The organism is Limnothrix sp. CMB-01 (assembly GCF_055193175.1).
The window spans coordinates 461,371-692,056 of sequence record NZ_CM143720.1 but is presented as its reverse complement, the minus strand read 5'-3'; the positions used below and the strand labels follow the sequence as shown (position 1 = coordinate 692,056).

Below are 230,686 nucleotides of genomic sequence, written 5' to 3'. Positions count from 1 at the left end.
TGCAAATCGGTCTTAATCTCGTCAATGCTGAGTTGACCGTAATGTAACAAGGAAGCGAGCAGGGCGGCTTCGGCCTTGCCTTCGGTCAGGGCTGCGCGGATATGTTGGCAGTTGCCCGCGCCCCCGGAGGCAATTACCGGCACAGCCACGCGATCGGCGATCGTCCGGGTCAGCTCCAGGTCATAGCCCGCCTGGGTTCCGTCTGCGTCCATGCTGGTTACTAGCAATTCCCCTGCGCCGCGCCGCACCACCTCTTCGGCCCAGGCGATCGCATCCAAGCCCGTATTTTCCCGGCCGCCGCGCACATACACATCCCAGGCGCTGGGCACACCATTTTCGCCGGTTCCGGGGCGGCGGCGGGCATCGATCGCCACCACAATGCATTGATTGCCAAACCGGGCACTGGCGCGATCGATCAAGTCCGGATCCCGCACCGCCGAAGAGTTGATGCTAATTTTGTCGGCTCCGGCTCGTAACAGTTTTTTAATCGTTTCTAAGTCACTGATGCCGCCGCCCACGGTCAGGGGAATGAACACCTGCTCGGCGGTTTCATAGACCACATCAAAAATAATCCCGCGATCTTCGTGGGTGGCCGTGATGTCCAAAAACACCAGCTCATCGGCCCCGGCGCGATCGTAGGCCCTGGCCAGCTCCACCGGATCGCCCGCGTCTTGCAGATTCACGAAGTTCACGCCCTTAACGACGCGACCGGCTTTGACATCGAGGCAGGGAACGATCCGTTTAGCGAGCATAGGGCGGAGGAGGGAAGGTGGACAGCCGTGAATAGCCACAGATCAAACTACGCGATCGCGATGAACCTTGGCCCCGGTGGTCTGAGCAGATGCGTCAATATAAATAATACAAATAAATCAGAGGTTGATTTATAAGATTCCCATAATCAAAATAAGAACAGCCCGCAGCAAGCTGGAGAAATCGTCATGAACCTGTCCTCAGCCCCCTCCCGTCGATTGCCCCCCGTCCAGTTGTTGACCGCCAGCGATCGGCCCACGGAAACCGGCGGGTTTCGATCGCGCTTGGTCTGGATGTTGGAACGGGTGCAAGACGCGATCGCCGTGTCCCTTTGCCTGGGGCTATTTGGCGTGATGGTGGTGCAACTGCGCGTCATTTTCATCTCCCTGCTGGAACCCCCAAACTTTCACCTGATTACGGCGGATATCCTATCGGTGCTGATTTTGGTGGAAATGTTCCGGCTGCTGATCATTTACCTGCAAGAACAGCGCGTGTCGATCGGGGTGGCCGTGGAAGTGGCGATCGTTTCCGTGCTCCGGGAGTCGATCGTGCGGGGGGTGTTGGAAGTGCCCTGGCAGCAACTCTTGGCCACGGGCGTATTTCTGTTGGTTTTGACCCTGATTCTGTTGGCCCGGGTTTGGTTGCCGCCCACCTTTGAGGGCATTGACCCCGAAAAGCGGATCATGGAGCGCTATCGCCATGTCGCCAATGGGGATCTGGTGGATTAGGCCAAAAGCCCCTAACTCGCGATCTCGCCACCCCATCGATCGCGGCGATCGGGTCAAAATGCAGTAGTCTTATTAGCTGTGGATTCAGTTTACTAGAGACGGTTCCAGTGGTGATTGAGCTAGGTCAGCGCGTCAAAGTGCGCCGGATTCGCGATCGCATGTCCACCGCGATGGTTGAAAAAATTAAACAAAATCCGGTCGGTACGGTTAAGGAATACAAAATGGTTGACGGCAGCGGCATCGGCGTTGTCGTTGAGTTTACGGGTGGTTTGGCAACTTGGTTTTTTGAAGACGAACTCGAAGCGGTCTAAGCAACGAGTGAATAAATTACGCCAGTGGGAGTTGTTCCGCTGGCGTTTTTATTTGAGACAAATTATTGGCCAGCGCTAGTAGTGGCGTGACAGGCTTCATTCATTTAGATCTCTTGCACAAATGAAACCCCTCTGAATCACGATGGGCTGATCAACGATCATCTCGTAGGTTGGGTTGAGGCACGAAACCCAACAGCAGTAAGGCTTGCCGTGATTGAGTTGGGTTTCGCAAAGCTCAACCCAACCTACTAGCTGGAGAGCGATCGCCCCCGCACCGCCCCACAAGAACTTGCTAGGCTGTGGGTAGCGACCTCACCCCGATCGCCCCATGACCACCGAAACTCGCCTCAACACCCTCGAAGCCCAGCTCCAGCAACTGACGATCAACGTCACTACCCTGGCCAGCGTCACCACGCAACAGTCCTTTGATTGGAATCAGCGGTTTAGCCACCTCGCCGAACTGACGGCCGCGAATACGCAGGCGATCGCCAACAACACACAGGCGATCGGGGAATTACGCTTGGCGATCAACGGTCTGCAACAGGCCATGGAAGGGTTAAATAACCGGATCACCCAATTGGAGCAGATCGTAGACGATCGCACCGATACGTTCCTGGGCTTATTTGACCAAACCTTTGCCCGCATCGATCAACTCCAAGCCGCTAGCTTTGCCCGCATGGATCAGATGCAAGGCGACATCACCGCTCTGAAAACAGATGTCACCGGCCTAAAAACAGAAATTCAACGGGTGATCGAAATTTTGGGCGAGATGCGCCAGTAAATACACGCCGGTCGGCAATCGTTGGCACAATGGGGGGCGACAACGCTAGAGGAGTGCGATCGTGGCTTTCACGCTGACGCTGTTGGGAAAAGGGGGATCGGGGCGATCGACCCTGGCGATCGCGGCGGCGATGGCCCTGGCCAACCAAGGCAAGCGGGTGCTGCTGTTTGGGCAAGATGCCGGGCCCACCCTGGGCATGATGTTAGGAACGGGGGCGATCGGCTCGGATCCCCAGGCGATCGGCTCCAACCTTTGGGCCGTGCAACCGGCCGCCACCACCCTGCTGGAGCGGGGCTGGGATGAAATTAAGCGCCTAGAGTCGGAATATTTGCGCCAACCCTTTTTCCGCAATGTCTATGGTGAAGAACTGGCCGTGTTGCCGGGGATGGATCGGGCGCTGACCCTGAATGCCCTGCGGCAATATGAAGCGTCGGGCAATTACGACGCGATCGTCTATGACGGCAACAGCGATCGAGCCACCCTGCTAACCATCGGCGCACCGGAGGTTTTGTCCTGGTATGTGCGCCGCTTCCAAAAGGTGGTGGCCGAGTCGGACTTTGCCAAGGCGATTTCGCCCTTTGTGCAGCCGATTTCCATGGCGGTGTTGAGCAGTGGCGGTATGTCTAGCACGCCGTGGGAAGGCCCCTTGGGTGAGTTTCAAGACTTGCTCGATCGGGGACGAAACTTGCTGGCCGATCCGCGTCGAGTGGCGGGCTGGTTGGTGGCCAATGGCGATCCGGTTTCGCAGGCCTTGGCTCAATACTTGTGGGGCAGTGCGCAACAGGCGGGCTTAACCGTGGGCGGGTTGTTTTTGAATCGATCGAGTGATCCAGGAGCGATCGGCTCGGCTTTCAATCCTCTGAGTGTGACGGCGATTCCCGAGCAAACCACCACCCCGAGTTGGGATGCGCTGATCCCATTGATGCCGGATTTTGCCACCTTGGCCCAGCAGGCTCCCCGCCCGATCGAAATCGACTTAGCCACCCAACAGGTGAAGCTGTTCCTGCCGGGCTTCACCAAGGAACAAATCCACCTGACTCAATCGGGGCCGGAAGTGACGATCGAAGCGGGCGAACAGCGCCGCAATATCTTCTTGCCGCCAGCCCTGGCCGGGCGATCGGTGAAGGGGGCAAAGTTCAGCGATCGCTACTTGATCATTTCCTTTTAAGCTCAGCCCCCACCCCTCGATCGTGCAAGACAATGGGATCGGCTGACCCTCTGGAGGCAATGTGGCCATGACGCTGCCAACCATCACCCCTGCGTTGACCCTGGCGGACTTTTTGCGGCGAACGGAGATTGACGAATCGCCCGCTTGGGAATTTCACGATCGCCTAGCCCACCAAAAACCTATGCCCGGAGTTCAACATAGTCGGCTGCAAATTCGGTTGGCGGTGGCGATTAATGCGATCGCCTCCGGTTGGGAAGCGTTGCCGGAGTTGCGTTGTACCTTTGGCGATCGGTCGATCGTGCCGAATTTGTCGGTGCTGAAAACCGCTGAGTTGCCGATCGACTCCCAAGGAATGGTGATTGCTGAAGGGATTGAGTTTGCCCCGGCTTGGGCGATCGAGATTTTGTCGCCAGCCCAGGGCGAAACCCGTGTGATTCGGGATCTCACCCATTGTCTAGCCCATGGCAGCCAGTTGGGATGGTTGGTGTTGCCGCGCGATCGGGTGGTGGTGGCGTTTTTGCCCGATCGCGCTCCGGTGGAGTTGGCCGGGGGCGATCGGTTGCCGGTGCTGCCGGATTTGGATCTCAATTTGACGGGCGATCGGCTCTTTGGCTGGCTGGCCGGTGCTGCGTCAACGGAGCGGGTCTAACCCACTAGAGACGGGCATTGAGTGGGTTGCTTATACTAGCGGCATCCCCTTTCCCTTACGAAACGCCCGTAGGGTGCATGGGAGAACGCTTGGCAGGCCATAACAATCCCCATTCATCTCCCATGCACCGCCACCCATGTCGCATTTCTAACGATCCCCGATCGGTTGGGTGACGATCGATTTTCGGTGCATGGGAGAACAAATGCAGCGTTTCGTGACCATTGGGCCTTGCTCCCATGCACCCTACGATTTTTCTGCGATAAAGAAGCCGCCGACAAATCGATTGGCTTTTTTAAAGCCATATCCCAAATTCTTCCCAGCCTATCGAGTGCGATCAACGGCTTGCTGGGTCAAATTACGGCTCTGTTGGGCTGAAATGCCCCCGATCGCTCAGCCAACAAACAGCAGCGAAACGGACAAACCCGATCGATTCCCGTAGGGGCGCATCGCCATGCGCCCTCCGATAAGCGAAATCTACGAGAGACCCTGGCGGAGGGCGTACAGCGGTACGCCCCTACTTGTTTGTTGTTTTTGTAAGAAAACAGCATGGTGATCTCGAAGGGTGATCAGCGCATGAAAAAGATGACCCGCAAACAACGTGATAGGAACATCCAAAAGCTCTTTCCGCCAATTGCCGACATTAAGCCGATGATGCTGCCGGACACGAGCATAATTGTGAGCAAACTGCTGCCGGTTGTTGCACCGCCAACAACGCCCAAGGTAATGGCTAAAAGCGGCCCAAAGAGTGCCCCTGCTAAAAAGCGCACCAAAAACATGACCCATGGAGCGGTTGGTTTCTGCTCTGGTGGGGGAGCCGCAATACCAGCGGGAGAGGCTGTCGCTTTCGGGGGCGATCGCGTCGGTGACAGGTGCTTAGGCTGGGTCTGTGCTGCCATGCTGTCAGCAAGGGATGGCAGTTCACGGTGAGTTGACAAGGGATTAGAGGAGTCATTGGGTGATGACTCTGAAGAAGATGGTGGGGGAGGTTCGGCCATAGGGCGATCGATCTCATCCAATCCAAATTGCGTGAAGAATTACGTCCGATTACAACACCAAATCAGACGCTCCTCCGTTCTAGCGCAACTAGTATTAATAGGAATTGGGCGCAGTTTGTGTGGCAACAATCGGCAGTCTTGCTCTTTAATTCCACGCTGACGGCGGGTTGAGTGGGAGAGCAGACGCGATACCATGGCTCCCAACGACAAGCAAGATCCAACCCATCGATCGAACCATGACCACCGAACCCAACACCGAGGCGATCGAAACGCCCACCCCCGCCGAAGACAGCGGCTCCAAGACCCGGCAAATGCTGGGGATGAAGGGAGCCGCCAGCGGGGAAACCAATATTTGGAAAATTCGCCTGCAATTGATGAAGCCGATCACCTGGATTCCCCTGATTTGGGGCGTGGTCTGCGGGGCGGCTTCCTCGGGGCATTATGAATGGACGCTGGAGAATTTCCTGAAATCGGCGCTTTGTATGTTGATGTCGGGGCCGTTGCTGACGGGCTACACCCAAACGATCAACGACTACTACGATCGGGAAATTGACGCGATCAACGAACCCTATCGCCCGATTCCCTCCGGCGCAATTTCGATTCCGCAGGTGGTGACGCAAATTTTGGTGTTGCTGTTCGGGGGCATCGGCGTGGCCTACATCCTCGATCGCTGGTCGGGTCACGAATTCCCAATCATCACGGCCTTAGCGATCGGCGGTTCGATCGTCTCCTATATCTATTCCGCACCGCCCCTAAAGCTGAAGCAAAACGGCTGGCTCGGTAACTACGCCCTCGGCGCAAGCTATATCGCCTTGCCTTGGTGGGCGGGCCAAGCGCTGTTTGGCACGCTCACGCCGACGGTGGCGGTGGTGACGCTGATCTATAGTTTGGCGGGCTTGGGCATCGCGATCGTTAATGACTTCAAGAGCGTGGAGGGCGATCGCACCTTGGGTCTGAAATCCCTGCCTGTGATGTTCGGCATTGGCACGGCTGCTTGGATTTGTGTGGCCATGATCGACACGTTCCAAATCGGCATTGCGGGCTATTTGGTCAGCCTGCATGAGAATTTGTACGCCTCGATTTTGGGTCTGTTGATCATTCCGCAAATCGTGTTCCAGGATATGTATTTCCTGCGCGATCCGCTGAAGAATGATGTGAAATATCAAGCCAGTGCTCAGCCCTTTTTGGTATTAGGAATGTTGGTGGCTGGCCTAGCCATGGGTCACGCTGGAATTTAGATCAGATCACCAATCCAATCCAGCACCAGGCAAGGGGCTTAAGCCCCTTGCCCCAAGAGTTTTGGGATGATTGGTAGGGGCGCACCGCCGTGCGCCCTTTGCATTTTGGGACGGTAAAAACGGTTTTTTCGAGCAGGAGAAGCGATCGATGGCTGATGCAATGCTGTATCAAGAAAATGAATATTTTGTCGTGCTGGAAACCAATCAGCCCGAGGTGATTTTGTCCGTGGAGGAGTTGCGCGAAAAACTGACTGGCGTGGTGGAATCCTTGGGCGATCGCCTGCCGCGTGACTTGCAACGGTTGACCACCACGGAAGCGCAGGTGCGATCGCTCATTGAAGAAGCCTGCGAGCTGGACTTGGGCCCCGATCGATTCTTGCAGTGGTATGCCGTCCGCCTGGCAAAGTAAATTGGAGACTCAGGGATGGCCCGGGAGCATTGTGCTCATCACTGAGAACCATGGCCCGCAGGTGGATAAGCACTCATGATTCAGGCAGCAATCTTGGCAGGTGGTCAAAGTCGCCGAATGGGGCGCGACAAGGTGTTGCTGCCTTGGAACGGACAGCCCATGCTCCATCGGGTTTGTGAGGTGGCCATTTCGGTGACGGAACGCCGACCAATTATTTTTTCGCCCTGGCCGGAACGCTACCAAACCCATCCCGCCACGGCTGCCTTGCCGGTGGATTGGTGGCGGGAGTCGGCGGCCGATCGGGGGCCGCTGTTGGCTTTTTCAGAGTTGCTCGATCGCGCGGCCCGAGACCTAACCGACATTAACTGGGTGTGGCTGCTGGCTTGCGATTTGCCCTGTTTGGATGGGCCCGTTTGTCGTTCCTGGCTCGATCGCCGCCACGCCCTCAGTTCCAAGCAAGTGGCGCTGGTTCCACGCACCGATCGCGGTTGGGAACCCCTGTGTGGGCTATATCGACCCGCGATCGCGCCCCAACTGCGGACTTTTATTGATCAAGGCGGGCGATCGTTTCAGGCCTGGTTAGACCAACTGGCGACGGAACAGCGAGCCATTTATCTACCGCTGACGACGCTGGAGGCGGCTACCTTGCGCAACTGCAACAGCCCTCAGGATCTGCAAGATTTTTTGCGTCACCGGGCCCCGGTCTCAGAAGACTAGGCTCAGATTGCTCTGGGTTAATCAACAGTTAGCGGAATTGGTGAATGGCGCTGGCCACAATCCCCAAAATCTTAAACACCATCCCTTCGGTGATTTGCAAAGGGGCATAGATCGGATTTTCGGAATGCAGAAAAATGCGACCATCCAGCACTTGCAGCCGCTTGACCGTTACCTTGTCATCCACCAACGCCAGTACGATTTGTCCCGTCTGGGCGTTATCCGCCTCAGAGGCATCAATCACCAGCATGTCATCGGGATAGATGCCAATGCCGATCATGGAATCTCCCGTGACCCGCACCAAAAAAGACTCGCTGGGATGCCGACTGAGATAGGTGTTCAGGTCGATCGCGTCGGGTTCCGTGTCCTCTTGGGGTGCAAAGGCGTGTAACCCAGCGGCCGCCGGCATTTCATAGAGGCGCAGGGGTGGCGTGGGGTGGTCTTCAATGCGTTGGAGCCGGCCATCGGCGATGGCCTCCGTTTCCAATTGATCGAGCTGCCATTGAGCCAGGAGTTCCGGCAGGCGATCGACAAAACTGATCGGCAGTCGAACCGCTTTGGTGGGTTCGCCATATTTACCTGTGCCTTTGGGACGACCCGCGCCCGGACGGCGACCGCCTCGACCGGTCATAGTGACTCCTTGGATTGAATATGCTGAATTTTGAAGATGATCGGTAAGCTAAGAAAGCAGCGGTGGGGCATGGGTTTGTTGGCGGTTTTGCTGCCCCCATCGGGTTCAGCGCCAGGGCCAAAACTTGCCCGAACATTTACCAGATAGCCAGTTGGTTTGGCGTTTGCTGGTTTGGCGTTTGCTGACTTGACGCTGCTGATTTTAGGTTGCTGAAATCTTGGCTTGGGTTTTCTGGCTTGAATTTCCTGGCTTGGATTTCTTGACCTGGATTTCTTTGCTGGGGTTGCTGAATTGCTATCAACGCATTGATTGCAGTACACGAATTTAGACTAGCACGATCGCCCGAAAGAGTTACTCCACAGAATTGAGAAGAATTATGAGAATTTGGGAAAGCATTATGCATCACCAAAAGAGTCAAAATATCCAAACAGACAAAGGAAGCGTTCGATCGCCCCAATTGCTCGACTGGTGGATGGGTTGGCCTGCGTTAGGCAAGGCCTTGGGGTTGCTGTTGGCGGTTGTGCTTTGGGGTTGGGGGCTGATGCCGGAACCCGCGATGGCAAGCCTGCATCCCTATCCCCTTCCGGGCGATCGGGTCTTGTGTCGATCGTTGCAATCCCTGCGAGATCAGCGCGATCGTAGTTGGCAATTGGTGTTGTTTGGCGAAGCGGCCAACGGACAACCACCCACAACAGGATTTCGGTTGCGGGTGGTTGGGTTTCCCAGTTTGCGGGTCAATCGCGATCGATCTTTAATCGTCACCAATTCCACAGGGGCCGTTGCCCAGCTTGCGGATCAGTTCCCGATCGATTCATTAGCCCTCAACACCGGAGAATATGAATTTGATTCCGTCGCAGGTCGGTTAAATCAATTAGGCATTTTGCGATTAACCATCCCCGTCGGTGATGCTGATCAGGCAGAAATTCCCGTACCGCCTTTTGTTTTACAAGAGTGGAAAATGCTTCAAAAGTCAGGATGTCCCAAGGCTTGAGGCAGTCAAAATTGTGGTGGCATAGGATATTCAACAGACCCTAGTCACAAGTCTGAATTGTCCAAGGATCGTTCAACACATTGCTGCTGAATCAATTACTCCTTCATGAGTAATCTTCAGTTTGCTAATTCAGCCTCAGCGGGTGTTTAAAAAGCTAGATTTGGTAGGCAGCTTGCTCGATCTACAACAACAAGGGGCTTAAGCCCCTTGTCCCTAATGGCTACGGTATTTAGCGAGCGCTTCCAGATGCTTTTCAAGCAACCTCTAAGCGGCAGAAGAGTTCTCGGCAAAGCGTTGGGCCTTGCGGGGTTGAATCACGCCGTAACCGCCATGGTTCCGTTCATAAATCACGTTGATTTCACCCGTTTCTGAGTTGCAGAACATGAAGAAATCGTGATCAACCAGCTCCAGTTGCTCCAAGGCCTCCGCGATCGTCATCGGGGCCATTTCAAAGTATTTCGTCCGCACCACATCCGCCGGCAACTCGGGTTCTCGGGGCGGAATAATGGTTCCGACCGGCATTTCGCCCAGCACTTCTGCGGTCTTCACCGGCTCGCGGCGACGTTCTTGATGTTTTTCCTTATACTTGCGAAGTTGACGGGCAATTTTGTCAGCAACCATGTCAATGCTGGCATACAGGTTCTCGCTGCTTTCTTCAGCTCGAACAACTGTGCGGTTCGCGTAAATGGTCACCTCAGCCGTTTGGTTAGAATCAATCCGGGGGTTGCGAGCTACCGACAGGTGCACATCCACTTCAAGAGTTAAGTGTTGAAAATGGCTGACGGCCTTTTCAATTTTTTGCTGAACATAGTCACGCAGTGCATCGGTAATCTCGATGTTTTTACCCTGGATGACAAGCTTCATAGAGCTTCCTCCCCTTCGAGATGGGTGATACTTTCAACGTAGCACTTTGGGATCGGGGGAAGAATTTCCTTTAAAATCTTTTGCATCTGTTGATGATTCTTGACCTTTTCTTCAGTGATTCCCCACAAACCATCACCAAACTCCCCTTGGCAATTCTCAATCTTTATGGTTAGGGCATTCGGCTAGAGTTTATGGTTTGTGATGCTGCTACTGAAACCAATGGGGAAGCTGCCGGGCCGATCGCCCCCTGTTGGCAACTGAATTTGCAAACCACAGCTTACGAAGTGGCTTGGGGTTGGCAGCGCCAGTGGCAGGCCGATCGAATCGCGGATCCGACACTGCCCGATGGGTTAATGCTGTTGGAACATCCGCCGGTTTATACCCTGGGGCGTGGGGCCGATCGCGCCTTTGTGCGGTTTGACCCCGCAATCCATCCCGTGCCGTTAGTGCCCATTGAGCGCGGGGGTGAGGTGACCCACCATTGCCCTGGGCAGTTGGTCGGCTATCCGATTTTGAATTTGCGCCGCCACCAACCGGATCTCCATTGGTATCTGCGCCAGTTGGAAGAGGTGTTGATTCGGGCGATCGGGACTTGGGGCTTGGGTGCGGAACGGCTGCCGGGTCTGACGGGGGTGTGGCTAGAGGGGTGCAAGGTGGCGGCGATCGGGATTCAGGTCAGCCGTTGGGTGACCCTGCACGGCTTTGCTCTGAATGTGGATTGTGAGCTGGCGGGCTTTCGGGAAATTGTGCCCTGTGGAATTGCTGATCGCCCCGTGGGCCGATTGGCGGATTTTGTACCTGGCCTGACGGTGGCCCAGGTGCGATCGGTGGTGGCAGAACAGTTTGCGGCGGTGTTTGGCCTGCGCTTGGAACCCTGCCCCCCAAACCACCGACCGGCGGGCGCGTTGATGTTGCCCTAGGGAACCAAATCGGCGGTGGCCAGAGGACAGGCTCGATCGCGCTGAGCCAAAAGCCAGTCGTACCAGTCGGCCAACCCTTCGCCGGTCAGAGACGAGAGGGGCAAAATTCGCGCCTTGGGGTTCACCTGCTTCACGGCGGCGATCGCCCGGTCTAGGTCAAAGGGCAAGTAGGGCAGCAAATCGATTTTGCTCAGCAGCACCAAATCGCAGGCCCGAAACAAGTGTGGGTACTTCAGGGGTTTATCTTCACCCTCAGTGACCGAAAAAATCCCGACCCGGGACGCTTCTCCCAAGTCAAACAGCGCAGGACAAACCAGGTTGCCCACATTCTCGATCGCCAAAATGCTGCCCGGTGGCGGTTGCAGTTGCTGGCAACCTCCTTGCACCATGGCCGCGTCTAGATGGCAACCCGTGCCCGTGTTGACCTGAACCACGGGGCAACCGGTGGCCCGCACCCGCTCCGCATCATTCAAGGTGGCCTGATCCCCCTCAATGACGGCGAAGGAGACTCGATCGGCCAAATCCGTCAGGGTTTTCACCAGCAGCGTTGTTTTGCCGGCCCCGGGCCCGCTCATCAGGTTCAGGGCCCAAATGCCCTGGGTTTGGAACCATTGGCGGTTGGCGGCGGCCAGTTGGTTGTTTTTGTCTAGCAGCCGCGCTTCGAGGTCCAGGGTTTGGGTGACCGGATCCGTTGCCGTCAGAGAGGGGCGATCGGCTAGGTGATGATCCAAACCGGCCTGGGGATGGTCGTGATGGTGAGGATGGGAATGGTGGTGATGGTCATGGCTGGGGCTGGCTGCTTCGGGCCCGTGGCGATGCACCACCACTGAACCATCGGGATGTTGGTGACTGTGCCAATCGGAGCCGATCGGGGAGTGGCCCAAGGCGGGATCGATCGCCTCGGATTGGGTCAGCTTATTTTGGGACAGGTTACTTTGGGGTCGCTCACTGTGGGATAGGTTGGTGATCGTGACCGATGCTCCCTCATCACAACCGCAGGTTACGCACATGGGATGATCTCCAAGGTTTTTAAAATCAAGTCTTGGCCCGCCTCGATCGCCCAATCCAAGCTGTTGCAATGGGGGCAAATTCCCACCACATCATCCAGGGGGAAATCTCGGCCGCAATGGTGGCAGCGGGCCCGGCCAGGCACGATTGTGATGTCTAACTCCGCCCCCTCCAGGGCCGTGCCCATGGCGCAGGGGCCAAAACAAAAGGCGATCGCCTCCGTGGAAATGCCCGACAGGGCCCCCACGGCCAAACCCAGTCGGCGGATGGGGGCCCCTTGGGCCTGGGCCAGCGCCAACCGCACCAGTTCCTGAGTAATGCCTAGTTCGTGCATTGCCTTTCTCCTGTGTTCGATCGGCCCGAACCAATTAGCTCAAACTAATTAGCTCAAACCAATTAGCTCAAACCAATTAGCCCCGATTAGCCCAAACCAATTAGCCCGAATCCATCGGCCCTCGCAAAATCGCCCCTCGCAAAATCGGCCCTAGCAAATCCGAGGCAAGGGATCGCCCATCGGCCACTCAATAATTCGTTCAGAACCAAAGCGCGTTTGCAAAATCACCACTGGTGGATCCGCCTTGGTCACATGGCCCACCAAACAGGCCTCCCGCCCTTCCGGCAGCATTTGCATGGCCATCAGGGCCCGAGCTGCAAATTCCCCCGGAACCACCGCCACCAACAGACCTTCGTTAGCCATGTGCAAAGGATCGAGACCCAACACTTCGCAGGCGGCGGCCACGGGCGGCCGCACGGGCAACGCCGCCTCTTCGAGCACCATGCTGACGCGGCTGGTTTGGGCAAATTCATTTAGCACGGCCGCCACGCCGCCCCGAGTGGCATCGCGCATGGCCCGCACGGTGGGACAAGCTTCACAGAGGGCCGCCGCCAGATCATGCAGGGGCTGGCAATCGCTGGTGATGTCCGCTTCGAGGGCCAAGTCTCCTCGGGCTAACAAAATAGCCGTGCCATGGTCGCCCATGGGGCCACTGAGCAGAATGGCATCACCCGGTTGTAGGTAGCGCGGCCCGGGCACTTGGTTCGATCGCGCCACGCCCACCCCGGCGGTATTGATATAAATTTGGTCACCTTTGCCCCGAGGTACAACCTTTGTGTCGCCGGCCACCACCTTGACGCGGGCCGTGTCGGCGGCCAGTTTCATGCTCTGGGCAATGCGGCGTAACAGGGCGATCGGGGTGCCCTCTTCAATGATGAACCCACAGGAGAGATAGAGCGGCTGGGCCCCGGTCACGGCCAAATCATTCACCGTGCCATTGATGGCCAGGCTGCCGATGTCGCCGCCGGGAAAAAACAGCGGATCCACCACGAAGGAATCGGTGGTGAAGGCCAACCGATCGCCCCGGGCCATGAACAGGGCTAAGTCCAGCCGCGCACTGTCATCCAGCGCATTGAGGGCATCGCTGTGAAAGGTTTCTAGGAAAATGTCAGTAATCAGGTTATGGGTGGCCCGGCCGCCGCTGCCGTGGGCCAGGGTGATGTAGCCTTCGTCGCTCGATCGGGTGCGGTGCTGGGGCTGTTGAAACTCGAGCACGTTAGATGGGGGGGTGGCGAGGGAATCGGACGGATGATTAGAAGAAGCCATGGCATCAGGAGGTGAGGGCGGAAATCACGGCGATCGGGCCAATGCAGCTATCGGGCCAATTCTGATTGCAGCGGGGGGCGGGCGGACGCTTCGGCAAATCTGCGGGGTGCAGCCATGGGCGATCGGGGGCCCCCGTGACCGTATTTGTAATAGGCAGCGCAGGCCCCTTCGGAGGAAACCATGCAAGCGCCTAGGGGATGGTCAGGGGTGCAACCGCGCCCAAAGGCACTACATTCCCAGGGTTTGAGCTTGCCCTGCAAAATGAGGCCGCATTGGCAAACGGGTGAATCCTCACTGGCTTGGCTGGGTAGGCAATAGCGCTGTTCTGCATCAAAGGCCGCAAAGGCCGGAGCGATCGCCAAACCCGATCGGGGCAAGGATCCCAAACCGCGCCACTCAAATTGCTCCCGCACCGTGAACACCTGGGCCAGGGCGGCCAGGGCTGGGCTGTTGCCCTCGGGCTTCACCAGCCGGTGATATTGGTTTTCCACGGCACAGCGCCCTTCAACCAACTGCAACAGCAACATCCAAATCGATTGGAGCAGGTCGATCGGTTCAAAGCCTCCCACCACCACCGGTTTCTGATAGCGATCAACCACCGCTTGATAGGGATCAGTGCCAATCACGGCGCTCACATGGCCGGGGCCAATGAACCCATCCAAACGCAAGCCGCTGGCCTGGAGCAGAAATTCCAGAGCCGGGACAACGAGCACATGGTTGCAAAAGACGCTGAAGTTGGCTTGCTGGGCGCGGGCCGCCGCCAGGATGGTCATGGCCACGGCGGGAGCGGTGGTTTCAAAGCCCAAGCCAAAAAAGACCACGGGCCGATCGGGATGGGTTTGGGCTAAGGTCAGCGCATCCAGGGGTGAATAGACCACGCGCACATCGGCCCCCCGGGCCTTGGCCTGCATCAGGCTGCCCCGCGCGCCGGGCACTCGCAGGGCATCGCCAAAGGTGGCAAAGATCATGCCCGGTTGTTCTGCTAGGGCGATCGCGTCGTCAATTCGGCCCCGAGGCATGATGCACACGGGACAGCCGGGCCCATGGATCAGCTCCACGGTTTCCGGCAGCAGGGCTTCGAGGCCATGTTTAAAGATGGTGTGGGTCTGGCCGCCGCAGACTTCCATCAGGGCCACGGGGCGATCGAGCCGTTGCGCTAAGTGGGCAATTTCCCGCACCCACCCCGCCACCGACGCGGGATCACGAAATTCCGTCACAAACTTCATCGCAAACTCCTGAAACGGCTCTTCAAACGGCTTTTGGGTAATGACTGCTTCAGCAAATAACTTCTTGAAATGACTTCTCGAAATGACTTCTTAAGGCACAGTTTCTGGAACAGGGTTTGAGACAGGCAGACTGGATCGCGCGGGAACTGAATCACGCGGGAACTAAATCACGCGGGCGTTATCAGACGATCGATCCAAGTCAGGGTTTCCGTGGCTGCGGCCACATCTAACTCCTCCAAGGCAAAACCCGCGTGAACCACCACCCAGCGCCCCACCCACTGCTCGATCGGGCGATCGGGCGTGACCAAACAGGCCAAGCTGACCGATCGCCGAACACCGCTCAAATCAACCGTGGCTAGCTGTTGATCTCCACTGACAATGGCCACCACTTGGCCCGGAACCGCTAAACACATCCTGAAACCTCTCAATAACTCCTAAGGGCTGGCGTTGAATGGCTTGTGATTTAAATGGCTCGTGATTCCCGGTGATTCCCATTGGTAACCAGCACGGGATCACCGAGACCCTAAACATGGCCCAACTGGAGCCAAGCGGCGGCGATCGCCGTTTGCCCCAACGCCAAGCCCCCGTCGTTTACGGGAACCTGTTGCGGCAACAGCAACGGATCATGCAGATTGCTGGCCATCAGGGCGGCTTCCAAACATTGCAACAACAGCCGATTTTGGAAGACTCCACCACCACAGGCGATCGCCCCAAAGTGCAATCCCTGCTGCTTCAAGGTTTGGGCCGCTTGCACCAAAGCCTGGGCCAAGCCGCGATGGAACCGCAGGGCCATCACCGCCTCGGGCAGCCCCAGGGCCCGATCCAAAATCAGGGCTTCCCAAAGGGGTTGGGGATGCAGCCACAGCAGCGATTCCGATCGCAGCTCGATCGGGTAGGCTTGCTGATCTTGATCCCAAGCTTGGCGGGCTAGGTTTTCGAGGGCGATCGCCGCTTGCCCTTCATAGCTCAAGCAGTCGGGCGCACAGCCTAAAAAGGCCGCCACCGCATCAAACAGCCGTCCGCAGGATGAAGACCAAGGGCTGTTGAAACCCGTTTGGGCCATGCCCGTCAGCAGATTCAGCGGCTTTTGAGCAAACCACTCTTCGGAGTCCACCCGATCGAGCAGGCCCGTGGCGTGGAACTGGGCGTATAGATTGCGCCAAGGCTCCTGAGCAGCGCGGTTGCCCCCCAGTAACCGTGCCGGCCACAGGGCCCCGACTCGGTGATATTGCTCGTAGGTTGTCCACAGCAGCTCGCCGCCCCAAACCGTGCCATCGCTGCCCCAACCGAATCCATCCAGGGCAATGCCCAACACGGGCGGGCGATCGAATCCCCATTGGTTGTCGGCCAAGCAGGCGGCAATGTGGGCATGGTGGTGCTGAATGCGCAACAACGGCACTTCCAAGGCCTTGGCCAAGGATTCACCCACCTTCACGGCTTGGCCATCTGGGTGCAAGTCCACGGCGATCGCGCTGGGGCGGTGGTCAAACAAGTTGCGCAAGTCCGCGATCGCGGTGCTGTAGGCCTGGAGGCAGGCGGGTGAGTCCAAATCTCCAAGGTGAGGCGAGAGGATCGCTTGTCCGTCCCGCGAGAGGCAAATGGTGTTTTTCAGATCGCTGCCCAGGGCCAAGATCGGCGGGCTGTTGGTGAGGCCCGGCGGCAGGTTAATGGAACTGGGAGCGTAGCCGCGCGATCGGCGAATCACCTGCACTGAAGTGGGCAACACCCGCACCACCGAATCATCCACCCGATTCAGGATCGATCGGTTGTGGAGCAAAAAAGCATCGGCGATCGACTGCAACTGCAGATGGGCTTCATGGTTGTCAATGCATTGGGGATTGCCGGCCCGGTTGCCGCTGGTCAGCACAATGGGCCGATCCACCGCGCTCATCAGGAGATGGTGCAGGGGGGAGTAGGGCAACATCACCCCCGCCTCCGTCATGTCAGGAGCCACCGACGGGGCCAAATAATGGGGATCGCGGATCGTGAGCAGCACGATCGGGGCAGCCCCCCCCAAGAGGAGCGATCGCTCGTGATCACTGACTACGCAAAACTGCCGCACGGACTCCAAATTGCGGGCCATCACTGCCAAAGGCTTGTGGGGGCGATGTTTGCGGGCCCGCAGCCGTTGCACCACGGCTTCCTGGGTGGCATCGCAGGCTAAGTGGATGCCGCCCAAGCCTTTGATGGCCACGATCGCTCCCTGGCGAATGGCTTCTGCCGCCTGGGCGATCGCCTGCTCATCCTTCACAATCGGCCGTTGCTGGCTGGGTCGCTCAAACCAAATGCGCGGCCCGCATTCCGGGCAGGCCGTGGGCTGGGCATGGAAGCGACGATCGCCCGGATTATCGTAATCGCGTTGGCAGTCGGGACAAAGCTGAAACCCGACCATGCTGGTGCGCACCCGATCGTAGGGCAGGGAGCGAATGACCGTCAGCCGCGGCCCGCAATGGGTGCAGTTCACGAAGGGGTAGTGATAGTACCGACTGTCGGGATCGTGCAAATCCCGCAGACAGGCGGCACAGGTAGCCGTGTCTGGCGCAATTTGGGTGCGCACCGGGCCCGACTGGCTCTCCAAAATCCGAAAAGACAAGGGTGATCGCCCCAGGAGTTCCGCCGAGGACAAATCCAGGGCTTGGCTGCGATGGGAAACCGGCAAGGGAGCCGATCGAGACACGATCGGGGTTGGGGGTTGCAGCGGCGTATATAACGCTGGCCCCGGATCCGCATCATCCACCACCACCGGCACGATCGGCCCGAGGGGAGTCGTGGGCGGTTCCGTCGGTTCCAAGGGCCGCAACCGATCGATGGCCGGCTCCAAGAGTTCCGCCAGCTCCTCTGCCAAGGAGTTGGAAAGTTCTGGATCCAGGGGCTGATGTAAGTCTTGAGCTAAATCTTGGCCTAGACCGTGATCCAACCGATTGGCATCTAACTTGGGATCCGACGGGCCATGGTTCAAATCTTGATCGCTGGGCCCCACCCGATCGCTCGATCGCCGATCTGAGATGCCAGGACGGACATCAGGACGGATGCCAGAACGCGGCCCCCAATCGCCCGATGGTTCGCTGGGAGCAGCCGTGGGTGAGCTATCAAACAACTGATCCAAGCGCGATCGAGACAGGGAATCGCTGGCGGGGGCTGCGGCTCCGTTGCCATCAACAGCCGAGCGGGGATCATCCCAATTGCCCCGATCGCCTAAATCCGTCTGATCCGCGCCGGAATGCCCATTCAACTCAGTCCGTACCGGATCGACCTGATCCAACCGCCCAGCGCTCTCGGATTCTGCGCCATGCTCAGGGTCGATCGGGGACGGCCGCTCACCTTCGGGGCCCCTGTCTAACCAGCGCGATCGGCCATGGTTGCCCGCTTCCCCTTGCCCCACGCTTGATCCTTCCCGAGGATCCATCGCCATCACTTCTCCGTAGGTTTTCCCAGCCTGTCGCTCGATCGTGCCGTCATCGGCAACCGCCACGGCACTCCATGGGGCCGGCTGCGCGGTTTCCGCCGTCACCACTGACCCCTCCGCCAGTGACTCCGCCACTGGATCATCGGTATAGCTGGAGCGATGTTCTGGTCGCAAATGCAAAGGGCAGCGGGGGCCCTGGAGTTGGTTCTCGGTTGATTGCCCTTGGTGACTGTGGGCCCGGGTGGCCTGGCGATTGCGCTGAATCTGCATCGCCGTTTGTTGCCCCAAGGCGATCGAATGTTCATCCCAAGTGAGATCGTCGGCTCCAGACTCAAAGGTCGCTGTGAACCTGGATGGCCCGGTGGGCAAGTTTGTTAGCCGCTCTGTCGCGGATTCGGTTGCTGATTCTGCGGGTAATTGCTCAGGTAATTGCTCAGGGGCCGCCAGCTTGCCCAATGCACCAGATTCCGACGGAGAAACAGCAGGCAGGTTGCCACTCGGCAACGGCAGTCCTGGCTCCATCAATTCCGATAGGGCGATCGGGGTTCGGATCAGCGTATCAATGCGGGAAAGGGGCGGTTTTTCCTGATAAAGCCGTTGTAAAAAAACATCAATTTGATCCGGATATCCCGCAATCCGAATCACCACGCCCACGCCATCATTCGCCACCGATCCCATCAGTCCACATTCGATCGCTAGTCGATAAACCGTGGGACGAAAGCCGACTCCTTGGACAACGCCAACGACCCGAATTTCTTCGGCTCTCATCGTCAACGATTGCTCGTCTTGAGTGCTGGCCATGGCATATTCTCCCAAAGGAGCGGCATCAAACATACAGGTTTACTTAGGTTGGTTTCCTTAGCAGGGACTAGGAACCAGGTTCAAAGGCTCAAAATTCCCTATGTCAGATGTAGCGCGTTTGCCATGAAAATAGAGGAATCTTTTTGTTTTTTTAGCTTTTACTATCAGCAATCTTTAGAAACCTCTGTGTTTTTTAAAGATCATCAACAATGGTTCTTGAATCCGGATTCGATTAAAGGTTCAAATCCATACTCGAATTTCTTGGATCTTTAAGAAAGATTTAATGTTTGAATTATTTTTTAGAAGGGTCTTAAGTCTGATCTGGGTAGATTTTGAGTGTATTTTCAGTATATTTCAGATCCCCTGTCTATGTGTTGTAAAGATTACGTAGTATTTTTGCAAAAATGGTCGCAAAAATAACAAAGAAGTGTTTTGTAAATGGTTCAAAAGAAACTTAAAGATGCTTTGGAGATAATTTGAAAAGTATTTAGAAACGATCTAAAAAATTCACTTTTTGAGTCAACTCGAAGCGTAATGTATTGAAGAATAAAGTGAAAAAATCAGAAAACAGTCTGACCTGCTACCTGCTAGGTTTTACGAGGAACTCAAAAAAATTTATACCCCAATCTGAACTTCGACTTAGAAACGAAATTCAAACAAGTTTTTACTGTTATCTAGATTTGGATGGCGGCAATTACTTTCAGCTCTCAGGAGATGTCTGAAAGGCCTAAACGGCTACCTTGCGGGTCTCACCAACTGACGAAGACAAGGGGCTTGAGCATCTTGTTCCCCACGATCCGCTAACGGTAGATCTAGGGCTTCGGGCTAAACGACGACAGGCCCTAAGCCCCTTTCCCCGACGATGATGATTGCTTGAGCTGTGCCGAAAATCACTCTTCAGATATCTGAAGAGATACAGCCTTTACCTAAAATAATTGGCACGCCATATCACAGATACCATGAGGCAACGGCTCGGTGGGCAGTGCCCACCCTACGGGCTTCAGATATTCCTTCAAACATCCTTTCAAATACTCTTTCAAATATTTCCTGCAACCCTTCGTGATGCTGATATCCAGTTGCCTAATCCCAAAGGCGACGACCCCAACGGCCGCTGAGTCGATCGTGGGTGTCTTGCAACAGGTCGGGAATGTTTAATTGTTCGGGGCAACGGGGCAAGCAATCACCACATTCTGTGCAGCGATCGCCCCGTTGTCCTGGAAACCAATGTCCAGCATTTTCAAACATGCCGTAGCGGTAGCGCCCAAAGTCCACCATTTTGAAAGCCACCGCCAGATTACGCAGCCGCAACACCTCTGGAATTTGAATTTCCTCGGGGCAGGGCAAGCAGGCATAGCATTGGGCACAACGATCGGTTTCGAGGGCCGCAATTTGGTGTCGATCGAGCCGATTAAAAATTGCCTGCTCTTCCGCGCTGAGGGGTTCGGTGCGCTCAATCCAGGGTTCGATCGCCCCCAACTCTTCCACCTTGGCGGGGCCCACGCTCAGGGTGGTGATCCCCGGTTGGGCCAGCAGCCAACGGTAACCGGCTCCCAACGGCGACAGGGGCGCACAGAGTTGGCTCAAGGTGGGCGGCGGGGTGTAGAGCTGTCCCCCTTTGTCGGCGGGGGAAATGATGAAAATGCCCAAATCCCGATCGAGGGCCGCTTGAACAGCGGGGGCATTGCGTTGAAAAAAGTAGTTGAAATGTAAATTGACAAACTCAAATTGATCGGTGGCAATGGTCTGCAAAATCAAAGCCAAGGGCCCATGGGTGGAAAATCCCAAGTGGCGAATTCGACCATCGGCTAGGGCCCGATGCAACGCGGCCATTCCCGATTGTTGGTCTTGAATCCAATCCAAATGTTCTGGCAGATTCACCCCATGAATGGCTAGGCAATCTAAATAGGGCGTTTGCAGGCGTTCCAGGGATTCGGTCAGTTGCCGATCGATCTCTTCTGGGCTGCCGGTGGGTAATAGTTTGCTGGTGAGAATGACTCGATCGCGCGGCACAATTCCTTGGGCGATCGCCTGACCGACAAAAACTTCGCTGGCTCCATAACCCCGAGCGGTTTCAAAATGGTTAATTCCCAGCTCGATCGCCCGAGCAAACACTTCGGCCGCCTGCTCGGCAGAAGCCAAACACCGCATTGTCCCCAAGGAAAAGACGGATAGTTGAAGATTGGTTTTGCCAAATCGTCGATATTGCATGAGCCAGCTTGCGTGAGCCATAAAAATGGGCGGAATTGAATCCGCCCACCCCGTGTAATTTTTGGATGGGTCAGAGTTCCTAACCCGATCGCCCGTTTAGCTGTTCAAGATCTTGGGCACTTTGAAGAAATCTTCATCGCGATCGGGCGCACATCCTAACAGACCTTCCCGATCGGTGTAGCGATCGAGTTGATCAGGACGCATCACGTTATTCACATCGATCGCCCGGGTGGTGGGTTCCACATCGGTCACGTCCAACTCGCTCAACTGTTCCACATAGGTCAGGATGTTGTTGAGTTGGGCGGCGAATTTTTCCTCCTCTTCAGCAGTCAGTTGAATTCGCGCCAAATGGGCAACCTTGCGAACTTCGTCCAAACTGAGGCTCATAGCAGCTCTAATTGCGATGGTTTGCTTGTTGAAAGGTCAATTTCCAGAATCTCAACAGATCAAGAAATTGCATCCTAAGTGGCAATACTAGGCGATCGCCCTAGGGCCTGTCGTCATTACCTGAGATCAAGCTGGAACGGCTGATTTTCCTATGCTCGATTGTCGCTCAATCGTCGTAACAAGGGGCTTAAGCCCCTTGTCTCACACGATCGGTTAGCGAGGGAATCAGGGCTTTGGGCGATTTGACGACAAGGCCTAAGCCCCTGGTTTCCCACGATCTGTGAATGATGGACTTCAGCATTCATCCCTCGAGTATCCATCCAAGGATTAATCCAGAATTAGTCCAGAGTTAGTCTAAGGATTGACTCAGGAATCAATCTAGATCTCAACTCGAAAATGAGCATCCAATCGATTGAAAAACGATGGGAAAATCAACCTAGAAGAAGACATCCATGTTCGATCGACCGGTGGTTTTTAACCAGTTTTGGGCCTCGATGTAGTTGTTGGGTGCTAAGCGAATGGCCCGCTTCCAATATTCCGCCGCCTTGTCGAACCAACGCTCGGCTGCTTCATCTTCGCCGCTGGCTTGGGCTTGCTCGCCGTTGTAGTGATAAATCACGGCAATGTTATTCAAGGCCTGGGGCATTCGCGGATTCTGATCAAGGGCTTGGTGATAGTAATCAACGGCTTTGTCCCGTTCGCCATTGCTGGCAAAAATCAAGGCCATGTTATACAGGATGAAGCTGCGATCGTAGGGATCTTCTTCTAGGTTCAGGGCTTCTTCGTAGTTTTGCAAGGCTTCTGCATATTCACCTTCGCCTTGGGCAGACATGCCATCTCGGTAATAAACAAAAGCTTCTTTCGCTTTTTTGTTGGTGGGCAGCACTTTCAGAATCAAGTCCGCCATCACCGTAAAGGTTTTGTCAATAAAATTGTCGTTTTTTTGAGTTCGAGGCATGGGTCAAGCTGCTTTTGAAGCCAAAATAGGGAACGATTGCTGATGGAGTCTGCTCCATAGCTTAACGCCATGGGTTGCCGCATTGCGCGGTAGGGGGATGATTCGTTGCCATGGAGTTGTCGGAGTTTCAATTGGCGCTCGATCGGGGACGGCGCGACTTTCCTTGGGTGAGTCTGGAAGGGCAATGTTTGCGAAAGCTGTCGTTGGTGGGGCTGTCCCTGCGCCAAGCCAAGCTCGATCGGGCTGATTTGAGCGAAACGGATTGCAGCGGGGCCACGTTGCTGAAGGTGTCGGCCACGGAAAGCCAATGGCGTGCGGCCCGGCTCGATCGAGTCAATGCCCAGAAAGCGAATTTTAGCGGAGCCAGCTTTGTCAATGCCCAACTGTCGGCAGCCCAACTGCAAGGGGCGGATTTGTCGGCGGCTGACTTTCGGCAGGCGAATTTGCGGGGGGCGAACCTAACCGGCGCAACTTTGACCGGGGCTTGTTTTGCGGCCGCGGACTTGACCGACGCGATCTTCGACTGGGACTCGGAACCGATCGCCCAAGGGGATTTCACCGCCGCCACCATGCCCGATGGACAACCCTTCAGCGCCGATTGGCAACCGGGCCCCGTCGATCCCTTGCCCCCAGCGCCACCAACCACCGATCGGGCGATCGATGTAGGGCGATCGAATCCTGTTGATCGCGCCGTGACCGAGGCGATCGAACCCACCGATGCAACAACAAACGCACCCCCACCCGATCGGCCCCATCGCTATTTGTTGAGTAATCCCAACTTTGCCGTTCCCAACGCCGGACCGCCGCCGCCGCCGCCCAAACCCGCGAACCTTTGGGAAGCCGGCCAGCGCCTACCGTTGCCATTGTTAACCCTCTGGCTTTTGGGTTATGCGCTCTGGGGCAGCAGCCTTGCCGTTTTGGATCCACCGCCCCACAGTTGGTTGCTGCTGGCCTGTAGTTCCTTGGCGGGGATGGCGGGGTTGCAATGGGGTTTTTTGGCCCTAACCGGCGGGGCCATGGCGATCGTTCTGGCGGTTCCGCTGCCTCAGCAGGTATTGAGCATTCTGCTGGGTGGGGCCACCGGGTTAACCGTTGGCCTGCTCACCAAATTTCTGATGCATGTTTCCTGGAGCGGGGCCCTGCGCAACGCGCTGTTGGCCTTGGCTTCCGCTGTCACGGTCATTAATTTGGCATTGGGGGTTGTCTGGCTGGGCATGGTGGGAGCCTTGGCCTTCACCTTTTCCGCCATGCCCCTTTGGACAATCATGGTTGAGCAAAATTTGTCCCAAACCCAACGCCTGTTGGTGATGGCGGGAGTGGCCACCTTGGGCGTGGCGATCGGGCGCTGGGTTGCCTAGGGGCGACTCTCTAGCCGCGATTGCGCAGTTTGATCGCTTGATCGCCTAGTTTGATCGTTTGATCGCCTAGTTACGATCGCCTAGTGCAGTTGTTCCCAGGTGCGAGCCACCACATCACTCAGCCAGCGCCGGGACTCGCCATCCAGCAAGTTATCATCCGCCAGCACTTCCGCCGTCAGATCTTCCAAGGATTGGCCCTTGGCCCGGGCCGCCGCGATCGCCACGGTGATAGCATCCGCGATCGAATCGATCAACCCTTCACCGGAGGGGATTAACTCCGCCCGTCGGGGGCGCGGCTGGCCATAAGTTGGATTAAACGCATTCACAACCGAAACTCCGAATCGAAAAGGTGTGTTGAGCGGGGAGCGATCGGGAAGTTTATTTCCCAAGGACAGCAAGCGAAACTGCAACGGGCAACGAGCACTGGGGCCCACAGATTTGTCCGGTTTTGGGTTGGCAAGGGCAGGCGCGATCGGGAAGAGATAACCCAATTTCGGGTAGCCATCTCATGTAGCAATCTCGCTGAAACCCCCATCCAACCCCAGTCAAAACCCAATTCAATTGGGCATCCTGGGGACAGGCGAGGTCGGCCATTCGGTGGCGCAGTGGGGCAACCCATCAACCATCCGGCTTGATCAAGCTCGCCTGTCCCCAGACCGCTTGCAGATCTAGGGAACCCGCAAGGTGTTCACAGACAGGTCAATACAGAACAGGTCAATACGGGCGGGGCAATTCCGAATCTTTAGGGAGCGATCCCGATGCGATCGGCCCTGCCAAGTCAGCCCTGTTAAGTCAGCTTAGGCAATTACTCTCGATATTTGTAAACTTCTGTAAAGTTTATTAATTATTTTGAGTAAACGGAAGGATAGCGCATTTCTTTCATCTGTCAAGGATATTTCCAGGATTGCTTAAGATCACAGGTGAAACCATCTCGCCTCCGGGGTTCGTGGCCGCTAAGCAGGGATCCGCCGCTTGGCTAGGGCCTCGGAAACACGCGATGATGGAAACAATAGCCAAAGCCTGAGATGCTTTTCAGGCGAGCTTTGCAGCGTCCACAGCACCCCAAGGGCTGAAAAACTTCACCCTAAAAAAGGAAACACTCCCGCTTTGGTTGCAAGTTTGTTGCAAAACGCTTCTTTTTACGCCCGTTTACGATTTGAGTAATCAGAACCCAATCCATGAAAGAACTGCTTTATCTGGAAGTGCCGACTCCGGAAGCCGCAACGGTGCTGAACTGGTTGCAGCAAGAGTTTATGGTTCCCAGCGGGGTGAAGGTAGCGGCTCCCACGGGGTTTCGCTGGCAACCGGCGGGCGATCGGGATGGGGAAACTGTGGCGGGTTGCGTTTGGTCTTTGCAGCGCACCACCTATCTGAAGCTGTTTCGGTGGAGCGATCGCCCGATCGCGGGGGAAGGGGCCTTGGTGCGGGTCCTGCGGCAACAGGTGGCCGAAAAATTCCCCACCACCTACCCGGAACTTCCTGAGATTGACTTAACAAAGAGCAATATTTTCGAGGCCCTTGCGCCCAAATATCCGCAAACCGCTAAGTATTTCCAACGGATGCCCAATGGTGAACGGGATTTGCTGCGGGCCTATTGGTGGGAAAAGCGCTGGCGGGAAGCGGTGCGGAATCCTCAGCAACATAAGCAGGTGATTTTTCAGGGCCAGACTGCTCAGGGCGCGACTTCTCAGGGCCAAGCTTTTCAGGGCGCGACTTCTCAGGGGCAAAACCCCGACCCATTGCCGGCCATTACCTATGACTTGATCTACGTGGGCGGGGCCTTGGGGGTAATTCATGCGGCGATGATGGCGCGGTTGGGCTATCGGGTGTTGTTGCTGGAGCGGTTGCCCTTTGGCCGCATGAATCGGGAGTGGAATATTTCCCGGGAAGAGTTGCAAGTGCCGATCGACCTGGGCCTCTTCACGCCCGCTGAGGTGGAAGGATTGATCGCCACGGAATATCGCGATGGGTTTCACAAGTTTTTTGATGCCAACAATCCACCGCAAGCGCGGGCCAATGTGCTGCACACGCCGACGGTGCTGAATGTGGCGATCGCGGCCGATCGCATCATTCAGCTCTGTGGCCAAAAGCTGCGGGAAGCGGGCGGCGACATTTGGGACGAAACGGAATTTGAACGGGCGGACGTGATGGGCGATCGGATCACCATGACCGCCAAACACTTGCCCACGGGGGAAACTCGTCAAGTGGCCGGTCGGTTGCTGATTGATGCCATGGGCACGGCTTCCCCGATCGCCTGGCAACTGAACGGAACCCGCGCTTTCGATAGCGTTTGTCCCACGGTGGGGGCCGTGATTGCCAATGGAATTGATTGGCCGGTCTGGGATTTGGACTATGGCGACGTGCTGTTCAGCCATGGGGACATTTCCCGTGGCCGGCAACTGATTTGGGAGCTGTTCCCCATTGGCGGCAAGGCCGTGACCGTTTATCTGTTCCACTACCACCAAGTTCACCCCGAAAATCCCGGTTCCCTGCTGGAAATGTATGAGGACTTTTTCAGCATCCTGCCGGAATATCGCCGCTGCGATTTGGACAAGCTGACCTGGGGCAAGGCCACCTTTGGTTATATTCCCGGTCACTTCAGCCAAAGCGAGGGCGAGCGGCGCGTCTCGTTCGATCGCCTCTTGGCTCTGGGGGATGCCGCTTCATTGCAATCTCCCCTGGTGTTCACCGGTTTTGGTTCCATGATTCGCAACTTGGGCCGGCTCACAGACTTGCTGGATACGGCCTTGAAACATGACTTGCTGACGGAACAGGACTTGGGTTCAATCCGGGCCTACCAAAGCAACGTGGCGGTCACCTGGATGTTCTCGAAGGGGATGATGGTTCCCACGGGTCGCACGCTGCCACCCCAGCGGGTGAATTCCATGCTGAACACCTTCTTTGGCCTGCTGGCCGATGCCGAGGAGGATGTGGCCGATCGCTTCATTAAGGATCGGTTTGACTGGTGGTTGTTCAATCGCCTGGCCCTGAAGGCGGCGGTGCAAAATCCAATGCTGCTGTGGTGGATTTGGGATTCGGCGGGCCCTTGGGATCTGTGGCGCTGGATGGGCAGCTATCTCACCTTTACCCTGTCGAGCTTGGTGGCTTGGCTGCTGGGGTGGCTACCGGCGATCGCCCGCCGAATTCAGCCCTGGTTGGAGCAGCGCGCGCCGGGTCTGTGGTTGCGGGTGTTGGCCCGGTGCTATGCGATCGACCTCACTTGGGGGCAGCGGGCCCGCGTGGCTCGCACGGTTCCCCGATCGCCCACGGAAGCGGTTTCCAGCGGCACGGTCTAGGCCAGGAGTCGCCGGGTGATCGAAATAGGGTGATCATCCCATCGCGATCGACCCATCTCGATCGCCCAATCCCATTGCAGTTATTAACACAGGCTTGCCCCACCGTTGGGATCGCGTACGATCGCCCATGAGCAGCGTTTGCATAAGAGATGCAATCCTATGGGTGAGATAAAACGAATCGGAGTGCTGACCAGCGGCGGAGATTGCGCAGGGCTAAATGCTGCCATTCGGGGTGTGGTGATGCGGGCTGCCAGCTACGGCTGGGAAGTGATGGGCATTCGCCACGGTACGGAAGGGCTAACCCGGCAGCCCACCGAAGCCCTGCTGCTGACACCGGACAAGGTTGAGCGGTGGTTAACCTTGGGGGGAACCCTGCTCGGAACCATTAACCGGGGCCAACCCTTTCAGGTGACTTTGCCCGATGGCACGATGCACGATCGCACCTTGGACTTTGCCAAGGGCTGTCGGGAGTTGGAGCTATCGGCCATTGTTGGCATTGGCGGCGATGGGAGCCTGAAAATTCTTCATGATCTGATGACGAAAGTGGGCGTGCCCTTTGTGGGGATTCCCAAAACGATCGATAACGATGTGGCCGCCACAGAACAATCGATCGGGTTTGACACAGCCGTGAACATTGCCACGGAAGCTCTCGATCGGCTCCACTTCACCGCCGCCAGCCACGATCGGGTGATGATCCTGGAAGTGATGGGGCGCGACGCGGGCCACATCGCCCTCCACGCCGGCATTGCGGGCGGGGCCCAGGTGATTTTGATTCCCGAAATTCCTTACAAGCTGGAAGTGGTGTCCCAGGCCATTCGCAATCGCCAGGCCGCTGGCAAGGCCTTTTCCGTGGTGATCGTGTCCGAAGCGGTCTGCACCAGCGGCGGTGACGTGGTGACGCAAACCCAGGCCTTTGGGGAATGTCGCCTGGGGGGCATTGGGCAATATTTGGCCCAGGAGCTGGCCCAAAGCACTGGCGCTGAAACCCGCGTCACCGTGCTGGGCCATGTGCAGCGCGGTGGCGTGCCCTCGCCGCTCGATCGCCTGATTGCCTCGGCCTTTGGCGTGGAGGCAGTGGATCTGATTGCTCGGGGCGAGTTCGATCGGGTGGTGACTTGGCAACAGCGCCAGGTGGTGAGTGTGCCCGTACTGGAGGCCATTTCCCACTGCCGCATCGTTGACCCCAATGATACGCTGCTGAAAACCGCACGGGGCCTGGGAATTTGCCTCGGGGATTAGTAGGCAAGCCAGGACAAGAGGCGACATAGCAAAGGATTAACCAAAAGACCAACCAAAAGACAGAGGACACCCTAAAAAGACAAGGGGCTTCAGCCCCTTGCCCCCATCATCAATGGCACTGAGTCGGGATTGGAAAACTGAATCAAGAGGCTTTCAGAACCAGCCTCAAAACCAGTCTAAAAACCAGTCTTGAATTGACCTCAAAACCACAGACAATCTGACCAGGAAGGGGTGAACTGCACTGTTCCGGTCGTGACTCCATTGCTAGGCTGATCCAAGCGCGTAATGCGCTGCAAAATTTCTAAGTTGGTGGGATCTCGAAAAGTTGCAATTCCAATAAAAATTAGCCCCATCACCCAAAGCTGGCTGTTGTCCTTCGGTGGTGGCGCGGCATCCTTTAAGGTGCAGACTTTGACCTTCCCTTTTTTGGCCTTGGCGATCGCGGCGGCCTCGTCTTTGTCGGTAAAGTGGACTGCTTTGCAAGCGTCGGGCACTGAACCGTTGGGGACATAATAGGAGCCATCGGGCAATTCGACAACGTAACACATGCTCAATTCCCTGATCGATGATCTTGAAAGGATGGAAATTTTAGACAGCACAAGTCCGCACAGCTTTTGATGAAGAAAGCTGCTTTGGGTTGACCCCCAAGGTCAAGTCAATTCAGTGCAAAATAGAGGGCGAGAAATGACGAAGACGGCGCATAATTATCCGTCTCGTTTTCCGTCTTGTTTTGCATTCAAAAATTTGTACTAGTCATCTATCGAGAAAGCTTCAAAAAATTATGCAAACCTGACCCGATCGGGATCATCTATTGGGTTTTGGGCCTCGCCAAGATCAACTAGCCGAGGGCATAGAGCCAGCCATCGCGCCCACTCAGATAGACCGTTCCATCCCAGACGATCGGGGTGGCCTCAAAGGAAGATCCCGGGGCAAAGTGCGCCAACAGATTGACCTCCAGGCGAAACCACTGGCCCCGACCATTGGGCAAAGCGGCCGGATCTTGGGACTGGGTGGGCAAAAAGCGCAACTGAAACAGCCGCACCCCGTCGTAGCTGGCGGCCACAAGTCGATCGCCCTCGGTGAAAATCGGGGTGGAAATGGTGGGGCCAATTCGGGTTTGAAAGGCCACGTAGGGCGAGTTGTGTGGCCCATCCCGCTGTGGCCCCCAGTGGGCCAGGCCGGTGGTGCGCAATTGGGAGCCAATGTAGAGGATTCCATCGATCGCCCCCGTGGCAAACAGGGGCGGCTGTCCCCGATCGCGATAGTCATCATTCAGGGCCGCTGAGCCGATAATTCCACCCTGCCAATCTTGGTAGCGCAAGGAGCCGGTGGGCAAAAACCATTCCACGGCCTCGGCGGGCGGCCTGGCCGGATTCAGTTTAAAAAGACCGCCGGGCCCGGATGTATATTGCCGCTCGATCGCGCAAAAGAGCTTGCCATCGCGGGAAACCACCGCCGTTCCGTCAATATCCGTACCGGTGAAGAAATCCCAGTCAATTTGCTGACTGTTCAGGTCAACGCCATAAATGTGACCGGAGCCAGCCGCCACAAACAACCGATCGCCCAGTCGTGACGGAGAAGATTCCGCCACCAGGTTGCCGCCATGGCGGGCCCCATCGCCCGGGGCATAGAACACCAATTCCCCCGCGATCGCCGGTTGGGTGATGCCGTCCCGTTGGGTGACCGTGTTCAGCGCGGCCCCCAAAAAGGAACCAATCCCGTTTTCGCCCACATTAAACAGCAGCCCATTACGCAAATCGAGGGGGCTGCTGTCGTTGTCGCGGCTGTAGCTGGCGGTTTGGCGCACGTTCCACCGCCACAACTCTTGGCCCGTGCGAAAGGAAATGGCCCGCAAACTGGGAACCACCCGCGCCGTGAAGGGCACATTCACCCCCTGGCGACTGCCCTGAAGCACAATCACTTGATCGAGCGGTGGTGCGGTGCGATCGATGTAGATCGTGGCTGTTCCCTTCAGCACGTCGTCAAATCGATAGCGCCAAACCTCTTGCCAAGTTTGCAGGTCAATTTTGCGCAGGTGGTGGTCAAACGCGCCAATCAGCAGATAGTCTCGTCCCCGATCGCGCACGAGGGTGCATTGCCCCGTCCAGCCCGCACCGCTCCAAACCTCCAATCGCCGCCCAATCCTTGTTGGGCCGGATCCCAAAAAGAACTTGCGCCGTACCCCCAATCCCTGGGGAATGCCTCGGCCATAGAACCGGCGGGCTTGGTTACCCAAAAAGCTGGGAATCAGCAGTTCCACTTCGGCGCGGGGATCTTGGGCGGCGGCCAACTGTTCTTGGGCCAAGCGATCGGCCATCCGCAGGTGATCGGCCCAGGCGGCGGGCTGTCCAGGAATTAACGGCGCGGCCTCGGCCTGTTGCCGCAGCTTGCTGGCCCGCTGGCCCATGGCGGCTCCCATGGATCCCAACAATCCCCCTTGGGCAATCCAGCGGGTGACGGTACGACGCGAGGGCACGATCGACTCCTGAAGCAAGGCCTAAAAATCAGCCCCATCATCGCAAGATTTCCAGGGTTTTTCAGCCTGCTGTGGGGAAAGGGCCGATCGGGGAGGGCAATCGAACCGGGCTACACCGCCGCCGTGGATCGGGCCCCCGGGTGAATTGTGTTTTGGGGCTTGCTGGATCCGCAAATCGGCAGCTCAATGTAAAACTCCGTGCCCCAATCGGGACTGGACTGGCAAGTCAGCGCCCCTCCGTGCTGTTCCACAATCACTTGATAGCTAATGGACAGGCCCAAGCCCGTGCCTTTGCCCGTGGGTTTGGTGGTGAAAAACGGCTCAAAAATTTGATCGCGTACCTCCGGTGGCATTCCTGGGCCATTGTCTCGAAACCGAACAATCACCAATTGCTGATTCAACGTGGCCGTGGTGATTTCAATGCGGCTGGGATTTTGGCGCATGTCCGCAAGGGTTCGGCCCGCATCCCGCAGGTCGATCGCATCGATCGCATTCACCAACAAATTCATAAACACCTGATTCAGATGTCCCCCGTAGCATTCCACCAACGGCAATGGGCCATATTGCTTAATTACCTCAATGGCTAAGCGATCGGAGCGGCCCTTCAGCCGGTTTTGCAAAATAATTAATGTGCTATCAATGCCCTCATGTAAGTCAAACGTTTGCAACTCTGCTCGATCGATCCGAGAAAAAGTCCGCAACGATTGCACAATGTCCTGCACGCGCCGCGCACCCAACTGCATCGATTGAAAAGTTTTTGGCAAATCCTCAACCAAGAAATCCAGCTCCAACTCCTCTAAAGCTTCACGCAAAGTTGGCTCTGGGTCTGGATAGAACGTGTCAAACAAACTCATCGCCTTCAGCAGGCTTTGAACATATTCTTCCGCGTGGGTTAAGTTGCCCGCAATGAAGTTAATAGGATTGTTGATTTCGTGGGCTACCCCTGCCACCAACCCTCCCAGGCTTGACATTTTTTCCGTTTGAACGAGCTGGGTTTGGGTCTGTTTTAGTTGACTGAGGGTTGCTTCCAAGTCCTCCGTGCGCTCTGCCACCCGCTGCTCCAATTGCTCATTTGCCTGGTGAATTTCTAGAAATCTTTCCCGCAAACTTTCGGCCATTAACTGCCCATTGGTTGACAGTTGATCAAACTCCTGAACTGGGCTTTGTGGCCAATCCACATCTTGTTGATCATTCACGCGATCGGGCAGGTCTGTGGTGATTTTTGCCAAAATTTGCAAGGGTTTAACCAAGGCCTTGCTCACCCAATAGGCCGCCAGCATACTGCCATAGACCACCAACATCACAATCCCAAATCGCTGGTTATAGGCCACCTGCAAATCATCCATGTGGGGTTGCGCGGGGAATGAAATCCACAAATGCCAACCCAAATCGCCCGGCAGGATACTGGCAAACCAATAGGTGGACTGGCGAGCACGAACCATCGGCGGCCGAGCGGGATCGTTGGTCAAAACCTGATAAAACTCGGCGCTGCCGGTTCCCAGTCGTCGCACCCAAACCTTCGGTTGCTTGAGATTAAAAACATCCTGCGGATCATAGGCAGGGTTCACACTGCCCATCACTTGCTGGTTTTCATTCACCAACACCGCGCCCACCGCCTGATCGTAAATTTTCACCGGACTCGTGAGCGCATCAATGAATCGATCGAACCGCAGATGGGCAATTAAAAATCCTGTGGACTCCAACCCCTGGGTTAGGGGTCGCACCAACCAAAGCTGATGCTCATCGCCAGTTTTGTCCTTCGGAATTGCCACAATTCGCCAGGATTGGAGCTGATTGGGTTGACTGTCACGTAGCTCCAACTGCGATAGGGACTGAAGGCTGAGAGACACATCAGGATTATTGGTTGCCTGGGTCAGAAAACGTAGTTTGGAATCCAGCACCCAAAGACCATCAATCAGCACATTCTGTTCCAGGGCCGTGATTAATTGAGCTTCGGTCAAGGACTCTGCTTTGAGTTGGGAAAAATCCGTGGCTGTTTCCCAAATTTGTCGCTGCCAATTGCGAATTTGCTCAATGATTGGCGCACTTGCCAGTTGTAAATCTGTCCTGACCGATCGCTCCAAATCCACCAACATTCGGTTGGCATCCAGGGTGAAGAGCAACATAATCGGCAGCAACACAAAAGCCACCAAAATATCGTTCAAAACATCCCGTAATGGCCAGCGAACCGATTGAAATCTTTGTGGAAATCGCTGTCCTAAAAAAGAAAAAATTCCAAGGATGCCGCTGGCAATTAGAGCATTACAGACCCCATTCAGGGCTTGTTTCAGCAAAATGAGCTGCACCTGTAAAACGCCCACCTGCAACAGGGCCCCATAAAACAGGGCCACCAACAACGATCCCACCACCAGCCAATACAGACCATCTAGCAACAGCAAACTTTGGCGATGGCGCTGGCGAACCCACCCCACCAGGGCCGCTTCCACCGTGAAAATAATCATGGCGTAGGGGTGGCTCCAAAGCACCCAGGTATAGCTCCCGATCGCTGCCCCGGCAATGCCACCCCAAAGGGGCCCATAGAATCGTGCCGCCAGTAGAGCGGCCACACTCCCAAAGATAAAATCAACGCCTAAAAATAACTTTGCTCGGTAGTAGTTACCGAGTAAGCCCAAAATAATTAGCCCAATAAAGCAAACAATTTTGAGTCCTTGGGGATGAACCCCCTTTTTCGAAACTGTCATTTTGCCCATTGCTTGAGGAAAAATCTTATTGATCTACAGATATAGACTCAACCGGCACAGATTCCACAGATACAGACCCAATATGAATTTAATTTCATGGAACTGAGTTTGGGTCTCTTGGCGCGACGGACGAGACCGATCGCCCGCTGGGTTGCCGATCGGGTCGGGGAAGCCCGCTATGATGGAGAGGCTTAGAATTATGAAGTTTTTTTGCTAGAAACTTATCAATGGCCATTGCACCGAACCAAAACATCAGTTCCGGCTCCGACGCGATCGCACCCCAGGATCCGCCAACGGGGCGATCGTCTGGTCTGCGCTCGGTGATCGTAGAAAAGCTTTTCTTTGGCAACGAGCCAACCCCGGAACTGATTGCCATTTTGCTGGTGTATCTGGTGCAGGGCATTTTGGGGCTGGCTCGTTTGGCCGTCAGTTTTTTCCTGAAGGATGAGTTGCACCTGAGTCCGGCGGAAGTGGCGGCCCTGATGGGGGTTGTGGCCATTCCCTGGATGGTGAAACCGCTGTTTGGGTTTATGTCTGACGGGTTGCCTATTTTGGGCTACCGGCGGCGACCCTACCTCATTCTGTCGGGCATTGGTGGGGCCTTGGCTTGGGTGGCGATGGCCACGGTGGTGCATACGGGCTGGGCGGCCATGCTGGCGATCGCCCTTTCTTCCCTGGCCGTGGCCGTCAGTGACGTGATTGCCGATTCCTTGGTGGTGGAACGGGCCCGCAACGAGTCCACGGGCACGGCCGGATCCCTGCAATCCCTTTGTTGGGGGGTTTCGGCGCTGGGGGGCCTGTTGACGGCCTATCTCAGCGGCGTGTTGTTGGAGCAGTTCAGCGCCCAAACGGTGTTTTGGATGACCTCCATGTTTCCGCTGTTGGTTTGTTTTGGGGCCTTTGCGATCCACGAAACCCCCTTAACCGCCCGTCCAGACCTGAGCGTGGTTCAACAGCAGGCGCGAGATTTGTGGCAGGCGGTTTCCCAAAAGGCGATTTGGCTGCCCACGCTGTTTCTGTTCCTTTGGCAGGCCACGCCCTCATCGGATACGGCGTTTTTCTACTTCACCACCAATGAGTTGCAGTTTCCGCCGGAGTTTTTGGGGCGGGTGCGGCTGGTGACCAGTGTGGCGGCCTTGATTGGGGTTTGGGCATTTCAGCGGTTCTTCAAAACCGTGCCTTTCCGCAAAATTTTCCTTTGGAGCACGCTGGTTTCCACGGCGCTGGGGATGACAACGCTGCTGTTGGTGACCCATGCCAACCGGGCTTTGGGCATTGATGACCGCTGGTTTAGCTTGGGCGATAGTCTGATTTTGACCGTGGCGGGACAAATTACCTTCATGCCGGTGTTGGTGCTGTCGGCGCGGCTTTGTCCGCCGGGGGTGGAGGCAACGCTGTTTGCGCTGTTGATGTCGGTTTATAACCTGGCGGGGGCGGTGTCCAGTGAGTTTGGGGCCCTGCTGACCCATTGGTTGGGGGTGGATGAAACCCACTTCGATCGCCTGTGGTTGTTGGTGACGATCGCCAACTTGTCAACCCTGTTGCCGCTGCCGTTGGTGGGTTGGTTGCCGCAGGATGATGCAACCGATGGCAATGCCCAGCTATCGGAGTTGCCGCCGGAGGTGACAGCCGTGAAACATCGGGAGCCAAACCTGGTGCCAACCTTTATGCCGGAGATGTCTCCGCAGCCCGATCGGCGCGATCGCTCCAAAACTTAGGGTTCAGGCGGGCGATCGGGGAGCCGATCGCCCGCCTGAGATTGAATTAGCAAAGCCGTTCAAAGCCGTTGAGCAATTGGGACTATCGGGGTGATCGCAAAATCCACCGCACCGCTTCCAGCAAATTAGCCGCCACAAAGTCCGGCTGCGTCGCGTGTTGATAGTTGCCCGCCAACACCTGCTCCCCAAACCCCGTCGTCACCAAAATGCCCGTACAACCGGCATTCTTGGCCAGGTCAATATCCGTCGCCTTGTCACCCACCATCACACTGCGCGATAGGTCTAAATCCCAATCCCAGGCGGCCGCCACCAGCATTCCGGTGTTGGGTTTGCGCCAAGTGCTGTAGCGGGTGAATTCAGGATCCTTGCCGCCTTCGGGGCCGCTCAGGTACGGGCAGTAGTAGAGCGCATCCAGCTTGGCCCCCGCTTCTTGATTAAGCAGGCGACAGAGCCGATCGTGCAGCGCGTCCACGTGGGATTGGGGATAGTAGCCCCGGGCTGGGCCGGCTTGGTTGGAAGCCAAACAGCAAAACCAGCCCGCCTCGTTCAGTTGCCGCACCGCTTGGGCTGTGCCGGGGATTAGGTGCAGGTCTTCGAGGCGGTGAATGTAGCCCGCCTCTTGGTTCAATACGCCGTCGCGATCGAGAAATACCGCCGGTCTAGACACCCAACTTCTCCAGAATGGCGCTGGGGGGAATGTCACTCATCCGATCGGTCGGGGACTTGATGGCCACGAAGCGATCGTCACCGAGCGGCAGTAGCTTGGCGGGATCGGTGGGGCCAAACAGGGCGATCGTGTAAGTGCCCAGGGCCACGGAAATATGCATCGGGCCGCTGTCGCCACAGAGCATCACATTCGCCCCCGCCGTCATTGCCGCGAGTTGACCAATGTTGTTGGGAGCCACCAGCTTCAGGCTCGGACAAGCCGCCTGCAACGTGGCCACAAAATCCGTGTCATCGGGCCCCTTCACCAGCACGATCGGCAGTTCCGGCTTGGCCTGTTGCACCTTGGTCAACACCGCCTTCCAGGATTCCACCGGATAGACCTTATCAAAGCCCTTCAGTTTGGCCATGGCACTGGAGCCACCATGCACCAGCAAATAGCCCTGGCCCTTGATCCCCAAGCGGGCTTGCTCTGCTTCAGCCCAGGCCAGTTCCTTTTGGGGCACTTGCAGCGACAGGGCCGGCCGGGGGGCCGTGATTCCAAAGCCGCGCACCAGGTCGTGATAGAGATCGCCCGCGTATTGCTCCAAATTCAGGGGCACGGGATCGGTCAAAAACATCTTGCCGCCGGCCGCGTAGCCCACGCGCTTGGGAATCCCCGTCAGCCACAGCAGCAGCCCCACGGCCCACCGCCGCCCCAGCGACAGCACCGCGTCATATTCCCGATCGCGGATCGTGCCCAGCAGGTTGCCCCAGTCGGCGGGACTGTTGCGATCCTTGAAGTCAAAGGCGATTGTGTCGCGCACCGAAGCACAAACTTGGTAGGCCGCAACCGATCGCGGCTCCACCACCACGTCAATCTGCGCCTTCGGGTAGGTCTGTTTCAGTTGGGTCAGGGCGGGGAAAAATAAGATCTGGTCGCCAATGCCACCAGGTACGAGGGCGAGGATCTGCATCATAAAACTCGCGGGGTTGCCAAGTAGCGGCGGTAAAACAATATCGAAATCTGTGAAATGAAGCCTGAAAAACCGATAGCCAGCAATGGTGTTTCGACCCGCGAGGACTTCGCAGGCGAATCCAAATCGCTACGGTCAGGAATCGCTCTCAATTTTAGAAGGATCTGCCCTAGGGTCAACTCGATCGCCCAAATCAACTCCAGGGTTTAGGGCAGCCCGTCCACAGCCTTGCGAATTCCCAAGAAAGTCGATTGAATCTTGATCGGGCAATTTGCCCAATCACAATATTTTTAGGAAACCGATTTTGTATTTACTCATTCCGGCGGCCGGCTCCGGCAAGCGCATGGGCGCGGATCGCAACAAACTCCTGATCGACCTAGCGGGCGAAACGATCTTCGCTTGGACGCTGAAGGCCGCCCAGGCCAGCCCGTCGATCGCTTGGATTGGGATCATGTGTCAGCCGATCGACCGGCCGGATTTCGAGGCGATCGCCCAAAACCTACACCTGACCAAGCCCGTTGTGTTTATCCAGGGCGGCGACACCCGCCAAGCCTCGGTCTACAACGGCCTGCAAGCCCTGCCCCCCGAAGCCGATCGGGTTTTGATCCACGACGGGGCCCGCTGCTTGGCCACCCCAGACCTGTTCGATCGCTGCACCGCCGAGCTGGCCACCTGTCCGGGATTGATCGCTGCGATTCCCGTCAAGGACACGATTAAGCAAGTGGATGCGAATCAAATTGTTAGCAACACGCCCGATCGCGCCACCCTCTGGGCCGCCCAAACGCCCCAAGGCTTTGAAGTGGCCACCCTCAAGGCCTGCCACGATCGGGGCTTGGCTGAAAACTGGGAAGTCACCGACGATGCCGCCCTGTTTGAGCGGTGCGGCTTGCCCGTGAAAATCGTGATGGGCGAAGAAACCAACCTGAAAGTCACCACCCCCCAAGACTTGGCGATCGCCGAGTTCATCCTCCGCCAGCGCCAACCCTAGCCGTTCCCCAACAACCCAACAACCCAACACCGCAATCGCCAAAGCGAGCGCTACCATAGCGATCGCAGCCCCCTATGATCGTCTCCAAGACCATTGTGGGAGTGGCTTTCAGTTGATTCGGAGTGGTGAATATCTTGTCTAGCAATAACCCACCGGCTAAATCCGAACGCTCCGGCGTGCCGGCCAGCGACCAAGTGGTCAGTGATATTTTGCGACTGGGCGATCGGGGTAACCTCGTGCAGGTCGTCCAGCATGAACTAAACATGCGTGGTTTTGATGCGGGACAACCGGACGGTATGTTTGGCCCCCAAACCGAAATCGCCGTCAAACAGGCCCAATCCGCCTATGGTCTCACGCCCGATGGCATCGTTGGGGCAGACACCTGGGAGCGTTTGGGCTTCACGTTCCGCTAGATTGCCGCGAGCACGTTCCACCCCAAAACCCATCAACCAAAAACCGACGCGGGGCCCAGCAGCCCCCCATCGGTCAACTCAAAACGGCACTACAGTCCGCTGTTGGCAATTCAGACGCAAAATCTGATCATTACCCGCAATTGATCATCCAAAATTCATCACCTGTAATTGATCACCAGGGAGGAGCTAGAGTGCCCCTCTCTGGTGCGGTGACGTTGCCCTAGACCGCCTCTAGGTTCTTCTCACCGGTCCGAATCCGGATGATTTGTTCCACGGGCGAGATGAAGATCTTACCGTCGCCAATTTCGCCGGTGCGGGCCGCGGTGATGATGCACTCAACGACCATATCCACGTCCTTGTCGTCCACCACCACTTCGATCTTCAGTTTTTGCAGGAACTCAACGGTGTACTCCGATCCCCGGTAGCGCTCCGTTTGTCCCTTTTGGCGGCCAAAACCGCGCACTTCGGAAACGGTCATCCCGACAATGCCGGCGTTGACGAGGGCAATTTTTACATCGTCCAATTTAAAAGGACGCACGATCGCTTCAATCTTTTTCAAGGCTAGTCTCTCCCTTTGAGCATTCGTTATAGGTCTTGGTGATCACTGGGCCATTGTGGCTTTCCCCTTGGCACACCTCAAAATCCTCAGGTTGGGATCGGGTTTGCATCGGAGTTGTTGCACACAGAATCTCAGCGATCGCCCGGTTCTAGCCTGGGTGTTGCAGCCCCATCACCACCCCAGGGATCTGGCTCCTTGGGAGTTGGCAACCCAGTTTGGTAACCAAGCTTGGCAAACCAGTTTGGCAACCAAGTTGGGGTCAACCAACACCCAAGCATAGAAGGGTTGGCCGTGGCCTGCACAACAAACCGATATCTCTGACGAAATCGGCATTTTATTCACCCGGTTATCAACCTGGTTATCAACCCGGCTAACGGGGCAACCGCCAGGCGGCTGAGCTAGATCAGAGATGAACAACGCCGTGGGGCGTTATCCACAGGCTGACCCTTGCAGGCTGGAAAGTGCTGAGCTTGACCCCTGAGTTCGGCCACCGGACGAGGTTGCACGTTGGCGCAAGTGCCTGTACAGGCCACGCTAAAGCCTGGAACTGCCCACCTGCAAGAGCCAGAGAACAGTGGTTGGCATTTTTAAGGCTAGCCTATCAAAAGCCGGGGGCGCTCAGGCTAGTGGGCTGTATATCCCTGGTTGCGTTGGGTTAACAGTTAGCACTGGATCTCATCAGGGTTTTGTAATGTTCGTTACCGGTTGTTGAGCAAGACCTATCCCGAGGGGGGAGGGTTGGGTGCGGATCAGACAAGCAATGGCCCTTTGTCGTCGGTAGCCCTGCTGGCTTGCACTTGCTATGGGATTGGTATCTATTCGTAGGGGCGGCTTTGCTCCGTCATCGGTCGCGCCCGATCGCACCCAAACCTTCCGTGCCCTGGTCTTGATGACTTTGGTAACGGCGCTGATCGGATCCTTGGCGTTTCGCCTCAGTCGCTTGCAACTGGTGGAGGGGGCTGTGCAGCGCCAGGCCGCAGAGCGGAATCGATTGCGGGGGTTGCCCTTGGTTCCCGATCGGGGGGCCCTGTTCGATCGCAAAGGCCAGGTGCTCGCTCGGAGTCGCTTAATCCGCAGCGTGTATCTGTCACCCCAGCGCCACAGCCCAGCCGAGTGGCAGCGGATCCTGAAGCCGATGGAAAGCATTTTCGATCGCCCCGTTGCGGCCATTGCCCAACAGATTGCCACTCAGCGTCAGCAGGGCCGGGGTGATATGCCCATTCGGGTGGCCCGGGATCTGACCCCTGAAGGATTTGTTCGGCTGGCAGAACTGGATCCGGGAGCAGGCATCCTCGCCGTGCGCGTGGAAGCCGAGCGGGACTATCCCCACGGTTCCACTGCCGCCCACGTGATTGGCTATTTGGGGGAAGCCAACCCCGAAGATATTAAAAACAACCCCGATTTGCCCATGGGAGCCACCGTGGGCAAGGCAGGCATCGAACGATTGGCAGAATCGACCTTGCGGGGCACTTGGGGCTACGACTGGATTGAGGCCGATGCCAAGGGCCGTCTCCTGCGGCCGGCGGGCCAACGGCCCCCGAAGCCGGGCCAGCCCCTTCAGTTAACGCTGGATTTGGCCGTGCAACAGGCGGCGGAACGGGGACTTCAGGGACGACGCGGCGCAGTGGTGGCCATGAATCCCCGCACGGGGGCCATTTTGGCCATGGCCAGCAGCCCCACATTCGATTCCAATTGGTTTACCCAGCGCATTACCAAAAACCAGTGGGCCCAACTCCAAGACCCCAGCCGCCCCCTGTTGAATCGGGCCCTTCAGGGCTATCCCCCGGCCAGCACGTTCAAGATTGTGACTTCGGTGGCGGCGATCGAGTCGGGAGCCTATAGCCCGAATGCCACGGTGGGCACTGCCGGGGCCCTGTCCCTGGGGGGGACGGTGTTTCGGGAACATGGGGGCGGTGGCTACGGCACGATCGGCTTTGCCAGGGCCCTCGAAGTCAGCAGCAATACCTTCTATTACCAGGTGGGAATGAAGACCGGCCCCGAGGCGATCGCCCAATGGGGCCAGGCCCTGGGCATTGGTCAGCCGCTGAAGTTGGGGCTGTTGGGCAGTCGGGGCATGTTGCCCACGCCGGCCACCAAACAAACTCTGTACCGTCAACCCTGGTACTTGGGCGATACGGTCAGTATGTCGATCGGGCAAGGATTGGTCTTAACCACGCCTTTGGAACTGGCCACGGTCGTTTCCGCGATCGCCAATGGAGGAAAGCGTGTGGTTCCCCACCTGTTGGCTAACCAAACCAGCCAATCGGACTTTCAACCCCAGTTGATCGGCCTGAAACCCGAAACCCTGAACGTGGTGCGCCAAGGACTCAATGCGGTGGTGCGCCAGGGAACCGCCAAAGTGCTTAACGATCCCAGTCTGCCCCCCAGCGCTGGCAAAACGGGAACCGCCGAAGTGCCCAGCGGCCCCAATAACGCAATGTATGTGGGCTATGCCCCGGTGGATCAACCGCAAATTGCCCTGGCGGTGGCTGTGGAAAATGCTGGCTATGGGGGAGCTGTGGCGGCCCCGATCGCGAAGGAAGTGTTCAAGGCTTACTTTGGCCCAAAACCGCCCGCCTCTAATCCACCCGCGAATCCGTAGCAGATTCACCAAGGAGCAGATTCGTAAAAATCCACGAAACTCCTGCCAAAAGACTGCCCAAGACCCATCAAGACCACTCCAGCGAGCGGATCCTTCAAGGCCAACCTTCTGTAGTCCCTGGATCTCAGAACAGTTAAGGGCAGGTCAGTCTCAGCAACTCAGCAACGATTTAGGGGCGATCGCACTAGCCGATCGCCCCTAAATTCATTGATTCACATCCATTAGACCTCTTGCACGAATCAGCTCGTTGCCCTCATCCCCCAACCCCTTCTCCCAAGGTGGGCGAAGGGGAGCCAGAACTGCTGGGTTACGGCGATCTCGTGGCGGGTGATCAAGTCCCTCTCCCGACTTGGGAGAGGGATTTAGGGTGAGGGTCTTGATTAATGCAAGAGGTCTATTCATGAAGCTCATGAGGCTCAATTCAGTCAGTTGCTCAAGATTTTGAGCCTGATGTCATCAAATCATCAGAATCCCAGGTTCAAAATTTCGAGCCTAATGTCATCAAATCATCAGAATCCCTAATCAGCCCTGCGCCCCAAGCCACAAAACAGCGTGCCATCAGGTCTTTGCGGAACCCGATCGCGCCAAATGCCCAAAACTGGTTTGGTCACCCTCAGAATTTCCGGTAAAGTATTGGGCGACGGCCGATTGGGCATGGGTGACAAACAGAAACCCTCATCAATGGGTCACTTAAGCGCCCGCCGCCCATCAGCAAACCCCCGATCGAATCTCCAAAAGCCTAATTTTTGGGATTCCAAGGGTTGCCTTGTTCCTGGTTTTGTTTTTCCCGTCCCGTTGCTTCTTCCCTGTGCGATCGCCCCGAGCCATTGACCCCGAGCCATTGACCCCGAGCCTATGCGTTGATGCTCAGAGCTAGACCAGTTGGCCCATGACCTGCACCTGTTGGTTCGATCGCTAACTGCTCTTGCGCTTGCTGATTGTTGTCCGCTTGGGATTTTTCCCCTTGCTCCCTCTTTCCATCGGCCGATCATCCTATGACGCTGTTACAACCGCTGTACGATCGCCTCAACACCGATGGCCGCACCATCGGGCAATCAAATCAAGGTTGGATTTTGATGGGTGTGGTTTCCCTGTTGATCTTTGGGGGACTGGCTCAGCGCCTAGTGCATCTCCAGCTCATGGAAGGTGAGGCCCTGCGGGCCCGGGCCGAGCGCAACCGCATTCAAACCATCCCCAAAATTCCTAGCCGGGGCAACCTGCTCGATCGCAACGGCAACCTGCTCGCGGGTAACCAGCTCACCCACTCCGTTTCCGTTTGGCGCACAGCGGTTAACCGGCCCAACTGGCCCCGACTGCGAAATATCCTCGCCACCACCCTCAATATTTCAGAAGACGATCTCCAGGCCCGGGCCGATCATCTAGATTTTGAGTCTCGCTTTCTGATTCCCGTTCAGCACAACGTGAAACCCGAAGAGGTCGTGCGGTTGCGGGAATATGGCGTGGATCTGCAAGGGGTGCAAATTGAACGGGAAACCAGCCGCTCCTATCCCTACGGTGAAACGGCCGCCCACGTCTTGGGCTACATCGGCGAAATCAGCAAGGAAGAACTGGAAGGCAACCGATTTCGGGCCCAAAAATCCGCCAAAGGCTATCGCTATGGCGACATTGTGGGCAAAATGGGCCTTGAAAAATCCCTGGAATTTACCCTGCGGGGCCAGCCCGGTAGCGGTCGGGTAGAAATTGACGGCAAGGGCAACCTGATCAACATTCTGGACGATCGCCCCGCTCGACCCGGTGAAGATATCCACCTCAGCTTAGATGTGGACTTGCAGCGGGCTTCGGAATCGGCCTTGGGGGGACGCAACGGGGCCGTGGTGGTCATGAACCCCAAAACTGGCGAAGTGTTGGCCCTGGCCAGCGAACCCCGATTTGACCCCAATATCTTCACCCGCAAGATTGACCAACGCACTTGGCAAGCCCTGCAAAAGCGTCGCCATCCCTTCGTGAACCGAGCTTTGCAGGCCTATCCCCCCGCCAGTACCTTCAAGGTGGTGACCACCGTGGCGGCGGTGGAGTCGGGCAAGCTCCCGCCCGATGCTGTTCTGCCCACCTATGCCTATTTGCCCGTGGATGGTACTCGGGTTTGGGATTGGAACAAATCCGGCTTTGGCCCCATGAGCTTCATCAGTGCCATGGCCATGAGCAGCAACACCTTCTTTGGGCAAGCGGGCCTGCGGGCGGGCGAAAAAAACCTGGTCACTTGGGCCCGGAAGTTGGGCTTTAGCTCACCAACGGGCATTGAACTGCGATTTGAGGAAGCCAGGGGACTGATTCCCAGTGATGAATGGAAGCGGAAAAATGACTTGGGACGTTGGCATCGGGTAGATACAGTCAATGCCTCGATCGGGCAAGGCTACGTGCAAGCGTCCCCCCTGCAAGTGGCGGTCATGTTTTCAGCCGTGGCCAATGGGGGCTATCGGGTGCAGCCCCGGTTGGTGCAGTCCACGCCGATTCAGCGGGAGTCTTTGGGTTTGAAACCCAGCACCTTGGAACTGTTGCGGAAATCCCTGCGCAGTGTGGTAACGGCGGGTACGGGCAAAGCCCTGAATGGCACGGTGTCGGTGGCAGGCAAGAGCGGCACGGCGGAAGATCCGCCCCGGGAAACCCATGCTTGGTTTGGGGCCTATGCGCCCTATGAAAAACCGGAGATCGTGGTGGTGGCGTTTTTGGAAAATGGTGGCGGTGGCAGCAAGGTGGCCGGCCCCGTTGCCCGATCGGTGATTGATGCCTATTTTGCTAAGGCTCGCCAACCCCAAAAGGGCAAATCCAACACCGCCCAAGCCTCAACGGCCAACCAGCCCACCGGCAACAATCGCCAATCTCAGGATTAGCCATTGGGAATCCAAGGCCGATCGGCTAAGAAACCGGTTGAGGCAGTCCCGCCCACGGGGTTGTGCCGTTCCCTTGGGCGCGGAAGCGATGTGAATTTGTGAATTAGCCCTAACTGATTAGCTCTAATTGATTAGCCCTAATTGATTAGTGTTAATTAATCAATAATGAATCAGTGCCCCAAAACTGGGTGAAACCCAACCGGACTACTCGTGAACCCAAACTCCAACCCGATCGCCCAAAAACCTGAATGGCTCCGCGTCAAGGCTCCTCAGTGGGAGCGCGTGGGCAATGTCAAAGATATTTTGCGGGACTTGGCCCTGAACACGGTCTGTGAAGAAGCCTCCTGCCCCAACATTGGCGAGTGCTTCAATGCCGGAACGGCCACGTTTCTAATCATGGGGCCCGCCTGCACCCGCGCTTGTCCCTACTGCGACATTGACTTTGAGAAGAAGCCCAAGGCCCTGGATCCCACGGAACCAACGCGGCTGGCGGAAGCGGTGCGCCGGATGCGGCTGAACCATGTGGTGATTACATCGGTGAATCGGGATGATTTGCCCGACGGCGGGGCGGATCAGTTTCGCCAATGCATTGCAGCCGTGCGATCGGCCTCGCCGGGAACCACGATCGAGGTGTTGATTCCGGATCTCTGCGGTAACTGGGCGGCGCTGGATATTATCCTGTCGGCGGGGCCGGAGGTGCTGAACCATAACACGGAAACGATCGCCCGTCTTTATCGCCGGGTGCGCCCCCAAGGGGACTATCAACGCACATTGGAACTATTGCAACGTGCCAAAACCCTTGCCCCTTGGCTGTATACCAAATCTGGAATCATGGTTGGGTTGGGGGAAACGGCGGCGGAAGTGGAACAAGCCATGGCCGACCTGCGATCGGTGGATTGCGATATTTTGACCCTCGGCCAATATCTCCAGCCTTCGCCTAAGCATTTGCCGGTGCAGTCTTTTGTGACTCCGGAGCAGTTTGAAGCTTGGCGGGTAGCCGGGGAAGCCATGGGCTTTTTGCAGGTGGTTTCTTCGCCGCTGACCCGCAGTTCCTACCATGCAGAACAGGTGCGATCGCTGATGGAACGTTATCCCCGATCGCGCCCGCAGTCTGCTGAGGCGCTTTCCGTCGGCTAGGCAACGGTTAACGGATTCCTCAAATTGAATCCTCAAATTGAATCCTTAACTTGAATCCTTTCGCTCCAGAACCATGGCGCAGCTCATTGCCCATCGGGGCAGTTCCGCGATCGCTCCCGAAAATACCTGGGTGGCGATCGAACAGGCGATCGCTGACCGGGTTGATGCGATCGAGCTGGATGTGCAGGAGCTGGCGGACGGCATGTTGGCGGTGCTCCATGACACAAACTTGCGGCGGTTAGCCGGGGTCGATCGCCCCAGCCATCAACTGACCGCTGCGGACTTAGCCCAATTGGAGGTGGGATCCTGGCTTAGTCCCCGGTTTGCGGGAACCCGGATTCCGACCCTGGCGGCGGTGTTGGCCCAAGTGGGCGATCGGGTGGCCCTGAATTTGGAGCTGAAGTGCCATGGCCAGGAACGCCAACTACCGGAAGCCGTGGTGGCTTTGTTGAGGGCGTTTCCCCAAGTACAGGTCACGCTCACGTCTTTTAATTGGGCAATGCTGCAACGGGTGCGGGCGATCGCGCCTGAGTTGCCCTTGGGCCCGATTGCGGCTGACCCGCTGGATTGGGCCGCGCTCGATCGAGAATTGGGGGCGGTGGCGGTGGTGTCGTTGCACCATGGCCAGCTCACCCCCGAAGCGGTGGCTCTGGCGCGATCGCGGCAGGCGGCCCTGTGGGTTTGGACAGTGGACGATCCCATCGAAATGGCGCGGGCCCTGAGCTTGGGGGTGGATGGCGTGATCACCAATGCTCCCGATCGGGCCCGGTTCGATCGGCTGGCTGCGGCGGCTCCTAGCCCGATCGGCTCGGACGGTCAATAGCTCACCAGCGCCCAACGGGAACCCCAGAATTTCAGGGCCCAACTGGCCCAATTACAGGCCAAATTCGCGCTTAATCTGGGCCACCCAAGTGGCAATTCGCTCATCGGTCAAGTCCGGTTGGTTATCTTCATCCAGCGCCAACCCCACGAACCGATCGCCCCGTTGGGCCTTGGATTCGCTGAAGTCATAGCCCGCGATCGGCCACATGCCCACGGTTTGGCCGCCCAGGCTGGCGATTTTTTCCTCAAGCAGTCCCATCGCGTCTTGGAAATTGTCCGCGTAGCCCACCTGGTCGCCGGGACCAAAATAGGCCACCTTTTTGCCCGCGAAGCTGATGTCGTCTAGCTCTCCGTAGAGGCCATCCCAGTCGCTTTGGAGTTCGCCGATGTTCCAGGTAGGGCAGCCCACAATCAGGTAGTTGTAGGGCGCAAAGTCTTCGACGCTGGCATCCGCCACATCGTGCAAATCCACCACGGAATCGCCGCCCAGGGCCGCTTGAATTTTTTCAGCCAAGGATTCCGTGTTGCCCGTTTGCGTGCCGTAGAACAGTCCGATCGTTGCCATAGGTTCGATTCGTTGAAAGGTTGAGGTTGTTGAGGTCGGCCGGCCGAGTACCGATCTCGCTTCAGGGGCGATCGCCATGCACTGCTGGTTACTGGCGATTGACCCTCAAAAGCTTATCTAATGAAATTAACTCTCAATAAATAAGCAATAGCAGCATAGCAAGCTTTTCTTAATTGAGAAAGAGTTTTAATAAACTGAAAATGCCCACCCAACCAGAAAAAAGGGGATCGATCGCCACCCCCAGCGACGGAGTGGCCCCGAATCCCCCCAGTCCTCGTAATCAGCCCTCCATGACCGATTTCGATTTCTGTAAATGACTGACTTTTGGATCAAAAACTCAAAAAACGGTTTGAACGATGCTGGCCAATCAGGCTGGTCGCGGATCGCCTAGAGCGCCAACAGGCCCGCCCCCTGGGTCAACAGCAGGAAGGCAAAGATTGCGCCGCCCATGCCGCCTACCAAGAACATGGCGCTGAACTGGCTCCAGCCGTCCGCCGTCCGCAGGTTTTCGGGCAGCACAGCCGCATTTGCGCTCACGGCCTTGGCCATGCCTCGGAACTGATCCAGGGAGCGATCGCCCCGATTCGGGAAGGTCACGGCTCCATAGAGCGACAGGCACAGAGACAAGATCAACAGCAGCCCCATGGTGGCAATCAGCCCCACCAGTTCCGCCGATTGGCTCGATCGCATCGGCCCCAGCTTGATGAACGGCCCCACCAGGAAGTAGCCGTGGGCCATGCCAATTTCCAGACCCCGCGACAGGGGCGACAGGTTCGGACGATAGATCGGCAGGTATTGCACCAGGGCCAGGGTCACATCGGAAGCGCTGACGGGTGTGTCCAAAGTGCCTGCTTCCGGGGAGCCGCCACCGGGCCGGACAAAGCTATCGCTGCCGAACTTGAAGCCCACGGCCTCCGCCCGCACCCGCAGGGCGTGCCACAAATGCCCCGCCAAAAACAGGATCGCAAACACAAAGTGGAAAGTTGCGAGCCAGCCCCGAGCGGTTACCGTGCCGTCCTGGGTGACGATGCCCAGAGGCCCATAGAACACTTCGGGATAGGCAAAATCATTCACCGACACAAAGTAGGCGGCGAAGAAGCCCATATAGGCCAAGGCTCCCAAGCTGTAGGACAGGTAGGCTTCTCCCGTCCAATAGAACACCCGCTCCACCCAGAGCCAAGGACGGCTGAGGATGTGCCAGAGGCCGCCCGCGATGCAGAGACCGCCGACCCACACATGGCCGCCCACCAGGTCTTCGAGGTTATCGATCGCCGCCATCCCTTGGCTGCCGTGGGCTCCGACTAGATAACCCCAAATCGTGCCGAACTCCAGGGTGGGATGCTCAACCAAGCGCACGGAACCGATCGCCGGGTCATAGAGACCGCCCCAGGCCATGGCCTTGGTCACCAACAGGAAGGCCCCCGATCCCAACAGCAACAGGTGAATGCCAATAATCGTGGTCATTTTGTCCTTGTCGCGCCAGTCGTAGCCAAAGAAGCCACTGAAGTTGGCGCGATCGGTCGGCAGCACCTCGGGGCCCAGCACGGCGTGATAGATGCCGCCAGCTCCCAACACTGCTGCACTGACCAGGTGCAACATGCCCACCACCAAATAGGGATAGGTGTCAGCGATCGCCCCATCGGGCCCCAAGCCAAACCCCAAGGTGGCCAAGTGGGGCAACAGAATCAGCCCCTGAGTCCCCATCGGTTGGCTCGCGTCGTAGCGAGACAGCTCAAACAGGGTCATGGCCCCCGCCCAGAGCACAATCAGCCCCGCATGGGCCACATGGGCCCCCAGCAGCTTGCCCGACAGGTTCACAAACCGACCGTTTCCGGCCCACCAGCCCAACTGTGGCATCGTGGGGGCCGCCGTCCGAGAGATCACAGCGCTCATGCAGCAGCCTCCTGGGTCGATTGGGTAGAGGAATCAGCGGTGTTAGGAGTGGCCGGAGTGGTTTGCCCAAAGCCAAACCGCACGCCGGCCGCTTGCAGGGCGTGGAAAATGTGCCCTTGCAGGAAAAAGAATCCGAGCCAGAAATGGGCATTGGCCAACCAAACGCGGGAGGTCAAAGCGCCATCGGGGCTGAAGAAATAGGGCACGCGATCGAACCCGATTTGCAACCTGGGGCCAAAGAATGCCTCAGGGAAGGCGACGGCATTCACGGACACAAACAGGGTGGCCACAAAGGCCATCAGGGCCAGCGCCCCCAGGCTGTAGGACAAATAGGCCTCGCCCGACCAAATAAACAGGCGCTTCACGGCTGCGGACGGCTCCGAAACGATGTGCCAGAGACCGCCACCGATCAGGATTGCGCCCAACCAAGCATGGGCCCCGACGATCGTGGGCAAGTCATTGACGCTAGCCAGCCAGTAGCGACCGCCGGCCCCAAAGAAGTAGCCGAGGATTTGCCCCAAATCCCAGTTCAGGTCGCTGACCAACTGGACACGGCCCGCCGCCGGATCGTAAAGACCGCCAAAGGTGGTGGCCTTCAGCACCAGCAGCCAAGCACCCAACCCGAGCAACACCAGGTGAATGCCCAGAATTTGGGTCATTTTGTTGGCATCATCCCAGCGGTAATTGAAAAAGCCGGTGCGATCGAGCCGTTCGGGCCCCTTGAGGGCATGGAACAAACCGCCCGCCCCCAGGAAGGCGGCGCTGATCAGATGAATCGCCCCGATCGCAAACCAATCATCGGTTTGGGCGATCGCCCCGTTGTTGCCCAAGCCCCAACCCAACCGGGCCAGGTTCGGCAACAAAATCAAGCCTTGCTCATACAGCGGCCGACTCAGATCGCAGCGGGAGACCTCAAACAGGGTCATTGCCCCCGCCCAAAGCACGATCAGTCCCGCATGGGCCACATGGGCCCCCAACAATCGTCCCGACAGTTCCGTCAGGCGGGCATTCCCCGCCCACCAAGGAATCGCGATCGCCGTCTGTGGCGGCGTGGTGGTGACAGTCATAGGAAGTTCCCAACAACAGCTTGCAGCGTTTGCAGTTTTTGCAGGTATGCGCCATTCGGTGCAGATTCGAGTAACTCTCGAACCTTTATTGAAACTTTATAGCAATAAAGCCTGAATCAAGATTTGGAAAATGTCAAGAATAATTTTCAATAAGATTTGAACAAGCAAGTCCAACGGCTGGAGATCCAACGGCTAGAGATCCAACGGCTGACGATCGCCCCGTTTCGTCGCGCCGGTTTCAACCGATGCTCCGGGCAGCCTGAAGTAGGGGCGTACGGCCGCACGCCCAATCAAGAGTCAATGATGCGAACGGTTGAGCGAAAACCGTTGAGCGAAAACCGTTGGGTTAAAGCGGATGGTTACCGGCCTGCAATTGCTCAGAAATTGGGCGATCGCGCGAGATGACGCGGCCTTGGGACTGGCGACCGAGCAGGCTGCCTGTCAACTCACTGCCGGGGGGTAACCACAACAACCAACGGCTGCGATCGGGCAATTGACTGACCCGATCGACCGCTGAAGTGAGCCACAGCACGGCCCGGGAAGGCGGTTCATGTTCAGCTAGCTCCCCGGCTTGGGTTCCGGCCAGGGTTTCCAACACCACCTGTCGCCCTCGCACCAACCCCGTGGCCGCCGTCCAAAGGAAGGGATCGAGGTAACAGCGGCTGGCATAGACATACATGGAGGCGGCCGCTTCCACGGCCTGCTCAAAGTCTTCGGGATCCCAGGCAATCGCACTATCGAGGGCCACAATCAGATCGGGCCCCGTGGCGGCGGTTTCCAATTCGCGCACCTGAAGCTCCCCAAACCGGGCACTGCTGCGCCAATGAATGAGCCGGGTGGAGTCGCCCCAACGGTAGGGCCGCAGGGAGCGGGTGAGGCCTTCGGTTCCCAAACGTAAGGCGCGATCGCCCGCTGCGTTTTGGGCATCCCCTTCGCCCATCCAATCCACGATCGGGCATTGGGCCAGGGGCCAAACTCGAGGATAAACCACCAACTTGGCCGGTGCAGCGATCGGCTGTTGTCGCCAAAACAGGCCGAAGGGCGCACCCGATCGCAAGGTGAGACTCGGCCAACGGTAGATGCCGCGCCGCTGGGCCCGGAATCGGGCCTGGATGGTGATGCTGCCTTGGGCGGGAATCAGGGCGATCGAGCCGCTGGCAACGGGCAGGGGGGCCGGTGGCCGATCGACCCATTGCAACAGGGAGCGGGCCGATCGGGCATGGTTGGTGATCCGGCATTCCACCACGGCCAAATCATCAACGCTGATCGGTTGAATGGGCGATCGGCTGGCGCTCAGGCCCCCGAGCGATCGCGCCGTCAGCACCGCCGCCACCAACATCAGCGCCAACAGCACCCCACTCATCACGTAGAGCCAGCCGGCCATGGCGTTGGTGGCCGCCCCAAACAGAAACAGGGCGATCGCGCCCAGCAAAGCCCCCTGAAACGAAGGACTCACCAAACGGGTCTCCCAGCCCATCAGCCACATAACCCAGCGATGGCGCACCGTTGCCAGCAGTTTGAACATGATTGAAAGGGGGATCAGGGCCTTGCGATCGCAGCTTGGACTCTGGAGATCACTTGCACTGTTGATTAACCCATCATAGGGCGATCGCCCTGAATCGCCAGAGCCGCCTATTGGCCGAGGGTCAGCTCTTCCTTCTTGCCCAAAATGCCCTGGGGCCGCCACATCATCAGCACCACCAAAATCAGCCCAATGACCATCAACCGGAAAGCGCCCAAGCGGGCATCATCCAAGGGCAACAGGGCCGGCAACACAAACCGGGTGAGGGTGGTGTATCCCCAAAACAGGACAGAACCCAACAGTGTGCCCGCATTGTTTCCCGCGCCGCCCAAAACCACGATCGTCCAAGCTTGGAAGGTCATCAGCGGAATGAAGCCATCGGGGTTAATGAAAGTGAGATTCCAGGCATAGAAGGAACCAGCGACCCCCGCGATCGCGCCGCCCAACATCAGGGATTGCAGTTTGTACCAAAACACGTTTTTGCCCAAGGCCCGCGCGATTTCTTCGTCTTCGCGGATTGCCTTGAGCACCCGGCCCCAGGGCGATCGGCCCAGTTGTTCCAGTTGCCAATAGACCAGACCCAAGACGGCCACCACCAGCAACATCAAGCCGCCTTTGTAGTTGAAATCCCAAAGGGCGATCGCCCCACAGCCATAGAGCAGCAGCCCCAGTAGGGCCGAGATGCCACCCAACACCAGGCGACCCTTGGAGGGGGGCTGTTGGGTTGTGCCGGTGACTTGTCCTTGGGCGGCCTGTTGGCGCGATCGCAAGGCCTGCCGGAACCAACGCCACAGGGACCAACCCGCTGCCCCAAAGATGCCCGTCCAAAGGGCGATCGCCACCGGAGCCACCCAAGGTGCGTCCGGCACTTGGGCCAAGGGCAGCGGGTAGCCATAAACGCCCCTTGCGCCTCGGGTCAGCCACTCTTCATTCAAAGCCACCAGCCGCACCACCTCCGACACCCCGATCGTGACGATCGCCAGGTAATCTTCCCGCAGGCGCAGGGTGGAAATGCCCACCAACAGGCCCAGCAGAGCCGCCAACCCCGCCCCGATCGCCACCGCCAGCACAATCGGCCAACCTTGAAGCGACAGCAGAATGGTGGTGTAGGCCCCAATGGTCATGAAGGCCACATGGCCAAAATTAATTAAGCCCGTGAGACCCCATTGCAAATTCAGACCCAGACCAAAGAGGGCAAAGATGCCTGAAAAGATAATCAGTGAGGTGAGGTAAGCAATCATGGGGGCGCGATCGAGCCTCAGCGTAGGAATAGCCCAAATTTCACGCCCCATTGTAGGGCAGGGAGCTGATGGATCGATGGTTTAGGCATTGGTTTAGGCGCTGATTTCGCCTGGCGGGCAAGGGTTGGCTTAGGCGCTGCCCAAGGCCGCATTCACCACCTGAGGAAACAAACCCGAACACCACCAAACCCCCACGGCAGAACAGTAAGGCAAATGGCCTGCCGGGGCGCTGAGGCTGAAGTTACGGCTCTTTTGGCTGGTCCAACCCAGGCGATCGCCAAACCGACACCAAGCCTCCACGGGGCTGGCCGTTTGGCTGGTGACCTCTAGCCAAATGTCGTACTGAATGCGGAAGCCAAAGTGATTGTTGCTGTGGATGGTCCAGAGGCGATCGATCTCGGTTAAATCGCCCTTGGGAAATTGCTCAATGTCTTCCACCCGCAACCAACTGGCCCCCTCGCGGCCCACCACCTTCAGCATGATTCGAGTGGTTTCTCGATCGGCCTCCAGCCACTTTTGCGCTTCCAACAACTGGGACAGCCGCCCGTAGCGATCGACCGGGGCCGGAGTTGGCCCCGGCGAGGGCATCACAAACTGCAAAATGGTCACCTCTTCCTCCGTGGGTAGCCCGTGGGCCGGCGGCATGGGGGCAGAAGGGCGATGTTCTGGCAAGTGGAAAGGATTTTCGTTGCGATCGGGACTTGCCACGGTTGGGTCAGGATTGACCGCCGAACTTGGATTGCCCGTGTCTTGCAGGGCGGCCGTGTCCAAGGGGCCCAAATCAAACGGCAAGGGATCGGATCCCGACCCGATCGGATGGGATTGTGTCGGGGATCCTGCCTGGGGCGATCCTGTCTGTGGTGATCCCCTCTGTGGTGACCTTTGGGGCCCCGCACCCTGTTTCAGGGCTTGGATTTGTTGCTGGAGCTGACCCTGAAGCTGTTGCAGCGTTTCCAACCATTCCGGCGAAAGGGTTTGGAGCAGCAGTTTTTGCGATTCTTGTAGTTGTGTTAGTTCCAAATACAGGTGCGATCGCTCCTGGCGGGCCCGTTTCAGTTGGCCTTCAATGTGGTTTAACTTGGCATCCAAATTTAATCGCTGCCAAAACTCCCGGGCCCAAGTGGTGCGCACCTGGTCGCGGGCCCGCAACAGGGCAATGGTCGCCCGATCGCTCCCCGTGCCCACCAGCGCCTCCGGTAACGGGGAATTATCCCAACCACAGGTTGGGCACAGCACTTCGGTGTCTGACAACTCAGTGGAACAGATAGGACAACGCACAGCAGCCATGGGTCAAAAGGGGGGTGAGGGCAGGGGGATGCTACTGCCGCCCCTATTCTACTCAGCCGGTTGGCACTGTCGGGAACTGCGCTCTCGGCCCAGACGCAGGGGGGCCGGTGTCTGATGCAATCGTTACCGTGATCGGGGGTAGGAGCTGGGCTACACTCAAGGCGCGATCGGGACGATAAAAAGACGATAAGAAGGAGTGTTTATGACCGGCACTGCGTCATTGTGGCAGCGTTACCAAGACTGGCTCTACTATCACGAGGGCTTGGGGCTGTATCTGGACGTGAGCCGGATGCGGTTCGATGATGCATTTGTGGCTCAGATGCAACCCAAGTTGGCGAAAGCGTTTGGGGACATGACCGCTCTGGAATCGGGGGCGATCGCCAATCCCGACGAACAACGGATGGTGGGTCACTATTGGCTGCGGCAACCGGACTTGGCCCCAACACCGGAATTGCGAGACGACATCATCAACACCCTTGACCGCCTCGAAACCTTCACGGCGGCCATCCACAACGGCCAGCTCACGGCCAACGGTCAGCCTTTTACGGATGTGTTGTCGATCGGGATTGGCGGTTCGGCCCTGGGGCCGCAGTTCGTGGCGGAGGCCTTGGCTCCCAATCAGCCGCCCTTGGCCATTCACTTTGTGGACAACACCGACCCCGACGGCATCGATCGAATTCTGTCCAAGAGCACGGGCGGCTCCCCCCTGCGCGATCGCCTAGCCACAACCCTGGTGCTGATCATCTCCAAGTCCGGCGGCACACCCGAAACCCGCAACGGCATGGTGGAAATTCAAGCGGAATTTGGCCAAGCCGGTTTGCCCTATCACCGCAACTTTGTGGCCATTACCTGTGAGGGCAGCGCCTTGGATCAACGGGCGATCGCGGAAGGCTGGCTCGATCGATTCCCGATGTTTGATTGGGTCGGCGGCCGCACCTCGGAACTGTCGGCGGTGGGGCTGTTGCCAGCGGCGCTCCAAGGGATCCAAATTCGAGAAATGCTCTTGGGCGCGCAAATGATGGATCAGGCCACCCGAGACCGCAACCTAAAAACCAACCCCGCCGCCCTGTTGGCCCTCTGTTGGTATTCCGTGGGCCGAGGCAAGGGCGAAAAAGACATGGTGGTTTTGCCTTACAAAGACCGGCTACTGCTGTTTTCGCGCTATCTCCAGCAGTTGGTGATGGAATCCTTGGGCAAGGAACGCGACCTGGATGGCAACTTGGTCTATCAGGGCATTGCCGTGTATGGCAACAAGGGCAGCACCGACCAACATGCCTACGTGCAGCAGTTGCGCGAAGGGGTTCCCAACTTTTTCGCCACCCTGATTGAAGTGCTGGAAGATGGCGGCTCGGGCGTGGTGGTGGAAGACGGGGCGATCGAGTCCGGCGATTACCTCAGTGGGCTATTGCAAGGCACGCGCCAAGCGCTCTACGACAACGATCGAGAGTCAATCACCATTACGGTTCCCCGCGTCAGCGAGCGCATTGTGGGGGCCCTAATTGCGCTCTACGAACGGGCCGTGAGCTTCTATGCCTCCCTGGTGAACATCAATGCCTATCACCAACCGGGCGTTGAGGCCGGCAAAAAAGCCGCCGCCAACATCTTGGCCCTGCAAAAGCGGCTGGTGTCGGTCTTGCAAGACGCGGGAGAACCCCTGTTGATTGCGGAGTTGGCAACGCAGGTGGGGGCGATCGAGCAGGTGGAAACGATCTATTGGATCCTGCGGCACTTGGCGGCCAATGGGCGCGGCCCGGTGCTGGTGGGTAATCCTGGACAACCGGCCAGCCTGAAGGTGTCTTGGAAATAGGTGTTGGGGAAATCTTGATCCATTGCTGAGTTTGCGGTTGCCGGAATTCAATCGCCATTCAACCATTTCCCGGTTTACATTAATGTCCAAAATTAATGTCCAAACCAATGTTCAACTAATACCCAACTAATGTCCAAAAGCGAGTCGGGGTAGATGCAAACCTACCCCGATTTTTTGGGCGATCGATTCCCAATTTGGCTTGATGCAACCATGCGCCCCGCTGCCCTATTCCGGTTCTCGCAGGCGATCGGGCCCCACCCACTCATCCCAATTTTCGTCGTAGTCGTCATAGCTAATATGGTGCAGGCCATACCAAGCCTTTTTGATTGTTGCGGGATACCAATCGCCCGCCTCATCCTGCACCTCCACCGCCGTTCCCAGGTCATACATCACCGGTTCGTAGGGACGGATGCGATCGGGCGTGACCCACTCTTCTGACTGATCCACCACGTATTGCACTCGGTATTGCGGATCGCCGTCTGAATCGCTCACCTCCACAATTTTTGCCCGATACCAATCCTCCTCATATTCCACCTCCACCCGGCGGCCCAATTGGGGATCAAACTGATCGGTAACTCGTGACAGTTGCATTTGGGGATCAAAATCATGAGTTGTGAAAAACATTGATTTTTGGTCTTCAATGAATGCCACTTCCAATTCCGTGTAGCGGGCAAAATCATAGAGCGTAATCACCCGATCTTCATCCAAATCAACCGTGGGATCTCCTTGTAATCCCTTCAGCAAAGAAGCCGTAAAAGTCCAAGCGCCCGTTGAAGTGTTGTGGGCATAGGCAGAGGTCACACAGGCGTAAGCAATTTCGCTTTCCCGCCGTTTGGCTTCATCAATCAGTCCCCCAGAGAAGCAACAGTCCGCCATCAGCAAGGCATGGGAACCATTGAAGTTTTCTTCAATATCATCAAAGATGCTGGACACTTTCCAATAGGTTTCCGTATCTTCCGCATCGGCATCATAGTTATAAAAATAATGTTCTCCCGATTCGGAATCCCAGCCGCCATGACCAGCAAAGTAGAGCATTAAGAGGGCATTTTCATCGGTGCTGGCCAAAAAATCCGGCAGTTTAGATTGAATGGCGGAGAGGGTGGCCTGACGATCCTGAAGATAAATAATTTGGGATTGAGGCACACCTTGGTTGCGGAAAAATTCCACTAACTGCGCGTCCGATCGATTGGGAACAGCATCAGGAAAAGGGGCGAAGGCTTCTGAGTCTTGCCACTCCAGCAAACCCACCGCAAAGATCCAAGTTGTTTCGGGATTCCATTCCATGGTCAAGGGCATTCTAGGAGGATGCTGTGGGGAGGATAAGGCTACGACTGGGTTCGATCGAACGGCTCTTGGCCGCCCTTGAACTTAGGACAATCGCGATCGGGCGGCGCAATTGAGGGGCAATTGGGGCGCGATCGAGCCATCCTCCGCACATCGGGCCCATCTTAATCCTGGCGTTTGGGATCTGACCACGGGCCCAGTTCGGTTTTGGGTTGCCAGAGGATGATCCCGGCCACCGAGCGATCGCCCTGGTTTTCAGAATTTGGCTCGCTTTCCATGTGATCTTTCCTTGATCTCTGCTTGATCCCTGCCTGGTTCTTGCTTGAACCCTGTGGCTAGCGAGCAAACCGTAACAAAGACTACAATTTAAACAGGAAGGTTGCTCCAACTACCTTCAAGGAACGACCCGAAGCATGGAAAGCCAATCGCTGTTTGTGGGTGCGCGCCAAAATCTCGATTTGGCCCTGAAGCATATCGCCATTTCGGAAGATGCGATCGAACATTTAAAGCATCCAAAAGCCAGTCTGCAAGTTTCAATTCCCGTGCGGATGGATGATGGATCGTTACAGGTTTTTCAGGGCTATCGAGTTCGCTATGACGATACGCGCGGCCCTGCCAAAGGCGGGGTTCGCTATCATCCTCAAGTGTCCTTAGATGAGGTCACCTCCTTAGCATTTTGGATGACCTTTAAATGTGCAGTGTTGGATTTGCCCTTTGGCGGTGGCAAGGGTGGAATTACGGTTAATCCTAAGCAGCTTTCGCGCTTGGAGTTGGAGCGTTTAACGCGCGGCTATATTGATGCGATCGCGGATTTTATTGGGCCCGATGTGGATATTTTGGCCCCCGATGTTTACACCAACGCCACGATTATGGGTTGGATGATGGATCGCTACAACATCATTCAGCGCAAGTCCTGTCCGGCGGTGGTGACGGGCAAGCCGATCGCCCTGGGTGGCAGTGCGGGCCGAGAAACGGCCACGGCCATGGGAGCTTTTTTTGTGATGCAAACCATTTTGCCCAAGTTCGATCGCCCACCGGACGAAACCACCGTTGCGATTCAAGGATTTGGCAATGCGGGCAGTTTTTTGGCGGAACAAATCTATCGTGCGGGCTACCGAGTGGTGGCGGTCAGCGATTCCAAAGGCGGAATCTATGCTCCGGCGGGGTTAGATATTCCTGCCATCCGCCACAACAAGGAAGCGGGGCGCGGCATGGAGGCCCTTTACTGCCATGGCACGGTTTGCAACATGGCAGATCATCAATCGATTACCAATGCAGCACTCTTGGAACTGCCCGTTGATGTGTTAATTCCGGCGGCGCTGGAAAATCAAATTACACCGGAAAATGCCGATCGAATTCAGGCCAAACTGATCTTTGAAGTGGCAAACGGGCCGATTACCTTTGAGGCCGATCGCATCCTGAATCAAAAGGGAATTTATGTCTTGCCGGACATTTTGACCAATGCAGGCGGCGTGACCGTTAGCTACTTTGAGTGGGTGCAAAATCGGAGCGGTTTGTATTGGTCGGCGGCGGAGGTGGAACAGCGGTTGGCGGAACGGATGACCCGCGAAACGGAACGGATTTGGCAGCTCGCCCAATCGCTGGATTTGTCCCTGCGGACGGCGGCCTATGTCCATGCGCTCGATCGCCTGCGAGCAGCGATCGAGGTGAAGGGCACACGCGACTATTACGCACAAGCCAAAGCCTAAGTTCCAATTTCAGCCGAGTTCAACAGCCGGGTTCATTCCCGGTGGGCAGCGGTCACAACCCGATCGCGCCATTGGTTGCGGGTTTCCGTGAGTTCGATCGCCCAATGGATTGCCTCAATCATGCTGGTGGGGGTGGCGATCCCTTGGCCAGCAATGTCAAAGGCCGTGCCGTGGTCGGGGGAGGTGCGCACAAAGGGCAGGCCGATCGTGGTGTTGACGGCGCGATCGAAGGCCATCAGCTTCACGGGAATCAACCCTTGGTCGTGATAAAGCGCTAAGTAGGCATCGGGCAACCCGGCTGGAAGGGTGGGCCCAAACCAAGCTTGGCCCGCTGTCACCCACATGGTGTCTGGGGGAATGGGGCCGCGCAGGGTGGCGTTGGGGTAGCGATCGCGTGCTTGGGCTAACCAGGGAATCAGCCAATCGCGCTCCTCAGTGCCCAGTTGTCCCCCTTCGCCGCTGTGGGGATTCAGTCCGGCGATCGCGATGGTGGGATGCGTGATCCCCAAGTCTCGATCGAGCATGGTGATCAGCAAATCCAGCTTCCGATCGAGCAGTTCTGCCGTGAGCACCACAGGAACCTGATGCAGGGGAATGTGAGTGGTGGCCAGGAGGGCACAAAGTTTCCAACCGGTTTGGGGCGATCGCCCCACAAAGGCCATCCCAAACCGATCGACCCCGGCCCGTTCGGCACAAACCTCCGTTTGTCCAGGGAAGGCGTGGCCCGCTGAATGCCAGGCGGCTTTGCTGATCGGCGCGGTGACCACTCCCGCAAACCGGCCGGCCGCCGTGGCCGCCAAGGCCGCATCGAGCCAAGTGAAGCTGGCGGCTCCGGCGGCCGCATTTTCAACCCCCCAATGAATCGATCGCTCCAACAGCGGGTCGATCGGAATATCCAGAATCCTCAATTTGGCCGGATCAGCGATCGGCTGGGAACTGCGCGGCTGAAGTTGCGCATAGGTGCGGCTGAGAATCGATCGGCTGCCCACCAGCACCGGCCGCAAAGCTGCCACCGTTGGATCCGCCAGCGCCTTCAGCACGACTTCCGGCCCAATGCCCGCCGGGTCGCCAATGGAAATAGCTAGTCTAATCATCTTGGGATCTGGAGCGTTGTTGTCGAGAGAGGGGGTGAAGGATGGGGCGCGGCATTGCCAAGGGCCTCGGGTCGATCGCCTGGTTGAGTTCGGCCCTGGCCGCTTGGGCAAAAAACCGAAACGTCCAGCCCGCCGCCCGAAACACCGGCCGATGGTCTAACCAGACGGCTCCTAGGATCAGGGTCAAAAACCAACGATGGGCCATATGGGTCAACTTTTGATGCAGGGGCGATCGACCCCGGCGCAATTGGGCCAGTAACTGACCTTGCATTTGCAAATGTTGGCTTTCGTCCCACTCAATTTGCCATGCAACCGCTTGGGCGATCGGGTGGGCTGTGGCCCCCTGCAATGCCCGGGCATACAACAACCCCATCACCTCCGCCGTTAACAGCATTGCCAGCGCCAATTCCCAATTCATGCCCCCTCGTAGCCACCGAAAAGCCGCGTCGGCCCAGTGGTGTCGCAGGCGGGGAAGCTGCTCGCGATCGAGCAGTCGCCCCAAGTCCGCCGCGTGGCGCTGTTCTTCCCGCACAAACCACTTGAACACATCCACCCAAACGGGATCCGCTCCTTGGGCAACCCAAGCCCGCACCGTTCGCATCAACCGATGGCCCTCGGAACTTTCCCCCAACTGGAAAATCGCGATCGATTGGCGAAACCGTTTTTGTTCTTGGGGGGTGAAGCCCCCAGTTTGCTGCCAATTAATCGGCAACAATTGGCTGTGATTCTGTTGGAAGTAAGCGAGCCAATCGGCGGCCGTGACGCGATCGGCTGTTGTCGATCGCGCCAACGAAATTGGGTGCAACATAGGATGTTTTTGCCCATGCTAGCGCACCCATTTTTCCATGGGGTTAATAATCGCCATTGGGTCGATCGCCCTTTGGTTAACCGAAAAGGTGCTGACTGTTGCTCAGTTGGGGAGTTTAGTCACCCATTGAGTCACCCAAATTAGCAATTTCGATCGGGTCGATCGCCTCCGCCGGTTCAAAGCCAAAAACCTTGGCATAAAAATAGAATTCTCCGTCCAGAGCGCGACGGATATTTTCTGCCTTGCGGAATCCGTGCTGCTCTCCTTCAAAGGGCACATAGGCTACCGGAATTCCCTTTTCCTGAAGCGCATTCACCATCATTTCCGCTTGATTGGGCGGCACAATTTTATCTTCAAGTCCCTGGAAAAAGGCCACGGGGCAATTGAGCCGATCGATGTGATGAATGGGCGATCGATCAATGTAGATATCCTGGCGCTCCGGGTAGGGGCCAATCAGTCGATCGAGGTAGCGGGCCTCGAACTTGTGGGTATCGCGGGCCAGGGCTTCCAAATCGCTCACGCCGTAATAGCTGGCTCCGGCCTTGAACTGGTCGCGAAAAGCCAACGCGGCCAGGGTGGTGTAGCCCCCGGCGCTGCCCCCGGCAATGGTCAAGCGATCGCCATCCACCAATCCCCGATCGACCAAATATTGCGCACCATTCACGCAATCATCCACATCCACCAGCCCCCATTGGCCATCCAACCGGCAATGGTAGGCGCGGCCATAGCCCGTGCTGCCGCCATAGTTCACATCCAACACCGCAAAGCCGCGACTCGTCCAATATTGGATCGACAAATTCAAACTACTGGAAGTTTGGGACGTGGGGCCGCCATGAATCTTGACTTTTAATGGTGGCTTTTCGCCTTCCGGTGCTTGGAAATCACGATTTTTCGGCAGATACAAGAGGGCATAGGCTTCCCGATCGCCCGTGGTGGGAAACGCGATCGATTGTGGTTCTGACAAATAGCCCGGATCGATTTTTAAGGTGCTGCTGGTTTTCAAAACCTCGATTGTTTCCGTTGCCAAATCCAGCCGGACAATCGCCCCTGACTTAACGGCTGAACCACCCCCAAAAATGACGAAATCCTGCGTCACAAAGGGATCAGAAATTGAAGTATAGGGCTGGTTAATGACCGTTAGTTTTTCATCGGCAAGGGCCAATTTCGCCAATTGCCACAGACCATTTTGGGTATAGGCACAAACAAGGGTTTCTGAGTCCACAAACCCATAGGTGGTCATCCCAAAAACCCACTGCGGCAAGCCAAATTCCGCCTCCATGGGGCAAAGATGCCGCGCCTTGCCGTCCGATTCCTGGCGATATAAATTCCACCAACCGGAGCGATCGCTCACAAAATACAATTGGCCGTCGGGCGACCAACTGGGCTGAAACACGGATTCTTCGGCCCCGCCGGCCACGATCTGGGAATTTTGCAGGGAGCCATCATCAGCAATCGCCGCCACCCACAGAGTGGTGCTGTCCCAAGGCAAATTGGGATGGTTCCAAGTCAACCAAGCCAACTGCGACCCATCGGGACTGAGGGCCGGCGAGGCGTAAAAGTCCCAACCCGTTGCCAATAGGCTCACCTGTTGTGATCCATCCAGGGCGATCGCCACCAACTCGTTCACTGGCTCCCGATCGGGCTGGCTGTGATCTTCACGGATGCCAATCACCCGATCGCGCTGGGCATCCACCACAAAATCCGCATAGCGCCAGGGTTGTTCAGGCGTGAGGGCGATCGGCTCCTGGCCCGGCCGGGTGCGATACAGTCGCTGATCGGCAAAGTTCACAAAATAAATCCAGCCCCGATCGACCGTCCAAGCACCGCCACCATACTCATGCACCCGACTGCGAGCGTTCCAAGGAGCCGCAATCACATCTTGGGTTTGGCCCTCGGGCGATCGGGTCACGATTGCCACACGTCCACCCTCAGCCGGCCGCGATTCACTCCAATACAACGTTTCGCCTTCCGCACGGCCACCGCCCAGCCCGATCGTTCCCGCCACGATCGCTTCGGAGGTAATCGGCGATTTCCAAGTCCCGTAGGGCGCAATTTGAGGCATAGAACCCACTACAACCAACAGTTTCTAAACAATTTCTCATCATCATCCAGCCTTGATCCTGTCGCAAGCAAGGGGAACCGTGACACCTATGGTGGAGAGTCTTTATCAGCGAAAGCGAATAATAGTGAATAATTATGAAGAATAATCTTAATTAGTTTCAGAGGTTTACCTAACCCTAAACCTGGGCTAGGTTGGAATTTATCCCTTTCTAGTTTTTGCCCTGGATAGCCGATGGATAGTGGACTGATTCTTTCCAATATTCTCAATCCTCCCATTTTGTTCTTTTTCTTGGGAATGTTGGCCGTTTTCTGTAAATCAGATTTGGAAATTCCTGCACCACTGCCCAAGCTATTTTCGCTCTATCTATTGGTGGCGATCGGGTTCAAAGGGGGCTATGAGCTACTAGAAAGCGGCATTACTCAGCAGGTGGCTGGCACGCTGCTTGCTTCGATCGTGATGGCTTCTTTGGTTCCAATTTACACATTTTTTATCCTAAGAATTCGCCTGGATCCACCCAATGCGGCTGCCATTGCGGCCACCTACGGTTCCATCAGCGCCGTGACTTTTATTACGGCTAGTTCTTTTCTGGATCAACTGCACATTAGCTATGGCGGCTACATGGTGGCAGCTTTGGCGCTAATGGAATCACCCGCCATTATCATCGGCCTAATTTTGGTGCGAATTTTTGATGCCAAGGATGATAAGGACGATCCCGATCATCCCTTTGCTTGGGGTGAAGTGCTGCGAGAAGCCTTTTTGAATAGCTCTGTGCTGCTGTTGGTGGGCAGCGTGATTATTGGAATGCTGAGCGGCCCCAGCGGTTGGCACAAACTAGAACCCTTTACGCAGGGCATCTTCTATGGTGTGTTGACATTTTTCCTGATGGATATGGGCATCATTGCCGCCAAACGAATTCGAGATCTGAAAAAAACAGGACTATTTTTAATTGGCTTTTCGGTAATTGTGCCGCTGCTGAATGCGGTGTTGGGGATTGTGATTGCCAAGCTGCTGGGCATCGGTGAAGGCAATGGGCTACTGTTTGCGGTGCTTTGTGCCAGTGCTTCTTATATTGCGGTTCCGGCAGCAATGCGGATGACGGTTCCGGAAGCAAATCCGAGTTTATATGTTTCGATGGCGCTGGCTTTGACCTTCCCATTCAACATTATTGTGGGAATTCCGCTGTATTTAGAACTGGAAAAAATCCTGGGGCTGTAGGGGCATTTTTGGGGTTCATGGATTGGCTTGTTGGCTAGTAGGTTGATATGCAATTAACAAAACGTGTGGAAATTATTGTTAGCTCTTTGGAGCTAGAGGAAATTTTGGAAATGCTGGATGGCCTGAGGTTTCCGGGCTATACGGTAATTCGCGATGCTTCGGGAAAGGGCGATCGGGGAGAATTTACCAATGATTTAGGTCGAGAATTTGGCAATTGCTATATTCTGACCACTTGCCAGGATGTGACCCAATTGGATCAGTTGGTGACGCTAATTCGCCCGATTTTGAAGCGGGTTGGGGGGCTTTGCTTGGTCAGTGATGCGGCTTTGGTCATTCACTAAATTCCGATGCAGCTAGATCCGCTGGATGGGGCCCGCCTCCCCGTTCGTCCAACTGGATTGAGTCAAATTTGCCCCATCTATATTTGAATTTGATCTATCTATATAGATAGACAACTGGATCGATAGACAACTGCCATAGATAGGTCGATTAAGGGCGCACTAGCAAAGTACCGGTGCATTGGAGTCCTTCCGGTTCGATCGACAGGCTGTTGATGGCCACGTCTTCGCCTAAGGGTAGGAGCACGGAGGATCCTTGGGCGATCGGCTCACCTGCCTGGTTCAGCCACTGGGGATTGCAGAGTTGCAAGGTTTGGGGGTCAACCAATTCCAACCCCAGGCAGAGTTGCACCGGTTGCCGCTCGATCGCCCCTGACAAAATTAACTGCCCCCCGGCTAGGGTGGCTTGGGGTTGCTCGAAGGTGACGGGTCGCCCCCAAAGGGCCAACAGCGGAGCCAGAAAGTCCGCCAACGCCGGGGCCAGCAGGGGAGCCGCCAAAGAGGCTGCCAAGTCGGGGGCAAAAAGTTTTAATTCCGCACTGACGGGAATGGGTTGCAGTAGCCTGAGGGGTTTGCCGCGCAGCACTTGCCCCAAATTGACGGCAATGTTGGTGGCTTGCAGGTTGAGATGGCTGAGGTGCAAGCCCTGATAGATCACGGATTCGGCGTTGATCTGGGCTTGGGGCAGGCGGCCCGCGAGAATGTCTCGATCGCGCCCATCCAGCCGCACGGTGATTTCAGTGGCGGCTTCCACCTGGGATCGCAGCCAGAGTTTGACCGCTGGCGCAACCAGGGAGGTAATGAGGCGGCTGCCCGTGCTGGAGTTGCTTGGGGCGATCGACTCCTGATTTCCACTACCCATCAACCGAAAACCTCTTGATACACTGGACAGCAATTCTTGCAATTTGTAAACGGTGTGTCCGGCCCTATGTTCCTAGAAGAACTCAAACCCCTTGTTGAAGAAGGCCTCAAACAGCCCGTGAGCTTCTTGGGTGGACTGGCTTCCGGCCTGTTGCGCCTGGATCTGAATCAGGATCCAATTAAGAGCTGGTTGGAGCAACAGTTGGGGAGCGATCGCCCCAATGGCTCCACGGAGTCTGCACCCAGCAGCCCCAGCGGCGGCCCTCAGTCGATCTCGATCGAGTAACTGGATTCAAGTCAATGAATTTGAGTGAATGGGTTCAAGTCAGCGAATTCCTGAACCCGTCGTCAACGTCTGAACCTGAGCGGCCAAAGCTGAAGGCTCAATGGGCGGGATCCCGCTGAGGGTTCCTGGGTTATTGGGGATCCTTATCCATCGGGGATCTTTATATAGATAGATAGAGATCCCTGGGGGATCGAGGCTGAGAGCCGGGCGGGAAGCAACGGGGCGATCGCCCACGGCCGCCAAGGATCCGGACAATTGGGGGGAAAGGTCGTCAACAATTGGTAACGATCGCGAAGGGGCAATTTGCCCCCAAATCCAAGCCATTTACCCGCTGCCAACCCCTGACTTACCCCGGATTGCAAAATAAACTCCCAAGTTTACGCCAGTAGTACCCCTTTAGGGCGCTATCATGGTGATGTCCTTTCAGCTTCTTTTGTTTTGAGCGCGATCGCGATCAGGCACAATCTCAATAGACTTGGGGCCTAGCACCGCGTGGGAATTTAGTTTGTGGAACTGTGTCCCAGTCCGCCAACCCAAGTTCTCATGAGACAAATTGAACTGAAGACTTCACGCGCTTGTTTTACCGTTCCGGACTCAAATGACGATTTACGTTGGCAATCTTTCTTACGACGCTACCGAGCAGGATCTCCAAGAAGTTTTCTCGGAGTATGGCGTTGTTAAGCGTATCACCCTGCCGATCGACCGCGAAGTGAACCGAATTCGCGGTTTCGCCTTCATCGATCTTGAAAGCGACCAGGCCGAAGAGCACGCCATCAAAGAACTCGATGGAGCAGAATGGATGGGCCGCCAAATCCGTGCCAATAAGGCTCGTCCTAAGGAGCCTCGCTCCGGTGGTGGCGGTGGGCGCTCGTTTTTCCATAACGCGTTCTAAGTCTTCAGAGATGGAGCGCGGCGGAAAACAGTCTGCCTAATTCAGAATTGCCCGATCGGGGAACCAAGGTTTTGGTTCCGCTGAAATAGCAATACTCTTCTGGAAAAGGGGTCAGTCTACGAGACTTGGCCCCTTTCGTTTTTGGATCTTTCTGGGCTTTGAGCGATCGCTTAGAGGCTGAAAAGTTTGTTGAATGCTGGCCAGGACACCAACAAACGGACGCAGCGGATCATCCATCGGTCAATTGCGACGGACTGCAAAGGACTACGACGAACTACGACGAACTAATGAAGTTTCTCTAAAAACGCCCCAGCTTTTCGGAAATCGGTTCCTACACTGAAGGCATGACCCCCGGGGGCAATGTTTCGTTGTCGTTCCGTCGTCAGTCACGAGAGGTTCTGAGATGGCTGATGCTGCCAGTGTTGATTCCGCCAGTTATGTCGTGACCCAGGAGCGATCGCTTGATCGAGATTGCACCACGCTGGGTCGCCATGTGCTGCAACAACTGCAAAGTTTTGGCTCCGATGCCCAAGATCTCAGCGCCCTAATGAACCGAATTGCCTTGGCGGGCAAGCTCATTGCTCGCCACCTGAGCCGATCGGGTTTGATGGAAGATGCGCTGGGCTTCACGGGCAGCACCAACGTCCAAGGCGAGGCCGTCAAAAAGATGGATCTCTACGCCAACGATGTTTTTATCTCGGTGTTTAAGCAAAGTGGCTTGGTTTGTCGCTTGGCTTCCGAGGAAATGGAGCACCCCTATTACATTCCCGAAAATTGCCCGATCGGTCGCTATACCTTGCTTTATGACCCGATCGACGGTTCCTCCAACATTGATATTGACCTCAATGTGGGATCCATCTTCGCCATTCGCCAGCAGGAAGGCAACGACGAGACGGGTGAAGCCGCCGACCTGCTGCAATCGGGCCACAAGCAACTGGCCGCTGGCTACATTCTCTATGGCCCCAGCACCATGCTGGTTTACTCGATCGGGCGCGGAGTCCATGCCTTCACCCTCGATCCCAGCCTTGGCGAATTTATCCTCAGCCACGAAAACCTGAAAATTCCCCCCAGCGGCAAGCTCTACAGCGTCAATGAAGGCAACTTTGGCCAGTGGGAGCCAGCCACCCAAGCCTGTATTCAATATTTTCGAGAAGTGGGCGGCTATTCATCCCGCTACAGCGGAGCCTTAGTGGCCGACCTGCACCGCATTCTGTTTCAAGGGGGCGTGTTTCTTTATCCAGGAACCCGCCAAAAACCTCAGGGCAAGCTGCGTTTGCTGTATGAGGCAGCTCCCCTCGCTTTTTTGATTGAGCAAGCGGGTGGCCAGGCCAGCGATGGCCAGAAGCCGATCATGGATCTGATTCCCGATCGACTCCATGCCCGATCGCCCCTGATTATTGGCAGCCCCGAAGAAGTCAACCGAGTGGAATCTTTGCTACAGCGGGGATCGGGCTGACCCCTGACGATCGAGATCAGCAGCCCCTCAAAACCCCAACTGGGCGATCGACCCTCGGCCTTCCCTCCGCGGCCCGTGATCATCGATTTCCCTGCCCAACCCCCTTCCCCATTTAGCCTCGATCTTTCGCCTCGATCGCCCTTTTCAGATCCCACTTTCCCCAATGCTGACCTTCCAAGAAAATCCCCTGCGCGTTGGTCTTCAGCAAGAACGCATCCCCGAACCCCAAATCCTGATTATCTTTGGGGCCTCCGGTGACCTCACCCAGCGCAAACTGGTACCCGCCCTCTACCAAATGAAACTAGAGCGGCGGCTGCCCCCCGAACTCACCATCGTCGGAGTTGCCCGCCGGGAATGGAGCCACGACTTCTTCCGCGAGCACCTGCGCGAAGGCATCGAAGAATTTGGTGGCGGAACCCAAAGCGACGACCTTTGGGAAGACTTCGCCAAAGGCCTGTTCTATTGGCCCGCCAACATTGACGTACCCGAAGACTATCAAAAGCTCAAAACCTTCCTGGCAGAGCTAGATGAACTCCGAGGCACTCGGGGCAACCGAGTCTTTTACCTGTCCGTAGCGCCCAAATTTTTTGGGGAAGCGATCCAGCAACTGGGGTCTGCCGGGATGCTTGCCGATCCCGACAAGCAACGCCTCGTAATCGAAAAGCCCTTTGGGCGCGACTTGGCCACCGCCCAACAGCTCAACCGCGTCGTGCAGGCCGTCTGTTCCGAAAAACAGGTCTATCGGATTGACCACTACCTCGGCAAAGAAACCGTTCAGAATTTGTTGGTGTTTCGGTTTGCCAACGCCATTTTTGAACCCCTCTGGAACCGGCAGTTTGTGGACTGTGTACAAATCACCGTGGCGGAAACCGTGGGGCTGGAAGGACGCGCCGGATACTACGAAACTTCCGGGGCCCTGCGGGACATGGTGCAAAACCACCTGATGCAACTGTTTTGCCTCACGGCTATGGAGCCGCCCAACTCCCTTGATGCGGACAGCATTCGCAACGAAAAGGTGAAAGTGCTGCAAGCAACCCGGCTCGCAGACCTGCAAAATTTGGATCTCTGCGCCGTTCGGGGCCAATACAGTCGCGGTTGGATGCGTGGCAAGCCGGTTCCGGGCTACCGCGAAGAGGACGGGGCCAGCCCCACTTCCACCACGCCCACCTATGCGGCCCTCAAGCTGTGCATTGATAACTGGCGCTGGAAAGGTGTGCCCTTCTATCTACGCACGGGCAAACGGATGCCGAAAAAGGTGACCGAGGTGGCCATTCAATTCAAGGAAGTGCCCCTGTTGATGTTTCCGTCGGCGGCGCGCCAAACTAACCCGAATGTGTTGGCCATGCGGATTCAGCCGAATGAAGGGATCTCGATGCGTTTTGAGGTGAAAATGCCGGGCGCATCCTTGAAGACGCGATCGGTCGATATGGACTTCCGCTATGAAAGTGCCTTTGGCCAATCCCAAGGCGAGGCCTACGGTCGTCTGCTGATGGACTGTATGTTGGGTGATCAGTCCCTGTTTACGCGAGATGACGAAGTGGAGGCTTCTTGGCGGGCCCTCACGCCGGTTTTGGGGCTGTGGGATGCTCCTGCGCCGCCGGAAACGATTCCGCTCTATGAAGCGGGGACTTGGGAACCGGTGGAGGCGGAGTTATTGCTGGAGCGTGACGGTCGGCACTGGCGACGACTCTAGGCAGAACGGGAGGTTATCGAAATCAGGTGTTGCAACTCGGCAATTCGGAAATCAGGCGTTGAACCGTAGGTCGTTCAGCGCTCTCAAGCAGATTCCTCAACCAGATCTTTCAATCAGATCCCTCAATCAGATCCCTCAGCAGGCAAACCATGACCACAACGATTACACTCCAAACCCCCAAGGATATTTCGCTCGGGGAAATTGAGGCAGAGTTAAACAAGATTTGGCTGAGTCAGGGATCCGGTGATGCGGCGATCGCCACAAGAGCCGCCACGTTCTGCATGGTGGTTTATGAGCCGGAGGAGTTTCAGCAGTTGTTGGGTTCCCTGGGGTTTTATAAGGGGGCGATCGATGGGTTGCATGGCCCCGACACCCGTAATGCCATCAAGTTGGCCCAGTCGGCCTATGGGTTTCGGGCAACCGGGCGCGTGGATATGGACACCCTGCGGGCCTTGCGCGAAGACCACGTGAGCTTTGGGCAAACGCGCTCCCCCAATTTAGATTTGCGCGGGGCCACCGTCAGCGATGCGATCGCGGCGCAAAATCCTTCTCGGATCATTGCCCTTTGTCCCACCCTGGGGCCCGATGAAGGGGTAACTGCCCAAGTGTCCGCCTATTGCCCCGTGCAAAAGAGCAAGAGTCGGAATTTGGTTTGCTGCGAATACATCACGCTGCGCGGAACCAAGGAGGCCCTGGAGCGGGTTGCCGATTTGGTGGTGTCGTTGTTGATTCCTGATTTGCCGAAGTTTGCCTGGTGGAAGGCCACGCCCAATCCTGAACAGGGCCTGTTCCAAACCCTGGCGGAAACGGCCAATTGCCTGATTTTGGATTCGTCTTACTTCAGCGATCCCGAGGCGGAATTTTTGAAAATTCAGTCGCTGATTGATCAGGAAACCTACATTGCTGATTTGAATTGGCACCGGTTGTCCCTCTGGCAGGAGCTGACGGCGGCTTCGTTTGATCCCCCGGAGCGGCGGATGTGGCTGGGGGAGGTCGATCGAATCTCGATCGATTACGAAAAAGGCAGCGCGGCCCAAGCGTTGATGTTCCTCGGGTGGTTTGCGAGCCGCCTGGGGTGGGAGCCGATCGCCTATCGGGCCACGGGCGGCGACTATGACTTGGTATATGTGGATTTTGAACGCGGTGACGGGCGATCGATCCAAGCAGAATTGGCCGCCATTCCCACGGCCGATGTGGGTGAAATTCCGGGGGATTTGATTGGGCTGCGTTTGGCTTCCACCAATCCCAATGCTGACTGTGCCACGATTCTTTGTTCAGAAATGACGGGCTGTATGCGGATGGAGGCGGGGGGCAGTGCCCAATCGGCCCGCACCGAGCAGGTGACGGCTTTGCCCGACCAAAAGGCAGAATTGCTGATGGCCCAACAGCTTCAGCGTTGGGGCCGGGAGGTGCTGTATGAAGAAAGCATGGCCGTCACCATCAAAATTCTGCAATTGCGGTAGCCCAGAAAAGACCGACTAACGATCGACCAACGATCGACCAATCATCGATTCACGGTCGCCTAGCGGTGGCCTAACAGTCGCCGGTTTGTTCGCAAGCGCCGATGCTGACCCAGTTGCTGGAACCATCGGCCCAAAATTCTTTTTTCCAAATGGGGGCGTTGTGCTTCAGTTGGTCGATCGCGTAGCGGCAGGCCTCGAAAGCTTCCGATCGATGGGGAGACCCGATCGCCACCAGCACGCTGATTTCGCCAATTTTTAGCTTGCCGATCCGATGGTGAATCACCACCCGATTCACCACGGGCCAGCGTTGGCGAATCTGGGCGGCAATTTGCTGAAAGATAACGATCGCCATGGGTTCGTAGGCTTGATAATCCAGGGCCACCACGGGTTTGCCGTCTGTTTCTTGGCGCACAGTGCCATTCATCACCACGATCGCGCCGTTGGCCGGGTCATCGGCCAAGCGATATACCGCGTCCAGCGAAAGGGGCGCAAAGGTAATGGCGAAGGAGTCGCGTGAGTCGGCCAGGGGCGCGGCTTTGGCAAGGGGAGACGGCACGGACAACATGGCTCTGATCAGGCTCGATCGGGAACGGCGACTCCTGCTATCCTAACGCCTGGCCTTGGACGATCGACACCAATGGCGAGATGGAATCCTAGAACAGATCCATCAGCCGTTCTTAGCTTGCGGTTATCCTGAGCTTGAAGTCAGCCTTAAGCTGGCTTAACCGGCGCTTGAGCTGGCCGCGTCCTCGAAGCGATCGATGATCCCGCCGCCGAGCAACACTTCACCCCGATACCAAACGGCCGCTTGACCCGGCGTGACGCTGAATTGTGGCTCATCAAACACCAGCTTCACCCGATCGCCCCCCTCTAAGGGCACGATCGTGACCGGCACGGCGGGCGATCGGTAGCGAATTTGCACCTCCGCGTGAATGGGGGTGCGGGGCGGAGCGATCGACACCCAATTCACACGGCTGACCGTGCAACTGGGGCGGGTGGCTCGATCGCGCGTGGCCACCACCACTCGATTTCGCACCGCATCCAGCGCCACCACGTAAAGCGGTTCCGGCGCTGAAATGCCAATGCCCTTGCGCTGCCCGATCGTGTAGTGATGAATGCCTTCGTGTTGGCCCAACACCTTGCCATCGAGATCCACAATCTCGCCCGCCTTGGGGGTGATGTACTTGTCGAGGAAGGCCTGCATGGAACCATGGGCCTCAATCAGGCACAGGTCTTGGCTTTCGGGCTTGTCAGCCACATGCAGCCCAAACTTGCGAGCAAACTCCCGGGTTTGGGCCTTGTCATATTCCCCCAGGGGAAAGAGCACCGCGCCCAACACGTCCTGATCCAGGTCGTAGAGGAAATAGGATTGATCCTTGTTGCGATCGAGCGCCCGCAGCAATTGATAACGCCCTTGATCCGGGTCGTAGTCCGTGCGGGCATAGTGACCGGTGGCAATGCGATCGGCTCCCAATTCCTCGCGGGCATAGCGCAACATGGGGCCAAACTTCACCGCCTTGTTGCATTGGGAACAGGGGAGCGGCGTGGTGCCGCTTTGGTAGCCATCCACCAAATAATCAATGATGTAGCTTTCAAAGGTGTCGCGAATATCCACCACATGGTGGGTAATGCCCAATTTTTCGCAGAGTTGGGCCGCGTCCACCATGCCTTCCGAGCAGCATTGGCCCTTGCCGCGCATCAACCAAAGGGTGACACCCAGGACTTCAAACCCCTGCTCTTTCAGCAACACGGCCGTGGTTGAACTATCGACTCCACCGGACAAACCGACGGCGACTTTGGAATGGAGGGTGGCGTTGCTCATGGCGCGACGAAAGCTGACCCAAGGGGTGTTTTCAACGGGGCGTTTCCTATGATATGGGCGATCGCGGATCTTGCGGATCCAGACCGACTCCAAAAAAATGGCGAATTCCGGACGAATTTTCCTGGCCGGTGCGGTCTGGTTGCCTGGCAATTGCTGGCGTTAGGGGGCAACTTCCACGCCTGATCGGGCCCGATAAACCGCCTGCACGTTGTACCAGTTGAGGAAAACCCGAGCCACCTCCAGGGCCAGTTGCGGCCGACCCCGATCGATCAACCATTGCAACAGGGGGCGAAGCGTGCGCTCGTTTAAGCGGCCGCCCAAGGACAGCAACCCCCACAGGGCCACATGCAGCCAGGTCATTTGAATCATCAAGCGTACATTCCAGGTGGGATGCTTGCGATAAAACTCAATGCCCATTCGGCCCCGTTCCATTTCTCGCCGAATCAGGCCCGGAATCTCATCGAGGCTGAAGGGAGGATGCCAGTGATAGCCCACGGCTTCCGGACAGGGAATGAGGCGCACGCCCAAAGCCTTGAGCCGCACCCCCAATTCCAAATCTTCCCAGCCATAGAGGGTAAAGCGCTCATCAAAGGCCCCCGCACGATCGAGCCAATGCTTCGCGATCGCCACATTTCCCGTCGCAAAAAAGGCACGGGAAAGATCCGTGATCTTGAAGGGTTCAGCGGTGGGATCGTCAAAATTGCAAGTATTCACCACCCGCCCGTAGGTGAAATAGGCATCACTACCCGATCGGGTCTGAGCCGCCGCCAGCGCTTGGGCATGGCACTGCAAAAAATCCTCCAGCACCACCAAATCGCTGTCAATGAAGACGATCGTATCTCCCTTGGCCACCCGCAAGCCTCGGTTCCGGGCCGCAGCGGGCCCGCCATGATCCTGCTCAATTAGGCGCACATGGGGCAGGCGATCGCGCGACTCCGACAGCCAAGCCACCGTGCCATCCGTCGAGCCATCATCCACCACCACAATTTCATAGCCCGCGATCAGGTCGGGGCTATGCCACCGTTGATGCTCCATGGCCAACAGGCACTTTTGGAGGATGGGCAAGCGGTTATAAGTTGGAATGATGACACTAATAAACACAAGTGGGGGCAAGACCGGGATCTATGGTTGATTGCTTTCTAGGATTGATTGTAGAAGGGGGGCTTGGAAAGGGGGTGCTCAAGGAGGGGGAAATTCTGGAGGAGAAGGCTGGGGTTCAACGATTGCCCAAGGATTCCATCATCCGCCACCAACGCCCCAAGGGCCAGGACACCACCGGCGACCACAAACTGCTGAGAATCGCAGAACAAAGCGTGACCTTTTGATGCAGCGCCCACACGTCGCCCGCGTCGCGGCCGTAGAGATAGGCAAATTGGGCCGCCATCGTGGTTTCCGAAACCGCCACCAAAACAAAGGTGGTTAGGGGAATCATCACCCAGGCCGTGGTGGTGGCGCGTTGGTGGATGCGGGCCGTCAGCAGGGCTACCAGGGCCAACCCCCAAACATGGCTGGGCCAAAACTCCGTCATCCCATCCTGAAGCAGGCCCGCCACCACGCCACCGAAGATGGCCACCCACCAGGGGCGACCCACACTCCAGCTCACAACCCAAATTAGGGGCCAGTCAACGCCTACCCCCAGTAGTTCCAGTCCGGGTAGCCGCAGCGGCGTAAGGGCAGCGCAAAGTAACAAGGAGCCGGCCGAAACGGCAACGTTAATCGCCACCTGCACCAGCACAGGGTAGCGATCGAGAATATCGCGTAGTTGGGGTTTTTGCTTGATTCCGTTCAAGGCCTAGACGGCAACCATGCCGATCGAATCAATGGTGGGCTAATCAAGGGTGGGTTAGTTGGCCGATGCGCGGGGCGTTGCGGGCGGCTTGGGTGCTGGGTTGGTTCCGGAATTGGGGTTAGGCTTGGGGTTCCCCGATCCGCTGGGCGTTGCGGGGGCGGGTTCCTGGAACTGCTGAAAGAGTTCTGGGTTATGGGGCAAGACAGTCACCCATTCCAACGTGCTCAGGGGAGCGGATAGTTCCACCACCGCTTCCGGGGCGAGGGATTTCTTGGTGTCGATCGCGACGATGCGCCCGATCGGCAAGCCCGCTGGGAAGAATTGACTGTAGGCAGAGGTGACGATCGCGTCGCCTGGTTTCACATCGGGCAACTTGTCAAAAAATTCCACCGTTGCCGTGCGATCGCTCTTGCCCCGGAGATAACCCATATAGCGCGATCGGGTCACCGAGATGCCAATGCGGCTGCCGGGATCGCTAACCAACAGCACCCGGCTGGTGTGGGTAGTCACGGCCGTGACACGGCCCACCACGCCCCCGGGAGCCATGACGATCGCCCCCTGTTGAATGCCATCGGCTGTGCCGCGGCCCAAGGTAATTTGTTGCCACCAGCGATCGGCACTGCGGCCAATGACCGGCGATGCAATGCCCTCCACGGGCAGAGTTTTACGGTAATTCAGCAGGGTTTGCAACTGAGCATTGCGGCTCTCCACCTCCTCAAGCCGCTGCTGAAGTTCACGGACTCGGGCATCCGCGAGGTCACTTTGAGAAGGTGCTCCCAGGTGCAGGGGCAACGTCAAGGCCCGGTAGGCTTCCACCAAAAAACCGGCCCGGCTCTGTCGCACACCAAGGGCTAAGCCCAGTGCAGCGACGGCTAGGACTGCCTTTAGCCAATTGCGCCCCCACCATCGTCGAACGTCATACACGACCAGCGCTCCGTTCTAGAAATTGAGTGGCTTGCTTGCCCACGAAAGTTGCTGATTAATCCTGAAATTAAGGGGTTTGTTGGCGGGTCGGCTCCAGAATTTGCGGTGATGCATTCCGGGCTACTTCCGTCTAACCAAGGTGGGCGACCCGTGATTGGCCATGACGAACGGTGGTTGGTAAGGGCCAATCGATACCGGTTAAGGAAACGGTGAATTGGGGTCAACCAAGATTCAGTGCAGTGCAGGCTGAGCAATGCAAGCTGAACGACAGAAGCTGAACAGTGCAGGCTCAGGCTGAATGCAAACCGGACTCAAACAATGCAACGCAGAGGCAAGCTATGCAACGCAGGCTTGAACTGCACCTCCACCTTAGCGGAGGTCAGGTGCTTCAGTCGGTCTTAGAGATTACGCGAGCTGCCACTAAAGACCCGCTCTAATTGTTTGAAGTTTTCGAGAACGCGACCGGTTCCCAACACCACACAGCTCAGCGGATCGGGAGCCACGTGAACCACGATGCCCGTTTCATGGCTGATCAGGGTGTCTAGGCCCTTGAGCAGTGCGCCGCCGCCCGCCAGCATAATTCCCCGATCGATGATGTCTGAGGCCAATTCCGGCGGGGTTCGTTCCAAAGTCCGCTTCACGGCTTCCACAATCACCGACAGCGGCTCCGACATGCTTTCGCGCACTTCGCCCTGTTTTACGGCAACGGTGCAAGGCAGACCGGACAGGAGGTGCAGTCCGCGCACTTCCAACACCACGTCATCTTCGTTGCTGGGGTAGGCAGAGCCAATTTGGATTTTGACTTCTTCCGCCGTCCGTTCCCCAATGACGAGGTTGTGGACTTTTTTCATGTATTGGGTGATGGATTCGCTGAGTTCATCGCCCGCCACGCGCACGGATTCGCTCAACACCGTTCCCTGCAAGCTGAGAACGGCAACTTCAGTTGTGCCGCCGCCGATGTCTACGATCATGTTGCCGGTGGGTTCCGCCACGGGCAGACCGGCCCCGATCGCAGCTGCGACCGGTTCATCAATCAAGTAAACGTCTCTGGCTCCGGCTTGATGTGCCGCTTCCATGACGGCTCGCCGCTCCACGCCGGTCACGCCGCTCGGAATTCCGATCACAATCCGGGGTGGCACCAGGGCTTTGCCTTCGTTGACGCGCCGAATGAAGTGCTTCAGCATCAACTCCGCTGTGTCGAAGTCGGCAATTACCCCGTCACGCAGGGGCCGCAGGGCCATGACGTTGCCGGGCGTTCGACCCAACATCTTTTTGGCATCTTCGCCAACCGCTAGGGGGACTCGCTTGTCTTGATCGATCGCCACGACGGACGGCTCTTGGAGCACGATGCCCTTGCCGGACACATACACCAAGGTATTGGCCGTCCCGAGGTCGATGCCCATATCCCGAGACAAGGAGAAGCCATTAAAAAGACCCACGTTTTAAGCCCCCACAAGGTCAGGAACTGAAGTTGCTTCGCCAAAAATGACTGTACCGGTGACAGTCGAGCTGGATTCTATTACGTTTTGTACCAGCCGTCTATCCCTGAGTTGGGCGATCGCCCGGGCCGTTGAAACCCTCCTCTCAGTTGCAGGCAGGCTATTTAAAAGAAGCGATGGCATGGTGTGTGGCGATCAGTGGCGATCCGGTAAGTTATGCGCTGGATTCTCTGGATCTTTCCAAGGAGTACGGGGGCGAATCCTGATGGATTTGCAACCAGCTTTCCTGAAGATTTGGGTCTGAGATTTCGGCTTGCCTAGGGATTTGGGAGGAGATTTTGGCCGGGAATCCCTAGGTTTACAAGGAATGGGAAAACAAACGAATTGACAGGGCGTTGGAGAAAAACCGGCTCAGGCAGAGATTGGAATGGGATGAGGAGATAGCTGCCGAATCTGGACTGGTCTTGCCACCAGTCTAGCGTTGATTAGTCCTCAGTCTCGAAACGGGGGGCGATGCAAGCATTCGGCAGCAGCAACATGGCATCTCCAAAGGAGTAGAACCGGTAGCGATCGGGGTAGGGATCCGCTGGCGCATCCAAGGCAGCCTGATATAGCTCCAAGAGACGGGCCCGCCCCACAAAAGCCCCCACCAGCATCATCAAGCTCGATCGGGGTAAGTGGAAATTGGTGATCAGACCGTCCACAACCCGCCATTGATAGCCGGGATAAATAAACAGATCTGTTTTGCCGCAAAACGCTTCCACTTGGCCATGGCGTGCGGCGGACTCCAGGGTTCGCACCGCCGTTGTGCCCACCGCAAATACCCGACCGCCATTGGCCCGAGTCGTCCGAATTTTTTCGGCCACCTCCTCGGACAGCAGGGCCCATTCCTCATGCATTTTGTGGGCGGTGATATCTGGGCTGGCCACGGGCCGAAACGTTCCCACGCCCACATGCAGCGTCACGAAAGCCCGCCCTACACCAGCGGCACTCAGGCGATCGAGTAATTCTGGGGTAAAGTGCAAGCCGGCCGTGGGAGCCGCCGCCGAACCAGGATCGCGGGCATAAACCGTTTGGTAGCGATCGGGCGGGGCCGCCGAATCGGTAATGTAGGGCGGCAGTGGCATTTCGCCCCAAGCATCCAGAATTTCCAGCAGGGAGTTGACCCCTGGCGGCAACTGAAACCGTAGCAGGCGGCCCCCCGTGTTCCGGTCAACGGCCACCACTTCGGCGGACAGTTTGGCGACTGTCGGAGTTGTTGTCGGAGCTGCTGTCAGATTCGCCTGTGCCATGCCGGGCGGTGGGTCAAATTCAATTTGGGTTCCCACCAGCAGTCGCTTGCCGGGCCGCACCAGGGCCAGCCAGCTATCGGGCGATCGCGCTTCCAGCAACAACACTTCCACCGCCGCTCCGCTGGCCTTGTGGCCATGGAGCCGAGCTGGAATCACGGAAGAATCATTCATCACCAACAGATCGCCGGGTCTTAAGAATTCCAGCAAATCGCGAAACTGTCGGTGAACAATCTCGTGGGGCGAGGTGGCCACCAGCAATCGCGATCGATCGCGGGGTTCTCGCGGATTTTGGGCAATTCGATCATTGGGTAGCTCGTAGTGATAGCCGTCCAGCGATCGATCGGGGTCGTTGATGTATCCCATAAAAAGGGAATAGTCACGTTTTGTAAGAATCGCTTAAGATTTTAAGTCAAGAAACGTAAATCTTGAGAGAATATTAAATGTATCGATCGCTTGGAAATCCAAGCTCGGGCCATGGAATACCTCTACCGCTTCGCCAACGCCAGTCTAACGCTCCGAGCGATCGAGCATGTCAGCACCTCCTGGCGCTCCTCTCTGCAATTTGTCACCGTTCTCCATCAGATTGATGGATGGATTTTGCGTCTCAAGTTGTTTTCGCCGCTCATTTCCAAAGCCCACCTCGATTTGCAAGCCTTTTTGCAAGAATTAGGCTCGCCTTACTTGCCCTCGCCGCAGCTCAAAGTTGTGCTCTGGAGCCTTGAATTGGGTCAATCTCCTATTTCCGTCATGGAACGTCATCAGGTAGCCGTCATTTCCCACGGTCGTCCGGACAAGGAAGAAATAGAGGAATTCTGCAAGCAATTTATTGCTGGTTTGGGTTACTGCCCCGCAACCCTTGCTTGATGAAGAGGCTATTGTCTTTTCTATCAGGGCCAAAGCGGCTGATGTTTCTTAAAGCTCAAACCTGAAGGACAGCCACTTTGCTCCCTGATTTTTAGGTTCAGGAATTGTGGTCTCTGCTCTCCGAATGACTGCTAAGAATCAGGAAAGTTAGGACAAATCCCGGAAACCCCAAAGAGATTGATCAATCAATAAATAATGGGGATGAATAATTATCATGGGCGATCGCAACGATCCCCAACCATGATAACGACCTCACCCCCTGCCCATAGTCACCTGAAAGATCAGCGCTAAATTCTGAACAATACCTTGACTGAGATTCATTCTTGAAGTCATTTGCCAAATAATAAAACAACTTAATTATTGCCTTGATTGTTTTTGAAGATTGACCAATTTGATCGGGTTTATACTTAAAATCTGACCATCAAAACTTATGAAAATCCATGAATTCTCATGAGAACAAGCCGATAAAGATCAAATCAAAATAAAATCAAGATAAAATTAAAATTATTGAATTTGAATGATTATTTGGATAATATAAATTAAAGCAAAAATTAAGCAAAAAACATGAAAACGCACCTGAAAATCTTTGATAAATATCTGGAATACCTAAAAGATCAATTTTGACCCGAAACAAAATTGACTTGATCGCGATTTGCACCAATAGGGGCTAATTGACCGCGAATTGCCGGTTCTGCGCGGTTCCAGACAAGACAGACCATTAGACTAGAGAAGCAAGCCTTACGGATTGGGCGTTGGAGCGATCGCCCTGTGTGATTGTTCATTGTGATTGTGCATTGCGGTCACCCATGGGCCGCGATCGCTCCGAAATTGGTCGCCCGATCGGGTCTTCTGCAACCGCCACCCAACTCGATTTGATTGCGATCCATGCAAAGCCTTGAAACGAAAACCTCATCAAACCCAGCGCTCTATAGTCTCGCGGACTGGCAGCGGGGCTATGAATCTCAACCCCAAGAGTTTGAGACCTGGATTGATGACATTGAAGGGAAAATTCCCGACAACCTTACCGGCACGCTGTTTCGCAATGGGCCCGGCCTGCTGGATGTGGCCGGCGAGCCGATCGGACATCCCTTTGACGGGGATGGGATGATTTGCCAAATTACCTTCCAAAATGGTCGGGCCCATTTTCGCAATCGGTTTGTGCGCACCGAGGGCTATTTGGCCGAGCAGGCAGCCGGCAAAATCCTCTATCGCGGCGTGTTTGGCACGCAAAAGGCCGGCGGTTGGCTGGCGAATTTGTTGGATCTGAAGATTAAAAATATTGCCAATACCCATGTGATGTATTGGGCCGATCGACTCTGGGCCCTGTGGGAAGCGGCCGAACCCCACCGCTTGGATCCGGAAACCCTGGAGACGATCGGGCTGGATTCGATCGATGGACTGCTGCAGCCCGGCGATGCCTTCGCTGCCCATGCCCGCATTGATCCTGGTACGGTTCCCGGCGCGGCCGAAACAGCCACCGGAGCCAACCGCTGGGCCATGAGTCCCAACTCGGCGGGCGATCGGCGCTTCGTGAACTTTGCCGTGAAGCCCGGCCTTTCCACCAACATCACGATCTATGAATTAGACGAAGCGGGAAAACTCGCCAGCCGCCAAACCCGTAGCGTGCCGGGATTTGCCTTTTTGCATGATTTTGCCATCACTCCCCATTGGTGCATCTTTTTCCAAAATCCCGTCAAATTTAATCCGCTGCCTTTCATGCTGGGATTCAAAGGGGCGGGGCAATGCCTGGAATTTGACCCCAAACAACCCACTCGGGCCCTGCTGATTCCTCGGGATCCGAGCCAAGCGGTGCGCGTGCTGGATGTGCCGCCTTGCTTTGTGTTTCACCACGGCAACGCCTTTGAAAGCCCCGATGGTCAACAAATCACGATCGATTCCGTTTGCTATGACTCGTTCCCAACCCTGGAACCGGGCGCAGACTTCCGATCGGTTGATTTTGGCAGCCTGCCGGAAGGACAGCTTTGGCGATTTGAAATGGACTTGACCACCGATCGGGTGCGATCGCACTGCATCGAAAGTCGCTGCTGTGAATTTCCCAGTTTGCACCCCAATGCCGTGGGCCATGAACATCGCTACCTATATATCGGGGCAGCCCGATCGCCCCAAGGCAACGCGCCCCTGCAAGCGGTGTTGAAATTGGATTTGCAAACGGGCGATCGGGCCCTGTTTGACCTGGGCGCGCGGGTTTTTGGCGGTGAACCTCTGTTCGTTCCCAATCCCCAAGCCACCCAAGAGGACGATGGTTGGGTGTTGCTGCTGGCCTACAATGCCGAGCGCCATGCCTCCGACCTGATTATTCTGGCCGCTCAGGATCTGTCCCTGGTGGCTCGGTTGAAACTCAAGCACCATGTTCCTTATAGTCTGCATGGTAGCTTTGTGCCCCAGGTGTTTGGCATCGCAGACTAGAGATCGCAAATCTAGAAATTGCAGAGCTAGAGATCGCAAATCTAGAAATTGCAGAGCTAGAAATTGCAGATTAGAACCGGAAAAACCCGATCGACTGGGCTGAACCATTTGAGCTGGGTGATTTGAGCTGGGTAATTGCCCAGCCAAGACCCAGCCCGGTGAACGGTTTCAACCCATCGACCAAGACCAACCAGCAAACTTGTCCCTGCACGGGATGCACAGATTTTGCGATACCCTAGAGGGCGGCTGTTTTGCTCGCCAGAAGTTGTTTTAATCGGCTGGCCGGTGGCGTGCGATCGCCCCAGTCTGCCGCCAACAACCGTGCAATCGCCAAGAACCGAGAGAAGCACCAAGAGAAAGCACTGCAATCATGGCTTACCAACTTCCTGCCCTGCCCTACGATTACACGGCGCTGGAACCCTACATCAGCAAGAACACCCTGGAGTTCCACCACGACAAGCACCACGCCGCCTACGTCACCAACTACAACAAGGCCGTTGAAGGGACTGAGCTGGACGCACAGCCGATCGAAGACGTAATCAAAGCCATTGCTGGTGACGCATCCAAAGCTGGCATCTTCAACAACGCTGCCCAAGCCTGGAACCACAGCTTCTACTGGAACTGCATTAAGCCCAACGGCGGCGGCCAACCGGCCGGCGCACTGCTGGACAAAATTGTGGCTGACTTCGGCAGCTTTGATGAATTCGTGACCCAATTCAAAGCCGCTGGGGCTACCCAATTCGGTAGCGGTTGGGCTTGGTTGGTGCTCGATAACGGCACGCTCAAGGTGACCAAAACCGGCAACGCCGAAAACCCCATGACCGCCGGCCAAATTCCCCTCCTGACCATGGATGTTTGGGAACATGCCTACTATTTGGATTACCAAAATCGCCGTCCCGACTACATCAGCGATTTCGTAACCAAGCTGATCAACTGGGAGTTTGTGGCTGAAAACTTCGCCAAAGCTGCCTAGTTGTTGCCTCGGAACCTTGGGGTTTTTGAATTTTTCCGATGATTTAGCCCCCAATGGATTCAATGCTTTTTTCCTTTACCTGTTTGGTTACAGGTTTGGCAAAAAGTTGATCTGCTGAATCATCTAAATCGTCCCTGGCCGACCCAAGATAGTTTGGGTCGGCATTATTTTTGGTTTTCCCGAAGGTCAAATTTCAATCACCCTGAACAATCAATTCGGGTGAAAAATGACCTGAAAAAAAACGTCCCGCACCGCTCAGGCTTGGGACGCGTCGCTGAATTGTCGCATTTAACATAGCAGACGACGATCGCCCAAAGACGGATGCCAGTTGTTTGCAATCCTTAATTGGCAATTGTGGTCTTGTTATTTCGGCTGCCCTATGCCCGCAAAATAACCCTTTCAGCCGATCGAATCCGACCCGACATTAGGGGTTAAATTCCGGGCAAAATTTCAAAGCGGGCAGCTCCCGCGCCCGATCGACCCGCGATCGGCTCAGGCATCTGCGAACCTGCGAACCTGCGAACCAATGATCCCGATCGATCGCGCCTAGGGAACCGGCGAGGCAATCAGGGCCGCCCCGATCGCCTCAGCCCCCACGCCGGGCACAAAGGCCAAGAAAGCATTGCTGCTGCCCGCAATACTCATCATGGTTCCAGCTTGACCGTTGAGCGTAAAGGGCGCATAGGCCACGGCCGAGGGAGAGAATCCATCCGTCAAACCGATGCGATCGACCCCTGGGGTGAAGTCCGTCAAAATATCCGTCACTTCCGGCGTGGGCGCAGGGGTGCTCGTCCGCAACACAAAGATATCGGCTCCATCGCCCCCGGTCAGTTGATCTCGTCCCCGATCGCCCGACAGGATGTCGTCACCAGGGCCACCAATCAACACATCAAACCCAAAACCACCCCGCAGCAGGTCATTGCCCGCCCCGCCATCCAGGGTATCTGGGCCAATCCGCCCGGAAATTTGGTCATTGCCCGCGCCCCCTTGCAAGACATTCGGCAAGGCATTGCCCAAAATTTCATCAGTACCAGCCGTGCCAACCACGTTTTCCAAATTGGCCCCAATCCCAACGACCCAGCCGTAGCCCATGTCCTGGTAGTCGGGGCCGGTCGGTTCGTTTTTGCCCTTGTAAATACGTGCGCCCAAGGCAGAACGCTCCGTCAAGCGGCCGTTATCGATCAGATCAAACAGGTAATCGCCTGCCGGGAGGGCCGATGCGTCCACCGTGTCATTGCCCCCACCATCCCAAATCGCTTGCACCGTGCGTAGATTACTGGAATCTAGGCGATAGGTGGTGTTTTCTGCCCGTGAACCGCGATTGGTGCCATACAAGAACTGCAACGCGGCAATATCCAACGCCATCAGCGTTGAAGGATCCGCAAATCCCTTGTCCTGCTGAGCATCGCCGTTGTAGCTCATGACCGTGTTCACGATATTGTCGCGAGCCGAGTCAAGAAACGGTTCTTCACCTGCGTTTTCTGCGGGTTGGCCAGGATCCTGGTTGGCGGTGGCGTTGTAGTTTCCGGGGTGCTTCAGGCCCAAGGCGTGACCAATTTCGTGGATCAGCGTCGAGTAGCCATAGCTGCCGGGGCCGGAGGTAAAGGCCGTGCTCGGGTCGCTGTTGTTTGCGGGCTGGAGGTGAACTGCGCCGCCCCGCTCGGAATTGCTGGGATAGTAGGCGTAAGCATTGCCCTCTGGCCCTGGTCCCTGGGAGTAAACGATCCGTACCTTGCTGTCTGCGGAGTCCGCCACTTCCACAAAATTCAGCGGCACAATTTCGCTGTAGTGGCGAAAGATTGCCCGCACGTTGTTTTTAACGGACTCTTCGACCTCTTGGATGTTGGTTTCATCCGAACCGGCGTTGTAAGTGCTAGCGGTGGCAGGGGAAATGAAGCTGTAGGTGATAGTGCCGCCGGGGCCCACGGGCCACTTGTCGGGAGCGCCTGAGTCAGTGGTGGCGATGATCGTATCCACCACGGGCGAACCGCTGCCAGCCGCTAGGGGGCGGGTGGGGGCTGAGCTGCTGTTGGTGCTGCCACCCCGGGCCGATCGACAGGCCCGGCAACTGCAACGGGAAGATTCAGGAGCAGTGGGGAGAGAGGCGGGTGCGAGAACAGAGTCACTGAGAGAGAAAGTGGTCATAAAAATAATGAACGGTTTAACATCCCTTCAACCATTCATCCATTCATAGAAATCCTTTCTGTGAATGCCAAGGTAAAAAGGAAAGTGTTGCTATCCGTAAAGGAACGAATCCTAAATGGATGTTTTGTGGGGAGCTGTGATTAGTCCCTTTCCTTGAATTGGATCATTAGGGACGCAAGGTGATTGAGGCGATGATTGAGGCTCTCAGAATGCTTGCTCTGGAGTAAATTGACCCGAGAAGCTGGAGATTTTGTGGGGGCAATATCAGGCTAGGGTTCTGGCCAAAGGGTGCCTAGGGTGATGCTGAGGCTCCAATCGGCATCGGTCAGCAAGGCTCCGCGTAGGTCGGCGCGACAGAGGTTCGCTCCGTGCAAGTTGGCCCCTCGTAAGTCGGCCCCTTGCAGGTTGGCATCGCTGAGATTCGCCCAGGCAAAGTCTGCACCAACCAGGCTGGCTCCGGACAGGTCGGCTTCGGCCAGTTGGGCGGCGGCCCAGTGGGAGCGATCGCCCCGTAATTCTCGGGCCTGGAGGCCGTGGGCTTGCAGTTGCCCAAATTCGGCCCCCAAGACCAAGGCGCGATCGAGCAGGGCCCCTTGCAAGATTGCCCCTTGGGCACGGGTGAAGGCCCAGGTCGATCGCGCCAGTTGTCCGCGACTGAGGTTGGCTCCCCGCAGGTCAGCTTCGGCCAGGTTCACGCCGGCCCAACTCACATCCCGCAAGTCTGCGTGGCGCAGGTCGGCTTGGCGGAAGTTGGCCGCAATGGCTTGGCTGTGGCGTAACTGAATTCCGAAGCCCTGCATCCCGATCGCCCGTAAACCGAGACCTTGCAGATGGGAACCGTTGGCCCCTTGCAAGTCGGCGCGATCGAGAATTGCTTGCTGGAGTTGGGCCCCGGCCAAGTCCCACTGGGGCAAACTCCAACCGCTCAGATCTGCACCGCGCAAGTCGGCAGGCCGATCGCCCTGTTGTGCCCGCCAATCGGCCCACTGTCGAGGCGATCGGGCCAAATACATAAGATCCGCTGCGTCTGCCACGATCGATTGCTACTCCTTTCGGGTCAGGAGCACCGGGGTGCGGCCATCGTTGCCGTCATCCCGATCGCGTCCAGAAACATGGGCGATCGCATCCTCAACCGCTGCCACCGCCGCCAAAATATCTCGCTCTTCGCCCCCGAGGTACATCCGCCCAAAGCTGCCCACCGCCGTGATGTGCAGAATATTGATCAACGCGGCCTTTTCCGCCTCGTTGGCGGCCAGGGCCGCATAGGCCGCCGGTTCCACCTCAAAAACATAGAGGGTCTGACCCGCCAGCAGCATGTTGCCACGGCTGGTGCGGTTAATTAATTGCGCCTGGTGAGGATCAATATTGCGGATGATTTGGCTGGAGATGACGCGGGGCTTGAGGCGATCGCTCTCCCGCACTCCCAAAGCCTGCAAAATGGCCCGGCCCGCTGTCAGGGTTTCCCCTTGGCGGCTGGAGTGAATTTCTAACAGGCCATATAACCGTTCCACAAACTGCACGCCGGGCCGCACGGAGGTGGCCTTGAGGGCCACATCGGTGATGCGGTTGATTTCAATCCCAGGCGATACTTCAATCCAAAGGGAACTGTCCCCGGGGAGCGGCAAGAAGCCGATCGCCACTGTGCCAATGTAGGCCGCATGTTGGGGTTGCAGGCGATCGAGATAAACGTAGCTTCGGAGTTCGATACCCAAGGAGGAGGCTGGCTTCCGCAGCGGGGGCAATGGCCGGAATCTGTGGGCAATCCACGGGCTTCATTGTGCCAAGGGGCCGGCCCCAACACAAGGCCGATCGCCCAAGGTGGGGGAACAGCGGGCGATCGGGCCAGAAAATTAGGCTAGCTCGCAAAATCCCCCGCCAAAGGGAAGATTTTGGGGGGAAAACTTCCGGGTAGAATGTCGATCTATGCCTGCGCAATCCCTGTCTCTTGCGCCGTTAGTTAATGCCCGTGTTATCGCGTTTTCGTACTGCTGCCAGCGCTGGCACTTTTTTGGTGACTGCCGAGGTGATGCCACCGAAGGGCAGCGACACTAGCCACATGTTGGTCATGGCCGAGCAGTTGCAACCTTGGGTTCATGCGGTGAACATCACCGACGGCAGCCGGGCCGTGTTGCGGATGTCTTCGTTGGCGGCCGCGAGCTTGCTGTTGCAACGGGGCATTGAACCCGTGTGGCAGGTGGCCTGTCGCGATCGAAACCGAATTGCCCTCCAAGCGGATTTGATGGGGGCCCATGCCCTGGGGATTCAGAACGTATTGGCCCTCACGGGTGACCCGGTGAAGGCCGGTGACTTTCCCGAAGCCCGCAGCGTCTTTGACTGGGAAGCGGTGCGCCTGTTGGAAGCGGTGAAGCGGCTCAACCAAGGGCAAGATGCGACCGATCGCCCCTTGGAAAATAGCGGAACGGATCTCTTTGTTGGAGCGGCGGTGGATCCCCAATGCAAGAGTTGGTCGGGGGTGCAGCGGCGTTTTCAGCGCAAATTAGCTGCCGGGGCCCAGTTTTTCCAAAGTCAATTAATTTCTGACTTCGATCGCCTGGATCAGTTCATGACCCAGGTGGCTGCCGGTTGCGGAAAGCCAATTTTGGCGGGGATCTTTCTGCTGAAATCAGCGAAAAATGCGGAATTTATCAACCGCAATGTGCCCGGCGTAGAAATTCCTCAGCATTTGATCGATCGCCTGGCTCGGGCCCAAGATCCCTTACGCGAGGGCATGGCGATCGCCGCTGAACAGGTGGCCATGGCCCGCCAAATTTGTCAGGGAGTCCATCTGATGGCGGTGCGCCGCGAGGACTTAATTCCCGAAATTTTGCAGATGGCTGGTTTGGAACCCGTGACCCCGCCCGCCCAGCCGATCGACAGCAATGGCCAGCCCAATGGCCATGCCCATAGTCATCCCAACAACCATTCAGGCAGCCCCTTAGGCAGCCAGTCGGGCAGCCAGCCAACCGATCAGATCACTGATCAAACCACCGGCCAAGCCACCGGCAATAGTTCATCCCCTTCCTTGACCTCTACCTCCTTTTTGCATCCATGAGCACCCCTGATGATTGGCTCGAAGTGGGCAAAATAGTTGCCCCCCAAGGTCTGCGGGGGGAACTGCGGGTCTATCCCGACTCCGATTTTCCAGAACGATTTATGGAGCCGGGCCAACGCTGGTTGTTGCCGCTGGGGGCCAAGCTGGGGCGGGACGAACCCCAACCGGTACGCCTGTTGAGCGGTCGGTATCTGAATAAGCAAAACCTGTATGTGGTGCGGTTTGCGGAAGTGGTCGATCGCACCAGTGCTGAAAACCTCCGGGGAGCCAAGTTGCTGGTTTCGGCCCACAGCCGCCCTCCCTTGGAAGCGGGGGAATATCACCTGATGGACTTGATGGGCATGGAGGTGTTTGATCAGGTGCAACAGGCCCCGATCGGGCAGGTGGTGGGCCTGGCGACCGCTGCTCAGGATCTGTTGCAAGTGCAGCTCACGGACTCGGAACAGGTGATTTTGATTCCCTTTGTGGATGAAATTGTCCCGATCGTTGATCTAACAACCAAGCGTCTGGAAATTGTGCCCCCCCCTGGTCTTTTGGATTTGTAATTCCAGCGGATAAATTCAACCCGAAACCTGCTTGCTGTTGGAATGTTGACCGATCACGCCGATGATGCTCAAGGTGCGATCGGGGCAAGCGCTCTTGGGGGAATTGTCCGGTTGGCTGAATCCTTGGCGGGCAAAGAGGGGAAAGTTAGGCTAGGCGATAATGGCCCCAGCCGATCGCCCTGTGGATTGGCTCCCGACCTGGGCCCGATGGCTGGCCAGGTCGATCGCTCGTCGCTCATTGGTTTTTCATCGTGACCTCAGAACAACACCCCCGTCCCCAAACCCCAACGACGATCGCGGTTTTTTATCCGTTTTTTGCGGGTGGGGGAGCGGAAGCCGTGACCCTGTGGATGTTGAATGCGTTGCAGGCAGACTATGACCTGACGTTATTTACACTGACCCCGATCGACCTCAATCGGTTAAATCAACTCTATGGAACCCAACTTTCCGATCGGGTCAAGGTGCGCTATTGCATCCCGGCTCCCTTCAAGAATTTGGTGGAATTTCTAATCGCCAATAGTCAATTTTTTCGCAAGTTTTTTTGCCACTTTTGCATCCGATTTTTCAAGAAATTTAGTCGGCAATATAACTTGGCGGTTTCTGGCTATAACGCGATTGATTTGGGTTGCGATGGGGTGCAATATGTCCATTGGGTGGGTGTCTTAGAAAACCGAAATTTCTATTGGGTTTCGCAGTTTTCGGAAGCCAGAATGCGGCGCAATTGGTCGATCGCCAATTCACGGATGGTGGCCACGGTCACCCAAGAGCGTTACGGTGGCCAACCGGTGGTGGTTTATCCGCCCGTGGCCGTGGATGCGCCGACGGTGGCTTGGCCCGATCGCGAGGAAGCTTTTATCTGTAGTGGGCGCTTGACCAAAGCCAAGGAACCGCATCGGGTGCTGGAAATTTTGAAGCGGGTGCGCGATCAGGGTTTTCCGATCAAGCTCTATTTCACGGGCGGCGGTGGCGGGGTTTATGGTCAAAAATATCGGCAGTTTTTACAACAAAAAATTGATGAAAATGCTGATTGGGTGACCCTTTACGAAAACTTGAGCTATGCCGATTATGTGAATGTGCTGTCCCGTTGCCGCTACGGACTCCACTGGAAAAAGGAACCCTTTGGCATCTCGATCGCGGAAATGGTGAAGGTGGGAACTATTCCCTTTGTGCGCGATCGGGGAGGTGGTCAGGTGGAAATTGTTGGAGAACAGAACAAAGAATTGATGTTCGCCAATGACGAGGAAGCGGTGGCTAGAATTGTGGCGCTGCTGTCCTCTTCAGAGCTGCAAAATCGAATGCGATCGGCCCTTGAAAAACAGGCTCAACTGTTTTCAACGGAGCAGTTTTCCCAGGATATTCGGCAAGCCATTGAAACCTATTTGAAGCAGCGCTCTTGATCGATATTTGATCCATTTTGATCGATACCTGAAAGGGTGTCTGAAAAGTCGCGATCGCTCAGGTCAGGGTTGGGAGACCCAACCCCTACGGTGATCTTGGTTTCGTTGGCTGCGGGTCACGATCGATTCTGTTCCGGTTGCCTCGTCCATTCCGCTGGGCCGGCTGAATCAACATAGGTTGTCGAAAGCCTTGCCCAGTTGCCAAGCCTTTCGACCTGGTAGGCGACACGCCTTAAGCTAGGAGAGCGCTAGGCGAGTGGGGTTAATCAACGGTCCATGCTGCTGTCATTGCGGATTGAAAACTTTGCGCTGGTGGATGCGCTGGAAGTGACCCTTGGGCCCGGGCTGAATGTGCTGACGGGAGAAACGGGCGCGGGCAAGTCGATTATTCTCGACGCGATCGAGGCGGTGTTGGGCGGGCGCATCACGGCCCGATCGATCCGCACCGGCTGCGATCGGGCAGAAATTGAGGCGACCTTTGCTATTGATCGATCGCTGCGGGCCTGGCTGGAAGCGAGGCAATGGGACATGACGGGCGATCGGCTGGTTTGCAGCGTGGAAATTGTCAGCAGTCCCGGCAATGGCGACGGGGGCAAAGGCGGCCGCAGCACGGTGCGCAGCCGGTTTCGCTGCAACGGGCAACCCATCCCCAAAACCCGCATGGCCATCCTGCGCGATCGACTGGTGACCATTGCCGCCCAGGGACAAACGGTGCAATTGCTGCAAGCAGAATCCCAGCGGGATTGGCTGGATGAGTTTGGCGGCGCACCGATTTTGAAGCAGCGATCGGCTGTGGCCAAGGCCTATGACCGGGCCCAGGAATTGTGGTTGCAACTGAGCAGCCGCCGACAACAGGAAGCCCAGCGACAACAACAACTCGATCTCTATCAATTCCAGTTGCAAGAGCTGATGGCGGCGGCCCTCACGGAAGCACAGGAACTGGCTGACCTGGAGCAAGAGCGCGATCGCCTGACCCATGTGGTGGATTTGCAACAGCAGAGCTACCAGGCCTATGAGTTGCTCTATGCCGGGGCCGACGATGCGGCTTCCTGTGCGGAACTGTTGGGCAAGGCGGAAGCCCTATTGGAGCGATCGGCCCGGTTCGATCGACAGGTGGAAGCCATTTTGGAGATGGTGACCAGCGCCCTCACCCAAGTCACGGAGGCGGGGCTGCAAATCAACGCCTACGGAGCCAGCCTGGAAAGCGATCCCGATCGGCTGGAGTGGGTGGAGGGGCGAATCATGCAACTCAAGGCCCTTTGCCGGAAATATAACCTCGACCTGGGTGCGCTGATTGCGCGGCGCGATGAGCTGGAACAGTGGGTGGCGGAGTTGACGGACGGGGGGCAATCCCTGGAGGCCTTGGAGCACCAATACCAAGCGGCCTATCAAGCCCTCGAAGCCGAGTGCGATCGCCTGCATCAACTGCGTCGCCGGGCCGCGCGGGATTTGGAAACGCAACTGGTGGCGGAATTGGTTCCCCTGGCCATGGAGCGGGTGCAGTTTGCTGTGGAGTTTGGGCGGGTTTCTCCCTCGTCGGCCGGGTTCGATCGAATTACCTACACCTTCAGCCCTAACCCCGGAGAACCCTTGCAACCCTTGAGCGAAACGGCTTCCGGTGGGGAAATGAGCCGCTTTTTGCTGGCGTTTGAAGCCTGTTTTTCCCAGGTGAGCCAGGTACAAACGGCGATTTTTGATGAAATTGATGCGGGGGTTTCCGGGCGGGTGGCCCAGGCGATCGCCCAAAAGCTCCATCACCTCAGCCAAGATCACCAAGTTCTGTGCGTGACGCACCAGCCGATTGTGGCGGCCATGGCCGATCACCACTTCCGCGTGGCCAAAGTGACGATCAGCACCCCCCTGGCCGAATCGATCACTGACCAAAATGATGCAGAAGGAATCCGAACCGTGGTGCGTCTCAGCGCTTTGGGATCAGAACATCGCCGGTTGGAGCTGGCCCAACTGGCCGGGGGCCTCGACGGCCCAGCGGGTTCCACGGAAACCCTGGCGGCGGCTAATGCCTTTGCCGATTCCCTGCTCGATCGAGCCGCCCGGTTGCGCCAGGGCGATCGGCCCCCACGGGCCCCGCGCCGCCTCCCTCGAAAAACGTCGTAAAATCAACGACAATCTCGACTCCTGAATCCCTCTATGGTCAGAGTAGCGATCAACCCGTCATCCCAAAATGGCTTTTCAACGCTGGATCGCCCATTCTGGATCGCCCGTTTTGTTTGATCGCCTCTTGGACTCCCACAACCACGGCTTCATTCATGGCCCCGGGCCTAAGCCACCGAAGTTGCCCCCTGAGGAAAATAGAATAAACAGACTACACTAGGGCGTAAAAACAATGCTTCGGATTGCATCCCTGAAGCGATCGCCCTAGACCCGTGGACTCAAAAACGCCACGATCCACGCCAATTCTCAGGTTCGGGCAATGGTCTTCAAAACCAATTGCGAACCGGTTAATCACTGGTGACTCATCCAGTAGGGCGATCGATCATCAGCCGCTCCCGGCAGTTGTTTCAGTTCCGTGATTGTTTGAGGTTTCTTCGCACCCATAATCTCCACCCACCGCTGACCCATTTCCCCGCGCACCCTATTTGCACCCCATTCAAGTTACTTCCCTGCTGATTCTGCTTCGATCGCACCTTGACCCGCAGCGATAATCTCCCGAGCATCTATGGCCCCCTCGTCGCCTAAGCAACCGATCGCCCAAGCCACCATTCTCGAAGCCACCGTCGTGGATGTCGTCGCCACGGACTCCCGCGCTACCGAGGTTGTGACGGATAACACCGCTGCCACCCACGAGGCCAGCCGGCCCCCAGCCAATCCGCGCCCCTCCAGCAGCGGCGGCGGTGGGTTAGTGGTCTCGCGCCAAGGCGGGTTTAAGGCGTTCCTCGCACCCCTGAAGCGCGACACCTTTAAACAGGTGGTCACCGACGTGGAGGACAAGCTCCGGGTCGTGAACCAAACCCTCTCCATGTTGGACGTGCTCAACGACAACCAAGGGGGGTTTGAAACGGTTCTGGAGGAAATGCTCGAATCGATCAGCCTGAAAACCGGGGAACTGCTCAACGCCGATCGCACCACCATCTACCTGTTAGACGAAGAGCGCGGGGAACTGTGGTCGAAGGTGGCCAAGGGCGCACCCGAAATTCGGATTCCTTCCACCGTCGGGATTGCCGGAGAAGTGGCCACCTCCCGCAAAGTCATCAACATTCCCTACGACTTCTACAACGATCCCCGATCGGCCGCCGCCAAAAAGTTTGATCAGCAAAACCATTACCGCACCTACACCATGCTGGTAATGCCCCTGCTCAACGAGTTTGAAGAACTCGTGGCCGTGGTGCAACTGATCAACAAACTGAAGCCCGGCGTGGATCCGAGCACGGGACTGGCGGACAAAATTGATCTCGAAGGCTTCACCGGCCACGATGAACAGGTGTTTCGGGAGTTTGCTCCCTCCATCCGTCTGATTTTGGAGTCGTCGCGGGCGTTCTACGCGGCCATCAAACGTCAGCGGGCGGCCAATGCGCTGATGAAGGCCACGGAGGGCCTGAGCAAGAGCAGCTTGGACTTGGAAGAAACCCTGGCCAATGTGATGGATCAGGCCAAGGAACTGATGCAGGCCGATCGCAGCACCCTTTGGCTCTACGACGAAAATAAAAATCAGCTCTGGACCAAAATTCCGATCAACGGTCGGCCCACGGAAATTCGGATTGATGCGGCCAGCACGGCCTTCGCCGCCCAAGTGGCCCAGTCTGGTCAGCCCCTGCGGATTGACTTTGACCTGTACGATCGCCCCGATTCCGAAACCTCCAAACAAACCGACCAGCGTAGCGGCTACCGCACTTGCAGCATGTTGTGTATGCCGGTGTTTAATGCCGATCGGCACTTGATCGGCGTGACCCAGCTCATTAACAAAAAGCGCCAAGGCGAATTTCCCGCCTACGATCCCGCCGATTGGCCCGCTGCCCCCGAATGCTGGAAAGCCAGCTTTGACAGCAGCGACCAAGAATTCATGGAAGCCTTCAACATCCAAGCGGGGGTGGCGCTGCAAAATGCCAAGTTGTTTGCGGAAATCAAACAGCAGGAGCAAATGCAGAAGGACATTCTGCGATCGCTCTCCGATGGGGTGATTTCCACCGACAAAAACGGCAAAATCCTGGCCGCCAACGACAGCGCCAAAAAGCTGCTGGGTCTGGAGTCCGATGACGAATTGGAAGGGCTTTCGGTCACGGATGTGGTGCGCCTGAAGGCCAAGGCCGATCGGGAAGGGGGCGACAAGTTTAACCAGTGGGTGCAAGCGGCCCTTTCCGCCAGCGAGGAAAAAGCCCGCCGGCAATATTACCCCGACCAAACCTTGATGCCTTCGACCCTGATCGAAGCGCCGCCACCGCCCCCGGCCCCAACTCCCGTTCCCAAGCCCCCCGGCCTTGATGACGACCTGTGGGACGAGCCGACGATGATTGTTCCCGAGCCGGAACCGGAGGCCAAGCAGGAGGAACATAGCGTTAACCTGTCCCTGAACACGATCGCCGACGCGGCCGATCCCACCCAGGTGCGCGGGGCCTTGATCGTGATGGAAGATATCAGCGATGAAAAACGCCTGAAGAGCACCATGTATCGCTACATGACCCAAGAGTTGGCGGAACAGCTCCTGGCCAGTGGTGAAACCAAGATGGGGGGCGATCGCAAGGATGTATCGGTGCTGTTCTCCGACATCCGCAGCTACACCACCATCACCGAAAGCATGACCGCCGAAGAGGTGGTGGCCATGCTCAACGAATATTTCGAGTCCATGGTGGATGCGGTGTTCCAACACAAGGGAACCCTCGATAAATACATCGGGGACGCAATCATGGCCGTGTTTGGCTCACCGTTGCCCCTCGATGACCATGCTTGGATGGCGGTGCAAACGGCGGTGGATATGCGCCATCGGTTGGTGGAGTTCAACCTGAAGCGTCGTGAACAGGGCAAGAAGGAAATCAGCATCGGGATTGGTTTGCATTCCGATGAAGTGATTAGCGGCAACATTGGTTCCAGTCGGCGGATGGAGTTCACCGCGATCGGGGACGGTGTGAACCTGGGGTCTCGCCTGGAAGGGGCCACCAAGCAGTATGGCTGCGACATCTTGATTAGCGAAAACACCTATCGCAAGTGCAACCCCGATCGACTCTGGGCCCGCGAACTGGACTACATCAAAGTGAAGGGCAAGAACAAGCCCGTCTCGGTGTACGAAATCATCGCCATCAAAGAAGGGCCCCTGGCTCGCGAAGTGCCCCAAGCCAAGCTGGATATCCTGGATCACTACGGCCGCGGCCGGCGGCTCTATCTCGATCGGCAGTTTGCCCGGGCCATGGCCGAATTCGGCATGGTGTTGGAAATTAACAAGGACGAGAAAGCCGCCCAACTGCAACTCCAACGCTGTCAGCATTACTTGACCAATCCCCCCGAGGCCGAGTGGGATGGTGCATTCACCATGACCAGCAAGTAAATCCGGAAACGCTCGCGCAGTCTCGCAAAATATCGCGTAATCTGGCGCAATCTGGCGCAACCCGTTCCTAAACCCCACTGACCTCTCCGATTGGCTGGTTAATGGGGTTTACGAGCGTTAACGGGCGATCGCTTCAGCTTTGGAAAACCGTTGATCCCCCTGTGATTCTTCCCGATCAGTAGGCTACCTTAATGGACGCAATGGATAGGGTTGCGGCTACCATCACGGGGCCCAGCAATCCCTTGAATTGCAATCCACTTCTTCTTCAGACGTTCTATGGCGAAAAATCGCTTTTTTTGGCACTCCTCCTTGGCAGGGCTAGCTGTGGCCCTCGTGGGTTCGGCCCTGGGCGCACAACCCGCTGCTGCTGAATATCAGTCAGTGACCTTCACTCTGACGAATTCCACCAGTCGGGTGCTCGAAGAATTCTATGCATCTCCCCCCAGCACCAACGATTGGGAATCAGACATTCTGGGAACTGATGTGCTCAATCCGGGCGAGTCCATTGAGATCACGATCGATGACGGCCGCGAGGATTGTCTCTACGATTTCAAAGGCGTGCTCGGCCCCGGGAATGGTGTGGGTCGGGGAGCTTTGATTCAATCCAGCGTCTCTGTCTGTGATGGCGGCACTTACGAATATTCCGAATAGTCACGACTCGATCGAGCGATTCTAGCGGCTGTTTGCTGTTGGCCTTGGGATGATGGTTACCGCCATGGTTGTCCCAAGGCTCAATATTTTTAGGGCGATCGGTTGGCTATTGCGCTGGGCTGAGGGTTGGCTAGATTAGTGAGTGGGATTGCTGAAGAAACCGGATGACTCCGCCACTGCCCATTGATTTTCAACCCTATTTGGCTGCCATCCTGACCAGCGATGACTATCAGGACTGGCAAGCCTGCTACACGCCAACGACGGTGGAGGATCGGCGGCTAGTAGTGAAACCGCAGCCGGGACGATCGCCCGTGGGTCGGTTTCCCTCGCGGTTGAAGTTGCGGGCGGAAACGATCAAACCTGAGCCAGAAGCGGGCGATCCTAGCCAACCAAAGGACGAAGAGCGGGAAAAAGTTGAGCAGTGGGACGTGTTGGCGGGGTTGCGCCACTATGCGGCCGATCATGTGGTTTTGATTGGCAAGCCGGGATCGGGCAAGTCCACGTCGCTGGAACGGTTGCTGTGGGAAGAAGCGGAACGGGCGCAACAAGACTCGAGTGCTCGGATTCCGGTGCTGGTGAAGTTGCGGCGCTGCACCGATAGTTTGGAAGCCCTGATTCGCGATTTTTTGCAACAGCATCGGGTGGCCTTGGATCTTGCCCAGGTGGAGGATTGCCTGCGCCAAGGCCGGTTCCTGTTGTTGTTGGATGGGCTGAACGAGTTGCCGGAAACCTTCAGACCAGCGGCGGCGAATTTTCGCGATCGCTATCGGGCAACCACGCCTATGATTGTTTCCACGCGAGATCTGGCGGTGGGTAGTGTTTTGGGGATTCAGAAAACCCTGAAAATGTTGCCCCTGACGGAACCGCAAATGCGGGAGTTTGTGCGGGGCTATTTGGGGACTGAGGGCGATCGCTTGTTTCAGCAGCTTCAGGGCGATCGGTTGCGGAAATTTGCGGAAACGCCGCTGTTGTTGTGGATGCTTTGTCGGGTCTTTGCCGAAAGTGGACAAGTTCCCAGCAACTTGGGGTTGGCGTTTCGGGAGTTTGCCCAACTCCATGACCAAGATTTGCAAGCGGATGTGCCGACGGATTCGCGGGATCAGTGGCCCAAGTTGTTGCGGCATTTGGCCTTTGAAATGATGCAGGGCAAAACGCCCACGGAATTGCGGTTATCGATTTCCCAAGAAGCGGCTGAAGATTGCTTAACCACCTATTTGCAGAAGGCGGGTTGGGCTGATCCGCGTGGTTGTGCGGTGCGCTGGCTGCAAGATTTGGTGAAATATCACCTAATTCAGCCGGTAATTCAGCCTAATTTTGAGCAGCATTTGGAGTTTCGCCACCAACTGATTCAGGAATATTATGCGGCGGAATATTTGTTGCGTTGCTTGCCGCAATTAGACAATGAAGTACTGAAGCAGGATTATTTGAACTATTTGAAATGGACTGAGCCAGTGGCGTTGATGTTGGCGCTGGTGGAGGAGGAAGCGCAGGCTTTGCGGGTGGTGCGGCTGGCGATGGATGAGGTGGATTTGATGTTGGGGGCGCGGTTAGCAGGGGAGGTCAAGCCAGAGTTTCAAGCCACAGCGGTTAGTTGGATTGATCAGAAAGAATTGCCTATGCTACTCAAATGGGAATGCCTAGTGGCCAGTAAATCGGAAGCAGCAATGATGGTATTTCTACCTTTGCTTGTTGATCCGAGATGCGATGCACGTTTACGTTGGCTTTCAGTTTATCAACTGGGAAGACTTGGCAATGAGAAATGTATAGTTCATATAGTATCTGCTCTCAAAGACTCAAGTTCAAAAATTCGTGAAATGGCGGCCTTTTCATTAGGAAATATCAGAGGTCAAGAAGCTGTAGAAGAACTACTTAAGGCTCTAACTGGCTCAGATGATGAAGTACGCGATACGGTGATAAGGTCACTGGGAAAAGTTGGCGGCAAAGCAGCTTCAGAAGGATTGTGTAGATACCTTGAAAATCTGTTCCTTCTTGGTCAGAAGGTAGATGATGAAATCTACTCTATTATCATGGAGTCCTTGGGAGAAATTGGAGATGAAAATTCTTTGAATTATCTGAAAACTGCTCTTCACAATCCGATCGCTGAAATACGTAAATGCGCAGCTTGGAATTTGGGAAAATTTAGGCACAAAGAAGCTGTCGAAGACTTGTTAATTACTTTGCAAGATACAGACAACAATGTACGCAGTATGGTGATATGTGCGTTGGGAAATATTGGCTCTGAGCAATGCCTAAGCTATCTACAGAATGCTCTTCAAGATCCAAGTGAAAATGTTCGTAGCAGTGCAGCAGAGGTGCTGGGTAATTTTGGGTCAAAACAATCTATCAATAGCTTATTGTTAGCTTTTAATGAATTGGTGAAAAATTACATAACTTCTGTAAACAAAAATGAATTATGGTCGATAGTAGAAGCGCTAAGTAAACTTGGCGGACAGGGAACTATGACGGCGTTAGTTAATGCTCTTGAACACTCAAATAATCAGATACGAGAGAGTGTAGCTTTTAGTCTCTATAGATTTGATCATCCACATGTTATCGACAGCTTGCTTAAGGCACTTGGCGACAGGGATTACTCTGTCCGTAATAAAGCGAAGCTATCGTTGATAAAAATTGGTGGAAGCGATACTGTCGATAGAACAATCTCTATCTTGGAAAATTCCAATGGTAATATTCGAGAGAGCGCAATATATATTTTGAGTTCTATTGGAGGCGATAAAGTCCTAGAAGCTTTATCAAAAAAAATCAATGACCCTGATATCGATGTGCGCTGCGCTATCATAGCTGCATTAGGAAGAGTTGGTCAAAGAAGCTCTTACAATGACTTGGCACAAGGTCTTGAAGACTCAGATGTAAGAGTGCGAAATTCATCGACATTAGCACTGGCAAAAATTGGATGCGAAAAATCCATAGAGAAGCTGGTTGCTGATATCGACAACCCAAATTTCTATGAAATTATTCCTGTCTTAGAGATATTAGAGATGGCCAAAGGAGAAAAAGCAATTCAAGGCCTGATTCGATTGTTTGATGGCTCAGACGATGATTCTGTGCGTCACGCAATTTTGAAAACCGTAGAAAAGATCGGTGGTGATGTGTCTGCTCAATGGTTATTAAAAAATCTCAATCACCCCAGTGAGAATGTTCGCAGTAAGGCGGCAAAATCGATAGGAATAATTGGTGAATCACATCTCTTGAGCAACTTGTGGAGCTTATACCGTCAAACATCAGATCTTGAGCTATTAGAAAATTCAATTCTCCCAATACAAAGTCGCTGCCAGTTTTATAACGATGAACTTTGGCAGGCAGCCAGATCTACTCCAGCTCAGTCAAAAGAACACGGAGGTGGTAATACATATATCATTACTGGTAGTTCAACAATTATTGAAGGAAATATGAATGTTTATGGTGATCATGTAGAAACAAAAACTGCCTTTGAATATTTTTTCACTGGTGAAACGACAAAGCAAAAGATCGCTAAAATAAAGTTACTCATTAAAAAGCTCATGAGAAAAAATGACTGAAAAACCTGAATATAACGCCAAATATGTCATTAATGGCAATCCGACTATTGTTGAAGGAGATATGACGGTTTGTGGCGATCAAGTTGGCACTAAAAATACCTTTGGTCAAGAAACTGCTGATCTCCAACAATTCATTGCCAGCCTCGAAGCTGCCAATCCCAACCTAAAAACTGAACAAGAAGCCGATCAAATCGTCACCACTGCCCTCGACCAAGTACAAACCCAAGAACCCACCCGCTGGCAAAAAATCCGCTCCCAAATGGGCATCCTCGAAAAACAAATCCTCAACCCAGAGCGCCACTTCCAAGCAGCCAAGGCTACCGGAATTGAAGTTGCAAAACACTATGCGGAAAACAGCCTAATTGTGAAAGCCGTCATCACCTACATCGACAAACTCAGCGAACCCCCCGACCAAGGAGCCTAGAGACCATTTCCCTCCAACTGATAACGGCCGATCAAATCAATGCCATCAAAACGGGGAAAAACGATGGCCCAAATAAAAGTGTTTTACGAACCTGAAACGGAACTGCTCACTATCTTTTGGCAAGCACCCCGCCTGAATCAAATCGCCACCAACCTCGGCGACGACATTATAAATCCAGTTAAATGGCTTCTTGGATTGCTTCACTGGCAAGGGGCAACTCCTCCACAGAAGGCAGCCGCTCGATCGTGAATTCGGGCTTGCGAGATCCGGCCAAACTTTGCAGGAGCTTCGGCTTGGGATCATGGAGTAAATAGATGAGCCGATCGCCCGCTAACCATGGGTCGTGGGCAGAAACCACCATCAGCCGATCGTCCCGAGCAATTAGCAAGGGAATTAATTCTCCGGTGCGAATCAGGGCCGTGAGATGGGCATGTTGCAAGTCTAAATTGGTCGATCGCATGATCGTTTCTCCGAGTTTGACCGCTCGATCGCTCACCAATTGATTCCATTCCTTGAGGCTGCGTTGGGTGGCAAAGGCGGGTTGCACCTTGCTGCTGCGTTTGGCTTGGCCGTTGCCGTTGCTGTTCTCTTCGGTGGGAACGGCGGCCAAGACCCGAGGCGGGGCAAATTCTTCGGCGGCGCGTTGGGCCAAAACCGCATTCACTTCCCCATTGCTGGTGGCCGCGAGGAATGTTCCCACGGACTCCAAACCGGCCGCTTCCAAAACGGCCGTGTCGAGGGCGCTGCTGGAAAACACGCGAAATCCGGCGTTTTCGGCTTGCTTGCAGGCTTCCGGGTCGGTTTCCACGATCGCCACCGCTTCTCCGCGATCGGCAAACAGCCGCGCTACTAGCAATCCAACAGGCGTGGCCCCGGCGATCGCGATGCCGCGCCGTTCCGTGGAGGTTAACCGCAACCAATCGGCTACCCAGCCCGCCGTCAGGCCTTGGGCGGTGACCGTGGTGGCGATCGTCAAAAACACCAAGGCTTTGATGGACTCGCCGCCGGTAATGCCCCCTTGGGTCAACAAAATCGAGAACAGGGAGGCCACGGACGCGGAAACAATTCCCTTGGGAGCCACCCAACCGGCAAATAGTTTTTGTCGCCAATTAAAGTCGCTACCGGCGGTGCAAAGCCACACGTTCAGCGGGCGCACCACCAACATCAACACCAGAACGGCGGCCAAGCCACCCCAACCAAGGGTGAAAACGCTGGCCAGGGAGAGATCTGCGGCCAGCAGTACGAACAGGACGGAGATGGCCAGCAGGGTCAGTTGCCCTTTGAATCGGCGCAGGGTGCGGGCTTCGGGCAGCTCAGCGGCCCGGAGAACAATGCCTGCAATAACCACTGCCATCAGGCCGGATTCGCTGGCGGTTTGTTGCGACAGGCTATACAGGCCCCAGGCTCCGGCCAAAACGGTTAAATTCCGAAGGTCATCGGAAAGGAAGGGGGCCCGCCGCAGGAAGGCGGCGATCGCCCAGCCGCCCAACCCACCGATCAAACTGCCGGATCCCAAGCGCCATAACATGCTGGCCAGGATGGCGCTGGGGTCGCCCCCGCCGTCGATGATGATGTTCAGAACAACAACGGCCAGGATCGCCCCGATCGGGTCAATTAATACGCCTTCGCTTTCGAGAAGGGCTGAAACCTGCCGATCAACTTGAATATTTTTCAGCAGGGGGCCGATGACCGTGGGCCCGGTCACCACCACCAGGGAGGAGTAGAGCAGGGCAATCGGCCAAGGGAACTCCGCTAACCAGTGGGCCGCCATGCCGCCGCCCGCAAAGGAAACCAACGTCCCGATCGTCACCAGATTGCGCAGGCTGCCGGAGACTTTGCCCACATCGCGCAACTCCAGGCCCAGACCCCCTTCAAACAAAATGAGGGCCACTGCCAAGGAAACGATCGCCTCCAGGGCTGGCCCCAACTGTTGCGGGTCGATCGCCCCGAGGCCGCTGCGCCCCAGGCTAATTCCAAACACCAGCAGGCAAACGATGCCGGGCAGTCGCAACCAGGCCGCCACAATTTGGGCCCCGATGCCCACCAAAACGGCCAGGATGAGGGTTTGGGCAATCTCAGCCACAGTTGCCTCCCGCGCGATCGCCCCGAGGATGGGGATCGCGGCTGTCTTGGGTCACAATTCCCTGACGTTTGCCGAGGATGCCATATCCCGCGAGCTGCCCCGCGAGGTGCCCCGCGAACCGGTAATGCTGTGAATTGAAGGGCAACAGCAACAGCGCCATCGGGCGCAAGAACTCAGTAAAAAACCTCGCCTGCTCTCCCCCTCATGCTTGTGTTGAGGGTGTTTTGGACAAAACTAGGGAGCTGGATTGGGAGCAATCGAGAGCCTCCCAAGGCGGGGACGGCCAAAACCGCTTGTGGGCCAGTATATCGCAGGGGCCCCCGGGGCCCCTGAAGGTGATCTTTATCGGCCAATGCCCACGTAGTGGAAACCTGCGGCCTCCAAAGCCGCCCGATCGAGGAAGTTTCGACCATCAACCACCGTGGGATTGTGCATGGCTTTGGCCATCTTGGCGTAATCTAGGGTGCGGAATTGTTCCCATTCCGTGACAATCACCAGCGCATCGCAACCATCCGCCAGCAGTTCGGGATCGGTTTCCACATAGACGTTGGAGAGGCCGTGGCGCATTCCGGTTTGGGAAACGATCGGGTCGTAGGCCTTCACCTTCGCGCCCAGGCGGCTAAGTTGTTCAATCAAAATCAGGGACGGTGCATCGCGCATGTCGTCCGTGTCGGGCTTGAAGGTGAGGCCCAACAGGCCGATCGTCTTGCCCTTCAGGATCTTGAGGGTCTGTTGCAACTTCTCGATCGCGATCGCCCGTTGCCGTTGGTTCACGTTCACCGCCGCCTTCAGCAGTTCCGCATCGTAACCATAGTCACTGGCCGTATGCACCAGGGCGGACACATCCTTCGGGAAACAGGAACCACCCCAGCCAATCCCCGCATTCAAGAACTTGGGGCCAATCCGCGAATCTAAGCCAATGCCCTTGGCCACTTGGGTCACATCGGCCCCCACCCGATCGCAGATATTAGCCACTTCGTTGATGAAGCTAATCTTGGTGGCCAAGAATGCATTGGCTGCATATTTCACCATTTCCGCCGAGGCCAAATCCGTTGTGACGATCGGCACCGGAGGCAGAGCTTGGTTTTCTGCGAAGTCGCGCCGGACGATCGGGTCATACAACTCGCTCATCATCCCCAGGGCCTTGGGGTCATTGCTGCCCAGCACGATCCGATCGGGGTTGAAGGTGTCGTAAATGGCCGAACCTTCCCGCAAAAATTCTGGATTGCTGACCACCGCAAAGGCCGGCTCCGGTTGGCCCGGCGAATTTTCCTTAAAGGAATCGAGCACGATGGTGCGCACCCAGTCCCCCGAGCCGATCGGCACCGTGGACTTATTCACAATTACCTTATAGTTGCTGCCACTCTTCAGGCTAGTGCCAATGCCCCGGGCCACCGCTTCCACATAGCGCGTGTCACTTTCCCCCGTGGGGAGGGGCGGCGTGCCCACGGCAATGAAGAGGATGTCGCTTTGATCAACCCCGGAAGCCAGGTCGCTGGTGAACTCGATCGTCCCCTCCGTCATGGCCGCCTGCATCAGTTCCGACAGACCCGGCTCATAAATCGGGGATTGCCCCGACTTCATCAGCTTCACCTTTTCCTCGTTGTTGTCTACGCAGGTGACATGGTGGCCCGTGCGCGCCAAGCAAACTCCGGTTACCAAGCCCACGTAGCCCGTTCCAATTACACAAACACGCATAAATTCACCTTCTGTACAAGTGGAGTCCTTACAAGTTGGGGCGATCGGCAACCATTCAGCTCTATTGGGGCCAAAGGGTGCAGACAAACTGAGATCCGTATTCCCTAGAGCCTGGCATCAGTCCGGTTGATTGCGACCGCCCGGATGGTTTCTGGCCCGGATGGTTCCTGGATGGTTTTGAGACGCTGCCTGTTCCAACTTGCCCCTTAGGCTTCAGCGGTAATCCGTTGGCGGAAGTCCTCGATCGTCTTTTGCAATCCTTCTTCGAGGGGCACGGTTGGCTCCCAACCCAGCCACAGCTTGGCGCGGGTAATGTCGGGACGGCGGCGGCGCGGATCGTCCTGGGGCAGGGGTTTATAGTCAATTTCCACGCCGGAACCCACCTGGGCTTGGACGGCTTTGGCCAGCTCCAAAATGGTGTATTCCCCGGGGTTGCCGAGGTTAACGGGGCCAGTGTGGTCGGGATTGTTCATCATCCGAATCAACCCATCCACCAAATCCGACACGTAACAGAAACTGCGGGTTTGGGAGCCGTCTCCATAAATGGTCAGGGGCTGGCCACGCAGGGCTTGCACAATGAAGTTGCTGACCACGCGCCCATCGTTTTCCAACATCCGAGTTCCGTAGGTGTTGAAAATACGCACCACGCGGATGTCTACGCCGTTTTGGCGGTGATAGTCAAAGGTGAGGGTTTCGGCAATCCGTTTGCCTTCGTCGTAGCAACTGCGGATCCCGATCGGGTTGACGTTGCCCCGATAGTCTTCGCTTTGGGGATGGACTTCTGGATCGCCGTAGACTTCGGAGGTGGAGGCCAGCAGGAACCGGGCTTTGACCCGTTTGGCCAAGCCCAGCATGTTCATGGTCCCGATCGCGTTGGTTTTAACGGTTTTGACGGGATTGTATTGGTAGTGCACCGGAGAGGCAGGACAGGCCAGGTGATAAACCTGATCCACTTCCAGCCGAATAGCTTCGGTAATATCGTGGCGGACGAGTTCAAAGTTCGGGTGGCCCAGCCAATGAACGATGTTGCGCTTGTGGCCGGTGTAGAAATTGTCGAGGCAAATGACCTCATGACCGGCGTTCATTAGCCGATCGATCAAGTGCGAACCGATGAAGCCCGCGCCTCCGGTGACGAGGATTCTCATGGCAACGTTGCGCTAGGGGGTTTGAAATCCCCAATAACCTAGCACCTGGGATGAGGCGTTGGGTGTGTGGTGATGGATTTTCAAGGAATCGGGCGCGATCGAGGTGCGATCAAGGCGCGATCGGGTTGGTGGGCGCTGATCCCTGTGGCAAATCTTTAGCTGGCTGATGAACTCGAGTCCTTCCTAGTCTTCAAACCAAGCACTACGCCAGGCGGATTCGGCGGAGGCGATCGCCTGGCGATGTTGCACCTTCTCGTAGCGGGTGCGGAGTTGATCAAGCTGCTCCAGCACCTGTTGAATCGCGGCCCGCTGGGGCTTCAGGTCGGGGTTGCTAAAGTGAATTTCCGAGAGGCGCAAATGCACGGCCACCAGGCGGGTGGCTCCGTCGTTGTCGTTGTCGGAATCGTCATCGCCTTCGCCTTGCATGATCAGCTCAATCAGGTTAGGCGAGTTGCCGGTGAAGTCGTCGAAGTCTCCCTTTGCGGCAATGTCCAGCATGGCAGGCGGGAGTTTGCGGGGCAAAATGCCGGCCGAGCGCAATAGTTCGTTGGCCTGATGGGATTGGGCCCGAAGGGTGTTGTTGGTGAGCTTTTCGCGCGATCGATGCCATTGCAGCACGCGGCTGGGGTGGGTTGCCAGCGTTGCCAACACCTCGGGCATTCCAGCATCCAGGTCGATCGCTGGGGGCCGGGGTTCGGGATCTGACTCCGGTTCTGAGTCGGCTGCTTCCTCTGGGTCGGCTGCTAGATCGTCGTCATCGCGCCCTGAGGATGAGTTTGCGTTGGATGAGTTCGCGTTTCGGGGGCGATCGCTCGTTTCGTCGTCAGCATCTTCAGGATCTTCAGCGTCGTCCGCATCATCCCCCTCCAGCTCGATCGACTCAATATTGACCAACGAGTTAAAGGCCGCCGCCAGAGCCGCCGCCATTTCAGCGGTGCTGGGGCCCTCGTTGTCTTCGTTGTCTGCCCCGTTGGCCGAACGGCGACCGCTGGATTTGGGTCGATCGATCGCCTCCACCTTCACAATCCGCTGTTTTCGCTCGGGCTTGGGAATGGGTAAGGCCAGGTTTTGTGCCAACTGTTCAGACAGGTCGCGGGCCAACTGTCGCAGGGCCTGCTGTAGGTTTTGGCGCTCCATGAAAGGCAGGGCCAAAAACCGCTCAGGATACTTATGGGTACAGATGCGGTAGCTGGCCAAAATCAACTGCTGACCAGCGGCGGCTCCCAAGGTGCGCAGATAGCTCAAATCCGCCTCGTATAAGGACTCCGCTAGCGATCGAGACCGATCGCTCAGCTCCGCCAATTCTTGCTCCAGTCGATGAATCGGGTCGGTCACGGGTGGTTTCGCCTCTTCTCTCTGCACCAGTTCAAATTCGTGCAAATTCTTACGCACAAATTCTTACGCACAAATTCTTACGCACAAATTTTTATGCAAATCCCACTGCGCAAATTTCACCGCGCAAATTCAGGCTACATAAACTCAATCTGCGGCAATTTGCTGCAATTTGCACAAGCTCAAACAAATCCAATCTTTCAAATTAGGCTGAACAGTAAACCAGGCTGAACAGTAAACCAGGCTGAACCAGACCAAAATTAGGAACGATCGCCCCAACAGCACCAAAGGCACAGCCACAGATCGTTCGGACGGTTGCGCGATCGATCGGGCCATGCCTTCGGGTTTAATTCAGCCGTTGGGGCGACAAGCCGGACAAAACCGCCTTCCCCACAAATCGGATGGGCCATCCAGCCCCAGCCGTCCTATTTGTTGCCGGTTTGGGCGGCCACTTCCTCAGCGAAGTTGCTTTCTCGCTTCTCGATGCCTTCACCCAACACAAAGCGCTGGAAACGACGAACTTGGATGTTTTCCCCAATCTTCGCGATCGATTCCTTGATCAGTTCTTCCACGGTCTTGCTTTGGTCGCGGATGAACGGCTGAGGCAGCAAGCACAGCTCTTCCAGACGCTTCTTAATCCGACCATCAACAATCTTTTCTTTCAGTTGCTCGGGCTTGCCGGCCAGGTCTTCGCGACCCATTTCGATCGCCTTTTCGCGGGCCACCACTGCCTCAGAAATTTCCGAAGTCGAAATGAACTCCACATTCGGGCAAGCGGCAATTTGCATGGCAATGTTGCGCACTAGCTCCCGGAATTCATCGCGCTTAGCCACAAAGTCCGTTTCGCAGTTCACTTCCACCAGCACGCCGATCCGACCGCCGGTGTGGATGTATGCATCAACCAGCCCTTCAGCGGCAACGCGGCCCGCTTTCTTGCCAGCGGAGGCGATGCCCTTTTGGCGCAGCCATTCGGTGGCCTTTTCGATGTCGCCGTTGTTTTCTGCCAGGGCTTTTTTGCAGTCCATCATGCCCGCGCCGGTACGTTCGCGCAGGTCTTTAACCAGCTTTGCCGAAATCTCTGCCATGGGGCCCTCGTTACCTAAGCGTTTGCAAGCGTTGTCGTGAACTGTGCAGCAGTTATTTGCCGTTGATTGTAAAACCTGACGAGTCAGGACGGGGTTAAGCTTGCCCTAACCCGGCTCGCCCGATCGACATCAACTTAATGAACTGAGCTGAAAATGTGCTGAGCTGAACCGAGACGAATGAACCGAAGAAGCGACGGAAATTAGGACAGTTAATTGAGCCAAAGCTTGGTGAGCCAAGGCCTGGTGAGCCAAGGCCTGGTGAGCCAAAATCTGGCGGTGTTTGATCCGGCTCGATCGACCAGCGCCGACCCTTGCGACCTGGCCGATCGATCCAGACAGTGGCTCAAGCAGTGATTTCAACGCCTGACTTCTTCGGATCTCGCAGCGGAAGAATCAGAATTTTGCCGATCCGAGGACAAGTCTTGAAGACAGACCTTAGGCTTCGGTGCTTTCTTCTTCTTCGTACTCTTCTGCGTCGTAGTCGTACTCTTCGTCGAAGGCTTCGTCTTCGCTATCCAATTGACCGTGGCGACCTTCATAGATCGCGTCGGCCAGCTTGCCGATGATCAGCTTGATCGATCGAATTGCGTCGTCGTTGGCGGGAATGGGCACATCTACCGTATCGGGATCGCAGTTGGTGTCCAGCAGCGCCACGATCGGGATCCCCAGCTTCACGCACTCTTGCACCGCGTTGTATTCCCGACGTTGGTCAACCATGACCACGATGTCGGGCAGCTTGCGCATGTGCTTAATGCCGTTCAGGTACTTTTGCAGCTTGGCCATTTCGCGGCGCAGCACCGAAGCTTCCTTCTTGGGCAGCAGGTCAAGACCGCCGGTTTCTTCGCGGCGCTCCAGTTCCTTCAGCCGATCGGCCCGGCTCTTGATCGTGGTCCAGTTGGTGAGCATCCCGCCCAACCAACGCTGGTTCACATAGAAACTGCCGCAACGGCTAGCCTCTTGGGCCACGATGCCAGCAGCTTGGCGCTTAGTGCCCACAAACAGCACGCGCTTGCCTTGCTCGGAGGCTTCGCGCAGAAATTGATAGGCATATTCCATGCACTGGGCGGTTTGCACCAGGTCAATGATATGCACGCCGTTGCGAGCCGCGAAGATGTAGGGCGACATCTTGGGGTTCCAGCGGCTAGCCTGGTGTCCAAAGTGAACACCAGCATCGAGCATTTGGGTAAGGGATACGACTGCCATGGTTGGCGATTTCTCCTGATATTCGGGTTTATCCTCCATCCAGCGAGCGATTTTGCAGAAGGCGAAAGGCTGACTAGCTCAGGGTTTGCGACCTTGGCTTCGGCTCTTTGGCAACCGACAAAACACCCGAAACGCTGGATGTGCGTTTTAGAGAGCTTGACTAGGGTATCACGGGGGGTGCGATCGCGATATTCTTTTGCAAGCGTCCGCTGAGGCGCAAGGCCGATTCCCTAAGGATGCCCCCATGATCTCTTCTCCGGCTCGATCGATTCCTGGGTCTGAGTTGCCCTTGGATGATCGCCCCGACATCTCGATCGTTGTGCCCATCCACAATGAAATTGAAAGCCTGCCCCATCTGCTGGATGCCATTACGGCGGCGATGGAACCAACGGGCGATCGCTACGAGATTGTTTGTGTGGATGATGGATCGCGGGACGGCTCCGGCGATTGGCTGAAGCAGGCGGCGATCGAGCGCCCCAACCTGCGATCGGTGATTTTGCGACGTAATTATGGTCAAACGGCGGCCATGGCTGCGGGGTTCGATCGCTCCCTGGGCCACACGATCGTGACCCTGGATGCGGATTTGCAAAACGACCCCCAAGACATCCCGGCCCTGCTGGAGAAGCTCAACGAGGGCTATGACCTGGTGACCGGTTGGCGGGTCAAGCGCCAAGATGCGGCCATGACCCGACTGTTGCCCTCGCGGATTGCCAACGCCATCATCCGCCGGGTCACGGGTGTGCGTGTGCGGGACTATGGCTGCTCGCTCAAGGCCTACCGCGCTGAATTGCTGGCCGATATGAACCTTTACGGCGAATTACACCGATTTTTGCCCGCCTTGGCCTTCATGGAAGGGGCCAGAATCACAGAAATTCCCGTGCGTCACCATGCCCGCCAGTTTGGCCAAAGTAAATATGGCCTGGGCCGCACGATCCGGGTCGTGATGGATCTGCTGACCATTTGGTTCATGAAAAAATTTCTGACCCGGCCGATGCATGTGTTTGGCCCCCTAGGGTTGGGGCTAATTGCGATCGGGGGAGTCCTGTTCATCTATTTGATTGCGATCAAAGTCTTTTTGGCCCAGGCCATTGGTGATCGCCCCCTGTTGACCATTGCCACCGTCTTGTTGCTGGCGGGCTTTCAATTCTTCTGCTTTGGTCTGTTGTCGGAGTTGACCATGCGCACCTACCACGAATCCCAGGGCCGGCCGATTTATCGAATTCGGGAAGAAGTGGGCTAGTCAACGGTTAATCAAGTTGATCAGCAGCAGCTAATCCGCAGTCATGGTTTGAGTAATGGCTTTGCGGCGGTTGAGCGACACCGGATTCGCAGGCTGATCGGTTTGCGGGGAAGCTGTGAAAAGACGTTGATAAAGACGTTGACATCAAAAGACTTTGCCAAGGGGCGATCGCGGCCTGGGGCCAAGCGGCGCTTCATTGCATTTTTGTCACATTCGCTACAATGATCAGTCCTATCGCCAGCGTGTAAGCACCTGAAGTTGCCGTGTTATCGCTGTTTCGATCGCTGCCGGCCCACAGTCGGCGGAATTTGTTGTTTTTAGCGGGGGCGGCCTTCCTGTTTTGGTGCAGCATGGCCTCGCAACTGCCGGTGCTGTCCTTATATGTGCGTCAAACGGGCGGCAACGATAGCCAAGTGGGGCTTGTGATGGGAGCCTTCGCGATCGGGCTGCTGTTGTCGCGCCCGCAGTTGGGCCAGTTGGCCGATCTCCAAGGCCGGCGGCGGGTGTTGCTGCTGGGAACCGTGGTGGCGGCGATCGCCCCGATCGGCTATGGCTTGGTCACCTCCGTTCCCCTCCTGATGTTGGTGCGCATTTTTCATGGCCTGAGCATTGCCGCCTTCACCACCGGCTACAGCGCTTTGGTGGTGGACTTGTCTCCCCCGGAGCGAAAGGGGGAGCTAATTGGCTACATGACCCTAACTCAGCCGGTGGGCGTGGCGATCGGCCCGGCCCTGGGCAGCTATTTGCAAACGGCCTATGGCTTTTGGCCCACCTTCATTGTGGCCGCCAGCTTTGGGACGGCCGCCACGATCGGGATGAGCTTTATTCAAGAAACAGCTCCCCCGGCGGAGGATCCTGCCGCCAGCTCATCCGACAGTTCAGAGCGTTTTTGGGCCAAGCTGGCCACGCCCGCTCTGCGGACTCCAGCCCTGGTGATGCTGACGATCGGGCTGGTGTTTGGTACGCTCAGCACCTTTGTGCCGCTCCTGATTGTGGAGAGCCGCGTGGCCCTGATTCCCGGCCTGTTCTACACTGCCGCCGCCGTGGCCAGCTTCAGCGCCCGATTTTTAGCGGGCAAACAGTCCGATCGCCTGGGCCGCGGTGCGTTCATCACCCTCAGCTTGGTTTGTTATGTGGTGTCCATGGGCTTGTTAGCCCAGGCGGAATCCGTGGCGGGATTCATCGTGGCCGCCTTGCTCGAAGGGCTGGGGGCTGGGTTGCTGATTCCCTCGATTGTGGCCCTGGTGTCCGATCGGGTTCCTGCCCACGAGCGCGGCCGCAGTTTTTCCCTGGTGTTGCTGGGGTTTGATTTGGGCATTGCGATCGCCGGGCCCGGTTTGGGGGCCGTGTCCGATGCCTTGGGCTATCGGGTGTTGTTCGCGATCGCCTCTGGGTTGGCTTTGGTGGCGTTGATGATGTTTATCACCCTGTCGAGCAAGTCCGTGGGTCGATCGATCCGGTTCGCCTTTGGGCGATCGCCGGATGTCTATGCCCTCAGCCCTTCGGAATCCCACTAGATTCCAATTGCCGTGATCTAACCCCTGGATTCCTGGCCTAACCCGGCCTCTGAATCAACCCTCACCCCATCAGCACCCAGCCCAGAACTCAATCCGACGAGGACTCTGGGCGGGTGCTGAGCACCGAAGGCGAAGCCGCGATCGGTGGAGTGGAAGAAGTGGCGGAACCGTTTTGGGGCGATCGATGGGCGATCGCCGTGGAGCGCCGTTCCGGGCCCCGGCTGGGGTAGCTCGATTGGCGGGTGGGAATCTCGATCGTGAAAGTGCTGCCTAATCCCTCCTGGGACTCGCACAGCAAGCGGCCATGATGTCGCTCCGTCACCACCTGATAGCTAATGGATAATCCCAGCCCCGTTCCCCGGCCGACTGCTTTTGTGGTGAAAAACGGGTCAAATAGTTGCGCTCGGATGGATTCGGGTATCCCCGCTCCATTGTCCGAAATGGAAATTTGTACCCAATGGTTATCCAAAATTGGGCGAGTGGAAATCACAATTTGCGGCTGAAAATTCCTTCCCTCAACCTGATAGCGATCTTCTAACGCATCCAAAGAATTGGCCAAGATATTAATAAACACCTGATTGAGTTGGCCCGGGTGGCATTCCACCAAATTCAGATGCCCATAGTTGCGAATCACCTGCGTGGGGGGATGTTTATCGCTGCCCCGCAATCGATGATTCAAAATGGTCAGAGTACTTTCCAAATCATCGTGCAGATTCACTTCCTTCAGTTCTGACTCATCCATTCGCGAGAAAGTACGCAGGGATTTAATAATGGCTTTAATCCGATCGGCTCCCATTTTCATGGAAGTAAATAGTTTAGGTAAGTCCTGACTGAGATATTCAAAATCAATGTCTTCTAGATGCTCAGCGATCGGCTGAATTGCTTCAAAGTCAAAATATTCCCGACAAAGCAAAATCAAATCGAGCAAATCAATGGCATATCGTTTGGCATGATCCAAATTGCCATAGATAAAGTTCACGGGGTTATTGATTTCATGGGCCACACCCGCCACCAATTGGCCCAAGCTCGACATCTTCTCCTGTTGGATCAGTTGAGCCTGCGTGTGGCGCAATTCGCTAATGGTTTCTTCTAGATCTTTGGCCTGTTGCCGCAACCGCATTTCCGATTCCCGCAAGGCCACTTCCACCGCTTCCCGATCGCTCGCATCCCGCGCAATAACCCCTAAACAGAGGGGATCATTCGTTTGGGGATGGCGAATGACGAAAATGGTGTAATCAACGGGAATATAACTTTGGGCTTGCAAATTCCACAGCCGAAAAGCCCCGCTCCAAGTGCCATCCCGGAGGGCGATCGGGTGAATGAGTCCAGCCGCGATCGGGCGATCTTCCACCGCGAAAAAGTCCATGAGCTGGTGATTTTGAGCTGCCAATAAATTAGGTAACCCCACCAGGGCCAAGCCCGCCCCGTTCATATATAAAACTTCGCCATCCAGGCTGGTGATGCCAATGAGATTCGGGCTGTTTTCCACCAGCGCAGCCAGTTGACGGCGCTCTTGATCCGCCTGCCGCTTCAGGGTCACATCCGAAAACAAACTGACACAACCCATGTAGGAACCATCTGCATCATGGATGGGGCTGACTCGCAAAAAAATCGTCAGCATTTGCCCACGGGTGCTTTTCATGGTCACCTCGCCCACCCAAGAGCGATCCGATCGCGCCAAGTCATAGATCGCCTGCCAAGTTTGCGGTTGGGCGTAAAGACTCGCCATGCCCCCCGCCGCCACCAGCGTCGATAGCTCATCCACCTGGAACAACCGCGCAAAAGCCCCGTTGTGATAAATCGGTTGCCCCTCCGTATCAACCAACGCCACCGCCTCGCTGGTGCTATCCAGGGCGTAGCGATAGCGCATCCGATCCTTGTGTACGGTTTTGCGCGATCGCTTGAGGCGAGATTCTGCTTGCTTGAAGGAATTCACCTCCATCAAAGTGCCATGCCACAAAATCGAACCATCCGCCAATAGCTCCGGTTCTGAGGTGGCATAAACCCAACATTCTTGATGTTGATGACCATCAAATCGCCCTTGCCAAAACCAGGATGATCGATTGCGGGCGGCTGCTTGGAGCGATCGGTGAAAAGCCCGGCGATCGCGGCTATGAATGCGCGACAACAAACAGTGACTATCGGCCATGATTGCCTCTGCCGAAAGACCAAATAGTCGATGGCAGCTTTCACTAATAAATAGAAATGACAATCGGCCATCACGATCCATTAGGAGCTGATAAGCAACCCCTGGCATCTTGCTGAGGAGTGTATGGATAGCAGGGCTTTGCGCGATATCATGCATGGTTTAGAGCTGAGAAGAAATGGAAGCATTGCGCAGATTGTTGTTAAAACAATCAAGTCTCACTGGTCAATGCCAATGATGGGAGTCTAAAAAAATTAAGTAAGAAATTGAGTCGCAATCGGATCAAGTCGAAATCGAAATCAAAGAAAATGAACCCAACGGTATCTTTTCAGCACCTTTAAACCGATCAAAACAGATCAAAGATGCATTGAGAAATGATGCTAATCTCCATCCATCACGATCGCTGTGAGTCTTTGGGTTAAAGGATGAGCGGATTGAAAATGGGAAGGATTACCGAGTTAACCAAGGTTGGTGGTTCTCGACTCATCATTTCTCAGTGCTGCTTTGAATGTAACGGCTTTGAATATAAAACTATCCTCCTATAAATCGATTGAGAAAGCTAGATTGAAGCTTGGCCAATGGTTGGTTGTGAGATTTTTCGCAAATTTAAAGCAATGAACGCTGATTGTATTGTGGCGAAGATTGTCACAACCTGTATGGAAATTTAAAAAAATGTAAAAACTCTTGAGAAAGCTCTGATCCCCTAAAATTTTATAAGTTTTCTTTAAAAACATGCAAAAGTAGACGTATTCATCGGTTTTATGAAGAAAATCTCAAGAAGTGAATTGAATTGGTCTAAGACGAGCTGCAAATTGGGACTTTCCCCTGTGGACTCGATCTAAGTTGGGTGAAATTTCAGAAAGTTTTCAGGGAAAACGATTCAATTTCAATAAATAGCGGTCTTTTTTGACTAGAAAACCGTGATCGAAAAGAAGCTGATGTTGGCACATTGATCTAAGGCATAGACAGAAAATAAGCCCCGGTTCAAGGCCCCTAAAAGAGCAAGCCATGGAAGTCATTCATCGAGGCATCTAGGGGATAGCTATGATGAATCGCTTACTTTTACCAATTGATCCCCGCCGATCCGGCAACCTGGCCAGAATCCGTTGGGGTGCTGGTTCGATCGCGCGGGTTCCTCTGGTATTGCCCTTCAGCCCATGCTCCTGGGAAGCTTTTGGGTTAGCTTCCGGCCCGTTGACGAATCAGGCGATCGCCCCAAACAACTGAACCCAGATGCTGGGGGCAACTGGGCACAGGGTGAAGATGGGTTCAAGGGAATGACTTTCGGGCCATTCGCTCAACTTTGGGCTGAAAGATGGGTTCACGAAACATCCATTTCAGCAAGTCCATTTCAGCGAGTTCAGTCTAGGTTGGGCAAACCTGCGCCTACTTCAGCCAATATTTAGCCGATCGCAGGCTATATCACGTCCTATACAACATCAAAAAGAACAGTGGTCATGTAGCGATCGGCCCAATCGGCTCCAAAGGCTTTTTCCAACACGCGGCGGGTTTTATCGTTTTGCAGTTGTTGTTGGCAATAGCGCCGCTGACCCATTTCAATGGCGGCAATTTCAGCGGCATCTTCTGTGGGAGAAAGGGCGATCGCCTGTTGACAATGCAGCCGCAAAAAATCACCAATGCGGGTCACAATTTGTGCTTCTTCCTGGGCATTTTCGGGCCGCACAAACAAGCAGTGAGCGGAAAAAATAGTGCCCCAACTGGGGAATGTTCGTTCTTGACTGAAAACCAATTCCGGCAAGGCGCTGAGGGCTTGGTCATAGGGGCTGGGCAAGGCGCGATCGTCCATTACGGGTGACAAGTCCGCGATCGCCATACTCAGTTGCCCCCGTCCAGCCACCAAATCAGATCCAAACATGGGCAGAGCAAAGGTCGATCGAGGGAACATGACACAATGCAAAATATCCAAAGCGCTGCCCACTTGCGCCAATTCCAGGTGAATTTTGCGAAATTCGCGAGTTTGGTAGCAGCGATTTTCAATAATTAACTTTTCGCCTTCTAGGGTTCCTTCCACATACCCCAAATCCTCGGGCATCTGGTAGGGTTCCAGGGTCAATTCCGATTGCCAAATTTGCTCGATCGCGTTGGCAACGGCGGTAATGGTGGGATGCAGTCGATCGCGCAAGGAACCTGGCTTGATAGGCGCTTCTAAAGACATTTCAGAAGTCATGATGATTGTTGAATTTTTGAATGATTTGAATGAACTGAACTTTGAATGATTGAGCTTGGGATGACTGAAATTTGGATGACTGAATTTTGAGTGATTGAGCTTGGGATGACTGAAGTTTGGATGAATAAAGCGCCCTAAAACCCCATAGGCAACCATTCCAAAATGGGCGCTGGAACCATTTCTCGGCTGTCTAAGATCTGCACCACAATCAGATAAATTGCCCCCAACAGCAACGAAATTGCGCCAGTGGCAATGGCTACCCACTTCGATCGGGTCATGGGGGTTCCTCGCAAGGTTTAGGGTGTTTTCGCGGTATTTTCGGAATTGACCGAGTTGGCTGGGGTGCTGAAAGTCTCAGTGTCCCGAATCATGGGCCCAACAGGGGCCTTGTGTATTCTTCAGTCTAAGGCTCGCCGGGCCAAGGGCGATCGTCTGCCAACCCAATGCAAAACCCACATCCACAGGGTTCATGAACAGCACAATGGGGATTGCGACAAAATTGGTGCATTGGCTGGATCTGGATGCATCCCGTTTTGATCGACCTGTGTTGGATTGATCTTGCTGTACCGACCTTGCTGCATTAACCTTGCTGCGTTGCTATGGAACTGGAATCCTGGATTGTTGAAGCCCACAACATTCGCAAAACCTACCGCACTGGTTTTTGGCTCAATCAATTGGTCACCACGTTGCGGGGCGTGTCCTTGGCGGTGCGATCGGGCGAGACCTTTGGCCTGTTGGGGCCCAACGGGGCGGGCAAAACCACCCTGCTCAAAATTCTGCTGGGAATTGCTAACCCAACGGCCGGGAGCGGCACGGTGCTGGGGCGGCCCTTGGGCGATCGAGCCGTGAAGCAGCGGGTGGGCTATTTGCCGGAAAATGCCTATTTCTATGACCACCTCACCGGTTGGGAATATTTGGAGCAGGCGGCGGCCCTGTTTCAAATTCCGCGTGCCGTTGCCCAAAAGCGCATCGTGGAACTGCTTGATTGGGTGCAACTGTCCGAAACGGCGGCCCGCAAAAAACTGATGAAGCAATATTCCAAAGGCATGTTGCAGCGGGTGGGCATGGCCCAAGCGCTGATCAATGATCCGGAGGTGATTTTTCTGGATGAGCCAATGTCGGGCCTTGACCCGATCGGGCGGCATCAGTTTCGAGAAATTGTGCTGACTCTGAAGGAGCGCGGCAAAACGATTTTTTTCAATAGTCACATCCTCTCCGATGTGGAGCAAGTGTGCGATCGGGTGGCTATCTTGGCTCAGGGGGAGTTGCTCTGTGTGGGATCTCTGGATGAACTACTGGGCCCCAGCAGTACCTATCGTGTTGTGGGCCGAGGGGGGACACCGGAGGCGATCGCGTCGTGGCTGACGGAGGCGGATTTTCAGGGCGATCACTGGCGCGGTTTGCTGAAGGGCGATCCGGCTGAGTTTCTGCGGGCGATCGACCAGGCCCAAGCCCAAGTGCTGAGCCTGAACCTTCAGCGCCCTTCCCTGGAGGATTTTTTCATGAACCTGATCCGCAATCGACAGGTTCGCCCCAGTTAGCCGTTGCGGTTGCTGGGCCTCGGGGCAAGGGGCGTAGGGCCTGTCATCAAGTCGCCTGAAACCCTGATGATCTCGTTCTTCAAACCAATCAATCGTAGGGGCGGGGTCTCCCCGCCCAGTTCCGGGGTCTCCCCGCCCAGTTCCCGTGATCCTTGGGCGTTCCCAGGGGTGGATAGGGTTTTGGCGATCACCCAAGTCAGGGTTGGGAGACCCAACCCCTACGGCGCTCGAAATTTTAGAAACTCCCCAGACAGGATTCGAACCTGTGACCAATCGATTAACAGTCGACCGCTCTACCGCTGAGCTACTGAGGAATGCGCGTCCAACGCGGAAACTAAGATAATCGCCGCCGCTAGGGTTTGTCAAGCAAATTGCTCAAGAAATTTTGAACGCTGCTGTTTGGGGTCTGCGAGGCGGTCGGAAAACTTCGGGGAATTTTTGACGATTCCGGCATCCTCCGAGCGCACAACGCTTTGAACCACGGCGATCGAGCGGCTCTTGGCTTGAATACTCCAGGATTCGGCGGCGCAGATCCGGATCCTCGCCCCCTTGCCCGAAACATTGGCAGGGAGGATTGTGCAACCCGGCAAATCCGCAACCCCATCCTCAAAAATGCGCTGCTTCGATCCGGTTGGTCAACTGGCTGAGGAAAGCGACGGTTTCAGGGGCGGTTGCCAAGCTGGATAGTCTCGGAAACAGATCGCCACAAGCTTTATCCCGTCTGCTCTTGGGCGTTTTAGGTGTCTGCGATGGTCGATCGCCCCGAAACAGGGGGCCGATTGCGATCGAGCCAGTGACACAGACGCGCGATCGGCAATGGGGCTAGCTCCGTAGAGTGAAGCTGTCAAGAGAAACGCACCTCCCAAGCGCTTCCCCGACAACCTTCGTCGTCACCGTTGTGTTGTGCATCCTGAGGTAAGAATCGTGAACGCTCAACTGGCCACCGCCCCCCAAGTCCGCCGCCCTTCCAGCCCCGTTCCCGCCGCGACCGTTGCCCTCAGCCTTGTGCCAGCCCCCGCCGATGCCAGCGCCCAAGTACAGATGTTGTTGGATGAAGTGGTGAATTCGGTGGGACAAATGCCCACCCGCGCGATCGCCACAGTTGAGCGCATCCTGAACGAAGTCAGCCGTGTTTGCCAAAAGAGCGATCGCATCCAAGCTTCCGGTCAAGTGGACGATTGGGCCCTGTCCTTGGCTCGTCACCGGCTGCAAAAATGCCTGGCTTACTATAAGCGTGGCTCCGAGCGTGGCCGAGTGGAACTGCACAGCACCCTCAGCGCCATGGTCTATCGCTACATTGCTCCGGCCCAAGCGGAACTGAGCTTCCAGGCTCGCTACACTCTGATTGAAGATTTCATGCAAGCGTTTTACATCGAATCCCTGCGGGCTTTTCGGCGGGAAAACGACTTGCCTGAGACCTACCAACCGCGCACCCGGCTGGAGTTGGCTGAATATCTCTCCTTCGCGGAGCAATATGCCAAGCGCCGCATTTCCCTGCCCGGTTGCCGCAACCAACAATTGATCGTGCTGCGGGCGAAAAGCTTTGCTCGTCGCCAACCGCCGGAAGTGGCGATCGACATGGAATTGGCCGTGGAAGGGGGCAAAGGCGAAGAGGCTGAACAATATGCCCGCAGCAGCGCTGTGCAGCAAGTGCGAGAGCAGATGGTTTCGGAGGCGATCGACCCGGCGGAAGCTGTCCTGCGCGATCGAATCTTGAACGAACTGGTGGACTATTTGCGCAACCAAGGTCACCACGACTGCGTGGACTACCTGGCCCTGAAAATGCAAGACCTGTCTGCCCCGGAAATTGACGAAGTGTTGGGTCTCAGCCCTCGCCAGCGGGACTATTTGCAACAACGGTTTAAGTATCATGTGGAGCGCTTTTCCCGGATGCACAACTGGGAATTGGTTCACCAGTGGCTCGGAGCCGATGTGGACGATCGCCTAGGGATGTCCGGTGCGCTGTGGACATTGTTTTGGGAGGAACTGACCCCCGAGCAACAGCAACTAGTGCAACTGAAGCAAGCTCAAAAAGACGAAAAAACCATTGGCAAGGCGATCGGCTGCACCCCCAAACAGGTGCAAAAACGCTGGTTCAAGCTGCTGACCTTTGCTTGGCAAGTGCGCAACGGTGAAGTAACGCTGCTGCAAGAGGCCTAGGCGATCGACCCATTTCCCCCTTAGGGGCCGATCGCTCAGGAATTCAGCCCCTTCGGTAACGACGAAATTCAACGGCAGGCCCCGCGCCTGCCGTTTTTGTTGGCTGGTCAACTTCAGGCAATCTGTTAGAGTAATTGGAAGCTCCGCACCACCGACCCTGCGGGCTGCCGCCAAAGCGGTATGCTCGTTTCCAACCGACGAGAAAGACCCACAGCACCTATGAAATCGAAAGCATTTTGGGGCTTGGTTTCCCTGGTGGCGGCTAGCGTGCCTACGGTGGCCCAAGCTGCGCCTGCGTTGAACCCCCACATCAAAGTTGACTACCACGAGCAAAGCCTTGCTCAAGAGGTGGTCTATGGAACCTACTACGATGGCCCTCGCCTGCGCGTGGTGACCGATCCGACCGGTGCAGCTCTGCGCAAGAGCTTTGAGTTCCCGATCGACCTCTCGATGAAGAAAGAGAGCAGCATCACCACCAGCACCCCGATCACCGATCGCTACAAGATTCACCAATTTGGTGATTGCAACAGCGACAACAAAATTACCTTCGAAGACCTCGATATTCACCGGGGCATCTGCAACTCGCGTTTCCAAGCTTGGTCGCGCGAAGTGCAAGAGTGCATGAAGGCTGGCCCGGTGTTGATTCGTGACCTGACCGGTAACGAAGTGTTCATCTACAACAAGGACGGCCAAGAGCTGTCGCGCGATATTGTGCTGAATGCTTCCGGCAAGGCCGTGTGCCGTCAGTTCATCGGCCGCGCTACCCCCGTGAGCATGGATCGTCAGTGCCGTGACGTGGTGGTTGAGCAACGTCCGTTCGTGGCTCCTTCTGCGCCGATGGTTCCCTCGGGCCCGATTCAAGGTCTGTGGTAAATTAGCCCCTCCTGCTCTGGTTGCTGCATTCGGTTTCAACGCCGAATCGTGATCAATGCTGGCGGAGTCTAAATCAGCGGAGTGAAGCAGCGGAGTTTAGATCCGGTCTCAAGACTCTCTAGATTTGCTGCTGCAAAGTGCTCTGGCAAACAACTCTGAAAAGGGTTTTTGGAAAAGGGATTGGTTTCGGCCAGTCCCTTTTCTATTGCTGGTTGCGGTTATTGGTTGCGGTTGTTGATTGCGGTTATTGGTTGCGGTTGAGCTAGGGAGCCGATCGCTTGCATTCGGGAAAATCTGTCTCTAAAGCCAAAAATGCAGGGCAGGGCGTTTTGGTGGTGAGGTTTTCGGGCTTGTTCCAGGTGAAGGGAGCTTGTTGTTCGGCCGCCATCCACAGCAGTCGCTTCGCCCGGGTCATGGCCACGTAAAGTAGGCGATATTCTTCGGCCACTTTTAACCAACGAGCTTGGTGGGTGGCGATCGCGATCGGGGGAAGTTTGGCGGCTCCATGCACCCGATCGCGAATTTGGGCCCGTAAACAGTCGCCCAAGTTAAATGCCCCCAAAAACTCCATTTGCAAAGGTACCCGCGCTTCGGTGCTGAAATAGTCGCTGTGGAGGAAGGGCAAAAAGACCCCATCCCAGTCGAGGCCCTTGGCTTTGTGGGCGGTGATGATGGTGAGCTGGCCGGGGCGGGTGTAGGGGGACTCGGGCAACTCCTCGGCTTCGACGGGGGCGAAGGTTTCGTTACTGACAATTTCCGCGAGGTTGTTCAGGGTGGTTTCTAGCCGTTGGTCACCCCGATCGCGCTGCACGAGGGTTTCGATCAATTTGTCGGTGGTGGCCAGCTCGGCGCGATCGTAGCCCAAGGTCATGGCCAAAAAGGACAGGAGGGCATAGTGGGGCAAATGCAGCCGGGCGGCCAAAATGCCAGCACAAATGCGCCGGGCCTGGCGGGCCGGTTCTGCCAAGGGTGGATCCAATGGCCCCGGATAGAGAAACTGTTCGGGCTGGGCGGCCAGGCTGTCCAGGTCTTGGGTGGGGATTCGTTGTCGATCGACCAAAACCCGCAGCAGGGCCTTCAGGTATTGGGGTGAGTGGGGCCGATCGAGAAATTGCAACAGGGTCAACATTTCCCCGGGCACGTGGGATTGGCGATCGCTGGCTCCCACTTCGTAAAGATTGAGCCGATCGCCAAATCGATCACCCAAGGATTTGGCCACCCAGCGCCCCTGATCATTGGTGCGCACCAAAACCGCCAAGCTGAGATCGGGGGCCTTGGCCCACAGGTCGATCGCCCGTTGGCCAATTTGGGCGATCGATTGGTGAATATCGGCGGGCCGCACCAACTCCAGCCCCAATCCGAGCGGCGTTGGGTTGGCGTTCGGCTGGGGGTCGTTGGGTTCTGCTGGTTGAATGCATTGCAACTCAAAGGGTGGCAGGGCCGATCGAGTGCCAATCTGTTGGGTGAGGCGGGGAAATTCCCGATCGTTCGTCCACTGCACCAGGACGTTGGCCGCTTCCAGAATGATCAGGCTGCTGCGTCCCGATCGATCCATTTGGGCAAACCGTCCCTGCGATCGACAGGCTTCGCAAAACCGCCAAAAGAATACCGGGTCGGCCGGCGTGAAGGAGGAGTTAATCGCCTGATTGGGATCGCCCACCCGCACCAAGTTCACCGCATTCGTGGCCGGGTCGATCGCCAATTGTTCCAACAGCCGCGCTTGCAGGGGCGAGGAATCCTGTGCTTCATCCTCAAACACCGCAAAGATGCGCGATCGCCAGAGGCTAGCCGCCTCCGGATCCGCCAAAACCCGCAAAGCCGCCAAAATCATGTCGTCATAGTCGATCGCATTGCGCCGTTGCAGTTGGGCTTCATAGGCTTCGTAGAGACCCGCCGCGATCGCCAAACCCGGGTAGCGATCGGCGGCCAGCTCCGGTGCTTGGCCCATGTGCTGCAAATCTGCGGGTTTCAGACCCGAGCTTTTGGCCTCGCGCACCACCGTTAGCATCAACTCCGGCAACAAATCCGTTCGCAACACGGACAGTCGCCGCAACCGTTCCGCCTCTTCCCCGTCAAATTCCAACCCCTCCAGCAACAGCCCGTAAAGAGATGGGTTTTGGGTAATCCAATCATCCACGGCATTGGCGATCAGTCGGTGCTGGCGATCGGGAGACACCAGGGTGCGATCGCGCTCCATGCCCGACAGCTCCGGATTGCGTCCGGCAATTTGCAAGGCCAGCCCATGAAGGGTTTGCACCGTAAATCCCTGGCGCGGGAGGCCCAATATTTGCAGGGATTCGCGAATTTTGGCCTTCAGGTGGGCCGCGGCCGATCGGGTAAAGGTCACCACGGCCAATTGGCGGCGCGCGTCCAACTGGAACCGGGCGATCGTTAGGGCTGCTGCTCGGGCCATGCCCGTGGACTTGCCCGCGCCCGGCACAGCCGAAACCGCCAAGGGCCCGCCCGCCCAGTCAGCAATTTCCCGCTGGCCCGGCCGCAAACCATCCCGTAACCGTTGCCAAGCGATCTCGTCTCGACTGCTGGTGATGACCATGCTGGCTATCTTGCTCGTGATTTCCGCAATGATTTGGCCCAAAACTATTCGGCCCAAAACTAATGGAGTGCTTGGGGAGGGTTGAGGAGCTGAAAAAATCGCTCGATCGTTTGCCAAATTGGCTCGATCGCGTCGCCCATGCCGTGATCCGTTTCCAGTTCGATCAACTCCACCCAAGGATGGCTCGCTGCCCACTGCTGACTCAGCTCGATCGACACCGTGCGATCGGCCCGCCCATGCAAAATCACCGTTGGCAACACCCGCTGAAGCTTGGACTGATCATAGCGCTGGGCATCTTCCCAAAAGCCCAACCCCAAGGGCAGCTCTTTCCCCGCCGTGTAGTGATAAACCATCAACTGGCCGCTCCTTTGCCATTGATCTAACTGATCCGGCGACAGGCGATCGTGCCAACTTTGGGGAAATCCCAAGGCCGGAGCCAACAGCCCCAACCGTTGCACCTGGGGGCATTGTTCCGCCAGCCACAGGGCCGTCAAGCCACCAAAGCTCGAACCAATCAGCCCGATCGGTTCCTCCGGCGTTTGGTTAATCAGGGCTTGCGCTTGCTGAATTTGGCGGCTGAGGGTCAGCCCGGTGAATCCCCCCTCATTAAAGTCGGGAATTTCAAGGGCGATTTGATGTTGTTGGAATCGATCGGTCAAAGCCCTGGCCTTGAATGAACCGGGGCCCGAAGCAAAACCGTGCAGGTAGAGATAGCGCATAGAGCTGGATCCAAGCCAAGGAAAAACAGCAAACGGGCAGCATGATCGCCGTGATCACCACAGTTACGATCCCAACATTGCGATCGCCCTGATTGGTCAAATGTTCACCAAATTTTTAATAGATTCGCAGCAGAAAATCCTCAGCAGAAAACCGCGCAGGACAGGCGATCCTACACGGCTATTGGGTTGCAGCGTTGGCTGGTGCTGGGAAGTTGGCTGGTGCTGGGAAAATGACCAAAAAAACTTTGGGAAACTCTCTGAGCAATTCCTAGCAATTTCCCTAGTCATTTCTCTAGTCATTTCCCTAGAAAAATTGCTTTGAGGAATTAATTGGAGAGCACCAACCCATTGCGGCTCTATTGTGGCCGTTGGTTATTAGGCTGCCCTTGGTTATTGGGTTGTCCTTGCCGATTCCAGCCCTGGCCACCTTGATTATTAGGTTGCCCTTGCCGATCTCGACCGCCGGGCCCACCCTGGCCGTCGGGGCCGCCATGTCGCCGGCCGGGCCCGCGCTCCTGCATCCGTTGAGCCAATTGTTGCCGCTGGGCCGGGGTCAAAATTTCCCGCATGGCCAACATGCTTTCAAAGCGCAAATCACCCATTTTTTGCATTTCCGCCTGCAAGCGGTTGTGCTGTTGGCGCAGTTGGTCGGCGCTGGCGCTGCCGGCCATCAGGCGGCCCATCTCTTGGCGAACGGTGTCGATCGCGGTTCTTTGTTGATCCATGCGGCTGCGGAATTGTTCGCGCACTTGATCGAGTTTTTGGGTTTGTTCGGCGGTCAAGTTCAGGTCGCGCAACATGCCGCCGGGGCCACCCCGACCGCCCCGTTGACCACCGGGAGGGCCACCGTCTGGGCCGCCGGGGCCGCCCGGGCCGGGGCGATCGTCCATTTGCGACATCCAATCATCATCGGGCCCCGCTTGGGCGTTGGCCAGCGGCACCAGGGCCGCAGTTCCCACGGTGGCGACGGCGGCCATGGCCATGAGGGTGATCTGAAGGCGATTCAAGTTCCAAAATTTCATAATTGACGAACTCCTGAGAGATGCTGATTAATCAGGGGCTAGAGGTAAGGTGTCCATTGATCGGGAAGCGCCATGGCTGAGAGCGATCGATTCACCAGCTTGGTCGGCTCCGTTTCCCAGGTGTGGGGGTCAAAACTCCAGGGCAGCGAGTCATCGGTGCTGGCCGTTTGGGTGGTGACGTTGCTGGGCGCGAGGGTCATACCCCAGGTTTCGTTGATGAAGCTTTCGAGATCGGCTTCCGCAACGCTGGGGGCTGGGGCCTGAGTTCCCGGGCCCTGTTGGACGAGGGCCCAACAGCCGATCGCGATCGCCCCCAAACTGCCTAACCACCATTGCCGATGGCGGCGGGCGGCCCGCAGTTGGCTGGCCTCAATTTCCAACAGCAGCGATCGCTCTAGACCCGGGGCGGCGGGCGGTGGGCTGGGGCGATGTTGGCGCAAGAAGTTCACCAATTTGACATCCTCCTGACCGGAAGGGCCGGCAGCCGGATGGGCGGGCCGGCGGGGGTTGCCACCGGGGCGGGGTTGAGCGTTAGCCTCATCGGATGGGTGAGATGGGCGATCGGTCATAGTTCCACCCCCTGTTGCTGCAAAAACTGCCGAATTTGGGCCCGGGCGTAAAAGAGCCGCGATTTGACGGTTCCCACCGGAATTCCCAAAATTTCCGCCGCTTCCTTTTGTGAAACATCTTCGAGATCACACAACACCAACACGGCCCTGGCCTCGAACCCCAAGATGGCCAGCGATCGCTGAACCAAGTCTTGGTAGTGCAGTTGGCTGAGGGGAGACTTGTCTTGGGTTCGGGGATCGATCGCCTGTTCGATCGCCCGTTCCGACAAGTCAGGATCCGCCGTCGGTTCCAAGCGGCGGGCGCGGTTTTTGGCCAACTCCCGCCGCCGATCGCTGGCCACATTCCAAGTGATTCGATAAAGCCAAGTGGAAAAGCTGGCCGACCCTCGAAAACGCGGCAACCCTCGCCAAACCCGCAGGAATACCTCCTGCACCAAATCATCTAAACCATCCGCATCGCAGAGGGAATAGAGCGTGGCGCGTACCCGAGCTTGGTGTTGGCGATAGAGATGCTGGAAGGCCCGCGCGTCCCCACCAGCGGCCCGTTGCACGATCGAGCGATCGTCCGTGGCCACCGCCAAAACCGCCGTCCTTTGCCAGCGACCCAATTGAGCATAGAGAGCCTTTCCCAGCATTCAGCCCTTAAACCTAGAAATCCTAGAAACACTGCTGCTGGCGGCTTGTTTGCCCCTCCATGCTCGCAATGCTGTTGAATTGCTCCTTTGGACAGGGGGCTAGCGAAAAAGGTTCAGCGTTGGGGCAAAGTTTTTGGGGTGATTTTGAATAACGGTTTGTTGAATGGCTGGGCGAAAGGGCTGGGATGCTGTTGGGTTAAGGACTTTGCGGGATTTTTGGGGAGGTGTTTTTGGGGAATTTTTGAGGAGTGTTTGCGGAAAATTTGAAACAACTCTCCTGGGGCGTTTATCGATCGACCGGTAGGGCGATCGCTTGGCGCAGCAACATCACTTGCCGACCGTCCACCACCATGGCCGTGAATCCCCGATCACTCAAACGGCGCATCAACTCACCCGCCGCCTTGCTGTCTGTGCTGCTTGATGCCAACAGATATGGGCGATCGGCATAGCTGGCCAACCCCACATCCCGGCTCAGAAAATCCCGTAACTCGCGAGCCACCGTCGGATCATCAAAATAATTCACCAACACCGCATAGCCATTCCCCAATGCCGTGGGTTGAAAGGCCGCTGCCGCCCGCGCGCTGGGCGATTCGATCGCAAAAGCCTGCAACCCCGTGCGATCGCGCACATAATCGGCCCAAGCCTTGGCAATGTTCAACGAGGGAAACCCTTCCAAGCGCATCACCGCTTCCCCCACGTAGCGACAGGGTTCTGCCGATACATTTTGGGGCAACGCCGTGTAAAGCCGATCTTCCACATCCCGGCTGGCCCGGCGCACCAACAGCAAAAATTCACCGGACTGGGGCGGTTCGCACTCGGGCAAGTCTTCCCGAGTTTGGGCTTGGGCCGCAGGAATCAGACCACCGGCCGCGATCGATGCCAGGCCGGTTCCGATCGCCAGGGATTGCCACAGGGGCCACCATAACCGCTGTTTCAACATGGTTTTGAGGGTTAGATTCTGATGGTTGGGTTCTGAGGGTTGGATTCTGAGGAATGGAATCTGGGGTGCAGTCTCCCAAGCCTAACCCGAGCGATCGTGAAAAACCGGACTTTCCACCTAAAAACCAATTCCGTCACATTTGGCAATCACCGATCAACGCCAGTAATCACCGATCAACACCAAAAGGGAGGATCCGCAGTCGGATCCTCCCTCTTCCCCAACGCACAGCCCTGGCCAAGACCAATGGGGGTATTCAGCCTTGCGCTGGTTACCGTAGTCGCTTGTGCAGAACCTAGCTGGCCGAAACGGGAGCCAACGACTTTAACGGTTCCGGAATCGACTCAGAAGGCGCTTCAAACTGGCCCGTCGCCACATATTCCAACCGTAACCGCAACCAGGTGATGAAGGTGGGGTTGGTGGAAATGATCGCCGCCGACGGTTGGGGGCATTGCTTCTTCATTTCCTTGAACTCAGGAGCCTCCAGGAATGCCGGTTGCTCCACCAGCCAAAAATCAATTTCCTGTTCCCGCTCGTGATAGTTGCGCGTCCGTTCCTTGAGCACTTCTTCAAGGGGTTCTTCTTCCAGGAGAAAATGACGGCTAGCCAAACAGAAGTGATAGGTGGTCATCGGTTTTGGGGAGAGGTAGCAGGTTTACCAGAGAAATTTTAAGGACTTTGAAAACAGGCGCAATCAACGGAAGTGCTAGCGACTTTGCATTTTAGCGGCCTGGCGATCGAATCGCTGGGCGATCGCACCCCTAGCGACGAAACTTTATATCCAACGCTGCCCGCTGCAAAATTTCCTTCATCTCGCGCACCGCTCGCTCCATGCCCACCAGCGCCGCCCGACTGACGATCGTGTGGCCAATGTTTAGCTCTTCCATGCCCTCAATGCAGGCCACTTCGTAGGTGTTCCAATAGGTCAAGCCGTGGCCCGCATTCACCCGCAAGCCCGCCTCCCGGGCCCGCCAAGCGCCTTGGGCCAAAATTCCCAGCTCCTTGCGCCGCTCTTCGGGGCTGTGGGCTTCCGCATAGCGACCCGTGTGCAGCTCAATGAATTTCGCGCCCGTTTTGGCAGAGGCTTCAATTTGCTTGCTGTCGGCATCAATGAACAGGCTGACGGGAATGTGGGCATCTTGCAGGGCTTCCACCACATCTCCGAGCCGATCGACCGCCCCCACCACGTCCAGGCCGCCTTCAGTGGTCACCTCTTCTCGCCGCTCAGGCACGAGGGTCACGTAATCCGGCTTGATATCCAGGGCGATCGCCACCATTTCATCGGTCGCCGCCATTTCCAGATTCAAATGGGTGCGCACCGTTTGCCGCAACAGACGCACATCGCGCTCTTGAATGTGGCGGCGATCTTCGCGCAGGTGTACCGTAATCCCATCCGCACCCCCCAATTCTGCCAAAACAGCCGCGGCCACCGGATCCGGCTCCACGGTGCGGCGGGCTTGGCGGATGGTGGCAATGTGGTCAATATTGACTCCGAGGGTCAGCAAGGGGACTGTCTCCGGTATGTGAGTGAATAAAATGATGAATAACTAGCGGAATGACCAACGAACTGGGTCAGACTAGTGGACGCATCTGGATTGATGATTGTAGCGAATGTTGCCGATCGATTGGGCAGTTACGACGGATTGCCGGATTGCCGGTTGCTCGGGTTCAATGGTCAAGTCTGTTGCGTTTTAGCCTGCCGAGTCTGGGGCTTTCAAGCTCAGGGTTAATGCAACGGCTTCCGAGTCTAGGGCTGCTGAGCTTGAGCCTGTCGAGTTTCAAGAAACCCAACGAACCCATAAAAAAAATCCCCATTCCCATTGGGAGCTGAGGATTTGGCATTGGGGTGCATCTATTTTCAAAAACTGATTGCTCGATCGCCCAAGGGTCATCCGGATGATTTAGCCACTTTCCTGGCCAATTTGCGGGGCGATCGGGTCAAGCCAGCTAGCTCACGGAAGCCTTTGAAGACTTTTTCATCACCACAGGGCGATGGGAAGCGGGGGCAACCTTGGGTTGCCTTTCAACGGCTTCATTGCCTTGATATGCTTAGTCCAATGGGCAGAACCATTCAATTTCTTCGTCGATCTATTCAATTTCGTCGATCAACCCCTTCTCGTTCCCTGTCGCACCTTGCTGCATCGTCCTCAGAGCCGGAGTCAACAGGATGGCAAACCCCGAGCACCTCGTGCTGATCGAGCAAGGTGCAGATGTTTGGAACCGCTGGCGACGCGCCAACCCCAACGTCTATCCCAACCTCCGCGAAGCCGATCTCAGCAAAGTTAACTTGCAGCAATTTGACCTCAGCCATGCGGATTTGTGTATGGCGAATTTGGAAGGGGCCAATTTGCAGCGGGCCAGCCTTCGCAAAACCAACCTCTACACGGCCAACCTATCGGGGGTGAACCTGCGGGAATCGGTGATGCGTCATGTGGACTTTCGCGAGGCAACCTTGCGACGGGCGGATCTGTGCATGAGTGTGGTGCGGGAGTCGGACTTTAGTCGGGCTGATTTGCGGGAAGCTAGTCTTTACACGGCCAACCTGAAGGGAATTAAGCTGCGGGAGGCGGATCTCAGCCGCTGCGATTTGCGAGAAGCGAACTTGGGCATGGCAGATCTGCGGGAGGCGAACCTGCGGGAGGCTAATTTGAGCCTGGCGATCGTCTGTTTGGCCAACTTGGTGGGGGCCAACCTATATTGCGCCAATATCCGCATGGCGAATCTCAGCTTGGCTAACCTCTGCATGGCCAGCTTGATGAGTGCCAATTTGGATGAGGCGACCCTGATTGGGGCGAATCTCATTGGGGCCAACTTGTATATGGCAACGCTGCGAGATGCCATTTTGCGGGAAGCAGATTTGCGGGAGGTGACCCTCAGCCAGGTGGATGTGTCCGGGGCAAATTTGATGTTGGCTAACCTGAGCATGGCCAATTTGCGAGAAGCGAAATTCCATGGAGCCAACTTGGAAGGAGCCAATTTACACCGGGCGAATCTTTACTCAGCTTCCTTTGAGGGCGCTCTGATGGCGGCGGCGATTATGCCCGATGGTCACAAGCACGAGTGACGGGCCAAGAATTCCTGAATTACCTGAATTATCAGAATTCCTGAATTAATCGTGAATTACGTCTTCCAAATCGCGCTATGATTGCTAATTTGGTTTTGAACAAAGAGCGGTAGGTGAGGCGTATGTCTCTTCCGGTGGTGGCGATCGTGGGACGGCCCAACGTGGGCAAATCGACCCTGGTGAATCGGTTCGCGGGGGATCAATCAGCGATCGTGTTCGACCAACCGGGGATCACGCGCGATCGCACCTATCGGCCGGCATTCTGGGGCGATCGGGATTTCCTGGTGGTGGATACGGGCGGGCTGGTGTTTGATGATGACACGGAGTTTTTGCCCCTGATCCGCGAGCAGGCGATGGCGGCCCTGTCGGAGGCGGCGGTGGCGATTTTTGTGGTGGATGGGAAGCAAGGCCCCACCGATGCCGATCGGGAAATTGCCGATTGGTTGCGTCGCCAACCGAAGCCGGTATTGCTGGCGGTGAACAAGTGTGAATCACCGGATCAGGGCTTGGCTCAGGCGAGTCTGTTTTGGGAATTGGGATTGGGTGAACCCTTCGCGGTGTCGGGGATTCACGGCAACGGTACGGGAGATTTGTTGGATGCGGCGCTTCGCTACCTGCCGCCTGTGGATCAGTTGCCGGAGGAACCGGAGCTGAACATTGCGATCGTGGGGCGGCCGAATGTGGGCAAGTCCAGTTTGTTGAATGCCTTTGTGGGCGAAAACCGGGCGATCGTCAGTCCCATTTCGGGAACCACTCGGGACTCGATCGACATGGTGGTGGAGCGTAATGGCAAGCGTTACCGGTTGATCGACACCGCCGGGATTCGCCGCAAGAAAATGATCGACTACGGCCCAGAATTTTTCAGCATCAATCGGGCCTTCAAGGCCATCCGTCGATCGGATGTGGTGTTGTTGGTGATCGATGTGTTGGATGGCATCACGGAACAAGATCAGCGCCTGGCGGGCCGGATTACCGATGATGGGCGAGCCTGTGTTTTGGTGGTGAATAAGTGGGATGCGGTGGATAAGGATTCCACCTCAATCTATGAATATGAGCGGGAATTGCGTAGCCGTCTCTATTTCCTAGATTGGGCGGAAATGATTTTCACCAGTGCTGTGACCGGTCAGCGAGTCCCGAAGATTTTGGAATTGGTCGATCGCGCCGCTGAGCAACATCGTCGCCGGGTTTCCACGGCCACAATCAATGAGGTGTTGGAAGATGCGCTGCGTTGGCACTCGCCGCCAACCACCCGCCAAGGCAAGCAGGGCAAGATCTATTACGGAACCCAAGTCAGCAGCCAACCGCCAGCGATCGCCCTGTTTGTGAACGATCCCCACCGGTTCAACGACAACTATCGCCGCTACATTGAGGGCCATTTCCGTAAAGAATTGGGCTTTGAAGGCACTCCGGTGAAATTCTTCTGGCGCGGCAAAAAGACCCGCGACGCAGAACGCACCACAAACCGTGCAACCAGGGTTTAGACGGATCCGGAGGGCGATCGTTGATCGCGGAACTAAAACAGAAGCACTACAACAGTAGTACAGCCATGCAAAACCCCGACTCGGGACAGCGCCCCAAAAATGCCCCAAGGCATGAACAGGAGGGCCAGTCGTTCCGGGTCGAGTTTGGTTGGGCCCGTTGACCGGTGGGCCCAAACGTTGGATGGCGAAGGATTGCTAATGGGGCCCGGTGTGAGGCCATGGGGATCGAAATGAGTAAGCAAATGACGGTGATCGGGTGGATGGTGGTGCTGGCTGCGGGGGGCGTGATGGTCCAGTCGTCAGCACCCGTGATGGCGCGATCGATGCCCAAAACCGATGCCATGACTGCCATAACTCGCCCCACGGTTGCTCCCGCTGCTCAGTTAACACAACGAATGTCTCCGGAGGGCCGCCCGATGGTTTCGCCCCAGCCCGATCGCCCGGTGGGCGGTCTTTATGCCCCCAATCCCGATGGCTCGCTCGATCGGTTTGTGTTGGATAAAACCGAGGTGATCGCCCAGGTGACCGGCAACCTGTCGCGAGTGACGGTGCAACAGATCTTTACCAATCCGTTCGATCGCCCTTTGGAGGCGGTTTATGTCTTTCCACTGCCGGAAAATGCCGCCGTGGACGATATGGAAATTCGGATTGGCGATCGGGTGATTAAGGGAAATTTAAAAACCCGCGAAGAAGCCCGCCAAATTTATGAGCAAGCCCGCCAAGAGGGGCGTACAGCCGGACTGCTGGAGCAAGAGCGCGATAATATCTTCACCCAATCTTTGGCTAACATTCGTCCCGGGGAAGCGATCCAAGTCACCATTCAATACACCGAATCCCTGAAGTTTGAAGGGGGGGATTATGAATTTGTGTTCCCAATGGTGGTGGGGCCGCGGTATAACCCCGGCAACCCGATCGGCCCCAATGGCAGCACGGATCAAGTGCCCGATGGTTCGCGGATTAATCCGCCAGTGTTGCCCCCCGGCAGTCGATCGGGCCATGACATCAGCCTCCGATTGTCGATCGATGCGGGCGTGCCGATCGAAGCGGTGCGATCGCCCTCCCACAAAATCGACTTCACCGGCAAGGGGCGCTTCACCGCCGTGCAACTGTCCCCAGCGGACTCGATTCCCAACAAAGACTTCATCCTCCGCTATCGGGTGGCGGGGGCCAACACCCAAGCCAGTGTGCTCACCCAAGGGGACGATCGGGGCGGTTTCTTTGGGCTATATCTGATCCCGGCGATTGGCTATCCCCAGCGGGCGATCGTGCCCAAGGATGTGGTGTTCTTGATGGACACCTCCGGTTCCCAACAGGGGCAGCCGTTGGCCAAGTCCAAGGAATTGATGCGCCGTTTCATCAATGGTCTGAATCCCAACGACACCTTCACGATCATTGACTTTGCCAACGCGGCCACCCGCTTATCCGATCGCCCCTTGGCCAACACCGCCGCCAACCGACAGCGGGCCTTGGGCTACATTGAAGCCCTGCAAGCCAACGGCGGGACTAATCTGCAAGCGGGCATCGATGAGGTATTGCGGTTTCCAGCGGCCGAAGCGGGGCGGTTGCGGAGTGTGGTGCTGCTGACCGATGGCTACATTGGCAACGATCGGGAGGTGATCGCCAGCGTTCAGCGCAATCTGAAGCCCGGAAATCGGCTGTTTAGCTTTGGGGTGGGCAGTTCCGTCAACCGCTTTTTGCTCGATCGCTTGGCGGAAGTGGGACGCGGAACCCTGCAAGTGGTGCGCCAAGACGAAACCACCGACGCTCCCGTGGAAAAATTCTTTCGTCAAATTGCCAACCCGGTGCTCACGGAGGTGCGGGTGCGTTGGGAAGGGCCCGGCCCCGGCCCAGATCTTTATCCGGCCGCCGCGCCGGATCTGTTTGCGGCTCAACCCCTGGTGATCTTTGGGCGCAAGGCTGATCGCGCCCCCGGAACCCTAATTGTGACGGGCAGAACCGCCGGTAACCAACCCTTTGAGCAACGGTTCAAGGTGGAGTTTAGTCAGAGCGATCGACCGGCCATTGCTCAACTCTGGGCCCGGTCACGGATCAAAGACCTCATGAATCAGCTCTATGGCAACGAGGTGAAATCCCTGATTGATCGGGTGGTTGAAACCTCCTTGGCCTACCGAGTTTTGTCTCAATACACCGCCTTTGTGGCCGTGAGTGAGGAAGTGCGTGTCAACCCGGATGGTTCAACCCAGCGGGTGACGGTTCCCGTGGAGTTGCCAGAAGGAACCAGCTATGAAGGCTTCTTTGGCGCATCTGATCGCTCCGAGGCGGCTCGATCGGTGGGTGCTCCCCCGCGCCCCACGGGTGGCCGCAGCGGCTTGCAACCCGCGCCCCTCCCGATCGCCCCGCCGCCGCCCGCTGGGGAAGTGGAGGGCGATCTTACGTCTCCTTTGCCAACAGGCCCCACGGTGCAGATTGCCAGCGCACCGGGATTGGATCAACGAGCGATCGAGCAGCTCACGCAACACCTCAAGCGCAATTTGCCAGCTAATCTGCGGGGGACGTTCGTGGTTACCCTCACCCTGGAACGCGGTTCCGTGGTGGGCGTGGTTTGGGATGACACGGTTTCCAGTGTCCTGACCCCCGAGCAAGCGGCCCAATTCCGGCAAGTGCTGCTGCGTTGGACCAATGCTCCAACCAATTTGCGATCGCTTCAATTGCAAGTGGAATTGCGCTAGGGGGATGTCTGAATAGCCAAAACTGCACAGCCAAAACTGCACAGCCAAAACCGTGACCTGATGGGCTTCATCGAGGTTAGGGGCTGGCTGGCGCAGGCGAGATCCACCGCTGCCAAGCGCTAATTTGGGTTTGGGCAGCCTCGTAGGTGGTGGCTGCCCGGGGAATGCGGCGAGCCAAGGCCACCGCACCGGGTAAGTCGCCGTTGGCCGCCTGCTGTTGGGCCAAAGCTAAAAGCTGCTGGCTCCAGCGGGCAATGTTACCGTCAGCCTGACTCCGCCAAGGGCTGTTGCGTTTGACCCGATCGGCCAGCAGGATGGCGCTCACGAGGCCGTCCGGACTGTTGGCGGTGGCGAGCTGTTGGGCCTCCGTGAGTTGTTGTTGATCTTGGCGCTGGGTTTGCCAACGGGCGATCGCCTGTTGGGCCTGGCGATAGAGCGATCGGCCACTGGCAATTTGGTTCGCCATGTCGATCGCCCCCGCGAGGTCGCCCCCCCGAGCCAGCTCCTCCGCCTGTTGCAAAATCGGCTCGTCCTGTCGCTGTTCCAACTCCGCTCGCCAAGCGGCCACCCGACGACGGGCATCGGCAGCCAAAGGGCTTTCCGGTTCAATGCGCTGGGCTTGGGCGATCGCCTCGGCCCAACGCCCCTGACCGGCCAGGGTTTCCGCTTGATCCAACAGGGGGCGATCGCGCAGTTCTTGAATTTGACGGCTCCAGTTGGTAATTTCCCGCCGCGCCAGGGCCGCCAAACCGCTGGTGTCCGGAATTTCCTGAGCCTGGGAAATGGCGTTGGTCAAGTCTACCAATGTGCCCGATTGGGCTAACTCTTTTGCTCGCTCCAACCGCGCTGCATCTTCGCTGTCCCGTCGCCATTGGGCAATTTTGGCTTGGGCCCGTTCATAGAGGGGTCGCCCTTCCGGAATTTTGCTGGCCTCCTCGATCGCCACTTCCAAATCCTTAGGCGTGCCCCCTTTGGCCGCCGTTTCCGCCGTTGCCAGGTTGCGTAAATCTTCCGCCTGGGCCCGCAACGATTCCCGATCGGGCAGCAAATCCGCCCACCGCAACGCCGCCTCTCCATTGCCGCGATCGATACTTGCCTGGGCCAGGGTCAGCACCTGTTCCGTTAAATCCGCGATTGTCTGTTGCGCAAGGGGATAAAGTCGCCGCCGTGCTTCAATGCCCCGCAGCAGTTCAAAGGCCTGCTCAAAGCGATCGGGATTGCCACCTTTTGCCAGCGCCAGGGCCCGGCGAATCCGTCCATCATCCTGGCGCGTTTCCGCAATCAGCACCCGCAGCTCATCGTGTTTGACCGTTGCCCAATAGCGCAGGGGGCCACGCACCAGCCGGTTAGCATTCCCGATCGCCGCATCCCACTTGCGTTGGTCGATCGCCCCAATCACCGCGTTATAGATGCCTTCTGCCTCCCGCCAGTCCCGCTCCCAGTCGGCCATCTGTGCTTTCACTTGGCCGTGATTGGGAACCGTTGTTGGGATCTGACGAGCAATTTTCAGCGCCTCTTCCAAGTTGCCCGCTTGCACGGCCCCATCCGCCAACCGCAAAATTTCCTCCACCCAAGCGACTAAGTAGCGATTCGCTTGGGGGCGCAATTCGTGATCTGCCGGGAGCACCTCCACCAGGGCGATCGCCTCCAGCAAATCCCGCACCGTCCGCTTGTTGGCCGCCACTTCCGCGCAGTAAAGGCGCATGGAAGCCGAAGCCAGCGGCCAAAAGATGGCGGGGCAGTTGGGCAAGGCCGGAACCCGCAACAACAGGGCGATCGCCAGGGCCGTCACAACCAGCAACGCGCCACCAATGGCAGCCGACAGCACCAACCAAGAACGATGAGCAGGTTTGGGCGAAATCACAGTGACGCACTCAGCAAGGTTTGGATCGAACGAGTCGATCGCGTCCCGAATTTTAACCTTAGTGGAGAGACGACGGGGATCGCAATCATGCAATCAACTTCGTTATCACCATTGGGAATCAGAGATTGAGAGTTTGGATCAAGCTAGCTTGATCAGTCAGCTATATGCATGATTAAGACCCTAAACCTAGAAAGTTGAAACTCAGCATCCAAAGTGTGGTGGTTTATTTTAAAGGATTCAAATGAATTATGTGCAATTGTAGCTTTCATTCGAATTAAAGCAACGTTCCAGTGCTTGAACAAGAGTTGGTGGTGAGAGAGTTAGATTATGATAAAAGCTGATTTGACTAAGAGAAGGATGAGAATTATTGAGAACAGTATTACCTGGCAAGTAATAATATTGAAAACCTAATTGGTGACTCATGCGCCAGTAGCATTGATTGACATAGCTTGGAGCAAAAAATTCTAATATCTTCACGGATTTTTGACACCAAATCATGTTTGTGAAAGCCGCTCCATGAGGGCCGGCGATAACTTCTGCTTGCGAAAAGAGGTCAACTTGTTCAGTAAATGACAAGCCCTCAGAAACATACTCAAAGTTAAATTTCTCTAAGATTGGATACAGCTCGTTTTCATTTAAAACTCGTCGAGCACGGGAACGGGATAAATATAAACGTTTCGATGGATATGAATTCAAATTATTTCTAGGTAACAGCCAATCACGTAGTTTGTGAAGACTCCGGCTATGGCACTCAATGATGCCCAGAAAATTAAATGTCAAAATTGTGTCGGCTGCCAAATGATTAATGAATTGGCTAGAAATACAATTCTTCTCACTGATTCCCAGCGCTTCTAAGCTTTGAATCTGAAAAGGCAAAGACTCTCCATGAAAGTACCAGTAATCGATTGTTTGACCTATGGATTTTGAGAATTCTAGAAGATCAATCACTTGAGGTAGGAACTCAGTAACCCAGTGAAAGTAATTATTGGTATTTTGCTTGGCAATGACAGCTACTGTTCCTGCAATGTATTGGGGATGCGAGAGTTGATTGGAAGTAGTAATCAGGCGCTCTGCTCCAATTGACAGACCATCAATTACCGCTCCATCTCGATTCCAGAATACTCGATTGCAAGAATCTACCCAAACACGCCCCTGCTCAATGGCCCAGCAGTGGCGAGGAAATTGGCCAAGCGGGCCGAGCGGGGCAAAGGTGGTAACATTATGATCTGCAAGAATCGGCTGCGGCTCGGGTATCTCTGAGGAATCAGAAATTGGCCATTCTACTAACTGTTCTATTCCGTTTTCTGTATTGTCAATTAATGGTAAACGTTCAATCGAGCATAGTAGATCAGGAATAAATTCATCTAATAACGCATCTGGGATACTTCGATAGAGACAACTGCGAGCCTCTTCATGTCGATCAAGGGCTGTAAATGCCTCAAAAAGGAGATTATGAGGTGCATGAGAGTCTGGGGCAATACGTAACACCCGCAAACACCAGCGGGCTGCGAGGGTTGCATTGCCCTGGTGGATTAATTGGCGAACTTCGGGAATGAGCCGTTTCAAGGCAGCTTGCTCGAAGGCGGTGGCTTCGGTGGGTCGATCGCGCCGTCGCAGCCAACGACTCAGATCATCGAGGGTTTGCAGGGAAATGAGGGTGGGGTTCAGCGCGATCGCATTGAGGAACTGCGCGATCGCCCCATTATGTTCTCCCAGTTCCCATTGGAGTTTGCCGAGTTCCCAATGGGCGATCGCCGTTTGGGAGGGCTGGGGCAATCCTTGGGCGATCGCTTGGTTCCAGGCTTGGACGGCCGCTGGTCGGCGATCGGCTCCCCGCAGCGACTGGGCTAAGGAACCGTAGGCCAGGGCGGAATCAGGAGCCAACTGGATCGCCTGTCGATCGAGCACGATCGCCTCGGGCCAATTGCCCTGCTCACGACAAGCGGCCGCTCGATCGAGCAGCCGCTGCAGGTCTGGGGTGAGGTCTGATGCCGCCACAGGAACTAGCCGTTGATTAACCCTTAGAAAAACCAGCCGTAGGAATGCAGGCCCTTGCCCAGCAGGTTCACGCCCAAATAGCAAACCCAAACCACCACAAAGCCCAAGGCGGCCAGGATCGCTGGTTTGCGGCCTTGCCAGCCTTTGGTTAAGCGGGCGTGGAGATAGGCAGCGAACACCAACCAGGTGATGAAAGCCCAGGTTTCTTTAGGATCCCAGCTCCAGTAGGATCCCCAAGCTTCGTTGGCCCACACGCCACCGGCAATGATGCCAATGGTGAGCAGGGGAAAGCCCAGCCCGATTGTTCGGTAGCTGATGTTATCCAGGGTGTCCGCCAGGGTCAACCGTTGGGGCGACAGGTTCAGGGCGGTGGTGCTGTCAGTGGCGGGGCGATCGAGCAGGGCAACCCCGCTAGCTTCACCCCCGATCGACAGGGCGGCCGGCGCTTCAACGGCCGCCGTACTGACCGCCAGCCGCGCCACCTTATCCCGAAAACTGCCCGTGCCCACGGAGCTACCGCGCAGGGTCACATTCTGCCCCTTCGTCACAATCAAAAAGGCGATCGCCAGCAGCGACCCCACCATCAGGGCCGAATAGCTGAGCATCATCACGCTCACATGCATCATCAGCCAGTTGGACTTCAGGGCCGGAACCAACGGCTCGGCGGCCTGCATACTGTCCGGGAGGGACAGGGCCGCAAAGGCCGTAATCCCCATAGCCACGGGAGCCGTGACAATTCCAACCCAGCGGCTGCGGCTGTTGCGTTCGGTCAACAAATGGACAGCCGTGATTCCCCAAGCGAGGAAAAACAGCGATTCATATAAATTGCTGAGGGGGAAATAGCCCGCCTCAATCCATCGTGCGCCCAACAATGCCGCCATGCAGAGGTTGGCGATCGCCATGCCAGCCGTGCCCAAGGATCCCAACAGAATCCATTGGGGAAACGCCGCCCCCACCCAATACAGCAGCATCGTCACCAGCAGGATGCCAAACGATGCGTTATCTAACCAGGTTTGCAGTACAACCAAATCCATAGCTTACGGCGGGTTTAAAAGCCCCTAGTAATCCCAACCATCCACCCTATCAACTCCCGATCGATTCCGTGCAAGTTTCGGCAGCGACGGCGGTTGACCGTGGCGGGATGTTGGGTTGGGGAAACGATTCGATCGCGGTGTTTTCTTCTCTATCGATTTTAGAGAACTAGGGAGCCAGAAAGTCTGGTCTTGGGAGGCAATCACCGTTTGCGCCGCCGAACTGGATCTTGGGGCCCGGCCGATCGGGGCCGGTAAACTAACAAACAAGCCCCTGATTGCTGTTCCCAATCGCCCAACCAGTCAAGCCATTCCGACCCATGAACCCCCTTTTTCCCGATCGCCCCGAGCCGTCTAACATGCCCGAACCGGAACCACCCCAGCCCCCCCAAGCGCAACAGACCGCCCAAAAGCGGGCGATCGCGTTTTTAACCCTGGATATTCAGCGGGTGAAAGCAGCGGCGACAGAATTGCTCGAAAAGCTAGAAGCGGTGCGAACGGGGGAACTAGACGGTTGGGAGCGGTTGGGTAATGCCTATTGTTTGAATCTGTCGGGCGATCGCGCCACGATTGAAGACACGGTGGATGACGAATCGCCAAGTTGCACCCTGTCGATCGAGGAATTTGCCCAACTCGTTCAGGATTGGATTATTGATCTGGAGGCGGACGAAACGGATGAGAATTTCTGATGGCCGCCAGGGACTAATTCAGTAAAACTTCGTAACTAGAATGTCCTTTCCGCCTTCTCTGCCCTGGCTCTCGCTTCGGCAATTTTGGTTCTGTTTTCTGAGCTATTTACTCTTGAGCACCCTGCTGTTTATGGGTAGCTCGTTTACCATGCTGGCTTGGATTGTTTATCTATTTTTTCTCTTGCCATTCTATGGATTTTTAATTCTGTGGCTGGCAACCTTAACCAGTCGATATCGTGGATATCGGTTGCAAGTCAAGCCGTTATTTTTAGTCTTGGTTCTGGTTAGCCAAATTTTGGCAATTATCGTGAGTCCGGGGAATTGCTATGGTTTCAAGCAAGGCAATCAATGCTATAGCCTGGCTCAGGTTTGGTGGGGAAATTTAGGCGAAATCAGTTCTCAAAATCAACCGCCCCATTGGAGTGCGATCGAGCAATCCTTTTTGCCCCTTCTGGTAATTTACGGTTTTCTGTTAGTGCTATCAATTAGTACGCTTAGGCGATCTAGTCGATAAACAAGGGGCTTAAGATCTTGGTTTTAAACCCCTTGTTCTGAAAATTGGGTGGAAACTTTCGCGTGATGCTAACGTGCGGTTTTAAAGCCGAAGTTGAGCAGCTAAACCCTACAGCAAACCAGCGTTAGCCAAACCTAAAATCATCCCTGCTCCCAACAGGTGACCAAAGCTCGCGGTTGCCAACAATTCCGGAATCCCAAACCCGGTGAAAATGGCAGGCAAAGGCAAGGGCAAAGTGGGGCCAACGCCGCGCTTTTGAATCGCGTAGTAACCAATCACGATCGCAAACACATTGCAAGTGATCATGATGATCCCCACATTGGGTGACCATTCCGTGGTGGTGGCGGTGGCCAAAAGATTTTGAATCGTGAATAGATTAAACAAGGGTCGTTCCTCCAAGGATTCAGAATGCTAAAGCCATTAATTGCTAAAGCCATCAATTGTTGAGGATGATTAACAGAAATTGCCCAAGAGCAAAGCGTTAAAAATCCAATGGAAATTGATATTGTAAACAGGTTGTGAAGGAATCGGGCTGCTGGGAACTGCTGATTGGATCAAAATGGGGCCAATGTATTGGTGCAAATTCATGACTCAAATTCATGACTCAAATTCATGACCCATTGATCGGTTATTTTGATCGGTTATTGACGGCTCATGGATAGCTTATGACTAGCTCATGACTAACTCAAATGGCCATGAATGAACCATTGCAGCCTGCTGACTCCCCGCAGCGGAAACCGGCCAAATTATAGAAACCCGATCTCAGGGGTAGACAGCCCTGTTATTAAGACTTAACAGAAGTTTCGGTAGACTTTAACAGTACTCAACATTGCCAACCTTAGGGTTTTTGGACAACAAGGCCCGATTACAACGCTCAGGCTTGGAATTTTTCGGAATTTTTGCTGATGCTCGTCAAAATTTGCGGACTGAAGGATCCTGACCAAGCGGTGGCGATCGCCCGTTTAGGTGCTTGGGCGATCGGGTTTATTGCTGTGCCCGCTTCGCCGCGCTATGTCAGTCCGGCGCAAATGCGCTTGGTGAGCGATCGGCTGGTGGCGGCGGGCTGTGCAGTGGAGCGGGTGGGCATTTTTGCGAACACGGATTTGGACACGATTGCCGCAACCGTGACCACAGGTAACCTGACGATCGTGCAACTGCATGGGGATGAGTCCCCGGAGTTTTGCGAAGCGGTGCGATCGCGCTTGCCCCATCAAACCCTTTGGAAAGCGCTGCGGGTGCGATCGGCGGAAACCCTTGATTTAGCAGAAGCCTACGCAACGGCGGTGGATGCTCTGTTGTTGGATGCTTACCGGCCTGAGGCCTTGGGCGGCACGGGCCACACCCTCGATTGGCAGCGGTTACAAGCTTGGCGATCGCCCCTGCCTTGGTTTTTGGCGGGTGGCATTACCCCCGATAACGTACTCCAAGCGATCGACACCCTGGCCATGGCTGCCCCGATCGGGATTGATCTGTCGAGCGGGGTGGAGCGGGGGCCCGCTGATAAAGACCTGGAGCAGGTGGCTCGGTTGTTTCGGGTGTTGCGCCAACGGTTGCCCTTGGCCGCGCCGGTCACCGATCGCCCCTTGGAGTCTTAAGGGCTGGGCTAATCGCTACCGTCGTCACTGGCTGGGCCAACAGGATGATAGCCGGTGAATTCGGCCACGATCGCCCGCAAGGCTTGATGATCCAGCGGCTTGCTGAGATAGCCCTGCATCCCGGCGGCTAAACAGCGCTGGCGATCGTGCTCCATGGCCAGGGCTGTGGCCGCCACCACGGGTAAATCCTGCCAACGTTCATCACTACGGATTTGCTGCAAGACCGCCAGCCCGTCCATGTCCGGCAGTTGAATATCCAGCAACACCAAATCCACCGGGTGACTGTCTAGCCAATCGATCGCCCGCCAACCGTCTGGGGCGATCGCCACGCCACAACCCCAACTGCTCAACAGGTCTTGCAGCAACTTGGCATTGGTCGAATCGTCTTCAACAACCAAAATTTGCGGTGGCCGGGCCTGTTCCGCCGCCATCACGCGCGCCGCCGATGCGCCGGGTTGAATGGCCGGTGCGGGCGATCGACCGGGAGGCACAAAGGTTAAGGGCAACCGAATCGTGAAGGTGCTGCCCTGGCCCAGCTTGGATTCAAAGTCCACGGAGCCGCCGTGCAATTCCGCTAACTGTCGGGTGAGGGACAGGCCCAACCCCGTGCCCTGGTGCCGACGGGAGAGGGAATTATCCAGTTGATGAAAGGGCTGGAACATGACGGCGCGGGCTTCTTCGGGAATTCCGATCCCGTGATCCCACACGCAAAAATGCACGTAGCCGCCTCGCTCGATCGCCTCAAGGCCAATTTCGCCCCCCTCATGGGAAAACTTGACCGCATTACTGAGCAGGTTCAACAGCATTTGGCGCACACGCACCTCGTCGGCCATCAGGGGTTGTAAGCGCTTGGGAATTCGTTTGCGGATCCGAATATCCCGATCGGCCGCCTGTTGACTGACCAGGGCCAACGCCGAATCGCAAAGGGTGGGCACATCGATCGCCTCGATCGCCAGCTCAATTTGGCCCGCCTCAATTTTGGACAGATCCAACACGTCATTAATCAAACTGAGCAGGTGATCACCACTCTTGCGAATTTGCTCGATATAAACCATCTGTTTTTCGTTCAGGGGCCCATAGAGCTGCTGCTTCAGCAGGGAAGAAAAGCCCAAAATAGCCGTCAGCGGTGTGCGCAACTCATGGGACATGTTGGCTAAAAAGGCGGATTTCAATTGGCTGGCCCGCTCCAACTCCAAGTTTTTGGCTGCCAACTCCGCTTGGGTTTGCTTTTGATCACTGATGTCGCGGGTAACGATCGAAAAGGCCACGGGACGGCCCTGCTCGTCGGGCACGGGCCCCACCGAGACCAACGCAGGGAACCGATCGCCCCCTTGGCGCTGGCAAATGACTTCCCCGCTCCAACCGCCGTCGATCGCCTGCTGCACCAGCCAATGCACTTGTTTTGCGCCCGCTTCTGGATAAAAAGCCGCTGCATTTTGGGGGCGGTTGGGCCCCGTGATCCAACCAAAAACCCGATCGGTCGCCGGGTTCGCATAGATTAAGCCCCCCTGCAAGTCCGCGATCGCGGTGCTGTCGTGGGTTGATTCCAGGGCCCGCACAAACATCTGCACCTGCTGTTCTGCCTGCTTGCGATCGGTGATGTCCCGCGCAATGCCCAAGCCACCAATCAACTCTCCCCCCGCATAGAGCAAACGCCCATTCACCTGCATGTGAATTTCTCGACCAGCGCGATCGAGCAGCGCAAACTCAAAATCCATCAGCTCGCCCGTATGCAACAGGTTGGCAAAGGCCTGGCCCGTGGGTTCCTGAAAAGCCGGAGCCACAAAGTCCATGTAGGGGCGGCCGCGCCATTCGCCCGGTTCAATCCCCAACAGCCGCTCTCCGTAGGGATTAATAAACACCAGTCGCCCCAGCAGATCCACCGCATACACCATGTCATTGGCGGTTTCCACATAGGCCCGAAACAGCCCCTCGGAGTTAAAGGGATCCACTTCTGTGGGTTCCTGCGTCCGATCCAAGTTGATGCCGTAGGGCTTGGGCGGCGGCCCGGCGGTTGGGCGATCGCGCCATTGGGCCAGTTGTTGTTCCAGCTCATGCACGCGCTGCTGGAGGCGGGCGTTTTCGGCTTCGAGGGTCATGGAGAGACGGGGAAGAAACAAACAACGGGGCAATCATCGATCAGAGTCGCTACGATCTAAGCTAATACAGGCTTCGATCGACCCCTAATCGGCTACTGAATCGCTTCACGATCGCCCGCCGTTGATCCGCCCAATTTCCAAACCCCCACGCCCGATCGCCCGCTTGGCCAGTGGCGACGGCGCATGGGAGTTTGTTCGGCCCTTTGTCCTGAGACTTGACCATGGCTCCCGCCCCGATCGCCCTGAACACCGCCGCCCAAACCGATTCGCAGATTTTGCAGTCCCGCCCCGATCGTCAGCCCCTGCCGCCGCTGTTGGGTGGCTCCCTCACGGAACTCACCCAATGGGTGAAAGACCAGGGCCAGCCCGCCTATCGTGCCAAGCAGTTGCACCAATGGATCTACGAACGCGGGGCCCGATCGCTGATGGATATCACCGTCTTTCCCAAAAACTGGCGGGAAGCGGCCGCCGACATCCCGATCGGTCGATCGGAACTGCACCACCGCTCCGAAAGCCATGACGGAACCGTGAAATTCTTGCTGAAAATGACCGACGGGCAAATCGTGGAAACCGTGGGCATTCCCACCCGCGATCGGCTGACGGTTTGCGTCTCATCCCAAGTGGGCTGCGCCATGGCCTGTGACTTTTGCGCCACGGGCAAGGGCGGCTTTGTGCGGAACCTGTCGCGATCAGAAATTCTGGATCAGGTGCTGACCGTCCAAGAAGACTTCGATCGCCGGGTCAGCAATGTGGTGTTCATGGGCATGGGTGAACCGCTGCATAACCCCGCCGCTGTGCTGAGTGCAACGCGATCGCTCAACCAAGACATCGGCATCGGCAAGCGCTACATCACCATTTCCACCGTGGGCATTCCCGGCCGAATTCGGCAGCTCGCCAACGAACGGCTGCAAGCCACCTTGGCCGTCAGCCTCCACGCGCCCAACCAGGAAATTCGTGAATCGATCGTCCCCAGTGCCGCCCAATACCCGATTGAAGAGCTGATCGAAGACTGCCGCGACTATGCCGCCGAAACCAGCCGCCGCGTCACTTTTGAATACATCCTGTTGGCAGGGGTCAACGACAGCCGCGACTGTGCCGCCGAGCTAGCGGAGTTGTTGCGCGGGTTCCAAGCCCACGTCAACCTAATTCCCTACAACCCGATCGCGGAGGTGGACTACCAGCGCTCCGACCCGATGCGCGTGCGGGACTTCATGCAAACCCTGGACGATCGCCGCGTCGCCGTCAGTGTTCGCCGCACCCGGGGCCTGGAGTCGGACGCAGCCTGTGGCCAACTCCGCGCCAACCTAGGCAAAACCACCGGCAAAATCGGCCGCTTTGGGGGCGATCGTCGCCGCTAGGTTCCCACGAAATGTGAATTGCTGACTACCATGAAACTAGTCATTGTGAATTCACATCATGTCAAACCAAAACTGGGGAAAGGAAACGATCACCCGTGGTCTAGAACTTCTGCGCCAGGGATTGTTTCCTTTCATTCAAGAAGCCATGCAGGCAGGGTATGGTGATGATTGGGCCAAAAATTCTCTACAGTCTTTGCCTAAGCAGCGAACAGCCCAACCAATTCTAAAAAACTATTCTCCTATCAAAATCATTAGTGAAGATGTAGCTAATTTACTAACAATTCTAGATAAAAATTACACCAAGGTCTTTAAAGACCGATTAAGCAAAAGCGACAAAGTTCTAGTGAATGAACTTCAGGAAATTCGTAACCAGTGGGCCCATGAATCGGAATTTCCCACCGCAGATGTTTATCGATCGCTCGATAGCATTCGTCGGTTACTACAGGCCATCGGCTCGCCTCTATTGGAAGAGGTAGTAACCCAGCAAAATGAAGCATTGCTAGCCTTGAGTCATCAAAACCAAGCGCAGCAATGGGGACGAAACCCTAACACGCAAGCAGACCGACAGTTTCAAGAGCAGTGCGATCGCCTCATTTCTCAAATTCCGTTCCAGAATCGCAGCCTCCTGAACCAGGCTTTGACCCATAGGTCTTATAAGAATGAACACCCAAGCAGTGGTGATGACAATGAACGGCTGGAGTTTTTAGGCGATTCCGTTTTGGGGTTGGTGGTGGCTGAGTATATCCACAATAAACACCCATACCTCACTGAAGGGGAACTAACTCAGATCAAGTCTCGAATTGTAGAGAATACACAACTTGAGTTCTTTGCCAGTCAGCTTAATTTGAGTGATTGTCTGAGGCTGGGAAATGGGCTTAAGCGTGATCAGAAGATCAGTCAAAAGAACTCGGTTCTTGCTAATGCCTTTGAAGCATTAATCGGAGCCTACTATCTTGATTCTGGTTTGGCAGCAGTTCAGGCATTCTTCTGGCCAAAGCTTGATCAAGTGATCGATAAACTGGGTTACGAAGGCGCAACAGCCCGACATCCTAAAAATGCTCTTCAGGAATTTCTACAACAGCCAGGAAATTCAGCAATATTCGGTTCGGTTGATGAGTTAGTCTATTGTCGATCTCCACAAGGCCCACCCTGGACAGTGCTCGTCCAGATTGCTCATTTCCCCTACGGTCAAGGCATTGGTGACACGATCAAAGCGGCAGAAACCCAAGCGGCAATCGCAACTTTAGCTATGCTGAAAGCGGAAGGGTTTGAGGTCGATCGCCCGTGATTGCCATCGTTCCAAATACTGACCCGGCTGGCCCAGCCAGCTCCGATCCCCAGTAGGGGCAATGTACCAGACCGGGCAAGGTGCTAAGGTATTTCGGCAGCTTGGTGGGAAATGGCGGTGAAATTCCGCGACTGTGCCGCAGCCGTGATTGGTGGGGCTGTGCCAACAAATATGCTTAGCCAGCCCTGAGCAAACCATGAGTCGGAATGCCTCCAATCTGCTGGGGCGATCGCGCTGCTTCCCTGTCCTGTGCGAGTGGCATTCGATCGGCTGTGAGCCATTAAAAACGCGGAAACTGATCGCCCCGTCAGTTCAAATCACCCATTCCCTTAGACCCTCGGCGATGCACCGGGGCGCGAACTGAAATCCATGCTGAATGTGTCTGTTAAGTCCGCTGAGTCCGTTGAAGCGATCGCCCCGTCCACCCGTGACAAGTTTCCGCTGCTGTTGATTGGTCACGGCACGCGCGACGACGATGGCCGCCGCACCTTCATGGAGTTTGTGGAAGCCTTTGCGGCCTATGACACCTCGCGGCCCGTTGTTCCTTGTTTTTTGGAGTTGACGGAACCGTCGATTCAAGAAGGGGTCGATCGAATGGTGGCCATGGGCTACCAAGAAATGACCGCCCTGCCGGTGTTGCTGTTTGCGGCGCGGCACAACAAGTTTGATGTGACCAATGAACTCGATCGCGCCCGGGCCCGCCATCCGGGGCTGAAGTTCCACTATGGTCGCCATTTTGGCGTGGCCGATCGCCTGGTGGAATTGTGGCGATCACGCTTGGAGGAACTCGATCGGCAAAGTGAAATCCCCCGCGATGAATCAGTGTTGCTGTTCGTGGGTCGTGGCGCTTCGGATCCCGATGCCAATGGCGATGCTTATAAGTTGGCACGGGTGCTCTGGGAAGGCAGCGGCTTCAAGGGATTGGAGCTGTGTTTTAGTGGAATCACCCATCCGCGTTTGGATGCGGGTTGGGAACGAGCTTGGACTTGGAACCCCAAACGGGTGGTGGTGTTGCCGCACTTCCTGTTCACGGGGGCGCTGATGAAACGGATTCACGGCTATTCCGACCAAGCGCGGCTCGATCGCCCCGATGTGCAAATCCAATCCCTGCCGGAAATTGGCTTAGATCCCGTCTTGTTTGAGTTGGTGAAGGAGCGGGAACAGGAGGCGATCGCCGGTCAGGTGGCCATGAACTGCGAGCTATGCAAGTTCCGCCGGGCCGTGAGTCGTAATCTGTTGGGCTTGGGTCAGGATGATGGCGAAGCGATCGCCCCGGACGCGATGGCGAGCGGCCATCATCACCACGATCACGGCCACGGCCATAGTCACGATCACGGGCATCATGCTCACAGCCATGGGCATAGTCATGATCACGGCCACAGCCATGGGCATAGTCACGGTCATAGTCATGATCACGGCCATGGGCACAGTCACGATGCGCCCGACCCCTACGCCACTCAAAACGATTATCACGAAAAGGCTTGGCGAGTTCCCTAGGGTTTCGTTGGCAGTTTTTGGACAACACTTGCAAACAAAAGGGGCGATCGAACTAGTCGATCGCCCCTTTTAAACACCTTAAATACAGCGTTTCTAGGCAAAAGGTTTAGAAAAACCCAAAGGCTTAAAAACCAAATGCCAAACGGAGATCTAGGCTTCTTTGTTGATGAATGGCAGCAGGGCCAGGATGCGGGCGCGCTTGATGGCTACAGCCAAATCGCGTTGTTGCTTGGCCGTCAGACCGGTTACACGACGGGGCAGGATTTTGCCGCGTTCGGTGATGAAGCGACGCAGCAGATCAACGTCTTTGTAGTCGATCGGCTCTTCGGGTTTGAGGGGAGAAACGCGACGACGATAGTAAGCCATGGTGATTCGCTAAGGATTCAGGGGTGATTCAGGAAAAGCGGGCGGCTCGGCTTGGAAACAGCCGATCGCACCGAGTTCGTATAACGAGACTGCACAATCCGCGACCGGGGCGATCGAGCGCTCCGGGCAAGGACTGGGTTATGGGCGAAAAATTACTTAATTTCGCGGTGCACTGTGTGCTTGTTGCAGTGGGGGCAGAACTTTTTCAGTTCCAAGCGCGCGGTGGTGTTGCGGCGGTTCTTTTGGGTGGTGTAGCGCGACACGCCGGGCGAGCGCTTGTCGGTGTTGGTGCGGCACTCGGTGCACTCCAGGGTGATCACGAGCCGTACGTCTTTACCTTTAGCCACGGTGGGAAACTCCTAATGGTTCGATCGGTGCAAAGGGTTTGCGATTGGACGATCGTGCGCCGCCGCATTGGCACTGGGCAAAACAGGCGGGGGGCGATCGCCGATCGAGCAGAACTGCTGATTTTGTCCGCAAACGGATTCGGGCAGTTTTGCAGCACTCTATCTTCGCATAAAACGCTCAGTTCGATCGCGCAGAAGACGATACCACCGTTGCACCTTCAGATCTAGGGAAAACCCCCGAGAAGTTTGCACCACAATCGATCCAATCAGGCGATCGTGAAAGGACTGTTGTTGGCGGCTTTCGTCCGTAGCCGTCACAATGCCATCGACAATTGCCGGAGCCAAACAAAGCAGCGCCACCGGGTTCACCTGTGACAACAGGGACAATCCTTGCAAGGCCAGCCAAGCTTCAATGCCCACGATGCCCTCCCGTTGGGTCAGCTCCACCATCGTTGGCAGGCGGCGGGTGCGGGGGTTCACCAGTTTGATATCCATGGCCAATCGCCCAATGCTTTGGCCGCGATTATTGGCTACCATCACCACCCGCACCAGGAGCCACAGGATCACAAAAACCGGCAGTTCAAACCCGGCTCCCAACAGGCTGCTGAACAGTCCCCCAATGACCGCATCGATCGCCGTGGCCACACCACGCCGCCACAGGGGCACACGGGGAAGGTAAGGAGCAGGTTCAAGGCGATCGCGCATGGCAGGTGAGCCTAAACGATGAGGAGGAGGGGGAGATCTAATTCAGAATCAACGCATCAGAATCAGCGCAGTGGTCTGCTGCGATTCTCCCCAAATAATGCCATTAATGCCATGGCTCGAACTGTCATAGCTGGGATTGTCATGGCTCGGAATCCCAAGGCTCAGGCTCTTGGGGTTAGGGGTTGCCCGATCTCGTCGCGATCGCCAATTGCAGGTTGGGGATTTGGCGCAACCGATCCATCACTTCCACCACTCGCCCGTGGCTCACGGCTCGATCGGCCTCAATGGCTACGGTGCGCATGGGTTGGTCTGGGGTGCGGGGCCCCAACTTTGCCTGCACTAGGGTGGGTAATTGCTCGATCGGGATCGGCTGTCGATCGACTGCCAAATTTCCCGCCGCATCCACCGTCACCACTGGCATTGACTGGGTTTGGGCTTGGCCCGTGGCGGCGCTGGGCAAGTTCACCGGCAAACCCCGCGATCGGGTCAAGAAAGCCGTAGCCACCACAAAAAACGCCAGAATCGCAAAAATCACGTCCACCATAGGTGTGACGTTAATTTGAAGGGGCGGATCATCATCCGAATCCAGAAAATTCATCACCTGTGCCCCAATTTCAATAACTGCAACGAAATTTAGTCCCGATCTGTTCGCCCATGCTGGGAGTGCCCATGCTGGGAGTGCCCACGCTCGCAACAGTTAAATCAGTTGAAATTAATGATTGCACTGCGTTGATTTTAGCGACTACCCCTCCTTAGATCGGTTATAGGCGCATCGATCGCCGACCAAGAGCGATCGCTTGTCAAATTCTTCCCTTGTCAAATCATTTCTTGTAAGTCATAATCATTATGAGTTTAGGCAAGATTCCACCTCACCCATAAGGAAGTCACCACCATGCTCGATCGTGTCCCCGATGTTGTGTTCAAAACCCGCGTCCGCGATGAGTCCGTGCCGGGCCCTAACCCCTTCCGTTGGCAAGATCTCAGCACCCAAGACCTCTTCGGTGGCAAGCGCGTTGTGTTGTTTTCGCTGCCGGGTGCTTTCACGCCCACCTGTTCCACCAGCCATCTGCCGCGCTACGAAGAACTCTATGAAGAAATTAAGAGCCTAGGTGTGGATGCGGTGGTTTGTTTGTCGGTGAATGATGCCTTTGTGATGTTTCAATGGGGCAAACAACAAAACGCCCAGAATGTCTTCTTGCTGCCCGATGGCAATGGGGAATTTACTCGCAAGATGGGCATGTTGGTAGACAAGTCCAATCTGGGTTTTGGGATGCGTTCCTGGCGCTATTCCATGGTGGTCAATGACGGCGCGATCGAAAAGATGTTCATTGAACCTGGCTATGGAGACAATGCTCCCAGCGATCCTTTTGAAGTTTCTGATGCTGATACGATGCTGGCTTACTTGAAGTCGGTGCAGTCATAAAAACTGCTCGATCGACTCAATTGATCGATTCGACTGATTGGATTAACTGGATCGATTTGATCGGCTTGATCGATCGAGCGGCTTAGCTCAATTAACCCATGTCATCGAGGAGGGGCAAGTGAAAAGACGGGCCCCTCTTTTTGCTGTCGTTCTTGCTGCTGTTTTTGCTGTCGTTTTTTCTGTTAGCTCGGGATGGTTATGGCAATTAGATAGGCATCTTTGGGTTAATTCCAAGACTCATCCCAAGGGTGGGTAGCCATCTTGGCGACCCATTAACGACGCACGCGAGCGGTGAACCCTGCTGCCTTAAATTGCTTGAGCTGGAGTGGTTCCGGTTGGCTGACGGGCACAGAAATCCGAAACTCAAATTCGCTCACGCCGGGCGGAATTTGCTCGATCGCGCCCAAACGAGTGCGATTTTCCATAATGGAATTATCCGTCGCGTCATAGATTCGCCCAAAGATATCCGCATCAAACACCGTTTTTCCCGTGGTGTTGTTTGCCTTGCCATAGACGATGAAGCATTTGGCCGGCAGCGTTGCGCCACCAGAGGTGACGGCCCCAGCGGCCACTTCAGCCGGACATTCCCGATAGTTCAAATCCGACAGCTTGATATTGGTGAGGGCTTGGGCCGCACCAGTGGGAACCATCAGCCACATCAACAAGCCCAACAGGCCGATCGCCCCGCATTGTCCCAGCCGTTTGCTCAGTTGCTGCCCGATCACCCGCAATAAACCTGAAATTTGCATGATTTTGATCGTTCGGAGGAGATTACCAAAACCCTGACGCGAAGACCGACGGATCCCCGCGACCGGTGAGCAAAGTTGCCTCTTCTCATTAAAAGCGAGATGGATAGAAGCGAGATCGGAACAGGATAAAGAAAAGCGGGATAGGTTTAGCCCTACCCCGCCTTGGATGAGTCAATCCAATCGTTGATCTGAATAATCAAGATCATCAACAAATAGATATTGAGATCGAGAAAATATGAAAATTGGTTGGCGGTCTAAACCGTGCCACCAGCCGCCTGCACCCGAGCACGGGCGCGTTTGAGGGCTTGGGTTGCCTTAATTTTCTCTTGAGGACTGTTAGCGGCAGCTACCCGAGCTTCTGCGTCGGTATATTCTGCTTGGGCGGCGGAACGGTCGATCGAGTCACCCCGTTCGGCTCCATTCACCAGCACCGTCACTTCGTTATCTTCGATTTCAGCAAAGCCACCCATCAGGGCGATCGGCAACCAATCCTTACTGACCCGAACACGCATCACTCCCGTGCCCAACGCCGTCAGCAGCGGCGCGTGGCCGGGTAGGATGCCTAACTGTCCTGTGGTACTCGGCAGGATCACTTCCTCTGCCTGGTTATCCCAAACGGTCTTGTCTGGGGAAATAACACGAACTGTTAAGCTCATAACCTCTTGGCTCGATCGAGCGGAATTGCAACACCGTGAACAAACAACACCAGCGGCAGCGGAGACCGGTTAGCCCAGCCCCCGCATTCCGCAACGCGATTTAAAAACTAGCTATTCAGCAGCTTTTCGCCCTTGGCGATCGCTTCATCGATGTCGCCAACCATATAGAAGGCTTGCTCAGGATACTTATCCAGCTCACCCGACAGGATCAGCTTGAAGCCCTTGATCGTGTCTTCCAGGGTCACGTACTTACCAGGCGAGCCGGTAAACACTTCCGCCACGAAGAACGGCTGCGACAGGAAACGCTCCAGCTTCCGGGCGCGGGCCACCGTCAAGCGGTCTTCTTCAGACAATTCATCCAGACCCAAAATGGCGATGATGTCTTGCAGTTCCTTGTAGCGTTGCAGGGTGGCTTGCACCGCCCGAGCCGTGTCGTAGTGATCGCGACCCACGATCGCCGGTTGCAGCATCGTCGAGGTCGAACCCAACGGATCCACAGCCGGGTAGATTCCCTTAGCGGCCAAGCCCCGGGACAACACGGTGGTACCGTCCAAGTGGGCAAAGGTGGTTGCCGGAGCGGGGTCGGTCAAGTCATCTGCGGGCACGTAGACGGCTTGAATCGAGGTGATCGAGCCTTCGGTGGTCGAGGTAATCCGCTCTTGCAGGTCACCCACATCCGTACCCAGGGTGGGCTGGTAACCCACGGCGGAGGGCATCCGACCCAGCAGCGCCGATACTTCCGAACCGGCTTGCACAAAGCGGAAGATGTTGTCCACAAACAACAGCACGTCTTGCTTGTTGGTGTCGCGGAAGTATTCAGCCATGGTCAGACCCGACAGGCCAACACGCATCCGTGCTCCCGGCGGCTCGTTCATTTGGCCGTAAACCAGCGCAATCTTGGACTCCTTCAGGTTCTCCTCGTTGATTACGCCCGACTCCTTCATTTCGTTGTAGAGGTCGTTCCCTTCGCGGGTTCGTTCGCCCACACCGGCAAACACCGACACCCCACCGTGCTGGGTGGCAATGTTGTTGATCAATTCCATCATGATCACGGTCTTGCCCACGCCAGCGCCGCCGAACAGACCGATTTTGCCGCCGCGACGGTAGGGGGTCAGCAGGTCAACGACCTTGATCCCGGTTTCGAACACGGAGGGCTTGGTTTCCAGTTCGGTCAGCTTGGGGGCTGCCCGGTGGATGGGAGAAAATTCAGTGGCTTCGACGGGCCCTTGGTTATCAACGGGTTCGCCCAAAACGTTGAAAATGCGGCCGAGCGTGGCTTTACCCACGGGAACGCTGATCGGTGCACCGGTGTCTTGGACTTCCATGCCGCGCACGAGACCATCGGTGCTGCTCATTGCCACAGCACGGACTTGTTGGTCGCCGAGCAACTGTTGCACTTCGCAGGTCACAGAAACTTCTTGACCGGCGCGGTTCGTTCCCTGGACTTTGAGGGCGTTGTAAATGCGGGGCAATTTACCGCCGGGGAACTTCACGTCGATCACGGGGCCGATGACTTGCGTGATGTAGCCGACGTTGGTTTTTTCAGTGGTGGTGACCATGCTCGAGCCTGTGAGTTTATCGCTTCAATGATCTGGGTTGGCTTGCTCGCAAATCCAGTGATCGCGCTGTCGTGGTGGGAGACACCGGGCGATCGCTGATTGGGGTGCGAGCGGTTTTTCAAACTCGGTGTTAACGGGGCGAACCGCACTGAAGGTACGCCAGCGCGCCTTCATCGGTATTTTTGCCAAGTATCAGATTATCACCGATGCGCCACAGGTCACTGTGAATCCCTGGGGGGCGATCGAATCCCAAGGTTGGGGATCGAGGAACTGGGAAATTATCGGGCGATCGGGACGCTCTGGTTTTGCGAATTGGCGATTCCTGGGAGGCGCAGCGGGGCGATGCCGCTGGGGGATGAATCTGGGGCGATCGGGCGGGTGCTGACGGGTTTGGAGGGGGTTAGTGCTGAGCAGGGAAACTGTTTTCGCCTCAAAATTCCTCGCCTATACTCGAAACAGAGGAATGATCAGGGGGTTCAGCGGCAAAGGGAGCTGAACTGCATCAACCGAAATGTTGGGATGTGGATCGATCGGCTGGGAGGTTCCTGAAAGCTCCCACGGGCAATCAACGGGCGATTAACCTGGCGATCGACTCAATGACCAGTGATTGGCTTCGATTGGCTCCGTGATCAACGCCCAGCGATCAGCACTAAATCAACATCATCCAGATCAACACCATTTGAGCTTGGGTACTTTACCTAGTAAGGGCCGACTCCCCGAATGGCTCACGAGCTAAAGATTTGCAAACGCGCAAGGACAGTCGGTCAGAAATGACCCATAACTGAACACCCACACTCAACGAGGACAGTACGGTGGCTGCAACAAAAACTCAAACTCCCGAGACCGAGAACGGTGTTGCTCCGAAAAACGGACTCAGCACGAACCAAACCGAAGCACGGCCCTGGGGATCTTTTACGGTGCTAGAAGAGGGACGCGGTTACAAAATCAAGCGCATTGAGGTGGGGCCCGGTCATCGCTTGAGCTTGCAGATGCATCACCACCGCAGCGAGCATTGGATCGTTGTCTCAGGCACGGCGCGTGTGGTTTGTGGCGATAACGAAATCATGCTCACGCCCAATCAATCCACCTACGTTCCCCAATGCACTGCCCACCGGCTGGAGAACCCCGGCACTATTCCCCTGGTGTTGATTGAAGTGCAGAATGGGGAATATTTGGGCGAAGACGATATCGTTCGTTTTCAGGATGACTACGCCCGCACCCCTGCTGCTAAGTAGGGTAATTGCTTCGATTTAATTTTGATTTGTCTTGCTTGATTGGTCTTGATTTGGCTTGCCCTGATTTTGAATTGAGTCTGTTTGCCTGGGTTTGCCTAAGATCGTGAACGCTGTTGCGATGGCAAGGGTTTCAGGGGTGGCTCTTGGCGTTTGGCGAGCCAAATCACACTTCGTTGACCGCATTTTTTAAACCATTTCTCAAAAATTCTGTTGATTATCCATGTTGGTTCTGTCTGCTGCGGCCCAAGCTGAAGTTCAACGTCTTGCTCAACAATGGGGACTGGAGCAAGGCTGGTTTCGGCTGGAGGTGCGATCGGGAGGATGTCGCTCCTTAACCTATGTCTTGCAGTTCCACCCACCGAGCCAGGCGATCGGCCCTGATGAACAGGCCCTTGAAGGAGATGGTTGGCGGGCGATCGTGCGCGATCATGATTTGCCCTACCTACGGGGCTTGACGATCGACTATTCCGAAGATCTGGTGGGTGGTAATTTCCGGTTTCAAAATCCCAGTGCTCGCAACAATTGCAGTTGTGGGCACTCCTTTGACCATGGCGAATCGTAGCCGATCGATGCGTTTGGTTAAGGGTTGAGGGCGATCGTCTCGAAACCATGACCACCGCAACGGCCAAGAAACGGCAAACCCTGGCGAAACGCCCACCTAGCGAAGCCATTCCCAGAAAGCTGTCAACCTAGCTACGCTTCATTGACAAAGGTAACAGCCCATCCGTATAGTTATAGACCGTGACATTTTATGACCCCATCGAATATCTAGAATCTGCCGGTGCAGTAAGCCCATGCCCACGATTCAGCAACTCATCCGATCTGAGCGCGCCAAAGCTAAGAGCAAAACCAAATCGCCAGCGCTCAAAAGCTGTCCTCAGCGCCGCGGCGTTTGCACGCGCGTGTACACCACCACACCCAAAAAGCCCAACTCTGCCCTGCGTAAGGTGGCACGTGTTCGCCTAACCTCCGGCTTTGAAGTGACAGCCTACATTCCGGGCATTGGGCACAATCTGCAAGAACACTCAGTGGTCATGATTCGCGGTGGTCGGGTAAAAGACCTGCCCGGCGTGCGCTACCACATCATTCGCGGAACCCTTGACACTGCCGGCGTTAAAGATCGTAAGCAAGGGCGATCCAAGTACGGTGCGAAGCGCCCGAAGCCCCAAAAATAATGGTGGTTCCGTAGTCCCGGGCCGGCACTGTTAACCGCAACTTCAGCGTGGCCAATTCAACAATTGAAATTGCTCATAACGAAGTTGCCGGTGACTGCTCGGGTGCCTGGTACGCAAAGGAATTAGAAAATCGCGGTTAGCCATTTCAGGCTCCCAGCAAGCACCCATGCAGCCCCCTGACTGAGTGCTGACTGGGTGGCAGATATTCATGGACTTTGCGACACCAAAGTTTTAGTTTGCTTGTTCACGCTCTGATTGTGACCTAACGGCTACTGTTATATGTCTCGTCGCACAACTGTCAACAAACGCCCTGTTCCCCCTGACCCTGTTTACAACAGCCGCCTGGTCAGCATGACTGTTCGCCGGATCATGAAATCCGGTAAGAAGTCGGTTGCTTCCCGGATTGTTTACGATGCCTTCAAGCTGATCCAAGAGCGCACTGGCTCGGAACCGCTTGATGTTTTCGAGCGGGCCGTGAAGAACGCAACGCCTCTGGTGGAAGTGAAAGCCCGCCGGGTGGGTGGTGCGACTTACCAAGTGCCCATGGAAGTGCGGAGCGATCGAGGCATTGCCCTGGCCCTGCGCTGGTTGATCCAATTTGCTCGCCAACGCGGCGGCCGCAGCATGGTGAGCCGCTTTGCGAATGAAGTGATGGATGCGGCCAACGAAACGGGTAGCGCAATCCGGAAGCGCGAAGAAACGCACCGGATGGCGGAAGCGAACAAGGCCTTTGCTCACTATCGCTACTAGGTTTCGAGAGTTTCGAGCTTTTGTCACGATGATTCATCGGCTGACAAATGGCTCAGTGCTTCAGTCCTCATGAGTTGGAAACTGAGACAAGCGCTTTGGTGGCAGTGGGGTTCGATCGCACTCTAAATAGCGATCAGCCCAATCTGTTCCCCCGGCGTTCTGTCTTTGTTTCGATTACTTAACAAGGATGTAACATGGTATCTGCGATAGGAGTCCCAGGAGGTTAAAGTGGCCAGATCGATTCCGCTCGAACGAGTGCGAAATATTGGAATTGCCGCCCACATTGATGCGGGCAAAACAACGACGACCGAGCGGATTCTGTATTACTCGGGCGTGGTTCACAAGATCGGTGAAGTTCACGAAGGGACTGCCGTCACGGACTGGATGGAGCAAGAGCGTGAGCGTGGGATCACGATCACCGCTGCGGCCATCAGTACGAGCTGGAACGATCACAAGATCAACATCATTGATACGCCTGGTCACGTGGACTTCACGATCGAGGTGGAGCGCTCCATGCGGGTGCTCGATGGTGTGATCGCGGTGTTCTGTTCGGTGGGTGGCGTGCAGCCCCAGTCGGAAACGGTGTGGCGGCAAGCTGACCGTTACAAAGTGCCCCGGATCGTGTTCGTGAACAAGATGGATCGGACGGGTGCGAACTTCTACAAGGTCTATGGTCAGGTGCGCGATCGCCTGAAGGCCAATGCTGTGCCGATTCAAATCCCGATCGGGGCTGAATCCGAGTTGCGCGGCATTGTTGACCTGGTGAAGATGCGTGCCTACCTCTACACCAACGATCTGGGCACCGACATCCAAGAAACCGATATTCCTGAAGATCTGGTTGACCTGGCTGATGAATATCGCCTGAAGTTGGTGGAAGCGGTTGCAGAAACCGACGATGTCTTGACCGAAAAGTATCTTGAAGGCGAAGAGCTGACCCAAGAGGAAATCAAGGGTGCGCTGCGCAAGGGCACAATCGACGGCACGATCGTCCCCATGCTCTGCGGTTCTGCCTTCAAGAACAAAGGGGTTCAACTGCTGCTCGATGCCGTGGTGGACTACCTGCCCGCCCCGATCGACGTGCCCCCGATTAAGGGTCTGCTGCCCGACGGTTCAGAAGTGACCCGTCCGGCCGACGACAACGCGCCCCCGGCAGCCCTGGCCTTCAAGATCATGGCTGACCCCTACGGTCGCTTGACCTTCATCCGGGTCTACTCCGGCGTGATTACCAAGGGTAGCTATGTCTACAACGCCACCAAGGGCAAGAAAGAGCGGATTTCGCGCTTGATCGTGCTCAAAGCTGACGAACGAATCGAAGTAGACGAAATGCGTGCTGGCGACCTCGGCGCAGCCCTGGGTCTGAAGGACACCATCACCGGCGACACGATTTGTAGCGAAAGCGATCCGGTCATTCTGGAATCCCTGTTCATTCCTGAGCCGGTGATCTCGGTGGCCGTTGAGCCGAAGACCAAGCAGGACATGGAAAAACTGTCCAAGGCCCTGCAATCCCTCTCGGAAGAAGATCCGACCTTCCGCGTCAGCATTGACTCGGAAACCAATCAAACCGTGATCGCTGGGATGGGTGAGCTGCACCTCGAAATCCTAGTAGACCGGATGATGCGGGAATTCCGTGTGGAAGCCAACGTGGGTGCGCCTCAGGTGGCGTATCGCGAAACCATCGGCAAGGCTGCCAAAGCAGAAGGCAAGTTTGTCCGCCAGAGCGGTGGTAAGGGTCAATACGGCCACGTGGTGGTTGAAATTGAGCCGGGCGAACCGGGGACGGGCTTTGAGTTCGTCTCGAAGATCGTCGGTGGTGTGGTGCCGAAGGAATACATCGGCCCTGCGGAACAGGGGATGCGCGAAGCTTGCGAATCCGGTATCCTAGCAGGCTACCCACTGATCGATGTGAAGGTCACCATGGTCGATGGGTCTTACCACGATGTGGACTCGTCGGAAATGGCATTCAAAATTGCTGGCTCCATGGCTGTCCGCGAGGCGGTCATGAAAGCAGCACCCGTCCTCCTCGAACCTTTGATGAAGGTTGAGGTTGAAGCTCCTGAAGAGTTTCTCGGTGACGTGATGGGGAACCTCAACTCCCGTCGCGGTCAAATCGAAGGGATGGGTTCCGAGAGCGGAACGGCCAAGGTTGCTGCTAAAGTACCTCTGGCAGAAATGTTTGGTTATGCCACCGACATTCGCTCGATGACGCAAGGCCGCGGTATCTTCTCGATGGAGTTCAGCCAATACAGCGAAGTTCCTCGCAACGTCGCTGAGGCGATCATCGCGAAGAGTAAGGGGAACGCATAGCAAGGAAAAGGAACGCACAAGACTCATGGCACGCGAAAAGTTTGAACGGACTAAACCTCACGTCAACATCGGGACGATCGGTCACGTTGACCACGGCAAAACGACCCTGACCGCTGCAATCACCATGTCGCTGGCGGCTCAAGGGAAGGCCAAGGCTCGTAACTACGCCGACATCGACTCCGCACCGGAAGAAAAAGCCCGTGGGATCACGATCAACACGGCTCACGTGGAATACGAGACCGAAGATCGTCACTACGCCCACGTGGACTGCCCTGGTCACGCGGACTACGTGAAGAACATGATCACCGGTGCTGCTCAAATGGACGGCGGCATCCTGGTGGTGTCGGCGGCTGACGGCCCCATGCCCCAAACCCGTGAGCACATCCTGCTGGCTCGCCAGGTGGGCGTGCCCAACCTGGTGGTGTTCCTGAACAAGGAAGACTTGGTGGATGACGCTGAACTGCTGGAGCTGGTTGAGCTGGAAGTCCGTGAACTGCTGAGCAGCTATGACTTCCCCGGCGACGACATCCCGATCGTGATTGGTTCGGCTGTGAAGGCTGTGGAAGCCCTGACCGCTAACCCCAAGATCGCTCGCGGCGAAAACGAGTGGGTTGACAAGATCCTGAAGCTGATGGATGAAGTGGATGCCTACGTGCCCACTCCTGAGCGCGATGTGGATCGTGACTTCCTGATGGCGGTGGAAGACGTGTTCTCGATTACGGGTCGTGGTACGGTTGCCACCGGCCGGATCGAGCGCGGTATCGTCAAGGTGGGCGACACGGTGGAAATCGTGGGTCTGAAGGACACCCGCAGCACCACTGTGACCGGCGTGGAAATGTTCAAGAAGTCCCTGGATCAAGGGATGGCTGGGGACAACGCTGGTTTGCTGTTGCGCGGTATCCAAAAGGAAGATATCGAGCGCGGCATGGTGCTGGCGAAGCCGAAGTCGATCAGCCCCCATACGCAATTCGAGGCTGAAGTGTACGTGTTGACCAAGGAAGAAGGCGGCCGCCACACCCCGTTCTTCGCTGGCTATCGTCCTCAGTTCTATGTGCGGACTACGGATGTGACCGGTCAAATCACGGCTTACACCGCTGACGACGGCTCGACCGTGGAAATGGTGATGCCCGGTGACCGGATCAAGATGACGGTTGAGTTGATCTGCCCGGTAGCAATCGAACAGGGGATGCGCTTCGCTATTCGCGAAGGCGGCCGGACGATTGGTGCTGGCGTGGTTGCCAAGATCGTTAAGTAGTTGTTGGTTCATCTGAGCTAGACACTGTAGGAACGCTGAATCCAGCGTTCCTACGGCTGTCTTCAGTCAAACCCTGAACCTTGAAAATTGAGTCTTTACACCCCCTGAGTCCTTGAGTATGGCGACGATTCAGCAACAGAAAATCCGGATCCGCTTGCAAGCTTTCGATCGGAAGCTGTTGGATGCTTCCTGCGAAAAGATTGTGGATACGGCGAACCGCACGAGCGCAACGGCGGTGGGCCCGATTCCGCTGCCGACGAAGCGCAAGATCTATTGCGTGCTGCGTTCTCCCCACGTGGATAAGGATTCGCGTGAGCATTTTGAAACGCGCACTCACCGCCGTGTGGTTGATATTTATCAACCGTCGTCGAAAACGATCGATGCTTTGATGAAGCTCGATTTGCCGGCTGGTGTGGATATTGAAGTGAAGCTCTAGAGATTTTCAGTAGGGCGATTGATCGCCAATTATCCCTAGCAATTTCAATCAGCAATTACCAGCAATTGCTAGTAATTAAAAAAGTTGCCAGTGTTGCCAGTAATTAAACGCTGCGTTGGTTGAATTGCCCAGTGGGGAATTGAGTTTGTTACTCAAGCTAATGCTTCAGCGCCCGAGAGTTCATGTAACTCTTGGGCGTTTTGGATTGATTTTGGATTGACTTTGGATTGAGCTTGAAGCGACTAGGGCTGAGTGGCTTGATTGGCTTGAGCGACGGCCAGGGCGATCGCCTGGGGAAAAATCAAATGCTCTTGGGTTTGGATTCTGGCGTGGAGCGTTTCGGCGCTGTCGGTGGGGTAAACAGGAACAGCAGCCTGCATCAGGATGGGGCCGCTGTCCACCTCTAGCTCCACGAAATGCACCGTGCAGCCAGTGATTCTGACTTGGGCGGCGAGGGCTTGTTCAACGGCTCGAATGCCGGGAAAGCTGGGCAACAGGCTGGGGTGAATGTTGATGGCCCGCTGGGGAAAGGCGTTGACGAGGGTTTCGGTGGCCCGCCGCATCCAACCGGCCATGGCAACCCATTCCACTCCAGCGGACTGGAGCGCTTGGACAACGGCCGCGTCAAACTGGTTGCGATCGGGGTATTGGCGATGGTCGAGGAGAACGGCGGTCACGCCCCAGCGGGCTGCCCGGGCGGCAACTTTGGCCCCGGGATTGTTGTAAACCAGCACTTTCACCTCTGCCCGTAAGCGGCCATCGGCGATCGCCTCCATGATGGTTTCAAAATTGCTGCCACTTCCTGAGGCCAATACGCCCAGGGCGATCGGGGGCAGGTTTTGATAGAGCGCTAATAGGTCACCGGACAGTTGAGGGGAGACCAAGTTAGGCTCGGAAGCGCGATCGATCGGAGCCTCGGTCATAGTTCCAGCCATTGCGAAAAATCAGCACGATTGTAGGCTCCGCTTGCCCGAAAGGGAAGTGCTAGAATACGCGACTGCGAAACAAACTGGTGCTTTACGCGGCGCAGCGCAGGAGGTGTGCTGTTTATACTCGTCCTTTGGCTCGATTAATTGAGCAATTGCAACGGCTACCGGGCATTGGCCCCAAATCTGCCCAGCGGTTGGCGCTGTATCTGTTGAATCGCCCGGAAGCGGAAATTCAAACTCTGGCCCAAACGCTGCTGGATGCCAAGCAACAGGTGGGCCATTGTCAGGTTTGCTATCACCTCTCGGCGGAGCCGGTTTGCGAGGTTTGCAGCAACCCGAACCGCGATCAACAGACGATTTGCGTGGTGGCGGATTCGCGGGATCTGATTGCGATCGAGCGCACTCGTGAATATCGTGGGCGCTACCACGTTTTAGGCGGGGTCATTTCCCCCATGGATGGCATTGGCCCCGAAAGCCTGACGATTCAGCCCCTGGTGCAGCGGGTGCATCGCGAAAAGACCCATGAGGTAATTTTGGCGATCGGGCCCAGCATTGAAGGGGAAACTACCACCCTGTATCTATCCCAACTGCTCAAGCCCTTTACCAAGGTGACCAGAATCGCGTTTGGGTTGCCCGTGGGGGGTGAGTTGGAATATGCCGATGAGGTGACCTTGGCCAAGGCTTTGGAAGGGCGGCGCGAGGTGGAATAGTTTCTGATCATTACTGGTAATTACTGGGGTGATTACCTGGGCGATCGCTCGGGCTGGGGAGAGGGAGTCAGGTTTGCTGGATGCTTCTACTGCTAATTTGTTTCGATGCTTTTCTGAAGCTTCTCGCTCCCGATCGCGATCGGGAGGCTGAATTGAAACGTGCTGCCCTTGCCTAGCTCGCTGGTCACCTCCATTTCACCCCCCTGAAGCTCCACCAACCGCCGAGAAATGGATAGACCAATTCCCGCGCCAGTGGATTGGCGACCCTCATGGCGGCAACGACTGCGATCGGCCCGCCAAAATCGCTCAAACACATGGGGCAAATCTTCCTCAGAAATGCCTTCCCCCGTATCCGTGACCCCGACCCAAAGGGCGCGTTCATCCTTGGGGTTGGCCCAAAGGCGAATTGAGCCACAGGTGGTGTGGCGTAAGGCATTGCCCATCAGATTCAGCAACACCTGTTCCACCCGATCGGGGTCGGCAGCCACGAGCGGCAGCACAGCCGGACAATCCAAAATTAACTTTGGTTCATCATCAAATACCTGATCGGCAATGCGGTTAATGATCGATTCCAAAAGGGGCCGCAGATCGATCGACTGCACATGAATTGGCAAATAGCCTGTTTCTGCCCGTGATAGCTCTTGAGTGTCGCTCACCAGTCGCTCCAGCCGTTTGGTTTCGCGAATCAGGCGGTCGAACAAATCCGGCGTGGGATCAATGCGCCCTTCACTCAGTTCTTCGAGATAGCCCCTTACCACCGTCAGCGGTGTGCGCAGTTCATGGGTCAGGTCGCTGATCAAATCCCGGCGGCGCTGCTCCGTGCCTTCTAAGCTCGTGGCCAAGCGGTTGAAACTACTGCCCAACTGATTTAGTTCTGGAATATCACTGGCTTGGATGCGGGCATCCAGTTCCCCCGAGGCAAACCGCACAGTCACCTCTTCCATGTGCTTCAGGGGCCGCGCAATCCGCAAAGCCGCCCAATAGCTAAAGGCTCCTGCCGCCGTGGCCCCAACCAGCGCTGACCAAAGGGTACTTTGCTGCAACACAAACCCAAAACTGTTCACCAGTTGCGTGCGGGCATAGCGCAACCGAAACCCCCGCACCTCCAGCTCATCTAGCTTCCAAACAAAGGTTTTGGGGGACGAGAACCAACCCACCAACGCAAAGCTACCGATGCTGAGGAAAACCACCAGCAGGTGGGATAGCAACAGGCGCGATCGCAAGTGGGGGCGAAGTTTGGTCAGGTCGGTGAGCAGGGAGTTCAAGGGCGATCGGGGGGTGAGGGTGGATTGATGTGGCTACCGGCCCGGGAACTGGGGCAGCTCATTTCATTGTGCCAAGGTCGATCAGCTTCGTGGCCCCGGTGACGTAAATTCCAAGGTCGATCAAGAGGTCGATCGATCAAACGCTGGGCAATCGTGGGCATCGCTGGCTACGATCAAGCAATCATCCAACTTTTCACCACATCATCGAAACCGGCGATTCAACATGCCATTGCACAGGCGATGGGCAAGGTGACCATGAAACGACGCGGGCGGCGCTGGCCGCTTCAAACCTGGCAACGTTGGTTACTCACTGCCCTGGCAGAAATCTTGCTGGGCTTGTTGCTCTTTGCGATCGCGCCGTTCTTTCTCAATTCCCATTGGCCCCTCTTGGGGTTTGCGATTGTGTTGGGTGTGCCGATCACCTGGGTTGGATCGCTGGGTTATGGCCTGTGGCGGTGGCTGGATGCTCGACGGGCCCGAACCCTGTTGGTGCAATACGATCCGGTCTATCGGCGGCTGCGAACGGTGCAATTATTGGCGATTTCTTCACGATCGGTGGAGGAGGCGATCGAAACATTGCAATTGCTCAATCAGGATGAAGCCTATCGTGTCTTGAACCGATCGCCCTTGGACTTGTTGCAGCCTTTTCCTGATTGGGAAATTGATCATCAACGGCTGATTTCCCATGTTGCCGATCAGTCCCAAGCCGTTAAACCTACTCACCGATCGCCCTAATCACTGATCGCCCTAAAAAGATGGCTTAATGCAAGCTTTGTTTGAAATTAGTTTTTGATTGATTTTTACCAACAGCTTGATTGATTACCTACTGAATTCATGATTAATTCTTGATTAATAAACCCTTTACCTAAAATAATTGACACGCCATATCGTAAATGCCATGAAGCAACGGTTCGGTGGGCACTGCCCACCCTACGGGCTGGCAAGTGCTTCAAGACACTTTTCCGCCATTCTTTTAACTGATTTTTAATTGAGAGTGAGAGCGTCAACCATGACAAAACTTCCAAAACGAGTCATCATCCAAACTTCGCTGCTTGCCCTGCTTACCTCAGCCCTTAACGCCTGTGGCATCATTCCTGGAACCAGCATCACCACCGTTGAGCCAGGGTATGCCGGCCTCAAAATTCAACTCTATGGTGGCAGCAAAGGAATTGATAAAGCTGAATTGGTTTCGGGGCGTGTTTGGTTTAATGGTTACACAGAAGAAATCGTTGTTTTTCCAACCTTTGTCAATACCTATCCTTTCACCAAAGAAGCAACGGAAGGCTCACCCGTTGATGAGTCGATCGTGTTTTCGGTGGCCGGTAGTCCCGTTTCGGCTGATGTGGGTCTATCGTTTGGTTTTTCTACGGAAGTAATTCCCAATACCACCAAAACCAGACTGCATGAGTTTTATGAAACCTATCGCAAAACCCCCGATCAATTTCGGGCGAATGAGCTGAGAAATGGATTGAGAAATTGTTTTTCGGAAGCGGCAGAAACCTTAGCCCTGACTCCTGTGCAAGTGCCCACCAGCCAGCAGCGATTGGTGGCAACGGTGCGGGCCTGTGTGCAACGACGCTTCCAGTTCATCACCGTTCAAGATGTGTCCCTTTTGGGGCCGTTGCGGCTGCCCCCAGACATTCAAAAAAGCATTAACGAACAGTTTGCGGCCCAACAGGCGGCCCAAACGGCTGAGGCCAATCGCCGCAAAGTGGAAGCAGAGGCGGCCTCCAATGTGGCGAGGGCCAAGGGAGAAGCGTTGGTGACGATCGAGCAGGCCCGGGCGGAGGCGGAGTCCAATCGCCTACGGGCGGGTTCCATCACCCCGCAATTATTGGAGTTGGAGCGGTTGCGGGTGGAACGAACTCGCATTGAAAAGTGGAACGGTCAGCAAGCCCCAACCATCCAAACGCCCAATGTTCAAATCGGCGGTTCGGCGGCGGGTTCCAAGGCTCCTTAGATCTGATGTTCAAGATCTGGCGCTCAAGATCTGGCGCTAACTATGGGCAGGTTGGCCAAATGGCGACGGCGCAGGACAGCAAACCTCGATCGGGGCTTGGGTTTGGGGATGGCGGAAGGCGAGGGTTTGGGCATGGAGCCAATAGCCACAGTCGCCGGGCAGGGCGATCGCCTCGGGATCCCTTGGGGCCTCCGGCGCGATCGGGGTCAGTTGCGGTTGCCCACCGGCTCCATAGAGTGGGTCGCCCACGAGGGGAAATCCGGCGGCGGCTAAATGAATCCGAATTTGGTGAGGACGGCCCGTGAGAATGGTGACTTCAACCAACATTTGGTCACGATCCCGCCGCAACACTTGGCAATCGCTGCGGGCAAAGGCTCCATCCGGGGTGACCCCGTAAAGATGCCCCAATTGGGGGTGGGGAATTTTGCCGATCGGCTGCTCAATCCGAAACCGATCCATGGGAGCGTTGCCCACTGCCAAAGCCCAGTAGACCTTATGCATTTGTCGATCGCGCATTTGTTGGGTCAGGTGCGATCGAGCCTGGGGCGATCGGGCCAACAACACCAAACCGGAAGTGCCGCGCCCCAGCCGGTGAATGGGCACGGGGCTGGATTGTGGATAGCGTTTTTGTAATTGCCGCAACAGGGTATGTTCCAAAAACCCCCCCGCTGGCATCACGGGCAAGCCAGCGGGTTTCGCCACCACCAACAGATCGGCATCTTCATAGAGCACTGCAAAATCCAGGGGCACGGTTGGTTCCACCCAAGGAGGGCGATGGTAGGTTAACCGTTGTCCCGATCGCAGAATTTGCTGAGGACTGGCCGGGCCATCTTCAACCAAAATTTGACCCGCCAAAATTCGATCGCGCCAAGTCTGTTCCGTGGAGTGCCGATAGTGTTGGCTGTAGTAGGCCAAAAGGGTGAGGCCCGCCGCCGCGCGATCAACCCGATCTTGATAGACCCAACCCTGATTGAGCGTGCCGGTTTCTCCCACCATTCAGATATACAAACTCAGATACTCAGAGAAGGCCGTTACCTTACTTGATAAGCACACTAGCAGCGCACAATAAATCAGTCTTGATCTTCACATTTAAAAAAAAGACGACCATACACTTCACGGCAAAACACAGCAGCGATAAATAACCTTGAATTCAGCAGTATTAGCTTTTTCTTGTTCGTTATCGTAACGCCTTGATGAACTCAATTTTTTTATTTTTGCTGTAGGCAGCACTTCTTATATTTTTTTCCACTACCGCATGGACATTTTTCATTGCGCCCTATTTTCTTCGATTGTTTGATTGCAGGAGAAAAATTAAATCTATTTTTTCCCTGAAGGTTTTGGAGCTTGGGCAAGTCGTCCACTAATTCATCCATTTCGTTAGACTGAACCCAGTCATATTCTTTATTTACGACAAACCTTAGTTTTGGAATTTTTTGCCCAATACAAATTCCAAACCATTTATTTGTCTTTTGTGCGTACTTTCTTCGTTCACAGTGACTGTCTAAACGAGGGCCAGATATAAATTCAGAATCATCATTGCAATGAATAGTCAAGCCTAATTCGTCTTCGCCTCTAACAAAAGTTAGATCATGGTGCTTGCCATCCTGCTCGCCGCGCTTAATTAATTCGGCGATACCATTGTTGATTTTTTCAATGTCATCACCGCCCAGCGAGAGTAACTCTAATCCAAGACTGATTATTTCAGAGTTCTCAATATTCTTTATATCTCCTATGATTTGATCGAATACTGTTCCTCTATATTTTGTTAAAATTCCCTCTGGGGTCGATGGAGCTAAAGTACCATCTCGCCTCGCTTGCATTGCAATATCAAGATCAATAGCTATATCATCCGCAAGGGATAGGATTGTGTATTTATCATCTACCCATAAATTATTTTTCAAATGATAAGAAAGAATGACTAGTTCATGACTAGAATGAATCCTTCCTTTGTAGGATACTCGCCTATTTATATAACTCAAAAAGTATAAAGGCGATTGCAACATCTCTGTCATGACATCAAGCAAGAAAACATCCATTACGAATGGAGGTTTTATATTTTTGGTTTCCTGAAATTTCAAAAATTGCCTTACTTGAAATGAAAGAGCTGGATAGTGCTCAGAAATGACACAAAAAGGATAAATTTCTCTGTAATTTCGATTAATATTTAATTCGTTTCCACTTTTGTCAACAAGCCTGTAATTTTTTTCATTTAATCGCTCAGCACATAAAAAAGCTTGATCATAAGCATCTTGAATAGCCTTCTTAAAATCAGACTGTAAGCTTCTGTTATCGCCTTTACGTGAAGCAATAGTCAGTTTCTTTGACTTTGCTTGTAGAATTATTGCTCTGTCAGCAAAAATAACTAATACATCAATTTCACAAACTTTTCGTTTAGAATCATAAATGTCAATATTTGAAAATACACGATTCTTTCCGAATACAAGCCCTAATCTCTCAACAGAAAAATTTTCGGTAAATTCACCTCTGTGCTGCATTGCCGTAGCACGATAAGTTAAATCATTATTAAACCAAAAAAACGGTGTTTCGTATAGTGCCTGTGTCAAGCTGTAAATTTGAAATAGTAAATACTCGTCCTCTGAAATCTGAATAATTGGATAAGCATTTTTGGGGTTGAAGTCATCTAGAGAATTGAATTCATTCATGCCAGCAGACGATACAAATGACTCAATGAGTAGCCTTACAGTATCAATTTCAATATTTGAAATTTTACTAACTTCTTTGGTTGTGAATTTGAACGCTGAAAGGACAGTCCATTCATCAATATCTTTATCAGAGAGCTCTCGAATTACGCTATTTATTTTATTGCTTTGTAGTAACTTTATTGACGTTACAAAATTAATAAGTTGCTGAGTAGAAAATCCTTTGTTCTTCAAGAACCAATCATTGTCTTTCTCGTATTTTATCCTTGAAAGGTCTCTGTATTGGAAATCATAGGCACTTTCTCCTCCGTAAAAGATTGCTTCTCGCAAGACTAAGCCATCATTAAATGGATTGAAATTCTGATCGCCAGCTTTGTTTGGATCGAATATGTATTCAAATGGCACTATAGATTGATGAAGTTCTCGCAGCAAAGAATCAGTTTTGTCAATGTATTTCTGCATCACTTCGGGCAATGGCAAGTTGATGTTCAGTGGCTTTTTGCAAGCAAGTCCTATAAGAATCGATATTTCAGTTCTTACATAATTATACTTAGAAGATTGAGTAATTATATTCTCAGACTTTAATGTGTCAATATATTGAACCAAATTGTTCATATAACAGAAATATGCAATTACATGAATATATCCTGGAGAGGTGCATACTTCAGATAGTTCTGAGAAAATTTCGGATTCTTTTCTGACTGCCTTCCTCATAAGTGTTTCCTCCAATGCTATGATTTTAAGAGCTTAAGTTATAATGCTGAACTGCTATTTTAGGATTGCTCTTTTTGATTACTTTTGTTAAGCAATTTCGGACTAATTGATATTGTGAGTGTGATTCTAAAAATATAGAATCACACTTTCATTCGGGAAAATATTACCGCAACTAGAGCTATGCAAGCGCTATCGTCCTTCTGCATTACTCAATCTATATCATAGCCTTCACTTCGCTTAATAGGCATAGCGGCAACGCTTGGCAAATCAGTTTTAGCCTCCATGGTATCTGCGATGTGATAGGCCGATCACTTTAGATAAAGGCTGTATACAGACGAAATATCAAAGATCGACGATCAAGCGCCTGAAAAATTCAACCAGTGAACGTTAAACAACCCTCAAAGGCGCGATCCTCCAATCAGAATAATTCCACCAAAGGCGCAGAACGTCCCGATCGCGACTCGCAGAATTCGCTGGCGACCGGTCACCTCTCGAAATAACCACAGACCCCAAGCTGCATTCACCACAATCGCAAACTGAGTTAGGGGCATCCCCACCGCCATTCCGAGGCGATCGACCGCGAAAAAACTGCCCACATTCGCCACATTCCAAAGCATTCCCGAGCAAACCAACGCCAACAGGCTCGATCGGGGCAACTGCCGCAACACCCGACCGCCCCGTTGCCCAGCCAACAGACTCGCTGTTCCCAAAATTCCAAGGGACATAGACGGCACAAAGGCGATCGGGCTTTGGGCCGCAAAGGCAAAGGGGACTGATTGCGATCCAAACAGCAACCCCACCACGCCACAAAGCCACCAGCCCTGATTCTGGATTTTGGGTCGGCGGCTGGGCTGCTGGCTCGATCGGTTAACCGGTGAATTGGTCGATCGAGGGCCCGGGGGTTGCGTTCCGGCCGGGCGATCGGGCCAATTCATCAGGGCAATTCCCGCCACCAACAGCGCCACTCCCCCAACGGCCACCGGCAACAACACCGGCTCCCGAAAAAACAACGCTCCCCAAAGAAACGAAACCCCAATCCCGATCGTGGCCCACAGGGCCAACCCCCGCGCCAATCCCAAGGCCCGCACCACAAAAATGGAGCCGTAATTGCCCAAGGCCCAAATCACCCCCGCCAGCAGGCCCCAACCATTGGGAATCCAAGCTCCAGAGGCGATCGCCAACGGAATGGCTAACAGCACAATCCCGATCGCCATGCTCAGTTGCGCCGCCAAGGGATCCACCGTCGGTAGCCGCTTCACGGGCACTAGATACGACCCCCAAAACAGCGCCGCCACCGTTGCCCCCAACCAGCCCACGCCAGGGTGCGCCATCCCCACCGGGGCGATCGAACTAGCCGCCAGCGTTGCCGCCATCCATCCTGTAACGTCCAAAAGCCAAACTCTCCCGGTCAGCATTCCTAACCCGGAGATGATGGCACAGGCTAGGCCCAGGCCAAGCGCAGTTTTTCCAAAAAACAGCCTTTGTCCGCCAGGTTGCCAACCAGTAGCCAACCAGTAGCCGAAAAGTAGCCAAAAAAAGGTGGGCGAGTTGATTTTGCTCAACTCACCCATGACCTACCGAACCAAATCCATATCCATTGCTCGATCGAACCGGCGAATGGAACTTCAGCCCAATTGAAAGGTTCACCCGCCAGTTTGATGGCTAGCGATTGCTAACAACTAGCAAGCGCTAGCCACCACCCACTTCAATCATCCGCCCATTCAATCATCTGCCTACTGGTGAGTGGCAACCCATGGCAGCATCACTTGAGCGATCTAGCTATCTTGCTGACGACGGCGGGACACCAAGCCCAAAGCCGCAGCAGCAGCCAACGACAGCATCACCGAAGGCTCAGGCGTTGCCACCTTCGAGCCGGAAACACCACGAACCACAAACACCGTGTCGTTGTAGTCCAGGTCACCGCCGGTCACGATGTCTTCAAAGCCCATCAGAGTCCAACCATCGCCCAGGTCATAGGCAATCATGTGTTGCAGCTTGTCGCCATTGCGGTTGGCATCAGCGCCCAAGAAGTTCCAAGTCCCGGTGCCATAAACCTGATCCGAAGTCATGCCGGCGTAGTTTTCGCCACGGCTGTAACCATCAGAGTTCAGGAAGAAGTCAATCACGCTGCCTTTGCTGAAGGATCCGAGGCTCACGCCTTGACCCCGCTTCAGGGGGCCATCAGCCTCAGCCAAAATCGACTCCTTGGAAGACACATCATTAAAGACCGTGCTCAAAGGGCCATTGTTGGCGGAAAAGAGCAACTGGTTGCGATAACCTGCGCCTTCGTTGATGAAGTAAACTTCCAGCGAATCAGCAGCACCCGACCACTTCAGGCTGTTGGGGTTAATTTGCGAGAGTTCCAGCGCCGTGAATGCTTTGCGCTCCTGTTGGACGTAAGTATCAAATTTGGCCAACTGTTCGGGAGTTAGTTGCAACGCGCGAGCAGCGGAGGCAGACATGGTGCCGACGAGGGTAGCCGCTGCGAGGACAAAGCCTTTCCAAATAAAACCTTTCACGATTTAAATCCTCCTAGTCCTAATCCGAATGTTCTTGGTGAGCAGTGGTAGTTTTGCTGGAATCGCTTTTCCTGACAGCACCCTTGATGTCGATCGCGCCCACTTACCAAACCGGTGAATGATTTAGTCCGCTTGTTTTGCCTGGAAAAGCACGCGCTCTTTTGGGTTCTTGATTTACTTGTACTGTGTTTACGAAGGCCTGTCTAGCGTTTTTCTGGCTCTTGGCGGAATCTTTAATTGCAAGCTAGTTTTATGAAGCCTATTTAAAGTTTAAAGATTAAATAAAGATCAAATTTAAAAAAACTAAAAGTCTTTGTGGGCAAAGCTTCTGTCGATTGAGAATTTGAGAAAGTTTAAATTATGGTGACCGTCATCACGGGAAGTTTTTGTCAGAAATCACGAAGCCTTTAGGCGAAAAATTGATAACTCTGTTCAGATGATTCTGCAAAAGTTGCTCCAAAAATCACTCCAAATTACTCAAGATTTTTGATTGTGATTTCTGATGCCATTGTCCTCTTGGGACTGATGAGTTGTCGTGGCTTTTGTGGCCAAAGGGCTGTTGAACTATTTCGGCTTTCGAGGGACACGAAGAGGTTAGTAATCCTAAATGAAACGTTTTAGCCCGTTTTTCGGCTAATTCGGCTGTTTAGTGCCGGTTGATGCTGGGCTATGTTGGTTTTTTGCGCTGGGGAGTTGCGCGGCTGGGGCGATCGAGGATTGCGAGTTGCCCGATTCGATTAGGGCGATGGATTGAGGAACTATTGATTAACCCCAGCGGCTGGCAACCCAGGAGGGGCCATTGGTTTGAGATAATGGGAGCCGCGATGCTTTGTGGTTGCGGGAGGGCTTGAAGGATGGTGTTGGCAAGCTGGCTACTGGCGGGGATTGTGGGAGCACAGGGCTTGCCACCCGGAACGCCTGCACCAAGTCCGAGTCCGAATCTAAGGCCCCAAGAGGTGCGATCGCTCCCGGGACATTTGGATGCGGTGCCTGTGCTGAATAGCAACAGCCCGGAAATTGTCCAGCAAGCGGGAATTTTGCTCTCGACCTTCCCCCCTGCTGGGATGCGCAGTCCTGAGGCACACCTCAACCAGGTGTTTCAAGGGCGGTTTGATATTTTTGCCCACCACATTGCCAAAGCGGCGGCAACGGGGCCGGATGGGGCGATCGACCTGCGATCGCTCTATGTGGGAATTGTGCTGGGCAACGCGGATCCCAATCGATCGGCAACGGTGCGAGTTCTTCAGGGGGCCAGTTACCTCAGCCAGCCCGATGCGCCATTTATTGCGCTGCCGCCGATGGTGGATAACCCGATCGGCCAGGTCTACTCGGGCCCCGGCAGCCGAGTGGTGGATTGGGTGTTGCGCGGCCGCCGCCAAGCGGATTTGCCCGATCGGGTCACCATTCCCCCGGGCGAGACAGTGGTGCTGACCAGTTTGCCCATTCCGGTTCGATCGCTCAATCCACCCCTGAACGGTCGCTCCACCCTGCTACGTCTGGACAGCGATCGCCCGGTTTATGCCGCCACCCTCGCCCGTTTTGCCCAGACAACCCCCGATGGTGGAGAACAGCCCCCCACGGAAGCGGACTGGCGATCCACGCTCACCACCGGAACACTGTCAGGGCCGCGCGAACCGGTTCCCACAGCCCCCGGCGCACCGGGCCCCCTGCGCTATGGCCGGGTGGCCGGCGTGGCGATCGGGTCCCGTTGGCGCGCGATCGTTACCGATGGGCCCAACAACCCACGCCTCAGCATTCCCGCCCCCGGTGCGGCCTTTTCCTATGGAGTGAGCACCCTGGTTGCCGGTCGGCTGGGGACTGAGCAAGTGCAAACCGCCCCGATCGTGGCTCGCTACCCGGATACGGCCTGGGCCGCCCACGGCAACTACGGGATTGAATATGACCTCACCTTGCCCCTGCATAACCCCACAGCCCAACCGCAGACGGTGGCCATTGCCCTAGAAACGCCAGTGAAATTTGATGCGCCCGCGCCGGGGTTGCAGTTTTTCGATCCGTTGCCCAACTCGGTCTTCTTTCGGGGAACCGTCCGCATTCGATATCCCGACGATCGGGGATTGCCACAAACGCGATATGTACATTTGGTGCAGCGCCGAGGAGAACCGGGTCAGCCCCTCGCGACGGTGCAGTTGCCGCCCCAGGGCGATCGGCTCGTGCAAGTCAGCCTGATCTATCCTCCCGATGCCACCCCGCCCCAGGTTTTGACCTTGCAAACGCTCACGAATCCATAGCCTGAGTCAGGGATGATTCAGGGTATTTGGGGGCCATGATTTTTGTGGCTTCACTGGTTTTTCATTTTTGCGGTTTAGGATGCAATCAACCAAACCCCAAGCAGGATGACTCAGCCTGACATCATTTCTAGAGTCCCATCTAGCCCCAGCATCTAACTTTCCGCGCTCAGTGTTGTCATTTTCTTGGTGCGATCGAATCGATTGGCCTGAGTCAATGAAAAGGTTTTCTGTCTCCCTCGATTTTGAGCCACGCCAGCTACGGAAATCGAAAGATCAAAGCCAAGTCATCGATCAATTCGTCCTTCACCAATTGATTCTTTCTCTCAGCATTGATTATTCGACAATTATTCGATCTCAATTGCTAAATACTACAAACTACGATGACTAAATTATGATTGAGCAGTATGAAAGTTGGTAAATTGGTCTGATTGTGATGTTTTTGTGACTTCGAAATGATTTGACCGTCAAGTAATTATCAAAGATCATCGGAAATCAAAAATTAAATTACTGAAGCATCAAGCTTAAACCATCGAACAATGCTTATTTGTTTTCTTGGTTGAAAATTGAAGAAATAATTGTACGAAGACCTTTTTTAATGAAAAAATCTAAAATCTTCCTTTGAACCGAGTTTTCTTAAGAAATTTATCGCTATATTTTAAAATCAGGGTGCAGATCGATTCAAACACATTCAAACAGAAAAATATGTTTCCTTTAGATAGATAAGACTCAAGAAATTGCTCAACGATGGTCACCCTACCCAAAATTTGAGCGATCGCAGATTACACAGCAAAGATGAAAAACCAGTGAAACTGGCTGTAGTCTTTGATACTCGATCGCCCAGGATCTGCCTTGAAGTCGTTCCTTTAGGTGTCGAACCGTCTCATCAATTTCACGGACTGTCCCAAGAGTCCTTTACAAGTCCGCAACGAAGACAGTTTACTCAGTTCAGCGCTCTGGTGAAACCCGGGTCGTTGGTCAGGGTACGTTCAAGCTGTTGTGATATCGTCATGGCTTTTCATGGCCTTGAGATTGACCTTAAGCGGAAGACGTAAAGACGAAGAGTGAATGAATTGGTTGGCATTGAGTCATGATCAGAACTCAAAATGCATGGATCAATTTCACTCGAAAAATTTAAATTTTTCGAGAATTTTTCAATCAAGATTGTGAATTTTCAATCAAGATTGTGAATTTCCGAATACTCGTTCTGCCACAGTCTGGATGACCTTTCCTTGCTTGGTTTTCACGGTGAATTCGTGACCAATATCATGCGTTGGAACTGCCCATGACCCTTCTCTCGGCACAACTAGTCCATCATTAAATTTAGACGAGAGCGATCAAGTTCTCTCAAATTTATCAATCGTCCGGGGCATCTATTTATTTCCCCGTTAAAGGGATGCAAGACACATTGTTTTCTACCTTTCTGTGAGAGCTTCATGAGCACGCATCAATCAACACAATCGTCTGGGTTGACTACTCTGAGTATTTTTGCTGAGGGTTCATCATCGATGCAACGCCAAAGCAATGATCAAAATTGTGATTCGCAAGATCAACATTTTGATAGCTCATTGCAGTCCACCGATCGATCGATTGTTTTGTCTACGTCTTCTCAGTCACGCCAGCCCAACAACCTTGAATCCACCTTGGTTGTGATTGATGCAAGGGTAGAAGCGATCGACCAATTGATTCAGGGAGTGCAGCCCGGCACAAGGGTGCTGAAGTTGGAGCCAACGGCGGCAGCTTGGGCCCAAATGACCCAAGCCTTGGCTGAAAAACCGGTTCAACAACTCCATATAATTGCTCACGGTCAACCGGGCTGGTTGCAGTTGGGCGATCGGGGGCTGTCCGTGGCCAATCTGTCTCGGGATGTGCAGGACTGGCTGCGTCGCTGGGCCCTGTTGCTGAGCGATCGAGCTGAAATCTTGCTCTATGGTTGCCGCACGGGGGCCGGCATCTTGGGGCAGCAACTGATTGAAACCCTGGCTCACCTGACCCAAGCGACCGTGGGCGCAGCCACCAGTCCGGTGGGATCAGCCGATCGGGGTGGGTCTTGGCGTTTGGATCGATCGACCGGGCCCCTGCAATCCCCAGTGCCCTTCACACAGCGGGCGATCGCCCAATATCCAGGCCTGTTAGCTCCCTGTATTCCCAACCAATTCCTTGGAATCGCCAACTTTGATAACAACGGTGGACAAAACGACCTGGTAACGGTTGATTTGGCTACCGGGGAAGTGAAGCTACAGCAGGCTAATTTCCTGGCCAGTGATGCGATCGCCCGTGAGCCTAACTCCAACCGAATTTATGGCTTACCCAATGGGGGCGGCACAATTCAGGTCACCAATTTAGCGGGCGGCGGTGGCACTCCCGTTCCCAATACCCTTAACTCTGGGCGCTTAGCCTTTGATACAGCGGGGAACCTAATTGCAGGCAGTGGTCGGACGATCGACTTTATCAATGTAGCCGCTTCTACGGCTGCCTCCAGCCAAGTTCTTTCCAAAAGACTGCAAATCACGAGCATCATCGGTTCTAGTAACCCTGATGATTTGCCACCGGCTGATGGGGTGAGTGGTTTCACTAGCGGCGACTTTGCGGTGGATCCCACGGATGGATCACTACTCATGGTTTTGCGGAGTCCCGCCAACGGGGCTGCGACCGGTCGCCTTTATAGAATCCCGGCAACTGAGTTGGCTAAACCTTTTGATGGCACTCCCATCCCGGTTTCGGCGCAACTTTTAACCAAAAACAGTGTTCCCTTCGCCGGGCTGGCCCTGGGTTACGATGGCAACCTTTATGCCACCACAACGGGACAAAATCCGGGTGGTGCAGGGCTATATCGGATTGACCAAAATTCGGGAGCCGTGTCCCTGGTAGCCCGCACGCGGATTCCGGCGGGAACCGTGATTAACGGCGTGGCCCTCACCTCCGATCAGGCGATCAGCGTGGGTGACCTGGGAACGCTGCCCAGCCAGCCGATCAAGCCCAACATTAACCTCACCAAAACCGATGGGCTAGAAGCAGTACTTCCCGGCAGCACCATCACCTACAGCATTACGATCTCCAACACCGGTGGCTGCGACATTACGGCCCCGTTCTTGCTGAATCTGTCCGATGCGCCCCCGGCAGAATTGCTCAGTCCCGTTTGGAATCCCAATGTGCTGGCTCCTCCCGGGATTGGCTTGGCGCTCAATGCTGGAGAAACGAAAACTTTCCAGGTGTCGGGTCGCCTCTCGGATACGGCCACTGGGGTGATTACCAACACGGCCCGAGTCTCCCTTCCGGCTGGGCTTTTTGACCCGGATTTGGGGCCCCTCGCTCCCCAGGTGATTACGGCGACCGATGCGACTCGAGTGCTGGGTGGTGTGAATACACCGCCGACCCCACGCAATTTGGTGTTGCCCTATAACCCCAATGGTTCCATTCCTTTGGCGGCGGCGGATCCCGATAGTGATCCGATTCGGGAATTTGTGATTACGGAAATTCCCCCGGGGAGTTCGCTGTTTTTGCTCGATCCACTGACGGGGGCGAAGGTTTCCCTGTCGGCGGGGCAATCGATTCCGCCGGGCAATGTCGGTAACCTGCGGTTTGAGTCACCCGATGGCAAAGGGTTCTTCAAGTACTCCGCAAGGGATGACAAGGGGAACCTGAGTCCAGATTCGGCAACGGTATTGTTCGATCGCCCGGAAATTATTGCCGAACCGCCGGTTCCCTTGAACGGGATCTTTAACGTGGTTCCCGGCTCGGCCACGGATTTGACCGAACCTCCCGAAAACGGCGTTGTCAAGTTTCGGTTGGGGGGACTGCCACCCACGGCGATCGACCCAAACAGCGATTCGATCAAGAATTACAACATCACCCGCCTACCGGCCTTGGGTGACTTGTACGTGGGCGATCCGTTCAATGGAGGACGCAAACTCACCAGCACAGGCCTCCTGACTCCGGAAGAATTCGGCAATCTGTTCTTTATCCCCCGGGCCGATTTCACGGGTAAGGACTTTCTGACTTTCGACGTGATTGATATCAAAGGCAATCGCAGCCTGATTAGTGGCACGATTTCCTTCATTGCGCCGCCGGGAATTTCGGTGGCCAGCACGCCGCCCACGCCGCCCACTACGGTTAATCGGGCTTTGGGAGATCTGCCCTTCTTCATCACCAGCTTTACTGATGTGGCGGGTGTGGCCCCGAATTGCGGTTGTGTGGCCTCGCCGTTGGCGGCTTCCTGGCAAATTCCCAACCCTCTGATTGTGCCTGAGCTACCCGCGCTGGTGATTCCGCCGCCGCCCGAAACTGGCGGTAACCGGCTGCTGGGCACGCCGGGTAATGATGACTTGGTGGGCACAGCGTCCAACGATTTTGTGGCGGGGTTTGCAGGCAACGATCGCCTGCGGGGCGGCCCCGGCTCCGATGAACTGATTGGCGACCTGGGCAACGATTCCATTTTTGGTGGCTTGGGCAATCTCGCTGCGGTGGGTTCTGGGGTGGATGCCGATCGCCTCGGCGGGGGCGAGGGCAACGACCTGCTCAACGGCAATGAGGGTGATGATGTGGTCTTTGGCGGCAATGGCCAAGACATCATCAATGGCGGCAAGGATAACGATATTCTGCTGGGCGATCGGGGCAGTGACATCCTGCGCGGTGACCAAGGAGCCGACACCATCATCGGCGGCCAGGGTCGCCCGGATAACCGGCCGGATCCGAGCGATCGGGACTTGATCTTTGGCAATACCGAAAACGACGTGATCAGCGCCAATGAAGGTGAAGATACGGTGTTTGGCGGTCAAGGGGATGACTACATCCGTGGGGGCAAGGAAGCCGACTTGCTGCACGGCGATCGGGGTAACGACATTCTGATCGGTGACTTGGGCAACGACACCCTGATCGGTGGAACCGGTGTGCGCCTCATTACCGATCCCAACGGCCAAGACCTGTTGTTTGGCTTGGGCGGCGATGACCTGCTCTATGGCAACGAAGGTCAAGATACCCTTTCCGGGGGCGACGGCAAGGACACGGCCTTTGGCGGCCGGGACAATGATTTGATCCTGGGCGATTTAGGCAATGACGTGCTCTACGGTGACCTGGGCAACGACACCCTGTTGGGCAGCGGTGGCAGCAATGTCCCGATCGGGGGCGGCACGGACGATGACTTGCTCTATGGCGGTCGTGGCCAAGACAACCTGAACGGTGGTCAGGGCCAAGACACCATCTATGCCGGTCAAGAGGATGACTTGGTGTATGGCGGTAAGGACAACGATTTGCTCTATGGCGATAAGGGCAATGATGTGTTGTCCGGTGACCTGGGCAACGACACCCTGATTGGTGGCAACAACAACACGCGGGATCCCGATCGCACCGGCAACGATCTGCTGTTGGGTGGCGGCAATGAAGACTTGCTGTTGGGTAACGATGGCAATGACAGCCTGGCGGGCGAAGATGGCAACGATACGGCCCGGGGTGGTCAGGGGAATGACTACCTCTGGGGAGGGGCTGGATTGGATCTGTTGATGGGCGATCGGGGCAACGACACCCTCTGCGGTGAAGCTGGCAACGATACCCTCTACGGCAACAATCCCGATCGGCCCCAGTCCGTTAGCACGGGTTCCGATAACGATGTGTTGTCCGGTAACGCCGGGAATGACTTGCTCTTTGGCAACGATGGCGATGACCAACTGGATGGTTGCGAGGATGACGACACCCTTTTTGGGGGCAAGGGGAACGACACCCTCACGGGCAGTGCGGGCAATGACGTGCTGTCTGGCGATCAAGGGGATGATGTGCTCTTTGGTAGCGAGGGAATCGATACCTTTGTGATCGGTCTCAATCGAGGTTTGGATATCATTTCCGATTACCTGGGCAACAATGACCGAATTGCTCTGGCTGGTGGGTTGCGATTTACCGATTTGTCCTTTGTTGAAGAGGGCAACTCGATCCTGATTCGGGCCGGCGAGACCCCGATCGCCCGTCTCCAGGGCATCCCCGCCTTGCAATTTGTGAATAGCCAGGACTTCATCTCGGTCTAGATCGAAGCCTAGATCAAATCGGTCTAGGGCAAGCGATCGGTGGGCAGTCGTTGGCCGCAACCACTACCCACCGACAGCGGTGGAACTGGCCGGGTGGTTGGGGGATGGCGGGGCGATCGGGTTAGGCTCGTGGCGGTTGACCCCTCCTGAGCCGATCGTGTCCCTCCGACTCCCTTTATGGCTGACCTTGCTCCGCAACACCGCGACCACCTGCTAACCATTGAATTGGCTGTCCGCACCTCTGACCCCCGACTTTTGGAGGGGTTGGAGGTGTGGTTGCGTTTGGGGTTGGTGTCGGAAGATTGGGTGCGCGAAGTGGCCAGCACTTGGCTCACCTGTCCATTGCCCGCCATTGCTCGATCGCCCGTGGCTCCCGTTCCCAGCCCCTCCCCCCAACCCGTCACCCAGTCCTCCGGTCGGCTGCGGGCCATTACGGCGGAGCTGAGCGTGGTTTGGTTGCTGCTGTTAGGGGCGTTTTTGGTGGTGGTGTCCTCCGCCTGGTTGGCGGCCAGCTTTTGGAGCCAAGTGGGAGGCGTGGGGCAATATGGCATCTTGCTGCTGTACACAATCTTGTTTTGGGGGGCGGCCCTCTGGACTGATTGCCAGGCCCGATTGCGCCTGACGGGCCAAACCCTACGCGCCCTGGTGACCCTGCTGTTGCCGGTGAATGCCTGGGCCGCCGATGGTTTGGGGTTGCCCCTGTGGGGCTGGTTTGGAGCGGGCGCACTGTGGTTGATGATTGCCTGGACGATGGTGAGTCGGCGATCGGTTGCCCTCTTGATCCTGTTGGCCTGTGGATTGCATTGGAACTGGCCATCGGGCCAAGCTTGGGCTGGGGTGACGATTTGCGCGGGGTTCATTGCCCTGGCGGCCGCCTGGCCCGGCCGGTGGCAACTGCGATCGCGCCATCATCGGGCCCTGATGGCCGGTTCACTGCTGATTTTGTTGTTGCGGGCCCTGGCCACCCAGATTGCCAGCCTGGCCGATGTGGCGTTGGTGATGGTGGTGTCTGGGTTGCTGGTGATTTTGGATGCTCGCGAGGCGACCCGGGCCAAGGTGGGGCTGAATGGGTTTGGCTGGTTGCTGGTGGGCTTGGGTTGGTTGCTGGGGCAGACGGATGCCACGGCTCCTTGGCAGCAATTAACCTTGGCTCTGATTGCGGGAGGGCTGTTGTGGGAACGGTTGCAGCGATCGGGGCGGAGAGCGGATCTGTTGGGCTTAACCCTGGTGATGGCGGGAGCTTGCCGGGGAACCGCAGCCCTGTTGCCCGATGATTGGCGATCGAGCCTGTTGGTTGCGGCCCAATCCCTGCTGGAGTTGCGGCAACCGGAACAGGTTTTGGGGTTGCTGTGGTTGCCTTACCCGATCGTGCCGGGGGGCCTGGCGATCGCCCAGCAGCGGCGCGATCGCCCCGATTTGGCGAAATTTGGTTTGGGCCTGGCGCTGGGAATCCTGTTGTTGCTCAATGCCTATGCCCTCGCCCTCTGGCCCCATAACCTGCGGCTTTTGCCCCTCAGCTTGCTCACCACCGCCAGCTTCGGCCTGGTTGCCAGTCGATCGCCCTTGGGATCCCTGCTGCCTCAAGTCCTGGCCAACTGCACCCTCACGGCCGCCCTGGCCGCTGTTTATGCCCTGGCCCGGTTTGGCTTGCCCACCACCAGCGCCCCGATCGGTTGGGGGCAGGTGGGCATCGGAGCCGCCCTGGTTTTGTGGAGTTTGGTGGCGATCGGGGGCGATCGTTCCCCTTGGCAACCTTGGGTGAAAACCAGTTGGTGGCTGGGTCTCGGCCTGGCGGGTTTGAGCCTGGTGCAACTGACCCATGGGGTTTGGGAAACCGTCCCTGCACAGGTGGCAACCTCGGGCTTGCTCAGTTGGTTGGTGATCCCGTTGGCTCTGTTGGGGTTAGCAGCGATCGGGCCCGAAAGGTTCCGCAAAGCTGCCAAGGGCCTAGGGGCCGGAGGATTGGTCTTGGCCCAATCCCTGGCCATTTCCTCACCCCAGTCCCTCGCCCTGTCCCTAGGTGTGGCCGGGTTGGCCTTGGGGGCCAGCTCCCTGCTGCCTGGGTTTCGACAAGGGTGGGTGGCCCTGATGGCCGTGACCTTTGGTTGGTTGTCCCTATCCGCCTTGACCGGGGCCGGCGTGGGGTCTTGGAGCGGGCTAGCCTTCGGCCCTTGGGTGACGTTGCAAAGTGGCCTTTTGGTTGTGGCTTGGGGGCTGTGGTGGTTGGCGGTGGGGCGATCGAGTCCGCTGCTGCGTCTCTATGGCCAAGCTCTCGATCGCTGGGCCACGGCGGTGAGTTGGTTGCTGTTGCCCTTCACGGCCCTGCGGCTGTTGGTGTTGGCCCTGGACGGGGAGCAGCCCCAGGCGCTTTGGGAAGGGTGGGTGATTGGGCTGCTGTTGGGGGCGATCGGGTTTCGGTTGCTCACCAGTCGGCGGGCCGGTCGGCCCGCCGCCATTCCGGGGTTGCTCTGGGCGGGAGCCGCAGCCTTGGAATTGGCGACGGCGGAAACCCTTCGCCAACTGAACGGCTCCCTCAGCCACTATGCGGTGGCGACGCTTGGGCTGGGGTTCATCTGCCTGTTTGCGACAGAGCGGTTGGGGCGACAGTTCCCCAGCCGTCGGTGGTTGCCCTTGGGCTATGGCCTGTTAACCCTGTTGTGGCGATCGAGCTATTGGGATGGTTGGACGGGCTTGCTGATGGTGGGGGTGGCGCTCATTGGTTTGCGGGTGGCCGCCCGATCGCCCCATCAACGCTGGCTGAGTTACAGTTCCCTGGCGATCGCCTCCTGGGGTTGGGGTGAATTGGCCTTCTTTTGGACGGGCCATTGGTTGCCCGCCGGAACCACAACCGATGCCCTGGTGTTGTTTGCCGTCGTGGCAGGATTCCTGGCTTGGTTTTATGACCTTGGGCGCGATCGATGGGGGCGATCGCTCTTTGCCCTCAATGGCCCCACACTGGCCTGGACAGCCCATGGCCACTGGCTGGTGGGCACTGGGTTTTCGGGCTTGCTGTGGCTGACGGCGGGCCCCACCCACGGCCCCTTGGCCTGGGCAGCCTTGGGATTGTTGGTGGCCTATCCCTGGGTTCAGGGGTGGCGCACCTCGGGTCTGTGGGTGGATCTAGCGGCTTTGCAAACGATCGCCTGGATCAGTTGGGGCCGCGCTTGGTTGCCTGGCTGGGCCGCCTTTGACCCCCATTGGGCTGTTCTGGCGGCCTTCAGCGCGATCGGGCTGGCGGTTTTGGGCCAAACCCGCTCCCCAAAAACCGCCTGGGAACGGGTTGCCCTTTGGTTGCCCGCCAGCATGAGCCTCTTACTGGCCGGGTCGATCGCCCCGCCCGCGCTGATGGTGGTGGCCGCCAGTTATGGTGCGTTGGCGGCCCTGTTGCGTCGTCGCCGGTTGTATTACCTGGGGCTGCTGTTTGCCACCTGGTCGATTTGGCGGAGTCTGTGGCTGGCCGGTTCCATGGAAGCCCTGCTCTATGTGGGGCCCTTGGGCAGCAGCTTAATTTTGGCGGCGGAAATTGACCCCGCTTGGCAGGGGGCCAAGGGCCGGCCCCTGCGCCACGGCCTGCGATTGGCCGGCACGGGAATCATTGCTTGGGCGGCCTTCGCACAGCACAGCACCGATTGGGTGAGTCTGGTGTTGGCCCTCGGGGCGATCGGGGCCGGCATTTTTTGGCAAGTGCGCGCCTACCTGCTGATGGGATCCCTGTTGCTGGGAGCCGCCACCTTGGCCAATTTTGTGGAGCTGAATGCCCGGTGGTCGTTCCTGAAATGGTTGGTGGGGCTGGCGTTGGGCACGGGAATGATCTGGCTGGCGGCCACCTTTGAAACCCAGCGCGATCGAGCCAGGTCCCTGTTACAGCGCTGGTCAGACAACCTCGATCGCTGGGATTAGGAATGGTGCTGAGACCTAGGCCGATCCAAAGGCCTGATACCTAAACAAAAGCCGCCCTGCTCGGGCGGCCAGTGACCAATGGGGTAATGGGGTCTCTAGCAATCAGCCCTAGCGCGAGGTGAGCAGGCGCGGGCCTTCCACCGCCACGCGATACTGTTCCACCTTGTCGTTGTATTCAATGGGCAGCACCGCCACCACATTCTCGTGGGGACGCGGGATGATCACCCACGATTCCACCACGCCGCCGAAGACGTTTTCGGCCGCCGCGATGCCCGCTTCAACGGATTGTTTAACTTCAGCCACTTCGCCGCGCACATTGACGGTGAAGCGAGCGCTGCCCACGCGGATATAGCCAACGAGGGTGACGCGCCCGGCCTTAACCATTGCATCGGCTGCGGCCAAGACGGCGGGGAAGCCTTTGGTTTCGATCGAGCCTACCGCTTGGGCCATGGGGCGCTCTCCTGTGAAAAGCCTAGCTAAATGAAAACAATGGGTTGCAAGAGTTGCAAGCTATGGAACCACGTCAACCGGCAGCGGTCACAACCAATTGCCCAGCGCAAATTCAATTGCCCAACGCAAACTGCCGAACACAAACAGCGCCCGGAGTTGTGACGCGGGGTTGAGCGTCCACGCAACATTGTACGGGCGATTGGCGATCGCGGCGCTGAGTGTTTGGACTTCTTTGGGAATCTGGGGGCGATCGCCCGATTGAATCTTGCAATCGCAGTGATTTTTGATCCTAATCAGCGCCCCCTTGGCCGGGGCCCAAAAGGGGATCGGGCCATGGGGCGAAAGTTCAAGGCCATGCTAGGGTGCGAGAAGCGATCGCAGCGCAGCAAGGGATTGGAGGAGAATGGCGACGTTTGCAGACATCACCAACCACTGGGCCCAAGCCTTCATCGCGGCCCTGGCCGATCGAGGGTTGATTAGTGGATTTCCCGATGGATCCTTCCAACCGGATCGCCCCTTAACTCGGGCCCAATTCGCGGCCTTGCTGGTGCGATCGGTCGATCGGCCCCCCGTGCGATCGCCCCGCAGCTTTCGGGATGTGGCCGCTAACCATTGGGCCCGAGCTGCAATTCAGCAGGCTTGGGAACGGGGTTTGCTCAGTGGCTACCCGGATGGTTCCTTTCGCCCCGATGCCACGATCGTGCGGGCCGATGTGTTGGTGGCCTTGGTGAATGGGTTGGGCTTAACCGGCGGCGAAACCTTGGATCTGAGCCGTTTTTTTGATGATGCCGGAGCGATCGCAACCTATGCCCGACAACCGGTGCAGCGAGCCTTGCACCGTCGCTTGGTGGCGAATTTTCCCAACTTGCGGCAACTGCGCCCCAGCCAAGCCAGCAGCCGGGCGGAAGTGGCCACTATGCTCTATCAAGCCCTGGTGGCCGATCGCAATTTCCCCGTGATCGACTCACCCTACTTGGTGGAACCCGGGGATCCGCCGCCCCAGTTGGTGAATCTGTCCCATCGACGGGAATTGCGAGCCGCTTGGATTGCCAGTGTGTGGAATGTGAATTGGCCGTCCAAGGCGGGCCTGTCCAGCGCCCAACAGCAGGCGGAATTGGTGACCCTGCTCGATCGAGCGGCGGCGGCCCGTTTAAACGCCATCTTCCTGCAAATTCGCCCGGAAGGAGACGCACTTTACGACTCCAGCATTGAGCCTTGGAGCCGTTGGTTAACAGGAACCCAGGGCCGCGCACCCAATCCTTACTATGACCCGCTGGCCTTCGCGATCGAGCAATGCCGCCAACGCAACCTGGAACTCCACGCTTGGTTCAATCCCTACCGGGCCCGCACCTCCCTCAACGCCCCGATCGGCATCGGGAACCACGTGGAAGCCGTTTACCCCAACGCCGTTTACACCTACGGCACGCAGCGCTGGATGGATCCGGGCCTGCCCGAGGTGCAAAACCGAGCCGTGGATGTGGTGTTGGATGTGGTGCGGCGCTACGACATTGACGGCATTCACCTGGATGACTATTTCTATCCCTATCCCGTGGAGGGACAAGAATTTCCCGATCGCCAAACCTACTGGTCTTGGGGGGGTGGCAAAACCTTGGCCGATTGGCGGCGCGACAACGTAAACAAGCTGGTGAAGCGGTTGTCGGAACAGATTCGATCAGTCAAACCCTGGGTCAAATTTGGCATCAGCCCCTTTGGCATCTATCGTCCCGGAGAACCGGCGGGCATTGTGGGACTGGATCAGTACGATCGCCTGTTTGCCGATCCCAAATGGTGGCTCAAGGCCGGCTGGTTAGATTACGTTGCGCCTCAACTCTATTGGCGGATTGATCAAACGGCCCAAAGTTACCGCACCTTGCTGAACTGGTGGGTGCAAATTGCCAACGGGGCCCATGTTTACCCCGGCAATAACTTGGACAAATTGGGCAGCAGCAGCGCTTGGTCAGTGGCCGAATTTGAGCAGCAAATTACCCTCACGCGGGAGCTGGCGGCCCAGCGGGCTTTGGGAAATGCGTTCTATAACATTGAGCCGATCGCGGAAAACCGCCAGGGATTTGCCGACCAACTGCGCCAGGAACTCTATGCCCAACCAGCCTTGCCGCCGGTTTTGAGGGCCACCGGCAACCCGCCGAGTCCGCCCACGGGGGTGAGGGTCAATGGTGGAGAACTCACTTGGGCTGCGGGTGGCGAAGGGTTGCGTGGTTGGGCCCTTTATCGACAACAGGGCAACAGTTGGACGCTCGATCGCCTGTTGGCGGCCGGAGTGCGATCGCTCGCCTTGGGGGCCGGAACCTATGCCCTCTGCGCCGTGGATCGATCGGCCCGTGAAAGCCAAGGGGTGGTGGTGACCCTGCGATGAGGCGGGTTGTCGGTTAACGTTGGCCCAGAAACCTGGGCTAACCGGGGCCGCCACCACGGGGCGATCGGGTGATGTTGTGGAGAATTGAGCATGTTTCAGGTCGATTCAGTCTTTAACCGCGATCGATTCTTATTGCGACAAAAGTTGATGACCCTCTCGGAAAAATATGACGTTTGTGATGATCACGGAGACCCGATTCTGTTCATTGAACGGCCAACCCATTGGGCGCGTAGCTTGTTGGCGGTTTTGGCCGGTTTAGTTGCCACCATCGTCATGATCGTGCTGCTGGCTCTTCTGATGTCGGTGATGCCAGAAAACTTGCAATTGCCAGTGTTTTTGATGGGAACAATCATTATTTGCATCGCAGTTCTGACGGTGATTGTGCTGATTTCACCCAAGCGCCATATCACCATCTATCGAGATGCCAGTAAACAGGAACCACTGATTAAAATCATTCAAGAGAAAAAATTTGAATGGTTCACCGCCACTTTCACTGTGCGCGATTTGAAAGGGGACTTAGCTCGATTTCGCAAGAACTATCTCTACGATATATTGCGCAAACGATGGCACTGCTATCGCCCCGATGGCTCACTGCTTTGTGTAGCCAAAGAGGATTCGATTGTGCTGTCATTATTACGGCGCTTTTTAGAACCGCTGATGTGGGTTTTGCGAACGAATTTCATCATTTTGGAGGGGAATAGCGATCGCCAAATTGGGGAATTTAACCGCAAATTTACCCTGCTCGATCGCTACGTTTTGGATATGAGTGCGGATCTCAATCGCTATCTCGATCGACGCATTGCGATCGCCCTAGGGGTGATTCTGGACACGGGCGAAACACGTTAGTTTTTGGGCCTATAGTTTTTGGGCCTATTCTTATGGATCAGCACCAAAATCAACAGCACCCCAGTCATCAACGCTCAACTAATCAACGCTCAACTAATCAACGTCAAGCGGCGGCCCAATTAGGCGAATTGGGTGAAGGGTTGGTGGCCGCTTGGTTGATGCAAGAGGGCTGGACGATCGAGGCGCGGCGATGGCGCTGTCGGGCCGGTGAGTTGGACTTGGTGGCGCGATCGGGCCAGGAATTGGCCTTTGTGGAGGTGAAAACCCGCAGTCCTGGAAATTGGGATCGCAACGGCGCGTTAGCCATCACCCCCGCCAAGCAACTGAAACTCTTACGAACGGCGGAGTTGTTTTTAATTCAACATCCCCAGTGGGCCCATTTAGCTCGGCGGTTTGATGTGGCGTTGGTAGGGCGATCGCCTCGGGGAACAGTAGCTGGGGTTGAGGGATCAGTGATTCGGCCAATCACAGGATTAACGGAGCGATCGAACCCTCAATTGAACCTTAAGTTACCCCATGAGTTGATGCGTCAATCAACCAGCGGGTTACCCCATGAATTACCCAACGAATTACCCAACGAATTCATTACCCTCGGAAAACCCACGCAGTTTCAGGGCCAAGCCCTGGTGTTATGGGACTATTGGCCTGGGGCGATCGAATTTGATGGCTAAATGCTAAATGGTTGAATGCTAAATGGTCTAAATTCTGAAGTTGGTGAACAGTTGTTTAACCCTGTGGTTAACCCGGCAGTTTCCTAATCCTAAGGAGGTGTAACCTTGCCTTCCTGAATTAGGGTTTCCAACAGTCCTTCACAGGCATCAAGCAACAGATCAATAACCTGTTGAAATCCTTCGGGGCCGCCATAGTAAGGATCAGGCACTTCCTTGAGGTCATGGTGGCGACAAAAATCGCACATCATTTTCACCTTGTCGCGATATTTGCGATCGGGATCGCGCGCCAAAATGCCCCAATAGTTATCCCGATCCATCGCCAAAATTAGGTCAAAATCCGCAAAATCAACGGAAGAAAATTGTCGCGCCCGCCCTTGCAGTTTGATGCCTGGCTGATTCGCCGCCGCCGCGCTCATGCGCCGATCGGGTGGCTCGCCCACGTGATAGGCTCCTGTGCCCGCCGAATCACACTCAATTTGCCCCTGCAAGCCGCGCTGTGCAATGAGATGATTCATCAAGTTTTCGGCAGCGGGCGATCGGCAAATATTGCCCAAACAGACAAATAGCAGTTTGACAGGCATAGGGCACAGATTTCGCAGAGTCTAGCAAAGTGCCAAAGAAGGCAACTGAATTCGATGTGTCTCACTCACCGCAGGCCAGGGGCCGAAGCCCCTAGCCTTCTGCGATGTCGGAACAGCAGGCTCAGGGGCTGAGGAATTGATCGCAGATCTGTAGGGACTACATGCCCGGTAGCTGAAGATTAGCGGTCAGGGCTTCCATTCGTTGCCGCATGGTTTCTGTGGAAGCGGTGTAGGCGTTTTTCATGGCCGCAAAAACCAGATCCGACAAAACTTCAGCCCCTTCGCCCAAGGCTTCTGCGGAAATTTCTACGCGGAGGGGTTCTTGGTTGCCGCTCATCACCACCTTCACCAAGCCGTTGCCCGCTTGACCTTCAATTTCGGTTTTTTCCAGCTCTTCTTGCAGCTTTTTAGCATCTTCTTGCACTTGCTGGGCTTTTTGGATCGCTTGGGCAATTTCCTTCATTTTGCCCAAGCCGAAGCCAAATCCTTTGTTTTGCGACATAGGTGTTAGTCGCGCGGTCTGCGCGCAGTCAAAATCACGATAGGTTCAGAAACATTGGGTTGGACGGGCGATCGCACTCGATCGTTCTCCGGCCCTGGCCCCTGCTCATGCTATCACTGGCAGCGATCAACACAGCCGCGCCCCTAAGCGGTTGGTAACCCAAGAATCCACTCCCATTGCGGAGCGATTCATCTCGATCGCATCCTGGTTTCATCCTGGCTTTGTTCTGGGTTCATTCTGGGTTCATTCTGGTTTCACTCCAGTTCACCCTTGCTGTCACCCCGATCGCATCCTGATTCAGGGGTGAGGATGAGGCCGATCGCCCGGAGTCGCTGGCAAATCCAGCAGCACAAACCGCCGAACCTTCGGCCGGCGCATTGCCCGCCCGCCCCGCTGCCACATCAGCCCCCAAATGGCAGGGGAAAACAGCAGCGGCATCGACAGCGCCAAAGATTTCAGCCAACGCCCCTGATGCCACAATTGGCGAGCTTGCACGAACCGCAGTCGATCGATCCATTGGCGCAACCTTGGGGTCATGGGTGGTTTGGGCGGTTGTGGTTGTGGTTGCGGTTGTGGTGGGCTGGAGATTGGGGCAGCGGGCAGCGCGAGCAAAGGATTGCTGGTTGGCAAATAGCTCAGGCGACTTAAGCGATTCAGGCGACTCAGGCGATCGAGACGATTCCTGATCCGATCGCTGAGGGGGCGAGGGTAATTGGGATGACGGGGCGCACTGGAGTGACGGGGACTGCTTCGGCGCTGGGGATGATCTAAATGGTTCAGAAAATTTAAGTCCCGATCGAGCCAACGCCACAGTCGGGCCGCACGGCGCAGCAGCCAAGCCCGTCGCCGGGGCGATCGTTGGGCCCAGCGCACCAAAGGATCGAGCCACAGGGCGATCGCCCAACGCATCACCACCGTTTTCACCACAAACAGAGCCGCCAAGGGGAACCCCTGCTGCCACAGTTGCCGCGCCAACTGCAACCGAAAACGCATCTGTTGCCAGCGCAGTTTGAACCACCCACCCCGCAGCAGCGATTGGGGCGATTGGGCCCGAATCCAGGCCTGAAGGCGGCGCTTCAGATAGCGTTGGGTGTCTCGGTATGTCCAGGTGAGGGCGTGGAAAATACGATTCAGCCGAGTCCGCAACATCAGGCCCCATCCCCGAGCCGATAGCAAACTGGGAGCAGCGATCGAGAAAGCCTTGAACCATTGGTAATGCTTAAGGGCAACCAATCCCCAATGCAGGCGCAGATAGGACTGAACCGCCTGGCTTTCGGGTAATTGTTGCTGAAACCGTTCGTTTACCAGTCCGTGAATTTTTTGTTTAATGGACCAATTGGTGTCAAACCGGCGATCGAACGAAAATTGCCGGTTATAGGCTCCGTCCCAAACGGTGCGATAGGCCAAGCACTGATTTAAAAAAATGGCATCGCCATATTCAGCAATGCGAATCCAAGCATCAATATCATCAAAATTGGTATCAAACTGAGAGTCCCAGCCCCGGGCTTGCAGAAAGGCCGATCGACGAAAGGCCACTTGCACCGGCGTACCAAACGGCACCATCTCCACCAACATGCCGTAGTGAATATCCTCTTGGGGAATGAAATAGGCTAAACCTGGCCCCGTGCGAGGGGTGTGCCCCATTTCATTGCCCTGTAAGTCCACCTGCAAGGCCTGGCAGGAGCACAGGGCCGCGGGTGGACGTAAACCTTTGCCACAGCGTTGATCGTGAATGCGAATTGCCCGCACAAACTCAGCAATGCAATTGGGATCAAGATAATCATCATCATCCAGCAACTTCACCCAGTCGCCCTTGGCCAGCTCCACACCTCGGTTCACGCTGGCTGAATGGCCCTGATTGATGCTGTTGCGCCAATAGACCAATTGGGCGCGTCGCTCGATCGGGAGGCTGAGTTGCAACTGAGCCACCCATTCGGGGGTATCGTCCCGGGAACAGTCGTCCACCACCACGACTTCACAGGGATAGCTTTGCCCCAAGGCAGAGGCGATCGCCCGATCGAGCAGCCGACGGCGGTTATAGGTAGCGATGACGATACTGAATTGCATAGCACGGCTGTGGGCAGACCCAGGCTGCAAGGATGAGCCACGGCGCAGATCCCAAGGAAATCGCCTCAAGTGTTGCAAACTGGGGATGATCACCCGACCCGGCCAGAGCCAGACCCTGGGGTGGTCAATCAGCCAGCGCACATACTGCTTACTTCGATCGATGCTGATGTACCCTGCTCGGGACTAATTGGGCGGCATTTTCAGCATTTCAGACCCCAAGGGTGATCGCGGGAGGGAAGCCATCCGCAGCCATTGCCCCCCAAGCTAACGATGCCCCCCAAGCTAACGATGCCCCCAACAAGCGGGATCTGCGCTAATGCATCGCCACAACCCTGTCCCTAGTCATTATTCCCGCCCATTCTCCCAGCTAATCCATCAGCTATTCCATCGGTTATGCTCTATGTCTATGAGCAAAGCTGAGGGAACTAATCAAGGTTTCAAGCCAATCTCCCTCGTCCCTGATGGGAGTCTTAGATCGATTTTGAAGGGTTTTTCGACTGATTTTCTGTCGATTTTGTTTTTTGATCTGTTCTTGATCTGCAATTGGCCTTGAACGACTTAAGGATTGACTGCTTTGGGAGTTTGTAATCGCTTCATCATCATTTCCAAAATTGAAGGTCGGAAAGGTCAGCGTCCGATCGCGATTCCGAGCATTGCCTCCCAACCATTGCCTCTGGGCCAAGACAAAACCGATGCAGATGATTTTGAGTCCAGCCTCAAGATGTCCTACTGGTTTTTGTAACGATCCCAACGATGTTACTGAAGCTTGGATGGTTCAAAAATCGGAGTGAAAATTAGGGTAAAAATGCTCTAAAACAAATCAATTCTCACAATCAGATCAATTCAAGTGATTGCTTGAATGCAGACAAAATAGACAAGCCCGATTAAAATAACGATTTAATAGAAAATTCGTCATGATCGCGATCAGCCAGTTACAAAAGATTTAGCCACGCCGCTCGCCATGCCGCCGATGGGCGGTTGCTCAGAACGATTGCAATAGCTACTCATCTAAACCTTATGCGATCCAACTCAACTTGTTTGCCTTGGCCATGGGGTCGGGGTGTTGTGCTTCCGATGGTTCTGAGTGCCTGTGTTGGCACGATCGGGATTAGTCCAGCGGCGCGATCGGAAGAAGTGCGCCTATCCACCAATTCCGCCACCGCGTCCTGTGAAGAATTAGCCAAGGCGGCCATCTTCACGGGCCCAGGTAACTGCTTGGCGGCCAATGGCGATCGCTACGAGGGAGACTTTGTGGCGGGTCAGCGCACGGGGCGCGGCCGCTATGCCTATGCGGCGGGTGGGGTTTATGAAGGCCAGGTGGTGAACGGCAAGCTGCAAGGGCGGGGGCTTTATGTGTCGCCTGCGGGCGATCGCTATGAAGGAGACTTTATGGCGGGACAGTTCAACGGCCGCGGCAATTACCGCACCGCCAATGGCGATCGCTACGAAGGGGAATTTCGCAACAATGCTTTCCACGGTCGCGGCATCTATAGCTATGCCAATGGGCAACAGTTGGCGGGGCTGTGGGAAGGGGGCCGACTCAAGGAGGCCCAGCCGATCGAAGCCGTGCGCACGGCCTTGAACCAAGCGACTGAGCCGCGATCGCCTGAGCCGGTGACCCCGGTCCCGCGCACCGTACCGGCTCAAACCCCTACCCCCACGCCCCAGAGCCGATCGACCCCCACTTCTGAGGCCACCAATCCGTCAGCGGCGACCCAACCCACCCAACAACCCACGCCCAGCGCCAGCCCTAACCCACCCACCCAACGGCGATCGGGCTTTGGCGAAACCACCGCACCGGATGTGTTAGCGCAATAGGCTGATCGGTTGCGCCTTGGTGGTGTAGCAGTTTCCGGCTCGATCGGCCCCTGGTGTGCTTTGGTTGCAACCGCTTCCTTGGGGGGCGGTTGTTTTCCCATGGAAATCTTCAATCAGAAGATCCGATCAGAAAAACTGTTGATTCACCCCAGAGCGGTAGAATGCATCCTGGCTGAGCGCCGGTTGTCTGCCATGGGCCCGCCTTCAATCCCCGAAGCAAGGCCCTGTTCGATCGCCAAACCGCCGCACCTTCGCTCTGACAAGCCCTCAGCCCGGCAATAGTCCTGTTGCCCCGCTCCCCCCTGACCCCCACTTTAGGAGACAGCCCCTTGGCTACGCGCGTTATCCTCATCCGCCACGGACAAAGTAACTTCAACACCCGCCGGATCATTCAAGGGCGCTGCGATCAGTCGGTGCTGACTGACTTGGGGCGTAACCAGGCTACCCAGGTGGCGATCGCCCTGCAAGGTTTGGCGATCGATGCCTTCTATTGCAGCCCCCTTCAGCGTGCGCGCCAAACGGCCGAAACCATCTGTCAGCAATTGCAGCCCGTGCCGCCCCTGACCACCAACGAACTGTTGCGAGAGGTGGATTTGCCCCTTTGGGAAGGGATGGCCGTGAGTGACGTGAAGGCTCAGTTTCCTGAAGCCTATGACCAGTGGAAACACCAGCCCCACGAATTCAGCATGGCGCTGGCCAGTGGGACGCATTTCCCGGTGCTGTCCCTGCGAGAGCAGGCTAAGGCCTTTTGGGAAGAGATTTTGAGCCGCCATCAGGGACAAACGGTGGTTTTGGTGGGCCATAACGGCATTAACCGTTGCTTGCTGAGCACGGCGTTGGGAATTGGCCCTGATCGCTACCACTGCCTGCTGCAATCGAACTGCGGAATCAGTGTGCTGAACTTTGCCGGTGGCCTAGGGGATGCGGTGCAACTGGAATCGATGAACCTGACGGCGCATTTGGGAGCCTTGGGGGGTTCCGCCGTGCCCAAGCCCGGTGGGGGCGATCGGGGGCCGCAGTTGCTGTTGGTGCGCCACGGGGAAACGGAATGGAACCGCCAGGGGCGGTTTCAGGGCCAAATTGATGTGCCCTTGAATGAAACGGGTCACGGTCAAGCGGCCAAAGCGGGCAATTTCCTGAAGGATGTGGCGATCGACTTTGCCTTCAGCAGCCCCATGGCTCGCCCCAAGGCCACGGCAGAGGCAATTTTGGCGCATCACTCGGGGCTGGAATTGGGCTTGCTGGATACCCTCAAGGAGATTGGCCACGGTCTGTGGGAAGGCAAGTATGAATCGGAAATTGAGGCGGAATATCCGGGCTTGCTGAAACAGTGGCAAACGCACCCGGAAACGGTGCAAATGCCGGAGGGTGAGAATTTGCAACAGGTGTTCGATCGCGCTGAGCAGGCCTGGGCGGCCGTGCTGGCTCAGGCGGGTGCAGTGGCAACGCCAGCCGATCGCCCCTTGACCGGTTTGGTGGTGGCCCATGATGCCGTGAATAAAGCCCTGCTCTGTCAGCTCACGGGTCTTGGCCCCGACAGCATTTGGCGCTTTAAGCAAGGGAACGGTGGGGTAACGGCAATTTGCTATCCCGACGGGCCCGATAGTTTGCCGGTGTTGCAGGCGATGAATATTACCCATCACCTATCCGGCACTATTTTGGACAAAACGGCCGCTGGGGCGCTGTAGATGGCGATCGAACTGCTACGGGAAATTCGTCTGATTGACCCGGTGGCCCAGGTTGATCGTCGGGCCACGGTTCTGTTGGATCAGGGGCAAGTGCGGGCGATCGACCCGGATCCCCAAGCCCTGCCGGAGGGAACCCGAGTAATTGAGGCGGCGGGGCAAATTTTGGCTCCGGGCCTGGTGGATTGCTATTCCCGATCGGGCGAACCGGGTTATGAGTCCCGAGAAACCCTCGCCAGTCTGGCCGCCGCCGCCCTGGCCGGTGGGTTCACCACCCTCGCCCTGTTGCCCAACACGCAACCGGCGATCGATCAGCCCGCCATAGTGCAAAACCTGCGCGATCGCTGGGCGGCCTTGCCGGAGCCAAGCCCCTGCCTGCACCTTTGGGGAGCCTTGACCCAAGGAACCCAAGGGGAGCAAATGAGCGAGTTGGCAGAGTTAGCCACCGCTGGCATTGTGGGCTTCACCGACGGCCGATCGATCCGGGATTGGGTCTTAATGGAACGCTTGCTGGATTATGCAGGGCCCTTGGGGTTGCCGTTGATGGTGATGGGTCACAGGGCCTCGGCCAGTCGCGGCCCTGTGCTGGAAGGGGTTGAGGCGTTGCGGTTGGGGCTGGTGGGGGTGTCGGCGGCGGCCGAAAGCAGCGCCCTAGCCACCCTCTTGGAATTGCTACGCGATCGCCCCGCCCGCCTGCATGTGATGCGTTTGGCCACCGATCGCGCTGCGGCCCTCGTGGCCCAAGGCAAGGCCGATGGGTTGCCCCTCACGGCCAGCCTGTCATGGTTGCAATTGCTCTGCGACACCAGCCACATTGACGGCCGGCGACCGCTGCCGGGCAGCGATCGCCCCCCTTTGCCCTACGATCCCAGCCTGCATCTGCCTGCTCCCTTGGGCAATCCCACCGATCGCCAAGCCCTGATCGCTGCCCTCAAAACCGGAGCGATTGACGCGATCGCGGTGGATCATACTCCCTACACCTATGAAGAAAAAACCGTCGCCTTTGCCGAAGCACCCCAAGGGGCGATCGGGCTGGAGTTGGCCTTGCCCTTGCTCTGGTCAGGGTTGGTGATGACCGGGGAATTGACGGCGCTGGAACTGTGGCGATCGCTCAGTCAGCGGCCCGCCGAGTTGTTGGGCCAAACGCCCCAAGCGATCGGCCCCGGTCAGGCCCAGCCCCTGATTCGGTTTGACCCCGCCGCCACCTGGACAGTGGAGCCGGCCCAATTGCAGTCCCTGGCCCAGAACAGCCCATGGCTGGGCCACAAAATTACGGGGCGCGTGGTGCAAACCTGGTTACCGACCTGAACGGTTGATTAACCCTCTGATGAACCCTCGTGCCGCCGCGATGCGGATCGTGAGAATGTTGAACTCTCTTTGCATTCAGCCGGCCGCCGGTTCCCTTCGGGTTACCCTAAAAACTGGGTAGTGATCATGTGCAGCAGCCGTTGTGCAAACGGCAATTGAAGGAGATTGAATTGTGACGGTTTTTCAGGATGCAGGGGCCCCTGCGGAACAGGCGGGTGCGGATCGATCGCGCGTGGATTTGGATGCGGCGATCGAACAAATTACCCAAGCGTTGAACCTGGCGGAGCGTCACCCCCTGTCGCCGGAGCAGCGAGCAGTGTTGGATTGCCTCCTGGCGCGATCAGGTGGAGCCATTGACGGGCCCTGGGCCGGGGCGATCGCGGCCATTTGGGCCAATCCGCAAGCCAGCTTCCTCGACTTGTTGACCCTGGCCCAACTGAATCCCCAACAAGACTTAACCGGCAGACAACTTCTGGGGGTGCGACTGGAGGGGTGTGACCTGAGCGGGGCCAATCTGCAACGGGTGAACCTACGGGGTTCCCAGCTTTGTGATGCGGACTTGAGCGGGGCCGATTTGGCGGAAGCACGCTTAGCCGGGGCAGATTTGTCCGGGGCCCTCTTGAGCGATGTCAATTTAACCAAAGCAGATTTGCACAAGGCCAGCTTGGCCCTGGCCAACCTGAGCGGGGCTAACCTGAGCGGGGCCAACTTGAGCGGGGCCAACTTGAGTCGGGTGAATTTTCATCGGGCGATCGTCACGGGTGCGGTCTTGGGCAATAACGAAGGACTAACGGCCGAAGACTATCAACAGTGGGTAGCCAACGGCGCGATCGGTGATCTCCATGAAACAGAGTCAGGCGGCTGAGTGGATTGAGCAATATCACCAGGGCAAGTGGAATTTTGATCGAGCCAATTTGTCGGAACTACGCTTAAGTGGGGCGGATTTTTCCGGGGCCCGCTTTCGCGAGGTTGTGGCTCGGGCGGTCAATTGGTCTTCGGCCTATCTGTCGGGGGTGAACCTGCGGCGGGCAGATTTGCGCGAAGCCGACTTACGGGGCACTTACCTGCGGCGGGCGGATTTGCGCGAAGCCGATTTACGGGGTGCAGATCTGCGAGGAGCCAGCTTAAACGGGGCGGATCTTTGTGGGGCGGATTTGCGGTGGACTTGGGTGGATGGGGTGGACTGGCGACAGGCCCGCGTGGATGCCCGCACCCAAGGGGCGATCGACTGGTTGCAACAGGGGGCGATCGTCCTGGGTTCCCACCTGAAAGCCGCGGCCAGCAACCTCAGCCAAGCGGACTTGCGGGGTTGGAACTTAGCCCAAGCCCAGTTACAGGAGGCCTATCTCGATCGGGCAGATTTGCGCGGAACCGACCTGAGCCACGCCCAACTTCAAGGGGCTAGTTTTCACGGGGCATTGATGGACGAGGCCACCTGCTGGCCCCAGGATTTTGACCCGATCGGAGCTGGCCTGTGGTTAATTGCACCCCAAAGTAACTTGGCCACCGCCGATCTGAGCCATTTTGATTTGTCAGAGGTGGATCTGAGTCGGGCTAACCTCCGCCGAGCCAATCTGATCCGCACCGATTTAAGTCGGGCCGCGCTAATTGACGCGGATTTGAGTCGGGCAGATTTGACCCAAGCCATTTTGTTTGCCAGCAATCTCACCCGGGCCGTTTTGCACGATGCTCAATTGGAGCAAGCGGATTTTCGGCGGGCTACCCTGCCGAATGGGGAGCGCTGGAACGGCCAGGGAACGGTGGCGTTGTATGGAGTCCCGCGCCCTTGGCATTCCGTACCGGAGCGATCGCCCCTAGTGCCGCGCTGATTTGCCGCGCTAATGTGCCGCGTTGATTGGCCACCAAGATTGGCCACCAAGATTGGCCACAAAAAAATCCGGCTCGTGGAGCGTAGTCCACTGCCGAATTGGATAGAGAGATTGTGGTGTGTAGGAACACTAGAAAATCCCTAGAAACTCCTAGAAATTCCTAGGTTGCTGGGATTCCCAGGGATTCCCTAGGCAGCCCTCGGGAATTCCGGGAACTGCCTAGGGGGCGTGGCGACAACGGGCGGCCGCGCCAGGCGCTGAGCCAGGGGAAGCAAGGACGTGGCGGTGGTTCCCGCTGGCATGATTCGGCGATCGCTCGGGTTGGGAGCCATCAGGGTGTCGATCGCATCGGCGATCGAGTCCGGCAACCCCGGCACAGCCCAGCGCCAGTCAAAGTCAGAGTCAACACTTTGGGCAATCAAATCTAAGGGATGCTGCCCCGTGAGCCAATGCACGATCGTGCGGCCCAGGCTAAACCAATCGCTGGCGGGGCCAATGGGCTGCCCTTGCCGCTGCTCTGGGGCAATGTAGCCAGCGGAGCCACAGGCCGCCGCCCGCTCACCCACCAGCATTGCCGCATCAAAATCCACCAGGGCCAAATCCCCCTGGGGCCGCCGAATCAGATTGGCGGGCTTCACGTCCCCATGGATCCAGCCGGCTTGGTGCAGGTTGTGAAGCAGGCTGCTGAGTTGCACCCACCAGCGAATCGCTGCCATGGGGTCGATCGCCCCCTGTTGATCGAGATAAGCCTCTAGGGATTCCCCCGCGATCGCCTCCATCACCAGCCCCTGAAAGGGCCAGCGGCTGTCGATCGGTCGCCAGCAAAAGAACCCATCCACGGCCGCCTTGGGGATTTGGGGATGCTGGGGGCCGCGCATCAGCACTTCCGCTTCGCGATAGAGCCGATCGAGCCGGGTTGATTGTTGACGAATCAACAGTTTCAAAACCTTGGGCCGATCGTCGTCTTCCAAGTCCACCACCTCAAACACTTGCACCTGACCGATTTGAGGCAATCGCGCAGCGGCGGCATTCAGCCCCCGCAGGATGCTGTAGCGATCGTGAATTAGGGTTCCGTCGGGCCAAGCCGTTTTCCGATCCTGAGACAACACCGGAGAGGGAAGGATCATGGGGCATTCTCGACCAAAGTTTCAAGAATTCAGCAACACAGAGCAAGCAGCTAGGGCGCAATTACTCAAGCCCTAAACCCAACATCAACTGCATTAACATCGCCTTGCTTGGAAATTTTTATGCAGGCTCCAAGACCTGGAATTGTTGTTGATTTAGCCCAAAAACCATCAGCAGCCCATTGGCTTGGATCCGGCTGCGGCCCATGACAGCGGGCTTTGGCCCAGAACCCAGATGAATTGCTCGCGGCTTTTGGCCCAGATCCAGGGGCGATCGACCCTAGGTCTGTCCGTTGAACGAATTTGTTAAACGAGTCCTCTGAACTAACAGGAATTCACGAAGGCTGAGCAATCAGTTTCCCCCACGCGATCGGCGCGGAATCGGTGGCGAGATCAGCTTGAAAATCAGAATATCTCGATCCGTTTTGTAAGAGCCAAAGCCAAAATCTTAGGTAAAACTCTAAAATCTTAGGTAAATCTCAAATCTTCGATCAATTCGATGAAACTGACCTAAATCCCGGCCACGAACTTTGGCTAATCGAGCCTTTCCCGAAGGAGGGTGACCAGCAAACGATGGATAGCAAAAGCACGTTGTTTCAGGAGGTGGGGTGCGAATGGAATCTCGAAGGTCTCTATCGCGACTTGGGCCGAGTCAAGGCCCGGCTGCTGTGGGCAAAGCGGGGGCAGCCCTGTCCGGAGTTTCCTGCCGCTGGTGATCCTCGGCGATCGCAACTCAGCCGCACTGAACGCCTCTATTTGCGCGGATTTCTCACAGGAATGAGCATTAAAGCCTTGGCAACAGTGCTTGAAATTAACACCGATGCTCTCCGAACAGAACTCACAAATAAGCTTTACACTTATCTTAAAGCATTATTAAATTGGGAAGGGCGTTTTTGTCATCGCCGAGCTTTGGCAATGTTAGCAGAACGTCCCTATCGAATCTCCTCCGCTCCGATTGCGGAGCATCAAAACTTGAAGGTTTATTTACCAGCTCAGGATAGTGCGATTTTGGAGGGCCGCGATCGGGAGTGGGAACACCTGATTCACTGGCTGCAACGAAATCAAGAAGAGCGATTTTGGGTGATTGAAGGCGCTGGCGGAACCGGTAAGACGGCCCTGGCTTTAGCGAGTGTTCATTATTTAATTCAACAAAATTCTTGCCCTTTTCAGCGGGTCTTGTTCACTTCTGCTAAAACCCATTACTTAACGGGGATGGGTTTGCTGCCAGGATGTCGATCGCAACAAACCCTAGAGCAGCTATTATCGGAAATTTTGCAAAATCTCACATTCGATTCTGATCGGGTGACAAATGAATGGAACGATCGCCCGCTGCCCGATCGAATGCGACAGGCTTGGACTTTGATGGCTCAACAACCCATGTTGTTGATTTTGGATAGTTTTGAGGAAGTGACGGATCCGCAGGCCACGTTGGCGTTTTTGTATGAATTGCCGGCCACGGTCAAGGTGTTGTTCACCTGTCGCTATCGGTTGCCGATCTCCCGATCGCTCCACCTAGATCCCCTGGAGCCAGAGGCGGCCCTGCGGTGGGTCATGCAGCGGGTTTCGGAAGCGGGTTGGCCTTGGTCCCTAGGGCAATATCGGCGCTTGGTGGCGGCGGCGGGTTCCCTGCCGGGGCCGATCGCTTGGGGGCTGGGGCAATTGGCGGCGGGCCAACCGATCGCCTGGGCCATTGCCCAACTGGAACAGCCGGATCACTGGGTGACACAGTTTTACTGTGCCAACACCCTGGAGGCTTTGGGCGGGCAGTTGGCGGGGCAATTCCTGTTGGCCCTCAGTTGGTTTGCGGTTCCCGTGCAACCGGCGCTGTTAGCCCAAGTGGCCGGAGTGGATCCAGAAGCCCATGCCACCTGGGCCCATTTGGCCAAGCTGGCTGAGCAGTCCATGGTGACCCTCCATTGTGACGGGCGTTATGGTCTGTCGTCCTTGGTTCGGCGTTATGTGGCCACGGTGGGGGTCGATCGCCTGGCCCCAACTCAAGAAATGGCGATGCGTGAGCGATGGTTGCAATGGGCGATCGACTACGTGCGGCAACATGGCCAGGGCGATCGCCTGGAGTGGTTAACCGATCACCAGGCGATCGATCTCCATTGGGACACCCTGAATCAGGTTTTGGATTGGTGTTTGGCGGCCGGGCGATTGGAGTCGTTTTGGCAGGTTTTTCAACCCCTCAGGGGCTACAGCCACTTTCGCGGCCATTGGTCGGAGCGGATTGCCCGCGATGCCAAAGCCATCCAACTGGCTCGCCAGCAACAGAACTCGGCCTTGGAGGCACGCTTTTTGTTCGATCGCGGTTGGACCCATGCCCTCCGCAATGACTCCCAATCCCTTCGCCAGGCTTGTGCAGATTTTGAGGCCGTTTGGCAATTGCGGGATCACCTGGATCTAGATTTGCAGTCGGATTTAGCCATTAACCAACTGCGCCTGGCCTATGAACAGGGATCGATCGACCATGGCGATCGGTGGAAACACCGTGTTGAGCAGCTCATTCACAATCCCCAGCTCAACGCCGAGCACCGATTGCGCTTGGAGTGCCAGAGTCTTTACTACGAAGGCGATGTGGCCCAGCAGGCACAGAACTCCGCCGAAGCCTTGCGACTTTATACGACAGCCCTGAAAAAAGCACAGGCCTTGGGTTGGCAACGGGGAACGGCCTACATTCAGTCCTCGATCGGGCAGGTGCGGATGGCGCAGGGGCAATATTCCCGAGCTTTGCGGGAGTTGGAAGCCAGCTACCGGTTGGCGGCAGTGATTGTTGATCAGCGGTGTTGTGCCTATTGCTGCAAGCATTTGGCCCGCGCGGCCTTGGCCGGGCGATTGCGCAAGGAGTCGCGTAATTGGGCCGAACGGGCGATCGATCACTTCCAAGCCGTGGGAATGGTCACCGAGGCCCAAGAAATGGAGGATTTTCTGAAAAATCTCTAAAAATCTTTGACAAAAATCTTTAACAAAAATCTTTAACGAGGTCTTGAGGGAGGCCTCTAGGGGCCGTCGTCCAATTTCCCACATCTGCAACGCCTGCCTCGGCCGTTGCCCTTGGTTAAGGGAACTGATCCTCAAAACAAATGCTCAAAACAAATGGCAAAAACAGAGAAGCGCAACAGTTAATAAAACTGCTGCGCTTCCTCAAAGCCGCGATCGGGTGCTTCTGGCCCCGGTCGTGGGTTAGACCCAATCCATGGCACAACCCAGAGGTTAATGGAAAATTGGATCCACGACGGAGCAAGGAAACCCAAAACGTTTTTAGCCACAGGCCGCTTCGGCCACAGAAGTTTAGCCACAGGCCGCTTCGGCCACAGAAGAGAGACTTGGGTTGGGTTAGACCGCTGCACCGTCTTGAACGTCGGTGGTCGTTTCCTCTTCATTGGTTTCCGCTTCGGCCGATGCAGACGGGCGACGAGAGCGGTGCATCCGTCCACTGTTGGAGCGCTTGCGGAATTTACGTGCGTAAGCCAAGTTACGCTGTGCTTTTTCTTTTTTGAGGTTACGGCGCTTTGCCATGTTCCATTTCCCGTTCAGCCCACCTAGCATAGCGCATCTCGATCGCCTTGAGATTGCCTTTCGCGATCGACCCGCAAAGGTTGGCTATGTCGGGAAGGATTGGGCTGACTGAAGCCAGCTTTGGGCAAACTGCCGAGCGCTTTCGGAACCCTGAATTTGTCCAAGGGCCTGGGCCCGCTCCAGGGCCGCCAACAGTTGACCGACGATCGGCCCCCGGGGCAAGCCAAATTCCGTCATCAACTCGTGACCCGTGAGCGGTGGGCTGGGGTGGGCGACCGGATCGGTGGCATCTTGCCAACGGCCAATCGCCTCGGCCAGGGCGATCGGGGCCGTTCCTTCCGCCCAAGCCAGGAGCACGGCCGCCAAAAATCCTTCCCCAGCCGCCTTGCAAAATTGGTACTGAGCCGCGCGATCGAGAGGCGAGAGGCGATCGGCCGGTAAGCTAGCCTTGGCCCCCAGAATTGCCAGCAGAATGCGCTGATCAACCCGGCTGGTTTTGAGTTGCTCCAGGGCCCGTTGGGCGATCATCAAATCTGACCCCAACAAACAGGCCAGCCGGGCCGCCGCCAAGGGCGATCGCCCATTGGGCAGGGGACAGTTAAGGGGGGCATCGGGCCAAAGGTTTTGTAATTGCTCGATCGCCTGGGATAGGGCCGGGAGCGTTACCCCATGCTTTCCTTGCCAAGGGGGCAGCCAATCGCGCAAAAGCTGAATTTCGCTGGCCGCCATCAGTACCCGATCGCCCCGGGGCGTTTCCAACAAATAGTCCAACTCAGCCCGTACCCGCTCGGCGGCCACAAGCCGCAAATTCGGTACCTGTTGGGCGATCGCCTGGGCCGTGGTCGGCTCCATTTGAAGGCTCAATTGGGCGCTGATTCGATAGGCCCGCAACAAGCGCAGGGGATCCTCCCGCAAGTTTTCCACGGACACCATCCGCAGGGATCGATCGGCTAAGTCTCGCCGGCCTTCGAGGGGATCCACCCACTCCTGACGATGGGGTTGATAGGCGATCGCATTCACCGTGAAGTCCCGCCGTCGCAGATCCGCCTCGATCGAGTCGCCCACTTGGGCCGCCACATCCAGCGTTCCCTGCGCAAAAACCACCCGCGCAATCTGGCGTTCTCGATCCAACACCACAAACCCCGCATCGTAGCGCCCAGCAATCGATCGGGCCAGCTCGATCGCCCCCGTCGCCAGCACCACATCCAAATCCACCGCGTCGCGTTGCCGCCCCAAAAGGGCATCCCGCACGGCTCCACCCACCAGATAAGCCGTCTCGGGTAAATCCGTCAGTTGTAAGGGGGTGAGTTTTAGGGGCCAGTCCTGCAAATCAAGGCTCATCTCGACAGCTCATTTCGATCGCTCAACCAGGGTTCCATCTCCAGATTCAGGGTCGGAGTTAGTGCTTGCTTCAGGGTTGCGATCCTGACCTGAGTTTCGATCGCGGCCCGAATCGGGATCATTGCCTAGCTGCTCCAGTTCACCGGAGGTTGCTGAATGGTTCATGCCTCGCAAATTTTGCAAATCTTGGAGCGCCTGTTGATCTCCATAGTTGGCTCGATGGCTCAAATGATCTAATTCATCCAGATCCTCGATATCCAGATCCTCGACATCCAGATCTTCCAAATCATCATCGAGATCATCATCCAGCTCATCTTCTAGGTAGGCCTCCGCATAGTGATCGGGCGGTTGCCAAGTGGATCCACTCGGTAGTCCCGGCCGTTCCGCTCGCCGGTTCAGCCCCTCAGTTCTTGGGTCGTTTCGCTCATCGCGATCACTCCGTTCGTTGCGATCGTTCCTGAGGTCACCCCGCAGTTCGCCCCGCAATTCATTCCGTTCACTGCGCCCTTCCAATCGGTTATCTCGACGGCGATCGCGACCAGGTTTCACCAACACCTGCCAAGCGGCCTGAAGACCTGCCGCCGCCCGCCGGGCCGTGGCTCCCACTCGCCGGGCCTGCCGCCGGGCTGTGTCCAAGCTGCTGTCCACCTTCTGCACCACTTGACCGGCGCTTTGCACGCCATTGGTCATGTCATCCGTCAGGTCACTAATTTCCAAACCCGTGAGGCGAATGGCTTCCAGGGTGGGCGGCAATTCCCTCGTGAGGGTGTCAAATAACTTTTCGGCGCTGCGGGCGGCCCGCCCCAATTCTTGCAGGGCAGGAATGGCAGCGGCCAGGGCGATCGCCAAGCAAACGCTGACGAGCAAAAACGATAGCCCCAGCCAAAATAACGGATCGATCATGGGTTCAGAGGACGGAATGCGCGCCGTTAGCGATCGCCCGTTTGGGTCATGGGGGCGGCCATACGGTTATAGGCCAACTGGCGGGGCTTCGGAGTTGGGGCTGAGCCGGTTGGGATTGCGTCGCCCTCTTCCGACAAGCTGACATCTTCCTGATCCACCGTTTGGCTGGCGGCCACACCGCTGGCGATCGCGTCTCGCAGTCGATCGAGCGCCCCTTCTAGGCGATCGCGAGTGCGATCGGACCAAATGGCCGCTTGGTCGCGCACCACCTGCCCCAACTCCTCCAACGCTCCCGGCAGGCGATCGCCCGATTGCTTCACCGTTTTTTGTAAGGTGTTTTGCAAAGTGTTCTGCAAAGATTGCTGTAGGCGCTGGCGGGAGGCTCGACCCGATCGGGGAGCCAACAATAATCCTGCTACGGCTCCGGTTGCCGCCCCCAACAGGATCCCCAGCGCAAATCGATCGGACTGACGTTTAGACATGATGATGACGCGGGGCAAACGGCACAGCTAGTGGAACTCATGCGGCCATGGAACCTTAGCCCAGAGACCTTTCGATTCTACCCTGCAAAATTGCGGGGTGGCCGCCGCTTCAGGAATCCCAGAGCCTAATTCAGTCCAAGGCTCAACTAATGCCAGTGCTCAACTAATGCCAGTGCCCAATTCATCCCCAGGCTCAATTCATCCCAAACAAATACCCGGCCACCATCCTTCGGTTAACCGGGCAAGCAGTCGATTATGAGTCTTGAATGGGGCAACTGAATCAAACGACCATCCAGAGAACCCTGAGGGCATCGCTATCGGGCATCATCTACCCTGCTGCTCGATCGCCCTCCATATTCACTCATCCATCAAGTTGAATAACGAGTCTTACCAGCGCCCCAGCGGGAACCAATCACCTTGGGTTGGCTCAGAATATGACCAGCGATCGCTTCCAATTCCTCATCGGTCAGGTTCCGCATCTCCGGGAAAATGTCAGAACTGCGGGTGCTGGGGTGCAGTTCATAAATTTCCGTTTCACCGTCGTAGGTGGTCGGATTCTTCATGTAGTCCACCAGGCCAGCGATGTGATCGCGGCTAGGAACGGCACCCGCCAAGGACGAAGGCGACAGATCCACATCGGGGCTGGTCTTGGTCACACCGCCCGCATGGCACTGGGCACAAGTGTCATTAAACAGTCTCTTGCCCAGAGCCACTTGCTCCAGGGTCAAGGTGACGGTATCACCCTTTTCGCTGACCTTGACCGTGCGCAGTTCCGGCTTCATTTCCGCCGCGCTTACGGGGCTAACGGCCAGTTGGAAGGCAAAAAACGCCACCGCTACAACTAGCAAAACAACCTTTTTCAGCATAGTTCTTTCTAGACTTGAGTCTCTTGATCTCGATCAAAGTCAGGCCGATGTTATAGCCGGCTAGATTGTCGCTCGGATCGCGCGATCGCCCCCGCTGCGGCACTCTAACCACAATTCACATCCTCCCCATGCTAAAGCAACGGGGATTCCCGATCTAGGCAGCCAGCTAAAACGGCTGCGTTGATCGGTGGTTTGACCCCAAGGCCCTCTCCACTGCCCGGTGACGGGAGCGGGGTTGGTTTCGGTGTCTTTTCAAAGTGTCCGAGTCTCACCCAGCGATCGCCGGGTAATGATAACGGTTGCCTTTGGCCGGCAAAGCCCTAAACGGTAAATGTTTTGGAGAAAAAATGCGGTAGCCAAAAGTTGATTTTAATCTTACCGGATTGAGGGCAAAGCCCCCGCCTTTCAGGCTCCGGGAGATGGCAAGTTATCAACTCAAGCCGCATCAGTGGGCATGACTTTCCAAGATCGGGGGCTGAATAACCGTTGGGGGTCAAGGCTTTCAGCCCATGGCCCCAGTCTCGCTTCGGGGGCGGGGTGATCCCCCGTAGAGCCTGGATTCCGAAACCATCGTTCGGAAACATATCGCAATCTCGGGTTGCAATCTCGGGCCGCAATCTCGGGTCGTAATCTTGGCGATGGCCGCTGGAGCGAATCGAATTGGGTGAACCGAATCACTGCGAGCCGGTTGGAGGATAGCCGGTTAGAGGATTTAGGGCTGGGCCGCGATCGAGCCAGGGGCGATCGAACGTTCCACATGCAACCCATCCCGTTGACCATCCAGCATCACCTCATCCCGCAACCGGGCCCCATTGGTGGGAGCTGTGGACACCGCCCGTCGGGAAGCGTGATGCAATCGAACCAAGCGGGCCAACGTAGACTTCAGTTGGGTTCGCGGCACGATCGCATCCACAAACCCGTTTTGTTGCAAATATTCCGCCGTTTGGAAATTATCCGGGAGCTTTTCGCGCAGGGTTTGTTCAATGACCCGCCGACCCGCAAACCCGATCAATGCTTTGGGTTCTGCGATGATGATGTCGCCGAGCATGGCAAAACTGGCCGTCACACCGCCCGTGGTGGGATGGGTCAGCACAGGGATGTAGAGACAGCCGGCCTCGCGATGCTGTTCCAGGGCCCCGGAAATTTTGGCCATCTGCATCAAACTCAGCATTCCTTCCTGCATTCGGGCCCCCCCGGATGCGCAGACAATCACCATGGCCCGGCGTTCAGCGGTGGCCCGCTCGATCGCCCGAGTGAGCTTTTCGCCCACCACGGATCCCATACTGCCGCCCATGAACCGAAAGTCCATTACCCCCAGGGCGATCGGCTGGCCTTCCAAATCACCCAAGCCCGTTTGCACCGCATCAATGAGGCCGGACTTGCTTTGGGCCTCCACAATTCGATCGCTGTAGGACTTGCGATCGAAAAAGCCCAGAGGATCCACCGGGCGCACATCCCGATCCAACGCTACCCAAGTGCCCGGGTCAATTAATTGCTGGATCCGCTCATCGCTATAGACCCGCATATGATGCCCACAATCCAGGCAAACCATCTGATTTGCCTGAAGGTCTTTCGTGTAGGCGAGAACGCCGCAGGCTTCACACTTCGTCCAGAGACCATCGGCGATTTCTCGCTCTTGGCCTGAATGTCCAGCCGGATCGCTCTTACGACGATTTGCAAACCAATCAAACAACGACATGGGTTCAATACTCTCCGGGTAGATTCCCCGCCCCTCGGGGCGTTACAATACTCTTGCGGACACCAGAAACGGTTGCGTCAAAGGCACTGGTAACGGTCGATTGGGGGTGTTGTAAACCATCCCAGAGGCTCGGCGGATTCGTTCCAACAGGGCTACCAAAATGCGTTGCTGCTTTCGGCCGGCGCAGTTTACCTGCTTCCAGATGCGCCCTTGCCAGCAGCGGGTGATCGCTGCCCTAGTTTCCCACGCTCTGGCCCAGAACCCAAAATTCTTCCCTTAGCCATAACGCGCTTAGATTTGCCGATCGCCCCGTTTTGTAATCCAGGGTCGCGATCCGGTGAATCTTGCCGTGATTCAGTGGCAACGTGATCAGCGGCAATCAGCACAATCTTGCCAGGATCGGGATCGGCGCGATCCGCAATCCCTCATCGCACTTGATCCCTCATCGCATCTATCGTATCCATTTGGCCGTATCCATTTGGCTGTATCGATTCTGGGTCAACCTTGATCTGACGCTTGGGCTCAGCGGCCTCGATCTGGTCTCAATCCAACCTCGGGTTCAGCAAGATAGACCCTTGATTGAGCCATAGACAGGCGCGCAAGACAGGCGCGCACGCGATCGGCGATCGGGTCAGCCAACGGCGGCGGTTGTTCAAAACTTGCGCCCTGTTAGCCTGTGCCTTTTTTTAGGGGGCTTCCGTGTTGTCGTTCTGGTTGCGCATCCCAAAGGCTGACACTGGGGGCATTAGCTCCGAGAATTTGCGGAGACAACCAATTGAGTGGTGAGACACCTTAAGGGATTTCTCTCTGAATTGATGTAGTAGAAAATACAAGTGTTTTAAAGATTGAGAATCATCACTAATTCATGGCCTAAAAAAAGAATTTCATGCCTGAAAACAAGCGCTTTAAATTTCAATCCTGGCTAGACTTGGCTGATGTTCTCAATTCCTGAGATTAGGGGGTGTCACACAGCAATAAAGTCTGGCCATTTCTTGCTAAAACAAAGGGCGATCGCCCCTGACGGCTAAGACTTCCTTAGAAATTGGTGGTATTTGTTCATCTACCAGAACAAGGGGCTAAAGTTCTAATAGAGTGCGTCAGGGATTTCACGGGTGCATCATGAACGGATCGGCTGTGGCCAAGCTGGTCGAATCGTCGCAATACTGCGCGATTGCTGATGATTCTCTTAAGGATGAAGATAACGCTGCTTGGGTCTTAGGACTCGAGTCAGATGTGCAACGGGAATGGATTGAACGGATTGGTTGGATTCGTAAGGTCGATCGATTGGCGGAGGCAGAACTTGTCTGTAAAGAAAATCACACATCTACGGAGCAGCCTAGTTTCCTCGCGTTCTATCGCTCTTGGAAGCGTTTGCTGAGTCATGGCCCGGCGGCCATGGTCACAGAAGATGCCAGCTTGCTGGCGACAATGCAACAGCGCTGGTTTCATGCGGAGGCAAGTCTGAGCGATCGCTTATCTGTGCAGTCGTGGGATCGGTATCTGGATGCAATCTTGACCTACCACACGGACAATCTACGGATTGAAACGTTGGCTGACTATGAAACGATGCTGGAGACGTTGGCGGGTTCCTTTTTCCAGATTCTGCCGTTTTTGAGTCCGTCCCAGTGGGAAGCGGCCTATCACTTTGGAGCGGTCGATCAGTTCTATAACAACCTGCGCGACATCGATGAGGATGCGCGCCAGGGGATCTGCTACTTTCCCCAGGAGGTGTTGGATCGGTTTGGGGTCGATCGGGCGGCGGTTTTGGATCGATCGTGCATCGGCACGCCGGCCTATCACGACATGATGGTTTTTTGGGTGGATGATTATTTGCCGCAGTTGCGCCGACGGGCGTTCAAGCTGGTTTTGGCGCGGGATTTACACCCATCCTGGGTCATTTTGCGCAATTGGTGTCTGCATCGCTATGCCCGCATTGAGCGGGTGCTGCGGGAGTGCGATTTTGATTTTGTGCAATTCCAAGTCCTTTACTGGCAAGCGGTTCGCGAGGATTTGGATCAATGGCAGGAGCGATCGTTCATCACCACTGCGACGGCTATTTCACCCACCTTGCAGCGATCGGCCCAGGCGGTTCAAGTGGCTGCTTTTTTGAAAACTAGCCCACTAATGGTGCGGACTGCCCAGCGGCTGGTGCAATGCCTCTGTGAGATGCAAGGAACGTTGCTGAATTTGGCTTGGGGAAATTATTGGCCATCCTCAGTGGAGGAGGTGGTGGCCAGGCTCTGATTCGGGCCTAGCGCACCCAAAATTGCCAGTAGGCTGTGATGATTTCTGGGCCCCACAGCATGGCGATTAGGCTGCCCAGGGCCAGAAATGGGCCGAAGGGCAAGACCCGATCGCGCCGTAGCCAACCCAGGCCCATTGCGCCCAAACCGGCTACTGCCCCGATCGCGCAGGCCAAAAAACTCGCCAGCAACAGCAATTTCCAGCCCAACCAAACCCCCAGCATGGCCGCCAGCTTCACATCTCCGGCCCCCATGGCCGTGCGTCCCCAAATCAAGCTGCCCAGGGTGGCGATCGCTTGAAACAACCACAAACCAAGCGCCATGGCCAACAGGGCATCCAGCAATCCGGCCGCCGCGCCGCTGCCCTGGCCCGCGTCAATCGCTCCGAAGGCGGTTCTGAATCCCAACCCCAACAGCAGGCCCGATTGGGTGAGCGAGTTGGGCAGGGTGAGGGTGTCCCAATCAATGAGCGCCAGGGCCAGCAGCCAGCTCACGAAGATCCATCCCCCAAAAATCATGCTCAGGCCCCAAGGACTGAACACCAATTCCGGTTCGGCCGCGCTAATTCGCAGGGCAATCGCGGCAAACAACAGCCCGGTGGTGGCTTCCACCAAGGGATAGCGCGGGGCGATCGGGGCTGCGCAATAGCGACAACGGCCCCGCAACCATAGCCAGCCGAAAACCGGCACATTGTCGTGGGGAGCCAGTCGGTGCAAACATTTGGGGCAGCGGGAGGGCGGGTGCAGCAGCGACAAACCGGCGGGGAGGCGATAAACCACCACATTCAAGAAGCTTCCAACGGAAACCCCCAGGGCGATCGCCACCACCGCCAGCGCCAATTGTTCGGGGGTGAACATCAGGACGAGCGGCCCACCGGCTGCTGTTGAACCAAGGCTTCCACCACTTCCGGTGCATGTTGAGCCAGCCGGCTCCCAGCCCGAGCCATTTCCGCTACCCGATCGAGATGCTGAACCTGCTCAGAATACTCACTCAAGCTAAAGCTATTGAGCTGCATCAGCAGTTGGTAAGCATCGCCAATCCAGTGCAAACAAGTCGCCTGCTCGTTGCTGAGGGGTTGATCCTGCACGATTTGGCGAATCCAGTCGGGTAAAGCGTTAGGGTCAGACATGGAACTCAGGAAACTGAAAGAGCCAATCCTCAATTTAATCCGAATGCAGCCCTCTGCGCGATTGGGATCTCACTCATTGCGCATTTTGTTGCATTGCATTTTGTTGCATTGGTTGTTGCGCTGGTTGTTGTCTGGTTTGTGGCATTGAGCGTTCGGCTGGCTCAATTCCGTTGGCTCAATCTCGTTGGCTTAATTCCGTTGGTTGAATTCTGCTGGTTGATTGCTGCTGGTCAAATGCCTATTGATATTGATCGAATCCAGACGGATCGAATCCAGACGGATCCAACTCCAACGGCTCGGGGGTTGCTGGGGCGTTGGTGCTGAGGGTGAGGCCCACGGCACGATCGAACCGATGCATTTCCAAGCTCAGATCGCCATAGACTCCGCTGATTTGATCACGGCAGCACTCGATCGCAAAATCGTTCAACTCCGCTGGCTCAATCTCGAACATCCGCTGAAAGGTTTCGACTTGCACCCGACAGAACCAGGGGCGATCGTCATAGATCGTGCATTCTCGGTTCAATTGGTCATAATTCATGCACCAACCATCGGGCCCCACCATGCTCAGATAGAGCAATAAATCCTCGGGTTCTAAATAGCTTTCCAGGTCGGGGCGTTCGTTGGGATCGAGATGACAGCAGGCTCCACAGCCTTTGATACATTGCCAGGTTGCCACCTCAGTTGTCCTCGTCAGTAGGGTTGATGGATTGTGCAAAATTGACCACCGATGACTTGCTTTTTCCTGCGCTGGAGTTCGCCGGGGGCCTTGCCAATTAAGTTTCCGATTCGGTTTTTAAATTGGGTTTCTAAACTCGGTTGCCAAATCAGGTTAATCGATTTCTCAATCATGCCTCGATCGGGTCTCGATCGGGCCTCAGTGATTGATATTTCAATTTCTAAATGGGTTCCTAAGTTTATGTCTGGGTGTAAGCCCGCATCAATTACTAAGGGCATGAATTACCAAGACACTATTTTTGATCTTGATTACTCTTGATTTTATATTTTGCTTTTTTATTTTTGCTTTTTTATTGACTGGCTTGGCTGAAGCGCAATCAGCAAGCTTTCAATCAAAAAGCTTTCTCTAACTAATTTTTTAACTGGGGCGCTAGGATTCGAACCTAGGAATGGCGGGACCAAAACCCGCTGCCTTACCGCTTGGCGACGCCCCATTGCCCGAAGGCTTGAGTATAGTAACAACAACTTCCGAGAAGGGTCAAGGGGTTTTCTGAATTTTTTTGAATTTTTTTGAACCGGGTTCGCAAGGCAGAGGAACGGGGGCGATCGCCCCGGGGGATGGATCCTTGCCTAGCGCTTCCCTAGTCCTGGCTGGCCTGTTGATTGGCACGTTTGCGCTCGGCCAGCTTCAGCAGAATTTCCGCGTGGATGTCGCGGGTAATGGGGTAGAAATAAGCCAAAACCAAGCCGCCAATCAGGGCTGCCGTGGGCAAAGGGCCGATCGCCAGCCGAATGGCCAACAGGGCTGAGGCCGGTTGGTTGGCCGGCGTGCCTCCGGCGGCTGTGGGCACATAACCAGCCACTTCCAGCGCAATCCCCACCAGCCAAAGCGCCAGAGCTAACCCCAACTTTTGCAAAAAGACCATGAAGGCATAGAACACACCTTCCCGACGTTGCCCAGTGGTTAGCTCATCCAGCTCAATCACATCCGGCAGCATCGACCAAGGGACTAGATAAGCCGTGGAGACCCCAACGCCAGCCATCACGGCCAACAGGTACAGCAAGCCCGTTTGCCCCGGTTGCAGCAATAACAAACCCGCTTGGGCAATGATCCAAAGGCTCATGCCCGCGAAGTAGACCCCCCGTTTGCCCCAACGGCGGCTGAGGGTACTCCACACAAACAACATGGCAAAGGCGGTGAGCTGCACCCCGATCGCGACCATGAAGAAATCTGCTTGCTGTAGCCCCATGTAGCTCACCACGAAGTAGGGCAGGATGGAGGCGGTGAGTTGCACAGCCAGCCAGGAACAGAGATAGATCCCAATGACGTAGAGGAAGGGGCGATTTTGAAAGACGATCGCCAGTTGTTGTTTCAGACCCAAGCTGGGGGCGGTTTCGTTGCGTTCGGCGCAGCGGCGCTCGGCGGCCATGCCATACCGAAATGTGCCCACGACGCACCAGAGAATGGGCAACACAGAAAACAGGGTGCAAATGGCGGCTAGCCAGATGTATTGCCAAACGGGGTCGGGAATTTGATCGGCAACGACCTTGCCCAAAATCAGCGAGAGAAGACTGCCCCCGATCGAGAAGGCAAACCGGAAGCTGTTGAGGCTGGTGCGTTCGTCATAGTCATCCGTTAGCTCGGCGGTGAGGGCTGTGTAGGGTAAGTTCACCGCCGTATAGGCAATATTGAACAGCAGCCCCAAGACCACGTAGTAGCCATAGAGCAGCCAGGTGTTGCCCGGCGGCACAAGCCACTGCAAGAAAAAGAGAATGCCGAAGGGAATCGCCCCCCAGAGCATCCAGGAATATCGACGACCCCAACGGGAGCGGGTGCGATCGCTCATTACGCCAATGATTGGGTCGTTGATGGCATCGCCAATTTTGCTCACCATCAGCACCGAGCCAGCTAACCCGGCGGGCAACCCGGCCACATCGGTTAAAAATGCCAACTGCAAAAAGACAAGCAGGTTGGCGGTGATGGCGGGGCCTGCGTCGCCGGCCCCATAGGCCAGCTTGGCCGGGAAGGTTAACCGATCGGGAATAGAAGCACGCTCAGCAGTCACAGGTCTCAGTCTCAAAACTGCCGCTAGCTTAACCCCTGAAAGAATTAGGAGTTAACGATCAGTTCCTTTTGGCGTACTTCTTGGGCTGAAACCCAATCGGGGCGTAGGTGCTTGGCTCCTCGAAGATAGGGATGATGAATCCGGGCGATCGGGTCAGGGGTGTTGAAATGCACGAGCAGTCGAATGCATTGGGGCAAACTGCCATCCACATGCATTTGCTGCACATCCATCAGGGGTACGTTTTGCCAGTTGGGCCGCTCGCGGGCAATCTTGGCGGGAAACACAGCATCCAGGTCACGGGTCACCGAAAAGGTGACGCTCACCACCTCATCCATCTCCAGACGATTGTGGGTTTCCAAAGCGTCGAGTAGCTCATGAACCGCCTCCCGAATGGCTTCAATGGTGTTTTCGGTTGCGGTAGTTGCTCCTCGAATGGCCCGGACTCGCCAACCCACGTTCCTGTCCTCCCGATCGAATATGAGGGTGAATGTCACGATTGGGCTTGGCCTGCCGTGGCGATCGCCCAAGCATCAGTCACTCGTGACTGATTAGTGACTGATTAATAGCTAGTTATAGCTCAGTTGGGGTTGCATCTCTACTGTGCAGAATCAAGCCGAGAAACAACACCTAAAACCGCCTGAAAATCGACTGCGAGGCCGGGCTAGGGCAATGCGGCACGCTCTGCGATTCGCCAGATGCGATTCGCCAGATATGTTTGAAAATGCTGACCCCAAGCCTGAGCTAGATCGTGTTTTTTGAGCCTGAGGGAGCCTATAGGCGCATGACCGCATCACTGGCGCTGACGGCCACAAGAGCCGATCGCACCAAATCGGGAGTGGCTCCGGTGATGGTGGCCAAGGTCTGACCCGTGGGCAATTGCAGCACCGTGGAGCCGCCCTGATTTTGCAGCGTCAGTTGCTCCAAGCTCACGGAACCGACAATGCCGATTCGATCGCCCTGAGCCGCACTGAAATCCACCACCAAATCCGCCGCTGCCCGAATCCCGATCGCCGTATCAGTGCGCAGCAGGAACGTATCGGCCCCCGCGCCGCCGGTTAACGTATCAGCCCCAAAGTCACCACAAAGGACATCGTTGCCATCGCCCCCCAGCAGCACATCATCGCCCTGGCCGCCGCGCACAAAATCATCACCCGCGCCGCCATTGACCGTATCGTTGCCCTGATTGCCGTTGAGGAAGTCGTTGCCCCCGTCACCGTTGATCAAGTCATTGCCATCAATGCCGCGCAGATAATCATCTCCGTCGCCACCGAAGAGCGAATCATTGCCCGCATCACCCCAGACAATATCCGCCGCACTGGAGCCGGTGATCACGTCATCGCCCCCCAACCCCCGCACGCCGCTGGGAGTGGTTTGGCTTTGGGTCGCCGTCAGGGTCACGGTTTCTGCCGCTTCTGTGAGGAAGGTGAATTGGCGGGGCAGGTCAGCCCGGTTCAGAAAATTGTGCGCAGTGTTCAAGCGGGTTGCATCCGTCAGCACCACCGAAGTTCGGCCCGGCAAAACTCCATCCACCACCTTGGCTGCCGTGATGCGATCGCCCGCTTGGATTGCATCCACCGCCGAAAACCCTTGGGTCACCTGGCCAAAGGTGGCGTAATTACCATCCAAAAATGGCAATTCCTTCAGGGCAATGTAGAACTGCGAAGAACCGGAATCGGGCGATTGGGCCCGGGCCATGGCCAGGGTTCCTTGCTTGTGGGGCAAGGCCACCGGCTGAGTGGTGGTTTGGCTATAGATCGGTTCCGTTGCGCCCTGAACTTTGATTTCGAGGGGAATGCTGCGGGCTTGGTTGGTGTCTGGGTCAATGAACCCGCCCGTTCCCAAGCTGCTGAGCGGCACGTTGGGATCTTTGCTCGCCGGATCTCCCGCTTGCACCACAAAGGGATCGGGCGATCGCACCACGCGGTGAAACGAAATGCCGTCATAAAATCCCCGCTCCACCAAGTCCACAAAATTGCCGGCCGTGACGGGGGCATTGGCCCCATCGATCGCCATTTCGACGGACTGACCGTTCACCAGCATGATGACGGTGGCGGAACCATTTAAACGAGCCGCAGGAGCCATATTCGCAAAATCGGTTGGGTTGCTTCAAAACCAAAATATCAGGCAAGTCCAGGCCCTGGGTTTTCAGCCAATCAAAAATTCAACCGCCAAGGGTTCTGAATCGGAAACGTTTGGGCAAGGTTTTGGCAACCTCTCCCAGGTTTTTGGCCGTTCAGAAACCGTTGGGACTGTTTGGGCTGCTTTTCCGGAGCAGGGGCCTGGCTGCCGCTAGATCGGTGACGTAATCGAACTAGCCAGAGTTTCGGAGCCGGGCGATCGCTCGGCTTAATCCGCAGATTCAGGGCGATCGGGTTGGCTCCGGAACTGGGATTCTCAATCGGACTGGCTATAATCGGAGCGATGCCCTTGGGACGGTGATTTCATGCTTTTTTGGTCTTTTTTGCAGCGGCGTGGTGTGGTGGGAATGATGGGCGCGATCGCCCTGGTCACGGCCGGCAGTGGCGGGGCGATCGCCCAAGCCAGCCCGACCTATCAACCGGGCACGATTTCCAGCAGCAGCGAGTTGAACGACACCCTATCAACCAAGGACATTCCCACCGGCCAAGGGGGATTTGCCCGGGACTATAAAATCTCGCTCACGGCAGGCGATCGGGTTGAAATCACCGCCAGCTCCGACAGCTTCGATACCGTCCTGATGCTCATTGCTGATGACGGTTCCAGCGTTGCCGAGAACGACGACGGCCCCGACAGCGGCACGAACTCCCTGATTTTCACCAGCATTCAGAACACAGGCGAATATGTGGTGCGGGTTCAAACCTTTGGCAAAGCCGTTGGCGGCCCCTTCAAGCTCAAGGTCACCCGCCTGCAACCGATCCAATAGGTGTTAGGAAGCCAGTTCTTCCAAAAAAATTAGCGAATCCCTTGCCAATCCTGATCAAGTTTGCTAATTTATTTAGGCGCTGAAAACAGCAGCGCCTAAAAACCCTAGCCGGGATAGCTCAGCCGGTAGAGCAGAGGACTGAAAATCCTCGTGTCGGCGGTTCAAGTCCGCCTCCTGGCATTACTGAAAAATCAAAAATTACGCTCATAGATTCTTCTATCTTGAGTGTTATCTTTCGATCCCTGTTGTCTCCTCAACGACTAAAATATGAGTAGGGCAATAGCCCTGATCAGGTAATAGGGTCAACGATTGATCGCAGCCTAACAACCAAGAATGAACGGCAACAGAGTAAAAGACCAAGCGGTCTGCTGATGCTGAATGTTGCGGTTGCCGGGCTGGGCGTGAGCGGTTGTTTCCCACTTGCCTCTAAATCTTGAACAGGTTGAGAGCCAAAGGCCGATCGGGTGATCAAAAGGCTTTTGGCAAAATGTGCATGGCAAAATGTTCACTTTGAAAACATGCATTCTACAGTCCCCCTGCTGCTGCTCGATCGACCGGGATCCATCAACACCCACTCAAGAACGCGACCAAATTGAGTGCTTTAGACTCAGCAAGGTTGAGCAAGGCTTAGTAGGGATATTGAGAAAAACCCAGAGCCATTAGGGTTTCCAGCCAGCAAAGTCATAAAAATATAACAATTGATTGCCAACGGCTCCACCACTAACAATGACACCCTCTCCCATCGCCTCCATGCCCCCACGCTCGATCGACTCACACCAGATTTCGCGTATCTACACTGATGGGGCTTGCTCTGGTAATCCAGGGCCCGGCGGTTGGGGTGTTTTAGTGCGATTTTCAAATAGCTCTTGTCATGAACTGGGTGGAGGTACTTCCAACACAACTAATAACCGGATGGAAATGCAAGCCGCCATTGAAGCGCTGCAATTCTGGCATCAATACGGTCAAGGCGAGTCAATCACTTTACTAACAGACAGCCAGTACGTTATTAAAGGGATTACAGAGTGGGTGCGAAACTGGCGACGAAAAGGCTGGAAAACTGCCAGCGGGCAACCGGTGCTCAACCGAGATCTTTGGGAGCGTCTGGATGCTTTGAACAACCCCGCTGTGCGCTGGGAATACGTGCGCGGCCACTCGGGCGAGGCGGGAAATGAACGATGTGATGAAATTGCCCGCGTTTTTGCGGCCGGCCGATCGCCTAAATTAGATCAATTGAAGCTAGAGATTTTCGATCGCTCGGAGTTTCCGGAATCGGAGCCTGCGAGCAAATCCCATCTCGATGCTTCAGACACAACTACAGTCTCGATAGCAGCTATACCTGAAACCATGTCTGAACCTGTTTTGGATCAACTGGCGATCGCGCCAACGGATGCCGATCTGCGCGACGTGCGTGTGGGTCAATTGCGCAACTTGATCGAAACCCTGCGCATTGCGGATGAGGTCGCCGATCGAGGATATCTGATTGCCAGCTCGGAATTGGCTGATCTGATGGACGTTAACGCCAGTGCCGTGACCAGTCGGGGTGAAAACTGGGTCTGGCGGAACTGGATTGTGACTCGCGTGCGACGTGAGGGCAACCAAATTCTGTGGCAATTGGAACGGATCCTCGAAGATGACTAAACGAGGTGCTTGGCTAGTTCAAGTCTAAGGACGCTGAGGCGCTGATTCGCTTTAGCATCCTCAACCCGAGTAACCAAACACATCTCGTTTGCAGTAACCGCACCGCCCTCCATGACGATCCCTCGCAGTCTTTTGCACCAATCGTTCATGACCGGCTCTCAACTACTCTGCCGTGTCTTGTGAGCCAATCGCGATGGACACAACCGCATTGGAGTATGACCCTGCTGTGGGCGGGTCTTCCCCAGTGGCGATCGCTCGCCGAAACACATACCAAGTGAAAACGAAAGCTCTCGCCCTGGGGTTTCATCAGGTGGGAATAGCAGCTATAAGCTCAGAGTACCCACCCTTACCATCGGCCGTATCAGCCCTCCAACGCTGGCTCGATCGCGGGTTTGCCGCCGAAATGAAATGGATGGCGGCTCCCAAGCGATTTGATGCGCGAGAATTTATGCCCGAGGCGCGATCGGTCATTTGCGTTGCCCTGAATTACTACAGCCCTGAGCAGCGGCCCCTTGAACAGCGGCCCCTCGAACAGCGGCCCCTCGAACAGCGGCCCTTAAACCCATCTTTTTCCCAAGCTGAGTCAGCGATCGAGCCTGCCCCAGCTCAGCCCGAACTTAACCAGCCCCAATTTGGCAAAATTGCCCGCTATGCCTGGGGACGGGATTACCACCGAGTTTTGGAAACCCGCCTGAAGGCCCTGGCTCAGTGGTTAGTGACGTTGGATCCCCGCGCACAGAGCCGCTGGGCTGTGGACAGCAGCCCGGTGCAGGACAAGGCCTGGGCCCAGGAGGCGGGTTTGGGGTGGATTGGCAAAAATGGCAATTTAATTACGCGCCAGTATGGCTCCTGGGTGTTTTTGGGGGAGCTGTTCACCACGCTGGAATTATTGCCCGATCGCCCACATACCAGCCATTGCGGCACTTGTACCCGTTGTCTGGAGGCTTGCCCCACGGGGGCGATTCCCGAGCCGTTTGTGGTGGATGCTAACCGCTGCATTGCCTACCACACGATCGAGAACCGTGCGGAGACCCTGCCTTCGGAAATTGCCGAGAACCTTCAGGGTTGGGTTGCGGGCTGCGACATTTGCCAAGATGTTTGCCCCTGGAATCAACGATTTGCCCAGCCGACGGATATTGAAGACTTTCGACCGCGATCGGGGGTGGTGGCTCCGCGCTTGGATCAGCTTGCTCAGCTCAGCGATGAGGCTTGGGATCAAGCCTTCCGGGGATCCGCTTTACGACGCATTAAGCCTGCGATGTGGCGACGAAACGCCCGTGCTAGTCTGAAATTAGACCCGAATGTTTCGTTTCAAGTTTCGTCGCAGTCCCTGCCCCGATCGGCCGATCTCCCTCCCGATCGCCCCATCGATCCCTCCATTGATCCCCAACTGGATTCTGAGTCTCATCCTTGAACGCCCATCACGTGCTTGCGTCTACGGCGGCGGCCGGCGGGCCGCAGTCCTTGCCCACCAGTGCTGCATCGGTTGATCCTCAGCACTTGCGGTTAATTTTGTTCGATTTTGATGGCACGTTGGCAGACTCCTTTCAGGCGGTGGTTGAAATTCTCGATCGCCTCTCGGGACGCTTTGGCTATCCCCGTTTGACCCCGGAACGAATTGCCCGACTGCGGGATTGTGATTCCCGCATGGTGCTGCAAAACAGCAATGTGCCCCCTTGGCAGCGCCCTTGGCTGATCTATTGCCTGAAACGGGAACTCCAGGCCGATTTGCATCGCCTCCAGCCCATTCAGGGCATTGAGGACGTGTTGCGGGAACTGCGATCGGCGGGCTACCGGCTGGGGATTGTGACTTCCAACCAGCGATCAACGGTCGATCGATTCCTCACCCTGATGGGCTGGCGGCACTATTTCACCTGGATTGATGCCAGTTTGCGCCTGTTCAGCAAGGATCGCGCCATCTCGCGGGTGCGGCGGCAGGCCGGCCTTCAGCGCGAAGCCGTTGCCTACGTGGGCGACGAAACAAGGGATGTGGAAGCGGCCCGCCGATCGGGCGTGGTCAGCCTTTCCGTGGCTTGGGGGTTTAATTCTGAACGAGCGTTGCGCAACAGCCAGCCGGATATGCTGTTTCAGCATCCTCAGGAGCTGTTAACTTGGGTGCGATCGACCGCTGCGGCCTCGGAAAAATCCCAAACTCATGCCTAAACGAGCTGGGCGAATGCAGCGTTAATTCCCGGGGCGATCGGGCATGAATGCATAGGCTTAATCAACGGTCAAATAACGGTGAATTAAGCAGAGATTAATCCTTGTATGGGGATCGAAATTCCCCGGCAGCGGTAAACTCAGACAGCATTCTTTGGCGACAGTGGCGGGCTGTGGGCTACCTCGTTGTGATTGCCCATTTCCAGCATCGCGTCACCAGGAATTCAACCTAACAATCTCAACTGACTACACAAGGGGCAACCGCATGACGCGCGCCATTATGGAAACCGCCAAGGGCACGATTCATATCGAGCTGTTCGATAATGATGCTCCCAACACGGTGAAAAACTTCGTGGATCTGTCGGAAAAGGGCTTTTACGATGGTCTGACCTTCCACCGCGTAATCCCCAATTTTGTGATCCAAGGTGGCTGTCCCAATGGTGATGGTCGTGGTGGCCCAGGCTACACGATCAAGTGCGAAATTAATTCGAACAAGCACATGGCGGGGAGCCTGTCGATGGCCCATGCCGGTCGCGACACGGGTGGCAGCCAATTCTTCATTTGCCATTCGCCCCAGTCGCACTTGGACGGTGTGCATACGGTGTTTGGTCGCACGGAGGACATGGATGTGGTGAATGCAATCCGTGCCAATGACAAGATTCTGTCTGTGAAAATTGAGCACTAGGCTCTAGCTTCAGAATCAAAAACCAGGATTCAAAATGAGGGTCTTCAACTCTTGATTCTGGTGTTGCAAAATCGCGATGGCAAGGGGCTTCAGCCCCTTGTCTTTTCTGGGTTTGTGCTGGAATTTGACTGGACTGAAGCTTGATTAAGTTTTGAGTGATTCTACTGAGTGGAATTGGTTGGGTTGTCTTTGCTGAATGGTGTTTTCAGTTCCGTAGGTTGGGTTGAGCTTTGCGAAACCCAACTCGATCACTGCAAGCCTTGCTGCTGTTGGGTTTCGTACCTCAACCCAACCTACGAAATGATCGTTGATTAGCCCATCTTGATCAGAAGGGGTTAATTCGTGCAAGAGGTCTATTGTTTTGAGGGGCTGAGACCAAGGGGCGATCGCCTAGGTTTCTCGGAGCACATAGCCCACGCCGCGCACGGTTTGGATTAGGCGTTTTTGGCTTTCGTCTTCAAGTTTCAGGCGTAAATAGCGCACATAGACTTCGATGATGTTTGACTCGCCCATGAAGTCGTAGCCCCAAACATTTTCGAGAATTTGCTCGCGGGTGAGCACTTCGCGCGGGTTTTCCATTAGGTAGCGCAATAGCTCAAATTCTTTCATGGTTAGGGCGATCGTGTGGCCGTTGCGGATGGCCGTGCGGCGATCGAGATCTAGGGCCAAATCAGCAAAGTGCAGCAGAGGTGTGCCCGTTTCCGTGGGGCGTAGATAAAGCCGCACCAATTCCAGTAATTTTTCACTGCGGTAGGGCTTGAGCAAATAGTCATCGGCCCCGGCTTCCAGGCAAGCGGCCCGGTCTTCCACTTCATCGCGGGCCATGATCAACAGCACGGGGGCCACGTTCCCCAACTCCCGCAGTTGATTGCATAGCCACAACCCCGATTCGCCGGGAACCAACAGCCGATCGACCACAATCAGGGAGACGGGCAAGTCTCGCGCATAGGTCAAACCGGCTTGGGCATCCTTGGCCGTGGCGACGGCATACCCGGCGTTTTTGAGATCCGTCATGGCCCGATCAAGGATCGAATCATCACTTTCCACGAGCAAGATCGGAGCGTTGAGCGTGCTAGTGGGTGGGGCGATCGAGGATTCAGTTCCGGCCATAGGACGCGACAAGAAAACAGCAACAATCAGTCAAAATCCAAGCAGTCAAGCTCAAAGCAAACAAGGCCAAAGCAAAGATAATTTAAACTCCAAAGATAACCATAGAAAGGGCAATTGAAGGGCAATTTCTGGATTAAGCAGCATCCAAAATCTGCACATCATTGGCCGATGGTTCGCTGAAGTTAAGCATCCAGCAAAACAGATTTGGCTCGATTCGATCGTACTCCGGTTTTCGTTCAACTTCAGCGCCCGCAGGATTCAAAGAGGTGGCGCAGGGCGATCATTGAGCGATCGTGGCGATCGCGAGGACTGCCCCCAGCCGATCGAAAAATCCCACCCCCTTGAGCGTCCGACTGGTTAGACAATAAGGGTTCGCCCTCTCAGCTTATTTCCAGCCAGGATTTCCCATGACGCAGATTTCCAATGCACCGACGCTTGCGGCCCAAGATTGGATCCCTACTGATTTGGTGTCTGATTTGCCCCTGACGATCGCCGGTCGCACCTTTCGATCGCGCCTGATGACCGGCACGGGTAAATATCGCAGCATCGAGCAAATGCAGGCCTGCATTGCCGCGAGTGACTGCGAAATTGTGACCGTGGCCGTGCGCCGGGTGCAAACCCAAGCCCCGGGCCATGAGGGGTTGGCCGAGGCGATCGACTGGTCAAAAATTTGGATGCTGCCCAACACGGCCGGCTGTCAAACGGCCGATGAGGCGATTCGGGTGGCGCGGCTGGGGCGCGAGATGGCCAAGCTGCTGGGCCAAGAGGACAACAACTTCGTGAAGTTGGAAGTGATCCCCGATTTGAAATACCTGCTGCCCGACCCGATCGAAACCTTGCGGGCCGCCGAGCAGTTGGTGAAAGAAGGCTTTGCCGTATTGCCCTACATCAACGCCGATCCGCTCTTGGCCAAGCATTTGGAAGAGGCGGGCTGCGCCACCGTGATGCCCTTGGGTTCCCCGATCGGGTCGGGCCAGGGTCTGAAAAACGCTGCCAATATCCAAATCATTGTGGAAAACGCCAAGGTTCCCGTGGTGGTGGATGCGGGGATCGGCACGCCCAGCGAAGCCACCCAGGCGATGGAACTGGGCGCTTCGGCCGTGTTGATTAACACCGCGATCGCCCAGGCCCAAAACCCCGCCGCCATGGCGCGGGCCATGGCCCTGGGTACGGCGGCCGGTCGGTTGGGCTATTTAGCCGGGCGAATTCCGGTGAAGGGATTGGCTAGCGCTAGCTCACCCCTGACCGGTTTGGTGACCAGCAGCTAAGGATGACTCTTGACCGGGGCCGGTCGATGTTTGTTACAGTGGCGAATTAATGCTGTGTTGCTAACAATTGCAAAGGACTGTAACAAATGCCTTACACCACGGAAGATGGCGGTCGCCTGAATAATTTCGCCAAAGAACCGAAGATGTATACCGCTGACACGCCCTCTTCAACGGAAAAGCGGAACTATGTGGTTTTGGGCGCTCTGGGTCTGGGATTGGTGCTCGGGGTGATGGCGATCGCCTTCGTGGTGTCCTAGGGGCCAACCACCGGATTATCCGGATCATCAAGACTGCTGTGGGGTTGGGGTGCGGCCGTGCTGTGCCCCATTGTTTTGGGACTGGAGACCTATGAAGGTTGGTGTAGTTGGCTTGGGGTTGATTGGTGGGTCGCTGGGCTTGGCCTTGCGGCCCTTGGGGCACGAAATTCTGGGGGTGGCGCGGCGGCCGGAAACGGCGGCCCGGGCGATCGAGCTGGGCATTGCCGATCGGGCGGGTTGTGAACTGTCGCTGCTGGCCGAAGCCGATTTAGTGGTGTTGTGTACGCCGATCGGGGCGATCGAACCGACGGTGCGCCAACTGATTCCCCACCTCAACCCCCACACAGTGTTGACCGATGTGGGGTCGGTGAAACAAGCGATCGTCCAGGCGATCGAACCTCTGTGGCCTAACTTTGTCGGGGCCCATCCGATGGCGGGCACGGCGGACAGCGGCATTGAAGCGGCTCTACCGGACTTGTTTGTGGGTCGCCCCTTTGCGATTACGCCCACCGATCGCACCCCCACCGAGGCGATCGCGCGGGTCACGGCGATCGCCCAGGATTTGCGATCGACCCTGTACCGCTGCACCCCGGAACAGCACGATCGGGCCGTGGCTTGGATTTCCCATTTGCCCGTGGCAATTAGCGCCAGCCTGATTGCGGCCTGCGGAGCGGAGCCAGACCCCGAAACCCTGGCATTGGCTCAATCCTTGGCTAGTTCGGGATTTCGGGACACCAGCCGGGTCGGCGGTGGCAATCCAGAACTGGGGGTGATGATGGCCCAATTCAACCGGCCGGAATTGCTGCGATCGCTCCAGCGCTATCGTGACCAACTGGATCAGATCATCGGGGCGATCGATCAACAGGATTGGGCCGCGCTCCAAACCTGCTATGAACAAACCCAACAGGCGCGATCGGCCTTTGTCGATTAAGCAACCCAACCTGGTAGGGGCGCAACGCTTGCGCCCTCAATCAATTCAACCCAATCCGGTAGGGGCGCAACGCTTGCGCCCTCAGTAATTGCGGCTCAATCGATCGAGGGCGCACATCGGTGCGCCCCTACGGGAATTGGGGGTTGATTTCCCTTTTTTTAAAACGATTCAAGACAACCATAATTTTTGGATTTTTCGGGTTCCTATGACTGCTTCCGCCGATCGCGTTCAAGGCATCTTTAACCGGATTGCGCCTGTTTATGACGATCTCAACGATTGGTTGAGTTTGGGGCTGCATCGGGTTTGGAAACAGATGACCGTGAAATGGAGCGGCGCAAAACCCGGCGATCGCGCGTTGGATCTCTGTTGTGGCAGCGGTGACTTGGCCCTGCGGTTGGCGGCGGCGGTGGGCCCGGGCGGTCAGGTGGTGGGGGCGGACTTTTCAGCGCAAATGCTCGATCTCGCTCGGGAGCGGCCCCAAGGGTTTCGGCTGTTGGCCCCGATCGCCTGGGTGGAAGCGGACGCGCTGAATTTGCCCTTTGCCGATCGGGAGTTTGACTGCGCCACGGTGGGCTATGGCTTGCGGAATGTGACCGACTTTGACCAAGCCCTGCGGGAGCTATATCGCGTTCTGAAAACCGGCGCGACCTTGGCGGCTTTGGATTTCCATCGGCCCGACAGCGCGATCGCCCAGCAATTTCAGCAACTCTATCTCGATCGGCTGGTGGTTCCCGTCGCCCAGCAATTTGGCGCAACGGCTGAATATGAATACATCCTGCCCAGTTTGCAGCGGTTCCCCGTGGGGCGCGAGCAGGTGCAGCGGGCCCAGGCGATCGGCTTTCGATCGGTGCGGCACTATCCCTTGGTGGGCGGCTTGATGGGCGTGTTGGTGGCAACCAAGCCCTAGGGCAGATCCAGTAGCCACTCGGAGGCGCGATCGCCCAGGTCGATCGGGATGCTCACGGCCTTGCCCTGCCGGGGCCGGTTTTTGGTGGTTTCAATAAACGATCGCACCTGTTCCGCCGCGCCCCAGCCTTGGATGTAGGTGGCCACCGTGGACAGATGCTCAAAATATTCCGCTTCCGTCATCGGAAACGACATCTGTTCCAGGTAGCGCCACATCACCTGCACAAAAATTTTGTCTTTGATTTTGCGGACTTGCACATCGTAGGAAAAGCCCCACTTGTCCACAATCCATTGGTGTAAGTCCTGACCAGTCATGGCGCGATCGAGTGATGGTGATGATTAAAAAGCAGGGGCCTGGCCGTCAGGACAGGTTGCAAACCTGACCCTACCATTCATGATTATTTGTAACGCAATATGAAGTTTTATACGGATCTGTTACGACCGCCCGATCGCCCCTCAGCAACGCGATCGCCTGGCCCGAGAGATGCAATAATACCCTAGCAATTGCGGTGGCTTTGTTTGACCCGTTCAAACCCCACCCTTGCAGTCATACAATCTTTAAGATTCGTTATAGAACCCCCAAGAGAAGGCACGCGAGTAGGCATTATGGCTCAAGCTTCCAGCCCTGCGGACGTACCCAGCATGGGTCGCCGCCAGTTCATGAATTTTCTGACCTTTGGCTCGGCAACGGGTATCGCCCTGGGCGCGCTGTACCCCGTTGTGCGCTACTTCATTCCTCCTTCGACCGGTGGTACTGGTGGCGGCGTAGCGGCTAAGGATGCTCTGGGCAACAGCGTTAAACTCAGCTCGTTCCTGGCCGAGCACAACGTGGGAGATCGGGTGTTGGTACAAGGCCTCAAGGGCGACCCCACCTATCTGATCGTCAACAGCAAAGAGGCGATCGCCGACTACGGTCTGAACGCCGTTTGCACCCACCTGGGCTGCGTGGTGCCCTGGAACGCCAGCGCCAATAAATTTATTTGCCCTTGCCACGGTTCCCAGTACAACAACGAAGGCAAAGTTGTCCGCGGCCCCGCGCCCCTGTCCCTCGCCTTGGCCCACGTATCGGTTGATGACGACAACGTGAGCCTCAGCCCCTGGCCGGAAACCGACTTCCGCACCGGCGAAGAACCCTGGTGGTCGTAATTTCTACAATTGCTCATCAATATCGCGGCTGACCGTACTTTTTAGACAACTCATGAAGACTGCTTTCAAGGTTTTGACTCGCGGTGCGATCGCCGCGATCGCCGCGATCGCCCTGTTGATCGGTGGCGACTTCGTAGCTCCCCAGGCTGCCATGGCCTATCCGTTCTGGGCCCAACAAGTGGCTCCGGCAACCCCCCGGGAAGCCACGGGCCGGATCGTTTGCGCCAACTGTCACCTGGCCAAGAAGGAAACGATCGTGGAAGTGCCCCAATCGGTACTGCCCGACACCGTGTTTGAAGCCGTGGTGAAAATCCCCTACGACACCAGCGTGCAGCAAGTGACCGGCACGGGTGAACCCGGCCCTCTGAACGTGGGTGCGGTGTTGATGCTGCCCGACGGCTTCAAGATTGCGCCCGAAGACCGGATTCCTGAAGAACTGAAGGAAAAGACCGAAGGCCTGTTCTACCAGTCCTACGCAGAAGGTCAAGATAACGTGGTGATCGTGGGGCCGCTGCCCGGCGATCAATACCAAGAAATCGTGTTCCCCGTGCTGTCGCCTAACCCCGCTGAGGACAAGGCGATCAAGTTCGGCAAGTACGCGGTGCATGTGGGTGGCAACCGTGGCCGCGGCCAGGTTTACCCCACGGGCGACAAGAGCAACAACACGGTTTACAACGCTTCGGCGGCTGGCACGATCGGCTCGATCGCCAAGACCGATGACGGTGGCTACCGCGTGAGCATCACCAAGGAAGATGGCTCGACGGTGGAAGATGCCATCCCCGCTGGCCCGCAACCGATCGTCAAGGAAGGCGATGTGGTGACGGCTGGTCAAGCAATCACCAACGATCCGAACGTGGGCGGCTTTGGCCAAACCGATACGGAAATCGTGCTGCAAGATCCCAACCGCGTCCTGGGTCTGCTGGCCCTGTTTGTGGCGGTGATGATCACCCAAATTCTGTTGGTGCTGAAGAAGAAACAGGTGGAGAAGGTACAAGCCGCCGAAATGAACTTCTAGGATTTGCTGCCTAGGTTCCTTCGTGCCTTCATTGCCCGATCGCAAAGCCCCTGCTCAGTTCATGAGTGGGGGCTTTGTTTTGGGGTTAATCAACGGTTCAAGCTTGATTGGGATTTCAAAAACAGCCTAGTTGCCCATGGTTTCAAAAAACGCCTGGGCATTTTGGGAAGGGATAATCCGCACCCGCGATAGCCACTCATCTTCCCGCTCCGAAAGAACCGAAAGAAACTCATCAAAATCCACCACCTGAATTTGAACGGTGGCGGCTAGCTCGGGATTTTGTTCCGCAAAGGTTTTGGCCACCACTTCCGCTTGGGCCCGATCCATATAAAAGCGAATTTCTTCCGTTCCATCCCGATCGACCGTGACATAGGTGGGGGCTGACCCATCGCTTGCGGTGACCAAAAATAGTGGAATTCCCTGCAATTTTTCCGGCGGTTGTTGATTTAATGCCAACAGTTCCCGGGCTAATTTCACCTCTTCCAAATCAGGGATTAGTTGCAATTGATATTCGGTGGATGGTTTCTGCAACAGCTCATAGATTGCCGACAGGGGAATGGCATTGACCCGTAATTCGCTGGATGAACTCACGGCTCCCGCTTGCAGTCGCTTCAGCCACTCTTGGGCATCTTGCGGGTTCAAAAACATCCGAGCCACCGTTGTGCGCTGGCCATCGGCATTTCCCACATCAATCAGGGCGGGCGTACCTTGGGCATCGGTGAGGGCAAAAACCGGCACGGCTTCTAATTTGCGGGCAATTTCCTCCGGGGGCAGCGCTGCCAAGGGGCCGATCGCGGCCAACCAAGCCAGGGAGCCGATCGCCCAGCCTCCAGCCAAGTGCCGCCAGTTCGATCGCACTGACTGCCAACGCTCTCGCAATCCCAAACTCACCATCGTCCATTCCATCCTGTTGATCAAACCGTTCATGCGCCTGGTTCCATGCCCAGGGCGATTCCCAAACCAGTCTAGGAGCTAACCCACTTTCCAAAATCAAAACCGACCAGTGCGCTAATTGCCCCGGTCGGTTTTGCACACCATTTAGCGGGTGTGATGATTAGCGGGTGCGATTAGCGATTAGCCGGTTGTCCTCCCAACCCAGCAGCCCCGCTCGCGGGAGCCGGAGTGGCAGGGCGAGCACCCGACTGCCCAGCACCCTGACCATTGGGCTGACCGGGTTGGTTCGATCGCATGGCCCGCATATAAAACGCCGCTGCCGAAGAGGACGGAATCAAGCGCACACTGCCCACTAACGAGTTAGGATCCGTGGCCTTTTTCAGCTCCTCAATCAGTCCATCCAGCGTAAAGACCCGCAGTTGGGCCCGGTTGATGATGTCTGGTTGACGCTGTTTGTAATCATCCAGCATCGCTTGCAAGTCTCGCTTGCTGAAGAAAAACGGCACCACTTCGCGATTGTCTGCCCGCAGCGTCAGAGGCGCATCCTCCGCTTGGGGATCTACCGCATAAAACAACGGAATCCCCGCAAATTGCTCAACGGACTGGCCCTGTTGCTTCAAAATCGCGATCGCCGCTTCCACATCTTCCTTGCTGGGGGTGACCACCAAGTCGGGCATTTCTGGCTTATTTTGAGCCTCCGTCCACATCCGATAGAACTGGCCCAGCGTCAACAGAGCCAAGCTAACTTTGCGGGATTCAGGTGGCGCTTCGCTTTGGACGCGATTCGCAAAAGCCCGCACATCCTCCGGATCCACAAAGTGCAAAATTGCGCCATCAGCCGGTTTGGGTTCGGCGGCCGGTTGGTTCTGTTGCTTGGGGAACACCAAAATGGGCTGGCCATTTTCTTGGGTGACGGAAAACAACGGCACCACATCCAAGCGCCGCACAATTTCATCGGTGCTCAGGGCCTGCACGATCGAAGGGAAACAGACCATCGATCCCAGCACCGCGCTCACGGCGGCCAGGGTTGCGGCTGAAGCGCGAGAAAACAACGATTTCACGAAAAGCCTCCTGAGTCTCGGAAAGCGACAGCCCGGGTGAATGCACTGGCTGGCTGTCTAAATGAAGCGAGTTAGATACCCAAACGAGCTGATCCCAAGTCGATAGTGATTTAACGCTGTCGTTTGCACGCTTTCACCCTCAACAGTGCCAGAGCGTCTGGTGATGAAAAACGTTTACGCGCCAGTGTCAGCCTGTTCGGGGCGATCGGGCTTGGAGTCTCGATGGAATTGCCATCTCATAATACGACCTCTTGTTAAAGCTGAAGATTTTTAAAAATTTCGCGAAGTATTCGTGCCAGTTTCTAAATTGCCCCGCTTAGCACCATCCCTTCTGGAATGGCTGAAACGTTCCAAACCCTTGAGAGCGCAACGTTACTGTGCTCAAGGTCAATTTATGAACTGATCCGGATCAATCAAAGTCTGAAGCTCAGTTGCGAAAGTGAAAATGCCAATCCTCGTGCTGGTTTTGAGACCTTCTATTGTCAGTTTCAGAGCGATCGGTTGCAGTTTTCCCGAAATGCGAAAGGTCAACCGAAAGAAGGACTAGAGACTCTCAATATTGCACGAGGTTGTATGACTCAAATGCACATTTCCCCTACCAAGCCGTCCCTGTTCGCCCGCGTAGGTGCAGCGATCGCCACTGGGGTTGTGACCATCACAGCGGCAGGCGTGATCCAAAATGCTGCCCCGTTGGTCGCTCAGGCAACCTCTGCTCATGATCAAGACTCATCCCAAGCCCTCTTGGTCGTGGCCCGCGCGGTTAGCAATCAAGATCCCCCACGCCGTGGTGATGAACGTCGTGGCTAAAGGCGTGGCTAAATTCGACAACCTAACTGGCAAAACTGACCAACAATATTTGATCAATCCAGAGATTGATCAATCCAGAGACAAAGATGATCTCAATCGATCGAATCTTTTCATTACTGGTTCAGCGTTGGTTTAGGGTTGGCTGAAGGTTAATTTAGCGCGAGTTTAGTGATTTCTGACCTCTGGTTGTTTGAA

Annotated in this window: 191 protein-coding genes, 3 tRNA genes and 5 pseudogenes (1 of these 199 cut by a window edge); 94 read left to right on the top strand and 105 right to left on the bottom strand. The window is 56.0% G+C overall.

Annotated features, from left to right (window positions below):
* On the bottom strand, positions 1 to 752 hold the 5' portion of the coding sequence (gene hisF / locus ACZA91_RS02885; protein ID WP_463184581.1) for an imidazole glycerol phosphate synthase subunit HisF. Its footprint begins 49 nt before the window's first position; only the first 752 of its 801 coding nucleotides appear in the window; its start codon is at positions 750 to 752; its stop codon lies beyond the left edge, outside the window.
* 186 nt (positions 753 to 938) lie between these two features.
* Here hisF and ACZA91_RS02880 point away from each other — a divergent pair, with 186 nt between their 5' ends.
* From ACZA91_RS02880 to ACZA91_RS02860, 5 genes are all read left to right on the top strand, one after another.
* Complete coding sequence (locus tag ACZA91_RS02880) at positions 939 to 1,478, top strand: phosphate-starvation-inducible PsiE family protein (protein WP_099533395.1); 540 nt, start codon at positions 939 to 941, stop codon at positions 1,476 to 1,478.
* A gap of 107 nt (positions 1,479 to 1,585) precedes the next feature.
* On the top strand, positions 1,586 to 1,789 hold the full coding sequence (gene petP / locus ACZA91_RS02875; protein ID WP_099533394.1) for a cytochrome b6f subunit PetP: 204 nt from the start codon (positions 1,586 to 1,588) through the stop codon (positions 1,787 to 1,789).
* Positions 1,790 to 2,117: 328 nt separating this feature from the next.
* Complete coding sequence (locus ACZA91_RS02870) at positions 2,118 to 2,570, top strand: hypothetical protein (RefSeq protein ID WP_463184578.1); 453 nt, start codon at positions 2,118 to 2,120, stop codon at positions 2,568 to 2,570.
* 61 nt (positions 2,571 to 2,631) lie between these two features.
* Positions 2,632 to 3,738, top strand: coding sequence for a Get3/ArsA fold putative tail anchor-mediating ATPase NosAFP (locus ACZA91_RS02865; protein WP_463184576.1), 1,107 nt, complete (start codon positions 2,632 to 2,634; stop codon positions 3,736 to 3,738).
* A 67-nt stretch (positions 3,739 to 3,805) separates the two neighbouring features.
* Positions 3,806 to 4,387 (top strand): Uma2 family endonuclease, encoded by a 582-nt coding sequence (locus tag ACZA91_RS02860; protein WP_463184575.1) that lies wholly within the window; start codon positions 3,806 to 3,808, stop codon positions 4,385 to 4,387.
* A gap of 566 nt (positions 4,388 to 4,953) precedes the next feature.
* Here the strand turns inward: ACZA91_RS02860 and ACZA91_RS02855 are convergent.
* A complete protein-coding gene (locus ACZA91_RS02855) occupies positions 4,954 to 5,163 on the bottom strand; it encodes a hypothetical protein (protein ID WP_190531441.1) in 210 nt (69 codons plus the stop codon).
* Positions 5,164 to 5,618: 455 nt separating this feature from the next.
* Here ACZA91_RS02855 and chlG point away from each other — a divergent pair, with 455 nt between their 5' ends.
* The 3 genes from chlG to ACZA91_RS02840 all read left to right on the top strand — a co-directional run bounded on the left by chlG (position 5,619) and on the right by ACZA91_RS02840 (position 7,746).
* The gene (chlG, locus tag ACZA91_RS02850; protein ID WP_190353940.1) at positions 5,619 to 6,620 is read left to right on the top strand and encodes a chlorophyll synthase ChlG; all 1,002 of its coding nucleotides are present in this window, start codon (positions 5,619 to 5,621) and stop codon (positions 6,618 to 6,620) included.
* A gap of 148 nt (positions 6,621 to 6,768) precedes the next feature.
* Entirely contained in the window at positions 6,769 to 7,029 is a 261-nt protein-coding gene (locus ACZA91_RS02845) for a CRR7 family NDH-1 assembly protein (RefSeq protein ID WP_463184573.1), read from the top strand.
* Positions 7,030 to 7,104: 75 nt separating this feature from the next.
* On the top strand, positions 7,105 to 7,746 hold the full coding sequence (locus ACZA91_RS02840) for a molybdenum cofactor guanylyltransferase (RefSeq protein WP_099533385.1): 642 nt from the start codon (positions 7,105 to 7,107) through the stop codon (positions 7,744 to 7,746).
* A gap of 28 nt (positions 7,747 to 7,774) precedes the next feature.
* On the opposite strand, the gene ACZA91_RS02835 is transcribed toward ACZA91_RS02840, so the two are convergent.
* Both ACZA91_RS02835 and ACZA91_RS02830 read right to left on the bottom strand, forming a co-directional pair.
* On the bottom strand, positions 7,775 to 8,374 hold the full coding sequence (locus tag ACZA91_RS02835; protein WP_099533384.1) for a LexA family protein: 600 nt from the start codon (positions 8,372 to 8,374) through the stop codon (positions 7,775 to 7,777).
* A 136-nt stretch (positions 8,375 to 8,510) separates the two neighbouring features.
* The gene (locus ACZA91_RS02830; RefSeq protein ID WP_463184570.1) at positions 8,511 to 8,801 is read right to left on the bottom strand and encodes a hypothetical protein; all 291 of its coding nucleotides are present in this window, start codon (positions 8,799 to 8,801) and stop codon (positions 8,511 to 8,513) included.
* Between the two features lie 45 nt (positions 8,802 to 8,846).
* Here ACZA91_RS02830 and ACZA91_RS02825 point away from each other — a divergent pair, with 45 nt between their 5' ends.
* Positions 8,847 to 9,365: a DUF3122 domain-containing protein gene (locus ACZA91_RS02825; protein WP_158234440.1), complete on the top strand. Its 519-nt coding sequence runs from the start codon at positions 8,847 to 8,849 to the stop codon at positions 9,363 to 9,365.
* Between the two features lie 264 nt (positions 9,366 to 9,629).
* Here ACZA91_RS02825 and hpf read toward each other — a convergent pair whose 3' ends face one another.
* Positions 9,630 to 10,229, bottom strand: a complete 600-nt coding sequence (gene hpf, locus ACZA91_RS02820) for a ribosome hibernation-promoting factor, HPF/YfiA family (RefSeq protein WP_099533382.1) — start codon at positions 10,227 to 10,229, stop codon at positions 9,630 to 9,632.
* A gap of 191 nt (positions 10,230 to 10,420) precedes the next feature.
* On the opposite strand from hpf, the gene lipB reads away from it, so the two are divergent.
* On the top strand, positions 10,421 to 11,149 hold the full coding sequence (gene lipB / locus ACZA91_RS02815) for a lipoyl(octanoyl) transferase LipB (RefSeq protein ID WP_463184567.1): 729 nt from the start codon (positions 10,421 to 10,423) through the stop codon (positions 11,147 to 11,149).
* Here the strand turns inward: lipB and hypB are convergent.
* From hypB to ACZA91_RS02765, 10 genes and pseudogenes are all read right to left on the bottom strand, one after another.
* Positions 11,146 to 12,159, bottom strand: a complete 1,014-nt coding sequence (hypB, locus tag ACZA91_RS02810; RefSeq protein WP_463184566.1) for a hydrogenase nickel incorporation protein HypB — start codon at positions 12,157 to 12,159, stop codon at positions 11,146 to 11,148. The two genes, lipB and hypB, sit on opposite strands and share 4 nt — an antisense overlap.
* A complete protein-coding gene (locus ACZA91_RS02805; RefSeq protein WP_099533379.1) occupies positions 12,150 to 12,491 on the bottom strand; it encodes a hydrogenase maturation nickel metallochaperone HypA/HybF in 342 nt (113 codons plus the stop codon). The genes hypB and ACZA91_RS02805 overlap by 10 nt, the downstream gene beginning before the upstream one ends.
* A gap of 150 nt (positions 12,492 to 12,641) precedes the next feature.
* A complete protein-coding gene (gene hypE, locus ACZA91_RS02800; protein WP_099533378.1) occupies positions 12,642 to 13,757 on the bottom strand; it encodes a hydrogenase expression/formation protein HypE in 1,116 nt (371 codons plus the stop codon).
* 47 nt (positions 13,758 to 13,804) lie between these two features.
* A complete protein-coding gene (gene hypD / locus ACZA91_RS02795) occupies positions 13,805 to 14,983 on the bottom strand; it encodes a hydrogenase formation protein HypD (protein ID WP_099533377.1) in 1,179 nt (392 codons plus the stop codon).
* Positions 14,984 to 15,150: 167 nt separating this feature from the next.
* On the bottom strand, positions 15,151 to 15,396 hold the full coding sequence (locus tag ACZA91_RS02790) for a HypC/HybG/HupF family hydrogenase formation chaperone (RefSeq protein ID WP_099533376.1): 246 nt from the start codon (positions 15,394 to 15,396) through the stop codon (positions 15,151 to 15,153).
* A gap of 110 nt (positions 15,397 to 15,506) precedes the next feature.
* Positions 15,507 to 18,389: a carbamoyltransferase HypF gene (gene hypF, locus ACZA91_RS02785; protein WP_463186382.1), complete on the bottom strand. Its 2,883-nt coding sequence runs from the start codon at positions 18,387 to 18,389 to the stop codon at positions 15,507 to 15,509.
* Positions 18,390 to 18,929: 540 nt separating this feature from the next.
* Positions 18,930 to 19,157, bottom strand: a pseudogene (locus tag ACZA91_RS02780) (acylphosphatase); the annotation flags it as partial.
* Between the two features lie 1,113 nt (positions 19,158 to 20,270).
* Positions 20,271 to 21,398 (bottom strand): aldo/keto reductase, encoded by a 1,128-nt coding sequence (locus tag ACZA91_RS02775; RefSeq protein ID WP_463184564.1) that lies wholly within the window; start codon positions 21,396 to 21,398, stop codon positions 20,271 to 20,273.
* A 96-nt stretch (positions 21,399 to 21,494) separates the two neighbouring features.
* Positions 21,495 to 21,785 carry an Asp-tRNA(Asn)/Glu-tRNA(Gln) amidotransferase subunit GatC gene (gatC, locus tag ACZA91_RS02770; protein ID WP_099533373.1) on the bottom strand — a complete coding sequence of 97 codons (291 nt, stop codon included), beginning with the start codon at positions 21,783 to 21,785 and terminating at the stop codon, positions 21,495 to 21,497.
* 436 nt (positions 21,786 to 22,221) lie between these two features.
* On the bottom strand, positions 22,222 to 22,743 hold the full coding sequence (locus ACZA91_RS02765; protein WP_099533372.1) for a photosystem I assembly protein Ycf3: 522 nt from the start codon (positions 22,741 to 22,743) through the stop codon (positions 22,222 to 22,224).
* Positions 22,744 to 22,853: 110 nt separating this feature from the next.
* Between ACZA91_RS02765 and ACZA91_RS02760 the strand changes: the two genes are divergently transcribed.
* Positions 22,854 to 24,101, top strand: coding sequence for a pentapeptide repeat-containing protein (locus ACZA91_RS02760; protein WP_099533371.1), 1,248 nt, complete (start codon positions 22,854 to 22,856; stop codon positions 24,099 to 24,101).
* Positions 24,102 to 24,181: 80 nt separating this feature from the next.
* On the opposite strand, the gene ACZA91_RS02755 is transcribed toward ACZA91_RS02760, so the two are convergent.
* Entirely contained in the window at positions 24,182 to 24,535 is a 354-nt protein-coding gene (locus ACZA91_RS02755; protein ID WP_143473019.1) for a hypothetical protein, read from the bottom strand.
* A 744-nt stretch (positions 24,536 to 25,279) separates the two neighbouring features.
* Between ACZA91_RS02755 and ACZA91_RS02750 the strand changes: the two genes are divergently transcribed.
* Together ACZA91_RS02750 and ACZA91_RS02745 are read left to right on the top strand one after the other, a co-directional pair.
* A complete protein-coding gene (locus ACZA91_RS02750) occupies positions 25,280 to 27,397 on the top strand; it encodes a flavin-dependent dehydrogenase (RefSeq protein WP_463184561.1) in 2,118 nt (705 codons plus the stop codon).
* A 159-nt stretch (positions 27,398 to 27,556) separates the two neighbouring features.
* Positions 27,557 to 28,636 carry an ATP-dependent 6-phosphofructokinase gene (locus ACZA91_RS02745; protein ID WP_190531456.1) on the top strand — a complete coding sequence of 360 codons (1,080 nt, stop codon included), beginning with the start codon at positions 27,557 to 27,559 and terminating at the stop codon, positions 28,634 to 28,636.
* 200 nt (positions 28,637 to 28,836) lie between these two features.
* On the opposite strand, the gene ACZA91_RS02740 is transcribed toward ACZA91_RS02745, so the two are convergent.
* The 3 genes from ACZA91_RS02740 to ACZA91_RS02730 form a co-directional block, all read right to left on the bottom strand.
* On the bottom strand, positions 28,837 to 29,184 hold the full coding sequence (locus tag ACZA91_RS02740; RefSeq protein ID WP_099533368.1) for a hypothetical protein: 348 nt from the start codon (positions 29,182 to 29,184) through the stop codon (positions 28,837 to 28,839).
* A gap of 290 nt (positions 29,185 to 29,474) precedes the next feature.
* The gene (locus ACZA91_RS02735) at positions 29,475 to 31,112 is read right to left on the bottom strand and encodes a hypothetical protein (RefSeq protein WP_463184559.1); all 1,638 of its coding nucleotides are present in this window, start codon (positions 31,110 to 31,112) and stop codon (positions 29,475 to 29,477) included.
* A 110-nt stretch (positions 31,113 to 31,222) separates the two neighbouring features.
* Positions 31,223 to 33,814 carry a sensor histidine kinase gene (locus tag ACZA91_RS02730; protein WP_463184558.1) on the bottom strand — a complete coding sequence of 864 codons (2,592 nt, stop codon included), beginning with the start codon at positions 33,812 to 33,814 and terminating at the stop codon, positions 31,223 to 31,225.
* Between the two features lie 227 nt (positions 33,815 to 34,041).
* On the opposite strand from ACZA91_RS02730, the gene ACZA91_RS02725 reads away from it, so the two are divergent.
* Complete coding sequence (locus ACZA91_RS02725) at positions 34,042 to 35,532, top strand: folate/biopterin family MFS transporter (protein WP_463184556.1); 1,491 nt, start codon at positions 34,042 to 34,044, stop codon at positions 35,530 to 35,532.
* A gap of 82 nt (positions 35,533 to 35,614) precedes the next feature.
* On the opposite strand, the gene ACZA91_RS02720 is transcribed toward ACZA91_RS02725, so the two are convergent.
* Together ACZA91_RS02720 and ACZA91_RS02715 are read right to left on the bottom strand one after the other, a co-directional pair.
* The gene (locus ACZA91_RS02720) at positions 35,615 to 36,199 is read right to left on the bottom strand and encodes a D-glycero-alpha-D-manno-heptose-1,7-bisphosphate 7-phosphatase (RefSeq protein ID WP_463184554.1); all 585 of its coding nucleotides are present in this window, start codon (positions 36,197 to 36,199) and stop codon (positions 35,615 to 35,617) included.
* Entirely contained in the window at positions 36,192 to 37,151 is a 960-nt protein-coding gene (locus ACZA91_RS02715) for a glycosyltransferase family 9 protein (RefSeq protein ID WP_463186381.1), read from the bottom strand. Before ACZA91_RS02715 ends, ACZA91_RS02720 begins: the two co-directional genes overlap by 8 nt.
* A 304-nt stretch (positions 37,152 to 37,455) precedes the next feature.
* On the opposite strand from ACZA91_RS02715, the gene ispD reads away from it, so the two are divergent.
* Both ispD and ACZA91_RS02705 read left to right on the top strand, forming a co-directional pair.
* Positions 37,456 to 38,139 carry a 2-C-methyl-D-erythritol 4-phosphate cytidylyltransferase gene (ispD, locus tag ACZA91_RS02710; protein WP_099533362.1) on the top strand — a complete coding sequence of 228 codons (684 nt, stop codon included), beginning with the start codon at positions 37,456 to 37,458 and terminating at the stop codon, positions 38,137 to 38,139.
* A 125-nt stretch (positions 38,140 to 38,264) separates the two neighbouring features.
* On the top strand, positions 38,265 to 38,552 hold the full coding sequence (locus ACZA91_RS02705) for a peptidoglycan-binding domain-containing protein (RefSeq protein ID WP_199291406.1): 288 nt from the start codon (positions 38,265 to 38,267) through the stop codon (positions 38,550 to 38,552).
* Positions 38,553 to 38,772: 220 nt separating this feature from the next.
* Here the strand turns inward: ACZA91_RS02705 and ACZA91_RS02700 are convergent, their stop codons facing one another.
* Positions 38,773 to 39,111 (bottom strand): P-II family nitrogen regulator, encoded by a 339-nt coding sequence (locus ACZA91_RS02700; RefSeq protein ID WP_099533361.1) that lies wholly within the window; start codon positions 39,109 to 39,111, stop codon positions 38,773 to 38,775.
* 802 nt (positions 39,112 to 39,913) lie between these two features.
* Between ACZA91_RS02700 and mrdA (ACZA91_RS02695) the strand changes: the two genes are divergently transcribed.
* Positions 39,914 to 41,713: a penicillin-binding protein 2 gene (gene mrdA / locus ACZA91_RS02695; protein ID WP_463184552.1), complete on the top strand. Its 1,800-nt coding sequence runs from the start codon at positions 39,914 to 39,916 to the stop codon at positions 41,711 to 41,713.
* 518 nt (positions 41,714 to 42,231) lie between these two features.
* Here mrdA (ACZA91_RS02695) and ACZA91_RS02690 read toward each other — a convergent pair.
* The gene (locus ACZA91_RS02690; RefSeq protein ID WP_158234438.1) at positions 42,232 to 42,369 is read right to left on the bottom strand and encodes a hypothetical protein; all 138 of its coding nucleotides are present in this window, start codon (positions 42,367 to 42,369) and stop codon (positions 42,232 to 42,234) included.
* A gap of 339 nt (positions 42,370 to 42,708) precedes the next feature.
* On the opposite strand from ACZA91_RS02690, the gene mrdA (ACZA91_RS02685) reads away from it, so the two are divergent.
* The 3 genes from mrdA (ACZA91_RS02685) to ACZA91_RS02675 all read left to right on the top strand — a co-directional run bounded on the left by mrdA (ACZA91_RS02685) (position 42,709) and on the right by ACZA91_RS02675 (position 46,525).
* Complete coding sequence (gene mrdA / locus ACZA91_RS02685) at positions 42,709 to 44,565, top strand: penicillin-binding protein 2 (RefSeq protein WP_463184550.1); 1,857 nt, start codon at positions 42,709 to 42,711, stop codon at positions 44,563 to 44,565.
* 210 nt (positions 44,566 to 44,775) lie between these two features.
* Entirely contained in the window at positions 44,776 to 45,702 is a 927-nt protein-coding gene (gene lipA, locus ACZA91_RS02680) for a lipoyl synthase (RefSeq protein ID WP_190353921.1), read from the top strand.
* 73 nt (positions 45,703 to 45,775) lie between these two features.
* Entirely contained in the window at positions 45,776 to 46,525 is a 750-nt protein-coding gene (locus tag ACZA91_RS02675; RefSeq protein WP_463184547.1) for a glycerophosphodiester phosphodiesterase, read from the top strand.
* 51 nt (positions 46,526 to 46,576) lie between these two features.
* Here the strand turns inward: ACZA91_RS02675 and fldA are convergent, their stop codons facing one another.
* The 6 genes from fldA to ACZA91_RS02645 all read right to left on the bottom strand — a co-directional run bounded on the left by fldA (position 46,577) and on the right by ACZA91_RS02645 (position 54,099).
* A complete protein-coding gene (fldA, locus tag ACZA91_RS02670) occupies positions 46,577 to 47,089 on the bottom strand; it encodes a flavodoxin FldA (RefSeq protein WP_099533419.1) in 513 nt (170 codons plus the stop codon).
* Positions 47,090 to 47,476: 387 nt separating this feature from the next.
* The gene (locus tag ACZA91_RS02665) at positions 47,477 to 48,982 is read right to left on the bottom strand and encodes a chlorophyll a/b binding light-harvesting protein (RefSeq protein ID WP_463184545.1); all 1,506 of its coding nucleotides are present in this window, start codon (positions 48,980 to 48,982) and stop codon (positions 47,477 to 47,479) included.
* A complete protein-coding gene (locus ACZA91_RS02660) occupies positions 48,979 to 50,049 on the bottom strand; it encodes a chlorophyll a/b binding light-harvesting protein (protein WP_463184544.1) in 1,071 nt (356 codons plus the stop codon). Before ACZA91_RS02660 ends, ACZA91_RS02665 begins: the two co-directional genes overlap by 4 nt.
* Before the next feature lie 346 nt (positions 50,050 to 50,395).
* Entirely contained in the window at positions 50,396 to 51,574 is a 1,179-nt protein-coding gene (locus ACZA91_RS02655) for a DUF58 domain-containing protein (RefSeq protein WP_463184542.1), read from the bottom strand.
* A gap of 107 nt (positions 51,575 to 51,681) precedes the next feature.
* Positions 51,682 to 52,812 carry a branched-chain amino acid ABC transporter permease gene (locus ACZA91_RS02650; RefSeq protein WP_190531602.1) on the bottom strand — a complete coding sequence of 377 codons (1,131 nt, stop codon included), beginning with the start codon at positions 52,810 to 52,812 and terminating at the stop codon, positions 51,682 to 51,684.
* A gap of 129 nt (positions 52,813 to 52,941) precedes the next feature.
* Positions 52,942 to 54,099, bottom strand: a complete 1,158-nt coding sequence (locus tag ACZA91_RS02645) for a GUN4 domain-containing protein (RefSeq protein ID WP_463184541.1) — start codon at positions 54,097 to 54,099, stop codon at positions 52,942 to 52,944.
* Positions 54,100 to 54,301: 202 nt separating this feature from the next.
* Here ACZA91_RS02645 and ACZA91_RS02640 point away from each other — a divergent pair, with 202 nt between their 5' ends.
* Positions 54,302 to 55,906 (top strand): glucose-6-phosphate isomerase, encoded by a 1,605-nt coding sequence (locus ACZA91_RS02640; RefSeq protein WP_190353914.1) that lies wholly within the window; start codon positions 54,302 to 54,304, stop codon positions 55,904 to 55,906.
* Between the two features lie 225 nt (positions 55,907 to 56,131).
* Here the strand turns inward: ACZA91_RS02640 and ACZA91_RS02635 are convergent, their stop codons facing one another.
* A complete protein-coding gene (locus ACZA91_RS02635) occupies positions 56,132 to 57,190 on the bottom strand; it encodes an agenet domain-containing protein (RefSeq protein ID WP_463184539.1) in 1,059 nt (352 codons plus the stop codon).
* Between the two features lie 413 nt (positions 57,191 to 57,603).
* Between ACZA91_RS02635 and ACZA91_RS02630 the strand changes: the two genes are divergently transcribed.
* Positions 57,604 to 58,899: a Glu/Leu/Phe/Val family dehydrogenase gene (locus ACZA91_RS02630; RefSeq protein ID WP_463184538.1), complete on the top strand. Its 1,296-nt coding sequence runs from the start codon at positions 57,604 to 57,606 to the stop codon at positions 58,897 to 58,899.
* Between the two features lie 32 nt (positions 58,900 to 58,931).
* On the opposite strand, the gene pdxA is transcribed toward ACZA91_RS02630, so the two are convergent.
* The 3 genes from pdxA to ACZA91_RS02615 form a co-directional block, all read right to left on the bottom strand.
* The gene (pdxA, locus tag ACZA91_RS02625) at positions 58,932 to 59,993 is read right to left on the bottom strand and encodes a 4-hydroxythreonine-4-phosphate dehydrogenase PdxA (RefSeq protein WP_463184536.1); all 1,062 of its coding nucleotides are present in this window, start codon (positions 59,991 to 59,993) and stop codon (positions 58,932 to 58,934) included.
* Positions 59,986 to 60,801 carry a hypothetical protein gene (locus ACZA91_RS02620; protein ID WP_463184535.1) on the bottom strand — a complete coding sequence of 272 codons (816 nt, stop codon included), beginning with the start codon at positions 60,799 to 60,801 and terminating at the stop codon, positions 59,986 to 59,988. The genes pdxA and ACZA91_RS02620 overlap by 8 nt, the downstream gene beginning before the upstream one ends.
* A gap of 115 nt (positions 60,802 to 60,916) precedes the next feature.
* On the bottom strand, positions 60,917 to 62,863 hold the full coding sequence (locus ACZA91_RS02615) for a S9 family peptidase (protein ID WP_463186379.1): 1,947 nt from the start codon (positions 62,861 to 62,863) through the stop codon (positions 60,917 to 60,919).
* Between the two features lie 231 nt (positions 62,864 to 63,094).
* On the opposite strand from ACZA91_RS02615, the gene ACZA91_RS02610 reads away from it, so the two are divergent.
* A complete protein-coding gene (locus tag ACZA91_RS02610) occupies positions 63,095 to 64,078 on the top strand; it encodes a sodium-dependent bicarbonate transport family permease (protein WP_099533345.1) in 984 nt (327 codons plus the stop codon).
* 47 nt (positions 64,079 to 64,125) lie between these two features.
* Positions 64,126 to 64,419, top strand: coding sequence for a P-II family nitrogen regulator (locus ACZA91_RS02605; protein ID WP_463184533.1), 294 nt, complete (start codon positions 64,126 to 64,128; stop codon positions 64,417 to 64,419).
* Positions 64,420 to 64,567: 148 nt separating this feature from the next.
* Here ACZA91_RS02605 and ACZA91_RS02600 read toward each other — a convergent pair whose 3' ends face one another.
* On the bottom strand, positions 64,568 to 65,278 hold the full coding sequence (locus ACZA91_RS02600; RefSeq protein WP_463184532.1) for an LmeA family phospholipid-binding protein: 711 nt from the start codon (positions 65,276 to 65,278) through the stop codon (positions 64,568 to 64,570).
* Positions 65,279 to 65,344: 66 nt separating this feature from the next.
* Between ACZA91_RS02600 and ACZA91_RS02595 the strand changes: the two genes are divergently transcribed.
* Positions 65,345 to 65,563 carry a hypothetical protein gene (locus ACZA91_RS02595; RefSeq protein ID WP_099533342.1) on the top strand — a complete coding sequence of 73 codons (219 nt, stop codon included), beginning with the start codon at positions 65,345 to 65,347 and terminating at the stop codon, positions 65,561 to 65,563.
* Between the two features lie 39 nt (positions 65,564 to 65,602).
* Here ACZA91_RS02595 and ACZA91_RS02590 read toward each other — a convergent pair whose 3' ends face one another.
* Entirely contained in the window at positions 65,603 to 65,887 is a 285-nt protein-coding gene (locus ACZA91_RS02590; protein WP_463184530.1) for a hypothetical protein, read from the bottom strand.
* 274 nt (positions 65,888 to 66,161) lie between these two features.
* On the opposite strand from ACZA91_RS02590, the gene ACZA91_RS02585 reads away from it, so the two are divergent.
* From ACZA91_RS02585 to opcA, 4 genes are all read left to right on the top strand, one after another.
* The gene (locus ACZA91_RS02585) at positions 66,162 to 66,455 is read left to right on the top strand and encodes an RNA recognition motif domain-containing protein (protein ID WP_099533340.1); all 294 of its coding nucleotides are present in this window, start codon (positions 66,162 to 66,164) and stop codon (positions 66,453 to 66,455) included.
* Between the two features lie 403 nt (positions 66,456 to 66,858).
* Positions 66,859 to 67,911, top strand: coding sequence for a class 1 fructose-bisphosphatase (gene fbp / locus ACZA91_RS02580; protein WP_190353909.1), 1,053 nt, complete (start codon positions 66,859 to 66,861; stop codon positions 67,909 to 67,911).
* 163 nt (positions 67,912 to 68,074) lie between these two features.
* Positions 68,075 to 69,604 (top strand): glucose-6-phosphate dehydrogenase, encoded by a 1,530-nt coding sequence (gene zwf / locus ACZA91_RS02575; RefSeq protein WP_099533338.1) that lies wholly within the window; start codon positions 68,075 to 68,077, stop codon positions 69,602 to 69,604.
* A 149-nt stretch (positions 69,605 to 69,753) separates the two neighbouring features.
* On the top strand, positions 69,754 to 71,067 hold the full coding sequence (gene opcA / locus ACZA91_RS02570) for a glucose-6-phosphate dehydrogenase assembly protein OpcA (RefSeq protein WP_190353908.1): 1,314 nt from the start codon (positions 69,754 to 69,756) through the stop codon (positions 71,065 to 71,067).
* A 70-nt stretch (positions 71,068 to 71,137) separates the two neighbouring features.
* On the opposite strand, the gene ACZA91_RS02565 is transcribed toward opcA, so the two are convergent.
* The 7 genes from ACZA91_RS02565 to queA all read right to left on the bottom strand — a co-directional run bounded on the left by ACZA91_RS02565 (position 71,138) and on the right by queA (position 78,696).
* Positions 71,138 to 71,623, bottom strand: a complete 486-nt coding sequence (locus ACZA91_RS02565; protein WP_370567087.1) for a molybdenum cofactor biosynthesis protein MoaE — start codon at positions 71,621 to 71,623, stop codon at positions 71,138 to 71,140.
* A gap of 165 nt (positions 71,624 to 71,788) precedes the next feature.
* Positions 71,789 to 72,889 (bottom strand): tRNA 2-thiouridine(34) synthase MnmA, encoded by a 1,101-nt coding sequence (mnmA, locus tag ACZA91_RS02560; RefSeq protein ID WP_099533416.1) that lies wholly within the window; start codon positions 72,887 to 72,889, stop codon positions 71,789 to 71,791.
* A 159-nt stretch (positions 72,890 to 73,048) separates the two neighbouring features.
* Positions 73,049 to 73,990 (bottom strand): glycosyltransferase family 2 protein, encoded by a 942-nt coding sequence (locus tag ACZA91_RS02555; protein ID WP_463184528.1) that lies wholly within the window; start codon positions 73,988 to 73,990, stop codon positions 73,049 to 73,051.
* Positions 73,991 to 74,105: 115 nt separating this feature from the next.
* A complete protein-coding gene (gene mreD / locus ACZA91_RS02550; protein WP_099533334.1) occupies positions 74,106 to 74,678 on the bottom strand; it encodes a rod shape-determining protein MreD in 573 nt (190 codons plus the stop codon).
* 54 nt (positions 74,679 to 74,732) lie between these two features.
* Positions 74,733 to 75,602 (bottom strand): rod shape-determining protein MreC, encoded by an 870-nt coding sequence (gene mreC, locus ACZA91_RS02545; protein ID WP_463184527.1) that lies wholly within the window; start codon positions 75,600 to 75,602, stop codon positions 74,733 to 74,735.
* Positions 75,603 to 76,000: 398 nt separating this feature from the next.
* Positions 76,001 to 77,005 carry a rod shape-determining protein gene (locus tag ACZA91_RS02540; protein WP_099533332.1) on the bottom strand — a complete coding sequence of 335 codons (1,005 nt, stop codon included), beginning with the start codon at positions 77,003 to 77,005 and terminating at the stop codon, positions 76,001 to 76,003.
* A gap of 521 nt (positions 77,006 to 77,526) precedes the next feature.
* Positions 77,527 to 78,696, bottom strand: coding sequence for a tRNA preQ1(34) S-adenosylmethionine ribosyltransferase-isomerase QueA (gene queA / locus ACZA91_RS02535; protein WP_463184525.1), 1,170 nt, complete (start codon positions 78,694 to 78,696; stop codon positions 77,527 to 77,529).
* A gap of 111 nt (positions 78,697 to 78,807) precedes the next feature.
* Here queA and ACZA91_RS02530 point away from each other — a divergent pair, with 111 nt between their 5' ends.
* The 3 genes from ACZA91_RS02530 (at position 78,808) to ACZA91_RS02520 (ending at position 82,597) form a co-directional block, all read left to right on the top strand.
* Positions 78,808 to 79,197 (top strand): hypothetical protein, encoded by a 390-nt coding sequence (locus ACZA91_RS02530; protein ID WP_099533415.1) that lies wholly within the window; start codon positions 78,808 to 78,810, stop codon positions 79,195 to 79,197.
* 885 nt (positions 79,198 to 80,082) lie between these two features.
* Positions 80,083 to 81,624, top strand: coding sequence for a carotenoid oxygenase family protein (locus tag ACZA91_RS02525; protein WP_463184524.1), 1,542 nt, complete (start codon positions 80,083 to 80,085; stop codon positions 81,622 to 81,624).
* A 370-nt stretch (positions 81,625 to 81,994) separates the two neighbouring features.
* Entirely contained in the window at positions 81,995 to 82,597 is a 603-nt protein-coding gene (locus ACZA91_RS02520; protein WP_099533328.1) for a superoxide dismutase, read from the top strand.
* Positions 82,598 to 83,143: 546 nt separating this feature from the next.
* Here ACZA91_RS02520 and ACZA91_RS02515 read toward each other — a convergent pair.
* The 3 genes from ACZA91_RS02515 to ACZA91_RS02505 form a co-directional block, all read right to left on the bottom strand.
* Entirely contained in the window at positions 83,144 to 84,742 is a 1,599-nt protein-coding gene (locus ACZA91_RS02515) for a M10 family metallopeptidase C-terminal domain-containing protein (protein ID WP_463184522.1), read from the bottom strand.
* 269 nt (positions 84,743 to 85,011) lie between these two features.
* The gene (locus ACZA91_RS02510; protein ID WP_463184521.1) at positions 85,012 to 85,776 is read right to left on the bottom strand and encodes a pentapeptide repeat-containing protein; all 765 of its coding nucleotides are present in this window, start codon (positions 85,774 to 85,776) and stop codon (positions 85,012 to 85,014) included.
* Between the two features lie 9 nt (positions 85,777 to 85,785).
* Positions 85,786 to 86,454: a hypothetical protein gene (locus ACZA91_RS02505; protein WP_099533414.1), complete on the bottom strand. Its 669-nt coding sequence runs from the start codon at positions 86,452 to 86,454 to the stop codon at positions 85,786 to 85,788.
* Positions 86,455 to 86,702: 248 nt separating this feature from the next.
* Between ACZA91_RS02505 and ACZA91_RS02500 the strand changes: the two are divergent.
* The 9 genes and pseudogenes from ACZA91_RS02500 to ACZA91_RS02460 all read left to right on the top strand — a co-directional run.
* Positions 86,703 to 87,605, top strand: a pseudogene (locus ACZA91_RS02500) (methylenetetrahydrofolate reductase); the annotation flags it as partial.
* Positions 87,606 to 87,790: 185 nt separating this feature from the next.
* Positions 87,791 to 88,339, top strand: coding sequence for a ribosome maturation factor RimM (gene rimM / locus ACZA91_RS02495; RefSeq protein WP_463184519.1), 549 nt, complete (start codon positions 87,791 to 87,793; stop codon positions 88,337 to 88,339).
* Positions 88,340 to 88,381: 42 nt separating this feature from the next.
* Positions 88,382 to 88,594, top strand: coding sequence for a hypothetical protein (locus tag ACZA91_RS02490; protein WP_463184518.1), 213 nt, complete (start codon positions 88,382 to 88,384; stop codon positions 88,592 to 88,594).
* Complete coding sequence (locus ACZA91_RS02485) at positions 88,591 to 89,736, top strand: glycosyltransferase (protein ID WP_199312093.1); 1,146 nt, start codon at positions 88,591 to 88,593, stop codon at positions 89,734 to 89,736. The genes ACZA91_RS02490 and ACZA91_RS02485 overlap by 4 nt, the downstream gene beginning before the upstream one ends.
* Positions 89,737 to 90,012: 276 nt before the next feature.
* A complete protein-coding gene (recN, locus tag ACZA91_RS02480) occupies positions 90,013 to 91,851 on the top strand; it encodes a DNA repair protein RecN (RefSeq protein WP_190353891.1) in 1,839 nt (612 codons plus the stop codon).
* Positions 91,852 to 92,413: 562 nt separating this feature from the next.
* Entirely contained in the window at positions 92,414 to 95,230 is a 2,817-nt protein-coding gene (locus ACZA91_RS02475) for a GAF domain-containing protein (RefSeq protein ID WP_199291401.1), read from the top strand.
* A gap of 276 nt (positions 95,231 to 95,506) precedes the next feature.
* A complete protein-coding gene (locus ACZA91_RS02470) occupies positions 95,507 to 95,881 on the top strand; it encodes a hypothetical protein (RefSeq protein ID WP_099533030.1) in 375 nt (124 codons plus the stop codon).
* 164 nt (positions 95,882 to 96,045) lie between these two features.
* Positions 96,046 to 99,417 carry a HEAT repeat domain-containing protein gene (locus tag ACZA91_RS02465; RefSeq protein WP_463184515.1) on the top strand — a complete coding sequence of 1,124 codons (3,372 nt, stop codon included), beginning with the start codon at positions 96,046 to 96,048 and terminating at the stop codon, positions 99,415 to 99,417.
* Positions 99,410 to 99,841 carry a hypothetical protein gene (locus ACZA91_RS02460; RefSeq protein ID WP_463184514.1) on the top strand — a complete coding sequence of 144 codons (432 nt, stop codon included), beginning with the start codon at positions 99,410 to 99,412 and terminating at the stop codon, positions 99,839 to 99,841. Before ACZA91_RS02465 ends, ACZA91_RS02460 begins: the two co-directional genes overlap by 8 nt.
* Positions 99,842 to 100,019: 178 nt before the next feature.
* Here the strand turns inward: ACZA91_RS02460 and ACZA91_RS02455 are convergent, their stop codons facing one another.
* The 6 genes from ACZA91_RS02455 to tsf all read right to left on the bottom strand — a co-directional run bounded on the left by ACZA91_RS02455 (position 100,020) and on the right by tsf (position 107,184).
* Positions 100,020 to 101,924, bottom strand: a complete 1,905-nt coding sequence (locus ACZA91_RS02455; protein WP_463184513.1) for a cation:proton antiporter — start codon at positions 101,922 to 101,924, stop codon at positions 100,020 to 100,022.
* On the bottom strand, positions 101,917 to 102,084 hold the full coding sequence (locus ACZA91_RS02450) for a hypothetical protein (RefSeq protein WP_463184511.1): 168 nt from the start codon (positions 102,082 to 102,084) through the stop codon (positions 101,917 to 101,919). The genes ACZA91_RS02455 and ACZA91_RS02450 overlap by 8 nt, the downstream gene beginning before the upstream one ends.
* A gap of 182 nt (positions 102,085 to 102,266) precedes the next feature.
* Positions 102,267 to 103,622 carry a UDP-glucose dehydrogenase family protein gene (locus tag ACZA91_RS02445; RefSeq protein ID WP_099533024.1) on the bottom strand — a complete coding sequence of 452 codons (1,356 nt, stop codon included), beginning with the start codon at positions 103,620 to 103,622 and terminating at the stop codon, positions 102,267 to 102,269.
* A 206-nt stretch (positions 103,623 to 103,828) separates the two neighbouring features.
* On the bottom strand, positions 103,829 to 104,767 hold the full coding sequence (locus ACZA91_RS02440; protein ID WP_099533023.1) for a UDP-glucuronic acid decarboxylase family protein: 939 nt from the start codon (positions 104,765 to 104,767) through the stop codon (positions 103,829 to 103,831).
* 183 nt (positions 104,768 to 104,950) lie between these two features.
* Entirely contained in the window at positions 104,951 to 106,102 is a 1,152-nt protein-coding gene (locus ACZA91_RS02435) for a hypothetical protein (RefSeq protein ID WP_190531520.1), read from the bottom strand.
* Between the two features lie 422 nt (positions 106,103 to 106,524).
* Entirely contained in the window at positions 106,525 to 107,184 is a 660-nt protein-coding gene (tsf, locus tag ACZA91_RS02430) for a translation elongation factor Ts (RefSeq protein WP_099533020.1), read from the bottom strand.
* Positions 107,185 to 107,412: 228 nt separating this feature from the next.
* Here tsf and ACZA91_RS02425 point away from each other — a divergent pair, with 228 nt between their 5' ends.
* On the top strand, positions 107,413 to 107,538 hold the full coding sequence (locus ACZA91_RS02425; RefSeq protein WP_255512343.1) for a hypothetical protein: 126 nt from the start codon (positions 107,413 to 107,415) through the stop codon (positions 107,536 to 107,538).
* A gap of 81 nt (positions 107,539 to 107,619) precedes the next feature.
* On the opposite strand, the gene rpsB is transcribed toward ACZA91_RS02425, so the two are convergent.
* Positions 107,620 to 108,387: a 30S ribosomal protein S2 gene (rpsB, locus tag ACZA91_RS02420; protein WP_099533040.1), complete on the bottom strand. Its 768-nt coding sequence runs from the start codon at positions 108,385 to 108,387 to the stop codon at positions 107,620 to 107,622.
* A gap of 244 nt (positions 108,388 to 108,631) precedes the next feature.
* Between rpsB and ACZA91_RS02415 the strand changes: the two genes are divergently transcribed.
* Together ACZA91_RS02415 and ACZA91_RS02410 are read left to right on the top strand one after the other, a co-directional pair.
* Positions 108,632 to 109,627, top strand: coding sequence for a glycosyltransferase (locus ACZA91_RS02415; protein ID WP_099533019.1), 996 nt, complete (start codon positions 108,632 to 108,634; stop codon positions 109,625 to 109,627).
* A 263-nt stretch (positions 109,628 to 109,890) separates the two neighbouring features.
* Positions 109,891 to 111,144: an MFS transporter gene (locus tag ACZA91_RS02410; RefSeq protein ID WP_347278283.1), complete on the top strand. Its 1,254-nt coding sequence runs from the start codon at positions 109,891 to 109,893 to the stop codon at positions 111,142 to 111,144.
* Positions 111,145 to 111,232: 88 nt separating this feature from the next.
* Here the strand turns inward: ACZA91_RS02410 and ACZA91_RS02405 are convergent, their stop codons facing one another.
* The 3 genes from ACZA91_RS02405 to ACZA91_RS02395 all read right to left on the bottom strand — a co-directional run bounded on the left by ACZA91_RS02405 (position 111,233) and on the right by ACZA91_RS02395 (position 115,756).
* Positions 111,233 to 113,374 carry an ATP-binding protein gene (locus ACZA91_RS02405; protein ID WP_463184509.1) on the bottom strand — a complete coding sequence of 714 codons (2,142 nt, stop codon included), beginning with the start codon at positions 113,372 to 113,374 and terminating at the stop codon, positions 111,233 to 111,235.
* Positions 113,375 to 114,719: 1,345 nt separating this feature from the next.
* Positions 114,720 to 115,478, bottom strand: coding sequence for a phycocyanobilin:ferredoxin oxidoreductase (locus ACZA91_RS02400; protein WP_242026114.1), 759 nt, complete (start codon positions 115,476 to 115,478; stop codon positions 114,720 to 114,722).
* Between the two features lie 134 nt (positions 115,479 to 115,612).
* Positions 115,613 to 115,756 carry a hypothetical protein gene (locus tag ACZA91_RS02395; protein ID WP_099533016.1) on the bottom strand — a complete coding sequence of 48 codons (144 nt, stop codon included), beginning with the start codon at positions 115,754 to 115,756 and terminating at the stop codon, positions 115,613 to 115,615.
* Between the two features lie 321 nt (positions 115,757 to 116,077).
* On the opposite strand from ACZA91_RS02395, the gene ACZA91_RS02390 reads away from it, so the two are divergent.
* Positions 116,078 to 117,019, top strand: coding sequence for an ABC transporter ATP-binding protein (locus ACZA91_RS02390; RefSeq protein ID WP_463184507.1), 942 nt, complete (start codon positions 116,078 to 116,080; stop codon positions 117,017 to 117,019).
* Positions 117,020 to 117,261: 242 nt separating this feature from the next.
* On the opposite strand, the gene ACZA91_RS02385 is transcribed toward ACZA91_RS02390, so the two are convergent.
* Positions 117,262 to 117,333 (bottom strand) — tRNA-Asn (locus ACZA91_RS02385).
* A gap of 610 nt (positions 117,334 to 117,943) precedes the next feature.
* Here ACZA91_RS02385 and ACZA91_RS02380 point away from each other — a divergent pair.
* Together ACZA91_RS02380 and ACZA91_RS02375 are read left to right on the top strand one after the other, a co-directional pair.
* Entirely contained in the window at positions 117,944 to 119,179 is a 1,236-nt protein-coding gene (locus tag ACZA91_RS02380; protein ID WP_463184506.1) for a HetZ-related protein, read from the top strand.
* A 219-nt stretch (positions 119,180 to 119,398) separates the two neighbouring features.
* Positions 119,399 to 120,052 carry a hypothetical protein gene (locus tag ACZA91_RS02375; protein ID WP_190526040.1) on the top strand — a complete coding sequence of 218 codons (654 nt, stop codon included), beginning with the start codon at positions 119,399 to 119,401 and terminating at the stop codon, positions 120,050 to 120,052.
* 262 nt (positions 120,053 to 120,314) lie between these two features.
* On the opposite strand, the gene ACZA91_RS02370 is transcribed toward ACZA91_RS02375, so the two are convergent.
* From ACZA91_RS02370 to ACZA91_RS02335, 8 genes are all read right to left on the bottom strand, one after another.
* Positions 120,315 to 122,606 carry an ATP-dependent helicase gene (locus ACZA91_RS02370; RefSeq protein ID WP_463184504.1) on the bottom strand — a complete coding sequence of 764 codons (2,292 nt, stop codon included), beginning with the start codon at positions 122,604 to 122,606 and terminating at the stop codon, positions 120,315 to 120,317.
* A gap of 59 nt (positions 122,607 to 122,665) precedes the next feature.
* Positions 122,666 to 123,325 (bottom strand): YqiA/YcfP family alpha/beta fold hydrolase, encoded by a 660-nt coding sequence (locus tag ACZA91_RS02365; RefSeq protein WP_463184503.1) that lies wholly within the window; start codon positions 123,323 to 123,325, stop codon positions 122,666 to 122,668.
* Positions 123,326 to 123,681: 356 nt separating this feature from the next.
* The gene (locus ACZA91_RS02360) at positions 123,682 to 124,347 is read right to left on the bottom strand and encodes a Spy/CpxP family protein refolding chaperone (RefSeq protein ID WP_099533010.1); all 666 of its coding nucleotides are present in this window, start codon (positions 124,345 to 124,347) and stop codon (positions 123,682 to 123,684) included.
* A 38-nt stretch (positions 124,348 to 124,385) separates the two neighbouring features.
* A complete protein-coding gene (locus tag ACZA91_RS02355) occupies positions 124,386 to 124,916 on the bottom strand; it encodes a hypothetical protein (RefSeq protein ID WP_463184501.1) in 531 nt (176 codons plus the stop codon).
* Complete coding sequence (locus tag ACZA91_RS02350; protein ID WP_099533008.1) at positions 124,913 to 125,551, bottom strand: sigma-70 family RNA polymerase sigma factor; 639 nt, start codon at positions 125,549 to 125,551, stop codon at positions 124,913 to 124,915. The genes ACZA91_RS02355 and ACZA91_RS02350 overlap by 4 nt, the downstream gene beginning before the upstream one ends.
* A 286-nt stretch (positions 125,552 to 125,837) precedes the next feature.
* The gene (locus ACZA91_RS02345; RefSeq protein ID WP_463184499.1) at positions 125,838 to 126,491 is read right to left on the bottom strand and encodes a hypothetical protein; all 654 of its coding nucleotides are present in this window, start codon (positions 126,489 to 126,491) and stop codon (positions 125,838 to 125,840) included.
* A 292-nt stretch (positions 126,492 to 126,783) separates the two neighbouring features.
* Positions 126,784 to 127,119 (bottom strand): MgPME-cyclase complex family protein, encoded by a 336-nt coding sequence (locus tag ACZA91_RS02340; protein ID WP_190353877.1) that lies wholly within the window; start codon positions 127,117 to 127,119, stop codon positions 126,784 to 126,786.
* A 130-nt stretch (positions 127,120 to 127,249) separates the two neighbouring features.
* Positions 127,250 to 127,993 (bottom strand): pyridoxine 5'-phosphate synthase, encoded by a 744-nt coding sequence (locus ACZA91_RS02335; RefSeq protein ID WP_463184497.1) that lies wholly within the window; start codon positions 127,991 to 127,993, stop codon positions 127,250 to 127,252.
* Between the two features lie 662 nt (positions 127,994 to 128,655).
* Here ACZA91_RS02335 and ACZA91_RS02330 point away from each other — a divergent pair.
* The 3 genes from ACZA91_RS02330 (at position 128,656) to ACZA91_RS02320 (ending at position 133,723) form a co-directional block, all read left to right on the top strand.
* Positions 128,656 to 129,552: a pentapeptide repeat-containing protein gene (locus ACZA91_RS02330; protein ID WP_099533004.1), complete on the top strand. Its 897-nt coding sequence runs from the start codon at positions 128,656 to 128,658 to the stop codon at positions 129,550 to 129,552.
* A 122-nt stretch (positions 129,553 to 129,674) separates the two neighbouring features.
* Complete coding sequence (gene der, locus ACZA91_RS02325; protein ID WP_099533003.1) at positions 129,675 to 131,033, top strand: ribosome biogenesis GTPase Der; 1,359 nt, start codon at positions 129,675 to 129,677, stop codon at positions 131,031 to 131,033.
* 395 nt (positions 131,034 to 131,428) lie between these two features.
* Positions 131,429 to 133,723, top strand: a complete 2,295-nt coding sequence (locus tag ACZA91_RS02320) for a VIT domain-containing protein (RefSeq protein WP_463186375.1) — start codon at positions 131,429 to 131,431, stop codon at positions 133,721 to 133,723.
* 76 nt (positions 133,724 to 133,799) lie between these two features.
* Here ACZA91_RS02320 and ACZA91_RS02315 read toward each other — a convergent pair whose 3' ends face one another.
* The 3 genes from ACZA91_RS02315 to ccsB form a co-directional block, all read right to left on the bottom strand.
* Positions 133,800 to 135,587, bottom strand: coding sequence for a chromosome segregation ATPase (locus tag ACZA91_RS02315; RefSeq protein WP_099533002.1), 1,788 nt, complete (start codon positions 135,585 to 135,587; stop codon positions 133,800 to 133,802).
* 246 nt (positions 135,588 to 135,833) lie between these two features.
* Positions 135,834 to 137,585 (bottom strand): glycosyltransferase 61 family protein, encoded by a 1,752-nt coding sequence (locus tag ACZA91_RS02310; RefSeq protein ID WP_463184495.1) that lies wholly within the window; start codon positions 137,583 to 137,585, stop codon positions 135,834 to 135,836.
* A 23-nt stretch (positions 137,586 to 137,608) separates the two neighbouring features.
* Entirely contained in the window at positions 137,609 to 138,619 is a 1,011-nt protein-coding gene (gene ccsB, locus ACZA91_RS02305) for a c-type cytochrome biogenesis protein CcsB (RefSeq protein ID WP_099533000.1), read from the bottom strand.
* 317 nt (positions 138,620 to 138,936) lie between these two features.
* Between ccsB and ACZA91_RS02300 the strand changes: the two genes are divergently transcribed.
* Both ACZA91_RS02300 and ACZA91_RS02295 read left to right on the top strand, forming a co-directional pair.
* Positions 138,937 to 139,305 (top strand): hypothetical protein, encoded by a 369-nt coding sequence (locus tag ACZA91_RS02300; protein ID WP_463184493.1) that lies wholly within the window; start codon positions 138,937 to 138,939, stop codon positions 139,303 to 139,305.
* A gap of 40 nt (positions 139,306 to 139,345) precedes the next feature.
* A complete protein-coding gene (locus tag ACZA91_RS02295) occupies positions 139,346 to 139,819 on the top strand; it encodes a hypothetical protein (protein WP_206753573.1) in 474 nt (157 codons plus the stop codon).
* Positions 139,820 to 139,927: 108 nt separating this feature from the next.
* Here the strand turns inward: ACZA91_RS02295 and psaK are convergent, their stop codons facing one another.
* Complete coding sequence (psaK, locus tag ACZA91_RS02290) at positions 139,928 to 140,203, bottom strand: photosystem I reaction center subunit PsaK (protein WP_099533036.1); 276 nt, start codon at positions 140,201 to 140,203, stop codon at positions 139,928 to 139,930.
* Positions 140,204 to 140,724: 521 nt separating this feature from the next.
* Between psaK and ACZA91_RS02285 the strand changes: the two genes are divergently transcribed.
* Positions 140,725 to 141,414, top strand: coding sequence for a phosphoribosylanthranilate isomerase (locus ACZA91_RS02285; RefSeq protein ID WP_463184491.1), 690 nt, complete (start codon positions 140,725 to 140,727; stop codon positions 141,412 to 141,414).
* Between the two features lie 8 nt (positions 141,415 to 141,422).
* On the opposite strand, the gene ACZA91_RS02280 is transcribed toward ACZA91_RS02285, so the two are convergent.
* Positions 141,423 to 143,513 (bottom strand): hybrid sensor histidine kinase/response regulator, encoded by a 2,091-nt coding sequence (locus tag ACZA91_RS02280; protein WP_463184489.1) that lies wholly within the window; start codon positions 143,511 to 143,513, stop codon positions 141,423 to 141,425.
* Between the two features lie 221 nt (positions 143,514 to 143,734).
* Here ACZA91_RS02280 and rlmN point away from each other — a divergent pair, with 221 nt between their 5' ends.
* The 3 genes from rlmN to ACZA91_RS02265 all read left to right on the top strand — a co-directional run bounded on the left by rlmN (position 143,735) and on the right by ACZA91_RS02265 (position 147,656).
* Entirely contained in the window at positions 143,735 to 144,871 is a 1,137-nt protein-coding gene (rlmN, locus tag ACZA91_RS02275) for a dual-specificity RNA methyltransferase RlmN (protein ID WP_190531553.1), read from the top strand.
* Positions 144,872 to 144,929: 58 nt separating this feature from the next.
* On the top strand, positions 144,930 to 146,159 hold the full coding sequence (gene rnc / locus ACZA91_RS02270) for a ribonuclease III (RefSeq protein WP_463184487.1): 1,230 nt from the start codon (positions 144,930 to 144,932) through the stop codon (positions 146,157 to 146,159).
* A gap of 369 nt (positions 146,160 to 146,528) precedes the next feature.
* On the top strand, positions 146,529 to 147,656 hold the full coding sequence (locus ACZA91_RS02265) for a sirohydrochlorin chelatase (protein WP_463184485.1): 1,128 nt from the start codon (positions 146,529 to 146,531) through the stop codon (positions 147,654 to 147,656).
* Positions 147,657 to 147,806: 150 nt separating this feature from the next.
* On the opposite strand, the gene rpsR is transcribed toward ACZA91_RS02265, so the two are convergent.
* From rpsR to ACZA91_RS02240, 5 genes are all read right to left on the bottom strand, one after another.
* Complete coding sequence (gene rpsR / locus ACZA91_RS02260; RefSeq protein WP_099532992.1) at positions 147,807 to 148,022, bottom strand: 30S ribosomal protein S18; 216 nt, start codon at positions 148,020 to 148,022, stop codon at positions 147,807 to 147,809.
* 152 nt (positions 148,023 to 148,174) lie between these two features.
* Positions 148,175 to 148,369, bottom strand: a complete 195-nt coding sequence (gene rpmG / locus ACZA91_RS02255) for a 50S ribosomal protein L33 (protein ID WP_099532991.1) — start codon at positions 148,367 to 148,369, stop codon at positions 148,175 to 148,177.
* A complete protein-coding gene (locus tag ACZA91_RS02250; protein ID WP_190353865.1) occupies positions 148,362 to 148,502 on the bottom strand; it encodes a hypothetical protein in 141 nt (46 codons plus the stop codon). Before ACZA91_RS02250 ends, rpmG begins: the two co-directional genes overlap by 8 nt.
* Before the next feature lie 26 nt (positions 148,503 to 148,528).
* A complete protein-coding gene (locus tag ACZA91_RS02245; protein ID WP_463184483.1) occupies positions 148,529 to 149,074 on the bottom strand; it encodes an RDD family protein in 546 nt (181 codons plus the stop codon).
* 175 nt (positions 149,075 to 149,249) lie between these two features.
* Positions 149,250 to 149,672 (bottom strand): ExbD/TolR family protein, encoded by a 423-nt coding sequence (locus tag ACZA91_RS02240; RefSeq protein ID WP_463184482.1) that lies wholly within the window; start codon positions 149,670 to 149,672, stop codon positions 149,250 to 149,252.
* Positions 149,673 to 149,966: 294 nt separating this feature from the next.
* On the opposite strand from ACZA91_RS02240, the gene ACZA91_RS02235 reads away from it, so the two are divergent.
* Positions 149,967 to 150,497, top strand: coding sequence for a peroxiredoxin (locus tag ACZA91_RS02235; RefSeq protein WP_099532988.1), 531 nt, complete (start codon positions 149,967 to 149,969; stop codon positions 150,495 to 150,497).
* 272 nt (positions 150,498 to 150,769) lie between these two features.
* On the opposite strand, the gene ACZA91_RS02230 is transcribed toward ACZA91_RS02235, so the two are convergent.
* From ACZA91_RS02230 to atpD, 3 genes are all read right to left on the bottom strand, one after another.
* Positions 150,770 to 151,156: a hypothetical protein gene (locus tag ACZA91_RS02230; protein ID WP_099533033.1), complete on the bottom strand. Its 387-nt coding sequence runs from the start codon at positions 151,154 to 151,156 to the stop codon at positions 150,770 to 150,772.
* A 344-nt stretch (positions 151,157 to 151,500) separates the two neighbouring features.
* Positions 151,501 to 151,902, bottom strand: coding sequence for an ATP synthase F1 subunit epsilon (atpC, locus tag ACZA91_RS02225; protein WP_099532987.1), 402 nt, complete (start codon positions 151,900 to 151,902; stop codon positions 151,501 to 151,503).
* Positions 151,903 to 152,009: 107 nt separating this feature from the next.
* Positions 152,010 to 153,461: a F0F1 ATP synthase subunit beta gene (gene atpD, locus ACZA91_RS02220; protein ID WP_099532986.1), complete on the bottom strand. Its 1,452-nt coding sequence runs from the start codon at positions 153,459 to 153,461 to the stop codon at positions 152,010 to 152,012.
* Between the two features lie 812 nt (positions 153,462 to 154,273).
* On the opposite strand from atpD, the gene ACZA91_RS02215 reads away from it, so the two are divergent.
* The 7 genes from ACZA91_RS02215 (at position 154,274) to rpsJ (ending at position 160,616) form a co-directional block, all read left to right on the top strand.
* Positions 154,274 to 154,696, top strand: a complete 423-nt coding sequence (locus ACZA91_RS02215) for a phosphomannose isomerase type II C-terminal cupin domain (protein ID WP_099532984.1) — start codon at positions 154,274 to 154,276, stop codon at positions 154,694 to 154,696.
* A gap of 220 nt (positions 154,697 to 154,916) precedes the next feature.
* Positions 154,917 to 155,258 carry a HesB/IscA family protein gene (locus ACZA91_RS02210; RefSeq protein WP_463184480.1) on the top strand — a complete coding sequence of 114 codons (342 nt, stop codon included), beginning with the start codon at positions 154,917 to 154,919 and terminating at the stop codon, positions 155,256 to 155,258.
* Between the two features lie 232 nt (positions 155,259 to 155,490).
* Positions 155,491 to 155,871, top strand: coding sequence for a 30S ribosomal protein S12 (gene rpsL, locus ACZA91_RS02205; RefSeq protein ID WP_099532982.1), 381 nt, complete (start codon positions 155,491 to 155,493; stop codon positions 155,869 to 155,871).
* Positions 155,872 to 156,150: 279 nt separating this feature from the next.
* The gene (gene rpsG, locus ACZA91_RS02200) at positions 156,151 to 156,621 is read left to right on the top strand and encodes a 30S ribosomal protein S7 (RefSeq protein ID WP_099532981.1); all 471 of its coding nucleotides are present in this window, start codon (positions 156,151 to 156,153) and stop codon (positions 156,619 to 156,621) included.
* Between the two features lie 228 nt (positions 156,622 to 156,849).
* Positions 156,850 to 158,925, top strand: coding sequence for an elongation factor G (gene fusA, locus ACZA91_RS02195; protein ID WP_099532980.1), 2,076 nt, complete (start codon positions 156,850 to 156,852; stop codon positions 158,923 to 158,925).
* A gap of 25 nt (positions 158,926 to 158,950) precedes the next feature.
* On the top strand, positions 158,951 to 160,180 hold the full coding sequence (tuf, locus tag ACZA91_RS02190) for an elongation factor Tu (RefSeq protein WP_099532979.1): 1,230 nt from the start codon (positions 158,951 to 158,953) through the stop codon (positions 160,178 to 160,180).
* 118 nt (positions 160,181 to 160,298) lie between these two features.
* Positions 160,299 to 160,616 carry a 30S ribosomal protein S10 gene (gene rpsJ / locus ACZA91_RS02185; RefSeq protein WP_099532978.1) on the top strand — a complete coding sequence of 106 codons (318 nt, stop codon included), beginning with the start codon at positions 160,299 to 160,301 and terminating at the stop codon, positions 160,614 to 160,616.
* Positions 160,617 to 160,858: 242 nt separating this feature from the next.
* Here rpsJ and purN read toward each other — a convergent pair whose 3' ends face one another.
* Positions 160,859 to 161,551, bottom strand: a complete 693-nt coding sequence (gene purN / locus ACZA91_RS02180) for a phosphoribosylglycinamide formyltransferase (protein ID WP_242026116.1) — start codon at positions 161,549 to 161,551, stop codon at positions 160,859 to 160,861.
* Positions 161,552 to 161,628: 77 nt separating this feature from the next.
* Between purN and recR the strand changes: the two genes are divergently transcribed.
* Positions 161,629 to 162,255 carry a recombination mediator RecR gene (gene recR / locus ACZA91_RS02175; protein ID WP_099532976.1) on the top strand — a complete coding sequence of 209 codons (627 nt, stop codon included), beginning with the start codon at positions 161,629 to 161,631 and terminating at the stop codon, positions 162,253 to 162,255.
* 92 nt (positions 162,256 to 162,347) lie between these two features.
* Here the strand turns inward: recR and ACZA91_RS02170 are convergent, their stop codons facing one another.
* A complete protein-coding gene (locus ACZA91_RS02170) occupies positions 162,348 to 163,520 on the bottom strand; it encodes a sensor histidine kinase (RefSeq protein WP_463184477.1) in 1,173 nt (390 codons plus the stop codon).
* Between the two features lie 255 nt (positions 163,521 to 163,775).
* Here ACZA91_RS02170 and ACZA91_RS02165 point away from each other — a divergent pair, with 255 nt between their 5' ends.
* Together ACZA91_RS02165 and ACZA91_RS02160 are read left to right on the top strand one after the other, a co-directional pair.
* Positions 163,776 to 164,255 carry a hypothetical protein gene (locus ACZA91_RS02165; RefSeq protein WP_463184476.1) on the top strand — a complete coding sequence of 160 codons (480 nt, stop codon included), beginning with the start codon at positions 163,776 to 163,778 and terminating at the stop codon, positions 164,253 to 164,255.
* A 274-nt stretch (positions 164,256 to 164,529) separates the two neighbouring features.
* Positions 164,530 to 165,480 carry an SPFH domain-containing protein gene (locus ACZA91_RS02160; RefSeq protein ID WP_463184474.1) on the top strand — a complete coding sequence of 317 codons (951 nt, stop codon included), beginning with the start codon at positions 164,530 to 164,532 and terminating at the stop codon, positions 165,478 to 165,480.
* Between the two features lie 36 nt (positions 165,481 to 165,516).
* On the opposite strand, the gene ACZA91_RS02155 is transcribed toward ACZA91_RS02160, so the two are convergent.
* The 4 genes from ACZA91_RS02155 to ACZA91_RS02140 all read right to left on the bottom strand — a co-directional run bounded on the left by ACZA91_RS02155 (position 165,517) and on the right by ACZA91_RS02140 (position 171,373).
* Positions 165,517 to 166,476: an RluA family pseudouridine synthase gene (locus ACZA91_RS02155; protein ID WP_463184472.1), complete on the bottom strand. Its 960-nt coding sequence runs from the start codon at positions 166,474 to 166,476 to the stop codon at positions 165,517 to 165,519.
* 212 nt (positions 166,477 to 166,688) lie between these two features.
* Positions 166,689 to 168,854 carry an SEC-C metal-binding domain-containing protein gene (locus ACZA91_RS02150; RefSeq protein ID WP_463184469.1) on the bottom strand — a complete coding sequence of 722 codons (2,166 nt, stop codon included), beginning with the start codon at positions 168,852 to 168,854 and terminating at the stop codon, positions 166,689 to 166,691.
* Positions 168,855 to 169,252: 398 nt separating this feature from the next.
* Positions 169,253 to 170,245 carry a GRP family sugar transporter gene (locus ACZA91_RS02145; protein ID WP_463184467.1) on the bottom strand — a complete coding sequence of 331 codons (993 nt, stop codon included), beginning with the start codon at positions 170,243 to 170,245 and terminating at the stop codon, positions 169,253 to 169,255.
* Between the two features lie 384 nt (positions 170,246 to 170,629).
* The gene (locus ACZA91_RS02140) at positions 170,630 to 171,373 is read right to left on the bottom strand and encodes a DUF4114 domain-containing protein (RefSeq protein ID WP_463184465.1); all 744 of its coding nucleotides are present in this window, start codon (positions 171,371 to 171,373) and stop codon (positions 170,630 to 170,632) included.
* 854 nt (positions 171,374 to 172,227) lie between these two features.
* On the opposite strand from ACZA91_RS02140, the gene ACZA91_RS02135 reads away from it, so the two are divergent.
* The 3 genes from ACZA91_RS02135 to ACZA91_RS02125 all read left to right on the top strand — a co-directional run bounded on the left by ACZA91_RS02135 (position 172,228) and on the right by ACZA91_RS02125 (position 183,533).
* Positions 172,228 to 173,622 carry a DUF3370 domain-containing protein gene (locus ACZA91_RS02135; protein ID WP_463184463.1) on the top strand — a complete coding sequence of 465 codons (1,395 nt, stop codon included), beginning with the start codon at positions 172,228 to 172,230 and terminating at the stop codon, positions 173,620 to 173,622.
* A 1,592-nt stretch (positions 173,623 to 175,214) separates the two neighbouring features.
* Positions 175,215 to 179,633 (top strand): DUF4347 domain-containing protein, encoded by a 4,419-nt coding sequence (locus ACZA91_RS02130; RefSeq protein ID WP_463184461.1) that lies wholly within the window; start codon positions 175,215 to 175,217, stop codon positions 179,631 to 179,633.
* Positions 179,634 to 179,810: 177 nt separating this feature from the next.
* The gene (locus ACZA91_RS02125) at positions 179,811 to 183,533 is read left to right on the top strand and encodes a hypothetical protein (protein WP_463184460.1); all 3,723 of its coding nucleotides are present in this window, start codon (positions 179,811 to 179,813) and stop codon (positions 183,531 to 183,533) included.
* Positions 183,534 to 183,641: 108 nt separating this feature from the next.
* Here the strand turns inward: ACZA91_RS02125 and ACZA91_RS02120 are convergent, their stop codons facing one another.
* Positions 183,642 to 183,983, bottom strand: coding sequence for a carbon dioxide-concentrating mechanism protein CcmK (locus ACZA91_RS02120; RefSeq protein WP_099532966.1), 342 nt, complete (start codon positions 183,981 to 183,983; stop codon positions 183,642 to 183,644).
* A gap of 403 nt (positions 183,984 to 184,386) precedes the next feature.
* Between ACZA91_RS02120 and ACZA91_RS02115 the strand changes: the two genes are divergently transcribed.
* The 3 genes and pseudogenes from ACZA91_RS02115 to ACZA91_RS02105 all read left to right on the top strand — a co-directional run.
* Positions 184,387 to 186,357, top strand: coding sequence for a glycoside hydrolase family 10 protein (locus ACZA91_RS02115; RefSeq protein WP_463184458.1), 1,971 nt, complete (start codon positions 184,387 to 184,389; stop codon positions 186,355 to 186,357).
* Positions 186,358 to 186,447: 90 nt separating this feature from the next.
* Positions 186,448 to 187,203: a hypothetical protein gene (locus ACZA91_RS02110; RefSeq protein ID WP_463184456.1), complete on the top strand. Its 756-nt coding sequence runs from the start codon at positions 186,448 to 186,450 to the stop codon at positions 187,201 to 187,203.
* A gap of 98 nt (positions 187,204 to 187,301) precedes the next feature.
* Positions 187,302 to 187,661: pseudogene (locus ACZA91_RS02105) on the top strand (YraN family protein); the annotation flags it as partial.
* A 302-nt stretch (positions 187,662 to 187,963) separates the two neighbouring features.
* Here ACZA91_RS02105 and ACZA91_RS02100 read toward each other — a convergent pair.
* The 3 genes from ACZA91_RS02100 to ACZA91_RS02090 all read right to left on the bottom strand — a co-directional run bounded on the left by ACZA91_RS02100 (position 187,964) and on the right by ACZA91_RS02090 (position 191,024).
* Positions 187,964 to 188,455 carry a low molecular weight protein-tyrosine-phosphatase gene (locus ACZA91_RS02100; protein WP_463184455.1) on the bottom strand — a complete coding sequence of 164 codons (492 nt, stop codon included), beginning with the start codon at positions 188,453 to 188,455 and terminating at the stop codon, positions 187,964 to 187,966.
* A 157-nt stretch (positions 188,456 to 188,612) separates the two neighbouring features.
* Positions 188,613 to 188,957, bottom strand: a complete 345-nt coding sequence (locus ACZA91_RS02095; RefSeq protein WP_099532961.1) for a YbaB/EbfC family nucleoid-associated protein — start codon at positions 188,955 to 188,957, stop codon at positions 188,613 to 188,615.
* A gap of 297 nt (positions 188,958 to 189,254) precedes the next feature.
* The gene (locus tag ACZA91_RS02090; protein WP_463184453.1) at positions 189,255 to 191,024 is read right to left on the bottom strand and encodes a glycosyltransferase family 2 protein; all 1,770 of its coding nucleotides are present in this window, start codon (positions 191,022 to 191,024) and stop codon (positions 189,255 to 189,257) included.
* Positions 191,025 to 191,589: 565 nt separating this feature from the next.
* On the opposite strand from ACZA91_RS02090, the gene ACZA91_RS02085 reads away from it, so the two are divergent.
* From ACZA91_RS02085 to ACZA91_RS02060, 6 genes are all read left to right on the top strand, one after another.
* Positions 191,590 to 191,766, top strand: coding sequence for a hypothetical protein (locus tag ACZA91_RS02085; RefSeq protein WP_463184451.1), 177 nt, complete (start codon positions 191,590 to 191,592; stop codon positions 191,764 to 191,766).
* Between the two features lie 332 nt (positions 191,767 to 192,098).
* The gene (locus ACZA91_RS02080) at positions 192,099 to 192,842 is read left to right on the top strand and encodes an MORN repeat-containing protein (RefSeq protein ID WP_463184450.1); all 744 of its coding nucleotides are present in this window, start codon (positions 192,099 to 192,101) and stop codon (positions 192,840 to 192,842) included.
* 329 nt (positions 192,843 to 193,171) lie between these two features.
* Positions 193,172 to 194,530: a histidine phosphatase family protein gene (locus ACZA91_RS02075; RefSeq protein ID WP_463184448.1), complete on the top strand. Its 1,359-nt coding sequence runs from the start codon at positions 193,172 to 193,174 to the stop codon at positions 194,528 to 194,530.
* Entirely contained in the window at positions 194,531 to 195,835 is a 1,305-nt protein-coding gene (locus ACZA91_RS02070; RefSeq protein ID WP_463184447.1) for a dihydroorotase, read from the top strand.
* Between the two features lie 172 nt (positions 195,836 to 196,007).
* Positions 196,008 to 196,700 (top strand): pentapeptide repeat-containing protein, encoded by a 693-nt coding sequence (locus ACZA91_RS02065; protein WP_463184445.1) that lies wholly within the window; start codon positions 196,008 to 196,010, stop codon positions 196,698 to 196,700.
* On the top strand, positions 196,678 to 197,664 hold the full coding sequence (locus ACZA91_RS02060; RefSeq protein WP_099534486.1) for a pentapeptide repeat-containing protein: 987 nt from the start codon (positions 196,678 to 196,680) through the stop codon (positions 197,662 to 197,664). Before ACZA91_RS02065 ends, ACZA91_RS02060 begins: the two co-directional genes overlap by 23 nt.
* Before the next feature lie 188 nt (positions 197,665 to 197,852).
* On the opposite strand, the gene ACZA91_RS02055 is transcribed toward ACZA91_RS02060, so the two are convergent.
* A complete protein-coding gene (locus tag ACZA91_RS02055; RefSeq protein WP_463184443.1) occupies positions 197,853 to 198,791 on the bottom strand; it encodes a serine/threonine protein kinase in 939 nt (312 codons plus the stop codon).
* Between the two features lie 570 nt (positions 198,792 to 199,361).
* Between ACZA91_RS02055 and ACZA91_RS02050 the strand changes: the two genes are divergently transcribed.
* On the top strand, positions 199,362 to 201,731 hold the full coding sequence (locus ACZA91_RS02050) for a P-loop domain-containing protein (RefSeq protein WP_463184441.1): 2,370 nt from the start codon (positions 199,362 to 199,364) through the stop codon (positions 201,729 to 201,731).
* A 393-nt stretch (positions 201,732 to 202,124) separates the two neighbouring features.
* Here the strand turns inward: ACZA91_RS02050 and ACZA91_RS02045 are convergent, their stop codons facing one another.
* The 6 genes from ACZA91_RS02045 to accD all read right to left on the bottom strand — a co-directional run bounded on the left by ACZA91_RS02045 (position 202,125) and on the right by accD (position 207,598).
* On the bottom strand, positions 202,125 to 202,262 hold the full coding sequence (locus tag ACZA91_RS02045; protein WP_370567083.1) for a hypothetical protein: 138 nt from the start codon (positions 202,260 to 202,262) through the stop codon (positions 202,125 to 202,127).
* Between the two features lie 129 nt (positions 202,263 to 202,391).
* Positions 202,392 to 203,648 (bottom strand): tRNA nucleotidyltransferase/poly(A) polymerase family protein, encoded by a 1,257-nt coding sequence (locus ACZA91_RS02040; protein WP_463184440.1) that lies wholly within the window; start codon positions 203,646 to 203,648, stop codon positions 202,392 to 202,394.
* A gap of 9 nt (positions 203,649 to 203,657) precedes the next feature.
* The gene (locus tag ACZA91_RS02035; protein ID WP_463184438.1) at positions 203,658 to 204,551 is read right to left on the bottom strand and encodes a hypothetical protein; all 894 of its coding nucleotides are present in this window, start codon (positions 204,549 to 204,551) and stop codon (positions 203,658 to 203,660) included.
* A 26-nt stretch (positions 204,552 to 204,577) separates the two neighbouring features.
* Positions 204,578 to 205,033 (bottom strand): YtxH domain-containing protein, encoded by a 456-nt coding sequence (locus ACZA91_RS02030; protein ID WP_099534490.1) that lies wholly within the window; start codon positions 205,031 to 205,033, stop codon positions 204,578 to 204,580.
* A 368-nt stretch (positions 205,034 to 205,401) separates the two neighbouring features.
* Positions 205,402 to 205,899 carry a photosystem II cytochrome c-550 gene (psbV, locus tag ACZA91_RS02025; protein ID WP_099534491.1) on the bottom strand — a complete coding sequence of 166 codons (498 nt, stop codon included), beginning with the start codon at positions 205,897 to 205,899 and terminating at the stop codon, positions 205,402 to 205,404.
* A gap of 712 nt (positions 205,900 to 206,611) precedes the next feature.
* A complete protein-coding gene (accD, locus tag ACZA91_RS02020) occupies positions 206,612 to 207,598 on the bottom strand; it encodes an acetyl-CoA carboxylase, carboxyltransferase subunit beta (protein ID WP_190531627.1) in 987 nt (328 codons plus the stop codon).
* Positions 207,599 to 208,717: 1,119 nt separating this feature from the next.
* On the opposite strand from accD, the gene ACZA91_RS02015 reads away from it, so the two are divergent.
* The gene (locus tag ACZA91_RS02015; RefSeq protein ID WP_099534494.1) at positions 208,718 to 209,842 is read left to right on the top strand and encodes a squalene/phytoene synthase family protein; all 1,125 of its coding nucleotides are present in this window, start codon (positions 208,718 to 208,720) and stop codon (positions 209,840 to 209,842) included.
* 7 nt (positions 209,843 to 209,849) lie between these two features.
* Here the strand turns inward: ACZA91_RS02015 and ACZA91_RS02010 are convergent, their stop codons facing one another.
* The 7 genes and pseudogenes from ACZA91_RS02010 to ACZA91_RS01980 all read right to left on the bottom strand — a co-directional run bounded on the left by ACZA91_RS02010 (position 209,850) and on the right by ACZA91_RS01980 (position 215,793).
* Positions 209,850 to 210,698, bottom strand: a complete 849-nt coding sequence (locus ACZA91_RS02010; RefSeq protein ID WP_463184436.1) for a prepilin peptidase — start codon at positions 210,696 to 210,698, stop codon at positions 209,850 to 209,852.
* Positions 210,698 to 210,970, bottom strand: a complete 273-nt coding sequence (locus ACZA91_RS02005; protein WP_099534496.1) for a hypothetical protein — start codon at positions 210,968 to 210,970, stop codon at positions 210,698 to 210,700. Before ACZA91_RS02005 ends, ACZA91_RS02010 begins: the two co-directional genes overlap by 1 nt.
* Positions 210,971 to 211,298: 328 nt before the next feature.
* A pseudogene (locus ACZA91_RS02000) lies at positions 211,299 to 211,646 on the bottom strand (YkgJ family cysteine cluster protein); the annotation flags it as partial.
* Between the two features lie 421 nt (positions 211,647 to 212,067).
* A tRNA-Gln gene (locus ACZA91_RS01995) sits at positions 212,068 to 212,139 on the bottom strand.
* Positions 212,140 to 212,286: 147 nt separating this feature from the next.
* Positions 212,287 to 213,711: an MFS transporter gene (locus ACZA91_RS01990; RefSeq protein WP_463184434.1), complete on the bottom strand. Its 1,425-nt coding sequence runs from the start codon at positions 213,709 to 213,711 to the stop codon at positions 212,287 to 212,289.
* A 44-nt stretch (positions 213,712 to 213,755) separates the two neighbouring features.
* Entirely contained in the window at positions 213,756 to 214,166 is a 411-nt protein-coding gene (gene aroH / locus ACZA91_RS01985; protein WP_099534499.1) for a chorismate mutase, read from the bottom strand.
* Positions 214,167 to 214,482: 316 nt separating this feature from the next.
* Entirely contained in the window at positions 214,483 to 215,793 is a 1,311-nt protein-coding gene (locus ACZA91_RS01980; RefSeq protein ID WP_099534500.1) for a peptidylprolyl isomerase, read from the bottom strand.
* Positions 215,794 to 216,154: 361 nt separating this feature from the next.
* Between ACZA91_RS01980 and ACZA91_RS01975 the strand changes: the two genes are divergently transcribed.
* The 6 genes and pseudogenes from ACZA91_RS01975 (at position 216,155) to ACZA91_RS01950 (ending at position 221,096) form a co-directional block, all read left to right on the top strand.
* Positions 216,155 to 216,613: a PPC domain-containing protein gene (locus ACZA91_RS01975; RefSeq protein WP_199309155.1), complete on the top strand. Its 459-nt coding sequence runs from the start codon at positions 216,155 to 216,157 to the stop codon at positions 216,611 to 216,613.
* Between the two features lie 107 nt (positions 216,614 to 216,720).
* Positions 216,721 to 216,793: transfer RNA gene (locus ACZA91_RS01970), tRNA-Phe, on the top strand.
* A gap of 546 nt (positions 216,794 to 217,339) precedes the next feature.
* The gene (rnhA, locus tag ACZA91_RS01965; RefSeq protein ID WP_234407032.1) at positions 217,340 to 218,251 is read left to right on the top strand and encodes a ribonuclease HI; all 912 of its coding nucleotides are present in this window, start codon (positions 217,340 to 217,342) and stop codon (positions 218,249 to 218,251) included.
* Between the two features lie 193 nt (positions 218,252 to 218,444).
* Positions 218,445 to 219,554: pseudogene (queG, locus tag ACZA91_RS01960) on the top strand (tRNA epoxyqueuosine(34) reductase QueG); the annotation flags it as partial.
* Between the two features lie 122 nt (positions 219,555 to 219,676).
* Entirely contained in the window at positions 219,677 to 220,414 is a 738-nt protein-coding gene (locus ACZA91_RS01955) for an HAD-IA family hydrolase (RefSeq protein WP_190526133.1), read from the top strand.
* 262 nt (positions 220,415 to 220,676) lie between these two features.
* Positions 220,677 to 221,096, top strand: coding sequence for a peptidylprolyl isomerase (locus ACZA91_RS01950; RefSeq protein ID WP_099534504.1), 420 nt, complete (start codon positions 220,677 to 220,679; stop codon positions 221,094 to 221,096).
* A gap of 390 nt (positions 221,097 to 221,486) precedes the next feature.
* On the opposite strand, the gene nblR is transcribed toward ACZA91_RS01950, so the two are convergent.
* Positions 221,487 to 222,206 (bottom strand): response regulator transcription factor NblR, encoded by a 720-nt coding sequence (nblR, locus tag ACZA91_RS01945; RefSeq protein ID WP_099534505.1) that lies wholly within the window; start codon positions 222,204 to 222,206, stop codon positions 221,487 to 221,489.
* 407 nt (positions 222,207 to 222,613) lie between these two features.
* Here nblR and ACZA91_RS01940 point away from each other — a divergent pair, with 407 nt between their 5' ends.
* From ACZA91_RS01940 to ubiE, 4 genes are all read left to right on the top strand, one after another.
* Positions 222,614 to 223,474, top strand: a complete 861-nt coding sequence (locus ACZA91_RS01940) for a thiazole synthase (protein WP_190353830.1) — start codon at positions 222,614 to 222,616, stop codon at positions 223,472 to 223,474.
* 86 nt (positions 223,475 to 223,560) lie between these two features.
* Complete coding sequence (gene psb34 / locus ACZA91_RS01935) at positions 223,561 to 223,731, top strand: photosystem II assembly protein Psb34 (RefSeq protein WP_143473129.1); 171 nt, start codon at positions 223,561 to 223,563, stop codon at positions 223,729 to 223,731.
* 91 nt (positions 223,732 to 223,822) lie between these two features.
* Positions 223,823 to 224,662 carry a prephenate/arogenate dehydrogenase gene (locus ACZA91_RS01930; protein WP_463184431.1) on the top strand — a complete coding sequence of 280 codons (840 nt, stop codon included), beginning with the start codon at positions 223,823 to 223,825 and terminating at the stop codon, positions 224,660 to 224,662.
* 205 nt (positions 224,663 to 224,867) lie between these two features.
* Positions 224,868 to 225,569, top strand: a complete 702-nt coding sequence (gene ubiE, locus ACZA91_RS01925) for a bifunctional demethylmenaquinone methyltransferase/2-methoxy-6-polyprenyl-1,4-benzoquinol methylase UbiE (protein ID WP_190531637.1) — start codon at positions 224,868 to 224,870, stop codon at positions 225,567 to 225,569.
* Here the strand turns inward: ubiE and ACZA91_RS01920 are convergent.
* Positions 225,566 to 225,883 carry a DUF3067 family protein gene (locus ACZA91_RS01920; RefSeq protein WP_099534508.1) on the bottom strand — a complete coding sequence of 106 codons (318 nt, stop codon included), beginning with the start codon at positions 225,881 to 225,883 and terminating at the stop codon, positions 225,566 to 225,568. The two genes, ubiE and ACZA91_RS01920, sit on opposite strands and share 4 nt — an antisense overlap.
* A 291-nt stretch (positions 225,884 to 226,174) precedes the next feature.
* On the opposite strand from ACZA91_RS01920, the gene petC reads away from it, so the two are divergent.
* Both petC and petA read left to right on the top strand, forming a co-directional pair.
* The gene (gene petC / locus ACZA91_RS01915) at positions 226,175 to 226,714 is read left to right on the top strand and encodes a cytochrome b6-f complex iron-sulfur subunit (RefSeq protein WP_190353823.1); all 540 of its coding nucleotides are present in this window, start codon (positions 226,175 to 226,177) and stop codon (positions 226,712 to 226,714) included.
* A 52-nt stretch (positions 226,715 to 226,766) separates the two neighbouring features.
* Positions 226,767 to 227,729, top strand: coding sequence for a cytochrome f (gene petA, locus ACZA91_RS01910; RefSeq protein ID WP_190531639.1), 963 nt, complete (start codon positions 226,767 to 226,769; stop codon positions 227,727 to 227,729).
* Between the two features lie 126 nt (positions 227,730 to 227,855).
* Here petA and ACZA91_RS01905 read toward each other — a convergent pair whose 3' ends face one another.
* Together ACZA91_RS01905 and ACZA91_RS01900 are read right to left on the bottom strand one after the other, a co-directional pair.
* Positions 227,856 to 228,635, bottom strand: a complete 780-nt coding sequence (locus tag ACZA91_RS01905) for a Tic22 family protein (RefSeq protein WP_190531641.1) — start codon at positions 228,633 to 228,635, stop codon at positions 227,856 to 227,858.
* Between the two features lie 161 nt (positions 228,636 to 228,796).
* Positions 228,797 to 229,684, bottom strand: coding sequence for a Tic22 family protein (locus ACZA91_RS01900; RefSeq protein WP_158234332.1), 888 nt, complete (start codon positions 229,682 to 229,684; stop codon positions 228,797 to 228,799).
* A gap of 336 nt (positions 229,685 to 230,020) precedes the next feature.
* Between ACZA91_RS01900 and ACZA91_RS01895 the strand changes: the two genes are divergently transcribed.
* Positions 230,021 to 230,491, top strand: coding sequence for a hypothetical protein (locus tag ACZA91_RS01895; RefSeq protein WP_099532031.1), 471 nt, complete (start codon positions 230,021 to 230,023; stop codon positions 230,489 to 230,491).
* Positions 230,492 to 230,686: the final 195 nt, after the last annotated feature.

Coding starts and splice junctions, on each gene's coding strand:
- ACZA91_RS02880 (WP_099533395.1), top strand. CDS start 939: ATGAACCTGTCCTCAGCCCCCTCCCGTCGATTGCCCCCCGTCCAGTTG.
- ACZA91_RS02870 (WP_463184578.1), top strand. CDS start 2,118: ATGACCACCGAAACTCGCCTCAACACCCTCGAAGCCCAGCTCCAGCAA.
- ACZA91_RS02860 (WP_463184575.1), top strand. CDS start 3,806: ATGACGCTGCCAACCATCACCCCTGCGTTGACCCTGGCGGACTTTTTG.
- ACZA91_RS02855 (WP_190531441.1), bottom strand. CDS start 5,163: ATGTTTTTGGTGCGCTTTTTAGCAGGGGCACTCTTTGGGCCGCTTTTA.
- chlG (WP_190353940.1), top strand. CDS start 5,619: ATGACCACCGAACCCAACACCGAGGCGATCGAAACGCCCACCCCCGCC.
- ACZA91_RS02845 (WP_463184573.1), top strand. CDS start 6,769: ATGGCTGATGCAATGCTGTATCAAGAAAATGAATATTTTGTCGTGCTG.
- ACZA91_RS02840 (WP_099533385.1), top strand. CDS start 7,105: ATGATTCAGGCAGCAATCTTGGCAGGTGGTCAAAGTCGCCGAATGGGG.
- ACZA91_RS02835 (WP_099533384.1), bottom strand. CDS start 8,374: ATGACCGGTCGAGGCGGTCGCCGTCCGGGCGCGGGTCGTCCCAAAGGC.
- ACZA91_RS02825 (WP_158234440.1), top strand. CDS start 8,847: ATGGGTTGGCCTGCGTTAGGCAAGGCCTTGGGGTTGCTGTTGGCGGTT.
- hpf (WP_099533382.1), bottom strand. CDS start 10,229: ATGAAGCTTGTCATCCAGGGTAAAAACATCGAGATTACCGATGCACTG.
- lipB (WP_463184567.1), top strand. CDS start 10,421: ATGGTTTGTGATGCTGCTACTGAAACCAATGGGGAAGCTGCCGGGCCG.
- hypB (WP_463184566.1), bottom strand. CDS start 12,159: ATGTGCGTAACCTGCGGTTGTGATGAGGGAGCATCGGTCACGATCACC.
- ACZA91_RS02805 (WP_099533379.1), bottom strand. CDS start 12,491: ATGCACGAACTAGGCATTACTCAGGAACTGGTGCGGTTGGCGCTGGCC.
- hypE (WP_099533378.1), bottom strand. CDS start 13,757: ATGGCTTCTTCTAATCATCCGTCCGATTCCCTCGCCACCCCCCCATCT.
- hypD (WP_099533377.1), bottom strand. CDS start 14,983: ATGAAGTTTGTGACGGAATTTCGTGATCCCGCGTCGGTGGCGGGGTGG.
- ACZA91_RS02790 (WP_099533376.1), bottom strand. CDS start 15,396: ATGTGTTTAGCGGTTCCGGGCCAAGTGGTGGCCATTGTCAGTGGAGAT.
- hypF (WP_463186382.1), bottom strand. CDS start 18,389: ATGGATCCTCGGGAAGGATCAAGCGTGGGGCAAGGGGAAGCGGGCAAC.
- ACZA91_RS02775 (WP_463184564.1), bottom strand. CDS start 21,398: ATGCAATATCGACGATTTGGCAAAACCAATCTTCAACTATCCGTCTTT.
- gatC (WP_099533373.1), bottom strand. CDS start 21,785: ATGAGCCTCAGTTTGGACGAAGTTCGCAAGGTTGCCCATTTGGCGCGA.
- ACZA91_RS02765 (WP_099533372.1), bottom strand. CDS start 22,743: ATGCCTCGAACTCAAAAAAACGACAATTTTATTGACAAAACCTTTACG.
- ACZA91_RS02760 (WP_099533371.1), top strand. CDS start 22,854: ATGGAGTTGTCGGAGTTTCAATTGGCGCTCGATCGGGGACGGCGCGAC.
- ACZA91_RS02750 (WP_463184561.1), top strand. CDS start 25,280: ATGAAAGAACTGCTTTATCTGGAAGTGCCGACTCCGGAAGCCGCAACG.
- ACZA91_RS02745 (WP_190531456.1), top strand. CDS start 27,557: ATGGGTGAGATAAAACGAATCGGAGTGCTGACCAGCGGCGGAGATTGC.
- ACZA91_RS02740 (WP_099533368.1), bottom strand. CDS start 29,184: ATGTGTTACGTTGTCGAATTGCCCGATGGCTCCTATTATGTCCCCAAC.
- ACZA91_RS02730 (WP_463184558.1), bottom strand. CDS start 33,814: ATGACAGTTTCGAAAAAGGGGGTTCATCCCCAAGGACTCAAAATTGTT.
- ACZA91_RS02725 (WP_463184556.1), top strand. CDS start 34,042: ATGGCCATTGCACCGAACCAAAACATCAGTTCCGGCTCCGACGCGATC.
- ACZA91_RS02715 (WP_463186381.1), bottom strand. CDS start 37,151: ATGCAGATCCTCGCCCTCGTACCTGGTGGCATTGGCGACCAGATCTTA.
- mrdA (WP_463184552.1), top strand. CDS start 39,914: ATGGGATTGGTATCTATTCGTAGGGGCGGCTTTGCTCCGTCATCGGTC.
- ACZA91_RS02690 (WP_158234438.1), bottom strand. CDS start 42,369: ATGCCCAATCGGCCGTCGCCCAATACTTTACCGGAAATTCTGAGGGTG.
- mrdA (WP_463184550.1), top strand. CDS start 42,709: ATGACGCTGTTACAACCGCTGTACGATCGCCTCAACACCGATGGCCGC.
- ACZA91_RS02675 (WP_463184547.1), top strand. CDS start 45,776: ATGGCGCAGCTCATTGCCCATCGGGGCAGTTCCGCGATCGCTCCCGAA.
- fldA (WP_099533419.1), bottom strand. CDS start 47,089: ATGGCAACGATCGGACTGTTCTACGGCACGCAAACGGGCAACACGGAA.
- ACZA91_RS02665 (WP_463184545.1), bottom strand. CDS start 48,982: ATGAGCGCTGTGATCTCTCGGACGGCGGCCCCCACGATGCCACAGTTG.
- ACZA91_RS02660 (WP_463184544.1), bottom strand. CDS start 50,049: ATGACTGTCACCACCACGCCGCCACAGACGGCGATCGCGATTCCTTGG.
- ACZA91_RS02655 (WP_463184542.1), bottom strand. CDS start 51,574: ATGTTCAAACTGCTGGCAACGGTGCGCCATCGCTGGGTTATGTGGCTG.
- ACZA91_RS02650 (WP_190531602.1), bottom strand. CDS start 52,812: ATGATTGCTTACCTCACCTCACTGATTATCTTTTCAGGCATCTTTGCC.
- ACZA91_RS02645 (WP_463184541.1), bottom strand. CDS start 54,099: ATGGCTGCTGTGCGTTGTCCTATCTGTTCCACTGAGTTGTCAGACACC.
- ACZA91_RS02640 (WP_190353914.1), top strand. CDS start 54,302: ATGACCGGCACTGCGTCATTGTGGCAGCGTTACCAAGACTGGCTCTAC.
- ACZA91_RS02635 (WP_463184539.1), bottom strand. CDS start 57,190: ATGGAATGGAATCCCGAAACAACTTGGATCTTTGCGGTGGGTTTGCTG.
- ACZA91_RS02630 (WP_463184538.1), top strand. CDS start 57,604: ATGGAAAGCCAATCGCTGTTTGTGGGTGCGCGCCAAAATCTCGATTTG.
- pdxA (WP_463184536.1), bottom strand. CDS start 59,993: ATGATTAGACTAGCTATTTCCATTGGCGACCCGGCGGGCATTGGGCCG.
- ACZA91_RS02620 (WP_463184535.1), bottom strand. CDS start 60,801: ATGTTGCACCCAATTTCGTTGGCGCGATCGACAACAGCCGATCGCGTC.
- ACZA91_RS02615 (WP_463186379.1), bottom strand. CDS start 62,863: ATGCCTCAAATTGCGCCCTACGGGACTTGGAAATCGCCGATTACCTCC.
- ACZA91_RS02610 (WP_099533345.1), top strand. CDS start 63,095: ATGGATAGTGGACTGATTCTTTCCAATATTCTCAATCCTCCCATTTTG.
- ACZA91_RS02605 (WP_463184533.1), top strand. CDS start 64,126: ATGCAATTAACAAAACGTGTGGAAATTATTGTTAGCTCTTTGGAGCTA.
- ACZA91_RS02600 (WP_463184532.1), bottom strand. CDS start 65,278: ATGGGTAGTGGAAATCAGGAGTCGATCGCCCCAAGCAACTCCAGCACG.
- ACZA91_RS02595 (WP_099533342.1), top strand. CDS start 65,345: ATGTTCCTAGAAGAACTCAAACCCCTTGTTGAAGAAGGCCTCAAACAG.
- ACZA91_RS02590 (WP_463184530.1), bottom strand. CDS start 65,887: ATGGCTTGGATTTGGGGGCAAATTGCCCCTTCGCGATCGTTACCAATT.
- ACZA91_RS02585 (WP_099533340.1), top strand. CDS start 66,162: ATGACGATTTACGTTGGCAATCTTTCTTACGACGCTACCGAGCAGGAT.
- fbp (WP_190353909.1), top strand. CDS start 66,859: ATGGCTGATGCTGCCAGTGTTGATTCCGCCAGTTATGTCGTGACCCAG.
- zwf (WP_099533338.1), top strand. CDS start 68,075: ATGCTGACCTTCCAAGAAAATCCCCTGCGCGTTGGTCTTCAGCAAGAA.
- opcA (WP_190353908.1), top strand. CDS start 69,754: ATGACCACAACGATTACACTCCAAACCCCCAAGGATATTTCGCTCGGG.
- mnmA (WP_099533416.1), bottom strand. CDS start 72,889: ATGAGCAACGCCACCCTCCATTCCAAAGTCGCCGTCGGTTTGTCCGGT.
- ACZA91_RS02540 (WP_099533332.1), bottom strand. CDS start 77,005: ATGGGCATCGACCTCGGGACGGCCAATACCTTGGTGTATGTGTCCGGC.
- queA (WP_463184525.1), bottom strand. CDS start 78,696: ATGGGATACATCAACGACCCCGATCGATCGCTGGACGGCTATCACTAC.
- ACZA91_RS02530 (WP_099533415.1), top strand. CDS start 78,808: ATGGAATACCTCTACCGCTTCGCCAACGCCAGTCTAACGCTCCGAGCG.
- ACZA91_RS02525 (WP_463184524.1), top strand. CDS start 80,083: ATGCAAAGCCTTGAAACGAAAACCTCATCAAACCCAGCGCTCTATAGT.
- ACZA91_RS02520 (WP_099533328.1), top strand. CDS start 81,995: ATGGCTTACCAACTTCCTGCCCTGCCCTACGATTACACGGCGCTGGAA.
- ACZA91_RS02515 (WP_463184522.1), bottom strand. CDS start 84,742: ATGACCACTTTCTCTCTCAGTGACTCTGTTCTCGCACCCGCCTCTCTC.
- rimM (WP_463184519.1), top strand. CDS start 87,791: ATGAGCACCCCTGATGATTGGCTCGAAGTGGGCAAAATAGTTGCCCCC.
- ACZA91_RS02490 (WP_463184518.1), top strand. CDS start 88,382: ATGTTGACCGATCACGCCGATGATGCTCAAGGTGCGATCGGGGCAAGC.
- recN (WP_190353891.1), top strand. CDS start 90,013: ATGCTGCTGTCATTGCGGATTGAAAACTTTGCGCTGGTGGATGCGCTG.
- ACZA91_RS02475 (WP_199291401.1), top strand. CDS start 92,414: ATGGCCCCCTCGTCGCCTAAGCAACCGATCGCCCAAGCCACCATTCTC.
- ACZA91_RS02470 (WP_099533030.1), top strand. CDS start 95,507: ATGGCGAAAAATCGCTTTTTTTGGCACTCCTCCTTGGCAGGGCTAGCT.
- ACZA91_RS02465 (WP_463184515.1), top strand. CDS start 96,046: ATGACTCCGCCACTGCCCATTGATTTTCAACCCTATTTGGCTGCCATC.
- ACZA91_RS02460 (WP_463184514.1), top strand. CDS start 99,410: ATGACTGAAAAACCTGAATATAACGCCAAATATGTCATTAATGGCAAT.
- ACZA91_RS02450 (WP_463184511.1), bottom strand. CDS start 102,084: ATGGCGCTGTTGCTGTTGCCCTTCAATTCACAGCATTACCGGTTCGCG.
- ACZA91_RS02445 (WP_099533024.1), bottom strand. CDS start 103,622: ATGCGTGTTTGTGTAATTGGAACGGGCTACGTGGGCTTGGTAACCGGA.
- ACZA91_RS02440 (WP_099533023.1), bottom strand. CDS start 104,767: ATGAGAATCCTCGTCACCGGAGGCGCGGGCTTCATCGGTTCGCACTTG.
- tsf (WP_099533020.1), bottom strand. CDS start 107,184: ATGGCAGAGATTTCGGCAAAGCTGGTTAAAGACCTGCGCGAACGTACC.
- rpsB (WP_099533040.1), bottom strand. CDS start 108,387: ATGGCAGTCGTATCCCTTACCCAAATGCTCGATGCTGGTGTTCACTTT.
- ACZA91_RS02415 (WP_099533019.1), top strand. CDS start 108,632: ATGATCTCTTCTCCGGCTCGATCGATTCCTGGGTCTGAGTTGCCCTTG.
- ACZA91_RS02405 (WP_463184509.1), bottom strand. CDS start 113,374: ATGGATCGTGATGGCCGATTGTCATTTCTATTTATTAGTGAAAGCTGC.
- ACZA91_RS02400 (WP_242026114.1), bottom strand. CDS start 115,478: ATGACTTCTGAAATGTCTTTAGAAGCGCCTATCAAGCCAGGTTCCTTG.
- ACZA91_RS02395 (WP_099533016.1), bottom strand. CDS start 115,756: ATGACCCGATCGAAGTGGGTAGCCATTGCCACTGGCGCAATTTCGTTG.
- ACZA91_RS02390 (WP_463184507.1), top strand. CDS start 116,078: ATGGAACTGGAATCCTGGATTGTTGAAGCCCACAACATTCGCAAAACC.
- ACZA91_RS02375 (WP_190526040.1), top strand. CDS start 119,399: ATGAAATCGAAAGCATTTTGGGGCTTGGTTTCCCTGGTGGCGGCTAGC.
- ACZA91_RS02370 (WP_463184504.1), bottom strand. CDS start 122,606: ATGGTCATCACCAGCAGTCGAGACGAGATCGCTTGGCAACGGTTACGG.
- ACZA91_RS02365 (WP_463184503.1), bottom strand. CDS start 123,325: ATGCGCTATCTCTACCTGCACGGTTTTGCTTCGGGCCCCGGTTCATTC.
- ACZA91_RS02360 (WP_099533010.1), bottom strand. CDS start 124,347: ATGAAATTTTGGAACTTGAATCGCCTTCAGATCACCCTCATGGCCATG.
- ACZA91_RS02355 (WP_463184501.1), bottom strand. CDS start 124,916: ATGACCGATCGCCCATCTCACCCATCCGATGAGGCTAACGCTCAACCC.
- ACZA91_RS02350 (WP_099533008.1), bottom strand. CDS start 125,551: ATGCTGGGAAAGGCTCTCTATGCTCAATTGGGTCGCTGGCAAAGGACG.
- ACZA91_RS02345 (WP_463184499.1), bottom strand. CDS start 126,491: ATGTTGAAACAGCGGTTATGGTGGCCCCTGTGGCAATCCCTGGCGATC.
- ACZA91_RS02340 (WP_190353877.1), bottom strand. CDS start 127,119: ATGACCACCTATCACTTCTGTTTGGCTAGCCGTCATTTTCTCCTGGAA.
- ACZA91_RS02330 (WP_099533004.1), top strand. CDS start 128,656: ATGGCAAACCCCGAGCACCTCGTGCTGATCGAGCAAGGTGCAGATGTT.
- der (WP_099533003.1), top strand. CDS start 129,675: ATGTCTCTTCCGGTGGTGGCGATCGTGGGACGGCCCAACGTGGGCAAA.
- ACZA91_RS02320 (WP_463186375.1), top strand. CDS start 131,429: ATGTCTCCGGAGGGCCGCCCGATGGTTTCGCCCCAGCCCGATCGCCCG.
- ccsB (WP_099533000.1), bottom strand. CDS start 138,619: ATGGATTTGGTTGTACTGCAAACCTGGTTAGATAACGCATCGTTTGGC.
- ACZA91_RS02300 (WP_463184493.1), top strand. CDS start 138,937: ATGAACCCCCTTTTTCCCGATCGCCCCGAGCCGTCTAACATGCCCGAA.
- ACZA91_RS02295 (WP_206753573.1), top strand. CDS start 139,346: ATGTCCTTTCCGCCTTCTCTGCCCTGGCTCTCGCTTCGGCAATTTTGG.
- ACZA91_RS02285 (WP_463184491.1), top strand. CDS start 140,725: ATGCTCGTCAAAATTTGCGGACTGAAGGATCCTGACCAAGCGGTGGCG.
- ACZA91_RS02280 (WP_463184489.1), bottom strand. CDS start 143,513: ATGACCCTCGAAGCCGAAAACGCCCGCCTCCAGCAGCGCGTGCATGAG.
- rlmN (WP_190531553.1), top strand. CDS start 143,735: ATGGCTCCCGCCCCGATCGCCCTGAACACCGCCGCCCAAACCGATTCG.
- rnc (WP_463184487.1), top strand. CDS start 144,930: ATGTCAAACCAAAACTGGGGAAAGGAAACGATCACCCGTGGTCTAGAA.
- ACZA91_RS02265 (WP_463184485.1), top strand. CDS start 146,529: ATGCTGAATGTGTCTGTTAAGTCCGCTGAGTCCGTTGAAGCGATCGCC.
- rpsR (WP_099532992.1), bottom strand. CDS start 148,022: ATGGCTTACTATCGTCGTCGCGTTTCTCCCCTCAAACCCGAAGAGCCG.
- ACZA91_RS02245 (WP_463184483.1), bottom strand. CDS start 149,074: ATGCGCGATCGCCTTGAACCTGCTCCTTACCTTCCCCGTGTGCCCCTG.
- ACZA91_RS02240 (WP_463184482.1), bottom strand. CDS start 149,672: ATGAATTTTCTGGATTCGGATGATGATCCGCCCCTTCAAATTAACGTC.
- ACZA91_RS02235 (WP_099532988.1), top strand. CDS start 149,967: ATGCTCGATCGTGTCCCCGATGTTGTGTTCAAAACCCGCGTCCGCGAT.
- ACZA91_RS02230 (WP_099533033.1), bottom strand. CDS start 151,156: ATGTGGCTGATGGTTCCCACTGGTGCGGCCCAAGCCCTCACCAATATC.
- atpC (WP_099532987.1), bottom strand. CDS start 151,902: ATGAGCTTAACAGTTCGTGTTATTTCCCCAGACAAGACCGTTTGGGAT.
- atpD (WP_099532986.1), bottom strand. CDS start 153,461: ATGGTCACCACCACTGAAAAAACCAACGTCGGCTACATCACGCAAGTC.
- ACZA91_RS02210 (WP_463184480.1), top strand. CDS start 154,917: ATGTTGGTTCTGTCTGCTGCGGCCCAAGCTGAAGTTCAACGTCTTGCT.
- rpsL (WP_099532982.1), top strand. CDS start 155,491: ATGCCCACGATTCAGCAACTCATCCGATCTGAGCGCGCCAAAGCTAAG.
- rpsG (WP_099532981.1), top strand. CDS start 156,151: ATGTCTCGTCGCACAACTGTCAACAAACGCCCTGTTCCCCCTGACCCT.
- tuf (WP_099532979.1), top strand. CDS start 158,951: ATGGCACGCGAAAAGTTTGAACGGACTAAACCTCACGTCAACATCGGG.
- rpsJ (WP_099532978.1), top strand. CDS start 160,299: ATGGCGACGATTCAGCAACAGAAAATCCGGATCCGCTTGCAAGCTTTC.
- purN (WP_242026116.1), bottom strand. CDS start 161,551: ATGGCTGGAACTATGACCGAGGCTCCGATCGATCGCGCTTCCGAGCCT.
- ACZA91_RS02165 (WP_463184476.1), top strand. CDS start 163,776: ATGAAACGACGCGGGCGGCGCTGGCCGCTTCAAACCTGGCAACGTTGG.
- ACZA91_RS02160 (WP_463184474.1), top strand. CDS start 164,530: ATGACAAAACTTCCAAAACGAGTCATCATCCAAACTTCGCTGCTTGCC.
- ACZA91_RS02155 (WP_463184472.1), bottom strand. CDS start 166,476: ATGGTGGGAGAAACCGGCACGCTCAATCAGGGTTGGGTCTATCAAGAT.
- ACZA91_RS02150 (WP_463184469.1), bottom strand. CDS start 168,854: ATGAGGAAGGCAGTCAGAAAAGAATCCGAAATTTTCTCAGAACTATCT.
- ACZA91_RS02135 (WP_463184463.1), top strand. CDS start 172,228: ATGGTGTTGGCAAGCTGGCTACTGGCGGGGATTGTGGGAGCACAGGGC.
- ACZA91_RS02125 (WP_463184460.1), top strand. CDS start 179,811: ATGGCTGACCTTGCTCCGCAACACCGCGACCACCTGCTAACCATTGAA.
- ACZA91_RS02120 (WP_099532966.1), bottom strand. CDS start 183,983: ATGGCCCAAGCGGTAGGCTCGATCGAAACCAAAGGCTTCCCCGCCGTC.
- ACZA91_RS02115 (WP_463184458.1), top strand. CDS start 184,387: ATGGCGACGTTTGCAGACATCACCAACCACTGGGCCCAAGCCTTCATC.
- ACZA91_RS02110 (WP_463184456.1), top strand. CDS start 186,448: ATGTTTCAGGTCGATTCAGTCTTTAACCGCGATCGATTCTTATTGCGA.
- ACZA91_RS02100 (WP_463184455.1), bottom strand. CDS start 188,455: ATGCCTGTCAAACTGCTATTTGTCTGTTTGGGCAATATTTGCCGATCG.
- ACZA91_RS02095 (WP_099532961.1), bottom strand. CDS start 188,957: ATGTCGCAAAACAAAGGATTTGGCTTCGGCTTGGGCAAAATGAAGGAA.
- ACZA91_RS02090 (WP_463184453.1), bottom strand. CDS start 191,024: ATGCAATTCAGTATCGTCATCGCTACCTATAACCGCCGTCGGCTGCTC.
- ACZA91_RS02080 (WP_463184450.1), top strand. CDS start 192,099: ATGGTTCTGAGTGCCTGTGTTGGCACGATCGGGATTAGTCCAGCGGCG.
- ACZA91_RS02070 (WP_463184447.1), top strand. CDS start 194,531: ATGGCGATCGAACTGCTACGGGAAATTCGTCTGATTGACCCGGTGGCC.
- ACZA91_RS02060 (WP_099534486.1), top strand. CDS start 196,678: ATGAAACAGAGTCAGGCGGCTGAGTGGATTGAGCAATATCACCAGGGC.
- ACZA91_RS02055 (WP_463184443.1), bottom strand. CDS start 198,791: ATGATCCTTCCCTCTCCGGTGTTGTCTCAGGATCGGAAAACGGCTTGG.
- ACZA91_RS02050 (WP_463184441.1), top strand. CDS start 199,362: ATGGATAGCAAAAGCACGTTGTTTCAGGAGGTGGGGTGCGAATGGAAT.
- ACZA91_RS02040 (WP_463184440.1), bottom strand. CDS start 203,648: ATGAGCCTTGATTTGCAGGACTGGCCCCTAAAACTCACCCCCTTACAA.
- ACZA91_RS02035 (WP_463184438.1), bottom strand. CDS start 204,551: ATGATCGATCCGTTATTTTGGCTGGGGCTATCGTTTTTGCTCGTCAGC.
- ACZA91_RS02030 (WP_099534490.1), bottom strand. CDS start 205,033: ATGTCTAAACGTCAGTCCGATCGATTTGCGCTGGGGATCCTGTTGGGG.
- psbV (WP_099534491.1), bottom strand. CDS start 205,899: ATGCTGAAAAAGGTTGTTTTGCTAGTTGTAGCGGTGGCGTTTTTTGCC.
- accD (WP_190531627.1), bottom strand. CDS start 207,598: ATGTCGTTGTTTGATTGGTTTGCAAATCGTCGTAAGAGCGATCCGGCT.
- ACZA91_RS02015 (WP_099534494.1), top strand. CDS start 208,718: ATGAACGGATCGGCTGTGGCCAAGCTGGTCGAATCGTCGCAATACTGC.
- ACZA91_RS02010 (WP_463184436.1), bottom strand. CDS start 210,698: ATGTTCACCCCCGAACAATTGGCGCTGGCGGTGGTGGCGATCGCCCTG.
- ACZA91_RS02005 (WP_099534496.1), bottom strand. CDS start 210,970: ATGTCTGACCCTAACGCTTTACCCGACTGGATTCGCCAAATCGTGCAG.
- ACZA91_RS01980 (WP_099534500.1), bottom strand. CDS start 215,793: ATGGCTCCTGCGGCTCGTTTAAATGGTTCCGCCACCGTCATCATGCTG.
- ACZA91_RS01975 (WP_199309155.1), top strand. CDS start 216,155: ATGCTTTTTTGGTCTTTTTTGCAGCGGCGTGGTGTGGTGGGAATGATG.
- rnhA (WP_234407032.1), top strand. CDS start 217,340: ATGACACCCTCTCCCATCGCCTCCATGCCCCCACGCTCGATCGACTCA.
- ACZA91_RS01950 (WP_099534504.1), top strand. CDS start 220,677: ATGACGCGCGCCATTATGGAAACCGCCAAGGGCACGATTCATATCGAG.
- nblR (WP_099534505.1), bottom strand. CDS start 222,206: ATGGCCGGAACTGAATCCTCGATCGCCCCACCCACTAGCACGCTCAAC.
- ACZA91_RS01940 (WP_190353830.1), top strand. CDS start 222,614: ATGACGCAGATTTCCAATGCACCGACGCTTGCGGCCCAAGATTGGATC.
- psb34 (WP_143473129.1), top strand. CDS start 223,561: ATGCCTTACACCACGGAAGATGGCGGTCGCCTGAATAATTTCGCCAAA.
- ACZA91_RS01930 (WP_463184431.1), top strand. CDS start 223,823: ATGAAGGTTGGTGTAGTTGGCTTGGGGTTGATTGGTGGGTCGCTGGGC.
- ubiE (WP_190531637.1), top strand. CDS start 224,868: ATGACTGCTTCCGCCGATCGCGTTCAAGGCATCTTTAACCGGATTGCG.
- ACZA91_RS01920 (WP_099534508.1), bottom strand. CDS start 225,883: ATGACTGGTCAGGACTTACACCAATGGATTGTGGACAAGTGGGGCTTT.
- petC (WP_190353823.1), top strand. CDS start 226,175: ATGGCTCAAGCTTCCAGCCCTGCGGACGTACCCAGCATGGGTCGCCGC.
- petA (WP_190531639.1), top strand. CDS start 226,767: ATGAAGACTGCTTTCAAGGTTTTGACTCGCGGTGCGATCGCCGCGATC.
- ACZA91_RS01905 (WP_190531641.1), bottom strand. CDS start 228,635: ATGGAATGGACGATGGTGAGTTTGGGATTGCGAGAGCGTTGGCAGTCA.
- ACZA91_RS01895 (WP_099532031.1), top strand. CDS start 230,021: ATGGCTGAAACGTTCCAAACCCTTGAGAGCGCAACGTTACTGTGCTCA.